Origin of the sequence: Lacticaseibacillus mingshuiensis (genome assembly GCF_016861785.1) — a bacterium.
Taxonomy (GTDB): domain Bacteria; phylum Bacillota; class Bacilli; order Lactobacillales; family Lactobacillaceae; genus Lacticaseibacillus; species Lacticaseibacillus mingshuiensis.
The window spans coordinates 115344-346029 of record NZ_BOLS01000001.1 but is presented as its reverse complement, the minus strand read 5'-3'; the positions used below and the strand labels follow the sequence as shown (position 1 = coordinate 346029).

The window sequence follows — 230686 nt, the reverse complement described above, 5'->3', positions numbered from 1 at the left end:
TTCTTACTTCATTGGCGTGACATTTGGCCGATACTCTATCGACACAGCTGGACTTGCATATGCCGGCGGATATTGGGATTCATCGAAATACAAGACAGTCCAGCCCGTTGAGGATGACGTGGTATTGTTGACTGACGATGACTATTTTGGTGATGAGCGTGATATCCTGGTTCGCTTCAAGAAGTTTATGACAACTACTTTCGGTGTTGAGCATTTGTCTGAGAATATTCGTTATATCGCTGATTCGTTGAATACGAAAGGTGACACGCCTGAAGACCAAATTCGGCATTACTTCTGTGATGATTTCTTCCGTGATCATCTTTCGACTTATCAAAAGCGTCCAATTTACTGGCAACTAAATGCCGGCAAACAGGGCGGATTCAAGGCATTGCTGTATTTACACCGCTATGACGAGAACACAATGGCAACGATTCGGACTGCTTATCTTCATCCGTTGCAAGACGCCTATGCGCAGAAGCAGGAGTACCTTTCACATTTGCTGGAGACTGAAAAGAGTTCCTCAGAGCGAAACTCAATCGGTAAAAGGTTGACCAAGCTAGCCAATCAGTTAGATGAAATTACGAAGTTTGATCAGTCGCTCCAGCATGTCGCAAACCTCCACATTGATCTTGATTTGGATGATGGTGTTGTGGTGAATTACGAGAAGGTTCAGGGCGGAGAAAAACTTTTGACGCCACTCAAATAGTTAAAGAGAGCTCGCGTGGACAAACCTCGCGGGCTCTCTTTGTGCCGACAAAAGTGCCAAATTATAGAGTATTCAGAACGTTAATGATTTTATCATTGTCCTGTTGCTCTAACTCCTTGATCACGTGCAAGTATGTTGATTGGGTGGTGGTGATGTTGCTGTGGCCGAGGCGCTTTGACACGGACAGGACGCTGACACCTTGATACAACAGGACTGAGGCGTGCGTGTGACGAAGACCATGAAACGTAATCCGAGGTAAATGGTCTTCGAACAGCTTTGAGGTTAATGCTTTGTTGATTTCTGCTGATACTGGTGCGACACCATTTCTCAAGAACACAGGATCGTGTGGTGAGATGTTGTGCGCCTGAATATAATCCTGAAGTAGGATTGCCGTCTTTCTGTCTAACGAGATCTGTCTATTAGAAGCCGCAGTTTTGGTCTTCTTGAAGCCCGTTCGATATTTGTAATCCCACGTTTTGTTGATATCGACCAGACTTTTGTTTGTGTGAATGTCAGCAGGGGTCAGGCCTAATATCTCTGCATAACGCATGCCGGTGACTGCGGCAACGTAAATAATTAGCTCATCACAATTGGCCGGATTGAGTGTATGCAAGAGCGTCTGAAGCTCGCCAAAGTCCAAAGCTTTTTTCTTGGAACGGACCGGTTGCCCTGTAATGACCGTCTTGCGAGTCGGATCGGTTGTGATGACTCGCTCATCCAGCGCGTCGAGCAAGGCTGCCCTGATCTGCTTATGGAATGTGGCCACAGTTCTCATCGCATGGGTTTGAGCGAAATAGTTGATGCGGTCCTGATAGAGGGACTTTGTGATGTCTCTGAGTTTGATGTCGCCGAAGATGATACGAATGTGTTGCAGCGTGTTCGTATACTTACGTAGCGTGATATCGCTAACTGAATGAACTTTGTACAGTTGGATCCAGCGCTCAAAATATTGAGCGAGCGACAAGTCCGCGTCTCTGTATTGTCTTACATCGACGAAGTCTGTGCGAACCTGGCTGGCTGCCAATTCCGCCTCGCTCTTCAACCGGAACCCGGAACGCCGCAATTTCTTGTATTGACCAGTGATGTCCTTGTATGAAATTTCGTACTGCCAAACGTCCCCACGTTTTCGATAACTTACCATGTGATATCCACTCTCCTAAAATAATTTCTGAATTCTTGGCACTTTTTTGGCACATAGCCTTTATAATGCCCGATTTTCAGCGGGTATGAGAGTGGATGCTCAGCGATATGGAGTGTGAAACTTGATCTATCAAAGGATGAGGATAGTTCGCTATTATTCTCGAACTCCCGACACATATCCACATTTTGACTGACTATGAGATCAACTCTCTCCGTCAAACTATTGTCGATTTTTAGCGGAAGCTTTCGAAGGTCGTCTACTTGAAAGTTCAGAGTGGGATTAAGAGCTGCCGATAACTCAGTAACTAACTTGGAATTCAAGAATCCAAGTACGTAGTGTAGTATAGATTTCGACTGTATAAACAGCATCGGACCTGCATCACCAAAGACGCTCCCTAATTCAGCTTCTCGAAACGAAAGATCTGCTGAAGTAATTCGACCCCAAGTAATGCCTGTCCGGAAATAATACTTTTCGTCTCGAAGCCGATAATTCGTCTGAGATTCTTTAATAGCTCTGGCGTCGTTTTTGAGAAACACAACAGTTCCATTGTTGCCAAACCATCTCATATATCCCCCGCCACTATTGATAGGAACCCATGAAAAGCCCTTAATATCTGCTTGTTGTCTAGCATTCTGAATTATTTCGGGTGCCGGAACCTCATACCATTGTTTTAAAAATCCGCTATTGACCATGATGCCAGACTTTACTTCGCCATAATTAGAAACTGGCATTGCATCAAAGGCAGCGATGACTGCTGGACTAATCCAGTAACTAATCGGATTGCCAGCTATCTTTCCAAAGTTCGCTTGGTTAGCTCGTTAATTGCGTACAAATCTAGTAAAGAATCGCCGCGTTCGCTATACTTGAAGTAGTTTATACTGCGGTCCGAATGGGAAGAATGGGGATACATAGCACATGGCAGAATTGAACTTGACTCAGATTACAGAGGCGTTGAACGGGATGTTCACACCTAGTAACCACTTTGTCTTTTGGTATGACGACGAAGGTGCGTTTGCTGACAATATAGCGGAATTACGCGAGAACCTGAATGTACCAATCGTTGAGATGGCCGCTAGTCAACAATTTCACACCAAACTCCAGCTGCTTGAGATCCAGGAAGCGGGTGGGAGTGCGCTGGTTTATTCCCCAGTGCCAAAGCCTGCCTTGAATGAAGATTTCTTGGCTGACTTTGAGCGCTTCTCCCGTTCATACTCTGCGGATGCGGTTACGATGTTGCGAGAGGAATTGCAGTTGCCTGCCGATCAGCAGGGTTTTGTTTCCGACCAGCAAGCCTTCTTTGCAAGTAAGGAACGCAAGATGCGTTTTCAGAAGATGTATGGGCCGAAGAAAAATCCGACGCTCACAATGCTTGCTGTGCTATCCAAAGCGGATGAAGTCACTCTTTCTGGCGTGCTTCGGGCGGTCATTCACGAGTCCACCGATGCTGACAATTCCATTCTTTCGAGTTTTGCAAAATACGGTGTGCTGTCTCAATTCTGGGACTTCATTGCCAAGGGATATGGCTATGTACCGGACGAGCCAACGTTGCTTGGTTTGATGTCTGCGATCTTCCTGAATTTTGCCTTTGACCAGGGCCAAGCGGAACTGCCGGATTACTACTACACGTATAAGATCACGCAGGTCAACAATGCCATTTCGTTTATCCAGAATTCGCGTAATCTCTTTACAGCACAGCAAGATATTCAACGTACCGCTGAAGAGGTTTGGCAGGCTGTCGATGCCGCACAACAATTCCAGAAGCTTGATGTGTCTGTTTTGATGCACATCGATGCGTTCCCGCAACTGGATCGAATGATTGTGAAGTGGCTGACGGGGCGTCTGCTTGATGGTGATGTGGCCACGAAGGTCGGGCGTAATACGCTGGATGAACTGATTAGCCAGCGGCAGAATATGACCTATCATGAGCAATATGATCAGGTCTACGAGATCGAGTTGGCGGCGCTTCGTCTGCTGCGCTTCCACAATGCCGGCGACAGCGATGATCTGGGCGGTCTGGTTCAGCGGTATACGACCACTGAATACACGATTGATACCACGTATCGGAAGTTTATTCAGGGGATGCAAAAGGTCAGTCCGGATCAAGAAGACCTCGTTGTTCCGCTGCGTGCCAAAGTTGAAAACACGTATCTAAACGACTATCTGAGTACCTCGATCAACCGCTGGAATCAGGTTTATGCGCCGACAAAAGTCCCAACGCGGAATTTGCAGCGTAAGTTCTACAGCAATTTTGTTTCCAATCAACAGAACCGCACTGTGGTCATTATTTCCGATGCGTTCCGGTTTGAGGCAGCAAAAGAATTACAGGCCCAGCTCGACCAGCAGGACAAATTTGAAACCACCATGGACTGGACGATCACTGGCTTGCCATCAGTGACCTATTTTGGAATGCCCGCGCTCTTACCCAATCATCAGTTGGCCTATGCCGAAGAGAAGAAGGTCATGGTTGACGGCCAGGATTGCGATAGTCTCGAGAAACGCCGAGCGATTTTGCAACAAGAGGATCCGAATTCGGATGCGATTGGCGTGACCGAGTTTCTGGCGATGAGCACCGATGCGCGCACCGCGTTACTGGCTGGCAAGAACACGCTGTACATGTACCATAACGAGATTGATAACACCGGTGAAAGCCCGAGAAGTGAAAATCAGGTCTTCGATGCGGTTACGCGCACCATCGACCAGTTGGGACGCGTGATTGAGATTTTGCGCAATCGCTCGATCCGCAACGTCTTGGTGACGGCTGATCACGGCTTTATTTACCGCTGGGCGCCGATCGATGAGGCCAACAAGATCGATATTAGCAGCTTCCCAACTCTCAAAAAGGAACAGCGCTATGCGTTCAGTGAACATCCGATCGAATTGACCGGCGTTGGTTCACAAAAGATCGGGGATATTCTTGGCAACTCGGATCAACGCTATGTGAACTACCCGACCAACTTCAACATTTTCAAGGCGCCTGGGGCTGGCCAAAATTATGTGCACGGTGGCGCCTCGCTTCAAGAAATGTTGGTGCCGGTGCTTGAGGTCACAACCAAGCGCGGCCGCTCGCAGGCTGAAAATGCACGGATCCATGATGTTACCGCAAATTCGCGCATCACGTCTCGGCAGTTGACGGTTCGCTTGATGCAGGACGATCCAATCAGCGAAGTGGTCACGCCAGCGCACTATTCAATTTATTTCGTGGACGATGCGCATCGCAAGATTTCTGGCGAAACCGCGTTTGTGGCCGATATCAGCGACCCAGATCCAAAGGCGCGCATCAAGCCGGTGCGGGTGACGCTGGCTGAGCAGCCGTTCATTAACGGCCACACGTATCATTTGGTGCTGCACAATGATGAAACCGGCGTGGAATACACATCGGATTATCAAATGGACATTGTGATTCAAGGAGGCTTCGGCTTTGACATCTGATGACGAAATGCAAGAACAACAGCCCAACCAGGACGCGTTGCTGGATAAACTTGAAGCCTATTTTCCCGGCCGCTTTGTGCGCAAGGATCTCACGCAGCGCATCAAGGAAGGCGCTAATGTGCCGACCTATGTGCTGGAATTTTTGCTGGGGCAGTATGCAAGTGGCTCTGATCCGGTGACGATCGAGCGCGGCGTCGAGAATGTGAAGAAGACGCTGGCGAACAATTATGTACGGCCGGATGAGGCGGAGAAGATTAAGTCGAAAATCCGTGAAGTCGGCTCGCATACGGTGATTGATCGGCTTCAGGTTTATTTGAACTCGACGGCTGATCGTTACGAGGCAGCTTTCAGTAATCTCAACCTGGTTGGCGTCCCAATCGACGAGCGCTATGTCCAAGACTATGAACGGCTGCTGGTCGGCGGCATCTGGTCCATCGTCCGCCTCAGCTACGACCACGAGAGCATTGATCATTTCATCATTGAGCAGTTGACGCCGGTTCAGGTGCCGGCCATTCAGATGAGTGAGGTCTATGAGGCACGCCCGCATTTCACGACGGATGAATGGGTCGATCTGTTGTTGCGCTCGATTGGCATGGAGCCCAGCGAGTTTGATCAACGGGTCAAATGGCTCCTGATTTCACGGCTCATTCCGTTTGTTGAAAATAATTATAATTTGGTTGAACTCGGCCCACGTGGCACAGGGAAGTCGCACGTGTATAAGGAGCTGTCGCCAAATACAATTTTGGTTTCCGGCGGGCAGACCACGGTGGCCAACCTGTTTTACAATATGGCTCGCCGTGAAGTCGGACTGGTTGGAATGTGGGATGCGGTGGCGTTCGATGAAGTTGCCGGGATCAATTTCAAAGACCAAGATGGCATTCAGATCATGAAGGACTACATGGCCTCTGGGTCGTTTGTCCGCGGCCGCAACGAGATCCAGGCGGACGCCGGAATGGTGTTTGTTGGGAATATCAATCAAAGTGTCGATGTGATGTTGCGGACATCGAACTTGTTTGAGCCATTTCCACCCGCGATGGGAACCGACACCGCCTTTTTGGATCGCATTCACAACTACCTGCCGGGCTGGGAGATTCCAAAGTACAAGCCTGCGTTCTTCACGAACGGTTACGGGCTGATCACGGATTATCTCGCCGAGGTGATGCGTGAATTGCGGAAAACTGGGTACGGGGATGTTATCGAGGACTATTTCGCGCTGGGCAATCAGTTGAATCAACGTGACACGATTGCGGTACGCAAAACCGTCTCCGGGATGATCAAGTTGCTTTTCCCCGATGGCCAATTCACGAAGGATGAAGTGGCGGAGGTCTTGGCGTTTGCGCTTGAGATGCGGCGTCGGGTGAAGGAACAGTTGAAGAAGATTGGCGGGATGGAATTCTATGACGTCAACTTCTCCTACATCGATCGCGAAACAGGTGAGGAGACTTATGTCACGGTGCCTGAGCAGGGATCCGCGACGCTGATTCCCGTTGGCATTGAAAAGCCAGGCTTCGTGTACACTGTTCAATACGATGAGGCGGAGCGAGTCAGTCTTTTCAAGCTCGAAACGACCAAGGCTCCTGGCAGCGGGAAACTGGATAAGACGGGGATTGGTTCCAATCGGGCGGCCCGTGAAGCGATGGATACGGCGATGCGGTATCTGCTGGTGAATTATAATCAAATCGATCAGCGCATGATGCCGATGAAGCACGCTTATGCAATTCACGTGACCAATCTGAATAGCAATGAGACGAGCGAACATCTCTCGCTTGCGACGTTCATTGCGCTGATTTCAATTTCGGTGGAGCGGCCGACGCTCGACAGCATGGTCGTGCTCGGCGAGATGTCATTGGGCGGGTCCATCGGCAAAGTTGATAACTTGGCGGATATGTTGCAGGTGGCACAGGACAGCGGGGCGAAGAATGTCCTGTTGCCAGCGAGTGCCATGGCCCAGATGGCGACTGTCCCGCCTGAGTTGATGGGTGCGTTTACTTGGGTCACGTATAAAGATGTCGAAGATGCGGCATTTAAGGCGTTTGGATTAAGCTAAAAAAAGTGAGTGTCGGAATTTTGACCGGCACTCCCTTTTTTTGATTCTTAGTAGATTGTTTTGGTTGGTGTTTTGAGTCGATATTCGGTGGTGCCAGACTTGCCCAGCCTTGGCTATCCGCTTGTGTGCTGCCTTCGAGTGCGACGTTATTTTGCGTCATGCCGTTTGCGCCTTGCCCCAAGCGCGAGTCCAACAGCCCCCACGCCCAGCACTGCGACACTAATTCCCTGCATCACCAGCCTGCTGGAACTCCCGGTAGCCGGAAACTGCGACACCCATTTCTCAATGCGAATGGTCAGGTTATCCGAAGTGTCGGCGGAAATAATAATCGATTTGGCCGCCGCATCCCCAGCGTTTACGAAGTCGTATCCGGCTGGCAAAACTGGGGTATAGCTGACGGCGGTGCCAACCAAGCCGTTTACCGTGACGGGATTGCCGACTGGATCGCCGTTTTCGTCGATGTAGGTAATGGTGGCGGTGCCGGGCAGTGCCTCGTAGTGATAGGCGAGGGTGGTGCTTGCGCCGGTTTTTGCGTTGACGGTCTTTTGCGGTGCGCTGGTGGAACCGTCGCTGCCGACAACTTTGTAGCCCGGGATGGCGGGTGGGGTGAATGCGGGCCAGCTGCCATCGTTGGAGCCATCGCCGGTCGGGTGCGCCCCGCCTGCAATCAGGTTGCCGGTGGCGTCGATGCCGGCCGAGACGTGCCAGTAGCTGTCGGAATTTTTCACGATGGCGTGGGTGACGAGGTCATATCTGACGTAACAGAAGTAGGTGATCAGCTGGGTGGTGGTCGTGATCGTCCCGTCCGGCGCGGTGACGGTGATCGTGCGCGTGAATTCGCGGTAGATCGTATTTTTCGTCATGTTGTCCGGATAGGTAAAATCGGTTGGCAACCCCGTGATCGTCGTGTTCCCTGAGATGCCATGCTTGAGGTGGATCACCACGTTGTCGCTGTCGTCGCGGGTCAAAACAATGTTCCCCGTGAGGCTGCCGCTGGCGAGGACGTAATTGGTCGGCACGGTGACGGCGTAGGGCATGGTGGCGCCAGGGAGACCAGAAACGGTGGTGGGAGTGCCGACAATCGTACCGCCGCCGTCATCATCGACGAAGGTGATTGTCGCGGTGGCTTCCAGCGAGGTGAGCACATAAGTATCCGGATTCACGCCCGTATAAGCCGAGGTGGCGGTGGTGCCGGCAACGGTGGTGAGGTCGATGAGGCCTTCTGGGGCGGCGTCGGTGCCTGTTCCAACTGATAGCCAATGGGTCGTTGTGGTGGCGTTTGGCAGGGCTGGTTGGAGCGTGAATTGTGGGCCGAATGTGATCTGGTTGAGGCTGGTCATGCCAGCGAAGATATTGGTAATTCTCCCGGCAGTGAGACTGGCTGTGTTCCATCCATTAAAGTTGAGGGAAGTCAGTTTCGCGGCATTTTGGAACATCATCTGAGCAGAGGTCAGCTGGCCGGTCTGCCACTGGCCGATATTCCCGATGGTGGTCAGGTTAGGCATATTTGCGAACATGGCGGTCGTGTTGGTCACTTTGCTGGTGTTCCAGTTTGCGAGGTTGCCCAAATCCACTAGGCCGCTTCCTTGAAACATGGATTGCATCGTGATCATCGAGGACACGTTCCAGTTGTCGAGATGGCCGATGTCCTGCAACGCGGCTGCATTTTGGAACATGTAGCCCGGATTGACGACATTGCCCATTTGCCATGTGGAGAGGTCGCCGATGTGAATCAGATTTGGCGTTGCGGAAAACATGAAGGTCATGGAGGTCACATTGCTGACGTCCCACGCATCGAGCGCGCCGAGGTCTGTGATGCCGGTGGCGTAGAACATCGACTGCATGTTGGTGACTTTTCCGACGTTCCAGGAGGCGAGGCTCCCAATGGATCGAAGCGCGGAAGTCGAGGTGAACATGTATCCCATGTTGGTGTTTTTGGCCATGTTCCAGTTGCTGAGGTCGCCCACGGAGGTCAACGCGGTGTCGCCATTAAATAAGTTGCTGGAGTTCGTCACGTTGCCGGTGTTCCAGGCGGATAGGTCGAGCTGAGTCAGGTTCGGGAGTTTGTTGAACATAAACATCATGCTTGCGACCTTGGACACGTCCCATCCGGCCAATCCACTGATGGTCTGAACCGGTGTCCCGGCAAACATATAAGCCATGGAAGTCACGTTGCTGGTATCCATATTTTCCAGGCCTGTGATGCTGGTCAGTTTTTGCCAAGCGGTCGTGGTCTGCCCGGCAGAGACGGGCTGGACGCCAAATAGTGTATTAACGGAGGCCGGCAACACGACTTTGCCTTCAACGGCGACCTTGACGATATTGGCGTTATACGCGGCCCAAGGATTGACGGTAGTGTTGGTCGTCACATAGCTCGCCCCAGTGCCCGCGCCAAGGTGGAGCGTCCAGTCGGAGTCGATGGTCCAATTGACGGTGCCCCAAGTCCCGCTGTACATGGTCGTGGCCGCCTGCACGGTTTGACCAGCAGAAGGGGCGGCCGACGATGGCATGGCGATCGCCAATGCCGTGCCGATGCCAAAAACCGCAAGCGCAAGGGCGCCGCGCTTCACCACTTTGAAGTTACGCCTTTGTGTGCGGTGCGGATCCGGTTGATATCGAGTCCCGTGCCTTGTCAATTCAGCTCACCCTTTCACCATCCCGCCCCCACAAGGATGGATTCACCCAACATATTTACGTGTATCATTGCGCATTTTGGGAAAATAGGGAGAAAGTGTAGCATATCTGAACGCTTTTTCAATCAGCAAGCAATCGGAAATCTTTTTCGTAAAAAAACCTCGGGTGAGGAAAAACCCAAGGCTGTAGATAAATTTCAATTGTTAGTTACCACGAAAAATGACATCGTTGTGATACTGTAACGCTTCTGCACTGGGCCTTGCCCGAATTGGCATCTCTAAGGGTTTTCTTGAGAAGGGTTTAAGTGCTTCTTCCAACCTTCTGTCCTCATGAACAACTTTAGCAAGTACCAGTCGATTATTGTGCGCAGGATCAAAGGTAATAAACCCCTGATCAAATGCCCGATCCATTAGGCTTGAGAGACAGATTACATTCGTGGGATCCAGTCTACGTGTTGGATCTTTAGCCCAAGGAATTATATGAGACGCGACTAAAAAATTGCGTGTACTAATTCCTGTTATTGCACAATGAAAGGTATAGTTTGATTTGACAATTTCGGCGAGGACGCCCTGTCCAATACGCTGGGTTTCCAATGACTGCTGTTCTGTAGGTGCATCAGCTCCGGTCTGAATGGTTCTGTAAATTTCTTGCTCCTCCCTTAGAGTTGCAAGGTCATATCGTGTGTTTTGCGTGGAATGGCTGTCAACAAGCGCAATTAGGCCAAAGAAATCGTCTGGGTCTATGCGTGTCATTCCATATTGGTTGAAGAAGTGCATCCAGTCATGTCGTGTACGTGTCTTAAAATGCCACTGAAAACTATTAAGGTCATCGTCCTTCAGCAAGAAATGTTCAAAAGGAAACGCATTGACTAGATTTGCCTTTATATCGCCATTACCCGCGTGTGTGAGACGGCCTATCTGGCCAGCTCCAAAAAAATAGAAATCTCCGGTCTTGCTGGCGGAAGCAGGGCGACGGTAAATAAACCAGTCACCTTCCCGCACTTTTCCAAAAATCCGTTCGTTCCACTGGTAAGTAATAAAGTCTTGGTCTTGATAGTTATTGTCCTTGGTCGCGCCCTTCGTGTCGAGAATGAAGAATCGAGCATCTGCTTTCACAAGAGAACGTAATGTTTGATTAAGGCCGCTACTTTCTTCGTTATCCTCGAGTTGGCTAAAAAATTGAGGAAATGACAATCCATAGAATTGTAGCAACATCTTTAAAGTCTCAAGTTTAGGAGTTGCTTGCCCATTTTCAATACTAGTCAAAGCATTCAACGAGATTTCATTGTGATCCACGACCGTTTGGCGCGAAACATTCTTTGAAACACGTAGTTGATATAAGCTATGTCCAAATTGCCGTGCTAATTGATCAGTCATTATTTCACCATCCATACTTCTATGACTGTATTCTAACAATTATTACGCTGTAAATATTACCAAGTAGACTTGGTTTTTTTCTGAAACGAAAAGTTTCCACGAAAATAATTGAGAGAGCGTAATTAAACGGGCCCTATTGAATTGCACATTATCTAAAGCAATCACGTTCTATAACTGATATCAGTTGATGACAAACGTGCTTGCGGCCCATTTATGGCTAAGGAGTGCGAATTTGAGAGCCGATTACCAAAGAATGAAGAGGGCAAGCGTGATACATCAACTCCCTAAGGCATCGAGGTACAAAGAATAATTAACAGGCACCCGTTGTGGCCCAGACCATCCGGCTTCGAGCATACAGCATCAAGCCGGAAGGTAGCGGATCAGTCCGTCGTTAGTGGATTCTACTGTTCTCCTTCCAGAGTTCATGCGGACAGGGGAGCTTTGATTACCACATCAAGTGATCGCAAAATTGCATTGGAAACAGCCGAAAGTTTGTCTTTTTTTTGATTGATGGCCCAAGACTGGCTGGATTGCTGTTGATGTATTCTGTTGCAGTGCAGTCCACAAGTAAGCCACCTCTTGAATTATTAAGTGTAGATGGATTTTTTGATACTCAGTCTTTATTGTATTGCTGTATTCGTATTAACAGTGTCAGGTTAGGCTGGCCGAGCCCTATTTTCCCGCTTGCAAAATCCCTCAGATAGCCGAAAATAAAGAGAGAAAGCATTTCCCGCACGCGGGCAAGGAAGGAGTCGCTCATGAAAGTCGAATACAAACAGCTTCAGATCGCAAAGGATGGGGTGCCAGGGCTCGAAAGCATGCTGGCCGTTTTGCTTGGGACAGCTCTAGAAAAACCGGAATGGCGCGGCAAGGACCTGGTCGCGAAGGCTATCGATTCGATCGGCTTGCCGGATGATCTGCGGAATGCGACGAGCGGCAGTAGCAATGCCAATACGATCGAAAATCGTTGTTGGTGGGCGTTGTTCGAGTTGACGACAGCTGCTATGCTAGAGCGGCCGCGGCGGGGCTATTATCAGATCACTGAGCTTGGCGAAAAGCTATATCACGAATATGGGTTCAATCTGACACGCAATCTGGTACATCAACAGGATGCCTACCAGGCCCATCTTGCCGAAATAGCTCAAAATAATCAGGCGAATGACGACGAATCGGATGATGGCAATGGTGAGGGGGCTGAACTCCGGGCAGAGGACGAGGCCGATGACTCGATTGCCAGTGCCTCCGACGCCCCCAAAGACGCCCGGGTCGAGGCACTCCTCCCAATCGCGCAAGAGTTGATCGAGTATGTCGATTGGGCGCTGGCGCACAACGGCGGTGACTATGATGCGGACAAGGCGCAGGACAACCGCTGGATTCGCGGCTTCCGCAAGCGTGACAAGCTGTCTGAGATCGTGATCGGCGGCCGGGAGATCGGCTGGAATTTTGGCCGAGCGTTTGGCGGTAGCCACATCAGCGCGACCCCTTATTTGAATGCGGGCGTGACGAATTTTACCTATGACATTTCCGACCCCAATCACCCGGCGCTGCGCGTAGATCTGTACGATGACAGGGCCAACAACAAGACCACGCTTTTTGCCACGCCGCTCAGTGGGGCGCAGGTGACGGCTGATGAGATTCGCGTGGTCGCCCGCGTCTTCTGGCAAGAGGTCGACAAGCACCCCAAAGAGGAGGATAAGGTCAAGACGACAGCGGCACGGCCTGAGATCAAAGCGCCCGAGATCGAAAAATACGCTAGGGCCCTGACCACCTCGGCCAACGTGATCTTCCGCGGCGCGCCTGGCACAGGCAAGACGTACCTGGCGAAAATGGTTGCGGCTTACATCATCAGTGGCCACACGACCACCAGCGTGAAGGACCTGACTGCCGAGGAGAAAACGCGGCTGGGGTTCGTGCAGTTCCATCCGAGCTATGATTACACGGATTTTGTCGAAGGCTTGCGGCCCCATGTCAGCAAGAAAGACGAGCAGATGACGTTCCGCCTGGAGCCTGGCACGTTCAAGGCGTTTTTGCAGGACGCGATCGACGAGCAGACGGCTAATGGCGACGCGGCCAAGCCTTATGTATTCATTATCGACGAGATCAACCGCGGCGAGATCGGCAAAATTTTCGGCGAGTTGTTCTACGCTATCGATCCCGGCTACCGTGGCCCGGCCGGCGCGGTGTCGACGCAGTACGCGAACCTCCACGCCAGCGACGACGCGGACGCCGATAAGTTGTATGTGCCGGAGAACGTCTACATTCTCGGCACGATGAACGACATCGACCGCTCCGTCGACAGCTTCGACTTCGCCATGCGCCGGCGCTTCCGCTTCATGAATATCACGGCAGACGAGCGCAAGGGCATGCTCAGCGAGCTGAAAAATAAGCAGAATCTGGCGCAGACGATCATGACCGATCTTAACGTGGCGATCGAGCACACGGATGGGCTCAACGAAAATTATGACCTTGGACCATCGTATTTCCTGAAGCTCAGCGAGATCAGCCCCGCCGAACTCTGGTCGCAATACCTGGAACCGCTGTTGGCCGAGTACATTCGCGGGATGGTGGATGACCAGCGTCAACTGGAAGCGTACAAGGCGATCTTCGATGCCGCGGTGAAAAAAGCGGGCGCGACCTCGCAGCGTGGGGATGGGCAGGCTGCCGGGGTGGCGACTGCCGGAGAAACGTCTGGCGAAACCGGCACATCGAGCACAACCGCAACCTTGGTAGCGGCTGAGTCCGATGAACCGGCAGATTCTGACGAACCGGTGACATCTGACGACCCGGCTAAGTCTGACGAAACCCCATCTTCACCAGCCGCGACCCTAACGACAGGCGAGCAGGATGAGTAGCGTCGCGCGGGCGTCCATACGCGATAACAATCCAGTCGCCCCCGCGACTTTGGCGCAGTTGCCCGAGCTGGCGGCTGTTTTGACGGATCGGACGCTGGGCCAGTTGAAGGGCGATGACCTGTTTGTTTTTCCTGCCTTCGACGCGGTCGACTCGGGTGATCCGAATGCGGCGGACCAGCAGGATCTCACGGCCGATCAGAAGGTGCTGTTCACAAAGCAGCGCCAGGTCTGGGCTGGAAATGTTATGGGGTTTATTGGCAAAGGTGACGAGCAGCTCATGATCACCTCGCGCTTCGTCCGTCCGGGTCGGCAGGATCATTTTTTCCAATACCTGTTGGCGAAGGTGCTGGGGACGCCGAATGTGGTCGATCTGTCCACGACGGGGTCGGCGCAGCGGCCGTTGGTGGATCTGCTTCGGTATTCGTTTCCGCTCTACCTGCGACGGGCGCTGCGCAAGGGGCTGTATAAGACGTACATTCGCCGCGAGGAAAATGAGGCGGCGGTGCGCGGGCCGATCGATGTTGCCCGCCATCTTCGGCAAAACACGCCGTTTCTCGGGAATGTCGCGTACAGCCGGCGTGAGCTCACGGCGGATAATCACGTGTTCCAATTGGTGCAGGCGACGATCGACATGCTGGTGGGGCAGGCGGGCGGCCGAAAATTGTTGGCCAGCGTCAGCGATGAGGTCGCCCTGGTTCGCGAGGCAGTCGGCGGGCGGCATGGGGATGTGCGGCAGCTGATCAACGTCAACCAGCAGCGGCCCGTGATGCACGCGTATTATCGGGAGTACAGGGACTTGCAGCGGCTGTGTTTGCTGTTGCTTCAGCATCGCCAGATTCAGCTCGGCCTTGGCACCCGGCAGGTCTACGGCATCTTGTTCGATGGCGCGTGGCTGTGGGAGGAGTATTTGAACTCACTGCTGGCGCCGGCGGTCATGCATCCGCGGAACAACTCTAAAAAACTCAAGCAGTTTCTATTTTTCGACGAGGAGACCGGTCGTAATAAGGGGTCGATCTTCCCGGATTTCATTCGCGACGCGCCGCGGGTGATCGTCGACGCGAAGTACAAGCCGTATGGGAACATCGGTGGCCGCGATTACCAGCAGATGCTGGCGTATCTGCTGAGGTTCGAGTCGCGCCACGGCTATTATCTGTATCCGGAACAGGGCACCCAGCTCGAGCACCCGCTGTTGGTGCGGCAGGGGCTGGATGCGGTGCCGGACGAGTCGGGCCGGCCGGATCCATCCGCCATTCAACATGAATGGGACTTGGATCGCATTGGGCTACATATTCCGCAAGACTGCGCGGACTACCCGGCGTTTGAGGCGGCGATGGCGACGAGCGAGGCTCAGCTGAAAAGACGGCTGGGGCTGCCGATCGATTGAGGGGTGGATGTTGCGCAAAAAAATGGGACGGCCCATCGCGGGGTCGTCCCATTCGTATATGTGCACAAAGATTCGCCCAAATTTTTGTGCACGTTTAGATTTTTTGTCGATTCTCACTTTTTTGAAAAAAGGTCAGAATCGAAAATGAATATTTTGGCCCCTATGTACGACAAACACACCGGTCGACGTGTCTTTTCAGGCATGGCCAGTGTGTTTGCGTGATTTTAGATTAAGAGACTGCGGGGCCTTGCTTGTAGGGCTTGGCGCGATCAGATTTCAACGGCGACAGCGTGATCAAAGTTCGATGCTTGCTGCCGGACAACGGTGGTACTGGTAACACGGTGGTACTGGTAGAACGGGTAGAACGATGAATCTGTGAAACGCCCACTCACCTAATTTATGACACCACTGACTCGGATGCCCTTCATAGCAGCTACTCTAGGTTTGCTCGAGGAATCCCTCCCCGCTGGGTCCGCCTGTCTCCGGGAGATCAGTTCGTGTGGCCACACCGAACACCCTTCCACTGTGCGATTACTATAGCACCGTGAAAACGGTTTTGTCAACTTTATTAGGGAACAATTGAAATGCGATAAACCGTTGATATTCCGGCATTAGCGCAGATGTCTTGTCAGTGGCTGATATATTTATTTAAAATAACTTTTACGGCGGCGAGGCCTGGTCTCATCCAACGACTTTTCCTCAAAGTCACTGCGCCGCCATCCGCTCATTTGCCATTGCGACCCGGCCGCGACCGGTGTCATAATGGCTGTATTAGAAATGAGGCCAAACAATGATATCGATTTTTTCAACCATGGTGATCGCCGCGGCAAGCCTCGTGATCATGGGCATCGGCGCCGTGATCGTGATCGCGCTGCTGATTCTGCTGGAAGTCAACCGCGCCCGCGCAGTGAACAGCTTCACGCCCAAACCGCAGGCGGCGCCCGAGCCGACCGTCGACGTGGACATCGACCAGTTCATCTGCGGCGAGGTCGCGAAACTGACCGTGCCCGATCAGCCACTCACGGTTTTCGACAAGCGCGGTCGGGCCAGTGAAAAGACGTTGGTGCAGGCCGCCACGGATGCGGTGCGGGATCAATTTGCCGGCCAGGCCGTGACTCAGCAAACATTAACGCATATGGGGGCGGTGATCCAGCGAACAGTGCCGCTGCTCATGTGGCGCAGTGCGGTGGGGCAGCTGCTGGTGGATCCGCGGCGGCTCTCCGGACTTGCGCAGTTGCCGGAATATGCGGCCGTGAAAGATCAGTTGCCGACGGAGGCGCAGGCGCATGCGCTGGCCGCGGCGCTGACCAAGTAGGGTGTCGGTCCACTTTTGATGGCCGGGGTCTTGTTATATTGTCATTTGGTAATACTGTAATAGCGGGCAGGGACACGCCGTCCGCCAATAAAATGTGAAATTATTTTCCGTGAGGGCTTGACGGCCGCAATTATTCCGTCTAGTCTATGCGGTAACAAAATAGTTCGTCCATAAACCGTGGAAGTGGAGATCAAAACTGTTGTGCACGCAAAGAGAGTCGCCGGAGATGAGAGTGCGACCGAACGCAGGCAGTCAAATGGACCACTGAGGGTTCCCCCAAAAGCAAGGCGAGTCAGGGGAAACGTGAGGCATACGTCAGTTGTCGGCAGGGTGTTGGCCCTGTGCTAAGTGGGTGACTCGTTTTTTTGAGTCGCTAATTAAGGTGGCACCGCGGAGATAATTCCGTCCTTAAGCAGTTCTATGAAACTGTTTATGGGCGGATTTTTTGTATTCTTCCGAAAGCCGGTGTCGTGATGCACAACTTATTTTTTAAACGATGGCAACGCCCAAATTGTCGACTGTCACTTTTCTCAAGGACTGTCCAAGGAGGACGCAATGATGATCAACGAAACGATTCAAACACTATTGGACCAGAAAGATCTGACGTTTGCTGAAACGAAGGCCACACACGATGAATTGATGAGCGGAGAGACGCCGGATGCGCTGATCGCCAGCTATTTGACCGCCATGGCGGCCAAGGGAGCGACGGCCACGGAGATCGCCGGCGCGGCGGATTCGATGCGGCAAAAGGCGTTGGCGTTTGACCCGCAGGAACCAGTGCTCAAGGTGGTCGGCACGGGCGGCGACCATGCGAACACGTTCAATATTTCCACGACCAGCCTGTTTGTCATTGCGGCGGCAGGGGTGAAGATCGCCAAGCACGGCAACCGGGCGGCGAGCTCGCGGTCTGGGGCCGCCGATGTGCTGGAGGCGCTGGGGTTTGATATCAACGCCTCGGTTGCAACGAGTGAGGCGCTTTTGGCCAAATACAATCTCTGCTTCCTTTTTGCCCAGAAATATCATCAGGCGATGCGCTTTGTCGGGCCGACGCGCAAGGTGCTCGGCTTCCCGACGATCTTCAATCTGATCGGGCCGCTGAGCAATCCGGCGAAACCGACTTACGAGCTCCTGGGCGTGTATCGCAAGGATCTCCTCCAACCGATGGCGGAAGCGCTGGTGCAGCTGGGCGTGGTCAAGGGCATGGTGATTCGCGGCGAGGATGGCTTGGATGAGATCACAGTGGCCGGCAAGACGGATGCCATTTTCATCGATCACGGCCAGCTGACTGACATGACGCTCGACCCGCAAGATTACGGCATCGCCATTGCGGATCAGGCGGCGCTGGTCGGTGGGACCCCAGCTGAAAATGCGGTGATCACGCGGCGCATTCTCAGCGGGCAAGACCAAGGCGCCAAACGCGATGCCGTGCGGATGAATGCCGGGGTCGCGATTTACCTCGCAGGCGGGGCGCCGTCGATCAAGGCCGGCATCGCAAAGGCAACGGAGATCTTGGCGAACGTCGCGGCGTCGCGGCTATTGGACACGGTGCTCGCCGCCAATGGCAAGAAGGTGAGTGCATGATCCTGGACGACTTGGTCGCGGCCACGAAAACGCGGCTGGCCAACGCCGAAGCGACCAAGCCGCTGGCCCAGGTGCGAGCGGCGGCTTTGGCCACGCCAGTCCCGACTGGCGGCGCCCGCTTTCTTGAGGCGCTTGCGGCGCATTTTGGCTTGATCGCCGAGTTGAAGCAGGCCTCGCCGTCAAAAGGGGTGATCGCCACCGAGTTTCCCGTGGCCCAGATCGCGGCCGATTATGAGGCTGGCGGCGTGGATGCGATGTCTGTGTTGACGGAGCCGACGTTTTTTCACGGCAGTCTGGCGACGCTGACTGAAGTGGCGGCCCAGACGCAGGTGCCACTTTTGCGGAAGGATTTTATCCTGGATGACCGCATGTTGCTCGAGGCGCGGGCGGCCGGAGCGAGCCTGGCGCTTTTGATCGTTGGCATTTTGGCTGACGGCCAGTTGCGCGAGCTATATACGACCGCTTTGAAGCTGGGGCTGTTGCCGTTGGTAGAATGCCACAACCCGGACGAGATCAGGCGGGCGCTGGTGCTTGATCCGCAACTGATCGGCGTCAATAACCGCGACCTCCGCGATTTTTCCGTCGATTTTGAAAATAGTATCCGGTTGCGGGCCATGGTGCCGCCAACAATCAAAGTGATCGCTGAAAGTGGCCTCACGGAACCCGGTCAGCTGACGGTGCTACGGCGGGGCGGGTTGAACGGGGCGCTGATCGGCGAAACGTTCATGCGGGCGACGAACCGGCGCGCCACGGTGCAGCGGTACCGGGCGGCGAGTGAGGCGGCGCTATGACGCAGGTCAAAGTGTGCGGTTTGATGACCGCTGCGGATGTCGCGTTGGTGAATGCGCTGCGGCCAGACTTGGTCGGATTTGTCCTGGCGGCGGGCCGGCATCAGCGGACGACTGCCGAGGTGCTTGCGTTGGCCAAGCAGGTCGCGCCGGGCATTCGGCGAGTCGCGGTGGTGGTCGCGCCTGATTTTGACCAGCTCGCGAGCCTCGCTTCGGCCGGAACCATCGACACGGTGCAGTTTCACCGGCCGGCGACGCTTGCCCAGGTGCAACGCGCCCGCGCCCTGGGGCTGACCACGATCGCGCGAGTTTCAGAGGCAAGCCCCGAGACGCCGGCGGATGTGGCATTGGTGGATGCCGGCGATGGCAGCGGGCAGACGCTTGATTGGCGGGCGCTGCCGGCCTTTTCCCAACCGTTGATGTTGGCGGGCGGGCTGGATGCGGCCAATGTGGCACAGGCGATCGCGCTGGTGCATCCGGCGATCGTGGATGCGTCGAGCCGGCTGGAAACCGGCGGCGCGAAGGACCCAGCGAAGGTCGCGGCGTTTATCGCGGCGGCCCGGAATGCGGAGTGACGCTGAACTGATCGGCGTGACCGAAGCAAGAGCGGTGTGACCGAATCAAGATCGGTGTTTTCAAAGAAAGAAGTTTTTATAAATGACAGAATCGAAAAATATCCCAGAAACAAGTGACACCCGCTTCGGCGATTTTGGCGGGCAGTATGTGCCGGAAACGCTGATGACCGAGCTGGAAAAATTGACAGCGTGCTTCAACGAAGCCCAGGCGGATCCGGATTTTCAAGCCGAGTTCCACCGTCTTTTGAATGAGTATGCCAATCGGCCGTCACTGCTCTATTTTGCGAAACGAATGACCGAGGACCTTGGCGGCGCGAAGATCTATCTCAAGCGCGAGGACCTCAATCACACCGGGGCGCATAAGATCAACAATGTGCTCGGGCAGGTGCTGCTGGCGCGGCGGCTGGGCAAGACTCGGCTGATCGCGGAGACGGGCGCAGGCCAACATGGCGTGGCGACGGCGACGGTGGCGGCGCTGTTCGGCATGGACTGCGAGGTGTTCATGGGCAAGGAAGACACCGAACGGCAAAAACTCAATGTGTATCGCATGGAGCTCCTGGGCGCGAAGGTCACGGCGGTCACAAGCGGCCAGGGTCTGTTGAAGGACGCGGTCAACGCGGCGCTGCAGGATTGGGCGGCACGGCCGGAGGATACCTATTATGTGATCGGCTCGGCGATGGGCCCGGCGCCATATCCGGCGATGGTCCACGCGTTTCAAAGCGTGATCTCCACCGAAGCCAAGCAACAGCTTCAAACCGTTGAAGGCCGTCTGCCGGATGCGGTTGTCGCCTGCGTGGGCGGTGGCTCCAACGCAATTGGAAGTTTTGCGGCGTTCATCGGCGATCCCAGTGTGCGGCTGATCGGCGTCGAGGCGGCTGGCCAAGGTGTGGACTCTGGCAAAACAGCGGCCACGCTTGAAAAAGGCAGCGCCGGCATTTTTCACGGGATGAAGTCGATCTTCCTGCAAAATGGCGATGGTCAGATCGATAAGGTCTACTCGATCTCGGCGGGGCTGGATTATCCCGGCGTCGGCCCGGAGCATGCGGCGCTGCAAGCCAGCGGACGCGCAGATTATGTGGGCATCACCGATGACGAGGCCGTCGCGGCGTTTGAGTACATTGCGAAAATGGAAGGCATCATCGCGGCAATCGAAAGCTGTCACGCTGTCGCCTATGTGCAAAAGCTGGCGCCGACCATGCGCAAGGATCAGATCATCATTTGCACGCTGTCCGGCCGCGGCGATAAAGACGTCGCGCAGATCGCGAGCTTAAAGGGGGTGGCATTATAATGAACCCATTACGCAAAGCATTTGAACACGGCCCAGCCTTTATCCCGTTCGTGACAGCCGGCGACCCGTCTGCGGAAAAAACGGTCGCGTATGTCGTCGCATTGGCCAACGCCGGGGCGGATATCGTTGAGCTCGGCGTGCCTTTTTCCGACCCGATCGCCGATGGTCCCGTGATTCAGGCGGCTGGCCTGCGCGCGTTTGCGGGTGGCGTCACCGTTGAGCGGGTCTTTGACATCGTCGCCGCCATTCGCCAGCAGACCCAGGTCCCGTTGGTATTTTTGACCTACGCGAACATCCCATTTAAATATGGGTACGAGCGGTTCTGCGCGCGGTGCGCAAAATTGAAGGTGGCCGGCTTAGTGATCCCGGATCTGCCCGCGGAAGAGGCGGGCGAATTATTGCCGGCCGCCTCACAAAACGGGGTGGCGATCATTCCACTCGTCAGCCCAACGTCTGGGCACCGCTTGGCCAAATTGACCGCGCATGCGGATGGCTTTGTCTACATCGTCTCGGCGCTTGGCGTCACGGGTACGCGGGATGGGTTCGCGCAAAATCTCGACGACCTGATCGCTGATCTTCGCAACGTCACTGATGCACCGCTTTGCGTGGGCTTTGGCATCCACACGCCCGAGCAGGCTTCTGCGATCGCAGGGCAGGCGGATGGCGTGATCGTCGGCAGTGCGATCGTTAAATTGATCGCCGATGCACCGGATGACCTGGCTGGATTGGCTGAGTATGCCGGGGCGATGGCGGATGCGACACATTCGGGGCGGGGGCAGGCGTAGACGGCTGTCGACCGAACTGTGCGCCTTTATAATAGAAGAAACAGGTTTGCGGGTTGTGTTTTTCCTTGGTACTAAAACCGCTGCTCCGCCATCCCGCGAGCCTTCGCACCCTATTTTCGTTTACAAACCGCATCTGGTCGGGTATCATAGCAAGGTATGCAATACGAATAATTAGAATAATGGCGGAGGTACAGCATGGCTGCAAAATGGGAAAAACAAGGCGCAACAACTGGTGCGCTGACCTTTGAAATCGCACAGGATAAGATCAAGGAAGGGCTGGACAAGGCGTTCACCCGGGTAAAGAAGACGCTGAACGTCCCTGGCTTCCGAAAGGGCCACGTTTCCCGCACGATTTTCGACCGGATGTATGGCGAATCCGCCTTGTATGAAGACGCACTGAACATCGTTTTGCCAGACGCATACGACGCAGCGGTCACTGAAACAGGAATCGACCCTGTTGACCAGCCGTCTGTTGATGTTGAATCGATGGATGAAGACAAGCCGTGGGTCATCAAGGCGACGGTCACCGTTAAGCCGGATGTCACACTTGGCGACTACAAGGGTCTGACTGTTGATAAGCCAGACCGCGAAGTTTCCGACGACGAGGTCGCAAGCGAACTCGACAAGCGCCGCGAAGCCCAGGCGGAACTGGTTGTCAAAGATGACACCCCAGCTGAAAATGGCGACACCGTGACGATCGATTATGTCGGCACGTCTGACGGCAAAGAATTCGATGGCGGCTCTGCGAAGAACTACTCGCTTGAACTGGGCTCGAACTCCTTCATTCCTGGTTTTGAAGACCAACTCGTTGGCCACAAAGCCGGTGAAGATGTCCTTGTCAAAGTGACCTTCCCTGAAAACTATCAGGCAGAAGAGCTCAAAGGCAAAGATGCCGAATTCCAAGTGACCATCCATGAAGTCAAGGAAAAGCAGCTGCCTGCACTTGATGATGATTTTGCCAAGGATCTCGACGAAGACGTTGACACTTTGGAAGAATTGAAGATCAAGGTCAAGTCCGAACTTCAGCAAAAGAAGGATGACGCCGCCGAGGACGCGATCCAGGAACAGGCTATCAGCGAAGCCGTTGATAACGCGACGATCGAAGAGATCCCGCAAGCCATGATCGACACGGAAGTTCACAACCAACTCGACCAGTACATGGGCAACATGCAGCGTCAGGGCATCAACCCACAGATGTACTACCAGCTGACTGGCACCACCGAAGACGATCTGAAGAAGCAGTTCACTGCTGACGCAGCAAGCCGCGTTAAGACTTCCCTTGTTCTGGAAGCCATCGTGGCAAGCGAAAAGATCGAAGCAACGGACGAGCAAGTCAACGCCGAGATCAAGGACCTCGCCGGCGAGTACAACATGAGCGAAGATGCCGTTCGCAAGGCGCTGACCGAAGACATGCTCAAGCATGATATCGGCGTCAAGGATGCCATCAAGATCATCACCGACAGTGTCAAAGAAGTTGAACCAAAGGCTGATGACAAAAAAGAAGACGCAGAAGAGAAGTAATTCTTGATGCGCGAGGAACCGTCTCTGTTTTCGGACAGAGGCGGTTTTTTTATAGGGTGTGAAGTGCGGCGTTCAGGTCTGAGCAGCTAGTGTGGCCTGGGCGCTTGGTGGCGCCTCTTGCCACCGACTGACCAGGTCGGCTAGATGCCTCAGACCCGCCGCGTTGAGGCCAACTACGCGCGGCAGGGCACTTATTGATCAATTTAACCGGTTCAAGTATTTTCCACGCATTCGGCTAGAATTCCCGTTCTGACTTGTTTTCACAAGCATTTCGGCCTGATCCGCATTGGTGACACATTAAAAAGTATTTGTTATCATTAATTATAGACATGACACAATTGAATTTTGAGAGGAATGATTCGATGCCAAACCGCCCATCCGATTTGACACAGATGAGCGCAGCCGCCTTGGCGGACAAGCTCACCACGAACCAAACCACAGGGCTCACCACCGCCCAGCTTCAGGCGGCCCGCGCGCAATACGGCGACAACGCGCTGGCTGCCGCCCCGAAGATCCCGCTTTGGCGGCGCATCCTCGGGCATCTTCAAGATATAACAAGTTTAATATTGATCTTTGCTGTCGCGGTCTCGACTTATTTAGGCCTGACGACTGACAGTGACTGGACCAAGGTCTTCATCCTCGCTGCGATCATTGTGCTGAACGTCGGCATCTCGCTTTTCCAGGAGGGCCGCGCGGAAAAAGCAATCGCGAGCCTCCAAGCGATGAGCGATCACACAGTTACTGTTATTCGTGAAGGTCAAACGCAGACCATTTCGACCACCGACTTGGTGCCCGGCGACCTCATTCAGTTGGTGCCCGGCGATATCGTCCCGGCAGATGCCCGATTGATCGGGGCCGGCGAGTTGGTGGTCAACGAATCCATTTTGACCGGCGAAAGCGAGGCTGTCGTGAAATCGGCCACCAGTCAACCGGTCGAGCGGCTGGAAGAAGCCGGCAACATCGTTTTTTCCGGCACGGCGATCACACAAGGCCGGATGCAGGCGCTGGTCATCGCGACCGGCATGCACACGGCCCTGGGAAAAATTGCGGGCATGATCAATCAGACCCAGCGCGGCCAGACCCTGCTTGACCAGCGCCTCAATGTGCTGGCGAAGCGGCTGTCGCTGTTCGCGGTGGCCGGCGGGGTGGTCACGATTTTGCTGTCGACGCTCTTGCACAACGAAACGCTGGTCGATAGCTTAATGGTCGGCGTCAGCCTCGCAATCGCGGCGGTTCCGGAGACTCTGCCAGTGATCGTCACGCTGGCGCTCACCTATGGCGTCCAGCAGATGGCCAAGCGCCACGCGATCATCCGGCGCGTGACCGCCGTCGAGACGATTGGCAATGTCACCGTCATCGCCTCGGACAAGACAGGCACGCTGACGCAAAATCAGATGACCGTGGTCCGTTATTGGGATGGTCACGAGGCGCCCCAACCGGTGGCTCAGGACACGCCGCTTCGACCGGCTGCTTTGCAAAATGTGCGGCAGGTGCTGCTTGCGACTAATGCGACTCTGGCCACCGAGGATCAAGCCGCAGTCGGTGATTCCACCGAACAGGCCCTGGTGCGGCTGGCCGCCGATCACGCGCTGACTCGCGATGCAGTCGCGCAAGACGCACCGCGGCTGGCGGAAGATCCGTTTGACTCCCACAAGAAGACCATGGCGACGCTCCACCGGGATGCGGATGGCCGGTATTTTGCCATCATCAAAGGCGCCGTGGATCGTCTGCAATTTCGGGATGTCACGCCCCACGCCCTTCAAGAGATGAACGACGATTTTGCGCAAGAAGGCCTGCGGGTACTCGCGGCCGGCGTCCATCGCTTTTTGGAAAAACCGGGCGCGGATTGGGCGACGGCGCTGGATGACCTCGACTTTCTCGGGTTGTTTGGCATCATGGACCCGGCGCGGCCCGAAGTCCCAGCGGCGATCAAGGAAGCACAACGCGCCGGCATTCGGCCTGTGATGATCACTGGCGACCATCCGGCCACGGCCACGGCGATCGCGACACAGATCGGGATCTTACACCCAGGTGATAAAGTGATGACAGGCGGGGAGCTTGCGCAATTAGACGATGACGCCTTCGCCGAGGTGATCGATGACATCCGCGTTTTTGCCCGCACGACCCCTGCGGATAAATTGCGCATCGTGAAGACCTGGCAAAACCGCGGCGAGGTGGTCGCGATGACAGGGGACGGGGTCAACGACGCGCCGGCGCTGCGCCAGGCGGATGTCGGCGTCGCGATGGGCATCACCGGCACCGAGGTCGCAAAACAGGCGGCCGACATGATCTTGACGGATGATAATTTTGCCACGATCATCAGCGCCGTGCGCCAAGGCCGCGTCGTTTATCAAAACATTTTGAAGGCGGTCGAATTCCTAGTCTCCGTCAACTTCGCGCAGATCCTGACAATGGTTGCGGCGGTGCTGCTCGGCTGGGGTGCCATCATGTCGCCGGAACAGCTCCTGATCGTCAACATCATCGCAGACGGCATCCCGGGCCTGTTTCTCAGCCGCGAACCCGGTGAGCGCGGCATCATGGCCTTTCCGCCGCTGGCAAAAGACGCCAGCATCTGGGCATACGGCCTTGGCCAACGCGTCGCGGTCCGGGCGGGCACCTACATGACCCTGATTCTCGGCACCTATGCCCTGGGCCGCTTCACATTGAGTACCAACGTGCCGGCGGTGGGCATGACGATGCTATTTTTCCTCCTGGCCATCGGATCGATGCTGGACGTTTACCCGATCAAAGAACGCCAGCCGCTCACTCGGGCGAGCCTCACCGCCAACCTTTGGCTGACCAGGACGATCATGATCTTGATCGCAGTCCTCGTGACGATCGGCCTGACGCCAGCCCTGGCCAACATCTTCGGCCTAGTCGCCCTGACCGCCACCCAATGGCTGATCGTCGCCGTCCTTGTCTGGGTGCCAGCAGTGATCGTCGAAACCTTCAAACGCTGGCAATTAAAGAAGACAGCGGGGCCGGCATGGACGATAGATGAGAGCAAAATTGGGTAGGACGGGCTGGCAATTCTGGAAGTCCTTTTTATTTATATAGAAGAAACGCGCTGCGAGGAAACGGTGATCGCAGCGTGTTTTTCTGGGTGGGAGGCGTTTCGGTAAGAACTATCAGACTGTAGGAATACGGCAATTTCAAGCATTGTCACCATACTAATCAATCCGGGAAAGCTGACATAGATGGTTGCTACAAATCTCGGTGTCAAAATAGGCCTTGAGTGCTGGATGTAGGGTGGGCTTCGGCCGAAAATGGCTCGCTTCGCATGTCTGGGCGTAAGGCATAAATGCCTAACGCCCAGAGCAAGCCCCCTCGTCGGTGTTGGCGGCTGTGCCGCCTACACCGAAGGCAAGCTTTAAGACCGCGAACTTGGCGGGCTTAAAGTTGCCTGGGAGCGTTCCAGCCAATTTTCGGCCGAAGCCCACCCGGGCGCTTTCGCTTCCTATTTTTCCCAACTCAAACCCAATATTGCATCCGAAAATTTGTGTGGTACCATAGTTCGGTCAGCTATGCAGACCTTGACAGGTTTGGTATGATTGAAGCATCAAGAAAGGGTTGAAATGACTATGTTTGACAACGTTGAAACCACCGGGCCTGTGACCTGCTCGTTTTGCGGCAAGTCGCAAGATCAGGTGAAGAAGATCGTTGCTGGCCCTGGCGTATATATTTGCAATGAATGCATCGATCTGTGTAAGCAGATCATTGATGAAGAATTCAAAGAAGATGCGGCGCAGAACCTGCTCGAAGTGCCAAAGCCGGCTGAGATCTTGAAGGTCTTGAACGACTATGTGATCGGCCAGGACGCCGCGAAAAAAGCGCTGGCCGTTGCCGTGTACAATCATTACAAGCGCGTGAACCAGATGGAAGTGGCAGACGAAGGTGACACCGAGTTACAAAAGAGCAACATCGCGCTCATCGGCCCGACCGGTTCAGGGAAAACGTTCCTGGCGCAGAGCCTCGCACGGATCCTGAACGTGCCATTTGCGATCGCCGATGCAACGACCTTGACCGAAGCCGGTTATGTCGGCGAAGACGTGGAAAACATTTTGCTTAAGCTCCTCCAAAATGCGGACTACGATGTTGAGCGTGCCGAAAAAGGCATCGTCTACATCGACGAGATCGACAAGATCGCTAAGAAGTCGGAAAATGTCTCAATCACGCGTGATGTTTCCGGCGAAGGCGTTCAGCAGGCGCTCCTCAAGATCTTGGAAGGCACGATCGCCAATGTTCCGCCGCAGGGAGGCCGCAAGCATCCCCAGCAGGAATTCATCCAGATCGATACCACCAACATCTTGTTCATCGTCGGCGGCGCGTTTGATGGCATCGAAGGCATCGTCAAGAACCGTATCGGTGAAAAGACGATCGGCTTTGGCGCCAACACCAACGCTCATGCCGAGGACAAGGGTAGCCTGATGCAGCAGATCATTCCGGAAGACTTGATGAAATTCGGGATCATTCCAGAATTCATCGGTCGTATCCCGATCTTGGCTGCCCTCGAAAAACTGACTGAGGATGACTTGGTCCGTATTTTGACCGAACCGAAGAACGCCTTGGTCAAGCAATATCAAAAATTACTGGCGCTGGATGACACCGAGTTGGAATTCACACCAGAAGCGCTGCACGCCATTGCCCACCAGGCAATCGAGCGTGACACCGGCGCGCGTGGCCTGCGCTCGATCATCGAAGCCGTAATGCAGGACATGATGTTCAACTTGCCAAGCGAACCGGATGTCACCAAAGCCATCGTCACCAAGGCGGCGGTGGATGGCACCGGCGAGCCGGAGCTCATCCGCAAAGGCGAACGCAAAGCCTCCTGATCTCGTAAATGGACCCCACATCGAACGACTGATGTGGGGTTTTTTGAATCGAAAAATTATTTTCCACCCAAAGTGGGGACCCACCAACGATTTTTCAGCGAGAACGACGACGTGTGCCCATGTTTTTCCGCGCCGGCGAGTTTCTATGCTAAACTGATTGAGTACCGACTGGCGCCGAGCGTCAGCCAGAAGGAGGAGTCCCGTGAAAGTTAATCAAGTCTCGCTGACGATCTCTGCCGTCGCGGAAAGTCAGTATCCCGCCACCGGTTATCCCGAAGTGGCGTTCGTCGGGCGCAGCAATGTCGGCAAGTCGTCGCTGCTCAACCGCCTCATCGACCGCAAAAGTTTGGCCCGGACCTCCAGTGTGCCGGGCAAAACGCAGACGCTGAATTTTTATAATGTCGAAGAAGAACTCTATTTTGTCGATGTGCCAGGGTATGGTTACGCAAAAGTGTCCAAATCCGACCGGGCAAAATTCGCCGCGATGATCGAAGCCTACCTGACCTCGCGCAAGCAGCTGCGCGGGGTGGTCCAATTGGTCGACGCGCGCCACGAACCCTCGGCGGATGATGTGTCGATGTATCAGTATCTCAAGTATTTTCATCTGCCGGTGCTCGTGGTCGCGACGAAGATCGATAAGACCTCGCGCGCGAAACAAAACGCGGTGATCAAGATGGTGAAAAAGGGGCTCGACCTCAATCAGACAGATCACCTGGTGCTATTTTCCGCCACGACTGGCGAGGGAAAAGATGCGGTGTGGCAGTGGCTCGAGGCCACAGCCGAGATCGGAGGGGAAAAGTAATGGATCTCAATGACTATCAGCAGCAGGCCAATAAGACACTGGCCGGCAATGAGCATGTGCTGACCAATTTATCGCTCGGGCTTGCCAGCGACTCCGGCCAGCTGATCGACCTGGTGCAAAAGTACACGTTCCAGGGGCAAGACCTCGACCGCGACGCCTTGATGGATCGCATGGGGGATGTGCTTTGGTACCTGTCCCAGATCGCGCTGTGGGCCGACATCCCGTTTGACGATGTGGCCAAGGCTAACTTGGCAACCCTCAAAGCGCGCTACCCACAACAAAAACGCTGATCAACAGTCGTCTACTGAAGTGCCTCATCCTTCGGTAGGCGACTTTTTTTCGCTAGTTTGCAGATACGCAAGTTGTATGACGGCCGTTATATTGACGCGCCCAGAGGCCTGCCGCATAATGAACGAGATGCGCCTTATCAATTTCTTAATGATTGGATAGGCAGTCGGAGCGTGTGGGGTGTGGGTGGCACCACGTCTAGCAAGTGATTTGCGCCGATACATAGATTGTTGGAGGAAAGATGATGGATAATGCAACACGATTTTGCCCGAATTGTGGGACCAAGATCCCGGCCGATGCCGAATTTTGCTCAAATTGCGGCGCCGACTTGCGCGCTTTAGCCGCAACGATGCCGGCTTCGCCAAAAACAGGCGCGGCTTCGCCCGAAACAGGGACAGCTTCGCCAAACAGGCGCGCGGCTTCGTCCGAACCGGGAGTGGCTTCGCCAAAAGAGGGTCCGGCTTCGTCCGAGACAAGCACAGCTCAAACTGGGCGTTCCAAGTCGGACAGCACAGACGCGGGCACCACGCAGTCCACGCAGGCTCAGCACGCGGCCCGCGCGGCGACTAGCGCCAATGGCCAGACACGCAGCGGCCAGCCCGCACGCGTTGGCCAGGTGACGGCCGGGGCCGCCGCGCCGGAGCGGCCGATGAAAACGGGGACCAAAGTGCTGTTGGGTGCGGCGGCGGTGGTGATCATCGCTGGCGTCGGTTTTGGGCTGTGGGGCAAGAGCTATTACGCACGCGACAAGCAACTGGACCGGGCCATGGCCGCGATGAGCAAGGGCGATGCCGCAACGACCGCGTCTTATCTGACGTCCGATGATCCGGCGCTCAAGCTCACCAAGTCCTCCGTCAAGCCGCTGATGGCTTATCTGAAGGCGCACAAGGAGCTGTTGCAACAGATCAAATCGGCGAACTCGCAGACGGCAAGCAGTTCGAATTTTAGCTTCACGCAAAGCGGCAAGCAGCTACTTATTTTCCCAGCCTACAAGTTCAAGATCAAAGCCGCGTACCCGACTGTCGAGACCAACCAAAAGGGGCAAACGGTCACGGTTGAGGGCGTCAAAGGCGTGGGCTTCACGGGTAAGGCAGAGGACGGGAAAAAAGTCGGGCCGCTGGTGCCAGGCGAGTACCACTTCGAGTCAACGGCGACGGTCTCCGGCCAAAAAGCCAGCGCCAGTGCCACAGCGGATCTCTTCAACAATCTGAATTCGGAGGTGGACCTCAGCATTCAGACGGTCAATGTCACGGTCGATGGGTATCCGGGCGCCGAGGTGCATGTCGATGGCAAGCCAATTGGCACGATCGGCGACGATGGCTACCTGCGCTTGACCAATTTTCCGGTCACCAGCAGCACGAAGCTGACGGAAATTTATACGGCGGATGGCAACACGGTTGAATCGCGCGCCATCAACCTCGCCGATAATGACGGGTACGAGATTCAGGTCGCGTACCCGGGCGTGATCAGCCATGACAATGCGGCCGATCTGATCTCGACGATCTGGGAATACGACTGCGACTCGCTGGCTAATTATCCGGACGACGCCGATAGCGAGCTGGAAGAGCTGTACGGCTCGTTCACGGATGGCGCCAGCAATAAGTACGCCAAGAGCCTCGTCGCCATGGTCTCCGGTTACGCGACAACAGATGGGCTGGACAGCACCAGTATTGAAACGGACTTCAAGCACATCTACCCGCTGGCGGAAAATAAGGCGCAGGCGATCTTCAACGTCACATACACCTTCTATACGGATGACCAAACGCACATCCAGGCGTTCCAGTACAAGGGGGAGATCGACAAGACGGATAATGGCGATTTCAAGCTGGTGACCTATGACCTGGTCAAGAAGCTGGAAGATAAGAAGGAAGATTGATGTTGGTGTGTCTTTTCGTGTGAAAACCGCTCGCTGAAAACTGTTTTCTGGTAGAATTGACCCATAGTTCTGAGAGACGGGCGCTTGCCCAGCCATTATTATTCCTTATTCGCTCTCAAGGAGGAGACGCATATGCTCACATGTCCTAATTGCGGGAAGTTGATTCCCGCCGATTCAAAGTTCTGTACGTACTGCGGTTATCAATTGACTGAGGCCGATCGCCTGCAGAATGCCACACCGGCCGAAACGCAGCCAGCCGCATCTGAAACGGCGGCGCAGGCCACGGGTGACGAGACGACAACCGGGGCCGCAGCCGAGGAGACGCAAGCTGGCGCAAGCGCAGATCAGGCGCAAGCAGAGTCAAGCCAGGCGGATGCGGGTCAAACCGCTGCGCCAGAGCAGCCTGTCCAAGGTCCAAGTCAGCCGCAATACCAGCAGGCGCCGGCTCAGCCGAATCCAACCGCTGAAAAAGCCAAGGCGTTCACCAAGGGCTACTGGGCATTTCTGGTCAGCTCCCTGAAGCACCCGTACACGCTGAAAGATCAGTTCCATAAATACTTTGGGTTCACCACGCTGATCGTGGAATCGTTGTTCATGGCGCTCGCGGTGTTGGTCGTTGAGCACAGCTACTTGGGCGCGACCACCAGCGCGTTTGACCAGATCGCCGGCACGAACAGCACATCTTCGCTGTCGTTTGCCGTCTTCTTTCAAGGCTGGATCATGTTCCTTGCGATCTTGTTCGTGATCGCCAGCGTCGCTTATCTGACAAGCTACGCCGTGTTGGGCGACCGGCGCCTTGGCTATCTGGATTCGCTGACCCAGTTCGCACATTTCTCTAACCTTGCCGTGTTTGGCGCTGTGCTGTCCTTCTTGGTTGCCTTGATCGCCAGGACCTCCACGAACATGGTCGGCTTTGCGATGACGCTGCTTGTGATCTCGCTTGCGCTGGGCTTCATGGCCTTCACGGTGACGATCTTCAAATCCGAGAACAACACGAAGCTGGATCGCGTCTATGCGTATCTGATCGGCACGGTCATCTTGAGCGTTGCGCTGTGGATCCTCTTTGCGATCTTCAAGCAGCTGTTCATGTCACAGCTTAGCTCCATGACCTCGAACCTGTTGCACTTCTAAGTCGTATCTAGCCGCATTCTAAAATCGTGATCGATCGCGCCGTTTCGGTGAGCTTCTTGCCCACTGGATCGGCGCTTTTTTTGGTCAAAAAAACCTGCCATCTCGAAAGGGAGACAACAGGTTTTGTGCTTGCGGCGATCAGAATCGCGTGGCTTAGTTTTTGTTTTCGTCGGTTGACTGGTCTGCAGGGTCGGTCGGCGTCGGTTGTTGCGCCGCGTTATCCGCATCGGCCACAGCCTTCAACGCCTTGGCTTTGGCGGCCAGCTCGGCTTGCTTTTTTGGATCGGCGCCAGTCGCAACATCCGGCATGGTGGCGAACTTATCGAACAAGTTGCCCCAATCAGTTTTATTTTCACGTGTCAGTCCCATGGCGGTGCTCCTTTTCGTTAGGCTTGTTGGCGTTAGTATAGCACGCCTGCCGATGTGAGGCAAAAAACGCATCAACGTGAATATTTGAATATTTTTCGAATTTTACGAATGCCGTGATACCAGCGATAAGTCGCCGCTGACGAATTTTTTGTGCATAAAATGTCAAAACTTTGCGAATAACCGTTGCATATTTATTTTTCCGTGTGTATAGTATGCCTCATAGAACTTCGCCGGTGCATGGCGGATGGGGGCATTAGAATGAAGAAAAAATGGATGCGGTGGTTGACCGCACTGCTCGTATTGCTCAGTTTCCTGGGCTTTAGCGGCATCAATCACGTACAAGCGGCTGACGACAGCCTGCAAAAAGTGAAAGACAAGGGCGTGCTTGTCATGGGCACGAGCCCGGATTATCCACCTTATGAATTTTTGGTGAATGATGGCGGCAAAAATACAACGGTTGGGATCGATATCTCGATCGCCAAGCAGATCGCCAAAGACATGGGCGTCAAGCTCCAGATCAAGTCCATGGACTTCGACTCACTGCTGGTCGGCCTGCAGACAGGCAAGGTCGACATGGTCATTTCCGCGATGACCCCGACCAGAGAGCGGAAGCAGAGTGTTGATTTTTCCGAGCTCTACTACACCGCGGAGCAAAGCATTATCGTCAATAAGGCGGATGCCAAGCTCTACAAGGACAAGGACAGCTTCGTCGGCAAAAAGATCGGTGTTCAGACCGGTTCCTTGCAGGCGGACCTCGCCAAGGAGCAAATGAGCTCCTCGCCGCAGCTTGGCCTGGCGAAGTACACGGACCTGGTGCTGGCGCTCAAGTCGCATAAGGTCGAAGGCATCGTTGCCGAAGAGCCTGTTGCGCTGACGTATGTCCAGCATGATCCAGACCTCGCGCTGATCAACGGCAAGTTCACCCTGGATCCTTCTGAAAACGGTCAGGCGATCGGCTTTGCCAAAGGGGCCACAACGCTGGTCGCTGCGGCGAACAAGTCGATCGACAAGATCAAGAAGCAGGGGCTGATCAAGCAGTACATGACCGAAGCTGCCGACAAAATGACCACGAATACCACCGACACCTCGATGATCCATTACTGGAAGTATTTTGCCAAAGGGATCGGCTACACGCTCTTGATCACCGCGATCTCCGTTGTCATCGGCGTGATCTTGGGGACTTTGCTGGCGCTGATGCGGCTTGGCAAAAACAAGCTGCTTCACGCCTTGGCTGTGGCCTACATCGAATTCGTTCGTGGCACGCCTCTGATGATTCAAGTGATGTTCGTCTACTTCGGCCTCGGCATCTTCCTTGATATTCCGGCGCTGCTTGCTGGTATCATCGCCGTTGCGCTGAACTCCGGTGCGTATGTGGCCGAGATCATCCGGTCCGGGATCGAAAGCATTCCAGTTGGCCAGACCGAAGCCGCACGTTCATTGGGCCTTTCCCAAAAGCAAACGATGCAGAGTGTCGTTTTCCCGCAGGCCCTCAAGAACATCTGGCCAGCGCTTGGCAATGAATTTATTTCCCTGATCAAGGAAAGCTCCATTGCTTCCATCATCGGGGTCACGGACCTGATCTATCAGCTCAAAGTGGTGCAGACCGCGACTTACAAAGGCGTGCAGCCGATCATCGTCGCCATGGTCATCTACTTTGTCCTGACATTCGGCCTGTCGAAGATCTTAGGTTACTTTGAAAAGAGGATGAAGCATGACGAAGCCACTCATTGAAATCGACCACTTGGTCAAAAAATTCGGTGACAACACCGTTTTGAATGATATTTCCGAAACCATCAACCAGGGCGATGTCATTGTTGTGATCGGGGCGTCCGGCGGCGGCAAGTCCACCTTCTTGCGCAGCCTCAACCTCTTGAACAAGCCGACAAGCGGCAAGATCGCTTTTGAAGGCACCGACATCACCGGCCTGTCTGAAAAAGAGCTCGACCAGGTTCGAGAAAAAATGGGCATGGTGTTCCAGCAGTTCAACCTTTTTCCCAACATGACCGTACTTGAGAACATCAAGCTCGCGCCGATGAAGGTGAAAAATGCGACCGACGCCGAGGCCACTGCGCAGGCGCTTGCGCTACTCAAGCAGGTCGGCCTCGAAGACAAAGCCGAGGCTTATCCAGCCAGCTTGTCCGGTGGGCAAATGCAACGTGTCGCCATCGCCCGCGCGCTGGCCATGTCCCCGGATGTGATGCTGTTCGACGAGCCGACCTCCGCCTTGGATCCAGAAATGGTCGGCGAAGTGCTGAAGGTCATGCAAGACCTCGCGAAGTCCGGCATGACGATGATCGTGGTCACCCACGAAATGGGCTTTGCCCACGAAGTCGCCGATCAGGTCTGGTTCATGGACCAAGGCGTGATCGCCGAAAAAGGGACCCCGGAGCAGATCTTCTCCGCACCGAAAGAGGAACGGACCAAGGACTTCCTTAGCAAGGTGCTCGCACAGTAACGCACAGTTGTCCGGCATGCACAGAAATGGTTTGATGAACGACAATTTAGACCCTACGCAAAGAAGTCTCATTGCGTGGGGTCTTTTTGTGACGTTATGTCTGTGCGCCGGACATACGCTGATTGCCCGACTTACGATGAACAGCCATCTTTTTGATCGCGTCTGAGTGCGACCAACAGCCGATTAGTGATGACGTTTTGGCTCCATAAAAAGGAACTGGGACAAAACTCTTGTTTTGTCCCAGTTCCTGTATAGTGCACTAATGTTACAGCAGTGTCGTGGGCCAAATGTCTGGGTCCGAGCAGCTAAGGTCCCAATCACCCGGTCCAAAGTTCGGACCTGGCGCTTGGAACATTTACCTGTCGGGCCCAAAAGCGACATTTGTCCCACTTCCGAATTCTTTAAGAGAAACACGATAAGCGTTCAACGTTATACGAAGCAGGATGAGTCATCAAAAGACGCATTGTAAAATGATCACGCCGTACCCAGCTAGCTGTTGTTTGCCGGCAGTCAGTTGATGCCCAGTCAATAGGTCCACCCCAGCCTGCAGGAGATCGATGTCGACTGGCGCTGCAGAAAAATTCATGATGAACGAAACTGGGCCCTCTGAGCTGTCCCGTGTCTGAACGGAGACAGTTAGTAGGGGTGAAATGACCTGCGACCCACTGATTTTGAGTTTGTTGAGAAGAGGGGGGTAGAACGCCTCGAGAAAGTCGCTTGTGCTGCGGCCTGCAAGATAATAGGCGTGTCCTTCTCCGAACTTGTTAACAGTCAGTGCTGGATGTCCAGCATAGAAGTCCTGTTCAAAAGAAGCAATCGACTCAGCCGTAGTTGGTCTCACAACTTCTGCATAGTCGTGCACGGGGTAAGTACGCGTCTCAAAACGAAGACTATTTTGTTGCTGCGGATAGAGCGTATCGATCTCATTGCGCTGAATTCCATACAGCTTTGCCAAAGGGGAGTCGCCCAGATAAGCCAGATCGGTCTCATCGGTCAGACCAGAAAGGTAGCTTCCAATCAATGTGCCACCGTCTTGAACATAAGCTTCGAGCTTGGTCTTTTGCTCGATCGGGAGCGAGTAGTGCATCAGGTCGATGACCAACAGATAGGTGCTTAGGTCAGCGTCAGGCGGGAGGATGTCAACTGGGATGTCGTGTTGCCAGAAATAGGTGTAGTGCTTTTGCAGTGTCTGCCAGTATTGTTTGCTTTGTTGAGAATAAGCCTGGGTATCATCTAGATTCCACTGATTTTGCTGGTCGTAAAGTAGGGCGACCTTGGCCCGTGGCCTGTTCACACCAATTAGACCAGTCAGTTTCGTGAGCGCATCACCAACCGCACTCACTTCTGTAAAGACGCGATTATTGTTGCTGCCGTCCTGTGCAATCACGGCGCCATGAAATTTTTCAGCTGCGCCACGCGATTGACGTATTTGAAAATAGAGGACGCTATCGCTGCCATGGGCGAGCAGCTGCATGGAAGAGAGAAAATGTTGACCAGGGCGTTTCGCGCGATTGACCGGATGCCAGTTGACTAACGAAGGGGTCGATTCCATGATCAAAAAATTTTGCTGCTTCAGACCACGGAAGTAATCGTTGATCATGCCGATCTTTGCGCCAAGTTGCGCATCGCTTACGGCCGGATCTGCCCATTGCGGGTAGCAGTCCCAGCTGACAATATCCACATGCTTGGCAAACTCGGCGTAATCCAACCCATGAAATGGCATCAGATCAGGGCCGTCTGCCATGAAGTTAGTCGTAATTGGGACTGTGGGGGAGGCAGCTCGAATCGCAGTCTTTTCGCCTTCAAAAAAGTCGATCGTTTGCGCGGTGACAAAACGGCGCCAGTCTGCGTTGAGGCCGGATAATGTCGTGTCACCAAGAGGGCTGGGCGAATGAATCTCATCCCAGGCGTCAAAGTGGTGACTCCAAAAGCTGGTGTACCACGCATTATTTAAAGCATCAAGTGTCTGATACCGTGTGCGCAGCCACTGACGGAACGCGGATTGGCAGAGATCACAGTGACATTCGCCACCGAGTTCGTTTGAAATGTGCCACAGAATCAGACTCTTTCGCTGGCCGTAGCGTTCTGCCAATTTCTTGTCTAGCCGTTGCACGGCCTCACGATAGCGCGGACTGGTGAAGCAATGATTATGCCGTTCACCGTAATGCAGTTTTTGGTCGTATTCGTTTGTGCGGAGGACTTCTGGATATTTTTTCGCGAGCCAGGCCGGTTTGGCACCACTTGGCGTTGCCAATATCACATTACCGTGAATTGCTTCGATGCGGTCGAAGGCCTCATCCAGCCAGTCGAATTGATAATTGCCTTCTGTAGGCTCCAAAGCGGACCAAGCGAAGATGCCCAGAGAAACCGTGTTGATATTGGCTTCTTTCATCATCTTGATATCACGCGTCAAGATCTCCGGATAATTCAGCCACTGGTCGGGGTTATAATCACCGCCGTGAAGCAGGTGATCCACATTGAGTAGTTTGGATTGGGTCAACCTTTTGTTCCTCCTTCAGTCAAGCCGGTCACAAAGTTGCGTTGGAGCATCAAGAAGACGATTGCCACTGGAACTGAGATCAGGATCGCGCCTGCCGCAAATGTGGTGTAACTTGCGCCCATTTTCTCGGTGATCAGATTATAAAGACCAATCGGCAACGTATATGCCTTGGGGTCGCGAAGAATGACACTGGAAATGGCGAAATCCCCAAGTGGACCAGTAAACCCGTTCATTGCAACGACTGCCACCATCGGTCGAGCAAGTGGCATCAATATCTGCAGGAAGATGCGGGTATTCGACGCACCATCGATCCGGGCGCTTTCATCCAGATCTTGTGGAATTGAATCGAAGTATCCCTTCATGAGATACGTACTCATTGGGATTTGACCACCCGTATAGATCAGAATTAAAAGCAGGTGGGAGTTTACCAGGCCTAACATCTGGGCCAGCACGAAGATTGCGATGAGCGCAGAAAATTGCGGAATCATCTGCAGCAATAAGAACATGGTCAGCCCATTTTTTCTCCCGACAAAGTGGAAGCGTGAAAATGCATAGGCAGTCATTGAAACGAAAATGACTGACAACACCATCGTCGCAATGCTGATCTTGATTGAATTCCAGAACCAAGAGAAGTAGTGGAAGGTCGCTGTTGTTTGGGTCAGCGCAATGTAATGAGCAAACGTTGGATTTTTTGGAATCAGTGTGGTGCTGACGAGACTATTCCCAGGATTGAAACTGGCACCAACTGTCCAAGCAAGTGGATACAGCACTATGAGTGTCATGAGAATCAAGATGAAATACGTGATACCAAGACGGATCACTTTGTTGCGATGCATACTGTGTTCTTTCATCGTGATCAGTCCTCCTTAAATGAATGCGAGCGGCGGAATTGCCATAGGGCGATCGCAATCACGAACACCGATAGTAAAATCGTGAGTGCCGCCGCCAAAGCGTATTGATTAGATTTGAGCGTCAACTTATAGATCCAGGACACTAAGATATCGGTCCCCCCAGCGGTTGAGTTTGGCATTGCAGGACCACCGCCATTGAACAGGTAAATGATGTTGAAGTTGTTAAAGTTGAACGTGTACTGGGTAATGATGATCGGCGTCATCTGCATAAGGATAAAGGGCAGGGTGATACTACGGAATTTTTGCCACGCACTCGCGCCATCCATCAAGGCGGCCTCATACAGGTCTTCTGGAATCGACTGCAAAACGCCAGTCGTCACAACGAAGATGTATGGAAAGCCCAGCCAGCCTTGAATTGTCAGTAGAGCAATCTTTGTCCAGTTTGCTTCGGTCAGCCACGGAATGGCCTTAATGCCAAAGAAACTTAAGATCGAGGTGTTGATCGCCCCAAAACTGTCATTGAACATCGCCGCGAACACAAGAATCGTGACAAACCCTGGGACTGCCCAAGGGAGGACTAAGATGATTCGCCAAAATTTCTTGAAACGTAGATCCTTTTGATGAACCAGAACGGCGAAGAAGATGCCGAGAACGATTGAAAGTGTTGAGGCTACCAGTGTCCAGATCACAGTCCAACCAAGGACACTGAAGAAGGTGCTTCGCCAAATATCGACGGTGAAGATATCCGCGAAGGTCTTGAAGCCAACCCAATCCGCAAGATGGGCTGGGGCCATGTGGTAAAGGTTGTAGTTCGTGAAGGCCAGCGCGAAGCTGAAGAGAATGGGGAAAATCACGCTGAAAATCAGAAGAAATACACCCGGTGAGACCATCAAGTAGGGGTAGTCTCGGTGAATCATATTGCTGAAACTCGCCTTGAATGAAGGGACTGTCAGCCCCATATCCCGTTGTTCACCATTTTTGTAAGCGTCTCGGATGTTCAGATAGTAGAAAAGGATACCGATCGCCAATACCAGGACGGCGATCAGGCCCTCTGCCAGCAGGAAGACCGAGTTATCGCGCGGAACTTCTGTGCCTAGGGTGATCAGGCCCCAGAAGCCCATATTGAACAAGCCAGAAAAGCCGTAAAAATACAATACCGTCACGATCAGGAAAAAGAGTCCTTTGATGACTTGACGATTATACAATTGACCGACGCCCGGAATGATTGAGAGCAGTGCGGCGGTCTTTGCGTGTTTTCGCTGGCCTTTGATCGAAACCTTTTGTTCCATGTTCTTCGCCTCGCTTTGAGTAATGAAAAAGCCGGGCCAAAACCGCCCGGCCAAGTGTTGATTATTTGTTCGAGTTTGCCTTGATCGCGCTCTTGATCGTCTTAACGGCGCTGTCCAACGCTGCCTTTGGTGCTTGTTTGCCAGTGGCGATCACAGACATGGCATTGTTGGCTGGATCCCATACTTGATTCATCGCGGAGATTGTTGGGGTCAACTCTGCATATTGAGACTGCTTGGCAACGGCCTCAGCCCCAATATTTGCCTTGACTGCATCACTTTCGGCCAACGACTTGAGGGCTGGCACTTCCTGGGTCTCTTTGAACGCCGTTTCGGCATTGTCTTCTGTGGACAGGAATTTGATCAACTTTTCAGCCAAGTCGCCATTCTTAGAATAGGAAGAGACGTTCCAGCTCTTAACGCCGATATAGGAGCTCATGTGTTTGCCATTCGGTAAAGTAGGAAGTTCCGCTACCCCGTAATCGATGCCGGCTTTCTTATAAGGATCCATGTTCCAAGGACCGGAGATAACTGCGGCCGCTTTGCCTTCTGTGAAAAGCGAGTCCAAGGTGTTGATACCGTTGTCACCTAAGATACCCTTTGGAAAGACGCCTGCGTCATACCACTTCTTCACATAGGTGGCCGCTTTGACGGCGCCAGCATTGTTCAGCCCAATATCGTCGGCATTATAGTTGCCATTGCTGTCTTGGCCAAAGATATAACCGCCATATGAACTGAGAATCCCACCGGCGTAGTACAACTGGTCCCATGCGCCAATAGACCATATTTGCCAGCTGCGACCTGCTTCTTGGAGAAGGCGAGCCATTCGTCAGCTGTCTTTGGCACATCACTGTCGCTCAGTAATTTCTTGTTGTAGTAGATGAATGTTGTTTCGACGGCTCGTGGGAGGCCATAGACTTTTCCGTCCACGATCTGTGACTGCATGGCTGAGTCCGTATATTTGCTTTGGTCACTCTCGGACACGGTCAGCTCCTTGAGCAATCCTTCAGTCGTTGCAGAGCCGATTTGGTCTGAAGGAATGGTGATGACGTCTGGACCGGTGCCGGCTGGGCCATCCAGCCGCAGGTCTTCTAGCTGATTTGCGTAAGCTTTTTCGACGATCTTGATCTTGACGTTATTGTCCTTTTCAAACGTCTTGACGGCCGCCTTGATACCGTTTGACTTGTCTTTGTCTGCGTCTGCCCACACTGTCAAAGTTTTTGCTTTGCCACTATCGGAATCCGCGGACGATGATGAAGAGGAACTGCTGGCTGGACCACATGCAGCAAGGAGCACGCCTAATGCCCCAATCGCCGCGAATACAACGGACTTTCTCATTACAATTGACCACCTTTCAAAGTGTCTCCCTAAAATTGTAACCGCTTTCTACGAAATTGAGTGTACCACCTTGTTTACTAATGTGTAAATGATTTTCTAAAATAATTTACCAAAAGTCTCTTCGTGGACTGTGGAACTCATGTGACATCTCCTAAATAATGGAAACTAAACGCTGGTAAAACATTTACTGGTATGATAAATTGTTGGTGAACGATGGAGGAACGCAAATGGTAACAATCAAGAAAATTGCCGAGACGGCTGGGTTTTCGCCGGCGACTGTCTCACGACTGCTTAATAACGATCCGTCGCTGTCGATCACTGACGAAACAAAAGAGCGCATTTTGCAGGTAGCGGAGGACTTAGGTTATACCGGACACAAGATCGAACCGCCGCGCCGCGATATCGGATTGTTTTATTGGCTCTCGCCGGAGGAAGAACTGCAGGATACCTATTTTGAGACGATGCGCCGCCTTGTTGTTGAAAGTGCGGAAAAGCAGCGGATGAATCTGCACCTGTTTGAACAAGGCACAGCTATTTCCGACATTCAACAGCCGCTGGAGGGTTTTATTGCGATTGGGAATTTTAAGGCTGCTGAGCTTGACGCATTGGATGCACTGAGTCCTTACGGGGTCTTTTTGGACACAAATCCTGATCCCAACCGTTTTCACGCAGTTCTGCCGAATCTTTCACAGATCACTCGAAGCGCGATCGATGCCTTCGTTGAGAAAGGTTTCTCTCGAATCGGCTTCATTGGCGGTAAATGGATCGATGCGGATGATGGCAGTGAGGAAGATGACATCCGCGAGGTGATCTTCAAACAATATATGAAGCAAAAGGGACTCTACCATTCAGAGTTTGTCTTCAGCGCTGGCAACGTCTCTGTTCACACGGGCCAAGTGTTGGCACAGCAGGTTGTTGACCGTTTCAAAGGCGGGCCACTTCCGGAAGGGTTTTATATTGGTTCGGATGCGATTGCGGTGGGGGCACTTCAAGTGTTTACGAATGCTGGCATTGTGGTGCCTCGAGATACCTCGTTGATCTCAGTCAACAACATCGAGTTAGCGAAGTATTTGTCGCCACCACTATCGTCATTCAATATCAGCCTGCATGACGAGACACGAATGGCGATCAATATTTTGTCGGATGCGATGAGTTCGCAACGCCAGATGCCCAAGTATGTCTGTCATGTCGGCGGTGATCTTGTGATCCGTCAAAGCTTTTCATGAGCGCAAACAAATAGCCACGCATTCGAAAAAGGAATGCGTGGCTATTTTCGTGGTGCAAGTTTATTTTGCATCGAGTGATGCCCCAGCGTCCCCGTGCCGATGGGTGCCGCTGGTGAGTAATGGCTCGAAGGACTTCACTTGATCGGCCTCTGTCACCGCAACCACAATATCGGTCGCCCGGGCACTGCCGCGGACGCTCACCAGATCCATGGTCGCAAGCAGCGTGTCTGGATCGACGGCATCCCCGACTTGGACGACGACATTGAACGGCCGGCCGCCCAGTGCAGCCGTGTCCAAGCCCATGTGTACTAGGACATCGATCCCGGTCGTCATTTTGATCGTGAGGGCCTCGCGCTTGTTGGCGATGCTGGTCACGGTGCCGACGACAGGGGAGAAGACTTTGTTTGAGGCCGGGCGAACGGCAAATCCAGCGAGGGTCTTAAAGGAATCCGCGGCCAGCTCGGAAAGGGGCGTTACCGGGCCGTCCGCAGGGAGATAGAGATAGTCGAAGGAACGCGCAGTGTTTGACGCCTCAGCGACTGGGGTGACGGGTGCGGCTGGTTCCGGGGCCGCCTGATGATGGCCAAAGCCCAATTTCTGCAGAAAGCCACCGAAACCCCCGGTCGGTTTTTCAGGCTGCGTTAAGGCGGTGTCAAACGCGGTCGCAAACTCCGCGACGTCTTCGCCAATCACGACCTGAAACTGGTTGCCCGCGGAGAATAGGGACTGCACCGCCGGAATCGCGTTGATGCCGGGCCGGCTCGCCTGCAGGTCATCCTTAATGGTAAAGCTCATCCGGGTGGCAAAATGTGTCTGTGACACGAGGTTGCTCGGCCCGCCGAGTTCTTTCAACAGATCGGCGGCATCCGCATCATACTTGCCCATCAAAATTCCTCCTCGCATGAATTGACCACAACTAAATTAATAACAATAATGTAAACTCTTTTGTGGCCAAATGCAAGCATGTTTGCGGATACAAGAACGGTGCGGGTGGCGAGGTGGGGTATCTGAACCACCATAAATAGCCGGGTACTTTGCGAGGAGCGGGGCTGTGGGGTCGCGATTATATAATAGAAGAAATTTTTTTATCCTCACGCGGACCAGACGTTTCGAAGCGGATGCGCCGAGGGTGGGTGCGCGCGGACGCCGGCAATTCTTTCGCCATGCTGATGCAGGCCGCTCGTTATTTGGCGATAGCCGCCGCGCCGGTCAGGGTCGATCAAGATCACCACGATATCCGTCGCCCGCCCGCTATTTTTCACCTGCGATAGGTCCATTTCCGCGAGCAGGCGCGTGGGGGTGACACTGTCGCCGACCTCGACCGCGATCGAAAACGGGGTGCCGGCGAGCTCAACGGTGTCCAGCCCCATGTGCACCATCACTTCGAGGCCGTTGCTCATGCGCAGGCGCAGCGCGTGCTTGCTCGAAAATACCGACAGGACGGTGCCGATCAGCGGGGCGAAAACATGGCCGCTGACGGGATGCACGGCAAAGCCTTGGCCCACGGTCTCCGCTGAAAAGACCTGGTCGGCCACCTCGCTCAGTGGCACGACTGCGCCATCTGCCGGCGTGTAAAGATAGTCGAGGTCGGTCGCCGCAGACGTTGAAGCAGCGGGCACAGATGAAGTGGGGCGGCGTTTTTGCGCTTGCGGTGATCTTGCGCCGAGCCACCAGGTCTTGACGCGATGGAGAAACCAAAATAGCCCGCCGCGAGCACGCGGCAATAGAGGCACCCGCGCGCTGGATGCCTTGGCGTTGCCTAGAATTCCGGATACGGCCACCAGATTCTGATAGAAGTCCGTGCACCCATTTTTTATCAGCAGCTGAAATTGCCCGGCATCTGTGATCAAGCCGCGCACGGCAGCGTTTTGTTCGATCGCCTGTTTATCCGCGAGCGCCTCATTTTTCAACACAAAGCGAAGCCGCGTGGCGCAGCGTGTGACTGATGCAATGTTGTCGCGGCCGCCAAGTGCCTGAAGCAGCTGTTTGGCGGCAGTCGAAGATGTCCCCATGGTCGTGTTCCCCCTTGATCAAAACTGGGCCACCAAAATCGCGCCTATAATCTAACCCCAACTTCTCGAATCTGGCAACTTTTCGGCGATTTATCAGTTTATCGATATTTGTTCGCCTGCGAGTAATATTTCGCGGCGCCTTCCAGCGGCCCACCGCGATGGTTTGCACCAAGCCGGATGCTTGCAGAAGGGGCATTGCTTGGTTACAATGAGTTGTGAACAATTGTTCGCTGCAGAAAGGGGCATTGCAATGGCATCCGAGCATATCGAACACAAACTGGCGCTGCTGCCTGATGCGCCGGGCAGCTACCAAATGAAGGATATTAATGGCAAGATCATTTATGTCGGCAAGGCCAAGAATCTGAAAAATCGGGTCCGCTCGTATTTCAAGAGCAGTCACGATGGCAAGACCGCCAAACTGGTCTCGCAGATCGCCGATTTCGATTACATCGTGACCTCCAGTGATAAGGAAGCCTTTTTGCTGGAGATCACGCTGATTCAAAAGTGGCAGCCGTATTACAACATCCGGCTGAAAAAGGGGACCGGCTACCCGTATATCAAGATCACGAATGAACGCGACCCAAAGATGTTGATCACCGGTGATGTCAAAAAAGATGGCGCGTATTATTTTGGTCCATATCCCAACATCTATGCGGCCGAAGAGACGATGCACTTTTTGCAAAAGGTGTACCCGCTGCGGCGCTGCAATGGGTTCCAGGGCCGGCCGTGCCTGTATTACCACATGGGCCAGTGCCTTGGCGCGTGCTGGCGCACGGTGCCTGAAGAAGAGTACGCCAAACAGATCCGCAAGATTCGCAGTTTTTTGGACGGCAACACGGCGAAAGTGAAGTCAATGCTGACGCGGCAGATGAATGAGGCCGCGCATTTGCTGCAATTTGAGCGGGCCGCTGAGATTCGCGATCAGTTGCATTACATCGAAGTGACCGTCGAGAAACAGAAAATCATTTCAAATGATAAGACGCAACGCGATATTTTTAATTTTTACATGGACAAAGGCTGGCTGAGCATCCAAGTGTTTTTCATTCGCCAGGCGCGGTTGATGAAACGCGAGTCGCGGCTGTTTCCGGTGGCAAGCTCGACCGAGGACGAATTCGAGTCGTTCATTCTGCAATTCTATGATCGCAAAAACAATGTGAAGCCCAAGGAAGTGCTGGTCCCAGAAGGCATGAACAATGCGGTGCTGGAACAGGTGCTGGGCATTCCTGTGCGCACCCCGCAGCGCGGCGAAAAACGGGCCTTGATGGAACTCGCCGCGAAAAATGCGCGCATCAAACTTGAGGAAAAATTCCGTCTGTTGGAACTCGATAATCGCACCACGGTCGGCGCGCAAAACGAGATCTTTGAGGCGCTCGGGCTGCCAGACGGGCATGTGATCGAGGCGTTTGACCACAGTCATATCCAAGGGGCGGACCCCGTTTCGGCGATGGTGCAATTTGTCGATGGTCAGCCGGAAAAGAGCAACTATCGCAAGTACAAGTTGGCGCAGGATGACGGCGACCACAGCGCCAACGAAGACGCGAACACGCGGGAAGTCATTCGCCGCCGGTACACGCGGCTGCTCAAGGAACACGCGCCGTTGCCGGATCTGATCTTGATGGATGGCGGCGACATCGAAATGAACGCGGTCAAAGATGTGCTTGAAAACGAGCTGAACCTGTTCATTCCAGTGGCGGGGATGGTGAAAAACGACAAGCACCGAACCGCGGGGCTGCTGTATGGGGACCATGACGAACCGATCGCCCTAGATCCGCAGTCGCAGGGCTTTTACTTACTGACGCGCATTCAAGATGAGGTGCATCGTTTTGCCATCACGTTCCACCGGCAGCTGCGCAATAAGAATTCCCTGGCAAGTCGGCTGGAGACCATTCAAGGCGTGGGACCGAAAACGCGGACGAAGCTGCTGCGGCAGTTCAAAACGGTCAATCACATCAAGGAAGCCAGCGTCGAGGACCTGCAGGCGCTGGGCATCAGCAAGCAAGTCGCGCAGGCGATCAAGGTCTCGCTGCAGTAACTTATTTGCGACTATCAATAGAATACGCGGCGGCTCAGAAAATTGACTGAGCCGCCGCGTATTTTTGCGTAAAAATTTGAAAGCGCCTACTTGACAAAAATAAATAGTCGGATCTATACTTCACTTACTAAAAGTTTAGAAGCTCGCACTTGGCGGCAGGCATGTCGTTGATCTGCCAGGCAAAAGCGACGAACGGCCGGCTCCTTTGCGGCTCGCAACCATTGATGGTGTTCAGATCAGACATTAGGGAGCATGGGCTGCCTCCTACCATCAATGCACGCGTGACGGGAAGTCCGGAGTTTTAAGCCAGCGGCCGGGGTACATACCGCGCGATGGCAATTGAATAAGATGAGACGGGTTTCTTTCCTGTACCCAAGGGGAAGGGGAGAACCGCGGCCCACCGGCACCAAACAGGCTGGCGAAAAATTAGAACCTCGGCGGCCTGTTTGCTGTACTTATTTTCCTCATCAGGCATGACTCGTCAGTTTCAGGCCCACGATGCCGATCAACAACAATGCCACAAAGAACCACGTGGCGGGTGTCAGCCGGTCGCCGAACCATACGACCCCGATGAGCACCGCTCCGACTGCGCCGATGCCCGTCCAGATCGGGTACGCCAGCGACAGCGGCAGCGCGCGTGTCGCATGGGCGAGCAGTAGAAAACTCGCGATCATCCCGACCACCGTGAGCACCGAGAACCGCAACACCGAAAAGCCCTGACTGAGCTTGAGCATCGTTGCCCAGAAACATTCAAACAACCCCGCTAGAATCAATGTGAACCAAGCCATTTTAAATTCCTCCTCTTACCATCGCCGGAAACGCCGCCAATCAGCGACGGGCGCGTGTGTTTTTCGCAAAAAAATAGCACCAGCACCTTCCCATTTAGCCTAAGGGAAGGCGCTGGTGCTGACTATCCGGCGATAGTTTATCTGTGATGCTGTTATCTTATCATGGAAGCGCCGTCAGGACAAGCCTGTTTTAATCGTCGCTTTCCGGCGTGACGGGGACCGGCGGAATGTCGAGTGGCGCGTCTTGTGGCAACACTTTTGACAGGAGGACCTCATCGTGAAGCGGAATGTCGTCCATGCCGACCAGCGGAATCTCGGGTTTGCGCTGGCGCGCCATGTCCAGGGATCCACGCAAGATCTTGGCCATGCGATACCCTTGGCGCTGGAAAAAGCCGAGCGCCTGCATGTTATCATTCATGATCGAGACCATCATCTTCGTTTCGCCGAGTCCGCGGGCCATGTCTTCTGCGAGGGCCAGGAGCTCTTTGCCGATGCCGCGGCCATTGCGGACCGAGTTGAGCGAGACGACAGCCATCGCGTTGCCGTGCACGGCGTAGGTGAGGAGCCCGACCACTTGTCCGTCTTCCAGCGCGACCAACCCGTTGAGGTCGTCGAAATGATAGTCGCCTGCCGAGATGATCAGGCTGTCGGACCCCCAGTGCTCAATAAAGTATGCCTTTGCTTCCGCTTCATGGGCGCCCATTGCGTCGTATTCGATCTCTGCCATTTCAGATCCCTTTCCTTAATAAAGTCATAACGATAGTATACCCGTCTGGCCGTGAAGAAAACAGTCAGAAGTCTCGCGTGTCATCGCGAATTCGCCGGCTGGTGAAAATCCGGTAGCGGCGCCCAATCAAATGGCAGCCAGACCGCCGCACGTCGCGTTGCGCGCTGCCGGCTGAAACCGCCTCACGCGACGCTGCTAGGCGCTGGCAAACCCGCGTCATCTCGGCCTGCAAGCCAAATCGCAACGATTTTGCCAAGCGGCTCGTATAATCAAACGTATAAGGGGGGATTCCGATGGATGTACGCACGGATCGACGCTGGTGGGCGATGACGGCGCTGGGCTTTTTCGCTTTCATGACGAATCTGGACAGTTCGGTGGTGAACATCGCGGTGCCGGTGATGGCCAAGAGCCTGAACGTAACGGCCAGCCAAATGGTGTGGGCGACCTCGATCTATTTGATCGTGGTGAGTGCCCTGCTCTTGCTCTTTGGGAAAATGGGGGATCTGATCGGGAAACCGCGTATTTTTAAATGGGGGACGGCGGTCTTCATCCTCGGCTCGGTGATGGCTGGCATCAACTTGGGGTTCTATTTCCTGCTGGCGGCGCGCGTGGTCCAGGCGACCGGCGCGGCAATGACTCTGGCGAATACGTATGGCATCGTGACCGCCAGCTTTGAGGCCAAGGAACGCGGGCGGGCGATGGGCTTTGTCGGTACGTTTGTCGCGCTGGGCGCGGTGGCAGGCCCCAGTGTCGGCGGGTTGGTGTTGGCGGTGGCGAGCTGGCCGGTGATCTTCTGGCTCAATGTCCCGTTTGGCCTGATTGCGCTGGCACTTGCAGTGTGGGCGATGGGCAACGGGTCGGCGGTCGGCGCGGCCTCGGCCCGAACCCTCGATTGGCTCGGAATTTTGACTCAGGCCATCGCGATCGCCGCGGGATTTTGGGGCCTCAATTTGAGTCAATCGCGCGGGTTTTCGTCGCCGATCGTGTTGACCCTCCTGTTAGTGGCAGGCGCCGCCCTGATTCTTTTTCTGCTCACGGAGCATGTCCATCCGGGGCCGCTATTGCCACTGACGATCTTCAAAAACCGGCTCTTTTCGCTCGGGGTGCTGGCGGTGTTTTTCGTGTTCATGGTGCAGTTTTTCACCACCGTGCTGATGCCGTTTTACCTGGAGGATGCCCGGGGACTTGGGCCAGGCGGGGCTGGGGCGCTCTTGACGCTGTATCCGCTCATGATGACGCTGGCGGCACCGCTTGGCGGCTGGCTTGCGGACCGGTTCAACGCGGCGGGGGTGGCGCTGATCGGGGCTGCGCTGATCGCCGCCGGCAGCGCCGGGTACCTGCTGGTTGATGCGACGTCGCCATTATGGCGGTTTGGTGCGGTCGTGATCGTGTTGGGCCTCGGCAGCGGAATTTTCCAATCCCCGATCGGCGACTTAGTGATGTCGGTCGTGCCGAAAAATGAGTTGGGCATCGCCGGCAGTTTCAACGCGCTGGCGCGGAACTTAGGCATGGTGGCAGGCACCAGCGTTGCGTCGACGATTTTGTTTGCGCGCATGTCTGCGGTGGCGGGGCGGCGCATCGTGACGTTTCCGACCGCGCAACCTGGGTGGTTCATCGCCGGCATGCACACCGCGATGCTGGTCGCGGCTGCATTGGCCCTGATCGCCGTGGTGGTGTTGGCGAAAAGTGTGCCGATGTGGCGGGCACGCGGGGCAGTGCCAGGCGGCGACTCGACTGCCGACTCGGTGCATCAGCCCAAAAATTCCTAACCAAAGCAAAGAGGCAGGATGTCTCGTCGCGCTATGTGCGCATGACGAAGCATCCTGCCTCTTTTTTTCGCTCAGAGCTAAGCTTCTTTTGCCACTGGCCGCCAAATGCCAAGAATCAAGCCGGCGATTACGGCGCCGATCACAAGCGCGCCGATGAAGCCCAGTGGGTTGTTCGTCAAAAGCAAGGTGACGATCCCGCCATGCGGAGCCGGAACGTTGACGTGCCAGAGTTGCGTCAGGCCGCCTGCGATGGCAGAGCCGATGACGGAACTGCCGATAATGTGCAGCGGATCCGTTGCGGCGAATGGAATCGCGCCTTCAGTGATGAAGGTCAAGCCCAGTACATAGTTGGAAAGACCTGCGCTGCGTTCCTGATCGGTGAATTTTGCCGGGAAGAAGGTGGAGGCCAAGGCGATGGCCAGTGGCGGAATCATGCCGCCGATCATGACCGCAGCCATCCAGCGGCCATCCCCAAGCGTGGTGCCGGTTGAGGAGGACTGGAAAACGCCGATGGCAAAGGTATACGCCGCCTTGTTGAAGGGGCCGCCCATGTCGATGCTCATCATCGCCGCTAAGATCACGCCGAGAATGACAGCGTTGCCGGTGCCCATGCTTTCAAGCCAGGAGATCAGCGCGCCGTTGATGGCCGCGAAGATCGGGTTGACGATGAAGTACATAATGGTGCCGATCAAAAACAGGCCAAGGACTGGGTAGAAAAGAATTGTTTTGAGACCATCGAGGGACTTTGGCGTGTTTGCGAGCAGTTTTTTCAGCCCGATGATCAACCAACCAGCGGTAAAGCCAGCGACCAGGCCCCCAAGGAACCCGGCTGCGTTTTGCCCGTGCAGAATCGAAGCGGTGGCTTGGGTGGCCATCATCCCGCCGACGAACCCAGGCATCAATGCCGGTCGGTCGCCGATCGAGACCGCGATGTAAGCCGCCAGCACTGGGACCAACAGGTTGAAGGCGTAATTGCCGACGCTGTTGGTGAAGGTGAAGGCCAGCGATTTGGCGCCGAGCCAGTTTTCGAAGATGAAGGACACGGCCATGATGATGCCGCCGCCGACAACAAATGGCAACATGTTGGACACGCCATTCATCAGATCCTGGTAAATGCGGTTCCAAACGGATTTCTTGGTGCCATCATCGGTTGGCGCGCTGGTGCCGTCACCGGCTGCCTGATAGATCGCGCCTTTTTCGTCGAGGGTCTCTTGAATGAGTTCCTGCGGCTTCTTGATGCCATCGATCACAGGGCGGTTGATCAGATGCTTGCCCGCGAATCGATCCATGTCCACTTTTTTATCGGCCGCGATGATGACCCCGACCGCGTTTTGGATGTCGGTCTGGCTCAAATGATGCTTGACGCCTTCTGAGCCATTGGTCTCGACCTTGATCGCGACGCCCATTTTCTCGGCTGTTTCTTTGAGCGCGGCTTCGGCCATGTAAGTATGTGCGATGCCGGTCGGGCAGGCGGTGACCGCGACGATGTAAGGCTTGGCGTCGGTGGTTGCGGTCGGCTGAACGAGGGTGCCACTGGTGGTTGCCTGGGCAGCGGCTTCTTCCGCTTGTTCTTTGGCTTCCTTGGCGTCTTTGGCGGCCTGGGCTGCGCCGAACAGTTGCTGGACGTCATCCGGCGTCTTGGCCTGTTTCAGCTGGGCAATCAGCGCTGGGTCGATCAGCAGAGACGACAGAGCGGAAAGCGCCTGCAGATGCACGTTGTTGGCGCCTTCTGGAGCGGCGATCATGAAAAACAGGTAGACCGGCTGGCCATCCAGCGAGTTGAAGTCGATGCCGGCGTCACTTTTTGCAAAAAGGACCGTGGCACGTGTGACGGCCTTGTCCTTGGCGTGCGGCATCGCGATGCCATCGCCGATACCGGTGGTAAATTCGGCTTCACGCTTCAAAATATCGCTGCGGTACAGGGCCTTGTCGTTGATCACGCCGACTTCGGCGTAGCGGTCGACCATTTCGTCGATCGCGGCTTCCTTTGTCGTCGCCTTGAGGTCCATGATCATCGCATCTTTTAATAGTAAGTCTCGAATGTCCATTTTCCTTTTACACTTCCTTCACAGTCACTGTTGCTAAAACGTCATCGATTTTTTCCCGGGTGGCCAGGTCCTGGCTGTACGCCGTGGCCGAGCCGCAAGCCAGCGCAGTCTTGAACGCCTCAAGTGGGGTCGCGCCAGCTGTGAGGCGGCCGGTGAAGCCTGCCAGCATCGAGTCGCCGGCGCCCACCGAGTTGATCACTTGCTGGGGCTTGGTGTTGCCGTGGTACGCGCGGTCCGCCTCGATGAGCAGCGCGCCTTTGCCGGCCATGGAGACCAACACATGCTGCGCGCCGAGGGTCAGGAGCTTGCGGCCGGCCTGCACCGTGGCCTCGATGCTCGGGTAAGGGGCATCGTTGAAGAGCGCGGCCAGCTCGTGATGATTTGGCTTGACCACCAGTGGATGATCGGCCAAGGTATCCAGCAGCGCCTGGCCGGTCGTGTCGATCACGAATTCGGCGTGCGCGGTGTGAATGGCGGGAATCAGGTCGCGGTAAAAACTGGCTGGCAGATCAGGCGGCAGACTGCCTGCCATCACCACGACATCCCCTGGCTGCAGGCGCTCGGTCAAGGCGGTGATGAAGGTGTGCTGCTCGTCGTCTGTAATGCGCGGGCCAGGGGCGTTGAGCTCCGTTTCACTTTCCGCCCGCAATTTCACATTGATGCGGGTATCGGCCGCGATCGGGGTAAAATCGCAGGGCAGGTCATCGGCCTTCAGCGCATTTTTGATAAAGTCGCCGGTGAAGCCACCGAGAAACCCCAGCGCGACTGTGGGCACGGCCAGCGCCTGTAAGATTCGTGAGACATTGATGCCCTTGCCACCGGGGAGCTTGGTGGTCTCGGTCAACCGGTTCACGCGGCCCAGAAATAGCTGGTCGCTGGTGACCACATAGTCGATCGAGGGGTTAAGTGTGATCGAGTAGATCAATTTGAGACCTCCTGAATGTTTTTGAATTCTTGATACGATGCGGCAAGCGTCTGTAGCGGCGTCGTCAAGATCGTAACGCGAGTGAGCTTGGCGATCTTGGCAAAGCTTACTTGGCCGAACTTGGTGGGATCGGCGAGCACATAGGCCGAACGTGCTTGCTCGAGTGCCGTCTGTTTGACGTGCGCCTCCTCTTCGTCCGGGGTGGTGATGCCGTATTTCGGGTGAATGCCATTGGCGCCGATGAACGCGAAGTCAAAATGCATCGACTCCAGGGCGATCACGGTCGCCGCGCCCACCGCGGCTTTGGTAGCGGACTTGATGCGCCCGCCCAGCATGATCGCGGTGATGTGATAATCCGCCAGCGCGCTGGCATTGTCGACGCCGGTGGTGACCACCGTGACGTCTTTGCCGGCCAGGAGCGGAATCAGCTGCGCGGTCGTGGTGCCTGCATCGAGAAAAACGGTGCTGTGGGCGGTGACCAGGCCGGCCGCCGCCTTGGCGATCGCCTGTTTTTCCGCCAGGGCCTGGGTGGCTTTTTCCTGCACGCTTGGCTCTGGGGCGCTGGCCGCCACGCGCTCGGCGCCGCCATGGACACGGCGGAGCTGACCCGCGGCTTCGAGCTCGGCCAGGTCGCGGCGAATCGTGGATTCGCTGGCGCCCAGTGCCTGAATGAGGTCCTGAGATTTGACGATCGGCTGGCGTTGCAGCAGATCGAGAATATAGCGCTGTCTTTCTTCTGTAAGCATTTTCTTCACCTCGCAATTGTCATTATACGCAGGGTTCGTTCAAATGCAATCTATTTCGTTCAAAAACATTCAAATATTTGGCGATGGCGTTCAAAACCGGTCAGACGCCGCCGCAAAATGTGACACCAGGACGCGTTTTTAATGAAAAAAGAGGGAAGCACTTTCATTGGTCTGGTCCAATGTGGTACCCTAGACGATGAAAGGGGAGACATCACATGGGAAAACTCGGCGTATCTGTTTATCCAGAACGTTCTACTTATGACAAAGACGCAGCGTACCTTGAACTCGCTGCAAAATACGGCTTCAAGCGCGTCTTCACCTCGCTGCTTGAGATCAAAGGCAACAAAGACGAGGTCGTGGCTGGCTTCAAAAAAGTGATCGATAAGGCCAACGAACTTGGCATGGAGGTCATGGTCGACATCAACCCGGCGCTGTTTGAGCAGCTCGGCGTCACCTATGACAACCTGAAGTTCTTCAAGGACCTCGGGGCATGGGGCGTGCGCCTCGACCTTGGGTTTACCGGGGCGGAAGAGGCCAAGATGACCCGTAATCCATACGGGATCAAGATCGAAGTCAACATGTCTCAAGGGACGCATTATATCGACAACATCATGGCGTTTTCGCCAAACCGCGAGAACCTGCTGGGGTCCCATAACTTCTACCCGCATCAGTTCTCCGGCTTGGGCCAGGCATTTTTCGAACAGGCGACGGCGCTGTTCACGCAGTACAACTTGAACACCGCGGCGTTCATCAATTCGCACAACGCCACCTTTGGCCCGTGGCCGACGCAAGATGGGCTGTGCTCGCTTGAGAGCCATCGCGACTTGCCGATCGCCACGCAGGTCAAGCATTATGTCTTGATGGACACCATCAATGACCTGATCATCGGCAATGCCTATGCCAGCGAGGCGGAATTGAAGGCGGCCCGTGATGCGTTTGTTGCGGACTATCCCGTTGTTCGGGTGGTGCCGGCTGCCGACATCACGCCGCTTGAGCATGAAGTGCTGTTTGACAACGATCACAACTATCGCGGCGACCGCAGCGAATACATTCTGCGCAGCACCCAGACGCGTGTGAAGTATGCCGATCGCGATTTTCCGGCGCACAACACTGTCGACATCCAGCGCGGCGATGTGCTGATCGACAATGTCGGCTTCGGCCAGTACAAGGGCGAAACTCAGATCGCGCTGAAGGCCATGCCAAATAGCGGCCGCGTCAATGTCGTGGGCAAAATTCATCCGGAAGAGCTGTTCCTGCTGGACTACCTCAAGCCATGGAGCGGGTTCCGCTTGGCAGATGCGTCGAAGGACTAACTTTCTTCCGCTGATCGGGCACGTCGTTAATTAAATAGATTGCTTTTCGGCCCTGCGTGGATGACAATCAAGTCAAACACGGAGGGCTATTTCTATGGAAGAAAAAAACGGACGCATCTCATTTTTCGATGGCGGGCTCTTGAGCTACATCGGCTGGTCGCTGCTGGGCGGGCTGGTCACGATCGTCACGCTGGGAATCTGTTACCCTTGGGCGCTGTGCATGCTGTATGGCTGGAAGATCGATCACACAGTGGTGGAAGGGCACCGGCTCCATTTTTCCGGCAGCGCGATCGGGCTGTTTGGCAATTGGATCAAATGGCTCCTGCTGACGATCATCACCCTTGGCATTTACAGTTTCTGGGTGTTCATCAAACTGGAGGACTGGAAGGTCAGCCACACGAGTTTTATCGACTAACCACCACGCAAAACGGTCATTCGAAAAAGAATGGCCGTTTTTGCTTGCCTTCGTCGGTGTACTATGTATAATAGTACACGTAAGACACAGGGAAGGAGGCCCACCGATGGACGATCAGCAATTCAGTCATCTCGCGTACTACGAGCGGCTGGTCCTAGATGTCAAACAACAGATCACAACAGGCGTTTTGCGCCCCGGCGACAAATTGCCGTCGGTCCGCGAAATGGCGCAGCAAGTCAAACTTAATCCCAACACGGTCGCCAAGGCGTATAAACAGCTGGAGGCGGATCATGTGGTCGAGATGCGGCCGGGGCTCGGGTCATTTATCGCCGAACCCGATGACGCCGCGCAGCAGGCAGCCGCCAATGTGGTACGCCCCAAGGTGGAGGCCGCGGTGCTGGAGGCCTGCGCCGCTGGGGTCAGTGAAGGCACGGTGCGAGGGTGGCTCGCGCAGATCTATGCGCGGCAAGGAGGACAAACAAATGGAATTGACCGTTGATCATTTGGGACTCGCGATCGCAGGCAAAAACGTGCTGCAAGATGTCAGTTTTCGCTGGCAACAAGGGCAAGTGCTTGGCCTAGTCGGGCGCAACGGGGTGGGCAAGACGACCTTGATGCGGACGCTGACCGATCAGTATCGCGCGCAACAAGGCGGCGTTTTTTTGGGTGATGCGGCGCTTTGCCACCATCCAGCCCTGCGCCAGCAGCTCCTATACATCGACCCCGTCAACTTATTTTTCAAGCACAACACACTGGCGCAGATCAGCCGCTATTTTGCGGAGACATATGAGCAGTTTGATGCCGGCCGGTTTGCCAGGTTGGCCGCCGACCACGATCTTCCGATGGGCAAGCAGTACGGCGAGTTGTCCAAGGGGTACCAGGCCCTGGTCGTGATGGCGCTGGACCTGGCCAGCAACGTGCCGTTCGTCTGCCTGGATGAGCCGTTTGATGGACTGGACCTGTTCATCCGCGAGGCAATCGTGAAAAATGTGATCGCAGCCGTCGCCAATGAGGACCGCAGTTTTTTGATCGCGTCCCATGACTTGCGTGAGCTGGACGGGTTGGCGGACCGCGTGCTGTTTTTACGGAACGGAACGATCAGCCACGATTACGACTTGGAGTCGCTGCGCGAAAAAGCGGTGAAGTTGCAGCTGGTGTTCAAGGATGCTGAGATTCCGCAGGTGGTGCGCGTCCACGGCCAGATCTTGAACGTACGCGGGCGGGTGCTGGAGGTCCTGTTCAAGGATTACGACCCGGTCGTTGAGGCGGCGGTCAAGGCGGCCGAACCGGTCCTGGCTGCGCCGCTGCCACTTGAGCTGTCGGATCTGTTCCGCAGCGAATACCAAGACAATGAAGGGGAGCGGGTCCATGGGTAAGATGATGAAAGTGATGTTCCGGCGCCATCGTCCGGTGCTGCTCTTGTTGTTGGGCGTGATGTTGGTGATTTGGGGCGTGTCGTTTGCCGAGGCCGTCAGCAGTTACCATGAGATAGACCACTTCACCCCGACAACGGTCGCCGAGTACAAGCGGGACAATCCCGGCGTGACGACAGCCGAGGCGAAGCGGGAGATCCCGAAGATGCGCAAAGCATCCCTGAGCTACTATCCGCAAAGCACCATCGACAAATTGGGCTGGGCGCCTACTGGTAATTTTGTGCAATCCGTCGACCCAGTCTGGCTGATCGCGGTGGTCGTGGTGGGTCTCATTTGCACCGGATGGGATAGCTTGAGTGGGTTTGACCGCTTCCTTTTTGGCCTGGGCCGACGCAAGGACGCGTACTGGAGCCGGTTGAGCGTCTATGGCGGTGCGGTCGCCCTGTTCACCTTGGTGCGGTATGCGCTGGACATGGTTGGCATGCCACTGGCCGTCGGAGCAACGTATGATGAAATGACGCTTTTTTCGGGCGTGGCACTGATTGGGCTGAATGAATTGTATGCACTGAGCTGTTTTCTCTTTGCCGCGGTGGTGGCGCTGCTCTTCGGGAACTTTGTGGCGATCGTCTGCGCACCGCCGCTCCTGCTTTCGCTTGGTTTGGGGGCTTTCGCGCGCGTGGATCACTGGTTGGTTCAGCTTGGCCTCGGCCCGGGCGGCGAACGTTTCTTCCTTTATATGCTGCTGGTAGTCGTCTGCGGGATCCTACTGTGGCTGGGCGAACGCCTGTATCGCTCGCGAAGTGCGGAATTTGATGGGCACTTCCTGACCACGCCGCGCCTGTATTGGCCACTGTTTGGCCTGAGCTGGGTCGCGTTTATTCTCGCGCTGCTGGATTCGTTATCTTGGACGCGCTGGGGACTTTTAGTGCCACTGCTGTTGCTGGTTGCCGGCATCGTGTTTGGCATGCGCGGGCGGCTGCACGGGCGCTTTGGGCGATGGCTGGCGCGAATCTAGGCGATAGGGGCTGACGCTGAGCCGGCAGCCGGATGTTCTGGCACCATGTTAAGAAAAGAAGGGAACTGGGCGCGTTTTGCTCGGTTCTCTTTTTATCTGCAAACGGTCTAACAGAATTGTTACAAGTTTATGACAAACGGCCGCCCACGCCGGCGTTCTGGCTGGTATAATAGACCAAGAAAAGTGGCGAGCAGGTTTGATTGCAATTGCCCGCTGCATCACGTACGATGAGAGCATTGTAAATTTGTTGTGCAAAAGTGGTAAAGGAGGCGCCCGATGTTCGTTGATCAAGTAACAGTCGAAGTTCAAGCCGGAAAAGGCGGGGATGGAATGGTGGCATTCCGTCATGAAAAGTTTGTGCCATTTGGTGGCCCGGCCGGCGGTGACGGCGGGCGCGGCGGGAGCATCATTCTTTATGTGGATGAGGGCTTGCGCACGCTGATGGATTTTCGCTACCAGCGGCATTTTCACGCGAAAAATGGTGGCAATGGCCAAGGCAAGCAGATGTATGGGGCAGCGGCGACGGATGTTCGGCTGGCTGTTCCGGGCGGCACCACCGTCTTTGATGCCGACACGCATGAGCAGCTCGGCGACCTCGTGAATCCGGGGGATGAAGTGGTCGTTGCGCGCGGCGGCCGTGGCGGGCGCGGCAATGTGCATTTTGTCTCGCCGAAAAATACGGCACCTGAGATCGCCGAAAATGGGGAACCCGGCGCGCATCGCTATGTCACGCTGGAACTCAAGGTACTGGCCGATGTCGGGCTGGTTGGCTTTCCGTCTGTCGGCAAGTCGACCCTGCTGTCCGTGGTGACCTCGGCGAAGCCAAAAATCGCGGCCTATCAGTTCACCACCCTGGTGCCAAACTTGGGCATGGTGCAACTCGATGACGGGTCTGATTTTGTGATGGCCGATCTGCCAGGGCTGATCGAAGGGGCGTCCAATGGCGTTGGGCTGGGTTTCCAGTTCCTGCGTCACGTGGAGCGGACCCGGGTGATCTTGCACCTGGTCGAAATGGATCCGGATAATGGCCGCGACCCGCTGACCGATTACCAACAGATCCGCCAAGAATTGAGCACGTATGATGACACGATTCTCGAGCGGCCGCAGCTGGTCGTCGCGACGAAAATGGATCTGCCAGGGGCAACGGCGCGATTTGCCGAGTTCAAGGCGGGGCTGCTCAAGGATGGCGTGCCGGAAGATCACATTTATCAGATCTCCAGCATCACCCATGATGGCGTGGCGCAGCTGATGCAAGACACCGCCACGGCGCTGAAGAACGCACCTGCCCTGCAGCCGAAGTCCAAGGCCGTCCCGGCGGATTACGTGTTCCAGCAAGACGAAGACAAGATCGAGATCACCCGCGACGAATACGGGACCTTCATCTTGTCGGGCAAGAAGCTTGAAAAAATGTACCAGATGGCCAATCTGGACCACGACGATTCAGCGTTGCGGTTCGCACGCCAATTGCGGAACCTTGGCGTTGACGATGCGCTGCGGGAAGCGGGCGCCAAATCCGGGGACCTTGTGGCGATCGATGATTTTACATTTGAATTTGTGGAGTAAGGGCGTTTGTCTTTGTGATTTTTGGAGTTGAGGATGGTGGCGCATGGCAACTAACACAAACGCAATTCGCAACAAGCCCAAGCGGCGTTACATCAGAGGGTTCGACGGCCTGCGCACGCTTGGGGTGATCGGCGTTATTTTGTATCATTTGAGGCCGGATCTTTTTCGCGGCGGCTATTTGGGCGTGCCGATCTTCATGGTGGTGTCCGGCTATCTGATCACGGATGGTCTCCTGATGGAATACGGCCGCACGCATCGCATCGACCTCAAGCTATTTTTCACCAAGCGCATCAAGCGCCTTTATCCTGGGTTGATCGCGGTGCTGTTCGCCACCAGTGCCTATATCGTGCTGTTCCAGCAAAATCTTTTGCACAACTTGCATCTGATGGTGGCCACGAACCTCGCGTATGTGTATAACTGGTGGCAGATCTTGAATGGCCAGTCCTATTTTGCCCGGTACGCAGATGGGGAGTCGCCGTTCACGCATTTGTGGACGCTATCGATCGAAGGGCAGTTCTACCTTGTCTGGCCGTTTCTGGTGCTGGCGATGCTCTATCTGATCAAGCATCGCGAGCAGATCTTCAACGTCGTGTTTGTGCTGGCGGTGGTGTCTGGCGTTTGGATGTTCGTTTTGTACCACAACACCGCCAGTGGCGCGAACTTTGATCCTAGCCGCCTGTATTACGGCACGGATACCCGCGCGTTTTCCATTTTGCTCGGGGCGGCGCTGGCCTTCTTGTGGCCAAGCGCCAAACTGTCAGAGTCGATGCCAACGACCAGCCGGCTGTTTTTGGACGGGGTGGGCACGGTGTCGCTGGCCGGCATGCTGGTGATGGTGTTTTTCGTCGATTCGCAAAGCGCCTTTCTGTACGAAGGGGGGATGTTCCTGTTTTCCCTTTTGACGATGATGCTGGTCGCGGTGGTCGCGCATCCGGCCGCGCATTTTGACCGGCTGCTGTCTAATCCGGTGTTCAGCTACATCGGCAGTCGCAGTTATGGCATTTATCTCTACCAGTTTCCGGTCATGATCTTCTTTGAGAGCCGCTTCCGCGATGTCGCCGACCATCCGGTGCTGTATCCGGTGATCGAGGTGGCGATCATCTTGGCGCTCACGGAGCTGTCGTATCGCTTCATCGAGCAGCCAATCGCGCATTTTGATTTTCGGCAGACAGGCGCCTACCTCAAGGCCCTGGTCACGCCATCTGGAAAAATGCGGATCAGCCGCCGGGTCGTGTCCTATCTGGCCTTGATCATCCTGGCAGTCGGCCTCGTCGGAGTCGCCAAGGCGCCTGGGGCAAAAGACACCGCGGACGACTCACCACTGGCGCGCCAGCTGAAGAAAAATAAGGCGGACGAGAAGCAAAAGGCTAAGGAACTGGCTGCGGCGCGGTCAAGCATCGCGGCGGCCCGCTCTGAGTCCGAGTCGATCGCCAAGGACAAATCGGCTTCGATCTCGGTTTCACAGTCACAAAGCCGCGCGGAGGAATCCAAGGCGGCCGAGCACCCCGTGAACCAGGACCTGCAGGCATATGGCTTGACCCAGGTGCAATTGCAGCGGGCACAGACGATCGGCATCACCGGTATCGGCGATTCGGTCATGCTGGATGGCAAACCGATTCTCCAACGTATTTTTCCCAAAGCCTTCATCGACGCCACGGTCTCGCGGCAAATGGTCGATTCGATCAGCACCGTTAAGCATTACGCGGCAACCGGCGCGCTGGCGAACATCGTGCTGATCGGCCTGGGCACCAACGGCCCATTTTCCACGGCGCAGTTCGACGACATGATGCAGGCGATCGGCAAGGACCACCAAGTCTTCTGGATCAACGTGCACGTGCCGACCCGGACCTGGCAAAATGACGTCAACGCGACGCTGGCCAGCGAGGCGAAAAAGTATCCGAACCTGACCGTGATCGACTGGTACGACTACGCCAAGAGCCACCGCGATTGGTTCTACGACGACCTGGTCCACATGAACCCAACAGGCAACCCATACTACGCAAGCCTGGTCGCCAAGGCGATTCTTGCAAAATAGGGAATGGAACGCGAAAAGCCGACCTGGCAGAAATGCTGGGGCGGCTTTTTTGAATGTTTAGGGGCGGAACGGTGAACTGTCAAGCTGATATGCGGCTGGCGGTGCGTGATTTTGTAGACACAATACAGGCATTGAGGCTCAGTTTGGTAGCCAAAAAATTCCGCATATGGCTAAGTGTGTATAAGGCCTGACGACTAGAGTGAAGGCTGTTCTATTGAGTACTAGTGTAAAGATGGTTTGAGGATTATACCTGAGGGTGTGCGGAGGCCAGAAATGGCTCGCTTCGCATGTCTTGGCGTAAGGCATGAATGCCTTACGCCAAGAGCAAGCCCCCTCGTCGGTGTTAGCGGCGTGCCGCTTACACCGAAAGCAAGCTTTATAACCGCGTTCTTTGCGGGCATAAAGTTGCTTGTGCGCTCTACTACGGTCGCCAGCCAATTTATGGCCGACGCCCACCCGCGCGCATCTGCGAACTGAACCACCGCAATACGCGCACACCATCCCGCGCCCCTACGCACCCTGTTTTTGTGATAAACTGTGTACAGACTGTACGATAGAATAGGAAGAACTCTATGGAAATTTTATTTTTAGGGACTGGGGCGGGTTCACCGTCCAAGGCCCGCAATGTCTCGAGTCTCGCGCTGACGCTGCTCGATGAGCGCAATGAGGTGTGGCTGTTTGACTGCGGCGAAGGCACCCAGCACCAGATCCTCAAGACCGCGATCAGGCCGCGCAAGGTGACCAAGATCTTCATCACCCATCTGCACGGCGATCACATTTTCGGCCTGCCGGGCTTTCTCGCGAGTCGGGCCAATCAAGGCGGCGAAGAGCCATTGACGATCTACGGGCCGCCGGGCATTGAGCGGTTCGTCAAAACGAGTTTGGCGGTGACGCAAACACGCCTGCCATATCGGCTGGATTTTGTTCTGATCGACAAGCCTGGCGTCATTCTCGATGACAAGACGTTCAAGGTGACTTGCGGCGAACTCGCGCATCGAGTGCCATCCATGGGTTTTCGCATCGAGGAAAAACCGCATCCGGGTGAGCTGCTGGTATCCAAGCTCCAAGACGCAAAGGTGCCGGCCGGGCCGCTTTACGCGAAGCTCAAGGCGGGCGAAACGGTGACACTGCCAGACGGCCGGACGCTGGATGGCCACGACTTCATCGGTCCTGCGCAGCCAGGCCGGACGATCGCGATTTTCGGGGACACCCGGCAGACGAAAGAGGCCGAGGTGCTGGCCAAGGATGCGACGGTGATGGTCCATGAATCGACGTTTGGGCCGGACGAGGCGCCCCTGGCTCGCCAATACTACCACTCGACGAATATTCAGGCGGCCAAGATCGCGAAGGCGGCTGGCGCGCATGAGCTTCTGCTGAATCACATTTCCGCGCGTTACATCGGCAAGGCTGCGCTGGAATTGCAGCGTTCGGCGCAGCGCGTCTTCAAGAATACGCGGGTGGTTCATGATCTTCAGGAAGTTGCCATTCCATTTGAAAAGAGGGTGAAGCAGCGATGAAACGTTTGGAAAAACAGATCGTCGTCGTGACAGGCGGGTCGTCAGGTCTGGGGAAGGCAATCGGGCTTGAAGCCGCCAAACAAGGGGCCACGGTGGTCTTTTTGGCCCGGCGGATGGCCGCGCTAAAGGAAGCACAAGCCACTGCGACCGCATTGTCTGGCCGCCCGGCGTATGCGTTTGTCTGCGACGTCGCCGATCCGGTGGCAGTCGAAGCCGTCGCGGCGCGCATTGCCCGTGATGTCGGCCCCGTCGACGTGCTGGTCAATGCGGCGGGCTTTGGCCATTTTGAAAATGCGCTTGAGACGAAAATGAGCACGGTCGAGCAGATGATGCGCGTCAACGTGTTGGGGACGATGTACATGACGCGCTTGATCGGGCGAGGCATGGTTGAACGCGGCCGCGGCCACATCATCAACATCGCCTCCATGGCAGGCAAGATCGCGACACCGAAATCCGCAATCTATTCCGCCTCTAAATTTGCGGTGGTCGGCTACAGCAACGGATTGCGGCTTGAGCTGCGGCCGCATGGGGTGCGGGTGACCACGGTCAATCCGGGGCCCGTCAACACCGCCTTTTTCCAGGTCGCGGAGGCCAATGATTATCTGCAGAAAGTCAGCTTCATTGTGCTCGATGCGGATAAACTGGCGCGCCGTATCGTCTATTCCTTTGGGTTGCCGGTCCGCGAGATCAACACGCCGCTGATCATGGCGGCGGCCGCCAAGTTCTATGACCTGGCGCCACATGTCGGGGACTTTCTCGCTGGCACACTCTTCAATCGAAAGTAGGGTCTGGGTATGAAAAATCAGCAACGTCTCATCGTCGGCCTTGTGCTGGCGCTGGTATTGATCATTTTTGCCGTCCTGAATGGGCAGGCCGTCGCCGTGAATTTCTTCGGCGCCCAATTTTCCTGGCCATTGATCGTTGTGATCATCGTGTCTGTCTTGATCGGTGCTTTGATCACGTTCCTGGTGTCGAGCACCAGCATGGCGAAAAACAGCAAAGCGCTGAAGGCGGCAGAAGCCGTTGCCGCCAATGCGAAGGCTGAACAGGACAAGGCAGTCAAAGCGGCCACCGAAAAACTGCAGGCGCAAGTGACTGCGCTGCAGCAACAGGTCGCAGACGCAACGGCTGCGGAAACAAAGTAGGCTTTATTTGAGAGAATCAAAAAAGAACCAAGGCAATCGCTGCCTCGATTCTTTTTTTACCTAATAATTCGCGGTCGCGTTGCCAAGTCAGTTGCGCCGACGGACCCCTGTCGGTCAGCCGGCCCAGCACCTCGATGAGCGATCAGATCAAAACGAACAGGCCAGCGCCAATCACGCCGCCAACCAGTGGGCCGACGATCGGGACCCAGGAGTAGCCCCAATCGGAGCCGCCCTTGTTGGCGATCGGCCAAATGGCATGGGCCAACCGCGGGCCGAAGTCTCGAGCCGGGTTGATCGCGTAACCGGTGGTCCCACCAAGAGACAGGCCGATCGCGGTGATCAGAACGCCGACACCAATCGGGCTGAGGCCATCCGTCCATTTGCCTTTTGCAAAGGCGAGCAGGACGAAGACCAGGACTGCGGTGCCAAGCGTTTCGCTAAAGAAGTTCCAGAACGGCCGGCGAATTGCTGGGCCGGTGGCAAAGGTGCCCAAGATCGCGGCTTTGTCGTCCGTGGCCGCCCAGTGCGGGTAGTAGTGGAGCCACACGAGGGTCGCCCCAACGAATGCCCCAAGGACTTGCGCGATGATGAATGGCAACACACCTGCCCATGGGAACCGGCCGATGACGGCAAAGCCCAGGGTGACAGCCGGGTTCAAATGCGCCGGGCCGAGAAAGGCGGCGGCATAGACACCCAAGGTCACAGCCAAGCCCCACCCCAGGGTGATCGCGATCCAGCCGGCGCCTTTTGCCTTTGATTGATTCAGGGACACGCCGGCGACCACGCCATCACCCAGCAAGACTAAAATGAGCGTGCCAATAAATTCACCCAATGCTTGAGTCATGATTGTTTGTGTCATGAGAATTCCTCCATAATTTCAACTATTTCAGTGATTTCAGCGCACTTTCGTCGATCGCCTGGTGCAACGCAGCGGCTTGGGCGGCTGTCTCCGCGTCATCCCAGTCAAGCAGGCGGGCCATTTCGGCGACGACGGGCTCGGTCAGTTGGGCTAACTGATCGGCATGGAACAGAATCGCGTTGGTCCGGCGCAGCAGGTAATCCACCGGCGTCAGCGTCATTTCCTCGTTGACGGAATAGCGCAGGCTGGCAGTTTCCTTGAGCGAGAGCCCAGCGGCGGCCCCGTCTTCAGCATACGTGATCACGCGGCCGGTATTTGAGCCGAAGCGGTTTGCCAGATCTAGCGCATCTGCTGCCGGAATGCCGGCATCTTGAGCAATGCGGCTGAAGAAGCCGATCGATTCATCGACATTGGTCGGGTCAAAATGGCCACCGGAAACTTGCAATTTGGTCGAATCGACCTCTTTGACTTCTTGCCCATATTGTTGCTGGAGCAAGCGGCGCACCAGGGCAAGCGCCCCGGCCGCCATTTTCCGATAGTCGGTGATCTTCCCGCCAGCTAGCGTCAGCATGCCATCTTTTTCAGTGGTGAGACTGGACCCACGGGAGACTTGCGATGGGGCAAGACTTTCCTCGGCATGGGCGGTCTGCAGATCTGAGATGGCCTGTTCAACGTCGCGGCGGGTGGCGTTTTTCGCGTTATAATCATCGACGACCTGTATCAACGATGCGAAGCTCTCATCGGACACGCGGCCGGTATTTGCGCCGCCGCCATTGTAATCCGAGGAGCCGTTTGCCGCGATCAGGGGACGCAGGCCGACCCAGCTGGCCTCGATATCCGCCAGCGTGACATGGGCCTCCGGGTACCGGTTGTTCAGCGCGAACAGCAGGTAGTCGACGTCAGCCTGGTCGACGGTCGGATGCTGATAATCGCCGTGGAAATCGGTGTCGGTCGTGCCAAAGTAGGTCTTGCCTTCGCGTGGCACCACGAAGATCATCCGGCCGTCATCATGTCCCGAGTCAAAATACGTCGGTTGCGGGACCTTGAGCTTGGCTTCGTCGATCACCAGGTGTACGCCCTTGGTCGGCCGCAGACGCGGGGCATGATCGAGGTCATCGTCTTCGGCACGGAGCTGATCCACCCATGGACCGGTGGTGTTGATGATCAGCTTGGCGTGAATGTCGAAGGCCTCATCGTTCAGCAGGTCCTGCGCTTGCAGGCCGATCGCCTTACCATTATCATCATGCAAGATGCCGGTGGCCTTCACGTGGCTGGCGATAAGCCCACCGAGCTCCGCGGCCTCCTTGATATTTTCAATGACCAGGCGCGCGTCATTGTTGACATAGTCGAGGTAGACGCCGCCGCCTTGCAGCTTGTCCTGCTTTAAGTCAGGCTCGCGCTGCAATACTTCGCTTTTCGAAACGGTGTAGTTGGCATATTGCGAGCCGGTGACCCCAGCCAGCTCATCGTACAGGTTCATCGCGATCTTGACGGAAAAAAGGTCAAACGTTGCCCCAGGTTCGTCATAGATCGGCATCAGCATCGGAAATGGCCGCGGAATATGCGGGGCGATGCCTTGCACCACTGCGCGCTCTTTGACGGTATCCGAAACGACGCCCACGTCGAAGGTCTTCAGGTAGCGAATGCCGCCATGGACCAGTTTGGTCGAGCGAGAAGAGGTACCTTCCGCGAAATCCTGCATCTCGATCAGCCCAGTTTTCAGACCACTGGCTGCGGCTTGAATCGCGACACCTGCACCAGTGATGCCACCGCCGACGATCAAGAGATCCAGGTCCGTTGTCTTCAATGCGTCAACTGTGTCTTGCCGTGTTTTCTTTGAAAATGTCATATCTTCCTCCTATTCTGCGAGGTGGTCAGGCTTGCGGGCGGTGCTTGAATGAGCGCGTTGCCGCAACGGCTTCTTGCCAGCCGGCGTACAGGTCGTTGCGCCGCTCCTCTGGCATTTGCGGGGTGAACGTCTTGCCGACCTTGAAAATATGCTGCAATTCATCGGTGTCTTGCCAATACCCAACTGCAAGCCCCGCCAGGAAGGACGCGCCCATCGCGGTGGTCTCAAGATTCGCCGCGCGGTCGATCGGGGTGTTCAACAGATCGGCCTGGAATTGCATCAGGTAATCATTGTTGGCGGCACCACCGTCGACACGCAACGCCGGAATCGCGATGCCCGTATCTTTTTCCATGGTGTCCACAACGTCGCGAGTCTGGTAGGCCAGTGCCTGCAGCGTCGCCTTGATGAAATCGTCACGGGTCGTCCCACGGGTCAGGCCAAAGACGGCGCCTCGTGCATCTGGATCCCAGTATGGCGCGCCGAGACCAGTAAAGGCGGGCACCACATAGACTTCATCATGGCTGGTCGAGGCCTTCGCCGCGTCTTCGGATTCAGGGGAGGTGTGAACCAGTCCCATGGAATCGCGGAGCCACTGAATGGCACTGCCGGCCACAAAGACGGAGCCTTCAAGGGCATAGGTGACCCTGCCGTTGATGCTGTAGCCAATCGTGGTCAGCAGGTTGTTGGCGGACATGGTCGGCGTCTCGCCGGTATTCATCACAATGAAGGAGCCGGTGCCGTACGTGTTTTTCACCATGCCGGGCTGCAAGGCGAGCTGGCCAAACAAGGCGGCCTGCTGGTCCCCGGCCATCCCAGCGATTGGGACACTGCTCCCATAGAAATGATAGGGCAGGGTCTCGCCATAAACTTCCGAATTGCCCCGGACTTCAGGCAGCATCTTCTTTGGAATGTTCAACAGGGAGAGAATCTCGTCATCCCATTCCAGGGTGTGGATGTTGTACAGCATCGTCCGGCTGGCGTTGGTGTAGTCGGTGACGTGAATCGCGCCGCCAGACAATTTCCACGAAAGCCAGGTGTCGATGGTCCCAAACAGTAGCTCACCTTTTTCCGCGCGTTCCTGCGCGCCAGGCACGCGGTCGAGAATCCAGCGAATTTTGGTCGCTGAGAAATACGGGTCGATCAACAGGCCAGTTTTCTCATGAATCATGTCGCCGTGGCCGTCTTTGCGCAGCTGGTCGGCAATCTCGCCGGTCTGGCGGCTTTGCCAAACGATCGCGTTATAGATCGGCAGGCCGGTCTCTTTGTCCCAGATCACCGTGGTCTCACGCTGATTGGTGATGCCGATGCCGACGATCTGTTTTGGCTGAATGCCAGAGCCGATGAAGGCGTTGGCGATGGTCGAAAGGACCGCGTTCCAGATCTCGTTTGCGTTATGCTCCACCCAGCCAGGCTGAGGGAAATATTGGGGAAATTCGCGCTGCGCATCAGCGACGGTTTTACCCTCATGGTCGACGATCAGGGCGCGGGTCGAAGTGGTGCCTTCGTCGATCGCCATGATATAGGAAGTGTTCTCGCTCATAGCTAGTGCTCCTTTGTTTATATTAGTATTCGAATACAAATCTAAGTGTAAGCGCTTTAATGGACCCTCGCAAGAAATATGCTTGCGTTCTAATTATTATCTTGTTCACAAGCCAGTCACGCACAAACTAGGGATGGCGTGCCGTCGTCCTGGATTACTTTTTCCGAATATAGGTTTAGCGGTTAAAGATCGGTGAGAAGATGAGAGAAAGGCGCCGGAACCCGCTCCGCCCTAAGGCTGATTTTTGTGCAAACAGGGGTGTTTGTCCATATTTGACCTTTACTGACCAATTGCATCCTGCTAGACTATTTATGATGACGAGGGCAATGCGGTACACTGAAGGCAGGCCCAATCGTAAAGGAGGAACCCTGATGAATCCGGATAATCTCACACAAGCTGTGACTGAAGCACTGGCGGCGGCACAAAAGATCGCACAAGTGCGGCACCATCAAGATATTGATATTCCTGAACTGATCAAAAGCATGGTCCAAACTGGCGACCTCGGCGCGCAGCTTTTTCAAGAAGCCGGCATCGACCTGGATGGCTTAAACGCGGTCATCGACAAGGCGATCGATGACGAATCCGTTGTGGAAGGCGCCAGCAGTTATGGCCAAAACATGAGCCAGAACCTGTTTCAGCTGTTCCAGGACGCGGACAAGATCAAAAAGAGTTTCGGGGATGAATTCATCGCCAGCGAAGCCATTTTGCTGGCGCTATTTGACCAGCAGTACAACCCGATCACCCAGTACCTGACCGCTAACGGCCTGACACAAAAGGCGTTTCGCGCGCAGATCGAGAAGATGCGTGGTGGCCAAAAGGTGACATCCAAGAACGCCGAGAATACTTACAAGAGCTTGGAAAAATACGGCACCGACTTGGTCAAAGAGGCGCGGTCCGGCAAAATGGATCCGATCATCGGCCGCGACGACGAGATTCGGGATGTGATTCGCATTTTGTCCCGCAAGACAAAAAACAATCCGGTCCTGATCGGCGAACCTGGTGTCGGTAAGACGGCGATCGTCGAAGGATTGGCCCAGCGCATCGTCAAGGGCGACGTGCCGGACAACCTCAAAGACAAGACGATCATCTCGCTGGACATGGGCAGCTTGCTGGCCGGGGCGAAATACCGCGGCGATTTTGAGGAACGACTGAAGGCTGTTTTAAATGAAGTGAAGAAAAGCGAAGGCCAGATTCTGCTGTTTATCGACGAGATCCACACGATCGTCGGCGCCGGCAAAGCCGAGGGCGCGATGGATGCGGGCAATCTTCTGAAGCCGATGCTGGCGCGCGGCGAACTGCATCTGATCGGCGCCACCACGCTGGATGAATACCGCGAGAACATCGAAAAGGACAAGGCGCTTGAGCGGCGGTTCCAGCGTGTGCTGGTGCAGGAGCCAACCGTCGAGGATACGATCTCCATTTTGCGTGGGCTCAAGGAGCGCTTCGAGATCTTCCACGGGGTGCGCATCCATGACTCCGCGCTGGTGGCGGCGGCAACGCTGGCCAATCGCTACATTACGGACCGTTTTTTGCCAGACAAGGCGATCGATCTGATCGATGAGGCCAGTGCGAATATCAACGTTGAAATGAATTCGCGGCCGACGGATCTGGATGTGGCGGAGCGGCGCCAGATGCAACTCGAGATCGAGGAGCAGGCGCTGAAAAAGGAGACCGATCCGGCCAGCCAGAAGCGCCTGACGCAGACGCAGGCCGAGCTCGCAGACACCAAGGAGCAAGTCAACAAGCTCAAGGCGCAATGGGACGCGGAAAAGAAAGACATTAACCAACTCAACGAGAAAAAGGCCGAGATCGACAAAGCCAAGCACGAGCTGGAAGATGCCCAGGCGCGCTATGACCTTGAGGCGGCAGCCCGCTTGCAGCACGGCACGATTCCGCAACTTGAAAAAGAGCTCGAGACGATGGAACAGACGGACCGGCCAGACAGCTGGCTGGTACAAGAATCCGTCACGGAAAATGAGATCGCCGCGGTGATCTCTCGGCAGACTGGCATCCCTGTCACCAAGCTTGTGGAAGGCGACCGCGCCAAGTTACTGCATTTGGCGGATAACGTGCATCAGCGGGTGATCGGCCAGGACGAGGCGGTTCAGGCCGTGTCGGATGCGGTGCTGCGCTCGCGGGCCGGCCTGCAGAATCCGAGTCGGCCACTGGGCAGTTTTCTCTTCCTTGGACCAACCGGGGTCGGCAAGACGGAGCTCGCCAAAACGTTGGCCGAGGCACTTTTTGACTCCGAGAAGCACATGGTCCGCATCGACATGTCGGAATACATGGACAAGATCTCCGTGTCCCGCTTGGTCGGCGCGGCGCCTGGTTACGTCGGCTACGAGGAAGGCGGCCAGCTCACCGAGGCCGTTCGTCGCAATCCGTACACGATCGTTTTGCTCGACGAGATCGAAAAGGCCCATCCGGATGTCTTCAACATTTTGCTTCAGGTGCTGGATGACGGTCGGTTGACGGACAGTCAGGGACGCACGGTCGATTTTAAAAATACGATCATCATCATGACCTCTAATCTCGGCTCCGAAAGTCTGCTCGACAGCATGGCCCAGGACGGGTCGATCACAGACGTGGCCAAGGCGACCGTGATGACCCAGGTCCGCAGTCACTTCAAGCCGGAATTTTTGAACCGAATCGATGATATCATCATGTTCAATCCACTTTCACTCGCGGATGTGGAAAAAATTGCGGTGAAGGATCTCGCGTCCTTGAGCAATCGGCTGGCGGATCAAGAGGTCACGCTGGACGTCACCCCGGCCGCCCAAGAGTGGCTTGCCGACAAGGGCTACGAACCGGCGTATGGTGCGCGCCCACTGCAACGGCTGATCACCACGGCAGTCGAAACGCCGCTTGCGAAAAAGTTGATCGCAGGGGACATCTTGCCGCAAAGTAAGGTCGAGATCGGGGTCAAAGACGGCAGTTTGACCTTTACCAGCACGACCGCCGCGCCCACGGTCTAAGAAAAATGCTGTTAAGGTATTGCCTTGACGCCCGTTTTTTAGTAAGATAAGTCATGCTGTGGTGGTCAAATGACCGCCATCGGGTGTCCGGCCGCTTGCAATTTTGGCCGGGTCCGGTATAGTAGTAAAGAAATCTAAAGCAAAAGGGGTTTTCCTCATGGCAGTTCCAGCACGCAGAACATCCAAGACCAAGAAGCGTATGCGCCGCGGCCATATCAAGTTGAATGTGCCTAACCTGCAATTCGACGCGACGACCGGTGAATACCGCGCATCTCATCATGTTTCGCCAAAGGGCTTCTACAAAGGCGCCCAAGTCGTTAAGCCAGCAACAACCGACAGCGACAACGCGTAACAACCAGACCGCATCCTTCCGGGGGTGCGGTTTTTTTGTGGGGTTTGGGGGGAAAGAAGGGGCACCGCGAAGTAGCCGTGTGGGCATATCGCGATGAGTGATCGCCTAATATACGCTAAAATCAGCTCACATAGTCTCGCACACCAGATGTCATGGTATAATCAAGATAAGAGACCCGCGTATGATGCGGTGAGGAGGAAAACAAATGGCTGAAGAAGAGATCTTCACGTTATATCTAAAACGCCTGCAGCAGGCAAATCTGCCGCGCTGGACGGACTTGCCACAATTTGACCTGTACATGGATCAGATCGTGCAGTACGTCAACGAGATCATCCACCCATTGGGACTGGATGACCTGACGCCGACAATGGTCAACAACTATGTGAAAAAAGGTGTGATCCAGCCGCCAATCAAGAAAAAGTACAACCGCGACCAGCTGGCCAACGTGCTGGTGATCGCGATGCTCAAGCCTGTTTTTTCACTCGACACCATCGCAGCGGGCATTCGCTATCAGCTGATCGAGCGCGAGCGGTGGCAGGCTTATGATGCGTTCATCCTGGCCTTCATTGGCGCCGTTCAGCAGGTCAATTCCGACTTCACCAGCGACGTCACGATCGCCAAGGTCAATAAGGAAGACACCGTCAACATTCAATCGGCGATGGTCAGCCTCGCGATCAACGCGGTCTTGGAAAAATTGCTCGTGGAATCCATGACGCAGGCGGTTCAGCCGCAAGAGAAGAAGGATTAACATGCAACTAACGATCTTGTCTACCAGTGATACGCACGGCTTTGTGTTGCCGACGACCTACAGCAAGCGCGGCGAGGACCAACCATTTTCCCTAGCCAAGGCAAAAACGGTGCTGGATGATCTCAGGCGCCACGCGGACGGGCCGACATTGACGATCGAAAATGGCGACTGGCTCCAGGGGTCGCCACTTGCGTATTTTGCCGCGAAGGTCCAGCCCGATCCGCGCCTGTTGACCGCCGCTTACGATGCGGTGGGCTATGATGCCGGCATCATCGGCAATCACGAGTTCAATTACGGCGCGGCGAACCTGCAAGACGCAATCGCAACGCTGAATTATCCCATTTTGTGCGCAAATATTTTGCGCGGGAAAAAGCCAGCGTTCGGCAAGCCCTATCAGATCTTTGAACGCGGCGGCGCCAAGGTGGCGGTGCTGGGGCTGACCACGTCTTACATTCCGCACTGGGAAGGGCCGGCCAATATTGAAGGCCTGACGTTTGTCGATGCGCTGCAGACCGCGAAAAAGTGGCTGCCACGCCTGCGCAAACTGGCGGATGTGGTGGTGATCGCGTATCACGGCGGGTTCGAGCGTGATCTTGAGACTGGCGAGCCGACCGAGGCCTTGACCGGGGAAAATGTCGGCTACGAACTCAGCCAGTTGCCAGGTGTGGATGCGCTGGTGACGGGGCATCAACACCGCGAACTGGCCGGCCTTGTCAACGGGGTGGCGACCACGCAGCCGGGCTACCGCGGTGAGGACGTCGGCAAGATCACGCTGACGCTTGCGCAGGAGGGCCAGCATTGGCGCGTGACTGACAAGCACGCCGAATTGGTGAAAACGGGCCATCAAGTGCCGGCGCCGCAAGTTTTGGCCGCCGTGGCGACCGTTGCCCCGCAGGTTGAGGATTGGCTTGATGCACCGCTGGGCCAGGTGATCAAAGGCGACATGACGATCACCGATTCGTTTCAGGCGCGGGTGGCGGAACATCCTTACATCGAATTCATCAACCGGGTCGAAATGGCGGCGACGGGCACGGATATTGCCGGGACCGCACTGTTCAATGACGATGGCCGCGGGTTTGGGCAGCAGATATCGATGCGCGATGTGGTCACCAATTACATTTATCCCAATACGCTGGCGGTGATGCGGCTCAGTGGGGCAGATCTCAAAGCTGCACTTGAGCAATGCGCGGAATATTTTTCCCTCGATGACCACGGCGAGTTGGCGGTCACACAGCGGTTCCTCCTGCCAAAGCCGCAGCAGTATAATTACGACATGTATCAGGGCATCGATTACACCTTGGATATCCGCCAACCAGTGGGGCGGCGCGTGGTCGGCTTGCGCTATCACGGCGCGCCGGTTGCACCGACTGCATTCTATGAAGTCACGGTCAACCAGTATCGCGCAGGCGGAGGCGGTAATTTTGCGATGTTCGATCAAAGCAAGATCGTCCGTGAAAATCAAAAGGATATGACCGAGCTCATCGCAAACTATCTGCGCGCGAATCCGAAGCTCGAGGCTACCGTGGACCACAACTTCAAAGTACAGGGTGCGCAGTGCGGCGCTTAGGTCTGAGCAGTTAGTCTGGCCTGGGTGCTTGATGGCGCTCTTGGCCAGCGAGCACCTAGGCCAGCTAAATGTTTCAGACCTGCCCCGCGGAGCCCAACCAAGGCGCAGGAGGCAAAATGTGACACGTAGTCACATTTTAGTTGCACAAGCGCGCGCGGCGGGTTATTCTTTCCTTCAGACCTTGTAAAGGAAGAGATTTTGATGAAAAAACAAAAAATTCTATTGGCAGCAACAGCCGGCCTGCTATTTCTGTTAGCGGGATGCGGCCAAAAGCTGGATACCAGCAAGACCACTTATCAGCAAGATGGCATGGTCGCGGTGATCAAAGGCAGTGCGTCCGGCCACAAGACGGTTTCGTATCAGGCGGATACCACCAGTGGCACGGCAAAGATCAACAGTGGCAGTTATGTGATCAGCATTCCGACCTCCACAAAGGCCCAGCAGGTCAAACTGACCGCCGGCGACACGACGAAGACCGTGACCGTGAAAGCGGCCAAGTCGCTGGGGACGTACAGCAAAGTTGCCGCCACCTTCAATCAGGCGATCATCGCAACGGCGCTGCCAAAATCCGTGCAGGCGCAGCTCAAGTCCGCGGCAACAGCCAAGCAGCCGACCAAAGCGGAACTGGCCGCAATGACGGAGGCCCAGCGCGCGGCCTTGGTCAAAACGCAAACAGAATTGAAGGCAGCGATGGACAAAGCCACTGCGGCGACCAAGGATCAGCAGCTGCCGACGAGTGTCGATGGCCTCAAGCAGGTCCTGAAGACCACGGGCGGCACCGTTCGCGTCAACGTTCAAGATGGTCAGTTGATGTCCGCGGTCGATATTGTGCCGATCAAAGCGCTGAAGGATAAGAAGCTCCAAGAGGCGTTTGGTGTGCAATTTGGCGTTTTGGCCAATGCGGTTGGCGCAGATGCGACCAAAGTCGGCAAGAAGTTCCAAGATGCGACCAAGAATGCCAACAGCAGTTCAACGACGATCGATACCATCGTCAGCAATGGCGTGAAGTTCGATGTCGGTTATTCGACCACAGAACTTTATATTTATTTAACGAAATAACGCGTCAGTCCCTCGCTCAATGTCGCCGCCAACACCTGGCTGCGAAGGAGCGGGGGCTTTTTTGTCTCCAAGCGAGAGGCGTCTTTTGCGCAAAAAAATAAGCCGACATCTGCAAACGCAGACGTTGACCCATTTTGGTTATTCTGTGGACATTCAGTCCTTTTTTTCCTTTGCCGGCTGCGGGGCGAAATGCTCCATGATTGGTGGCAGAAGGAACAGGATGAGCACGAAGATAATGCTGAAAATAAAGCTACTCTTCATGTCGAAACTGCTGCCGCCCAGGGCACTGACCAAAAAGCCAGTGACTTGCCCGAGCAGGATGCCCCAGAAAAGTGTCACGATATAGCGCATACTATCTCCCCTTTTCATTCGCTATCTTAACACGCTCGGGCAAGATTGCAACCGTGACATGCTTGCAGTCGGGTATAATGGAAGGTGAGGTGGCAATATGACGTTTACCCAATTACAAGTGATCAGTAGCTATAGCTTACTGAAAAGTCCATTGACGGTGCCCCAACTCGTTCAGACGGCAAAGGCGCGCGGCTATGACGCGATCGCGCTGACCGATCTCAATGTCGTGTATGGCATCGTTGAATTCTACAAAGCGGCGACCAAAGCCGGCATCAAACCCCTGCTCGGCCTTCATGTCGCGCTGGACACAGGGGATTGTTTGCTGATCGCCGAAACGACGGCTGGCTATCATCAGCTGCTCAAAGTCTCAAGCGCCATCAAGTTGGCCGATCACGCGCTGACCATCCCGGAGCTGCCCGCATTTTCCGGCTTAGCCGCGATCATCCCGGGCGCGGCCCTACTTGCGCAAGACGACGCGCGGGCCGAGCAGGTGCCGGCCGAGGCAAAAGTGGCCGCGATCGCCGACCGCCAGCCGGCCGACCTTTATCTGGGCGTGACGGCGGCCGACCTGACGACGGCGCTTCCTGCTTTTGCCCAGAGCCATCACATCCCACTGATCGCACTGGGCAATGTGGCGTATCTGGACCCGCAGGATGCGTTTTTGAAAAAAGTCCTCGAGGCGATCGACGACAACACGCTGCTTAATCAGCGCGATCCGACCCTGATGGATGCGGGCCCAGATTGGCTACCGAAACCGGAAGTCGCGGCCCAGCCGTTTGTGGATGCGGGCTTTGACAACGCACTGGCCGCGCAGGCGGCGCTTGTCGCCAAGATCGACGCCGAGATCGTCTTTCGTCAGCCCCAGCTGCCGCATTTTGCCACACCGGACGGGGAGTCGGCGAAAACCTATTTGACGACGCTGGCGGAAACGGGGCTGGCGAAGCGCTTTGCCGAACAGGCGGTGCCACAAGCCTATCAGGAACGGCTGGCGTATGAGCTCGGCGTGATCGACCAAATGGGCTTTGCCGATTATTTCCTGGTCGTGTGGGATGTGATTCACCATGCCCATGAAGTCGGCATCATGACCGGGCCGGGGCGCGGCTCGGCGGCGGGCTCGCTGGTCAGCTACGCGCTGGCGATCACCGAGGTCGACCCGCTCCAATACGACCTGCTGTTTGAACGGTTTCTTAATCCGAATCGGAAAAATATGCCGGATATCGATCTGGACATTCCCGATGACCGCCGCGCGGAGCTGATTCAGTACGTGCATGACCGTTATGGGGATGACCACATGGCGCAGATCATCACGTTTGGCACATTTGGGGCCAAGCAGGCGCTGCGCGATGTCGGGCGGGTGATGGGGCTGTCGCAGGGTGACCTCAGCAATTGGAGCAAGGCCGTTCCCAGCGACCTCCATATCACGTTGGCAGACGCGGTGAAAAAATCGTTGCCGTTGCGTAATCTCATCACGGACCGACCAGAAAATCAGCGGCTATTCAACATTGCCGTGGCGCTGGAAGGCCTGCCGCGCCATGACTCGACCCATGCGGCTGGCATCGTGCTGGCGCAGGAGCCGCTGACCGATACCGTGGCCCTTCAGACTGGCAGCGACAACATCGCCCAGACCCAGGTGCCCAAGGATGATGTCGAGGCACTGGGCTTGCTGAAGATCGACTTTCTTGGGTTGCGGAATCTCAGTATTTTGGCGGAAGCTAGCAAGCTTGTTTCGCGTCTGACCGGCAAGCCATTTGATCCGAAACAGATTCCGCTGGATGATCCGCCGACGCTGGCGCTTTTTGCCCGAGGGGACACCAATGGCGTGTTCCAGTTCGAAAGCGCCGGCATCCAAGCGGTCCTCAAGCAAATGCAGGTCAGCCAGTTCGAGGATGTCGTCGCGGTCAACGCCTTGTATCGCCCGGGGCCAAAGGATTATATCAACGAGTTCATTGCCCGCAAGCGTGGCGATAAGCCCGTCGTGTATCCCGTTGCGGCGCTGGCGCCAATTTTACGCAGCACATACGGCGTCCTCGTCTATCAGGAGCAGGTCATGCAAGTGGCTAGCACCATGGCCGGATTTTCCCTGGCGGAAGCGGACACGCTGCGGCGGGCGGTCAGTCATAAGGAGCAGGCGACCCTGGATGCGCAGCGCGCCAAGTTCGTGGCCGGCTCGCAAAACAAGGGCTACGACGCCCAGACGGCAGAGACCGTGTTCGACTACATCGATAAATTCGGCGACTACGGGTTCAACCGCAGTCACGCCGTTGCTTACAGCATGGTGGCCTGCTGGCTCGCGTTTATCAAGGTACATTACCCGACGGCGTTTTTCACCGCGGTGATGAATACGTCCTTCAACAACACCCCGAAATTGCGGCTTTACGTGCAGGAGCTGAAACGGCGAAAACAGCCGGTGCTTGGCCCGGATATCAATGCCAGCCAACGGTTTTTCACGCTTCAAGCAGACGGCGCGATTCGCTTTGGCCTGCTCAATGTCAAAGGGGTCCGCAATGATTTTGCCTCGGCGGTGCTCAGCGCGCGGCAAAGTGGGGCCTTCGCCTCGCTTCGGCAATTGCTTCAGCGGCTCGACGTGAAGTGGCAAAAACAAGAGATGCTGATGCCACTGATCGAGGCAGGCGCCTTTGACAGCCTGGAACCCAACCGCGCGGCGCTCGCGGCTGGGCTGGATGAATTGATCGACTCGGTGCGCCTGGCTGGTAATGATGTCGCGCTGTTCGCGGTGCTTCAGCCAAAACCGGTCGCGATCGCGGATTGGTCGGAAGGCGAGCGCATCGAGCGGCAGGCAGACGTGCTGGGTGTTTATCTCTCCGGCCACCCAGTCGATCGCTATGTCGCGCAATTGAGCGGGTTTCATCACATCACCCCGGTCGCGCAACTGGTCGAGGACAGCAAGGTCGAAGTCGTGCTGGTCGTGCGCCGCATCAAGCGCATCCGCACGAAAAAGGGGCAGGAGATGGCCTTCATTGACGGACAGGATGCGACTGGGGCCACCTCGGTCACGGTTTTTCCAAATCAATTCCAAGGTGTGGCCGATCTGGCTGCCGATAGCGTGATTCTGGTCAGCGGCCGCACCGAGATGCGCAACGACAACTTGCAGCTGATCGCGGACAGCGTGGTCAGCGGTGAGGCGGCCGTGGCGGCGTTGCCTGCGGGACAGCTATTCCTTCAGCTGCCTGGCAATGTGACGCAAACGGCGCAACGCGACTTACTGAAAGTTCTACGCGACCATCGCGGCTCGATTCCCGTGATCACTGTGAACGCCGCCAGCAAGGAATCCGTGATGCTTGCGCGGGCCTACTGGGTGCAGGCCGATGACGATTTATTGAGCCAGTTGCGTGCACAATTGGGCGAAAAGAACGTGGTGTATCGCTCAAACAAACAAAAAAGCGCAACAAACGTAAAATCTTGAACAATAGGCGACTTTTTTTCTGAAAAGTGTTATGATTTCTGTGTTTGGGGCCCCGTGGTCCTAAAAAGAATATTCATGAGGTGAAATGATGAAACGCATTGGGATCTTGACTAGTGGTGGCGATGCCCCGGGCATGAACGCAGCCGTTCGCGCCGTCGCACGCAAAGCCTTGCATGAAGGGCTTGAAGTCTACGGTATCAACTATGGCTTTGCTGGTTTGGTGGCCGGTGACATCTTCCAGATGGACGCGGCTTCCGTCAGCGATGTCATCGGTGTCGGCGGTACCATGCTTTACTCCGCACGGTACCCTGAATTTGCCGAAGAGCCAACTCAGCTCAAAGGCATCGAGCAGCTCAACAAGTTCGGCATCGACGCGCTTGTCGTGATCGGTGGCGACGGTTCCTATCATGGCGCACTGCGCTTGACCGAGCACGGCTACAACGCGATCGGTCTGCCAGGGACCATCGATAACGATATCCCTTACACCGACTTCACGATCGGCTTTGACACCGCAGCCACGACTGCGCTGGATGCGATCGACAAACTGCGCGACACCGCGAAGTCCCATGAACGCACCTTCGTTGTTGAAGTGATGGGTCGCGGCGCAGGCGATATCGCCTTGTGGGCCGGCGTTGCTGGCGGCGCTTCCGACATCATCATCCCAGAACACGACTATGACGTGAAAAAGGTTGCGGATCATCTGCGTTCGCAGCGTCAACGCGGCCAAAAGCACGGCATTGTTGTGATCGCTGAAGGCGTCATGAGCGCCGAGAAGTTCGCTGAGGAACTCGGCCAGTACGGCGACTTCCAGCTGCGTGCAACCACGCTGGGCCATGTTCAGCGCGGCGGCAGCCCAACCTTGCGCGATCGCGTTTTGGCTTCCCAGATGGGCGCCTATGCGGTCGAATTATTGATGGCTGGCAAGGGCGGCTTGGCCGTCGGTGTGCTTGACAACAAGCTTGTTAACCACCCGATGACGGACCTGTTCAACGCTAAGCATCACGCGGAATTGTCCCTGCATCAACTTGCGGACGATCTCGCTTACTAATTTTCGGCACCATCAATTTCTGGTAAATCTGACCTTAAAGTCATGTTTATAAAAAATGTCAAAGGAGCGATTTCTTATATGAAAAAGACCAAGATCGTTAGCACGCTTGGCCCGGCGTCAAACACGACGGACATCATTGTTAAATTGATCGAAGCAGGGGCTAACGTATTCCGGTTCAACTTCTCTCATGGGACCCATGAGGAACATCTCGAACGGTTGACGATGGTTCATGAAGCAGAAAAGATCACCGGCAAAACAGTCGGCATCATGCTGGACACCAAGGGCGCCGAGATCCGGACAACGGTTGAGGACACCCCGACTGGCTACATCGAATTTACCACTGGCGATGTGGTTCGCATCTCAATGGATGCTGATCTCAAAGGGACCAAAGAAAAGCTTGCTGTGACATACCCAGGTCTGTATGACGATACTCATGTTGGCGGCCATGTGCTGTTTGATGATGGGCTGATCGACATGCTGATCACTGAAAAAGATGAAGCCAACAAGGAATTGGTCACCACCGTTCAAAACGATGGCTCTCTTGGTAGCCGTAAAGGTGTCAACGCACCTGGCGTCTCCATCAACCTGCCTGGGATCACGGAAAAGGATTCCGATGATATCCGCTTCGGCCTGGATAACGGCATCAACTTCATCGCCGCATCCTTTGTCCGTAAGCCACAGGACGTCCTTGATATCCGCGAATTGCTCGAGGAAAAGGACGCGCTGAACGTTCAGATCTACCCGAAGATCGAATCCCAGGAAGGCATCGACAACTTCGATGACATTCTCAAAGTCTCCGATGGGCTGATGGTTGCCCGTGGCGACATGGGTGTTGAAATTCCGTTTGAACATGTTCCAATCGTTCAAAAGGATCTGATCCGCAAGTGCAACGCAGCTGGCAAGCCAGTTATCACGGCCACCCAGATGCTTGATTCCATGCAGGAGAACCCACGTCCGACCCGTGCCGAAGTAAACGACGTTGCGAACGCTGTTTTCGATGGCACCGATGCGACGATGCTCTCCGGCGAATCTGCCAACGGGAAGTACCCTGTTGAATCTGTTGCTGCCATGGCAACGATCGATGATTACATCGACAAGCAGATCGAGATCGGCCAGCCATATGAACTGAAGGACTTCGGCAAGGAAAGTGTCACCGAGTCTGTCGGCCGCGCAGTTGCGCTGACCGCCGCAAAACTTGGCGTCAAGACCATTGTTGCAGCCACCCAGTCCGGCTACACCGCCCGCATGATCTCCAAGTATCGTCCTTACGCCAACATCTTGGCGATCACGTTCGACGAGAAGACCCAGCGCAGTTTGACCATCAACCGCGGTGTTTTCCCAGTCATCACCGAAAAGCCAGAGGGCACCGATGCGATGTTCGACCTTGCCACCAAGAAGGCGCAAGAGCTCGGCTTTGCTGAAGAAGGCGATCTGATCTTGATCACCGCCGGCGTGCCAGTTGGCGAAAGCGGCACCACAAACGTCATGAAGGTTCAATTGATCGGCTCCAAGCTGGTCGAAGGTTCCGGTGTTGGCGATGAAGCAACGGTCGGCAAGGCTGTCGTTGCGGCAAACGCAACGGAAGCTGCTTCCAAGATGCAAAAGGGCGACATTCTGGTCGTTAAGACCACCGATAAAGACTACCTGCCAGCAATCGAAAAAGCTGCTGCGCTGGTCGTTGAAAATGGTGGGCTAACCTCTCCTGCAGCCGTTGTCGGCATCGCAATGGGAATCCCAGTTGTTGTCGGCGCAACCGACGCAACGACGCTCATCACCGATGGTCAAGTGATCACCGTTGACTCCCGTCGTGGCATCGTCTACAAAGGCGCAACCAACACGCTGTAATACCAGCTCTACAGAAACGTCTGGCGAAATAACGCCAGGCGTTTTTATTTTGGGAAGGGTGTGCAGGCTCGCGGGATGGCCGGGTAGCTAGCTTGGCTTAGGTGCTTGAGGCGCCCTTCGCCTCGAGTGCACAAGACTGCTAGATAGCCCGGGCATGCGAGCCGAAACCCAACTAAAACGGTGTGCAGGTGCGCGGGATGGTGGGGCAGGTAACTTGGCTTGGGTGCTTGAGGCGCCCTTCGCCTCGAGTGCACAAGACTGCTAGATAGCCCGGACATGCGAGCCGAAACCCGACTAAACGGTGTGCAGGCTCGCGGGATGGCCGGGTAGCTAGCTGGACTTGGGTGCTTGGGGCGCACTTCGCCCCGAGTGCACGAGACTGCTAGATAGCCCGGGCATGCGAGCCGAAACCCAACTAAAAGGGTGTGGCGGTGTGCGAGCGTCAAAATACATTCAAACTGTTTACGCATCACGAACACTCCGGCAAAAATCAGCAAATAATTTATGTTAACTAGCTCGACATTGTCCGTCTGAGCAGGTACACTGGTAGATGACAAAAAACTGGAGGGACGATATGGAAAGCTGGTTGTTTTTGCTTGGGGTGATGGCGATCGCCGCTTTTGCGAAGAATAAGGCACTGCTCATCGGCGTTGCCTTTGTGATCGTGCTCAAGGCGCTGCCGCCCCTGCATCCGTTCATGAAATTATTGCAGACACAAGGCATCAACTGGGGAGTGACCGTGATCTCGGCTGCGATCATGGTGCCGATCGCGACCGGCGAGATCGGCATCAAAGAATTACTGAAAACATTCAAGTCGACCGCCGGCTGGATCGCGATCGCCATGGGGGTGCTCGTGGCTGTTTTGTCGGCAAAAGGCGTTGGTCTCTTGGCGGCGAGCCCGGAGATGACTGTCGCGCTGGTGTTCGGGACGATTCTTGGCGTCGTACTGCTCAAGGGTATTGCCGCCGGGCCGGTGATCGCCAGTGGCATGACGTATGTGATCCTCACAGTATTTAATATTCTGCCTGCTGCAGTGAAATAAGGAGAGAAACAATGGACTTTAATGGACAGATCGTGTCGGCGAAGGTCTCTGACCACAATGACAAACAGGTCTTTGCACAGTATGATGGCGTCACGCTTGCCATCGATCGAAACGAATTCGAGACCTTGCCTGAAGTCGGCAGTCTCGTTCAGGGCTTTGCGTATGAAAATCAGCACGAGACGCCGCGCCTGACGACCCATTTGCCAAAGGTCGGGCTGGATCATTATGCATTTGGTACCGTGGTCGAGGTGCGCCGTGACCTGGGTGTGTTCGTGGATGTCGGCCTCGGCGATAAGGATATCGTGGTGTCGCTCGATCAATTGCCAGAGCTGGCGCGGCTGTGGCCGGCGCGTGGCGACCGGTTGATGATCGCCTTGACCATCGACAAAAAGCACCGGTTGTGGGGTCAGTTGGCGGACGAGACGATCATCAATGCGGTTGCCAATCAGGCCAAGCCCGCGATGAATAATCAAAATGTCACCGCGACCGTTTATCGCCTGAAGATCGCCGGGACGCATGTACTCACGGATGATTTTTACCTTGGGTTCATTCATCCTGATGAACGCGATGAAGAGCCGCGGCTTGGGCAAGTGTTGCACGCGCGCGTGATTGGGGTGCGGCCGGATGGGGAACTCAACCTGTCACTTCGCCCGCGTGCCTATGAGGCGATCTCGGACGATGCTGGAATGGTGTTGGCAGTCCTGCAACACACCCAGGATGGCTCGATTCCATATACGGACAAGTCCGATCCAGAGGCGATCAGCAAGGCATTTGGCATCAGCAAGGGCGCCTTTAAGCGTGCGCTGGGCCATTTGCTCAAGGCGCGCCTGATCGTTGAGGTGGACGGTAAGACGATCTTGTTAGCGAAAAAAGAGTGAGGAGGCTGGCTGCATGGATGATCTGATCGCAGATTTCGTGCATTATCTCGATGTTGAGCGGGGCCTGGCGAAAACCACGCAGACCAGCTATCAGCAGGACTTGCGCGAGTTTTCCGCGTGGCTTGAGGCGCAGCAGATCCAGTCAGTGCCAGAAGAGCGGCAAGTGATCGAAGAATTCTTGGCGGCCCAGTCGACACTCAAGGCGGCCAGCTCGATGAGTCGCATGATCTCGGCGATGCGAAAATTCTATCGCTATTTGATGCGTGAATCCCGCATCACCGAGGACCCGATGGCGTTGATCGATTCGCCCAAACCTGCGCAGCATTTGCCAGCGACGTTGACCACGCCGGAAATCGAGCGGTTGATGGCCGCGCCAGATACCGCAACGCCACTGGGGCTGCGCGACCGCGCGATCTTCGAGTTGATGTACGCGACGGGCCTGCGCGTGTCTGAAGTCGTGGACCTTCAGCTAGGCGAGATGCACTTGGCGCTGAATCTGCTTCAGGTCACCGGCAAAGGCGATAAACAGCGCATTGTGCCGATCAGTCCCCAAGCCGTCGAGTGGGTTCAGCGCTACCTCGACGTTGCCCGGCCGCCTTTGACGAAAAAAACGGCGCCGGACGAGGTCTTCGTGAACTTTCATGGTCATAAGCTGACCCGCCAAGGCATTTGGAAAAACCTGAAGGCCTATATCGCTGCGTTGAATATTCAAAAAGACGTGACGCCGCATACCTTGCGCCACAGTTTTGCGACGCATCTGCTCGATAATGGTGCGGATCTGCGCGTGGTGCAGGAACTCTTGGGGCATAGCGACATTTCGACCACGCAGATCTACACGCATTTGAGCAACAAGAAACTCGTCGAGGTGTACCACAACACACATCCGCGTGGGTAAGTGGCGTTGAATGCGGCAAGGCGGGTGTTAGCTTTCGCGCCGCGGTGGGAATGGAACCGTTTTACCTTTTTAACGTGTTTCTTCTATTATATAGAGCGTTTTTGGGGAAGCGTTTTGAGGCGTGGGCGAAATAGACTTGGAAGCAAGGGTGCTGCATGACCCTAAACGCTCGGCTACGCAGCCTTTCCAGTTGGGCTTCGCCGAGCAGGGTCCTGACATCTAGGCCATCAGCCACTCGAGGCGAAGGACGCCTCAAGCGTCTGATGGACCTAGCTGCATGACCCTAAACGCTCGGCTACGCACCCTTTCAATTTCCACGACCGCTGTTTTATGGTACAGTATGCTCGAGAGTGAAGCTAATGTGGAGGCTGTTATGCTGACGAAATACAAGAATGATTATGAGAAGATCGCGATGGGATTTCTCTCCTTCGCGCCGGACTTGAAGGACATTGACCATTTGCGCAGTGAACTCAAGCTCTACACGGAGGATGAGGGGCATGCCCTTTATCTTTACCGTGAGCAGCACAACGCCGACTTTGTGGGGATCGTCGGTGTTGAGACAGGGGATGATTTTGTCCTCGTGCGTCATCTGTCATTGTCGCCGAACGTGCGCGACCAGGCGACGCAGTTTGCGGTGCTCGACGATCTAGCTGGCCTTTATCGCGATAAGCGGCTGATGGGCTCATTGGAGTACACACCGTTGATCTCCGCATTTTTGCAATACAGAAAAGAGGATCTGCATGGCACTGACACTGGTGCTGAATGACTTTTCGGGGCCGCTGGATCTCCTGTGGCACCTGATCAGAACCAATGAGATCGATATATACGATATCCCGATCGCAGAGATCACCAGTCAATACCTCAATTACCTGCACCAGATGCAGCAATTGCGGCTGGATGTGGCTGGTGATTATTTTGTGCTGGCGGCGAGCTTGATGGCGCTGAAAAGTCGGATGCTCTTGCCTCAACCGGAGGAGGTCGATCAGCCGGCTGAAGAGTATGATGATCCACGTGCAGACCTGGTTGCGCAGCTCTTGACGTATCAGGTCTATCAGAACGCGGCCAAAAATCTGCAGGAACGCGAGACGCAGCGCAGTTTATCGTATGCCAAGCCAGCGTCTTTGCCGACCGCGGATGTCCATGTTCCGATGGCGCCCGGCGCGATCAAGCTGCGTGACCTGACCACGGCTATGCAGCGTGTGGTTGCCCAACAGGTGGCCACCGCGACAACCATCGCACACATTGAAGCGGAGCCTTTGTCTGTGCAAAATCGCATCGCGGAGGTACTCAAGCAGCTGCATGAATGCGGCCAGTGCGATTTTGCCAAACTGGTCTCACAGCCGACGGTCGATGGGGTGGTGACCACTTTTCTGGCCATTCTAGAATTGATGAAAAATGATCAGATCGATTGTGCGCAGGACGCGCCATTTGAGCCGATCATTGTGACGTTGAAGGAGGCGAGCTGATGCACGGGGTGATCGAAGCGGTGCTTTACACTGCCGGTGAGGCCGGCGTGACGCTGGAAGATTTCGCGCAGGTGCTCGGTATTTCAAGTGCGGCCATGCGCCAGCAGCTGGATGATTTTCAAGAGGCGCTGGAACACGACGATAGCCGCGGAACCATGGTGCGCGTCTCCGACGACCGCTATTTCTTGGTGACCAAGCCCACCTATGCCGACACGTTGCGGCATTACTTTTCCGGTCCGCCGGCGCAGGGTTTGTCTCAGGCAGCGCTTGAAGTCCTGGCCATCATCGCCTATCAGCAGCCAATCACGCGTCTGGAGATCGATGATGTGCGCGGGGTCCAAAGTAGTGGGGCGCTGACCACGCTGGCCGCGCGTCAGCTGGTTCGAGAAGCCGGCCGCAAAGACGCACCGGGGCGGCCAATTTTGTACGCCACTTCCGATTTTTTCCTGGATTATTTCGGGTTGAAAAATTTGGATGCGCTGCCGCCTATCGACCAGGCGCCTGAGGGTCCGCAGCAGGTGGACCTGTTCAAGGACTTCAATGATACATTCAGTGACGATCAAAAGACCAGCGATCAAGATAACACGGATCAAGAACCTGAAGATCAAGAAAACATGGATCAAGAAACGGAGGCCAGCGATGGTGAATGAAGAACGATTGCAAAAGGTGATCGCCGCAGCCGGCGTCGCATCCCGGCGCCATGCGGAGGTGCTGATTCAAACGGGGCATGTGCAAGTGAACGGCCAGGTGGTGACGACTCTTGGCACCAAAGTCACCCCAAAAGATGAAGTGATGGTCGATGGCGTGCCGCTGGGCAAAGAGCCACTCAAGCACTTCCTGTTTTATAAACCCCGCGGCGTGATCACGGCGGTCAGTGATCCCAAGCACCGCCGCGTTGTCACGGACTATTTCGAAGACGAAACCGTGCGCTTGTATCCGGTCGGCCGACTGGATTACGATACGTCGGGCCTGCTTTTGATGACTAACGACGGCGAATTTGCGAACATGCTGATGCATCCGAGTTTTGGAATCGACAAGAAATACGTCGCGAAGGTGCAGGGCATCCCGACCCGGTTGGACCTCTTGCCGCTGAAGCAGGGCCTGACGCTGGATGGCAAGCACCTCGCGCCGGCCAAGTATAATATCTTATCCAGCGACAAGAAAAAGCAGACCGCGATCGTTGAGCTGACCATTCATCAAGGCATCAATCACCAGGTCAAAAATATGTTCAAGGCGGTCGGCTTTCCCGTGATCAAATTGGCGCGGGAACAATACGGCGCGCTGACTTTGCAGGGCCTTCAGTCGGGGGATTACCGACCGCTGAAGCCGGCGGAGATCGCGGACCTGAAAGCACTTGCACAAAAGGGTTGATTTCATCAGCTTCTTGGGTTACTATCTTTTAGTGAGCAATGCTCATAAAATAAAATATGGTTCGTCTTCAGGGGCAGGGTGAAATTCCCGACCGGTGGTGAAAGCCCACGACCCGCGCAGTGCGCGGTTGACTCGGTGTGATTCCGAGGCCGATAGTATAGTCTAGATAAAGAAGATGGGGCTTTTTTGAACTCGCATTCAAAATAAGACCCGCTCCCCTGTTGGAGTGGGTCTTTTTGCTCCTCTGAAGCGGCCGCATGGAGGGTTTTTCTATGTCTGGTCAAAAGTTGCACCGCTTAGTCGGCATCGCGCTGCTGGCAGCCGTGGGGTTTGTCCTACAGCTGTTCATCGCGTTTCCGATCATTCCGGCGTTTCCGTTTCTCAAGCTGGATCCATCTGATCTGGCTGTGTTGCTTGGGGGCTTCATTTATGGCCCAGTAGCGGGCATCGGCGTCGCATTTTGCCGCAGTCTGTTGCATTTTCTCATCACCGGGCCGAACCTCATCAACTTGGTGGGGGATCTCGCGGCGTTCATCGCGAGCGTTGGCTTCATGATTCCGGTGGTGCTCGCGGTGCGCAAGGGCAACAGCATGTGGCATCAAGTCGGCGGGCTGATCGGTGGCACGTTCAGTCTGACGGTCATCATGAGTTTCCTGAACTGGGTCGCCATCATGCCAATGTATCTGGCCGTGATGAATTTCCAGCTGGGGATGTCCACGACCAAGTACGTCCTGATCGGTGTCGTGCCATTCAACCTGATCAAGGGGGCTGTGATCTCCGTCCTGTTTTTCGCCTTGGCGCATGCGATGATGCCATGGCTGGAAAAACAGCGGGCGCTGCACCCGGCGCGGTAAGTTAGACAACTAAACAGGCGGTTAGTCGACAACCATGCAGTTGCCGGACTAGCCGCCTTTTTGTGTGCGTCAAAATGTCAAACGCCGCGCCAGCGCCTCACCCCTGATCCGCGGAAAATGGTTGGTCGCTGCGCGTGATCGCATGGGTCGGGCAGCGTCGGTACGCGATCTTGAACGCGACTTGTTGAGCGGCATCAAGCGGCACGCTGCCTGTATTGCTATCGGGCTGGTAACTGGCGATGCCATCCGCGTCATAGGAAAAAAGCGTCGGTGCCAGCATTTGACATAAACCGCAGGCGATGCACATTTCTCGGTCCACTTTCGCGTATACTATTGTCATAAGAATTCCTCCAAAAGGACTGATCGCGATGCTCACAGCACTCTTACTTCAATTATTTGGTGACGATCCGCGCCGGGAAACGGGCGTTTATTTGCTGCTGACCGGCAAACGGACCGTTTCGGTGCTGTATGCCGGCCTGCGTGCGCACATTTTGCAATGGCTCCTTTTGTATCCTACGTTGGCCCGCGCAGATTATCAAGCCGCGATCGCCCAGTTGATTCGGGCCGGGGCCTTGGTCAAAACAGACAGCGGGCTGATCGTCACAGATAAAAACGCGCAAGTGCGCGCGGCGCAGGTGATTCAGTTACCAGCCGCATACCGCCCGTGGATGGGCATGACTGCTTTTGATCAGCGCCTGACGCTGGCGGTGCAGGCGGTCTCGGAAAATGGCGCGGGGGTGCGCCACTATCGGCCTGCGGTGAGTGATTGGGGCGTTCAGCAACAGGTGCGTCGCTGGTACCAGGGGACCCAGCCCCGCGTATTTGCCGACGAGTTGCAGGGGCTGTTCGAGGCGCTGCCCCAAGATGCCGGGGATGTGCTTGCGGCTGGCTTCATCGGCCATGCGTTTGTCGGCAGTGCGCAGGCTGATCTAGCCACTCAGATGCGGCGAACTCAGGCCCTGGCGCAACTGGTCACACGGCTTGATGAAGACCCGCAGCGGTGGCCTCAGACCGCTGCGCTCTGGGGCGGGCGCCAGCCGATTTTTCCACGGACCCAGACGCAGATCGTGGACCTGCTTGATCAGGGCTTCTCGCGCGAGGCAATCGGTCAGCGGCTTGGCGTGCGGCCCAGCACCGTGAACGAGCACCTCCTGACCGCCGCGATCATGGGCCAAGCCCTGCCACTTGAGGGCCTCTATCCCGCTGCAATCAAGCACGCATTCGATCAGGTGCCCGATCCCACCGAGACGAATTATCAGACGCTGCTCTCGCAAGTGCCCGCCAGCGACTTTTTCCAGGTGCGGTTATTTCAGATCTTGCAATTTCAAGGAAGGTGGCCAGGCAATGACTGACCTGGATGCGATTCTCCAGCAAAAATTTGGCTTTTCTGCGTTTCGCCCCGGCCAGCGCGAATTGATCGAGGCGGTCTTGCGTGGCCAAGATGCACTGGGCATTTTGCCCACCGGCAGTGGCAAAACGCTTTGTTATCAATTGCCGGGGCGCCTGCAGCCGGGCCTCGTCATTGTGGTCGAACCGCTGCTGGCGCTGATGGCAGATCAAGTGGCGCGGCTTCAGGCCCGCGGCGAGCGGCGGGTGGTGGCGCTGGGCAGTGACCTGAGCCCGGATGAAGCACGCTTTGTGAAACTGCATCTGGCGGATTACCGCTTTTTGTTCATCTCCCCGGAGATGCTGTTGCGCGGCGATGTGCAGGCGCTTTTACGCCAACTGACGATCAGTTTATTTGTGGTTGACGAGGCCCATTGTATCTCGCAGTGGGGCCCGGATTTTCGGCCGGCCTACCTGCAGCTGGGTCACGTGATTCATGCTCTCAAGCCGCGCAGCGTGTTGGCGCTGACCGCCACGGCCCCCAAGTGCGTGCAACAGGATATTATCAATGGGCTCGGGCTCCGGCAGCCGTTTGCGTTCATCGCCTCAGTTGATCGGCCCAATATTTTCATGGGCGTGATGCAGGTGGCAGACGCGCAGGCGAAACAATCTGAATTGCTTGCGGCGACCCAGGCCGTGCAGGGACCAAAGATCTTGTACTTCGACCGCCGCCAGCAGGCCGAAGAAGTGGCGGCCCAGCTCCAGGAAAAAGGCCAGCACGCCGCTTTTTATCATGCCGGTATGACCGCCGCGTCACGTGAACTCGTTGCCCGGCAGTTCATGGCCGATCAGCTCGATGTGATCTGCGCCACCAGCGCGTTTGGCATGGGCATCGACAAGCCCGATGTGCGGCTGGTGTGCTATACCTATCTGCCCGAATCGCTTGAGGCCTTCACCCAAGGCATCGGTCGGGCGGGGCGCGATGGGGCGCAAAGTGCGGCCTTGCTGCTGCTCGCCCCGACCGACATGGCGCGCGCCAGCCAGTTTGCGTCGGCGCTGCCCGATGCCAAGATGATCAAGACGATCTTCGCGCATCCGGAGCTTTACACCAAGATGAATGACCCGCAGATCGACTTGATCGAGGCCTATATCCAATCCGGTTTTTCGGAAGCCGAGACCCTGGCGAAGCTGACCGCTCGGCTCGCCGAAAAACAAGCCAGTTTGCAGGCCATGGTGGGATTCGTCAATGCCCTTGGCTGCAAACGGGCCGCGTTGGTCGCGCATTTTGATGACCCGTTGCCCGCCCATACCGATCTGTGCTGCGGCGAATTAACGCCGGCCGTGATCGCGCAGCTGGCCCCGGCCGCCGCAGTCCAGACGCAAGCGCCGCAAGCCTGGCAAGCGGTATTTAAGCAGATATTTACTTTTGCCAACTAATATTACCAGGCCGGCTATGCTACAATAAGATGAGTTTAGTGAGGAGGATCGTCACATGCACAATACCCCAGATAAGCCGACCAAGCCGAAGCAGGCGGAGGAGCAGCCATGGGCCAAGCAATTCGATGACGACCAAGACGACGCTGGCAATCTTTCCCGCGTGGCATCACGGCGGAAAAAACACGGCAATCGCCTATTATGGGTCATCCTATGGGTACTTTTGGCGCTGGTGGTCATCGTTCCGGTGACCTACCAGGTGCTCAAGACAAATTCGGTCAACTCCGGTGGCAACTATGCCGGCGAAAAGATCGTGGTCGACAGCTCAAAGAAATCATCATCGAGCAGTAAACAAGCCAGCTCGAGCAGCAGCACCGTTTCCAAGTCGTCGAGTCGCAAAGCGTCCAGCAGCCAGTCATCCAGTAGTTCGGTGGCGAAATCAAGCAGCTCCTCTAGCGCAAGCAGCTCATCCTCAAGCGCCAGTTCCAGCACTTCTGGGATGACGACTTACACGGTCAAAGCGGGTGAAAATCCTTACCGCATCGCGCTCAACCATGGCATGACGCTGGCAGAATTTTACGCGGCGAACCCGGGCGTTGAGGCAAATGGTCTGACGCCAAATCAGCAAGTGAAAGTCAAAGCCCAATGATCTCACAGATTGAGTCGGTGACGGCTCAATTTCTTTGGGGAAAAAAGAAGTGGGCCAACTGTCGGGTTTGATCTGACAAGTCGAACTTCGCAAGTAGTTCTAGTTTTACACATCGCAACCGCCAGTCTTCGCACTGGCAAAAAGGAGACGTATTTCATGCAGATCGCCATTGATGGCCCGGCCGGCTCCGGGAAAAGCACGATTGCCAAATTAGTCGCAACAAAATTAGGGTTCATCTATTGTGATACGGGCGCCATGTATCGCACCGCAACCGTGATGGCCTTGCGCAAGAACTTGCCCCTGGACGATGAGGCGGCGATCATGGACCAGCTCAAAGACCTGACCATCACCTTTAAGCCAAGCGCGGAAGGACAGTTGGTGTTCATGGACGGGGAGGACGTGACCCTGGCCATTCGGGAACCCGACGCGACGAATAATGTCTCGCAAGTGTCCGCCTTGCCGCAAGTCCGTGAAAACATGGTGGCTCGTCAGCGCGAGATCGCCGCGAACAATGACATCGTGATGGATGGCCGCGACATTGGCACCACTGTTTTGCCAAATGCCGAAGTGAAAGTGTTCATGGTCGCGTCTGTTGCCACGCGCGCCCAGCGCCGGCACAAGGAAAATGTTGAAAAAGGGATCATGACCTCCGTGGCCGATCTTGAAAAAGAGATCGCCGAGCGTGACCGCAAAGATTCAAGTCGCGCCGTGTCGCCATTGCGCAAAGCGGCGGATGCCGTTGAGATCGATTCGAGCAACATGACCATCGATGAAGAAGTGGCCGAAATTTTGACGCTGGTGAAAACTCGTCGCGGCGCAAATGAAACTGGCAGATAAAGTATTGGTAATTTTGTCCTGACTCAGGTACAATATGCTTTGTATGACAGTCGTATAGGAGGATTTTTTGGCATGAGTGAAAACAACGTAACGAACGAGAACGCGGAGACGATGGCAGATGCGCTGAACAGCGTTGAGACTGTCCACGTCGGCGATACGGTCAAGGCTGAGGTCTTGGCAGTTGAAGACAAGCAACTGGTAGTAGGTATCGAGGGCACCGGTGTTGAGGGTGTCGTTCCTCTGAAAGAATTATCTACTCAGCCAATCGAAGATATCAACTCGGTTGCTAAAGTCGGTGACAAGCTTGATCTTGTCGTCATCTCCACGATCGGCAAAGACAAGGAAAACGGCCAATACCTGCTTTCCAAGAAGCGCGTCGAAGCGCAAAAGGTCTGGAAAGACATCCAGGCGAAATTCGATGCTGGTGAGACCATCACCGCACCGGTCACCAGTGTTGTGAAGGGCGGCCTTGTTGTCAATGCCGGCGTTCGCGGCTTCATCCCGGCTTCCATGGTCGAGGATCACTTCGTCGAGGACCTGGCTTCTTACAAGGGTCAAGACCTTGAACTGAAGATCGTCGAGATCGATCCGGCTGAAAACCGCCTGATTCTTTCCCACCGTGCGATCGTTGAAGCCTCCAAGAAGGAAGCCCGCAAAGAGATCTTTGAAAAGATCCAGCCAGGCGACGTGATCGAAGGTAAAGTTGCCCGTTTGACCAACTTCGGTGCATTTGTTGACCTTGGCGGCGTGGACGGTTTGGTCCATGTTTCTGAGATCGCATTTGACCATGTTGACAAGCCGAGTGACGTGCTCAAAGTCGGCCAGGATGTGAAGGTGAAAGTCCTCGCCGTTGACGAAGACCGCGACCGCATCTCCCTGTCCATCAAGGCGACCTTGCCGCAGCCTTGGGACAACATCGAAACTGAAGCCCCAGAAGGCAGCGTCCTTAAAGGGACCGTTAAGCGCCTGACCAGCTTCGGCGCATTCGTTGAAGTCTTCCCTGGTGTTGAAGGTCTGGTCCACATTTCCCAGATCTCTCACGAGCACATTGAAAAGCCGCAAGATGTTTTGGCTGAAGGCCAGGAGATCGACGTTAAAGTCCTTTCCGTTGACCCGACCCAGCACCGTCTTGCCCTTTCCATCAAGGCTTTGACCGAAGCACCGGCTGGTTCTGAGAACCACGAAAACAACAACAGCAACAACCGCGGTGGCAACCGCAATAGCAACCGTGGTGGCGAAAGCCGCGGTCGTCGTGGCGGTCGTCGTGAAGAGCACACCTCCATCCCAGCTGAATACCAGCAGGATGACTCTGGCTTTACCTTGGGCGATCTGATCGGCCAACAGCTGAAAGACGCTGCAAAGGGTAACGACGAAGACTAATTTTCGCTGAGACCGTACAACAAAGACCGGGACAAACCAAAAACGGTTTGCGCCCGGTTTTTTTGAGGGTAAAGGCCGAACTACGGGCACCAGGCAAGGGCCAACTGACTTGCCAAGGCCTCGTGTTTTGCCCAGCGCCCTCTGACCCAACTCAAAGGAAGTGAACCCTATGGCATTACCAACACTTGCGATCGTCGGCCGGCCCAATGTCGGCAAATCGACGATCTTCAACCGCATTCTCGGCGCACGTGTCTCCATCGTGGAGGATACCCCTGGCGTGACTCGTGACCGTATTTATGGCCGCGCGCAGTGGCTGGGCAAAGACTTCGCCGTGATCGATACAGGCGGGATCGACATGGGCGACGAGCCACTGCTCTCCCAGATCACCCAACAGGCGGAGATCGCCATCGAAGAAGCAGACGTGATCGTCTTTTTGACTAGTATCGAAGGTGGCGTCACCGATGCCGATGAAAAGGTGGCCCAGATTCTTTACCGCGCCGATAAGCCGGTCGTGCTTGCCGTCAATAAAGTCGACAACCCAGAGCGCCGCCAGGATATCTATGATTTTTATTCCCTTGGCTTCGGTGAACCCTATCCGCTGTCTGGGGCGCATGGCATCGGGCTGGGCGACCTGCTCGACGCCGTGTTCGCCGCATTTCCGGCAGAAGGCACCGGCGATGAGGATGACCGCATCAAGTTCTCCTTGATCGGGCGGCCAAACGTCGGCAAGTCCTCTCTGGTCAACGCGATCCTAGGCGAAGAACGCGTGATCGTGTCCAACATCGAAGGCACCACCCGCGACGCGATCGACACCAAGTTCACGGACAACGGACAGGATTTTGCGATGATCGACACGGCCGGCATTCGTAAGCGCGGCAAGGTCTATGAAAATACTGAAAAGTATGCCGTCATGCGGGCGCTGCGTGCGATCGACCGCTCTGATGTCGTCCTGGTGATCTTAAACGCCGAAGAAGGCATCCGCGAGCAGGATAAAAAGGTCGCGGGGTACGCCCATGAAGCCGGACGCGGAATCATTATCGTCGTCAATAAATGGGATACCATTAAAGACAAAGATAATCACACGATGCAGGAGTTCGAAGCGCACATTCGGGACGAATTCCAGTACTTGGATTACGCGCCAATCATCTTTGTGTCAGCGCTCACAAAGCAGCGCCTACGCAACTTACCGGCGATGATCGCGACGGTTTCTGAAAATCAGAATCGCCGGATTCAAAGCTCTGTGCTCAATGATGTGCTGATGGACGCCCTGACCGTGACCCCAACGCCGACGGTCAATGGGAAGCGTCTCAGAATCTATTACATGACCCAAGTAGCGGTCAAACCGCCGACATTTGTGGTTTTCGTCAACGATCCGGACATGTTGCACTTCTCGTATGAGCGTTTTCTCATAAATCAGTTGCGCCAAACCTTCGATTTCTCCGGTACGCCGATCCACTTGATCGCGCGAAGTCGCAAGTGACGGGGCTTTGAGGCATTTGTCTCAAAATCGTCGCTTTCAAAGGAATATTTTCAATCAATAACAAAAATACTTTTCTAAATACGAAAAATCCTTGCTACAACGGGCTTTCTGTGCTATCTTTAACGATGAAATGGTGATACCGCTTTATCATTGTTTCCTCATTCTTGAGAAACTCAGGGTGGGTATATTTAGATGGTCCGCCATCTAAATCAACGGAGGTGAAATGACTATGGCAAACAAAGCAGAATTGATCGAAAACGTTGCTACCACGACGGGCTTGACCAAGAAGGACGCAACCGCTGCAGTCGATGCAGTATTCGGTTCCATCCAGGCTTCCTTGGCTAAGGGCGATAAGGTACAACTGATCGGCTTCGGCAACTTCGAAGTCCGCGAACGCGCAGCCCGCAAAGGCCGCAACCCGCAAACCGGTGCTGAGATCGAGATCCCAGCATCCAAAGTACCTGCATTCAAGCCTGGCAAGGCACTCAAGGACGCTGTGAAGTAGTCTCCTTGAAGCAATGATAGGTTTACTTAGACCGAGTCCTCAAGGGACCCGGTTTTTTGTACGCGAAAAAATAGCGAGCGAGTCGGGGGCGTGTAGACAAATCGCCTAGATAAGAGATACTTTGCGTCTGAAGACGGCTGGAGCTATGTTAGAGCCTGGATACAATGCGATTCGTTGGTGTTGACCTAGGATTATTTCTCGCTGTCGTTACCCATTTGTGATCAGGCAGTACTGACTGACGAAAACTGTAGTGCTGGATGTAGGGTGGGCTCCGGCCAGAAACGGCTCGCTTCGCATGTCTTGGCGTAAGGCATACATGCCTGACGCCAAGAGCAAGCCCCCTCGTCGTTGTTAGCGGCTGTGCCGCTTACAACGAAAGTGAGCTTTAAGACCGCGACCTTTGCGGGCTTAAAGTCACTTGTCCGCTCTACTCCGGTCGCCAGCCGATTTCTGGCCGGAGCCCACCCGGGTGTGACATCTTACCTAGACAGCGTCGTTGCAGAACACAATTGTCGACAGCGCCGCAAGAGACGGGTAAACTAGTTTGAGCGGAGGTGCAGACGATGAGTTATTCAGAACAAATGCTTGATGCGCTCGAAAGCGGCGACATGGCCAAGGCGCGTGATGATTTTCAACAAGTCTTGGCACATGACGATGACGAGACAAAATATAATCTAGCCGGGGAGCTTTACGCGCTTGGCTTCACCGGCCAGGCGCAGCGGCTCTATGAAGAGTTGCTGGGCAAATACCCGGACGAAGACGACATCCGCACATCGCTGGCGGACATTGCCACATCTAATGGCGACACAGATAAGGCGCTGAAATACTTGAGCGAGATCTCGCCCGACAGCGACGCCTATGTCCAGTCCCTGATCGCGGCTGCCGATGTTTATCAGACCCAGGGGCTTTATGAGGTCAGTGAACAGAAACTGCTGACGGCGGCGCGTTTGGCACCTGATGAGCCGATCATCACGTTTGCGCTGGGCGAGTTGTATTTTGCCTGGGGGAAGGATGAACAGGCGAATGCGGCATATTCCCAGCTGATCAGCGAAGGCGAGGAAACGATTGCCGGCGTCGACATTCTCGCCCGGCAGGCATCCACGTTGGCTAATCTCGGCCAGTACGAGGAGGCCATCGACGCCTATGAAGCCGTCGCGGAAGGCGCGCTGACCATTGACGAACGATTTTCCCTCGGGAGCCTGTACCTTCAGCTTCAAGAATATGGGAAGGCGGCGAAAATTCTGCAGGATGTGATCGACGCGGACAGCAGTTATGCCAATGCCTACTTGCCACTGGCCCAGGCGTTGCGGCAGGATCAGCGCGAAGACGCGGCGTTGACCGTCGTGCAAAATGGGGTGGCGGTGGATGACACCAATCCGCAACTCTACCTCCTTGGGACGCAGCTGGCCTTGCGCGCGGCCGATACCGACTTGGCGAAACGCTATCTGCAACATGCGCGCGAGATCGACCCCGAAGACCAGACGATCATGCTCGCTTGGAGCAATCTTCTTCTGCAAACAGGCGAGGATCAAGCCAACATTGATTTCTTGTCGGCAATCGACAATAGCGGGGACATCGACCCGCAGATCTATTGGAACTTGGCGAAGAGTTACGATCACCTCGATCAGGTGGAAAAGGCGCGTGAGAATTATCTCCTGGCGTTTCGCCCATTCCAGGCTCAGCCGGACTTTTTGCACGACCTGATCGATTTCTTCCAGTCGACAGGGGCCACCGCCGAACTCAAGGCCGCTTTGACGCGCTATCTCGCGTTGGTGCCGGATGATGATGACATGCAGGCCCGGCTGGATGAACTCAACGACGAAGCCGACTGACCTACTTTTGAAACCGAATCAAGTCGGGCTTCGCCGAGCAGGGGTGGAACATGTAGTCGTCCAGGTCACCCGATGGCCAAGGACGCCATCAACCGCCCGGGCTGAACTACCTGTCCACCCCTAAACGCTCGCCTGCGCACCCTGAATCAAAAAACGATCCGCGCGCGTCTGCGTCGGGTCGTTTTTGCGTCTTATTATAAATGAAAAAGTTTGCGTGGTTTGCGTTTATACGTGAAGCCTTCGCCTAGCGCCTCGTGCACATCGATGATGGTGACGAACGCCTGGTCATCGAACCGGTCGATGATCCGTTTGACCGCCGCAATCTCAGTTTGCGCAACAACCGCGTAAACCACGTGTTTCGGGTCATGCGCAAAGCCGCCTTCCGCATTCAAGAAGGTGACGCCGCGTTCGAGCTCGGCCATGATCGCAGAGGCAATGGGCTGCGCCTGATCCGACACGACCAGCACGCCCTTGGCCGCATAGGTGCCTTCCTGCACAAAGTCCACGATGCGAGAAAACACGTAAGAGGCGACCAGCGTGTACATCATCAATTCCAAATTGAGGTAGGACAAGCTGGCGGTTAAGACCACCACGTCGAAAAATAGGAGCGACCGGCCCATCGGAATACCGGTCTGTTTTTCCAAAATGCGGGCGATCACATCGGAGCCGCCGGTGGTGCCGCCGCGGCGGTAAATGAGCCCGCTGCCGATGCCGCCGAACAGCCCGGCCAAGATCGCAGCGATGAACAGGTCGTGGTGAATGTTAAGGGCGACTGGAACGCGCTGCCAAAGCCAAAGCCAAAAGGACAACATGACCGTGCCGTAGATGGTATACGCAAGCGCCTTTTTCCCGAGGAAGCGGTAGCCGACCAGAATCAATGGAATATTCAAGACGATGGTCGAATACGCCGGATCGATGTGCAGCCAATAGCGAATGATCAACGTGATCCCCGTGATGCCGCCTTCCGCCAGGTGATTGGCGATATTGACCGTCACCAACCCAAATCCATACAGCGCACAACCCAGCGCGATCAATAAAAGATCCAGCGCTTCCTGTTTTTTGATCCAGCGCATGCACCCACCTCCAATTCCCTTCATCATACCAGAATTGCCGGCATTCTTGGAACAAATGGGCTGGATTTGCTATGATAGACCAGAAAGCGGGGAAGAAGTATGCAGATCGATCTGAGTCATCCTGATTTTTACAACGCGCTGCCGCTGTTGCGGCAGATCGAGGCCGCGGGGTTTGAGGCCTATTTTGTCGGCGGAAGCGTCCGCGATGCGCTGTTGGGCTTGCCGATTCACGATGTCGACATAGCCAGTTCGGCGTATCCTGAGGAGATCAAGCAGATTTTCCGCAAAACAGTGGATACTGGCATTCAACATGGCACGGTGATGGTCCTCGATCATGGGACTGGCTACGAGGTGACCACGTTCCGCACCGAATCGACCTACCAGGATTTTCGCCGGCCGGACCACGTGACCTTTGTGCGCTCGCTGGAAGAGGACCTCAAGCGCCGCGACTTCACGGTCAATGCGCTGGCGGTCAAACAAGATGGCACCGTGGTCGACCTCTTCGGCGGCCTCGACGATTTGGCGGCGCGGCGGCTGGTCGCTGTCGGCAATGCCCATGACCGCTTCCATGAAGACGCATTGCGCATGATGCGCGCCGTACGCTTTGAAAGCCAGCTCGATTTTGCCATCGAGGCGCAGACCGAAGCGGCCATTGCCGAAAATGCGCCCCTGTTGGAAAAGATCTCCATCGAGCGCATCGCCAGCGAGTTCACCCGCCTCCTGCTGGGCATCGCGCGGAAAGCCGGCGTCACGACCTTCCTTGAGACCGGCCTGTTCAAGTACGTGCCGAACCTGGCGACAGAGGAGGTGGGGCTGCGCCATTTTGCGAGCTTGTCGGACGCCCAGCTGCCGGATGCCGAAAGCGCGTGGACCTTGCTGGCGACCTGCCTGCAAGTGGACGCGGGAAAAATGCTGCGCGACCTGAAACAGGCCAACGCGCTGATCAGCCATGTCCAGCATGCCACCGCATTAGTGGGGGCATTGCCGAACGCCACTTCGCTGCAGCTGTTTGACGCCGGCGCCGAAGCCGTCGCGACTGCCGCTGTGGTACAGCCGTATCGCCAGCCCGATTTTGATGCGGACGGGCTGCTTGCGCGCTACCAAGCCCTGCCGATTCACAGCGCCAAGGACCTGACAATCAGTGGCCAGGACCTGATCAAGGCGGGCATGACTCCCGGCCCGCTGTTGGGCAAAACGTTGCGCCACCTGACGGAACAAGTCGTGGCCGACGCCATCGAAAATGAGCCGACTATTTTGTTACACGCGGCGTTTGCGTAGATGTCCGAAAGCCCTTCCGAGTGTGGTAAGATAGCAATGTAAGCACATTCAGAAAGGATGAGGACAATGGCTGAAGAGCACGTGTTCCAGCAATTAGTTTTCCATTTTCGCAATGGCGACGAGTGGACGATCTCGCACAAGGAGTTGGCCGACATCTGGATCAGCCGGGTGACGACGAGCTATGGCCGCATCAACGGCGGCAACATTCAAGAGATCCATCCATGTAAGAGTTTCAAAGTCGAGATTCTGCCGGAAGCCGACCACGTCAAATCGACCGACATCAACACCGGTTCCTTGGAGCTGGGCATGTTCGGCCGCGCCACGAAGTACCAGGACATCGAGAAAATGGATCTGATCTTCGATGAAGAGGAGACCAAGCAGATTCAGATCTACTTCCCATTCAAGCAAAAAGACCCAAGTGGCCTCGACAATGCCTATCAAAGCAGTAAAGTGTCCCAGCACAACGGTCACCTGTACATCGTGATCGATGCCGAGCGCACCGTGGACGATGATTACCCAGAGATCTAATTCCAGACGCCATTTACCTTCGCGGTAGATGGCGTTTTTTCGTGTAAAAACAACGGCGTTTTGACCCGCATGCGACGTGTTTCTTCTATTATATAGACACCCGTTCCCACAACCGCAAAATGAAACGAGCGTTCTGGTTAAAAATAGTGGTCAGAAAAATAACGACGTGGTAAAATGCTCTCAGGTAATTTACCAGCCCGCAGCGATGCGAGCGGCGCCGGCTTCGACCGCCTGTGATGTCTGCAGCATCTCAGCCGCGTTTCGTCGAGACCGGCGTCCTGGGGGCTTTATTTTCTCAGCCGTTTGTTTTCCGTGTGAGTACAAAATGGTCAGTTCGGGTCCGGGGGGGCTCTCCGGACTGATCATTTTTTTGTGGGGAAGGAAGGGACACCCTAAATGAAGGTGGTGCTCTTGGGGAAGGTGCTAGAAAAGGCTCGGATGCTTCAAAATTCGGCGCGCATTTGCACGGTGTAAAAAGCATGTAAGTGGGGAGAACAAGTATGAGCGTTTAGAGGCTGGTGTGCTGATTAAGACCCGAGCTCACAAAGGTTGGCGTGTGAGGATTTAGGGTGCTTCAAGGCTGGATGTGAGGGTGGGCGCCGGCCAGAAACGGCTCGCTTCGCATGTCTTGGCGTAAGGCATAAATGCCTAACGCCAAGAGCAAGCCCCCTCGTCGGTGTTAGCGGCTGTTGCGCTTACACCGAAAGTGAGCTTTAAGACCGCGTACTTTGCGGGCTTAAAGTCACTTGTCCGCTCTACTACGGTCGCCAGCCAGTTTCGGCCGGCGACCACCCGGGGGCATGCATAAGCCCAACCACGCCTATCGCCCGGTTGCGCCACTCGATTTCATGGTACACTAGAACCAGCATCAGGAAACGAGGGCATTATGCAGACATTGACCGCGACTGGCGTCAGCAAATCCTATGGCGCAAAAAAATTATTCAGTGACCTAGACTTTTTGATCGAGGAAGGCGAACGCATCGGCCTCATCGGCGTTAACGGCACAGGCAAAACGACCTTGCTCAACGGCCTGTCCGGCGTCGACCCATTCGACAGCGGGTCCGTGACCACACCGAAGAACTACCGCATCGCCTACTTGGCTCAGCACCCAGCCTTGGCGCCGGACCAGCAGATCATGGACGCCGTGTACGGGGGGACTGCGCCTGTTTTTGCGGCGATTCGCCGCTATGAACAAGCGCTGGCGGCCTATACCGCTGCGCCGACTGACGCCGCGCTGCAGGATGCTTACAGCAAAGCCGATGACCAAATGACCCAACTGGACGCCTGGCAGGTGGAAGTCGACATCAAGACGATCTTGACCCAGTTGCACATCACCGACCTGACGCAGACTATTGGCTCGCTATCCGGTGGGCAACAAAAGCGTGTGGGTCTCGCGCAAGTCTTGATCGAAGCGCCGGACCTGTTGTTGTTGGATGAGCCAACCAACCATCTGGATTTTGACTCCATCGCCTGGCTGGAGCAGTACCTTGCCAAGTACAAGGGCGCGCTGATGATCGTGACCCATGACCGCTATTTTCTGGACCACGTCACCAACAATATCTGGGAGCTCGACCGCGGCCGGCTTTTCCGCTACACGGGCAACTATGAGGCCTATGTCGAGAAAAAAGCGGACCAGGATGCCCGCGACGATGCGGCCGCGCACAAACAGGCCCAGCTGTATCAACAAGAGTTGGCCTGGATGCACGCCGGCGCCCAAGCCCGCTCGACGAAGCAAAATGCGCGCATCGCCCGGTTTGAACAGTTGTCCGATGACATCAAGGAGCGCCCGAGCGCACTGGGTACGGTCTCGATGCAGGTGGCCGGCACCCGGCTTGGCAAAAAAGTCATCGAGTTTGCCCATGCCGATCTGAATCTGGGCGACCATGTGCTCCTCCGCGATTTTTCCTGGCTGGTCCAGCCCGGCCAGCGCATCGGCATCACCGGCATCAACGGCGCCGGCAAATCCAGCATGCTCAACGTCATCGCGGGTAAGCTGCCGTTGGATGGCGGCACCATCAGCATCGGCGAGACCGTCCAGCTTGGCTATTACACCCAGCTCGCCCAGGAGTTGCCCAACGACAAGCGCGTGATCAATTACCTGCAAGACGCGGGCTCGGAGCTCGTGACGGCCAGCGGGGAGCGCATCGCGGTGGTTCAGCTGCTGGAGCAATTCCTGTTTCCGCGCAGCATGCATGGCGAGCTGATCGGCAATCTTTCTGGTGGGGAAAAACGCCGCCTGTTTTTGCTCAACATCTTGATGCATAAACCAAACGTCCTGCTCTTGGATGAGCCGACCAACGACTTGGATGTGGCCACCTTGACCGTGCTGGAAGATTATCTCGATCAATTTCCGGGTACCGTCATCACCGTGTCCCATGACCGCTATTTTCTCGACAAGACCGCGGACCGGCTCCTGATCTTTGAAGGCAACGGCCAGATCGAGCGCTACGTCGGCGAATTTTCCACCTATCTGGAAAAACAAGCGGAAGCGGCGGCAACCGTTGCCGCGCCGGTCAAGGCCAAGCCTGTCCCGAGTGCGCCTGCCGCGCCGAAAGTGAAGACGAAGCTGACTTACGCCGAGAAGATCGAGCATGATGAGCTGCAGGGAAAAATGGATGCGCTGGATGATCAGATCACGGCGCTTAAACAAGAAATGGCCGGAGTCCCGGGCAGCGATTATGTCCGCCTCGGCGACTTGCAGCATCAGATCGATACGGCCAACGAGACGCTCGACGCGATGTTTGACCGCTTTGCCGCACTGGATGAATACGAGAACTGATTTTTAGGAGGGATCCCCATGGCGCTTGAACAACCTTATCTGGATCTGTGTCGCCAGATTCTTGACCACGGCGACTTTAAGGAGGACCGCACCGGCACCGGCACGCTGAGTCAATTCGGCGCGCAGTTGCGCTTTGATCTGAGCGAAGGCTTTCCGCTTTTGACAACGAAAAAAGTCGCGTTTGGTCTGATCAAAAGTGAGCTCCTTTGGTTTTTGCATGGCGACACCAACATCCGCTTTTTGCTGCAACATAAGAACCACATCTGGGATGAATGGGCGTTTCAAAAATGGGTGACGGATCCCAGTTACGATGGGCCAGATATGACCGATTTTGGCCGCCGCCACCTGAGCGACCCGGCGTTCAACGAGGCCTACCAGGCGCAAAAAGCACGATTCGATGACCTGATCTTGACCGATGAGGCGTTCGCGGCAAAATTCGGCGACCTCGGCAATGTCTATGGCAGTCAGTGGCGGGCCTGGCGCACCAGCACCGGCGAAACCATCGATCAGCTCGGGGATGTGGTCGAGCAGATCAAAGTGAATCCGCATTCCCGCCGCCTGATCGTGTCGGCATGGAATCCCGAAGATGTGCCGACAATGGCGCTGCCGCCGTGCCACACGTTGTATCAGTTTTACGTCAATGACGGCAAGCTTTCCCTCCAGCTATACCAGCGCTCCGCTGACATGTTTTTGGGCGTGCCGTTCAATATCGCGTCGTATGCGTTGCTGCTGAGTCTGGTCGCGCAAGTCTGCGGCCTCAAGCCAGGCGTCTTCGTGCACACATTTGGCGATGCGCATATTTATAAAAATCATCTGGCGCAGATCGAAGAACAGCTCAGCCGCACCCCGCGCCAAGCGCCGACCTTGCAGCTGAACCCGGCGATCACGCGCCTCGAGGATTTCACGATGGCGGATCTCAAGGTCGTTGGCTACGATCCGTATCCTGCGATCAAGGCGCCAGTCGCGGTGTGAGTCGTCTGCACACAATTTTTCCAAGCCGCGCGGTATACTGAACGAAAAAGGGGGAATCGCAATGATCGCATTTGTTTGGGCACAGGACCACACCGGCTTGATCGGCGAAGAGGGTCACTTGCCATGGCATTTAAAGGACGACCTCGAATTATTCCATCAGGTGACAAAGGGGCAGTTGGTCGTGATGGGCCGGCGCACGTATGAAGGCCTGCCCAAGCGGCCACTGCCGGCGCGCACCAATATCATCCTGACCCGTGATGCCGACTATTCGGCGCCAGGCGCGGTGGTCCTTCATTCGCGCGCGGACGTCTTGGTCTATGCCAGCACGCACCCGGAGCTGAATTTGATGATCGTCGGTGGCGCGCAGATCTTCACACTTTTCAAAGACGATGTCGACACGCTGCTCGTGACCCGCATTGCCGGGACCTTCACGGGGGACGTGCGCATGCCGTCGCTGGACTGGGCGCAGTTTGAGCTGAATTCCAGCCGCCATGTCGCCAACGCGGATCCCGCCTTGGCACATGATTTTGAGCGGTGGGATCGGAAACACTGATCGATATTGCTGGATGCGAATGAAGCGGCCTCGTTTGTGGGGCCGCTTTTTCAATGGAAAAAAGTCGGCGTACTTCCGGTATGCGGATTTTGACTGTAAAGGGGGGCAACGCAGATCTGCATACCGGGAGTACGTCGATTTGCTTGGATCAACAATGGCACAAGTGTGTTCGCAATCTCCGAGATTGGCTATCTCAATTCTCTGCCCGAGTTTCCAAGGAAGACACAAAAGAGGCCAGCAACAAAATCGTCGCTGGCCGTTTTGAATTCGGATAATTATCGTGGTCCTGATCCGTGCAACGCCCTCAAACAAACAGGTAGATCGACGCATACATGCACGCCGAGCCGATCATGACGAACAGGTGCCAGATCACGTGGATGTAAGGAATTTGGCGCTGCGAGTAAACGACCGCGCCGACTGTATAAGCGACGCCGCCTGCGACCAGCAGCCAAAAGCCCCATGGCCCCATGTGCGCCCACAGCGGCTGCATGCCGATCAAGCACATCCAGCCAAGGATCACATAGATCGCGGTCTCAAAGCCTTTTAATTTACCAAGGAAAAAGCATTTGTAAAGGATGCCAGCCAGGCACAACGCCCAGATCGCGATCAAGAGGCCAATGCCCAGGCCCCCGCCGATCGCGACCAGGCAATAGGGGAGATACGACCCGGCGATCAGGATGAAAACACCGCTGTGGTCCATTACCTGCAGGATGTGGCGCGCCTTGGTGAAGTAAAACCCGTGAAACGCGGTCGAGGCGGCATAAAGCGTGATCAGCGCCAAGCCGAAGCCCAGAAAACTGATGATGCGAAGCGGATCACTGCCGGCCTTTGCGACCAGCGCGACGGTGCCGACGATCGACATGCCCAGCGCCGTCGCATGCGTCGTGGCCGACATCATCTGATCATTGAATGTGTAATATTGCGAATGCGATTTCAGCTTCATCTGCATCTTCCTGCCTCCATTGACCGTGTTTCTGTTTTGCAAGTTCATGATACCACGAAGATGACGGTTAGACAATTACATCTAGTCTTTAAAACTATATTAAGTCGACGTGCCAAGACAATGTGGAAGAGTCGTGTCATTTCATAAGAATTACATCTGGTTTTTAAAACGACATCATTTGATACTGACAAAGAGAACCGATTTTGCTATACTGTTGTTAAGCTATTTAACCGGAAAGAAAGCGTGGTACTGTATGGCTAAAATCAAACTTGTGACCGATTCGTCCATTCAATTGACGCCAGAGGAGATCGAGACCTGGGACATTACCGTGGTGCCGCTGACCATCATGATCGACAGCACCGTTTACGTGGATGGGGAGACCATCACGCGCGATGAGTTCATGGACAAAATGGCGGCGGCTTCCGCTTTGCCGAAGACCTCGCAGCCACCGATCGGCACCTTCCTTGATGTGTACGATAAGCTGACCGAAGATGGCAGTGAAGTCCTGTCTGTTCACATGCTCGAAGCCATTTCGGGCACGGTCAACTCCGCGCGCCAGGCAGCCGAGATCTGCAAGGGCAACGTCACCGTGATCGATTCCACGTTCACGGACCGCGCGCTGGCCTTTCAGGTGCTGGCCGCTGCTCGCCTGATCAAAGACGGCAAGACGATGCCCGACATTCTCAAGGCGATGGCCACCATCCGTGATCACACCACCCTGGTTCTCGGCGTGTCGACCCTCGACAACCTGGTCAAAGGCGGCCGCATCAGTCGCGTGTCAGGGATGTTGTCCTCACTGCTCAACATCAAGGTAATCCTGCAGGTCGCAGACGGGGAGCTCAACGCCTTGCAAAAAGGCCGCGGAACCAAGACGCTGGTGAAGTTCGTCGATAGCGTCGCCGACAAGCTCAAGACAATGACCGACGTGAAGGCGATCGGCGTTTCATACGCTGGTGGCAAAGCGATGGCCGAGGAGATCGCGGCCAAGCTCCGCGCGGCGGTGCCTTATGTGGAAACGATGCTTCGGCCAACGGATCCCGTGATCGCCACGCACACCGGTGACGGCGCCTTTGCAATCATGTATTACGTGGGCTGATTCGCAATAAATAGTCTGGGACAAGAGACAATTTTGTTCCGGACTATTTTTATGCGAAAAATTCGGCCACGGCGAGGCCTCAACAGCGCACGCATGCCCGGCCGTTTCTGCCGATTTTTCCCACAAAAGGGATAAATCTCGCTTCCAGTCTGCCCACCGACCCGCCAGTTGCGTTACACTAAGTAGATATATTAATAGGAAGGAAGTCTGCCATCTTGAACTGGCGAAAACCACTGAAAGAAGTCGCGGTGCTTGTTGTTGCCGCATTGGTCGCGGCGGTCGCGCTACAGCTGACCTGGCCCGGGGCGAAAACGGAAACACTGCACGGCCAAGTTGGCAGCGTCAAAGAAATGCGGGTGGCCGCAGTCGGCGACTCCCTGACGTACGGGGTCGGGGATGCGACCGGATCCGGCGGGTATGTGGCCTTGCTGAAGGCGGACCTGGTCAGCGCCGGCGATTACGACGTGAGCACCACGAATTACGGGCACAGCGGCGACACGTCCAGCCAGATCATGAAGCGCGTCGTCGAACAAAAAAAGCTGCGTGCCGATATGAAAAAGGCCAATATCATCACCGTTACGGTGGGTGGCAACGACCTGATGCATGTGCTGCAAAATCATTTTTTTGATATCACCAGCAAGGATATCGCCACCGGTAACACCGCGTTTCAAAAACGGCTGGCAAAGCTGCTTACGGAACTGCGCAGTCTCAACGCCGATGCGCCGATCTATGTGTTCGGAATCTATAATCCGTTTTATGTCTATTTTCCGCAGATCACCGCGATGGAAGACAGCGTGAAGTCGTGGAATAAATCGACCCAACAGACGATCGATGGCTTTAAAAAGATTCATTATGTCGATATCGATAGCGTCCTGTCCGATGGCGGCACGCAAGACACCACCAAGTCCGCCAAGCCGAGTCTTGAAAAAGCGGCGGAAGGCGATGACGATGCCAATCCGCTGATCTTTGACCAGGATCATTTTCATCCGAATAACGCGGGCTATGCGGCCATGACCAAGCAGCTGTGGACCGTGATGCAGGATACCGCAAAGGAATGGGAGTAACAGTTACAATGGAAGAAACACGTCAAACGCGCAAGCAAAATAAATCGCAGGCCGCAAAGCAAAACAAGAAGCAAAACGCGACGCAGCCCGCTGGTACCGGCGCTGGCAAACCCGCGCGGCGTCCAGGCGGCTGGTGGAAATGGCTGGCGCTCGTGCTGATCGGCCTGATTCTCGGCAGCGCGATCTGGTTCACGGTGCGGGTCGCCGCGCCATATGAAACGCCGACCAGCCAGACCACCACGGCGAAAACGGCCACACAAAGCGAGCCCGCCTTCACCGTTGACCTGACGAAGCGCCAGGTCAACTCGATCATCAGCTACTATCTGAAGGATTATCTGAAATCCAGCACGATCAAATACACCTTGACCGTTGGCGACCACGCCGTTTTGGCCGGCAACTTCAAGTTTTTCGGGGCGACCGTGAAGTTTTCGCTGTTGTTCGATCCGCTGGTCAAAGCCAACGGGGATGTCGAGCTCAAGGCCCGTCAGCTCAACGTTGGCTCGCTGTCCGTGCCGGTGGAATACGTGCTCGGCTATGTCGGCCGCACGTATAAATTGCCGAAATGGGTCAGCCTGAATAACAAGAAGGAAACGGTCGTGCTAGAATTGAGTAAATTCGAGATGGCCAGTGGCATGAAGATCAAGGCCAACAAGCTGGATCTGACGCATGACGCGATCGAATTTGCCGTGTACCTGCCGGCGAAAAAGTAAGCGGGTCTCGGGTCTTCGCAGTCGCTAAATCAGCCTGGTCGCCGATGAGGCCCAGGCCCGGTCGTCCCGCACACACGCGCCTACCCATACTGAGGAGAGAGAAAAATGTCTGAAACTGCGATTTTTGCCGGTGGTTGCTTCTGGTGCATGGTCGAGCCCTTTGAGAGCCAGCCAGGCATCATCAATGTGTTGTCCGGCTACACGGGCGGGCATGTGGCCGATCCGACCTATGAACAAGTGAAAAGTCACACCACCGGCCACACCGAAGCGGTCAAGATCACCTTTGACCCGGCCGTCATCAGCTACGCGCAGCTGGTTGAAGTCTACTGGGAGCAAACTGACCCCACCGATGCGATGGGCCAGTTCCAAGATCGCGGCGACAACTATCGCCCGGTGATCTTTGTGCAAAATGCGGCCCAGCGCGCCATTGCCGAGGCGTCCAAAAACGCGCTGGTCGCCAGTGGCCGCTTCACGGACCCGATCGTCACCACGATCGAAGACGCCAAGCCATTTTACCCGGCTGAGGACTATCACCAGGAATTCTACCGTCACAATCCGCGGCGTTATGCGGCAGAGCATGCCCAGCGCCAGTCGTTCATCGATGCGAACTGGAAGGAGAACTAATGCGCCAGACTTTTTATCAATACCTGATGACCAAACGCAACCCCAATGACCATGGGGAGGTCGCGAATTTTGCCCAGAACGCCTTTTTGGACCAGGCCTTTCCCAAACAGGCGACGGATTTCGAGGAGCTTTCCTCATATCTGGAATACAACGGCAATTACCTGCCGAGCATGGACATTTTCGACAGCGTTTGGCACGACTATCTCTCAGACGAGCATGAATTAGGAGGCCGCTGATGGCTGATAAGAAAAAACATCGCAGTATCCAGATTCCGGCGTGGCTCCTTGGCGTCGGCTTGGCAGGCGGACTTGCGGCAGGCGGCGTCATCGGTTACGCCGTTGCCCCAGTCACGCAGCAGCAGGCCGCGACCGTTGTGACCGGCGTGCCAAAAGAGCTCCAGTCCGTCGTCACCACGTACGCGACGATTCAGGCCAGCTATTATAAAAATGTCAAAGGCTCGACCCTGGCCAATGGCGCGATCTCCGGCATGCTCAGCAGTCTCAACGATCCGTGGTCCGAGCTGCTGGTCACCGACGACAAGGCCGACCTGGATTCGACCCTGTCTGCGACCTTTGGCGGCATCGGCGCGACGATTCAGGATACCGGCAAGCAGCTCTTGATCGAAAGCATCATGCCGGACACCCCCGCGAAGAAAGCGGACCTGCAAGTCGGCGACCAGCTGATGGCCGTCGATGGCGCCTCGGTGGTGGGCAAGTCGTCCAGCGAAGCCGTGGCGAAAATTCGTGGCAAGGTCGGCACCAAAGTCAAGGTGACCATCAAGCGCCATAACAAGCTCATGACCATCGAAATGACGCGTGCGAAGATCACCACCGACACCGTGGCGTCCGCCCTCAGTCCGGAAACCAAAAAAGTCGGCGTCATCACCATCGCCACCTTCTCCGAACCGACTGCCAACCAATTCGAGGAGGCGGTGAAGAAGCTGCGCAAGGAAGGCGCGACATCCTTCGTCATCGACCTGCGCGGCAATCCAGGCGGCGAACTGACGGCTGCCCTGTCGATCGCCTCGATGTGCCTGAAGGACGGCAAGACCATCGTCCAGATCCAGCAACGCGAAGGGGACCCAGAGATCGACAAGGCCAGTGAAAAATTGGACGGCGGCTTCAAAGTCACCGAACCACTCGCTGTTTTGATCGATGGCAACTCCGCCTCGGCGTCCGAGATCCTGTCGGCGGCGCTCAACGAATCCGCCGGCGTCCCGCTGATCGGCCAGCAGAGCTACGGCAAAGGCCTCGTGCAAAATGTCGCCTCGCTCAGCAAGTCCGCTGAGATCAAGTTGACCATTGCGAAATGGCTGACGCCGGATGGCAACTGGATCAACAAAAAAGGCCTGACCCCGACCAAGAAAGTAGCGTACCCGGCCTATGCGACCATTAACGCCATCAGCGCGACCTCGCTGAAACCGGAAGACGAAAGCTCGGACGTGCGCAACATGCAGCAGATTCTCACCGCGCTCGGCTACTTCAAAGGCACCACCAACGGTTTCTACGGCCCAACGACCGAATCTGCAGTCAAAGCCTTCCAGAAAGCGGAAGGCCTGACCCAGACCGGCCTCGCGGATCAAAAGACCATCACCCAACTGATGGGCCGCCTCTCCGCCAAATTCCAAAGCGACGACCCAATGATGAAGGCCGCAGTGGAACTGGCCGGAAAAGAATAGCGGAAGGTTGCTATAAGTCAGATGCACCGTAATGCACGTTGAACGGGCGCTGAAAGTGAATATGCTTCTCAAGAAGATCTGGCTGCGTGCGGCCGGATCTTTTTTGGGTGGGGAAGAAAAACTCTCAGCACGATGCGATGGGAGAGTGGATGCTTGAAGCAACCGTGACCGATGAGGCCTGAAGAGATTGCGGTCTCGAGATTTTTAATCATCCCTGATACCATTAGCATCCATCGGCGTTCGGAATTGCATTGACTGAGTTGCTAGATGCTCGATCATCTCTTCAAAGACTCAAACTGAGGGGGGCTCCGGCCAGAAACGGCTCAGCCCCCTCGTCGGCGTTAGCGGCTGTGCCGCTTACGCCGAAAGCAAGCTTTATGACCGCGAACTATGCGGGCATAAAGTTGCTTGGGAGCGTTCCAGCCAATTTCTGGCCGGAGCCCACCCGGGCGTTTTCACGAATCCGTTTGAACCGCGATGCCACGCAAACAATTTGCCATCCATCCTGCAATCTCCGCGCAGATTGCGTATGATACTAATAGAAACAAACAGGAGGAATCCACATTGGCGCATGCACTTTCAGATCAACTCTACGCCCTGGTCAACGCCATGGCGCTTGGCCGCAGTTCCAAACATCCGCTGGCCGGCTGGCAAGTCCTGACGATCCTGTACCACGATGGTGCCAGCGCAGAGGAGGCCATCACGCTGCGGTATCTGCTGCGCACCTACAACAACGAATATCGCCAACCAGACGAGGAAGTGATCTCGCTTGACGGCTTGCGCGGCATCTTGGCCGTCTTGATCGACGAGGTCCAGCTCGTGGAATCGACCTCGCGGATGATTCGCAAACGGCTGGCCAATGGGCGTTTTCGCATCAGTCAGACCGCGGTCTACCGCATCACCAGCGCCGGCATCGCCTTTTTGACCGCGATGCAGCGCGTCATCGATGCCGAGACCACCGTGGTCGCTTCAACCAAGCGCATCGACGAGTTTGTCGCCGATGTGCATTTGATGCGCGATCGGGTGCAGTGGGAGACCAGCACCGAAGCGTTTTACACCCGCTTTGGCACGATGATGGAAGCCTATCATGACGTGATGAACGGGATGCGCAAACTCGACATCGACCTGCGCGAGATCGCGACGGACCTATCCTTCAGTCATGCGGGCGACGTCGCCAAACATCTGCAGGCCATGCTCCACGAACAGGCGGTGCCGGCTTATCAAAAATTGCAACAGTTGGCTCCGGCGATCGTGCGCATGGGACGCGACGAGGCGCTGGTGGCGGCTTTGGCGCTCAGTTCAAAAGGCCTTGGGAGCATCGATGTTCATGAGGCGACCAGTGACGAAGAGGCGAAACTCGTTGCGCGCCGTGAGCTTGAATCCGCGATCAAGCGTCAGCTGCAGGGCATGGCTCAGAGTTTTGAAGGCACCACGACGGCCATTCAAAGCAGCATGGATTCCATCTACCTGCTTTTCAATACGCTGTGGGAAATGATCAAATTGTTGACGGCCGAATACGACCACGTCCAGCGCCAAACAGTCGATATCAAGACCTTGACCACCTCGATCGACGCGTTGCTGGCAAAAAGCGCGCATCTTGTGATGCCTGGACAGCTGCCCCGTCATCTGCCGCTGGACCGGCTGACCGAGGACCAGAAAAACGCGATCGCGGTTCTGCCACCGAGTGAACAGGCGGCCGCCACGGCGGAAATGGCGACGGCCCTACGCACGGATCTACTTGAGGCAGGGGCGATGCCGGCAATTCGGCGCGCGCTTCAAGACGCCGAGGTGAAGACGTACACCGAGGCGGACAACCCGCAATTGGTCGATGGTGAAGATCTTGCATCGGGCATCGAAGCCGGCCAGGCGGAATTCCGCGACTTGGTGATGGTCGATGACGCACATGGTGAGGTCAGCCGGCCACTGATTTTCCAGACTAAATGGGCCCGGGACCAGACCGTGTTTTTATACAGCGCGACGAATTATGCGGACCCGCTCGCCTTTGCGGTGGATGGCCGCCAGCTGACCGAGGCGACGCCACTTCCCGACAGCGGCCCCGTCCAGCTTCAAGTGGCCGGTGAAGCCTTTGCCGTCGAGTTGCCACATGGCTTCGCGTTCACATTTGAAAAGGGGTGACCACATGCCTGGTTTACGGAACACGGAAAAAACGATCATCAACCAATTATTTGATCAGGAGATGTTCACCAGCACCCCGGCCGACCATGAGACCGCGGCGGCCAAAAATGCGCGCGAGGCGTACAAGCGCCCAGAGACCCAGCGGCGCATCAATTATTTTCTGCGGGACTTGATCGGGACGACCCCACTGAATTTTCAAGACGACCTCCTGCTTTTGACGGGGCCGGGCCGGCTGTCGCAATTTGAGGTGCAGGTTCTTTTGGCGACGCTCAAGGCGGTGATTAATTCGCCTGAGATGCAAGATGTCACTGGCGATGGCGTGGTGGATTGCCTCGCCATCGTCACCACCGTGCAGAGTCAGCTGCCCGAGCACACGGCGCGCGAGGTCAGAAAATGCATCGATGACCTGTTCGTCACGCGCTTTCCACTTTTTGTGCCGGATCGCCCGGAAATGGATGCGGGCGAGGCGGAAACGGAGATCGAGGAGTATTGGGATGTCTCGCCGGACTTTCTAGCGGAGGCGCAGAACCTGGTCCTATTTTTACAAGCGCAAGAGGACCCGGCCCCAGTCACGGCGAGCCAACGTGTGAATCTTTTTTTGCTGAAGCACGCGTATCTGGCGGCCGCCGCCCAGCCTGAGCTGTGGCAAACGCTGCTGGCCAATAAAATTCAGATCGAAGCGCAGTGGCGCCAGCTGGATCGATTTTACCTGGAGATCGGCGACGATTACGCGCTGCTCTTAGACGCGAACCGGACGCCATTGCGGTCGCGGCCTTATTTCATTGCGGCGAAGGTGGCGCAGACGCTGGGGCAGGGGCTGCCTGATGCGGCGCTGAATGGGCGGATCCGGTCGATCGGCAAGCAGCTGTATCCGCGCGCCGAGGTCGCCGCGATTCTAGTACGCCAGGCACTGGGCGAGAACGCATTTGCCTATCAACGCGATGATTTTTGGCTGGCGACCCCGCTGGCTGGGCGGTTGAAATTGGTCTTAGACGAGCAGGAGAATTTCGATGACTGAAACGGCAACTGATTTTTTGCACCCTTGGGATTTTCACCTGCGCGACTTTGGCCAATATGTGAAGCTGGATTTTGCCGCTTCGGAGACTGGTAACGTCACGCTGCTGGGTGAAAATGCGGTGGGGAAGACGACACTTGCGAACGCCTTTTTCCCCGTGCTGGTGGATGGCTCGATCGCCACGCCATCTTTTAATTCGGCGAAAGATACCGACAGTGTGGGCCGAAGCGACACCCCGCACAGTACCGCGCGCGATAAGCGGACGTTCAACTCGATGCTGCTGGGGTGGGGCAAAGGCGCCCAGCAGATTCGCACCGGGTATGCCTACATGCGGCTGCGGTCCAGCCAGCGCGTGGTGACGCTGGGCATCGGGGCACATCGGCAGGCGGACGGGCGCCGCGGCCAGACATGGTGGTTCATCTTGATTCAGGATGATCCAAATGCGCCGCTGACGCTGGTGACGACCGATGTGGCCGGCCGGGGCCTGGACCGCGATGCGTTTGAGATCGAGAACATGGCGTTTGGCGATGAGCTGAAAGTTTTCAAAGACTGGGAGGCCTACCGCAGTTTTTCGGCGCGCGAGGTCTATGGCTTTGAGTCGGGCGAGGCGCTGGGCCGGCTGGCAAACGCGTACCGCTTGCTGGCATCGCCGATCTTGACCGGTGGCAATGCCCGGTTTGCGCCGATTCCAAACGCCTTGCGTGAGGCCCAAGAGCCGATCGATTTTGACCAGATCATTCGCCCGCTTGCCGAAAGTCACCGCGACCTCAACCAGATGCATGCGATGCGCGCACGGATGGCCGACGCCAAGCAGCGCCTGGTGAAAATGCGTGAGGATCTGTTTTGGGGCAACCTGAATGCGCTCAAGTCGCCGACCCTCAGCGATTACGCGAAGGCCATCAATCAGCGCGACCAAGCGGCAAGCGCCATGGGTCATGCGCAGGCGGAGATCGAGGCGTTGACGACCCAGTTGGCATTGGTCAACGCGCAAGTCGCGCAGCAAAAAGCGCAGGTGGAGGCTCTGCGTGATGCGCTCGCCGCGCAAAAGCAGATTGCCCGCTCGCGTCACGAAAAACAACAGTTGATTGCCCGCCTGCGCCAATCACTGGCTGAACTGGAAACGCGGCAAGCGCAGATCAGCGAGCTGGATCAGGCAATTGCTGCGCTGAAGGCCCAACGCACCGAATTGGCCGAGCAGCGCCAGACCATCGAGGCAGGCCCGCTTGCCGAATTGACCGCCAAGCTCCATGCGGCCTCGGCTGGCCAACACGACCTGACCGATGCCCTGGCGCAAACGGATCGCGCGGCGTTGGCGGCGGCGTTTTCCGCCTATCTGGAACGCTACCGGCTGGCGGTGAGCGACGCGCAACACCTCGAACAGACTCTTTCGCAGACCACCAAAGACGTTGGCCTGGTCCAGGGGATGCAGGGGGCGATGGGGCTGGCGATCGACAAGCGCGCCGTTGGGTTTGCCAGTCGCGCCAAGGAAGGGCTGCATCAAGACAACAACGAGATCCACGAGCGCGGCGTGGCCGAAATGAACCAGGACGCAGCGACGATCATCGCGGCGCAAAAGACGCTGCATGATCAGCATCCTGATCTCAAAGCGATGCTGGCGGCGCCCAACCATCTGTCTATGTTGGAGATCCAGGCGAAAGACTTGCATGCGCTACTTGATCAGCTCGCCGACCTGACGCGCCAAGACGCGCAGCTGGCCAATCAGCTGACCGCCAAGCAGGCCAGCCTGGAAACGTTGACCAAGAATCCACCTGCCGACACGGCTGAGGCTCTGCAGACCCAACTTGAGGCGGCCGAGGCGGAACTGGCGGCGCTGGCCCTAGATGAAACCTTGCCCGGGCAGTTTGCCGCGGCACAACAAGCACTCGATCAGACGCAGGCCCAACAAGTTGATTTTCAGAATCGGCGCACCCGCGCGCAAAGCGAACTCGATTTTCAGACAAAAGCTTTGGCCGAGGCAAAAGACGCGTTGACGGCCCTGACCGAAACGCTCAATGCGGCCATCAAGATGCTGGCCCATTTTTCCCCGGCAGACTTGCCGATCGCGGATATCCCCGCGTTGCTTGAGGTCGCGCACCGCTTCAAGAAGCGCATCGACACCAATCGCAGTCAGGACCTGCCGCTGAAAATTCGCACCGCCATCGATGGCACGAACAAGCAGGGCCACGACGAGGAGACCGCGCTCGACACGCTCTTTGAGTTGCGCGGGTACCAGGATCTGGCGACGCGCCTGCATCGCGAGACCGTTGTGTACCAAGGCGTCCTGATCACCATGCCGATCGACCTGGCGAAAACGATTCAGCTTTTGACGGACGACCTGGCCGGCATCGATGAGGCGCTGGCGCAATTGACCACCGGCAATGAAATGGCATTTGAAAATTATTTGAATGCGGCCATCACAAGCGTCGATCACCAATATGAAGATGTGCAGACTTATAACAAGATGCTAGAGGAAGTCCAGACCGCAGACGGCATTCGGCTGATGATCTCGCTTGTGCCCCAGCTCGGCTCGGCCAGCGAGGCGATCAAGGAAGTTCAAGGCGCCGAAAATGATGACTTGCCCGAACTGCGAAAATTCGTGCGGACCTTGATCGACAATCTGGTCCATGACACCACGATCGGAAGCGGCGATGAGGCGGCTTATTTTGCCAAAGCCAGCGAATTGCTGGATACGCGCTACTGGTCGCGGTTTCAGGTCGAGATCTTCCGCAAAGACAGCGACACGCCGGAGCTCGTGGATGACGCCTTCGTGCAATCGGGCGGCTCCGGTGCGGAAAAGGCGCAGGCGATGGTCTTGCCACTGCTTTTGGTGCCGAAGATTCGCCTGGCCCGCGCCAGCAAGCCCGATGCCCCGCATCTCGTGATGTTCGATGAATTTGCCGACAAACTGGATCCGGAAACGGCGCGTGTTTTCACGAAAACAATCGCGCGGTTTGGCTTCAATTTCATCGCCACGATGCCAACCGGCGGGCAAAACAAGATTCTCGCAGACGGCGTGACCAACGGGGCCTATGAGGTGTTGTCATCGCCGCACAAGCGCAAAAACGAGTTCCATCCCAATCAACTGCTGAAGGTCGCAACATGGAAGGAGCGCCAAGATGACTGATTATCGGGCCGCGTACGAAGCCGCAACCGGCCATCCGGTCCCGCCCGAAGCAGCCGGGTTGGACGTGCTTTTTGCCAAGATCAGTGCCGGCGAGCCCTTGCCGCCGCGGGGCCAGCAGGCAGTCGATGCCGGTTTGACCGCGCATTCACTGAACGACGCAAAAGAGGCGCCGGCCGTTTTCCACTATTATCAGTGGGTGCTTGCGCATTATTTTGCGGATGGCCAACTCAACGAACTGTCGGCGAAACTGATCGGCATGGCATTCACGGCCGCAAATATTTTTCAAACTGAATTGCCCCAGCCCTTGACGCTCAACCCTTGGCAGATCGCGGCAATGGCGAATTATCCGCTGGCGACGACCAAGGCTGTGGTCGTGGAAAACAATGGGGTGTTTGTGTTGTTGCACACGCTGCACCCCACCTGGCCGCTGATCGATCAAGGCGGGAACGATTTTCAAAAAGCGTATGTGGCCCTGATGCAACAATTGGTTGCGCGGGGCTTGCGCTTGGCGTATCTCGGCGACCTCGACAGCGAGGGGATTCGCATCGCGGACACCTTGCTGGGCGCGTTGCCGCGTGATTCGGGGCCCGATTTTCTCAGCCTGCAGACGCCGCAGCGGGTCCTGCAGTGGATCACGGATCGCGGCCGGGTAGATGCCGGGCGGACCGGGGACCGACGCATCAGCGATCCGACTTTGCAAACTGAGCTGGCGACGATTCGGTTTAGCGGCAAATTCGTGGAGCAGGAACAGCTGCTCAGTGAGTACGAGGGGCTGATTGGGGACTGGCTGAAGGACTGAACGGGCAGGTAGGCCACTCAATTGCCGCGTACTCTCGGTATGCGAATGTCGATATTTTTTGGTGAAAGGTAAGAATTGGCGTAGCCGGGGTATGCGCGTGTCGATTCCCATGGGGGCGTGTGAGGAAAAGTAATGTGATGGGGTCACACTTAACTGGGGCTTGCCAGGTGGGGCGGCTCGAAATTCGCGTACTGGAGGGAGGATGCGGATTTCGATTACTGGGGCGTGCGGAGATAAAATGTGACAGCATCACACAAGTCGAAGACGCCCCGGGGGCGTGCGGACCACGGGACCGCGGATGTTTGGTTTCTGGACTAAAAGAGACAAATTTGTGGACCGTGAGTCTGGAAGCTCCGGCACGATTATGCTCCCGCAATCTCTGAGATCGTCAGTTTACTGCTTCCGGGTCAGAACTTCGATATTTCCGATTTCAGAGATCGCCGTATCCGCGATTCCAGCTTGAGACCACCACATCAGTGTGATGCCGTCACACTATTTTCCACCAGATATCTGGGGGCGTGCGGACCACGGGACCGCGGATGTTTGGTTTCTGGACTAAAAGAGACAAATTTGTGGACCGTGAGTCCAACCGATTGGACGCGGTCACAATCCCGCAATCTCTGAGATCGTCAGTTTACTGCTTCCGGGTCAGAACTTCGATATTTCCAATCTCAGAGATTGCGTATCCGTGATTCCCTCTGGTGACCGCCACATTAGTGTGATGCCATCCCACTATTTTCTACCAGACGTCTGGGGCGTGCGGACCACGAGACCGCGGATGTTTGCTTTCTGGCCTAAAAGAGGCCAATTCGCGGACCGTGAGTCCAGCCAAAGTGCTGCGAACATCATCTCGCAATTCCTGAGACTGCTAATTTGTTTTTCCTGGGGGAGATTGTCGATATTTCCGGTCTCAGAGATCGCGGGACGCTCAGGCCGAGGTTCAGACTAATCAGATGCCGGCGCGCCGAATCAATAAATTGCTTTATAAAACAACGCGCGCTATTCTAAAACTAAACGGTGATAAAGGAGACGCTCTCATGGGTGGATTTGTTGGCTGGCTCAATGGCGCTAATCAAAATATTCAGGCGGTGGCGGATGCGATTCAGGCATTAGTCGTTATCCTGTCAATCGGCTTTGGGGCAATTCGCTATTTTCAAGGCAAGCGCAGTAAGGCTCGACTTGCATTGATTCAGATGCTCAACCTGCTGGATGAGTTTCCGCTCCTGGTCAACGATGCGGAGCGTTTCAAATATAAAGAAAGTCAGAGCCAGCACGGGGATGATCGACTCGGCCAGGCGCAAGAGCCGAATTGGGCTGACATGGTCGAGGACGTCAAACGGTTCCGCGAAGAGTTTCGGACGATCTTGAATGAGCTTTGGTCGACGCTGGACGCCAGCCAGGTCTTTTTCCACCGGACGGATACGGAGACGTTGACGGTGCTCAACAATTCGACCAACGTGATGCAGGCGTTGAGCGTGCTGATCTCCGACCTGACTGAGGGCAGTTATGACCATCTTCAAAATCAAAAGGAGCTGGTTCGCACCTATCTGACCCAATTCGCGGAGGCGCTATGCTCGCTCGCCGCGAAAAAGAAGGTATTCCAGACCTCGGCGGAAGGGGCACAGTATTATCCGGTGTTGAGCGATTACAGCAAATGGTTTGCGATTGTTGCGGATGAGGTCACGAAGGCATTTGCGACCGATGCAAAGCTCCAAAAACTCTCCCTGTCGAAACTTTATACTGAGTACGCTAAGCGTCAGGAAGCGGATCTCTCACAAGCCCAGCGTTTTTCGTCGTTTCGGATTCAGCAATATGCGGTCTATCATCCAACCAACAATATCACCGCGACTTCTTTTGCGGCGTTGACGACTGGGCAGCGCCGCGCGATCTATGGGGATGTGTTCCGCGATCAGGTCAAACGCCAATTTTTGACCAACAAGACCGCGCCATACAAGGTTGAGCGCAGCGAGTATACGCTTCCTGATGGCCCGGACAAAGGCAAAACAGTTTATCCATTCATGCTGGTGCGGCCCGAGCGGTAAGGCGGGGCGGCATCAGGAAAAAGATTCAGTCACACCTGCGAGCGCCGCAGCTTGACTGGATCTTTTTTGATTCGCCGAACACCCCACCCAATCTTTTCGGGTTGCATATCTGCATCGTTTTCCGCTTTTGTACCTGGCCGCTGGCATAATGACCATGGGGGGAACGGAAAGCGAGAAAGCAATGACAAAACAGATCGACATGACGGGCCGCCGCATCGGCCGTTTGACGGTGTTGGCCGCAGCCGGCCGGATGAAAAATGGCAATCGGCGCTGGCTGTGCCGTTGCGATTGCGGCAATGAGGTCACGGTGGATGGCTATGCGCTGCGTGTGGGTTCGGTCAAAAGTTGTGGGTGCCTGCGCCGCGATGCCAGCAAGCAGACCGCTCGCACCAATCCGGCATTCCTGGCGAACGTGGGCAATGCGGCGCTGTGGGGCACCGTGGCTGGCACCAATCTGCGCACCTTTGTCTCGATGCGCGCCACCAATCGCTCCGGCGTGACGGGCGTTTCGTATGACAACACTAGCGGTAAGTGGATCGCCCGGTTGTATTTTCGCGGCCGGCTGGTGTTGAACAAGAGCTTTTGGCGTTTCGATGAGGCGGTCCAGGCCAGGCGCCTAGCTGAAAAACATTACGTGACGCCACTTCTTGAGCGCTACGAACCGCTGGTGAAGCAGTGGGGCACACAATAATGGCGGGGCGCTGCAATAACAGGCTGGCACCCATTATTTTTCTAATATGCACAAATATCTTTGTAAAACATGACAGAAGTGTCCGTGACATCTCCTGCAACTCTGATACGATGAGGATAGCTCATATGACGAAATGGAGGGGCGAAGATGAAGCAAATTGGGCCGGCGATCAAGCGCATCCGGGAAAATAAGGGCCTCACGCAGGTCAAAATCTACGACGGCGTCATGTCGCGGACAAATTATGCGCGGTTTGAGGACGGGCAGATCGATTCGTCTGCCACGAACCTGATGGAGATGCTCAAGCGGCTGAATCTGTTGATGACAGAATTCGCCAATCTTTACGACGGCGACACGGACACCGTGATCGCCGTTCAGCAGCAGGCCCTTTCGCTGGTCAATCAGGGCATGACCGAGCAGCGCCCCGAGCCGTTTTTGAAGGCGGCCGCGCTGATGGCGACGCAATACGAGGACTCGCACTACATCGCCGATCACCACACCCAGCTGACCCTGCAGATCTACGCGGATTACATGGCAAATGACGGCCACGTGGTCCAGGCGGCACCGCTGCTTCAGCAGTTGCTCACGTATTTGGAAAAAAACGAGACGTGGTACTCCTATGAGGTGTCGCTTCTCAACAATCTGATGCCCATGATGACGCCTGACCAGCTGCTGGTCTATCTGCGCATCTACATGCAGCGCGTCTCCAAGCTGACCCAAGTCGATCCCGGCGTGGCCAGTGTGGGCGAGGTGCTGGTGCAGGCGTTTGAGGTGGCGATCAATAATCGAGATTTTGAGATCTACCAATCGCTGCTTGCACTGTTTGACGCCCAGCACCTTCAAGAGCGCCTCCTGTTTCCGCATCTTTTCCGCCAGGCCTTCGATGCCTTCGCCGCCTACACGCAGGACCAGAATGCGGCGGCGCTTCAGGGGAAAATTGATCCGTTATTGATGCTCGTCAGCACGCTTCAGATTCCGGTGAATGGCGCCCAACTGCGGCAAGACATCGCCCGGCTTCAAGCGTGGCTCGCCCCGAACGTGAAATTCTGCGATCCGGCTGACTGACAATCATTCTGCACAAAACGAAAACAGGCGCGACGCCCCAGTTCTTCAACTGGAGGGTCGCGCCTGTTTCGTTTGCGTTGCGTTTTGGAATCAGCGTGCGCATCACTTCCGGTTGGGTGCGCGATGCGAGGGGCTAATGCGCAGAGTTAATACACAGGGCTCATACACAGATCGAATACGGAGCGCGAAAACGCAGCGCGAATACGAAGCGCGAATGCGAAGCCCTTACGAGCGTTTCCGCCGAGTCGAGTCGAGCACACCGATGCCCAACCCGCCAAGCAGTAAGGCGCCCAGTGCCGTCCACAACATTGTCTGCCCCTCACCAGTTTGCGGCAGGGTCTCCGCTTTTGTGGCCTTTGCCGCGGGTTTTGGCGACACCGGCGCGATCGGCTTGGTCTCCGGCTTCACATCCGGAACCGGTTGATTCGGCGTCGTCGGTTTGGTTGGCGTGGTCGGCTTTGTCGGCTTCGTTTCAGGCGCCGGCGTATTCGCATACGTGAGGACGAGGCGTTGCGGATCGCCGAAGACGCCGGTCAGCGGGCCATCGCTCCCAACAAAATCATAGCCCGGCAAAGTCGGCGGTGTGATCGTAAATGGATTGCCCGCCTCGCCGATCAGGACCAGATCTTCGCGCAGCGTGTTGCCGGTCGCCTGATCGATGAACGAAACGGTGACCTGGCCTGCGACAGGCGGCACATCGGCTTTCGTGTAGCGAAGGGTGATGGTCTGCGGATCGCCGAATGTGCCAGTGAGGGCGTGGTCCGCCCCGAGGTAAGTGTAACCGTCGATCTCAGGAACCGAAACATTGAAGGCTTTGCCCACAGTATCGGTCAAAATCGTGTCCGCTTGAATCTTGTTGCCGTTGTCGTCGACATATTTGACCGTGACTTGGCCGGCGACCGGGGCGACATCTTCTTTCGTGTAGCGCAAGGTGATGGTTTGTGGATACCCGAATGCACCGGTGAGCGCGTGGTCCGCGCCGAGATAGGTGTAGCCGGCGATTTCAGGAACGGAGACGGTGAACTCCTTGCCGACTGTATCAGTCAAAATCGTATCGGGCTGAAGGGTGTTCCCATCATCGTCGATATACTTCACAGTGACCTGGCCCGCGATCGGCGCGACGTCATCCTTGATGTAGCGAAGGGTGATCGTCTGCGGATCGCCGAATGTGCCAGTCAACGCGTGGTCCGCCCCTGCGTAGGTGCAGCCAGCAATCTCAGGCACCGAAACAGTGAAGGCTTTCCCAACTGTATCGGTCAAAATTGTATCCGGCTGAAGCGTGTTCCCGTTTTCGTCGACATACTTGACTGTGACTTGGCCGGCGACTGAGGCTGTGTCTTCTTTGGTATAGCGCAAGGTGATCGTCTGTGGATCCCCGAATGTGCCGGTCAGCGCGTGGTCCGCGCCGAGGTAGGTGTAGCCCGCGATCTCAGGCACGGAGACGGTGAAGTCTTGCCCAACTGTATTAGTCAAAACAGTGTCTGCCTGCAAGCTGTCGCCGTTTTCGTCGACATACTTCACGGTGACTTGCCCCGCAACTGGGGCGGTATCTTCCTTGGTATAGCGCAAAGTGATGGTCTGCGGCTCGCCGAATGTGCCAGTCAGCGCGTGGTCCGCGCCGAGGTAAGTGTAACCCGCGATCTCAGGCACAGAGACGGTGAAGTCTGGGCCAACCGTATCGGTCAAAACAGTGTCTGCCTGCAAACTGTCGCCGTTTTCGTCGACATACTTCACCGTGACCTGACCTGCGACTGGCGCGGTGTCTTCCTTGGTGTAGCGCAGGCTGATGGTTTCCGGCCCAGTGACATCGAAGGTCAGATCGTGGTCGGCGCCTTGGTAAATATAGCCCGGCACATCGGGCGGCGTGATGGTGTGCGTCTCGCCAATGGGGACGGAGACCTCGATCGGTGCGGCGATCACATCGCCATTTTCATCCTCAATATTGACGGTCAGGGTCGCCTCGTCCTTTGCGTAAAGCAAGGTGACGGCGGTCGGGCCAGTCAGTGTGCCCGTTAACGCGGCATTGTCGGCAGTGCCAACATAGTGGTAGCCCGCGATGTCAGGCGTTTCGATCTGATAGGTATTGCCGACTTGGACCACGCGGACGGTCTCGTCGCGCAAAGTCGCGTGGGTCGCTTCGTCCTGATAGCTGACGGTGACCGTGGCGGCTTGCGGCGGCGTTGGCATGTCGGACTTATTGCTGACATAACCGTAATCTGTGGCGTCGGTGACATATGGAATCATGATCGACCAGATGTTATAAGCCGAATTATAAGAAGCGTCTTTATAGGTGAGGAGCATATAGTACTGATACGGATTCTGAATAATTGTCTCACCGTCGCCATATGGATTTGTCAACGGCCCCGGCATCACTTGATCTTTCAAGTTCGCATATTGCACCGACAAATTGTCGCCAGCGGGGTGGCTAATATTACTGGAAGTGGCGCCGTTATAATAAACGCGCTCGGACTTTCCCATGTCCACATCAAAGCCGAACTGTGCGCCAGTCCCATACCGCAGCTCGGATGTCAGCGCCATCCCCTGCGGCAGCTTGCCACTCATGGTGTAGGTATACGTGCCATCATCGCTCTTCACAACAGGCAGAACGACTTGTTGTTGAAAAATCGCGAATTTGCTTGTGTATTGCGCGGCATTCAACGAACTAAAATCGAGGATGTTATTGTACTGCAGCCCAAGGTCAGTCACGTTTGTCAGGCCAGCCAGGGCATCCACTTCACCAATGCACTGCCCACTCATGTCGATGGTCGTTAGGCTCGTCAGATTCTGCAATGGCCACAGATCAACGAGGCCACCATCCCAGGTCTTCTGGCCATAATTGAGATCCGTATCCATCTGAATGTTCGTCAGATTCGTCGCATACTGAATACCATCGAGCAAATAGATCGTCGTCGGATCGATATATGTGCCGAACTGGTTCCCAGCGCGATAATCGACAGCGAGCTTGGTGAGCTTCAAGAGGCTGTCTTTTGAGATCTGATCCACGGAAGTCCAATTGCCGGTCGGATCCTGTTTTTGGAGATTATGCAAAACCAGTTGCTGGAGATACGTATTTGGCATCCATTCATCAATATAATTGTTGCCCGTGGCCGCATCGACCCCAGTCGCATCGCTGGCGATCGCCGCCGCGGCCGCCTGACTGGTCCAAGCTGAGTTGAGGCCGGTAATATAATGGTCGCCGATATGACTGCCGGAACTGGCGGCCAGCGTGCTATTTTTCAGATAAACGAAGGTCATCGTTTGCTCATCCGCGGAAAAAATGCCGGTCTGCGAACTTTCACTTTGCGATGTTGCGAGCGTGTAGCCGTCGATCGTCGGGGCCGTTTGGACAAACTGGCCGCCAATTTTGCCTTCCGCCAGGGTGACAGCGGGGGAGATCTCCTCGCCCGTATCGCCGTCGATGTAACGCACCGTCACATTTGCGGCGTCATTTAAAACCGTGTAAGGCGTGACGACATACCCGCTAAAGCCGTTGCCGTTGTCAAAATACATCACGATCTGACCTTTGGCGACGCTCGCCGTGCTTGCCAGCGTGTAATTTTGGCTGGTCTGCCAATTGGCGCTGTCATCCGGCACCACAGTCGGGGCATAGGTGACGCCGTTCACGGTCGCTACCTGATTGGGGTCGGCCGAGGTGAACGAGATCGTCGCAACCGACGCGCCATTCAACCCAACCACCGGCGTCGCATACGTGATCTGGCCGGAAGCATCGGGCGTGACGCCGATCGCCTTGAGCACGCTGCCTTGCCCGGTCGCATTCATGGTGCCACCCGGGGCGAACGTGATCATACTGAGGTCGGTCACCGCGTTTTGCGGAATGAGTAAGGACGTGAGCTGCTTATTCGCAAGCGCGAAAATGTCACTCAGATGCGGTTGATAGGAAAAATTGACACTGGTCAGCTGCGACAGATCGGCCAGCGCCGAGATATCGCTCAGCCCACCATAGTAGCCATCCGATGAAATTTTCAGCGTGGTCAGCCCCGTCGCGAGTTCCAAGCCCTTGAGTGACGTGATATTCACCCGGTCTGTGTTGGCCGTATTGTTGCCATCCGCCGGCAAATTGTCGGTCGTCAGCGTGGTCAATCCGGCGATCATTTCTTCGGTGATCTGATCGACACTGGTCAGCGCCGTCCCGTCCGATGTGGTCACATGATCCGCCTGCAACTGCGCAAGAACCGCAGCCTGAAGATGGACATCAGGCATCACCGTGTTGAGGTCAAAATCACCGTCCTGCGCCTGCAATGCCCGGGCAGCAGGGGCAGCTTGAGCGGCCGGCTCGGTTGGCGTGGCCTCGTCAGTATTTTCGGAAGCGGCTGGTTGCGTCTCGGAATCTGGCGAAGTCTGCGACGCCTCTGAAGCCAAATCATCTTGAGATTGATCGGCCTCGGTTGCATCGCCATCGCTGGTCTGAGCTTGGCTCCCAGTCTGCGCAGAGGTCTCCGAATTGGCAATGACCTCGGCCTCCGCCGCTGCGTCATTCCCTGTGATCTTCACGATCTCCTGGGCATCCGCCGTCTCAGTTGTGCTCGAAGTCGCCGGTGTGTCGCTTGTTTCATCCGATGAAGCAGGGGCGGTCTCGGTCTGGTCGGACGCGACTTGGCCGGGCTCGATCTGCTCCGACCCAGCTTGGCTCGAATCGCCCTGATCTGAATCCGTTGGCAACGCCTGTGCGTCTTGCCCCTCAGTTGCGGGACTTGTCACGTCACCACTTGGCGCCGCATCGCTTGCCGCGGCATGGACAGGGGTGAGTTGGGCAGCGCCGAGGCTGAGGCCACCGACTGTGATCAGCGCGGTGACCCAGCGGCGGCCGGCCTTATATAACTTTGGATGCGTCTTTGGTTCGCTGGACATGATTTCTCCTCCTTTAGGCCTCCCCCTGACCATTGATAACACACATTTTGCGGGCTTCGTTTCGCCAAAGACGAAAATGTTGCAGATATGCACATATTCCGGCGCGCACCCCGCACTTTTTTGCCCGAAAAAGTGTTGCATATCTGCATCATTTGTATCAGCTGAGACCGGTTGCAAGATACAATCACCTCGTAATGTGGGGGTTACACTGACTGATCATCAACCATTGAGGAGGAATGGATCATGGATCAACAGCGTAAGACGCATTTTAAGATGTACAAGGCGCACAAGCAGTGGCTCGTGGCCGGTGTGACGGCATTTTCGCTGGTCGTCGGCGGCGCATTCGGCACCAGCCACGCGGTGTGGGCCGATGAGGGGACCCCGGTCATTTCAGCTGAAAATACTGCCGGGCAACAGGCCACCAACAACGATTCAGGCGACGTGACGCCAGCCGCCCAGACACCGAGCAAGGCAAATGGGGATGCGGGTCAAACACCAACGGCTGAAGAGGCAACCCCGACCACGGACAACGCGCAGCCGGCTGCCGAATCCGCCCAGCCAGGCGAAGGAACGGCCCCGGCTTCGGTAGCTGATGGCACGGCCTCAAACGGCACGACCCAAGACGGTGTGAACTCAGATGTCCCGAACTCGGATGCCGCAAACCCAAATGGCGCGGACTCGGACGTCGCCGATTCCAACAACGCCAATGACGAGGACGCCTCCATCGAGACGCCCGCCACCGACCAGTCCCAGCAAACCCGTCCCGAGGCTCGGTCCGCCCGCGCCCTCAGCGAAGGGGAAGATGGCAGTGATCCAGCCGAGACGCCGACAGCCGAGGACGGAGAAGAAACGCCAGCCAACGACGAAACTGATCCTGCCAATGACCAACAGACGGCCCCGCTTTTAGGCCTAAGCAACAATGAAGTCGATGGCGCAGATCTGGCCGATGTGATCGCCGCCACGAATACGTTCAATGTCTCGAAAACAAATGCGCTTCAGTACACGTATTCGCATCTGGATCGGGATGCCTCGCTCAAAAACATGAGCGGGGCGAAGATGTGGCAGTCGCAGGCCTTTGCAGATGCAATTCCGATGGACGCCTCTGGGTACTATCAAAACACGACCGTCTACAATATCGACCTCTGGATGCCTGATTACGCGCTCCAGTATGTTTTGTGGCAATCAGCCTTCTCCAGCCAGTACGCGACGATCAATGATTTTCGCGCCAACTTCACGAAAAATGATCTGGCCACGCTGACCAATTTTTCAACGGACCAGGCTGCGCAAAATACGCATGGCAATAGCCAGACTCAAGGCGCGCCGACGAACTACTATCAGGCGTTGATGAGTATGCAAAGTCTGGAAGGCCTGCAATACGCGACCAATCTCAAGACGATCAATTTGTCCCCGAACATCATTGTCAGTGAAAATGTCTATGGCACGCCGACCAAGAATGGGAATCTCTGGGACATCAAAGCCCTGACCAACCTCACGCAGCTTCAAGGCGTTCAGATGGTCATGTTCTCGATCACCGATGTCACCGCGCTGGGCGATAAACCGAGCCTGACCAATCTGTCGCTTTCCTATAATATGATCACGGACATTTCGCCACTGGCCAGCGACTCTGGGCTCAATGGCAGTACCGCGCTGGGTTTTCAGCACGTCCTGCTCGACCCGATCACGATCCGAGAAGGCACCGCTTCTTATACGACCCCGTCCTTTATCGTCAAGGATCTGACTGACACCAACGTTCCGGTCAAAGGATATGACGGCAGCGGCCAAAGCGGGTATCCCGGTCTCTACCCAAGTTCATCCAACGGTGGCAACATCGATCCGCAGACGCTGACCTGGTATGGTATGTTGCCGGATACCTCGACGAATTACGGCGCATTTTCCACAACATGGAATGACGCGGCGACCGGGTTTGAAGGCTGGTTCATCCAGCCTTACGCCCTTGATGCCAACGCCAGCAATATCGTCGTCAACTATCAGCTCCTGAAGGCGGATGGCACCCAGCTCACCCTCGCGCCATCGACCGTGCTGTCCGCTGAAGTCGACGATACGGCCAACCTGCTCAGTACGACCACCGTGGTCAATCGCATCACCAATCTCGTCAACGAGCAGGGCTTCACCTTTGCCGGCCGCCTGATCGATGGCACCGGCCTGTTTTCCGACGCCATGGCCAATAATGGGCTCGCCCATTTTCTGGCCAGCGACGCCGTGACCTTCACGGAAGAGCCGCAGAATTTCACCATCCTCTTTTTGCAAGACTGGGATCTGACCGTGCACTATTACGCCAAGACCACGGATGAAAATGGGGACGAGGTGCTCACCGAATTGCCGGCGGACATCGCGCCAAGCAAGACCACGGCCACCAATCTGAACACGCCGGTCCTGATCACGGATATTGTCCCGGACCTCAGCGCAGACAAATACGCCTTCGACCGCGTCGACACCAGCCCCGAAGGCATCAATTGGACCACGCTTCCAGCCGACGCGACGACCTTGCCGTTCCAGGACAACGACCAAGAAGTGCGCGTGATCTACCACGCCGTCCAGCAGGCCAAAGTCCAATTCGTCGACGCCGATACGCTTGACGCAAACGGCGACCCGACTGTCCTGGAGACGCTTGATTACACCACTGATTCCGCGCTGCAAGGCGAGCTCGGCGCCGCGATCACCTATGACCCGGCCGCCAAGATCGCCGCCTATGAAGCCGCCGGGTATCGTCTCGTCAGCAATGACACCACCAGCGGGTACGATTTTCCGCTTGACCCGCTGGCCGAAACGCCGACCTTCACCATCACCCTCGCGCACACCCAGTCGCTCAAGGACACCACGACCGTCGCCCAGACCATCCACTACACCGACGGCACCAACCCGCTCGCCCCGGACGCGACCCAGCAAGTGACCTTCACCACCGTCGTTGACAACACCATCGCAAATGACCCGGGCACCGTGTATTTCAAGCTTGGGGAAAATACGCCGGCGCTGGATGCGACCACCCAGCTGTTCGATTCCACGGGTTGGACGGTCTACGGAGACGATGCGAAACCGTCATTCACCGCCACCGCCAATCCGGATGTGCCAGGCTGGCGCGTTGACTCGATTACCCCGGCCCAGACCGGCCTGACCCAAGTCGACGAAACAGCAGTGACCCCGACGACCACCGATTCGGAGATCACAGTTCTGTATGTGCGCGCGTATGAAATTTCTGATATGTCGACGGTCACCCAGACCATCACTTATCAAAATAAATATGGCGATAGCATTCATGAACCGGCGACTGCGACCAAGACCGTTTTGACCGTTTCCAATGGCCAAGGCGGCACCACCACATTTGTTGCGGAGGGCGACGTGACGGATCAGCCGACACTCGACGAGAATGGCGTGCCGACAACTGGTGATTGGACTCAGGTACCGGCAGGGGAGACGCCAATGTTTGCCCCAGTCATCAACCCGACCATCGCGGGGATGCACGTCGTTTCGACCACGGATCCGGCCGGTGACCTCACGCGCATCACAGCCCAGCCCGTGACAGGCGACGCAACCCAGAATTATACCGTCACCTATGACTATACAGAGGGCGTGGTCCCGCCAGAAGAAGCAGCGACCCTGACCGTGCAGTTTGTTGATGAAAATGGGAAGAGCCTACTGCCATCTGAACGCAAAGCCTTCACCATTGGAAGCGGCTACGAATGCACCGCACCGGAGATCAGCGGGTACCATCTTGAGACGGCCGAATTGCCAGCCGGGGGTTCGCTCTCGGACGGCGTGGCGTCGGGGCAGATCACGACTTCAAATGATGTCCTGACCTTTGTCTACAAGATGAATGACGGCGTGGTCCCGCCGGAAGAAGCGGCGACCCTGACCGTGGAGTTTGTCGATGAAAATGGGAAGACGGCTGCGTCCATCTGAACGCAAAGCCTTCACCATTGGGAGCGGGTATGAATACACCGCGCCGGAGATCAGCGGGTATCATCTGGAGACAGCGGAATTGCCGGCCGGGGGTTCGCTCTCGGACGGCGTGGCGTCGGGGCAGATCACGACTTCAAATGATGTCCTGACCTTCGTCTACAAGCTGAATGACGGCGTGGTCCCGCCGGAAGAAGCGGCGACCCTGACCGTGCAGTTTGTCGATGAGAATGGGAAGACGCTTCGGCCATCTGAGCGCAAAGCCTTCACGATTGGGAGCGGCTATGAATACACCGCACCGGAGATCAATGGGTATCATCTGGAGACAGCGGAATTGCCGGCCGGGGGTTCGCTCTCGGACGGCGTGGCGTCGGGTCAGATCACGACTTCAAATGATGTCCTGACCTTCGTCTACAAGATGAATGACGGCGTGGTCCCACCGGAAGAAGCGGCGACCCTGACCGTGCAGTTTGTCGATGAGAATGGGAAGACGCTACTTCCATCTGAACGCAAAGCCTTCACGATTGGGAGTGGCTACGAATATGCTGCACCGGCGATCAGCGGGTATCATCTTGAGACCGCGAAATTGCCGGCTGGGGGTTCGCTCTCGGAAGGCGTTGCGTCGGGTCAGATCACGACTTCGAATGCTGTGCTCACCTTCGTCTACAAGATGAACGAAGGCGTGACGCCGACCCCGCAACCCGCGACGCTGACCATCCATTTTGTTGACGGCGCAGGCCATACCATCCAGCAGGACACGGTTTTGACCCGGGCGGTCGGCAACGGCTACACCTTCGTCGCCCCGGCGCTCACCGGGTACACGTTTGATCACGCGATTTTGCCAGATGGCACGGAAAGCCGGAACCGGACGACGATCGGAACAATGACCGCGGACGCTCAGGAATTGACCCTGGTCTATCTGCCGAACCAGGCGCCGGTCGAGCCATCCAAGCCGATCACGCCGGCGAAACCGGAGACCAAGCCGACGACCCCAGCCAAGCCGGAAGCCAAACCAGTGGCTAAGCCAACTACGACGAACCAAACTGCGACCAAGCCAGCTGAAAAATCGTTGCCGCAGACCGGCGACAGCCAGAATGGATTGTTGGCAGCGATGGGCGCGTTGATGCTGGCGAGCCTCGCGCTTGTCGGAATTCGCCCGACGCGTAAAGAAAAATAATAATTTAACGTGTTAACGAAACGCCCCGCACCGCCTGAGATTCAGGTAGGCGGGGCGTTTTTATGTGGGCCTCTCGCGATAAATATTTCATGTAACTCACTCAATTATATTGGGTGGAACAGCCCGCAATATCAAAATATCTAACCGGCTCAATTAACCCGATTGAAGGCCTATAACTGCCAATTGTATGCGTATTCATGATATACTTAAGATGTTGATAAGGACAGTCGTATGAGAAACGGAGGTTATTTCTATGAAGAAAAAACTATTGTTGACCGCCGCCCTTGTATTAAGTCTAGGCGCCGCAACGATCCCGGTTTCTCCGGTAGGCGCGGCCGCAACTACAGCTGAGTTTATCGTAACGCCCGGCGAATTGACACTTGATACAGTACCTGACCTGAACTTTGGAACAGTACCAATCGCAAGCCTGATGGATAATGCGACAACCACCTCGCAACTCGTAGATTACGACAACGAGGATGAAGGTGCGAATGCTAACCAAACGGGGGATGTACAGGTATCAGATTACCGTGGGTCAAACGACGGTTGGATCTTGTCGGCGCAGATGACGCCATTCGTCGCTGATGCTGATGGTTCCGAGCTTAATGGCTCGATGACACTTCTTGGTGATGGCTCGACCAGCACTACTGTTGCGCCAGGCACATTTGGCCAAACAATCGACACAAATAGTGAGGATGTAATTATCTGGACCGCAGATGAAGACACTGGGATGGGCGTTAATACTGACTTCATTTCAGCAGGGGCAGCTAATTATGTCACGCTGAATCAGAAAGCCGATGCCGTTGCCGGCCAATATGACTCAGATGTGACTTGGACTTTGGCTGCAGTACCAGCTGCGGAGCCTTGACGTTAATGCACTAGAGAAAGGACCAGCCGACCCTGGTCCTTCTTTTTCCGAAAAAAAGGGGGGAACACATTGAAACGCAGACATCTGATCATCGCGTTGCTCGCATTCTTAGGCATCCTATTTTCCGTTCCGCACCCGGCGCAGGCCGCGGATGGCGCCGGGTTCACCGTTGCCCCCGCGCTGCCCACGAACCAAATGTCTGACGCCTCGTATTTTGACCTGCTGGTGAAGCCCGACAGCACTCAGCATTTGCGCCTCGCGCTCACCAACCTGACCGATAAGGAAAAAACGTTGACGGTGACGCCGACCAATGCGTTCACCCAGACCAATGGCGTGGTGAGTTACGCGCCAAATTCGGCGAAGGACGAGTCGGCGGAATACCAGCTCAACGACTTGTTGGGAAATAAACAGACGGTGAAGCTGAAGGCCGGCGAAACCCTGACCGTTGATTTCACCCTGACCATCCCCAAAGAAGGATTCAAAGGCCAGATTCTTGGCGGCCTTTACGTGACTGACGAAAAGCACGTGGATAAAGGTAGCGGCAAGGGCATGACCATCAATAACAAATACGCGATGGTCGTGGCCGTGAACCTGCAGACTAGCAAGAAAAAAGTTGACCCGGACCTGAAATTGAACGAGGTCTACCCCGGCGCACAGACGAACAAGGCGGCGGTGATCGCCAACCTGCAAAATCCGACCCCGCGCCTGTTCGGCCAAGCGGAAGTCGTGAGCACGATCACCCGTTCCGGATCCGAAGAAGTCGTGCTCGAACGGACGGTCAAGAATTTTGATTTTGCCCCGAATACCAATGTCGATTTCGCCACTTATTCAAAGGAGCCCCTCAAGCCTGGAAAATACGTGCAGGACCTCTTGATCACGACCGAGAATGACGAGTGGCATTTCCGCAAAACCTTTACGATCAGCCAGGCTAAAGCTGACAAGGTCGAAAAAGAGCTCGGCCATGACGTCAGCCGCTTCCCGTGGTGGATCGTCGTGGTCAGCGTGATTGCCGCGCTTCTGCTGGGCGGGCTGATCTGGTTCCTGTTGTGGCGCCGCAAGAAACGTCAAGAGAATGACGCTGCCTGAGGAAAGGAGGCCGTTGCGTATGAAAAAAAATAAAGTGAAACTCATTCTGCTGGGCCTGTTCCTCATGGCATTGATCGGCGTGTTTCAAACGAGCCAGGTGCGCGTGACCAAGGCGGATACCGCTGCCGCTATCAATATTCCTACTGAGCCACCGTTGATTGCGGGGACGGCATTTCATGAGCCGACTGATCCGGCAACAACTGCGATTCAGACCCAGCCAAATACATCAAGCAGCACTTTGCCTGGTCTGGATCCATCGAATAGTATGACAAGTGTCGCCGTTCAGTCGGGCGATACGCTTCGAATGTATGGTGGTACGTCGGGCAGCAATGATTACAAGAGAATTGAGATTGTGTACCAGCTTGGCTCCAGTACGCCAGTTCGAGTAAACACCAATTCAACCGCCACTTTTGGACCGAATAACTTTAATGATCAAAACTTGAGATTTTGGTATGACCTTACTTTTCAAACTGTTACAGTACCCACTTGGAACTATTATCAGGTGGTCTTGGTTAATACTAACTTGTTGGGAATAACCCAGTCGGAGGAATACTCCCAATTCTTCCGCGTCTTGGTCATGCCGGCTAACTATCAGATAAATCTCTCACCAAGTGTGCTGATTCTTTTCGAAGGTCAATCGGGGACAATCATGCCGACCAACCTTGATCAATCAATCATCCCGTCATACACGACCCCTACTGGTTCATATGTGACTCAGAGTGTGAGTGGAAACGAGTCCATACTGACAGCAACGAATGGTCCAGGTGCAACCAGCCAACATGCCACGTTTGGTCTTTCAGATATCTCTGTAGGAGGTGAAAGCCTTGATCCGGACAAAACCTATACGAGTAGTACCACCTACATTTACACAGGGCGATTACAAGATCAATCTGTCAGCCTCGGGGAATCCGCAACGTTTACGGTTGAAATGCCGCCAGCAGTAGACGTCGAATCAGTCTCTTGGACCGTTGATGGTGCCCCGCCGCCAGAAGATGCAGACATCAGTGGAAATACAATGGAGTTGCCGAATGCGCAAGCCGATGCTGTGATCCAGGCAACTGTGACCGCCAAGACTGGTGCGAGCGGATCGACAGAAATTGTTGTGACAAGTAATACCGCGCAATTAACAGTCACCGGTCCAACAGAAATCCAATTGTCAGCAGATCCATATCTGTTTTCCGGTGAAGCTGTAGCTGTCACAACAAATGAGACCCAAGTCTTAACCAATCTTCCTGAGGGGACCCCGCTGACTTGGCACGTGTACCAGCCTGGGACACAGATCGAGTCACCACTTGCCACAGTTTCAGATACCGGATTAGTGCAAACAACAAACTCTGGGACTGGATCAATTGATGTCGTGGCTGAATATTCAGGAAGCGACGGCACCGTAACTGGGGTGATCACACTTCAGATTCTCTCTGTGCCAGATCAGACATTCGAGGCTGGATCCACGGCGACTTTGACAGTTCCGACATTGACACTAGCAACCGGACAAACTGTAGCATATCAATGGTATATGCAGATTCCGGATGGTGATATGACAGCGATCACTGGCACCAATGCTTCAACATATCAATTGACTAATGTTCAGCTCGGGCAGGAAGGGACGAAGTTTAGAGTTCGTTACAATGTCACAACGCCAGGACAACCGCCAAGTGTGACTACTTATGGCTCCAACGTCTTCACCCTCCACGTCACCGAACCCGGTGCGCTGTCCCTAGAAGAAGCCCCAGCCTTCCAGTTTGGCAAAATGGGCTCAACTTCAGCCACCATGATCAGCCCGACAATCGAGGATATGATGACCGGATTTTCCGGCGCTGGCACAGTGGGGGATGCGACTTGGATGACGGACACGACGAGCGGCACGCTGAAGATCGCGGACACGCGCTCGACGACCCAGCCGTGGAAGCTCACGGTCGGCCTGTCCACCTTCACCAACGGCATGACCGCAGTGAATGCGTCCTTGCAACTGGTCGATGGAGGCACGCTATTGCCGCTTATCGAGACCGGCGCATCTACTGAGCTTTACCCAAGCCAAGTCGCCACCGGGGGCACGTTTGAAAAACAGCTCCAGGCTTACCTCTCAACGGAACCCTCAAGCGACGCCTCGCTGGGTAGTTACTCCGCAGACGTGACCTGGACCTTGGAAGATACCCCAAACCCTTAGCGACAGATACCATCTTCAGAACCAAGCACCACCCAAAAGCCTTCCAGCTTGATCGGCATGCCGCCTCGGCCGCTGAACACCTGCTGAAAGGCTTTTTGCATCTCCAAGATGAAGAGAAACACATCGCAAAATGAGTCCATTCATAACAACTTACCGCGCAACTCAAGGAGAATTATCCCAAGCCAGGTTGCCCGCCGCCAAGCACAAATATTCACAACGAAATGAATATATTCACGAACTGCCAAACCGAGATCAAATTAAAAATATCCGTATAAACCGCACAACCGCGCAATCAGCGACAAACCCATGAAAATAATCCGAATAAAATGTGAATAAATACTTGCACAACATTCGTGCAACGGTTATCATCATTCTCATAAACAAGAACAAGCAGGGGGCAACACTCATGAAAAATACAAAAGCAATTATCGCCGGCACCATGGTCCTCGCCGCAAGCACACTTTTAGCCGCATGTGGCTCTAACAGCGCCAAAGCCGCCGACACCACATCCACCAGCACCTGGACCACGATGGTCGGGGACGGCATCCAGTCCATGGATCCAAGCGTTGCGCTGGATCTGGTTTCCGGGCAAGTTTTGACCGACACCACCGAGACCCTGCTTCGATATGATGGCGCCGTCCTCAAAGAAGGCGTTGCGACCAGCGTGCCGACCGCGACCAATAATGGCCTGACCTATACCTATCACCTGCGTCATTCCAAGTGGGCAAACGGCGAGGCCGTCACCGCCAAGGATTTTGTCTACGGCTGGCAGCGGACCGTCGACCCCGCAACGAAATCTCAATACAATTATCTTTATTCCGGCATTAAAAATGCGGATGCGATCATGGCTGGCAAGAAGGATCCCTCGACCCTCGGCGTAAAGGCCACCGATGATTACACGCTGGTCGTCACGCTCGAGCATGCGATTCCGTATTTTAATACCATGCAGGCCAACCCCGTCTTTGCCCCGCAAAATCAGAAGTTCGTTGAAGCCCAAGGCAGCAAGTACGGCCATTCCGCTTCCGCGTATCTCTCAAACGGCCCATACATCTTGAAGGACTGGAGCGGCACCGGCGACTCCTGGACCGAAGTGAAAAACACCAACTACTGGGACGCCAAAGATGTTCACATCAAGACCCTGAAGACGCGCGTGGTCAAAGACAGCCAGACCGCGCTCAACCTTTACAATACCGGCAAGCTCGACGACGCCGTTTTGTCCGGCCAGCAAGCCGCCCAAGCCAAGACCAATAAAGATTACGATCCACTGAAAGTGTCCTACATCCAATACCTGCAGCTGAATGAAAAGAAGGTCCCGGCCTTCAAGAACACCAAGATCCGCCAGGCGATCTCCATGGCTATCGATCGTCAGCAATTTATCAAAAAAGTGTTGAACGACGGCTCCATGCCCGCCAGCGTCGTCACCCCAGTTGGCCTGTTCGCCAACCCGGACAAGCCGAGCGAGGATTTTGCCACCGAATCGACCAAAACCACCAAAGCGGTGACCACTTATAATAAGAAGAAAGCCGCAACACTTTTTGCCGAGGGGCTGAAAGAAGTCGGTGAAAGCAAGCTCAGCATCACCTTGCTCACCAGCGACACCAGCGCCGACAAGAGCCTCGGCCAGTACCTGCAAAACGCGCTTGAGCAAAACCTGCCAGGCCTGACCGTTGCCATCCAGTCCGTGCCTGACAAAGCCGCGCTGACCAAGAGTCAAAACGGCGACTTCGACATCACCGTCTCCGGCTGGTTCGCCGACTTCCCGGACCCGATCAATTACCTGAACCTCTTCACCACCGGCGCGGACGGCAACAACGGCAGCTGGAGCAACGCCGCCTACGACAAAGCCGTCAAACTCAGCGAGACCACCGACGCCAACAACGCCACCAAACGGTACCAGGACCTCCTGACCGCCCAGACGATCCTCAACCAGGACGCCGGCGTCATCCCGCTGTACCAGCAAGTCCAGTCCCACCTCGTCAACGCCAAAGTCAGCGGCCTGAATTACGGCGCAAATAACATGTACAACTACGTGGGGGCCAAAGTGAAGTAAGGCGTTGGGGCGTCCAAGCTTTTGGGGAAAATGAGTCAGTGGGGGATTCATCAAGGCGTCGTTGCCCGTGATCGTGGGGATCCGGGCCGCGGCGGTAGGAAATAGCAACAAGGGGGATGCCCTCAGACTTTTGCGGTCGATTTGACGCAGGAGTCTGAGGGCGTTTTTCTGTTGAGACAGTCCGCGCGTTATAACAGGCGTGATACTTTCTATCTGATGCGCAACGCGGTAAATTTAAATTAAGACGACTCGATCAGGGAGGACCCAACATGTTTAATAGGAAGCTTTTCAATCAGGCCAATGAAGATCTGAAGCTGGCAGATGAACACTACCAGGAGCAAGGCAACATTCTCGCAGATCAAGTCAAGGCCCTCTACCAACTTCGCATCACCAGCATCGCGCTGATCAAAAAAGTCCAAGCGCATGTCTCCAAATTGGCAAAGACCCCAAAAGACTTTCAGGTGACCCAACACCAGATCACGCTCGAGATCGAGGCATTTGATTTGAAAGAAGAAACAGTAAAACGCGCAGGCCATCAAACGACGCTCGGTGCCGGGGCTGCGGCGACCGGCACGACCCTCGCTGCGCTGGGCGTGGCGGTCGCGACGATGGGGCCAACTGCGGCCATGGGCATCGCGACGACCTTTGGCGTGGCCTCAACCGGCACCGCGATTGCTTCCCTGTCCGGGGCGGCAGCAAACAGTGCCGCCCTGGCCTGGCTTGGCATGGGCACCGTTGCCGCTGGCGGCGGTGGCATGGTAGGCGGTACCGCGCTCTTAGCGCTCGCCGGTCCAGTCGGCTGGACAGTCGCGGGCATCGCTGGGACGGCCAGCGTCGTCACCGGCGTTTTAACCGCTCGGAAAAATAAAAGTGAAGCGGGCAAGTTGGTCGCCCAACGCCTCGACCTGGAAAAGGCTAGCGTCAATATCGCCCGCCTGATTGAAGAGGTCACCTACCTGAATGTGGCGACCGAGCGCCAGCGCACCGCAGTTCGTGAGGCGAACAAGGCGGTGACCGGCACCGACTACACCGCATTTTCGCTTGACGAAAAGGCACAGGCCGGCCTGCTCGTCAACGCGACCTTGACACTTGCGCAACTCGTCAACAAGGAGGTGGCCCTCCATGAAGAAGACTAAACAATCGCCGCTTGCGCATGATGCATCCCAGGGCGTGGCCTCTTATGTCGGCTTCTTGAATTACCTGCGCCTCAGCGAGCTGCAAAAATCGCTGACCGCCATTTTAGAAAATGAATCTCATGACCTGAGTCAGTGGGCCGCCCAGGAAAAAGCCGCACTGACGGAAATGGGTGCGACTCAAACGGACATCGCAGGCCTTATTTCCAGCCATCGCGGCGGGCTAAAAGGCGTTCACGGATTCATCGCCGAACGCGCCGAAGTCGGCATTCGCAACGCCCGTGATCTTATAGCGGACCTTGACCCAGGGACAGCTTGGCTGAACAATAACGGCTACGCGGACCTGATGATTGGCGGGCGTGGCGTGCAAATGAAATTTTACCAAGACCTTAGCCGTGAAATTTCCCAGGCTCGAAACTATCCAGACCTCCAGATGATGATTCCGCGGGACCATTTTTCCGCGATCGAAGCCATCATGACCGGTGAAAAGAATGTCGAGCTGGGCGATAACTCCCTGCGGCTTTCGACGATCACAGAGATTCGCAGCACCGTCACCCGCGAAAGTGAGATCCGCGGCCTACCATATAAGCAGTGGTTGCGCCCGTCTGTAGACGATTACGCCGGTGTGCAGGTCAAAACGGTCGATGGGACCCTGCAAAATGAATCCGCAAGTCTGCACGACACCGCGACTGCCGGGAAAAAGGCGGTCCGCAACGATGCCAAAAAGGCGCGTGCCACCGCGCAGCAGACCGCCCGACCGAGCATGGCGGAAGGCGCCAAATCCGCGGGTGTCGGGGCCGCGCTTCAAGGGGGCCTCGGCCTCGCTGGCTTTATCTATCAGAAGCACCGCAATGGCAAGGAAGTTTGGCAATTCGAGGCGGATGATTGGGCTGCGGCCGGTGTAAAAACAGGAACCGAATCGCTCAAAGGCGGCATCTCTGGGGCATCGATCTATGGCCTCACCAACGTCACGAAACTTGCTGCGCCAAGCGCTGGTGCTGTCGTGTCTGGCACATTTGGGCTGGCAAGCGCAACACTCCAGCTCAGGCAGGGAACCATCGATGCTGACGAGTTTTCCGATCTGGTTCTGCTCAACGCGATCGAGGCGACCGGCGTAGCGGTGGGTGCGGTGCTTGGGCAAACGCTCATCCCTGTGCCAGTGCTGGGCGCGCTGATTGGCTCGATTGCTGCCTCGTCTGTGATGCAAATGGGCGAAGGCATTTTCGCAGATAGGGAAAATGCACTGGTGGAACAAATGAAACAACGCGTTGATGCCGCAATCGCAGGAATGTCTGCCGACGCGCAAGTTTCACTTGCCACGCTGAGGACGCAATTCGCTTCACTTGGCCGCTTGCAGGATTCTGCCTTTGATCTTGAGCGGAACATCCAGCTACGATTTGACGCCTCCATTGATTTGGCCAGAGCCGCGGGGGTTTCTGAGAAGATGATTAGGCACCAAATAAGTGAAACGGATCAGTATTTCTTGAGCTGATCAGTGAGGCTCGGGTCGTGTAGATGGCTTGGGCCTTTTTCTATTGAGTTAGGGCTGCCCCTTTCTCCGGACTCGGGGTCCGTCGATGTCGAGGTTTTGACGTCAACAGGCATAATTCGCGGACTGGTGGTCCATAGTTTTCAGCGTTGAACTGCGGCGTGGCTTAGATCCGTGGACTCCCGTTCCATGGATCTCAAGGTTTCGAGGTCACAGCGCGCAACTCGCGGACTGGGAGTTCGTGGATTGAGCACTGAAACGTGGAACGGCTTAAATCTGCGGACTCAGGGTCTGCGGATCTTGAAAATTTGGCGTCCAAGCATACAATTCGAGGACCAGGAGTCCATCGATTCCAAATATACGAGGTGCGAGCTAGCAAGTTGTGGACCGGGAGTCCGTGGATTGACCGTTGAAACGTTGAACGGCACATATCTGCGGACTCAGGGTCTGCGGATCTCGAAGATTCGTCGTCAAAGCACGCAATTCGCGGACTGGCAGTCCATAGACTCAATCTTTGAGCCTTGGCACAGAATTCATTGGCGGACTCGGAGTCCATGGATTTTTAAGTTTCGAGGTCCTAGTGCGAAACTCGCGGACCGGGAGTCCATGAATTTGATTGTTGAACTGTAGCGCGGACCAAATCTCGGACTCCGGTTCCGCCAATTACAAAGTTTCGAGCCCCATGCTGGCAACTCGTGGACCGGGAGTCCGTGGATTGAGCGTTGAAACGTGGAATAGCTTATATCTGCGGACTCAGGGTCTGCGGATCTTGAAAATTTGGCATCAAAGCATACAATTCGCGGACCGGGAGTCCATAGACTTGATTGATGTAATGTGACGTTGCATAAATCCGCAGACTCCTGGTCCGCCGATTTCGAAGCGTCGAGGTGCATGCGGGCAATTCGTGGACCGGGAGTCCGTGGATTGAGCGTTGAAACGTGGAACAGCTTATATCTGTGGACTCAGGGTCTGCGAATCTCGAAATTTGGGCGTCAGAGCACACAACTTGTGGACCGGGAGTCCATGAATTTGATTATTGAACTGTGGCGCGGACCAAATCTCGGACTCCGGGTCCGCCAATTACAAAGTTTCGAGCCCCAAACAGGCAAATTCGCGGACCGAGAGTCCATGGATTGCGCGTGGAAGTGTGTAGTCGCATAAATCAGTGGACTCCGGGTCCGCTGATTTCGAAGTTTTTCCCTCAAAGCACAAAACTGGCGGACTGGGAGTCCATGAATTGCGCGTTGAACGTTGTTGTATTCAAGCATAGTGGACTCAGAGGCTGAGCATATTTATTGCTTTCCAAATTGTTTGGGTGTAAATTGACCGCAAAGAAAAGTGACTGTCAATGAGGGTAAAGGGGGAATCATTGATGGATAACGCAAAGAAGCACGCTTCGAATTGGGCGAGCATGGGCACGGCCACCCGGCGAAAAATGATCCTAGATGAGTTTGAAACAGAGATGCGGCTCCAAGATTATCGCGATATAAATATTAGCGCTCTGGCCACGCATCTGAATATTGGCAAAACAATGATCTTCCGTAGTTTCCCAACCAAGGCCAACCTGGTCACGGCCCTAGTCCTGCGGGATCTTGAGGCATTCGGACCGACGCTGGTGAATGCGTTGGGTGCCACGAATAACCAGGTGCTCCAGAAATTTTTCGCGGACCAGGTCACCCGGCAGTTGCCGCTACTCAAGAGCTTATCGCTGGCGCGGAACCTGACGGAAAAAGATATGCCCGCGGCCGATCTGGCGGCGTTTCATGCTGGGTTGGTGAAGCAGTACCAACAGATCGCCGCGCAGCTGAAGGCCAAGCAGGGGTTTATGCACGAAAATGAAACCGCGCAATTGGTGCGGCTGGCGTTGGTGCTGTTGGTGGATGCGTGCGATGACACGCGGTATGATCAAACGCCGCTGCGTGCGGCCGATGCGGTGTGGGCGCAGTCGCGCGTTTATGTGAATCGCGCGTATGGTGGCTCGGCGCCAAATGGGTTGCGGCAGCCGCGGCGTCCGAGTTGACTCATGCGGCGTGGTGGCCCGCGCAATATTAACAGGCAGATAGGTTGTAAAAAAAGTTCGCAGGAGAAAAATTCCCCTGCGAACTATTTTTATCTCACAAACAAAAACGCTCGTGGAATCTGCGGCTAAATTGCGCTCACTTGTTTTTCAGTAACGCTTCGCCAATTGTATAATCGCGCTCATATTCGTCATCTGGCACCAGCATGCCGCCGGTCGCCCAAACGAGGTGGGTCGCGTTGGCCATGGGGTACTTGCTGGCAAGGAGCGGCTGGGCGTCGTGGAGGGCGGCGAACCCGGCCGTCGCGCTTGGCTCGACGCGGATGTGCTCGGTGTCCATGAGCTCCGCGGTGTACGCCATCACGCGGTCGTCTTTGAACGTCGTGATGGCGTCCAGCAGGGTGCGCATTTCATGGCCGGCGAGGCGGCTCGGGCGACCGACCGCCAGTCCATCCGCTTCCGTCAGGCCGTCCAGCCCGATGTCGTAGACCGAGATCTGCTCGTTGAGCGTCGTCGCCATGCCCAGCACGACGGATGGGACGTGGGTCGGCTCGGCGAAGATCGCGTGGACCGCGTCGCCGAAAATCATTTTCAGCCCGAACGTGACGCCGCTTGGGGAGCCACCCACGCCAGCCGGCAGGTACACGAACAGCGGATGCGTGGCGTCGACCGGAATGCCGGCGTCCCGCAGCTGCTTTTGCAGGCGAATGCCCGCGACCGCGTAGCCGAGGTACAGGTCAACGCTCCCTTCGTCGTCGATGAAAAAGACGGTGGGGTCCTGATCAGCCGCAAGTCGGCCCGCCGTGATCGCCGAGGAAAAATCGGTGTCGTGCTCGACCACCGTGGCGCCTTTTTCACGCAGGAGGTCCTTTTTCCATTGCTTCGCGTCGTGCGACATGTGGACCGTCGCCTTGAAGCCGAGTTTGGCTGCGACGATGCCGATCGACAGCCCGAGATTGCCGGTCGACGCCACGGAAATGCCGTAATGGCTGAACAGATCGTGGAACGCCGGGGTATCAAACGCTGCATAATCATCCATATAAGTGATCAGGCCCGCATCAACGGCCAGCTGCTCCGCAATTTTCAACACCTGGTAGATCCCCCCGCGACTCTTGATCGACCCACTGATCGGCAGTTGATTGTCCGCCTTCAGATACAGCGCGCCCGGCAAGTCGTAATGCTCGCGCGCCGTGATCGCCGCCTTCATCGCGGGCAGCGGCAACACCGGCGACTCCAGAATCCCGCCGCTCACCGCCGTTTCCGGAAACGCGTGCACGAAATACGGCGCGAAGCGATCCAGCCGCGCTGCCGCATCGAACAGATCCGCGCGCGTTTGCCGAAGCGTCGCCGCCTTGCCATAATCCGGATTGGCCCACACGACCTCGCGCCCAGCCGCCAGATCCGCAACGATCGGCGTAGACGCGGCTAACTCATCAATATTCATTATGATCCTCCTTGTATTTTTCAGGCTTTGGGAAAAATAGTGACGCGCTAATTTCGCCGGCGCCGCCTCGGCCCTTTGCTTGTGCAGCAGGCCACGGCCCTGCGAAATTTGTCCAGTAGGAAGTGTACCATATTGTCACGAGCAATGCAGTGCAGACGCCTCGCGCGGCGGCCGGGCGTGGTGGTCCAAAGGTGTGCTATGTAATAGAAGAAACGCGTTTGTTTTTCGCCTGGGAAATCGCTGTAGGCCTTGAGGGACAAGGCGTTCGACGTTTCTGTGTCGTGCAAAGACTGGCACTTTGAATCGTCGCCTCGTCTTTATTCTGAATGTGCCCGGGGACCTATTTTCCCCATGATGGCCTGCCGCACCGCATTTTCCCGCCTGCCAGATCTTCCATTCCGCCTGGGGGTTACGGTATGATCAACAAGTAGCTACTGGAGGCGGTAAATATGGCGATCATCAAAGTTGTGGGTGCAATTATAATTATGGACGGCAAATTATTTGCTGGTAAACGGGCGGCCGGGCGGCATCTGGGCGGCTACTGGGAATTTCCCGGTGGCAAGATCGAGCCCGGCGAGACGCCGCAATCGGCCCTGCGCCGCGAACTGGAGGAAGAATTTGGCGCCGACGCCACGATCTTGGGCCGCTTTGAACAGGCGGGCGATCAAGAATATGAGTTTGGCGAAGTCGTGCTGGATTGTTTTTATGCGCAATTCGAAACGCCGATCACCAAAACCGTTGCCCACGACGAGCTGCGCTGGCTCACCGCGAATCAGGCACGCGCCTTGACCTGGGCGCCGACCGATCGCCCCGTCCTCCCGCAATTATCGAAAGATGGGTTGCCTCAATGAATACTGAAGAAGAACTGCGCCGCGCCGCCGATTTTGGCTTCATCGATGACCAGACCGAGGCACTGGAGGTTTATCAGCCGATGCTGGTGACCAATCAGAAGGACGAAAACGTGCTCAGCGCGCTGGAAGATGAGCTGCGCGAAAGTCAGACGTTCACGATCGCCGTGGCGTTTGTGACGCTCGGCGGCTTGCTGGACCTGAAGCCCGTGCTGGCGGACCTCGCCGCGCACGGCATTCGCGGCCGCCTGATCACCTCGACGTATCTGGGCTTCAACGATCCGCGGGTGTTCGCCGACCTGCTGCACATTCCCAATCTCGATGTGCGCATCGTTGAGGCGGAAGGTTTTCACACCAAGGCCTATTATTTCCAGCACCGCGATTTTCAAAGCGTGATTATCGGCAGCGCCAACCTGACACAAAATGCGTTGAAGGTGAATTTCGAATGGAACCTGCGCGTCACATCGACGGCCCGCGGCGACGTGGTGAAAAACGTGTCCCACCAGCTGGCGACCCTGTGGCAAAAGGCGGTGCCGCTGACTCCCGCGTGGATCGCGCAATACACCAGCACCTGGCAGCCGCAGCCGAGCGCGACGCCTGCGACTGTGGCCGAAAGTCCGGTCGACTATGCGGTGATCAAGCCAAATCGCATGCAGCTGGATGCGCTCGCCGCGATTCAGGAATTGCGCGAGCAGGAACACGCCCGCAAAGCCCTGATCGTGGCGGCGACCGGGACAGGCAAAACAATTCTCGCGGCGCTTGATGTGCAGCGGGTCCAGCCGCGTAAATTGCTGTACGTGGTCCACCGCGAACAGATTCTGCGCAAGTCACTGGAAAGTTTCAAGGCGGTCTTGGGCGGGCCGGACAGTGATTACGGAATTCTCAGCGGGTCGTCGCGCGACACCTCGGCGAAGTACTTATTTGCGACCATCAATATGATCATCAAACCTGAGATTTATGCGCAATTAGGCCCGGACGCCTTCGATTATATTTTGATCGACGAGGCCCACCGCGTCAGCGAAAATGCGGCTGGCGAAAAAGAGACCATGTACCAGCGCCTGTTACGTGATTATCAGCCCGCTTTTATGCTGGGCATGACCGCGACACCAGATCGGATGGATGGGCGCAATGTCTATGAATTTTTCGATTATAACCTGGCTTATGAGATCTCGCTGCTCGATGCGCTCGACGATCAGATGCTGGTGCCGTTCCACTATATTGGTGTGCCCGATTTTCAGCTAGACGGTCAAATTATTAGCGACACCACGCAGCTCAAGGACCTGGTCTCCGATGAGCGCGTCGATTATCTGATATCAAAGACTTTTTATTACGGACCGCGCGAGGGTGGCGTGCACGGATTGATCTTCGTCAGCCGTCTGGAGGAAGGCGCGCAACTGGCGAAGAAACTGACGGCCCGGGGCATTGGCGCCGAATTTGTCAGTGGCAGCGATTCCGTTGCGACTCGCGAAGAAGCCGTCCGCCGCCTGGAAAATAGTGAGATTCAGTATATCGTGACCGTCGATGTTTTTAACGAAGGCATTGATATTCCATCCTTAAACCAAGTGGTCATGATGCGTCCGACCCAGTCCAGCATCATCTTCCTGCAACAACTCGGCCGCGGGCTTCGACGCGCGGCGGGTAAGGAATTTTTGACGGTGTTGGACTTTATCGGCAATTACAAAGAAAATTATTTGATCCCGCTGGCGTTTGAGCGCAAGCAAAGCAGCAGCAAGGATACCCTTCGTCGCAAAGTGATCTCGCCGACGATCTCCGGTGTCTCCACGATCAGGTTTGAGGAAGTCGCGCGCAAAAATATTTTGCAGGCGGTCAACCGCGCGAATATGCGCAGCGCGTTGCGATTCAAGCAGGCGTATCAGAGCCTCCAAGCGAAGGTGGGGCGGCCGCCGCTTCTGCTGGATTTTGCGAAGTTCGGGAATGTGGCAGTCGAAGATATTATTCGCGCGCATAAAACGGTTTATGATCTACGGGCGAAAGTGACGCCGGATGATCCGCCGGTGCCCTTATCAAAACAGCAATATCAATTTCTGATCTTTCTTTCCCGGGAGATCGCCGTGGCCAAGCGCCCGGTAGACTCTTGGGTGCTGGGGCAGCTGCTGGCCGGCAACGAGGTGACCGACGCCGGCATTCTGGCGGCGATGCAGGCACGAAACTGGTTTTGCGATGCGGAGACCGTGGCGTCGGTGGCGCGCGGGCTGACCGGGCAGTATTTTCAGCTGAAAAGCAGTGTACAGCGCTATGGGACTGAGCCGCTGGTGGTCATTCGCGATGGTGAGTGGACCCTGGCGCCGGCCTTTGCCGCCGCGCTGGCTGACCCGAATTTTCGCCAATACGCTGCCGATGCGATCGCGGTCAACCAGTATGAGCTGCAAAATGGTGTGCTCGACCTGGCGGAGCGCTTCTCGCCGGGCGAGAAATATTATCGCAGCGACGTGATTCGCCTGCTGAACTGGGACCAGGAGAAAAACGGGCAAAATGTCGGCGGCTACATGATGCGCCGCGACCACCGGTTTGTGCCCGTGTTTATCGCGCTAGAAAAAACGGAGAAGTTTCAAAATAAAATGGCTTATGACGACCAATTTATCGATCGCAGTACCATGCGCTGGTATTCCAAAAGCGGGCGCACCACGACCAGCGCCGTGGAAAGCGTGTTGATCGGGGAACGCGACTTCGGCATGATCCAGTTGTTCGTCAAGAAATCCGACCATGACAAGGGTGAAGGTACCGACTTCTATTATCTCGGCCCGGCGAAGGTGATCGACGCCACGAACGAGGTCAAGCATAACTCGGATGGGAAAGCGACCAAGCTCGTCAACTTCAAGCTGAAGCTCGCGCATTCGGTGCCAGCGGGGCTGTATCGGTCCTTGAATGACTTTGATTATTGAGCGATGGCCGAAATGAACGTCTGGTGTTAAATAAACATCTGTCGATTGAAAGACAGATGTTTATTTTTGTGCCGAGGGACAATGGCAGACACATGTTCAGTAATTGACGGGTGACTGTCGCCTAGACCAAGCGTCACGCGGTTGCGGCTTTCCGTGCCCAAGATTTTTCGCCTGCCTTCGCGTAACCGTCATATTATGTCGCGGTGATATGCTACACTGCTCCAATAAGAAAGAAGGGGCGGTTATGTTTGGAATGACGCTTGTCTTTGGTGTGAAGGCCGTGTTGATGCTGATCTTGGCAATCGGGGTGATCGTGGGGTCACTGTGGTGGTTTGGCGAGACCGAGCACCTATTTTTAGTGTTTCTCGTCGTCGCCTTGCCGGTCTTTTGGGCCGCGATGTACATCTGGCTGTTCTTCAGCATGATGCACGGCTCCGCACTGCTTGGCGCCTTGGATTTCGGCAAGTGGATCGGCTACATCGTCCTAGCACTTCTCGCAGGGGTCGTCTATATTTGGTGGCGCGACCGATATTGAGCACGAAAAATTAATTTGAAAATGTTATTATAACTTGCCGCCTCTCATCATTTCCGTCATACTAGGGAAAATGATGGGAGGCGTTTTGATGCGCCAAAGTAGTCCGGAACGCACCGTTGACATGTTGGTTCGCCTAATGCAAGGCGACGCGCTGACTTACGAAGACTGGTGTCGCCGCTATCACAAAGAAGCGGCGAGGCGCACCTTTCAGCGCGACCTCGCCGTTATCAAAAATACGTTGCTGGAATATGATTTCCCCGCGACGCTCGAGCGAGATGGCGAGGTCGTCACGCTGAATAAAAACTCCTCCACCGAGACATTTTCGGCGGTGATCGCGTGCGCCCACATTTTGCTCGCGAGCCGCGGCCTGCCCAAAGATGAGATGATGGCGACGCTTGCGATGCTGGAGGATCAGCTGTCGCCGCGCCATCGAGAACTCGGCCACGATTATCTTCAGATGGCCAAGGCCAGTTACGTGCCGCTGCCCAATGCAAAGGCGCTGTTGCCGCGATTGCTGGAACTGGCCCCATTGATCTTGCGCCACCAGGAGATCGCCTTCAGTTACACGGGCAGTGATGGCGGGCCGCAGACTATTCAGCACGGCCGTCCCGAAAGTTTATTTTTTGATAACTACTATTTTTATGTGGCGATGCAAAGCCGCGAACATCACGGCTACTGGACGTATCGCGTCGACCGCATCCTCGCGATCGGTGATATTGCGTCCGCCGCGATGCCGGACCCCGCCAACCGATTTTCCCTGCAAGACTACCGGAAAAATACGTACCTGCAGCGCAAAGGCGAGCTGACCACCCTGCAATTCAAGTGCTGGATCTACCCGCAGACCGCGCTGGACCGCTTTCCGGAGTCGAAAATCATTCGACCGTGCGAACGCGGCGGGGTGGTGATCGAGGCGCGGGCATACGCGGCGGGCGCGTTGATGTGGCTGCTCAGCGAAGGCGCGCAGGTGCAGCTGATCTCGCCGCCATCGCTGGTCGCGCAGCTCAAAGATCAGCTGCGGCAGGCCGTTGCGCAGTATGAACGGGACTAAAAAAGGCGGCACGCGGCCGCCTTTTTTAGTGGTTGTTGATGGCAAAATTGATCATCGCCTTGATCGATAAAATGATGATCAGGCTCGGGGTCACATAGCGGAACCAGCGCGAGAACCAGCCGCGATACGTGTCGGCATGATCTCGAATCCGGTTGCGCAACATGGCTGCGCCGAAGATCAGTGTGATGAACAAAATAATAAACCCGAAAAATGCCAGAAACGGGAGATTGGTGCTGCACCAAAGGCCAGCCGCCGACGCAACAAGGGCCCAAAAGAGCATGATCATTTCGCCGATTTTCCAGTCCGACACAGAGTAAATATATTCGACTTCATCGTCGCTCAGTCCGCCGCTCGTGCTTGAGCCGGTGATCACTTCACCGCAATTTGGGCAGTAATCATAGCCGGCCCGGACAAACGACCCGCACACCGGACATTTGAAGCCTTTGCCCTGACTGACATTTCGATTCGCATAATTTTGGTCGCGTTGATAACCCATTTTTTAACTTCCTTTCTATGGTGCCAACAATTGATGTCGCAAGAATAACATAGCGGCGCGACATAATATGGCACGAGGGACGACGCAGGGAAAAAAGTTTGGTGGCTGGCTATTTAATTTGCGGATCGCAGTAAACAAAAAACGCAATTCCCAACCCGTGGAAATTGCGATTTTTATATAGGCGCGCCGACCGTTTTCAGTTCACCGTGATCATCCGCGCATCGATCGGCCCCGGCACCGACTCGATGGCCAGCCGCACCAGCACATTTTCTTTGCGGACGCCATCCAGATAGACCTCGCGATGCGTATTGGGCAGGCGCAGGTCCAGATTTTTCGCCTGAACCGCCGCCGTGAGCGTCTGCCAAGCGGGGCTGGCGTCCGTGAGCGTTTCTGGACTGGAGATCTGGATCTCGGTGCCTTCCTCTAGCTGCTTGAATTGAATCGGTTTCGCCTCCGGTCCCATTTCAAGCGCCGTGATGGCCGCGCCGACTGCCTTTTTTGTCACAAACAGCGGCTGCTTGAGCCACAACTGAAAGTGCTGGCGGCTGGCGATCGTCGGGCCGCCCGACCAGACCGCCTGCACCGGATACGGCCGGTAGCTGCGAAACCCCGAGATCGGGATGCCGGCGTCGGGGCCTTCGCTGATGCGCGCGGCGATCGTCTCCAGCAGCAGCGCCTGCGTCAGAAACGCCGGATCATGCGTGCGCAGCGGGGCCTCGCCTTCCACCGTCAAATAACCGCGGGTCGTCAGGGTCACGAAACTTGTTTCTTGCCGACGCGAATATTCGCGCGTCTCGAATTGTTGCCAATCAAACTCCAACATTTTTAAGCCTCCTCGCTCTGTTTGCTTAGGATGATACACCCGTTTTAGCAAAAAGACGTCGCAGACAACTCGGCAGGCGAGGGGCTGGGATTTTTGTCGCAAGGCGAGGCTTCAGCGCAGGGCTAGGTGTCTCTTGTGACATTTATTTCGAGAAAGTATAATTTAGTTATCGATAATTTGATACACAGAAGGGAAGCGCAGCGATGACATTGGAAAAAGAGGAACTGGTCCCAACGTTGGTCTACCGGTCTCAAGGCTTCAGCAAGGACCACGGCAAGGAAATGGTGACGCTCGACTTCGAGTACGCGGACGACTTCCACGTCTCGCTCACCCCGGAAGACTGGCAGCGCTTCGTCGCGTCATTGCCTGATCAGGATGTGAAGGCTTTCTTCCTTAGCAATTACAAGGCGCATGGGAATTCCCTGGCATTTGAGGATGCGCTGGATGAACTGTCGATCCAGTATGATACCATCGCGTTCTTTGATGAGTAAGGGGTAGGAAACGATAACCCAAAAACGAAGAGCTCTCCCAGATTTTTGTGGGAGAGCTCTTCGTTGTGAATATTGGTTATTCTTGTAGGCCGTCGTTTTCTTGGCCATCGTCCTCATCGATTCCAGTGTCTTCAGTATTTTGGACTTTTTTCGTCACGCGAATTTCGATCTCACTGAGATCGTGATCGCTAATAGTCAAAACGTTCTCGATCTGCTTCAGGCGGAGGGAGTTATTCACCCAACCAGAATTCACGGCGAGTGTTGAATTTGGCAACTGAAGCCAGCGAAGCTCATTTGAGAGTGTCTTTTTGCTTGTGTCCACGACCAGATTATTGCCATCAAGCGCCGCCTGGTAGAACGAACTAGGATTCTCAGCCCACAATTGAGAGACGAGCGCCTCATACATATCCTTCCAATTGCCGACTTCGGTGATTGCATCCTCATTCAGACGATACGCATTGATTTTCCAGCCCGTATAGTCCTCGCCAGTAGTCAGCGTCTGCCAATCCTCTTGTACATCAGGGTCGTCGATCTCGGGAAGAGTCGGCATTGGCCATGCTTTCAATGCCCGGGCGAACAGATCATCTTCGCGCGCCTGTAAGGATCGCTCATCCCAGCGGTCCCATTGAGTGAGCCACTGATTGAGCTTCAGCGCTGAATCATGATAACCATCCGACATATCCCGCTTGACGAGAAACGCGCGATTACTCATCTGCACGTTGAAACCCGTAAGCGTCAAATTTGCTAACCGGTTGATCCAAGTAGCATGGATGTTTTTCCAATCTGAGCCGAGCGAGTTTTTCCAGTCGTTTGACAGGTTCCGCGGCATGATGTGCTCAATGGAATATTTACTTTGGGCCGCGCGTTCAAAAAGATTCTGATGCTCGCCGTGCACGTTATTTAGCTCATCAATGATGAACCAAAACGAATTCGAATAAATGTGATAGAAGTCTTTTGTTTGCAGGGCCGCTTGAACGTCCTGGTCTGATGGGAAAACTTTGTTGGGTTGGACCTTCTTCATCAGCACATAGGCGAAAGCCACGTCATATTCGAGACCCACCTTGTGCGAGTAACGAAGTACGGTGCGATTCATTGTTGCAAAAAGGCCATTCAAGCCAGTCGTAGGCGTCCCGACCGTCAAGCGCCGTGCCAAGTAAGCGAGCAAAATGCGAAGGACGTTATTGAGAGCATCAGCATTGATCTCGCCCGCGTGTGCTTGGCTGAAGACCTGAATCAGGAAGGGATTAATGACATCGATATGCAGATGACCGAGCCGCTTCAGCAGGTTGAATGTGATTGGATCATCAATATTATCCTCTTCAGGCTGCGTGAACCGCGCGTAAAGATTGGCCACAGCGGTTTCTTGCTTCAGTTGATCGATCCGGTCAAATCCTCGGCCTTCACCGATCTCCCGGCGATAGTCGTTATAAACTTGATCCGCCTTGGTCGGTTTGGAACTCTTTTCCAGTGAAGTCAGGTAGTCGCGATAAAAATGGGAGAGATTTTCCGTCCCAATCAGCGCCTCGATCTCTTGCCAATAAGTAAACGCCTGAAGCTGTTGTTCCTTGGGCAGGCTCATCAACAGATAATTCCTGATCTTATCAGATTCCGTCAGATCCAGGCCAGTCGAGTTGAGGCTCTCAAAAATCATCTGCGCGTCATCGCCTTGCTGAACGATGATCGTCATGACTTGAACGTGATTCGTGACGAGTTCCAGCCACTCGGAAGGGGACAGTGGGCTATCCGTGATCAACCGTTTGAGAAGTTCGTAGTTCTCTTTGAACAGAGAAGGTTTCGCCTCGTCGCCGTTGGTCAAGACATCCACATATGGAATATCATCCCCAGGTACCGGCTTGAGCCGATTTTTCGCAACGGAATCCTTGTCGTACTTGTTGATGAGGTATTGGTCACTGATCATCTCGCGCATCAATGCCTGGTCATCGCCAGGACACAGATCACGGATGGCAATCATGAACAGCGACATCGTGGTGAGTCGCTGCTGACCATCGATCACAGCAGACTGATTGAGACCGTACGTCGTATCGAGAATCATACTGCCGAGAAAATAGTTCTCCATCTGCTTCTCATGCGCTGTCAAAAGATCGCTGATCAGCCGTTTGATCTGCGTTTGCCCCCAGCTGTACCGACGCTGATAGATTGGAATAATGTAACTGTTGGAACTGTACAAGACCTGTTTGACCAGTGACTGCGGACTTCCCTGCATCGTTTATGCCCCCCAAAGCGTTTATGTTGATTGTAGCATTTTACAGTAAGAATTTGGTTTTCTGCTATGAAGTAGTATGAGACATTGGTGCATCGGGAAATCGAGAGTTTGGCGATGTTGCCTGAACGCTATTTTGAGCTAGTGAGCTTTTGGGTAGAGGGTGACCAAGTCTAACGGAATCGTTTGCTGGGCCGAGATAACGACTTAGGCGAGTCTTTGAGGCCAGTGTGTATGGCAATTCAACGCGTTTTAAAACGAAATTCAGATAATCAGGGTGTGTGAAGGGATAAACGGAAAGATTGGACGGCCTAAGAAATCGAATAGCTGATTATGGCACAGAACAGACCTGCGTATAGACTGATAAGGAAGGGCTATTTCAGCTACTATTAGGCACAGGGGATTGGTACAATAGTCATATCCACATTGGTCAACTTTATGGACCGAGGTAATTGCAAGAGTATATGCTATCAGGGTTGCAGCTCAAAAAACTTCGCGCGATTCAATTCTAGTTTCTAATCCCGTTTTATTCTCGAAGTGAGATTGTGGCCACAATGAAAACTGAGGGGCACCGAGTTATCCGACGACAGGGCCCAAGATTGCCAGCTTCTTTGAATACCTGTCGTGTTGTCCCAAGGTTGTGGTGCTGAACAGAAAACATAAGCTGACGCTATCGCAGCATAGAATGTGGAAAAAGGGGGGGATTTTTCAAAATGAAATATATTGACCAGTTCAGTTTGGGCTTAGGAGTTCTTCTGGAGCCAATCGATTCAAAAGTTCTTGAGAGTCTATATAAAAACGCTCCAAAGAAGACAAAAGGAACTTCGGCGGTGATTCGAAATCAAAAACAAAAAAAGAGAATAATTTCGCTTCTTATTACAACACTTAAGAATCCAAATCTGCAGTATTTGTTTGAAAATGTTAAAAACGGAAGGCTAGATAACTTCTATACTCGCTTTTTTAAATTTTCCGATGTTGATAACCAGAACGTAGATTATTTTCTGGCTAGTCTAAAACAAAAAAGTCCTTCGGCCGGCGCTTGGCTCTTATACCGTATAAAGAATGAAGATAACGATATTATCACTAAAATCTTTGATAAAGACTTTATTGAGCAAACGAAATGGATTGACCAATGGTATCAAATCGAATGGAATTCACTGCACGGGTCGGTATCCCAGAATTCAACGGGGGCGTCGAATTCTGAATATGAAAAACTCAAAGTCGAGATCAGGAGATTAACCAGAGCAAATGAGAAATTAAAAAGCAAGGAAGAACAGCAAGAAATTCGCAATATTGAAACTATTAAAAAGCTGAAGAAGGAGGCTGACTTCGAACTCGCGCAGGCAAAATCCAAAATGGGCTCTATTTATGAGGAAAGATTAAAGACAGAAAAACAAAAGCTTTCCAAAGAACAAAGTTCAATCACTGTGGAATTTAATAAGCGATTGGATAAGTTGAAGACTCTTCAGGCTGATGCTGAAAGGTATACCGAAGAGATACAATCGCTTAATATTAAGGTTTCCATACTAGAAAAGCAAAATAACAAATATCATTCAGACACTAATGCGAATCAAACCGATTTAGGCATGGAACTACCTAGTGCAATAACAGCATTACTTGAACAAATTTGTCTGCAGCTTGACAAGCCAATAACCGCCTATGTCACTGATCATTCTGAAATGCCTGATCAGCAAGGCATCTTTTTGGGTCGTGGATTATCTGTTGAGGTCGTCGCAAACCTTATACAGTTAATCCGGCCTGACAAGGTATTTCTTATTCAAGAAGAAATTAACACACAGTTCCAATATCTACTCAGACGCTTGCTAAAGCACAAGGCAGTTACTACATCTGTGCTCATTGTTTCAAAAAACCACTACTTATACAAATAAAATTGAAAGAGGTGCTCATTTTGAACGAACAGGACGCGATTGTGTTAGGGAAACAAAGTTTCACGATGATTGGCTATCTTGCAAGCAGTTCTGACATCATTATTACGCGAGACAGTGATCTTATGCTAAAGATTACACCAAGAACAGACTATCCCGACAGTGTGGATTTCACAGTGTTACCTCCACAAATTAATGTCTTTGTGAAGAATAACCCAGGGCTTTCCTTTAAAGATGATAAAGATCTAGATTTTCAAGACAGACTTGAAAAGGCTTATGAAGCCTTTGGCGATAAATGGTTTGTGACTACGCCCAACTTTACTTATAACGACGAAACAGGAAAATACTATGTTGTTGCATATGATGTTCAAGAAATTGGTCGAAATGAAGGGGTTGCACCTGAGCAGGTAAAATTTTGGAGGTTGCCAATTTTCCACCCGATGAACACTTATAATCGACCAAAAAATCGACATGAGTTTGAAGATGCGTTGTTAAAAGGCAAGGTTGTCGGAAATATAATACCCTGGCCTGCTGATGCGGATGAGGCTCCCCATGGCATTATTTGGCGAGAATCAGCTGATGAAATCACTCTCTATACCGGTATTGAATCACAAGCAGTGCACAGTGCTGGGTTATCTTTCTTCCCCAAAAATGGGAAGACGATACAGAGTGTCCATCTGACGCTGGATGATAACGAGTGGTTTCCGAACTTTTTAGAATTTCAGAATAGCCCAATCGGGTATATCCCTGTAGATATCTATGAGAAATATGAACATCTTTCCGAAGATTTTTCCCCTATTTCCTTAAGTGGCGACCCGGAAAACGAGGAAACTCATATAGTCTCTGACAATACCAGTGGTGGGCCTTCAACCAATTCCGAACCGATTGAAAACACAGTACCAAGTACAGCCGATGCCCTGCGTGATATGACCTACAAAAAGGACCAACAGGAGAAATTTATCCATCACTTAATGTTGGAAACTGAGCGGAGCGGACTTCACTACGCTTTGAAAGACCTGATAAACTTTCATACTGCAATGGAAAGTGATGGTCTGGTGATTCTCTCAGGGTTGAGCGGGACCGGCAAATCAAAATTGGTTAACGCATATGCCCAAGCGTTAGGAATTGTCCATTCAGGACATTCGTCCAAGCAATTATGCTTTGTTCCGGTAAGACCTTTCTGGGCTGACGATTCCGATCTTCTCGGGTATGCAGATATGGCAAATAACGTTTATCGGCCTGCTGACAGTGGACTAGTCGATGTATTGATTGATGCCTCAAAAAACCAAGGGCGCATGTATATCGTTGTTTTTGATGAGATGAATCTCGCGCGAGTAGAACACTATTTTTCCCAGTTTCTTTCTGTGCTTGAGATGTCCCCACAAAGTCGCTATATTAGCCTGTACAATCCAAAGCTTGCGAGCCGACTGTATAACAGTGAAAGCTATCCTGCACAAGTTCAAATTCATAATAATGTCCTATTTGTGGGAACAGTAAATACTGATGAATCTACTTTCCAATTTTCTGACAAAGTTCTGGATCGGTCAAATGTTATCTCTCTACACATTTTACCTTTCAATCAACATTATGCAAAAGTCAGTCAATCTTCTAAGCCAGACACAGATGAAAATGGCGACAGCGAGATCACATCACTCATTTATAGAAATCTATCCAGTAAAGATTTGCAGATGCCCCTTACTGATCAGGAAAAGTCACTTCTTTGGGATCTTCATCAAGCTCTGAATAAGCAAGATCGCAACTATGGTATCGGATGGCGTATCGTTGCTCAGATTGATAGCTTTGTCAAAAATTTGCCGAGTTTTCCTGATGGCGTCAGCCGTGAAGAAGCTCTCGATCTTCAGATTGTCCAACGAGTCTTAACAAAGGTCAGAGGGTCAGAAGAACAATTGAAGGAGTTGCTTGGCGACGACACCACAACCGGATCATTAGCGGAGGTACTCGACAAATATAGCGGCTTGTATAAATTTACAGCATCCCGAGAGTTGCTTGAGCAAAAAGCGAGGGAGTTGAAATTATATGGTTTCACCATGTAGCTTGATTCTGCAGATGGAAAAACCCGATAGCGAGACGGTCCTGAAACTATATACGTCTGATGAATTGGAAACTCTGAGTGATGCTGATATTGTTGAGATTAGAGAGTACCAAGCATTCACCATCCTCTTAAAATCAGAAAATTCTGATGCATATTTCTGTATACCAGAGGTAGACGATTATGATATTCCACAGCGTATTTCAAATGAAGCAATATCAGATGAGCTGATTTATCTTCCAAACGTCAGATACAAAATTTTTGGGTTCTCACAAGGACGTAATCCCGAAATCATCCAGACAGTTCCACTCACGCCAGGGTATTATACTATACGCCTCTATACGAATGACCAATGGTTCTTTGCATACTGGCGAATCATCCCTAAGGACCTTAGCCAGGAAGAGTGGCAGGCAATTCGAGATGACGTGGAAGCCAAGGTCCGAGGGCTGGCAATGGACTATACAACGCGTAAACGTACTCAAGTACGTCGTCTTCGAGGTGGAAAATTCGAGCTGTATCTAGATGACGACACAACTTTTTTAATAGCTCAAAGCTCAAGGATACGTTTTGCAGTAGAAAAATTGCGAAACGAAGCGAAGTTCAGAATTAGTAAGCGATATTCATGGGTACCGTCTGGATCCAGTAATGATACTGACCAACTAACAATTAGAAAAATTGGAGAACGTCCGGACAAACAAAACCAGCTATACTCTCCCATCCGATATCTCGAGTACAATATAGCCATTAACCAATGGCTTAAATTGATCATCAATACTATTACTAAAACTTGTGAATCACAGAGTGCCTATCTTGCCTCGGTTCAAGCTGAACTAGATATTCAATACGCTGAAGAAGAAAGGTTCAAGGGTAACAGAACCGACTCGGAGATTGCTTTTACAAAAAATTCGTATGAATCAACTCACAGTCAAATAGTCTCAAATATGCAGGCTCTTCTTAAATTGTCACGATATCTCTCTATTGTCCTACAAGATGAATTTCTCGCTTCGGTAGATCTTCCTGCGAATCGAATCTTTCCTAAGGGGCTTATGCTTAATCCTCAATATAACCTGCTGTACAAAATATACTACGGGCTTAGACATCAGGACAAACATTATACTACCGATGCCTACTACTCTCGTTATTGGAAAAAGACGGCAAAACTTTATGAGATCTGGACCTACATCAAGGTTTTAGATAGTCTAATTAATTCTGGTTATAGGCCCATTTCCGGTTGGATTTACGATTCTGCCACGGTCCTTCCTTTTCTCGACGATGAAACCACTGTTATTCTTAAAGGAGATGATGTTACTCTACAGCTAGCTTTCAATCAAGCTATTCCACATGATGAAAAAAAAGTAACTAAGCAAATGCCTCTCATGATATACGCGAGAAAGAACAAACCTGATATTCGATTGGATATCTTTATTAAGGAGGACTTATATTTAGGCTCGATAATTCTTGATGCAAAGTATAAAAATCTTAAAGCGCTTATGCGAGAACGAAATGAAGGATTTGCGGGGGTAGCTGAACAGTTTCGAGCCTATCGTAATGATCCTGACTCACCATTACTTCATATACCACAAGCCATTAAACCAAAACCTGTTGATGCGGTCATTGTCCTTTACCCAGACAAACCGGACAAGGAGGAGGCAATTATAAATAGACAGAATTCAGTGACGTATATGCAGTTGAAACCAGGAGTCGGGGATTCCAATTTATCTAGAATTTTAGAGCAACACATCACTAATGTTTTTGGACGCTCGAATTATCTTGAAACGCTATAGATTTTTCCACGTTCTCGTATTTAGTTGCCTTCGTGCTTCTTGTTACAGTCAAATTCGTTTACCAAAAATTCCCATATGTAAAGGTGTCCTCGAATAACTGATAAAAAAACCTTTGCCCGTGCAACCCACGGGCTTTTTTGCTACACTGTACGGAAGAGATTCACAAAGGAGACAACAATGGCAACGATTCAATGGTTCCCGGGGCACATGGCGAAAGCGCGCAATGAGGTCCAGGCAAAACTTAAACAGGTTGATCTTGTGCTTGAGATCACGGATGCGCGGACGCCCGAGGCCAGCCGCAATCCGATGATGAACGAGCTTGTGGGGGATAAACCCAAGATCATGGTGCTCAACAAGCAGGATCTGGCGGACCCCAATGTGACGGCGCAATGGATTCGTTTTTACGAAAGCCAAGGGACGGCGGCGATCGCGATCGATGCCCAGCACGCGCGCCAGCTCAAGCAGATTCCGCAACTTGCGAAGAAACTGCTACACGAGAAGATCGCGCGGCAGCAGGCCCGCGGGATTCGTGACCCGATGATCAAGGCGATGTGCATCGGCATCCCCAATGTCGGCAAATCAACGGTTCTCAACCGCCTCATCAGCAAGAATATCGCCGTCACCGGAAACCGGCCTGGCGTCACCAAGAATCAGCAGTGGCTCAAGGCTGACAACAGTTTTATGTTGCTGGACACCCCGGGCATTCTGTGGCCGAAGTTTGACGATGAGCAAGTCGGCCTCAAGCTTGCATTTACCGGCGCCATCGCCGATAACGTTGTCAATCCTGACGATGTTGGGCTATTTGGCCTGCATTATTTTCAACAGCGCCACCCCGACGCTTTGCGCAAAGCCTATCATGCGACGGCGGCTGACATCGCGCTGCCTACGCCTGACCTCATGGTGCACCTCGCCAAGACCAACGGCTTCGGCGACGAATACAACCGCATGGCCGAGCGCGTGATCTTCGACGCGCGCCAGGGCAAGCTCGGCCGCTTCACCCTCGAGGTGCCGAATGAAGCTGAGTGAGATCCGGGAAAAATTGGCCGCAGATCCGGTCGATGACACGTTTCTCGAGGAAGTGGCGCGCGACAGCCGCGTCGGCGCCCAAAAATTATTAGCCACGTACCGGCGCCGCCAAGACGAAGCCGCCACCGCTGCGCTGGACCTGCAATATCGCAGTCGCTATGAGCGCGAGCTGTGGCCGCGCTATCCTTTGATCGCCGGCATCGATGAAGTCGGGCGGGGGCCACTGGCTGGGCCGGTCGTCACGGCGGCCGTGATCTTGCGCCAGGATTGCGAGCTCCCAGTCAACGATTCGAAGCAACTGACTCGCCATGAACGCGAGCGGCTGTATCCGCTGATCATTTCACAAGCGATCGCTGTTTCGCTGGGCGTCGCGGATTCGCGCGCCATCGATACCGAAAATATTTATCATGCCACCGAGCTCGCAATGGGCCGGGCTGTTTCGTCGCTGCGCGTTCAGCCCAATTTTCTACTCGTCGACGCGATGCGCGTGCCGGTCGAGGTGCCGCAGCGCAAGCTCATTCACGGCGACGCGAACAGCATCTCAATCGGCGCCGCCAGCATCGTCGCCAAGGTCGTGCGGGACCGTTTGATGGAAATGTACGACGGCCTGTATCCGGGCTACGACTTCAAAGACAACATGGGTTATGGCACGAAAAAGCACCTCGCCGGCCTCGCCGAGCTGGGCATCACCCCGATTCACCGGATGAGCTTCGCCCCGGTCCGCGAAGAATACATGCGCCAGCAACAGTGGATCCAGGAGAATGGGCGCGGGTGAGACGGGCGGCTTAGATTGCGCACTATTCCAAATACAAGAAGAAGCCAGGTTCCGCTTCGGCAATGTGCCGTGGGAGGAACCTGGCTTCTTCATATTGTACAGATCGCGACAACCGGCTGATTTCTATCGGTTATTGTTGCATCGGTTTGTTCTCGATCATCTCGCGCTGGGCCGAATCATCCGTAATCGTCGCAGACCACGTGATCGTGTGTGTTTTTCCATCGCGTTCTTCAGTCGTGGTCCAATTCGGGAAGACTAATTGGCCGTTTTTCACTGCGTATTTGAACGTGTAGCCGGAACTTAAGAGCATGCCGTCAGTCCCGTCTTTTCCAGGTTTCAAGGTCATCACGCCATCGCTGAAGGTGACAGTATCGCTCCAGACTGGAATGTAGTTGCCGTTCCCCGTGAGACGGAACTCGCTATTCGACTTGAAATAGCCATACCCGCTATAGTCATGGACCAGATTTGTCGGGGCGGTTTGGTCATCCATGGCCTTGCTAGAGTCTTCGCCATCATAGAGAAGTGGGATGATCGTGAGGACTTTGCCAGTTAGATCTGGAATTTTTGCAGTAGCTCCGTCAACCGAGTCTGTTTTTTCCGCAGGCTTTTTCTCTTTCACTTTAGCCGTTGTCTTTTTCTCTTCAGGCCATTTGAAGAGGGGTATCCGAAATTCGATGGACTTTGATTCAACCGTTTCCTTCCCAATCAGCTCTGGAAGCTTGCTTTCAGCTTTTGCAGAAGCGATAAAGTCTCCGCTTAGCGAGGAATCTGTTGAAGTTTTAACAGGTGACACCGATTTGTTCTCGAATGAAAAATCTGCGTTCGCGTTAAAATCAAGTCCAGCGAAAGCCGAAAGATCGGCGCAATCGATGCCAGCCAGAATTGTGATACCTGGTGCGGCGTCGAGTCCGACTTTGACTTCACCCTTTGCGCCGACTTTGCCTGAAGTCTCGCTGCTGACGGTCGGCTTGAATTTGATGCCCTTATTGTTGATTGAAAGTGTGGCCTTTTGTATCGCATCGAAGTTCAATTCGACACCAAGCTCGCCATTGGCATCAAGGACGAGCTTTATCGGAATAGTGATTGAAACCAACGGCACGGCGGTTGGGATGTGTATTTCGCCAATTGGCTTACCGTCTTTGAGCTTCTTGAGAAATTTATTGTTATCAGGGGTAGCAGTGAGGCTGATTTTGGTGTGATTGCCATATGTCAGGGCTTCTTCAGCAGTAACCTTGTATTGTTCAGAAAAAAGGTTGATGTTTGCGTCGAAATCGAGACTACCCTTTATTGACAGCTCATTGCTTGCGGTGAATTTTGCCTTCTTTGGATCGTTCTTTGGGTAACTGTACGTAAAGCTTTCGCCCATGTATGCATTTGCCGAGGCCTCAAGTTTGCCGTCATACCAACTCGTCTGCGTCAAACTGAGTCCCTTCGCAGGCGTGCCACTCACGGCAACGTCATCCGCAGGCACAAACACCGCCTTATCCAACTCCGCCTTGCCGTTGTCGGCTGTTAGCGTGTGAAGCAGCTCCTGCGCGGGCAGATCCGCCAAAGTGAGCACCGTGGTTCCATTCTTGAGTGAGACATCCGTGACCTTCACCGCCTCACCGCCGAAGTTGAAGCCAAACGGTGGGACATACAACCGGTCGCCGACCCGGTAATCCGCTTTGGTCGAACTCAGAATGACTTGCGCCTTCGCTGGCTCCAGCTTGTACCGCTCGCCATTTTCGCCGAGAATCTGGCTGCCGCTCGTGAAGACTGCCTGACCAGCCGTATCCGTGACCGCTTCGCCATTTTCAACGGTGCCCGTGGCCGCCTTGACCACATAGCCATCTTTCCCACCGGGCGTGAGGGTCGCTGTGATGCCCGATCCGCTCAGCGTGTAGGCGTGCGTCTTGATCAGGCGCGTCGAGATCGTCTTGTTGCGAGCGACCGGCACCTGTTGAGTCGTCTTGGTCGTCTGATCCGTGAACGTGACTGTCCCGGACGCGACGCCGACTCGCGCGGAATAGGGGACAATGCCCGCATCTTTAACCCGCGTATATGCGATCGTCATCTGAACCGGATACGATTTCCTGTCGACACCAGCGCCAATTCTTTCGACTGACTGGCTGCGGACGCCGGCTGCGCCGAAAATAGGGTGATGCCGCCGGCCGCGGCCAGCAATACCATGACGGCCGCGCCACCCCGGCGTCGCCGCAGCAAAAGCACACCGCCACCCAACGCAACAATGGCTACGACACCGATCACGACCCATTTGATCAACGAGTTTGTCTTCTGGTAAGTCAGCGTCGCCGCGTGACTGTCGGTCGCCAATTGGTGCGTTTTCGGATCGATCGTAAAATGCAATCGGTGCTGGCCGGCCACGCCAAATGTCTTGAGCTGCCATTTCAACGTCCCATTAGTGCCGCCGAGCGCCTTGGGAAATTTTGCCTGGACCATCACATCTTGATAGAGGCGATCGCTATTATTTTTCAGAATCAGATCGTACTGATTGCCTTTTTGCCGTTCGATCTGCGTTTCAAGCGGCTGTGTGGTCGTGGCTTGCACCGAGACTCTTGGTCCAGTTAATGCGCCCCCCGCGATACCCAGCGCGATGCCCAAAGTGACACCCAGCGCCCCAACTTTTCGCCATCTCTTTGTCATCCCTCATGAACCCCCATGATCATGCGTTTCTGTTCACTCCCAATTGATGAAGTGTCTGCGATTTATTGTACCAGTTGGTCAAGGCATTTCGCGTAATTTATATGTATCGATCGAGAAAGAGGTGTGAATCTTGCAGATACGCAAGTTATTGATCATGTGGCACCTGGCCATGTTCACAAAGGAGTGGCAGACGGAAAATGAGATCTGGCCAGAGATCGCGCTGCGGCAGCTGACGGCGACCAGCGATGCGCGGGCCTTAGCGGATTGGCCGGGGCTGGCAGCGCACCGGCCTGCGCTTGAAAATCAACAGCGCCTTGCCCTCCGCTTGGCGCATGACCCCAGCATCATCACGCGCGCTGACCCTGATTATCCGCCGCGCCTGGGCGAGATTCCCCAGCCGCCATTGGTGCTGTTCACGGCGGGCAACCGGGACCTGCTTCAGACGCGCACATTGGCGGTGGTTGGCTCGCGGGATGCGGGGCGCTACACAAAAGCGGCGCTGGACAATTTTGGCAAGGCCTTCCCGCCTGATCTGACGATTGTTTCTGGGTTGGCGAGCGGGGCGGACACGATGGCGCACGAAATGGCGTTGGCGCAGGGCTTGCCGACGATCGCGGTGCTGGCGAATGGGCTGGACCGCGTCTACCCGGCGCACAACCGGCAGCTTCAGGCGGGCATCGCGGCGGGCGGTCTCCTCGTGTCTGAATATCCGCCGGGCACGTGGCCGATGCCGTATCGCTTCGTCGCCCGCAACCGCATCATCGCCGGCCTGGCGCATGGGGTGCTGGTGACCGAGGCGCGGCTGAAAAGTGGCAGTCTCATCACCGCCAACATGGGGCTTGAAACGGGCCGGGAAGTGTTCGCGCTGCCCCGCGATTTCGACCAGCCACTGGGCGCGGGTACCAATGCGCTGATTCAGGCCGGCGCCAAGCCCGTGATGAGCGCGCGGGACATTACCGATGAGTTGCAATATTTTGACTGACTAAAGCAAGCAAAAAAGCACGCCTTCCAGCTGGAAAAAGCGTGCGCGGTCGAGGCTTATTTAGTGTGTCGCAAAATACCGTTCCAAAAAGTCACACACCCCGGCCTCGTCATTGGTCTTCTCAGTGATCACATCCGCCGCGGCAAGGACTGCCGGAGCTGCGTTCTTCATCGCAACCCCGAGGCCGACTTCGCGGACCATTTCAAGGTCGTTGCCGCCATCGCCAAACGCGGCCATGTCCGCCAGCGAAATGCCAAGCCGGGCGCCGAGTTCTTTGAGGCCCGCGGCTTTGTGGCGGCCTGGCTGGATGATGTCGATGTCGCCATGGCCGGAGCTGGTGACTTCCGCGATTCCGGCAAAGGCCTCGGTGAAGCGCGCCAAGTATTCCTGCGTGCGGGCGGGAGCCATGTTGACGCCAAACTTCATGATCGGGTCGCCGTAAATGGTCAGATCATCGCGCACCTCGAGCCGGTGGTAGAAGCGCCGAGTCTGGGCGATGTATTCCGGGCCTTCCAGCGCGCGGACATACGCTGCGCCCACGCCGCACGCGATCACGGACAGGGCGGGATCACTGCTGAGAAAGTCGGTGATCTGGTCCGTCGCCTCTGGGGAAAAAGTGTGGGTGGCATAGGTCTGCTTGGCGTCTCGAATGTAGGCGCCGTTTTCGGCCACGTAGATCGTTTCCGGATAGGCTGAAAAAAATGAGCGTAGCTGGTAATACTGATTCCCGCTGGCGACGACAAATTGGATGCCTCGCGCAGTCATCGCTGCATGGACTGCGGCGAAGCGTTCTCGGTCATAATCTTGGTTGGAGTTGAGAAATGTGCCGTCCATATCAACGGCAATTAATTTGATCATGTTGGCCTCCTGCAAATTGAATTCCTAATGTCAGTATCTCATGCTGGGCAATATGTGGCTATCAAATATGGGGGTGTGCTGCCTGGTATTTTGCGGCTTGCTAGTTATGAGGTTGGGCAATATGTGGCGATCAATTCTATTTAGGTGCGGTTGGGCAATAGGCGGCGAGCCATTCTGTTGGGGTAAGCCGCACGAGTCTCCGCATCGCCCGGGTCCCACCACCAATGGGGGCCGGCAAAATATCAGGCGCGAGTCAACTAAATTTTTCGAGCCGCACCAGCCGCCCGGAACCACGATCCCCAAACTAGCTGAAAAGCCTGCTGGGACGGGGCCTGTTTGCTGCGCCGTGGCCAGCGGGTGGCGGCCTATTTTCCCCTGAAAACGACCTGAATAGACGCTGTATAATAGAAGAAACAGAATCAGATGTTTGACAAAGCGCGAACCGGGGCTTTATGATGTTTGGTGTTTTCGAGCAGCTCGCTCGCAGGAAGGAGGGCGCACATGGCCGCCAAGAATCTGGTCATTGTGGAATCGCCAGCAAAAGCCAAAACTATCGAGAAGTATCTGGGGCGCTCGTTCAGGGTCGTCGCCAGCCTCGGTCATATCCGCGACTTGCCCAAGTCCCAAATGGGTGTCGACGTTGATAATAATTATGAGCCAAAGTATATTTCTATTCGCGGTAAGGGCGATGTGATCAAGGAGCTTCGCAAAGAGGCCGCCAAAGCCGACAATATTTATCTCGCAGCCGATCCGGACCGTGAAGGGGAAGCCATCGCGTGGCATGTCAGTCACATTCTCGGGCTCGATCCGACCGCCAAGAACCGCGTGGTGTTCAACGAGATCACGAAGGACGCGGTGAAAAACGCGTTCAAGTCGCCGCGCAGTATCGATATGAACCTGGTCGATGCCCAGCAGGCCCGCCGTATTTTGGATCGGCTGGTCGGCTATTCGATCTCGCCGCTTCTTTGGAAAAAGGTGAAGAAGGGGCTGTCCGCGGGGCGCGTGCAATCTGTTGCGCTGAAGCTGATCATTGACCGCGAAGAGGAGATCCGCAATTTCAAGCCGGAAGAATACTGGTCCTTGGATGCGGAGTTCCAAAAGGGGACCGCGAAGTTTGCCGCGAGTTTTTACGGGCTGAATAATAAGAAGATGGATCTGAAGGATAACGCCGCGGTCCAGGACGTGCTCAAGCAGATCGACAAGAAGAAGCCGTTTGCCATCACGAATGTCGTGAAGAAGGAGCGCAACCGTTATCCGGCGCCGCCTTTCACCACGAGTTCCCTGCAGCAGGAGGCCAACCGCAAGCTGAACTTCCGCACGCGCAAGACGATGATGCTGGCCCAGCAGCTTTATGAAGGCATCAATCTTGGCGGCAAGGAAGGCACGACCGGGCTGATCACCTACATGCGTACCGATTCGACGCGTGTGTCGAGTGTCGCGAAGGCCGAGACGTCCAAGTTCATCCATGAGGTCTATGGCGAGGCCTACGCCGCTGTGAAAATTCGTCAGGGTAAATTGCAGGAAGGCGCCCAAGACGCCCATGAAGCGATTCGCCCGACGTCCACCCTGCGCACGCCGAAGAGTCTGGAATCTGTTTTGGACAAGGACCAGATGAAGTTGTACCAGCTCATCTGGAATCGCTTCGTCGCCAGTGAAATGACGCCGGCCGTGGTCGACACGGTGGCGGTGACGATCGAGCAAAACGGTGCGACCTTCCGCGCCAACGGGAGCCACACGAAGTTCCCCGGGTTCACCACGCTTTACGTGTCGAGTCGCGATGACGGCGAGAAGGAGAACCTTTTGCCGGAGCTTGCGATCGGGGACGCGGTCAAGCTGGTGAAGACTGATCCGGCGCAGCATTTCACCCAGCCGCCTGCCCGCTATTCCGAAGCGAACCTGGTCAAGGCGCTGGAAGAAAATGGTGTCGGTCGGCCGTCTACGTATGCGCCAACGATCGAGACGATTCAAAAGCGTTACTATGTGAAGCTGACCGCCCGCCGGTTTGAGCCGACGGAGCTGGGTGAGATCGTCAATTCGCTGATCAAAGAATTTTTCCCAGATGTCGTGGATATCAAGTTCACGGCGAAGGTCGAGGGCGAGCTCGATGCAATCGAAACGGGCAAGGCTGACTGGGTCCCGATCGTGGACGAGTTCTACAAGCCGTTTGCCAAGGAAGTCGCCAAGGCCGAGGTCGGAATCGAAAAGATTCAGATGAAGGACGAACCGGCCGGCTTTGACTGCGATGTCTGCGGTGCGCCGATGGTGGTCAAAATGGGTCGCTTCGGCAAGTTCTACGCCTGCTCGCGCTTCCCGGATTGCCGCAACACCAAGGCGGTGGTCAAGGAGATCGGCGTGGTGTGCCCGAAGTGTGGCATCGGCCAGCTGGTCGAGCGCAAATCCAAGCGCAACCGCACGTTCTATGGCTGTTCGCGCTATCCGGACTGCGATTTCGTCGCCTGGGACAAACCGGTCGGCCGTGATTGCCCGGTCTGCGGCCACTATCTGGTCGAAAAGCGCGGGCGCGGCGGCATGCAGGTCGTCTGCCCGAATAATGATTATAAAGAGGCTGTGGCGAAGAGCTGACAGTTCCGGGTTTTAGAAAATAGGATGGCGTTGATTTGCCCAGCACCAACTAGCTAAGCCCCAAATAGGATGGCGTTGCCCCGACTGTGGTGGTTGGGGCGGCGCCATTTTTGATTCGGCCGCCAGCGGTCGCATGCGGGAGGTGCTTGTGACGGTTGCCCAGTTTGAATCCGATTGGTTGCGGGTGAAAACTAGATGAGAGTGTGGGATATATTGGTTGCCTTCTCTGCTATTCTCGAGGATACTGGTATAGTTGCAGTTTTTTAAAGACGGTTTTGCGTGCCTATGACAAACGACTCTCGATTTTCGTAATTTATTTACGGTGGCAGTGATCGCGGGTTGTTTTGGGTGTCGAGGTGCCGTGAACCCGCGCCGTAATTGACTGCGACCATACTTTTGAACTTTGGGGGTGCGACATCCGCTGGGTGAGCGGGATCATCGCAAGCAACTATATTTATTATCAGGGGGAGTTTTACGTGAAGGATCTATTGGCAAAAACAAAGGAATTTTTTGCGTCGGAGATTGGGCTCTTGATCGCGACCATCGTTTTCGCACCATTGGGAATCTATCTGGTGTGGAAGAATCAGAAGTTCACGAAAAATGGCCGGATCATTTTTTCAGCCGTCGCGACACTGGTCTTTTTGATTGGCATCGGGACGATCAATTCGAATTCCGTGAAGAGTAAGTCGTACGACCATCTCAACGCGACATACAAGAAGTTGGTCGCAAAGGAAAAAGGCACCGCGACCGATTATCGCGAGCTGAAATCGGATTATAACAAGCTCGACAGTGAGTATAATGATCTTCAGACCGAGAACAACGACTACCACACGAAGATGGAACCTTATGAGAAACTGTCCGATGCGGATGCGAAGAAGCGGCAAAATGATGCAGCGGCGGCAGATAAAGTGAATGAGCTGTTGCAAGATCTTCCGAGCGTCGGCACACTCGCTTCAAAGGATGAGGCTTCTCTCAAGAAAACACGCACCATGTATAACTCACTAACCGCTGATCAGAAAAAGCTTGTCAATGTGACCCATCTGTCTGAGCTAGAAAGTGCCCTGCCAGGGGTGAAAAAGAAGGAAGCTGCGGCAGCCGCGGCAGCCAAGAAGAAGAAGGAAGAAGCCGCTGCGGCTGCGAAAGCCAAAGCCGCTGCGGCCGCGGCCGCCAAAGCCAAGGCAGCCGAAGAGGAACGTCGCGGGTATGAAACGGGCATCACCTACGATCAACTCGCCCGGACCCCGGATTCTTACATGGGTAAAAAGGTGAAGTTCTACGGGGAAGTCGTTCAGATCATGGAAGATGGCGACAGCGTTCAGGCGCGGCTTGCGGTCAACGGCGATTATGACAACATGCTGCTTTGCGACTGGACCAGCAGCACGGTCTCCTCGCGTATTTTGGAAAATGATCAGATCACGATCTTCGGCGTGTCCGCCGGTTTGATCACCTACGAATCGACCATGGGCGGCGACATCACGATTCCGTCTGTCGCGGTCGATAAGATCAGCCACTGATACGCAAAATCGCACCATCGAAATGTCCTTCTGCAAAGAGGGACATTTTTTGTTTTTTCGGCTTGGTGTCTTCAGGGGTGAACCAGTACCTCGGCTGGTGCGCGCTATTGGCTAAAAACAAATTGCGTGTTATTTCGCTAATGGGTAAACTGATGTGGGGAAATAATTTTGGGGCTATGGGAGGACAGGCATATGAAATTATTGATACTCGGGGCAAGCGGTCAGATCGCCCGCATCATCGAAACGCGCATCCTGAACGAGGACGCATTTCAAGACGTTGAGCTGACTCTCTTTTTGCGCAATAGCGACCGGCTTGCGTCGTTGAAAAATGAGCCGCGCGTTTCGATCATCGATGGTGACCTCGCCGATCTCGGCGCAGTGACAGCCGCCGTCCAGAATCAGGACTTGGTGCTCCTAGCGACGGTCGATACCGATCCTGAAAACGAGGTCACCCGCAACGTCATCAAGGCGATGCAGACGCAAGGCGTGGCGCGGCTACTGGCGGCCAGTTCTATCGGTATCGATAATGAGGAGCCAAACCGGCGTTTCCACGCGTGGAATCAGGAAGAACTGGCGGACGCGCTGCCACCGATGCGCCAAGCCGGGAAACTGTTGACTGAGTCTGGGTTGGCGGTCACGATCTTGCGTTTTGCGTGGATGAATAATGGGAATGAGATTCGTTATACGATTACAAATTCAGGCGCATTAATGGCAGGCGGTTCAGGCTCGCGCAAGAGCATGGCCGATGCGATCTTGAAGATTGTGGCCGACCCGAATCTATACGTCGGCGAAACAATTGGCATCGCAGACCCGACGACCAAAGATGCGCCCAGCGCGGAATAATCTGGGGGATAGTCGATGAACAAAGCACGCGTTGAAGCCTTTACCGATGCCATCGTCGCGATCGTGATGACGATCATGGCGCTGGAGATCAAAGTGCCAGATGGGAGCTCGGCGGCGAGCTTGTGGCATGAGGCGCCATATTTTCTGGCGTTCATCATCAGTTTTATTGTCATTGCCAGCTCGTGGTATCACCATCATTATTTCTTTTCAAAAGCTAAGTGGATCTCCAAGCGCGCGTTTTGGGCGAATACGTTGTGGCTGCTTTTGATGGCGTTTTTCCCTGTAGCCACTGGCTGGGTCAGTGAACACCTGAATGATCGCGCACCGGAATATTTCTACTTTTTCGTTTATGTGGCGTGGGCGATCGCGTATTATCTGCTGAATTATGTGCTGGTGAAGGACAATCCGGATGCGTCATTCAAGATGAGCGCATCGCTAAGTCGCGTCTCGCATTGGGTGATCGACCTTTCGTTGTTGGTGGTCGGCATCGTGCTGATCTGGTTCCTGCCGATCTCCGGGATGGTGATCGTCATTTTGCAGAGTTTGACTTGGGCTGTGATGACGCCTGCCGATTCGGATCATGTGGCGTAACTCGACTCTCACTGGAGGGCTTCTCGAAATTATTTTCGAGGAGCCTTTTTTAAAAATGGCGACGGGTTAATCTGTTTTAAACGATTTATTAAAGCGCCATCATTCGAATTGGTGTATCATGATTGCAATCAGATTTTCAAGGAGGAATGGCAATGACCACTGTGAACGTGATCGGCGCCGGCTTGGCCGGCAGTGAAGCCGCTTGGCAGATCGCCAGCCGCGGCGTGGATGTGAACCTTTATGAGATGAGGCCCAAGCAAACGACTCCGGCGCACCACACGGACCAGTTTGCCGAGCTGGTCTGCACCAATTCGCTGCGCGCAAATAGCGTGACGAACGGCGTCGGCCTGCTGAAGGAAGAGATGCGGCGGTTGAATTCTGTGATCATGACGGCGGCCGACGCTACGGCTGTCCCGGCTGGCGGCGCCCTGGCGGTGGACCGCGAGCCATTTTCCGCGTTGGTAACGAAAACGCTGCGGTCGCATCCCCGCATCCATGTGATCGAAGAAGCGGTCGAGACCATTCCGGATGGCATCACGGTGGTGGCGACGGGTCCTTTGACCGCGCCGAAAATGGCGGAGGCGATCGTTGCGCTGAATGGCGAAGACGGCCTGCACTTTTTCGATGCGGCCGCACCAATTCTCGATGCGAACTCCATCGACATGGACATCGTCTACAAGAAGTCGCGCTACGACAAGGGCGAGGCGGCGTACCTCAATTGCCCAATGGACCGCGATCAATTTTTCGCGTTCCAGCGGGAATTGGTCAATGCCGAAGTCGCCGAAGGGCATGATTTTGAAAATTTGACTGTCTTCGAAGGCTGCATGCCGATCGAAGTGATGGCCAAGCGCGGCGAACGCACGATGCTGTTTGGCCCACTGAAGCCGGTCGGGCTGGCGAATCCGCGCACCGGCCGCGATCCGTATGCGGTGGTTCAACTGCGGCAGGACAATGCGGCGGCAAGCCTCTACAATATTGTCGGCTTCCAGACGCATCTCAAGTGGGGCGAGCAAAAGCGCGTGTTCCGCATGATTCCTGGTCTGGAAAATGCGGTGATCGTCCGTTACGGCGTGATGCATCGAAATACTTATATGAATGCGCCTGTTGTGTTAAAAGATACCTACGAAAGTACCCGTCGTTCGGGATTATTTTTCGCCGGGCAAATGACTGGGGTCGAAGGGTACGTTGAGTCCGCGGGTTCCGGCTTGGTTGCGGGAATCAATGCGGCGCGGCTGGCGCAGGGGCTGGACGCGTTGACGTTCCCGGATGACACGCAGATCGGCGCGATGGCGCACTACATCACGCACACGGACGCCAAGCATTTCCAGCCGATGAACGCAAACTTCGGCATCATGCCTGCGCTTCCGACCCGCATCAAGGACAAACGCGAGCGCAATCAAGCCTTGGCGGACCGGGCTTTGGCGACGCTTGATGGGTTCTTGCCGACCGCCAATGCCGACGTTGCGGTAGAAACCGCGCAGTGACGGGATTCTTGCCCGTGGCGGGGTGTCTGAGATTCGCCCTAGGACGTCGCGTTCGCGCGAAAATGTGGATAGTTGGTCGAACGGAACACTAGAGACGCGTTTGGGCGTTCTGAGGTGTGAGCGCAACTATTTTGATGGTCGGATATCTGCTGAGCTTGTATTTCGGAGGCGTTTTTGGTGATCGAGCTGGAAGGATTCGCGGTGAAGTCCGATAAACGAGAACGTGCTCGGGAATGGATGCGATTCCTTCGCAAAAATCAATCGGCGGTCGATGCAACGTTGGCCGGCGAGCACTTGCGGGTCGAACAGATCTTTTCGTTTGAGCTGGCGGGGCGTTTGTATCTCTGTTGGTACACGGATGGCGAGGATGGCGGCGCCGATGTGACCGCGTCTGCCGCTTCCGTCGATCGGATGCATGTCGCATTTTGGCAGGAATGCATTGACGAGTCGGTGCCAAGCATCAAATTTGCGCTCGAGAATTCCTTTCGCGCCCAACCATGATCTGGAAAATGCCCACGTTGCGAATCGGCGACGTGGGCATTTTTCTTTCTAATTAAGGCGTGCGGAACTGGTGTGATGCCATCACATTATTTTCAGGCTATTGCCCGTGGCGTGCCCAAAGTCATGGACCCTGAGTCCGCGGATCTGCCGTTTTTAGTGAGGACTTCGCACATTTGCGGACTCGGGGTCCGGGAGATCGAAGCAAACCGGTGTGATGCCATCACATTATTATGAGTCTATTCCCAGGGGCTTGCCCCAAATTATGGACCCAGAGTCCGCGGATCTGACGCTTGTAGTGAGAAGTCAGCACATTTGCGGACTCGGTGGAGATCGAAGTAAACCAGTGTGATGCCATCACATTATTTTCAGGCTATTCCCGGGGGGCTTGCCCAAAGTCATGGACCCTGAGTCCGCGAATCTGACATTTTTTAGTGATTGCTTTGCACATTTGTGGACTCGGGGCCCATGAGATCGAAGCAAACCGGTGTGATGCCATCACATTAATATCAGTTTATTCCCAGGGGACTTGCCCAAACTTATGGACCCTGAGTCCGCGAATCAGACGTTTTTAGTGAGAGCTTCGCACATTTGCGGACTCGGGGTCCATGAGATCGAAGCAAATCGGTGTGATGCCATCACATTGATTTCAGGCTATTCCTTGGGGCTTGCCCAAGTCATGGACCCTGAGTCCGCGGATCAGACGTTTGTAGTGAAAAATCGGCACATTTGCGGACTCCGGGTCCGGGCGAATCGAAGCAAACCGGTGTGATGCCATCACATTAATATCATTCTATTTCCAGGGACTTGCCCAAAATTATGGACCCATAGTCCGCGGATCAGACGTTTGTAGTGAGAAATCGGCACATCTGTGGACTCGGGGTCCAGGGGAGATCGAAGCAAAACGGTGTGATGTCATCACATTATTTTCAGACTATTCCCGGGGGGCGTCCAAAGTGATGGACCCATAGTCCGCGGATCAGACGTTTGTAGTGAGAAATCGGCACATTTGCGGACTCGGGGTCCGGGTGAATCGAAGCAAAACGGTGTGATGCCATCACATTATTTTCTAGTGCTTTTCCCGGGCGTACGGAGGGTTCTGCCCGAAACGACTTCTCTATTCGGTGGACTAAGGTACGTCGATTGCGACGCACTACTAACACATAAAACGTTGATTTAACGGCATTTCTTGATTGACAATCTTCTCCGGTATCGAGTTATCCAGAAACAATCAATGGGAACGTTGATACACCGCTGTTTCTAAAGGATGGATCGGGTCCTGAGATTCGCTCTAGAAGGTCGAATTCATTTTGAATCTGATGGATTGATCGTGAAATCGTCGTAGAATGTGCGTTAGATAGTTGTGCCCAAATAAACACTGGAATGCCGGTTGCCTCGTATTTCCTAGGAACAAAAACGTGTACCAAGACGCCATTCTTGGTTGGGACACCGAATCAGTGTGATGGCATCACATAACTTTCTGACAGGGGGCCCGGGCGTGCCACTTGTGGACCGAAAGCTCACCCCATCTGCGAAAATTACGCAATCTCTGAGACCGTCGATTTGCTTCTTATGTGCTTAATTGTCGAGATTTCCGATCTCAGAGATCGCCCGAACCACCAACCCTCCCGGACAACCGGTACATCGGTGTCACGCCATCACACTAGTTTTTGCCAGAAGTCTGGGGCGTGCGGACCCGTGGACCGCGGATGTCGTCGTTTCAGGTCAAGAGAGGTTAATTCGCGGACCCGTGGACCGAAAAATCAGGCACCTGCGCAATCGCACAATCTCTGAGACCGCCGATTTGCCTCTGTCGGGTTGAATTGGCGAAATTTGCGGTCTCGGAGATCGCCCGAACCAAGAATTCTCTGAGCACCCGCTACATCAGTGTGACGCCATCACACTATTTCTTGCCAGAGTTCTGGGGGCGTGCGGACCCGTGGACCGCGGATGTCGTCTTTTCAGATCAAAAACGTCTATTTCGCGGACCCGTGGACCGGAAGATCAGCGCATCTGCGAAATCGCGCGATCTCTGAGACCGCTGATTTGCCGCTGCCGGGCTGAATTGTCAAAATTTTCGTTCTCAGAGATCGCGCGCACCAAGAATCTACCTGGGCGTGCGCCGGATCAGTGTGACGCCATCACATTATTTGCTGAGCGGACAACCGAGATAGGGTAAACTGATGGACCCTGAGCCCACGCCCGTGTCAGCACCTGCTGTGACGCCATCACATTATTTTCACGCTGCGCCACGGGGGCTGCCGTGGCATACTGATATTGGCGAATTCAGCGACTTCGTGGCCGTGGACTGGTGCATCCCCGTGGCCGGTTACGCAAACGGGACGGGGAAAACACCAATGGGACTACTTTTGCTTTCTATTTTCCCAAAAGTTGTTGACCCTGACGCGGCGTGAGGCCGTAAGCTTCTCGATGAGGTGAGAAAATGACTTACAAGATCAAGCAATTTGCGAAGCTGGCCGGGGTGTCGGAGCGGACGCTGCGGTATTATCACGAGGTCGGGCTGTTGGTGCCGCGGGTCGAGGAAAATGGCTACCGGGTCTATACCAGTGCGGATGCGGACCGGATGCAACAGATCCTCTTCTATCGCAACTTGGAGGTGCCGCTTGGCGAGATTCGCTCGCTGCTGGATGCACCGCGAGCTGATCAGGTGGCGGCGCTGCGGGACCAGCGGGAAAATCTCTTGGCGAAGCAGTCCCAGGTTCAGCAATTGATCGCGCAAGTCGAGGCGACCCTCAGAAACGAGGCGGAAAATATGACAGATGAAGAGAAATTCCAGGCGTTCAAGAAGGACATGGTTGCGAAAAATGACGCGGATTATGGCGACGAGGTCGAGGCGCGTTATGGGAAAAATGCGAAACGTGAGGCCGATGCGCAGCTGATGGGCTTGACGCCGGATCAGTTTGCGCGCGCCCAAGGGTTGCAAGATCAATTACGATCGTTATTGCAGGAGGCTCTTGCCACGCAGGCGCCGGCTGACTCGCCGGTGGCCAAGCGGATCTATGCGGCGCACCGGGCGTGGTTGACGTTGATGTGGGGCAAGTATGATCCGGCGATGCACCGCGGGCTGGTCGAGATGTACTTGGAGGATTCGCGGTTTGCGGATTATTACACGAAGCTGGTCGGGGATGACCGGGCGGTGCGGGTACTGGCCGCGGCAGTTGAGGCGAATGCACAAGATTGAGGACCACGAAGCGAAATCTGATATATTACGATATGTCCTTCGTCTTTGGATCTGTATCATGTGCATCGTACCTAAGAATTGCAAAGCCGACTGAGGGTGACCGGAATCGCACCCTGTCCCTGAGACCACACCAGCTGGTACTCCGGAAGCGACCTCTTAAGCGGGGCTCATCTGGGACTGGATTCTTAGCCAGTAGTCGTTTTAATGGGCGTGGCATTTCTAGATGAGAGACTCGTGTGGTACGCTGCCAAAGAATCCCTCCGTTGCACGAAGTAACGAGTGTGTCGTCAATTGGGACGCCAATGCAATACTTAAGCCAACCGACCCGAGGTGAGAAGCTATGGATGATAAGGAGAATAAAACAACCGTGACAGCCCAGGTCACGCCCGATATGAAGCGTCGCGCGACTCAGGTGTTTGAAAGCATGGGCTTAGACAGGTCTACGGCAATCAATATGTTCTTGATTAAAGCTGTCCGCGATAACAAACTGCCGTTTATACCTGAGGGTTCGCCACTCGAGGCGGCGGTTCAAGCGGTCAATGATGGAGACGGGATTACGTTCAACGATGTTCAAGCGGCACGGGACTATTTAAATTCTAACGATGATGACGATGACTAAGGCTGAGACAGTCGTATTCGCCCCCTATGTTTACATGCTAGTGAAGCGGCTGTACAAAAAGCATTAACGACGAGAAGGTGAGCCGGACCTGGATTCTGATTTGGCAATGGCCGAGATTCAGGCTGAGTTGGCCACCGACTGATCCACTTACTATATAATAGAAGAAACGCGTCGCCGATCTCGGACGGCGCGTTTCTGAATCCCGCTGGTGATGCGGTTTCAGGCGATTTCTCCCCGCAACTTGAGGCCGCTTGTGGTACGCTATACAGTGGCTGGAGGTGAGCGCGGTGAAGCAAGTCAACGAGTTTTTGCAGTACTTATTGGTCGAGCGTCATTATTCGGCCGAGACAAAAAAAGCGTATGAAGAGGACATCAATGAGTTCATTGATTTTCTCAAAAATAATGGCGGCTTCAAGGGCTTCAACCATGTCGATCAGCTGGATGTGGAAACGTATCTCTCCAGTCTCAATGATCGGCAATTGGCGCGCGCGTCGGTGTCGCGAAAATTGTCCAGTTTGCGTAGTCTATATCGATACCTGATCAAAGTGGGTGAGGCGAAGACCGATCCGTTTGAGTTGGTCGAGACTCGCAAGACGCATGATCACCTGCCGCAATTTTTCTACGAGCCGGAAATCGCCGAGTTGTTCAAGACGGTGCAGGGCAAAACGCCGCTGGATCAGCGCAATTGCGCGCTGCTTGAGGTGCTGTATGACACAGGCGTGCGGGTGTCGGAGTGCGCGAACTTGACGCTCAGTCAGCTGGACTTTGAGCTGGAGGTCATGTTGGTGCATGGCAAGGGCAACAAGGATCGGTATGTGCCGTTTGGCGGACTGGCTGCGGACGCTTTGCGTACTTATATAGATGATGGGCGCAAGACGCTGATGGCCAAGCTCGACGAACGCCACGACAAGGTCTTTGTCAATCAGCACGGCAAGCCGATCACGTCGCGCGGTATCGAATATATTTTGGACCAGCTGTTCAAGCAGACCAGTCTGACGGGGAAAATTCATCCGCATATGTTGCGGCACAGTTTTGCCACCCATATGCTGGATCACGGCGCCGACTTGCGCAGTGTGCAGGAGCTGTTGGGCCACGCAAGCCTCTCGACGACGCAGATCTACACGCATCTGTCGACGGAGCACCTGAAGGCGGATTACATGAAGTATTTTCCAAAGCACAACTGAGCGCGGCGGAAAATTCCGCCTGCGCGCCGCAGATCTTTGCGCGTCCTGATTTCAGTTTGCGCGCCCCAGCTCTTGTGCATCCTATTTCACGCAGGCGCGCCCAAGATCTTGCGCGTCCAATTTTCACCCACCCGCCGACCCGCCAGATTGTTGAGGCAGGTTCGGCCAAAAGTCTGATGTGACAGGACGTCATGATTGATAGACTATTATCATCAATTAAAGGAGTTCATACAATGACAACAATTGCAGCCGTTAGAAAAAATGGGCACACCGCCATCGCCGGCGACGGACAAGTCACGCTGGGCGAAAAGGTCATCATGAAGGGCAATGCCCAAAAGATTCGCCGCATCTATGGCGGCAAGGTCGTCATCGGGTTTGCCGGTGGGGTGGCCGATGCCATCACGCTGGAGGACTGGCTCGAGAAAAAACTCGAGACGCATGCCGGCAATCTGCGGCGCTCCGCTGTGGCGCTGGCGCAGGACTGGCGCAAGGATCCGACGCTGCAAAAATTGCAGGCAGAGCTGATCGCGCTGGATAAGGACGACTTGCTGCTGATCTCCGGTCAAGGCGAGGTCATCGAACCGGATGCGGATGTGATCGCGATCGGCTCTGGTGGCAATTATGCCCAAGCCGCCGCGATGGCAATGATTCGCCACACGCAGATGAGCGCCGAGAATATCGCAAAAGAAGCGATCGAGATCGCGTCAAACATCGATATTTTTACAAATCAAAACATCTTAGTTGAAAGCTTCTAACAGGAGGCCAATATGACTGTCAAAACCCCAAAAGAGATCGTCTCTGAACTTGACCAATATGTGATCGGGCAAGATGAGGCCAAGCGCGCCGTGGCGGTCGCGCTGTATAACCGCTACCGGCGGATGCAGCTGCCGGCGAAGATGCAACAAGACATCACGCCGAAAAACCTGCTGATGATCGGCCCCACCGGTGTCGGCAAAACGGAGATCGCGCGGCGCCTGGCGAAGGTCGTCGACGCGCCATTTGTCAAAGTTGAAGCCACGAAATTCACCGAAGTCGGCTATGTCGGCCGCGATGTCGAAAGCATGGTCCGCGACCTTGCCGATGTGGCCGTATCGATGGAGGAAGAGCGCGCGTACGCCAATGTGCATGAGCGCGCGGAACGCGAAGCTAACAAGCGCCTCGTTCGCCTGTTAGTCCCGGCCATCAAGAAGGAAAAAAAGGCTAGTGCCAACCCGATGGCGGATATGATGTCGATGCTGCAGAATCTGCAAAACAATGATGCCCAGCAGCCGAAGCAAGAAGACGGCGAGCTCAACGATTCGATTCGCAATGAGCGTCTGAACGTCGCCGAACAGATCGATGCGGGGATGCTCGAGGACCGCGAACTCACCGTGGCTGTTGAAGATGAGAAGAAGCCAAACGGGGCCGGCGACATGTACGGCCAGATGGGCATCGATTTGTCCGACATGATGGGTTCGATGATGCCGAAGAAAAAAGTGGAGCGTACCATGACCGTTCGTGAGGCTCGCGAAGTCTTCACGCGCGAGGAAGCTAGCAAGCTGGTCAACCACGCCGACATTTATCACAATGCTATCAAGTCTGCCGAAAACAACGGCATCATTTTCATCGATGAAATCGACAAGATCGCAGCCGGCAACAAAAACACGTCGGGCGAAGTGTCCCGTGAAGGCGTTCAGCGCGACATTTTGCCGATCGTCGAAGGCTCTCAGGTCTCGACCAAATACGGCCCGCTGAACACCGACCACGTGCTGTTCATCGGCTCCGGTGCGTTCGCCACCGCCAAGCCGTCCGACCTGATCGCCGAGCTGCAAGGCCGCTTCCCGATTCGCGTGGAGCTCAAGGACCTGACCCAAGATGACTTCGTGCGCATTTTGACCGAACCTGACAACGCGCTGGTCAAGCAGTACATTTCCTTGATCGGCACGGATGGCGTTAAGATCACCTTCACCAAGGAAGCCATCAACCGCATCGCCGAGATCGCCATCGCCGTTAACCGCGACACCGACAACATCGGCGCCCGCCGCCTCGCGACCATCCTGGAAAAATTGCTCGAGGACATCCTCTACGAAGGTCCAGACATGCAAATGGGGGCCATCACCATCACAGAGAAGTACGTCAACGACAAAGTGGGGAATATTGCGGACGACAAAGATCTGATGCGGTTTATTCTGTAAGGGTGCGAAGGCTCGCGCTTATGGTGGAACAGCTAGGTTGGCGCAGGCGCTTGATGGCGCACTTGGCCATCGAGTGAATGCGACACCTAGATGCTTCCACCATGCGGACCGAAGCCCAACTGCGATGCAGTGCGCAGGTCTGCGTTGAAGGTCGAAATGGCTTTTGGCCACGGATCGAGGCAATCATAGTTACCGTGTCAACGCCGCCGCTTCCGCCAGCCAAAAATTCGCGCACTGTAGTCGCCAGGCGCCGGGTCAAGCTGGGGCCGCGTGCGGCGTAGGGCCGGTGCGGCTGCGGGTCTAGTGGCTTGGCAGCGTTCCACCCCAGCCGCACCGGACCGAAGCAGCCCGCGCCCCAGCTTGCCCCTGCGCCCCCCGCACTTAAATCCAAGCTTGCAAGCAAACCGCTTTCATGGTAACTTTGACAAAGCAATCTTGGCCAAATCTATGAGCTGCCGTCCGGTCAGGTGCAACTGACTGACGGCGGCTTTTTGTAAAGGAAGAAACAAACTCATGATCACGATCAAAAACGAATTCCTGACAGTGACGATCAACGCACATGGCGCCGAACTCACCTCAGTCATCGACAACCACACCGGCCGCGAGACACTGTGGCAAGCGGACCCAGCCGTTTGGGGTCGCCACGCCCCGGTCCTTTTCCCGATCGTTGGCGCGCTGAAAAATGGCGAGTACACATACGACGGCCAGACCTACAAAATGGGGCAGCACGGCTTTGCCCGCGACCATGATTTCACGGTCACGGAAGCGGATGACAAGCATGCGGTGTTCACCTTGCAGGACAGCGAGGCGACGCGGACGAATTACCCGTTTGCGTTCACGTTGACGCTGACCTATACCCTGGAAAATAATAATATTTCTGTGCGGTATCATGTCACGAATCCGGCGGCCGATGCGCCACTGTATTTTTCCGTCGGCGGGCATCCAGGCTTCCGCATTCCGGCGACTGAGGACACGGCGTACACGGATTATTACATGGGCTTCACCCCGAGCAAGTCACATGTCACGATTCCGCTGAGCGCGGCGGGCATCGATTATGCGCACCGGACGCTGGCGGCGACGGATGTGAACCAGATGATCTCGCATGAGACGTTTAAAAATGATGCGCTGATCTTCGCGCTGAATGGGAAAACAAAATTCTCGTTGAGATCCGATAAGACGAGTCATGGCGTTTCCTTGACCACCGAGGACGCGCCGTTCCTGGGTGTCTGGAGCGCGTACCCAGCGCAAGGCGATTATGTCTGCATCGAGCCTTGGTGGGGCATCGCCGATACGACCGACGCAAGCGGCGAGCTGACCGAAAAACTCGGTATCAACAAGCTCGCACCTGGCGAAGTCTTCGATCACGGCTACCAGATCACCATTTTCTAACGCGAAACGGCGAAGGCTGCGCGCTGCCGCCTGCACCACGCCAAACAAAACGACCGGCCACTTCTTTCGAAGCAGTCGGTCGTTTATTTTGCGTATTTAGTGTACGGGGCAAGTTTGATCCGCAGGCTGAAACGGCACGCGCCGGCGGCAACCGGCTGCGGCCTATTTTCCACAAACAGGAGGCAGGCCCTAGTCCTTCTTGTTCTTGGACTGTTTCCGCTTGCGCAGGTACAGGCCCAGGCCAAATGGCACCATGTTCTCGTCGCCTTCGCGGATGCGCTTGAAGTTCTCGCGGTGGCGCACCATGAAGACCACCCACAGGCAGGCGGCGACGGTGGTCAGGAGCCAGTCGTGATAGACCAAAGACAGGAGCGTGATGATCGTCATGCCCAGGGTGCTGGCGACGCTGACCATGGATGTCAGGGCGACCAGCGAGAGGAAAATGGCGAAGGCGATCACGAAAAACGGCGGGTTGTAGGCCAGCAGGATGCCGGCGCTGGTGGCGACCGCCTTGCCGCCTTTGAAATGGATGAAGATCGAGAAGGTGTGGCCGCACACGGCAGCCAGGCCCACCAGCAAGATCAGGTAATGCTGCTGGTAGCCGAAGATCACAGGGAGGCTTGCGCCCAGTGTGCCTTTGAGGATGTCCATCACAAGCACGATGGTTCCCCCCAGCGGGCCGAGGACGCGATACGCATTGGTGGTCCCGATGTTATGGGAGCCGGCGGTACGGATGTCTTTTCGATAGAGTAATTGGCCGATCCACACACCGCTTGGAATCGAGCCGATGAGATAAGATAGGATGACACTCAGGGCTAAAAGCAACAGCGCCCACTCCTTTCGCAATATGGATATTGTACCATTGTTCCCATTATGGTGGCGCGGGTCGTAAAATTCGTTTCAAAAAATGCGGGTCGTGGTGTAAGGTTAAACTTAGTGAAATACGAAGGAGTATGTGCATGGCTAACGGAACAGAACAATATAACGACGCGTCGATCCAGGTCCTTCATGGGCTGGAGGCGGTGCGCAAACGCCCGGGGATGTATATCGGCTCCACCGATGGCCGCGGGCTCCATCACTTAGTCTATGAAATTGTCGATAACAGTGTCGATGAGGCGCTGGCCGGCTTTGGGGATGTGATCGCGGTCACGATCCACAAGGACAATTCGATCACGGTCAAGGACCACGGCCGCGGCATGCCAACGGGGATGCATCCATCCGGCAAGCCGACGATCGAGGTGATCTTAACAGTGCTGCACGCCGGCGGGAAATTCGATCAGAATTCTTATAAAACGTCGGGCGGCCTGCATGGGGTCGGGTCCTCTGTCGTCAATGCGCTGTCGGAGCGTCTGACGGTGCGTGTGGTCCGGGATAAAAAGGCGTTCGAGGAGACCTTCATCAATGGCGGCCACCCGGATGGCGGGCTGCAGAAGCTGGGCAAGGTCAACGAACCCAACGGCACGACCATCACGTTCAAGCCAGATCCCACCATTTTTTCCACGACGACGTATTCATTTGATACGCTGGCGGAGCGGCTGCGCGAGTCGGCCTTCTTGCTGAAAAACATCAAGATCACGCTGACGGATGAGCGCAGCGGCCAGGCGGAGGAATATCATTATCCGGATGGCTTGGTCAGCTTCGTCAAATATTTAAATGAAGATCGTGATACCGTCAGTCCTGTTTTCAACTTCGAAGGCGAAAAGGACGGCATTATCGTCGATTTCGCGGGCCAATACAACGACGGCTATTCGGAAAATACGATCAGCTTCGTCAACAATGTCCGCACCGGCGACGGTGGCTCACATGAGGCGGGGATGCGCGCCGGCTTGACCAGGGCGTTCAACGACTTTGCCCGGAAAGTCAATCTCTTGAAGGACAAGGATAAGAACCTTGAAGGCGGGGATGTCCGTGAAGGGCTGGCGGCGGTGCTGTCAGTCCGCATTCCCGAGGAGATCCTCGAATTCGAAGGCCAGACCAAGGCCAAGCTCGGCACCCCGCAAGCGCGCACCGTGGTCGATGCGGTGATCTATGAAAAACTGAGCTACTGGTTGATGGAAGGCGGCGACGCGGCCCAGGAGCTGGTGCGCAAGGCGATCCATGCCCGTGAAGCCCGGGAAGCCGCGCGCAAGGCCCGCGATGACAGTCGCAGTGGCAAGCGCAAGAAAAAGGATCAAGGATTGCTGTCCGGCAAATTGACGCCGGCGCAGTCTAAGGACGCCAAGAAGAACGAGCTGTACCTGGTCGAAGGGGATTCCGCGGGCGGGTCGGCGAAGCAGGGCCGCGATCGGAAATTCCAAGCCATTTTGCCATTGCGCGGGAAAGTCCTGAACACGCAAAAGGCCAAGCTCTCCGATGTGATCAAAAACGAAGAGATCAACACGATGATCTACACGATCGGCGCCGGGGTCGGTACGGATTTTGACCTCAAGCAGGCGAACTACGACAAAGTGATCATCATGACCGATGCGGATACCGATGGCGCGCATATTCAGATCTTACTGCTGACATTTTTCTACCGGTACATGCGGCCGTTGATGGATGCGGGCCGGGTCTACATTGCCCTGCCGCCGCTGTACCGGCTGCAAAAGGGCAAAGCCGGCAATGTGAAGGTCGCGTATGCCTGGACCGACGAGGAGCTTGAAAAAGAGATTCAAAAGATCGGCAAGGGCTATACGCTGACGCGGTTCAAGGGACTGGGCGAAATGAACGCCGATCAGTTGTGGGAGACCACGATGAATCCGGAGACGCGGACGCTGATTCGCGTGCGGGTCGAAGATGGACAGCTGGCGGAGCGCCGGGTCACCACGTTGATGGGCGATCGGGTCGAGCCGCGGCGTGAGTGGATCGAGCGGAACGTCGATTTTGACATGGACGAAGACGGCAGCATTCTTGAGACCACGACGACGGATCATTCTGACATGCAATTTGGCGCCCAAGAGATCAAGAAGCAACTGAAGAAAAAGGGGTGATCGCAAATGGCTAATCAGATTCAGGAAATGACGCTTGAGGATGTCATGGGCGAGCGCTTCGGGCGCTATTCCAAATACATCATTCAAGAGCGCGCGCTGCCCGATGTGCGGGACGGCTTGAAGCCCGTTCAGCGCCGAATCTTGTACGCGATGGACCTGGATGGCAACACTTACGACAAGGGGTTTCGCAAATCCGCGAAATCTGTCGGGAATGTCATGGGTAATTTTCACCCGCATGGCGATAGCTCGATCTATGAAGCGATGGTGCGCCTGTCACAGGACTGGAAGCTGCGGGCGCCGCTGATCGAGATGCACGGGAACAATGGCTCCATGGATGGCGATCCGCCTGCTGCGATGCGGTACACCGAGGCGCGCCTGTCGAAGATCTCGGGCGAATTGCTCAAGGACATCGACAAGGACACGGTCGATATGGTGCTCAACTTCGATGACACCACCCAGGAGCCGACGGTGTTGCCGGCCGCTTTTCCCAATTTATTGGTGAACGGCGCGACAGGCATCTCGGCGGGGTACGCGACGGACATTCCGCCGCATAACCTGCGCGAGGTGATCAACGCCCTGCTGTTTTTGATGAAGCACGACGACGCGACGCTCGAGCAGCTGATGCAGTTCGTGCAAGGTCCCGATTTTCCCACCGGCGGCATCATTCAAGGGCTGAGCGGGATTCGCGACGCCTATCAGACCGGTCGCGGCAAGATCGTGGTTCGGGCGCGCACGAAGATCGAGGACATGCGCGGCGGCAAGCAGCAGATCGTCGTCACGGAGCTCCCGTATGAAGTGAACAAGGCCATGTTGGTCAAGAAGATCGACGAGTTGCGTCTGGCGAAAAAAGTTGACGGTATCGCCGAGGTGCGGGATGAATCCGACCGCTTTGGCCTGTCCGTCGTCATCGAGCTGAAAAAAGAGGCCAACGCGGATGGCATTTTGACCTACTTGTTCAAAAACACGGATCTGCAGATCACGTACAGTTTCAACATGGTCGCCATTGCGGATCAAAAGCCAAAACAGCTGGGCTTGCGGCCGATGCTGGAGGCCTATCTCAAGCACCGGCGCGAGGTCATCACCCGGCGCACGCAGTTTGACCTGAAAAAGGCTCAGGCGCGCCAACACATCGTTGAAGGCCTGATCAAGATGATCTCGATTCTCGATCAAGTCATCAAGACGATTCGGGCCAGCAAGGATAAAGCGGATGCCAAGGCCAATTTGGTCAAGGCGTATCAATTTTCCGTGGAACAGGCGGAAGCCATCGTGTCCCTGCAGCTGTATCGCTTGACCAACACCGACATCACGGCGCTTGAGGCGGAGGCCGCCCAACTGGCCAAGGACATCGCGCATTACAACGCGATCTTGACCAACGACAAGGTTCGCGACCAGGTCATCGAAACGGAACTTGCGGCGATCGCCAAAACGTACGGCACGGACCGGCTGTCGACGATCGAGGCGCAGATTCAGGCGCTTGAAGTCGACACCACGGTCACCGTGGCCGATGAACGCGTGATGGTGATGGTCTCTCGCGATGGCTACATGAAGCGCTCGAGTCTGCGCTCGTTCCAGGCGGTCGACGCAAATGATAACGGCCTGAAGGAGAACGATTTTCCGCTGTACGTTCAGGAAATGGGCACGCTCCAGCATCTGTATATTTTCACCTCAGCCGGCAACGTGATCTACCGGCCGGTGCATGAGATCGCAGACGCCCGCTGGAAGGATGCCGGGGAGCATTTGTCCCAGACCGTTGGCATCGACCAAAACGAGGAAGTCATCGCGGTGTTCGGCCTCGATGCGCTGGATGCCCAAGTCAACTTTGTCCTTGGCTCGTCAGATGGCTACATCAAGCAGACCGCGCTGAGCGAGCTGCAGCCGGGCCGCACGTACCGCAGTCGCGCGATGGTGGGGATGCACCTGAAGTCCAAAGACGCGATCGTGACCAATGCCTACATGGTGACGCCGGGCGCGGAGAAATCCGTGTTCATCGTCACGGACCATGCTTATGCGGACCTTTTTGCCCTCAGTGAGGTGTCGGTCGTGGGCGCACGGGCAGCCGGCGTGAAGTCCATGTCGTTGAAGGACGGGGCCTATGTCGTCAGCTTCATTTTGGCCGATGATCCGGAACAGACCGAGGTGGGCATTTTGACCCAACGCGGGGCGTTCAAGAAGATGAAGCTCAAGGAAATGGGAGGCGTCCTGACCCGCGCCCGCCGCGGCCTGATGGTCCTTCATGAGCTGAAAAATAGTCCGCATCGAATCGTGGCCATGCTGAAGGTCGACGCAAATACCCAGCTGGATGTGCTGACGGATAAGGACCAAAAACTCATCGTGGATCCAAACAACTATCCGGATGGCGACCGCTATTCCAATGGGTCGTTTGTGATCGACACGGATACGCAGGGGACGCCGATCAAAGTGGCGCCGATTCAGATCCTGGCAACACCGGATGAGGGCTGATCTGGCAAAAAGAATCTAAAATTTTTCTAATCTTGCAGGCGCATCTCGAGTCGAATCGGGGTGCGTTTTTGCGTGTCTTTGTGAAGAAACTGTATGATAACTGTACCTGTGAAACTGTATCATACCTCTGTGGCAAAACCGCATAACGGCGCGATTCGTGCAAACGGTTTCGTGGAAATAAGTTTGTGAAATGTCTAGCGAGGTTGTCGTCTAAAGCCCTTTATTTGGCGCGGCTTATCCCCAAAAAGTAGGAAAGAAAAGGCTTGCACGGCTTATGTGATGTGTTATACTAAGACTGTAAAATCTGTGATAAGGAAATACACTTTTTAGGAGGCTATCCAGATGAAGCAGTTAGACAAAACTGATGCTAAAAACTACTGGGAAGGTTTTAACGGTGGCGCTTGGCAGGACGAGATCAATGTCCGCGACTTTATCCAGCAGAACCTGACCCAATACGACGGCGACGAGACATTTCTCGCTGGCCCGACTGAAGCCACGACCATCCTGAACAACCAGGTCCTCAACCTGAAGAAGCAGGAACGCGAAAATGGTGGGGTCCTCGATGCTGACACAAACGTTGTGGCAACGATCACCAGCCACGGCCCTGGCTATTTGAACAAGGATCTTGAAAAGATCGTTGGGATCCAGACCGACAAGCCATTCAAGCGTGCGTTCATGCCATTTGGCGGGATCCGCATGGCTGAAGATGCCCTTGAGTCTTACGGGTTCAAGCCAGATCCAGAAATGCACAAGATCTTCACCGCTTATCACAAGACCCATAACCAGGGTGTCTTTGATGTTTACACCCCAGATATGCGTGCAGCGCGTCACTACAAGATCGTTACGGGCTTGCCAGATGCTTATGCCCGTGGCCGTATCGTTGCGGACTTCCCACGGATTGCCATCTATGGGATCGATGCTTTGATGGCTTCTAAGGCAAACGATTTTGCCCACATCGGCGACGGCGAAATGACCGACGATGTGATTCGTCTTCGCGAACAAGTTTCTGATCAGTATCGTGCGTTGAACGACATCAAGAAGATGGCCGCAAGCTACGGCTACGACATCTCCAAGCCTGCGACCAACGCGCAGGAAGCTGTTCAGTGGATCTACTTCGGCTATCTGGCCGCTGTTAAGACCCAAAACGGTGCTGCGATGTCTGTTGGCCGTATCGATACCACGATCGATGCCTTCATTCAGCGCGACATGAAGCGCGGCCTGATCAACGAAAGCCAAGCTCAGGAATTGATCGACCATCTCGTGATGAAGCTCCGTATGGTTCGCTTCATCCGGACGGAAGAGTACAACGACCTGTTCTCTGGCGATCCGATCTGGGCGACCCTGTCCTTGGGCGGTGTTGGCTATGATGGCCGTCATCACATCACAAAGACTGCCTTCCGCTTCCTGAAGACCCTCGACAACATGGGCGCTGCGCCTGAGCCAAACATCACCTTGCTCTGGGACGACCTGCTGCCAAAAGGCTTCAAGCGCTATGCAACGGAAGTATCCATCAAGTCTTCCACCATCCAGTACGAAAACGACTCCTTGATGCGGACCGAATGGGGCACGGATTACTATGGCATCGCATGCTGTGTTTCCGCTCAGCCAATTCAAGACGGCGTTCAGTTCTTCGGCGCCCGCGCAAACTTGGCGAAGGCCATTCTTTACGCGATCAACGGTGGTGTTGATGAAATCGCTGAAAAGCAGGTTGGTCCTGAGACAGAACCGATCGACTCCGATGTGATCGACTACAACGAATTCATGAAGAAGTTCGATGTTCAACTCGCATGGTTGGCCGATGTTTATGTCAACGCTTTGAACGCGATTCAGTACATGCATGACAAGTACTACTACGAATCCGCTCAGCTTGCCCTTAAGAACACCCGCCTCGATTACACCTTCGCGACTGGTATTTCTGGGTTCTCCCATGCCGTTGACTCGATCTCCGCGATCAAGTACGGCAAGGTTCACCCAATTCGCGATGAAAAGGGTGTTGCGGTCGACTTCAAGGCAGAAGACAACGACTACCCACGCTATGGCAACAACGATGATCGTGCAGACGACATTGCCAAGTGGCTGGTCAAGCACTTCTACGAAATGATGAACACCCATCACCTTTATCACAACGCAAAGCTGTCCACCTCTGTTTTGACCATTACTTCTAACGTTGTTTATGGGAAGAACACTGGTACCACCCCGAACGGCCGTCAAAAGGGCGATCCGTTCTCACCTGGTGCAAACCCAGCTTACGGTGCTGAAAAGAACGGTGCGCTTGCATCCCTGATGTCCACTGCGAAGATTCCATATCACTACGCAACGGATGGTATTTCCAACACGTTCGGCGTCACGCCAAACACCCTCGGCCACGACGATGAGACCCGCAAGGACACCCTCGTTAACATGATCGACGGCTATATGGAAAACAACGGCATGCACCTGAACATCAACGTCTTCAACAAGGAGACCCTGATCGATGCTCAGAAGCACCCAGAAGAATACCCAACCCTGACGGTCCGCGTATCAGGCTACTGCGTCTACTTCGCAGACCTGACCAAGGAACAACAGGACGACGTAATCAGCCGGACATTCTTCGAAGAAATGTAGGATGCGGAGCCGCGCGTTCAGGCTGGGTTCGGTAGCCTAGGTTCGTGCTTGGGGCGGTCTTCGCCCCGAGTACGAGCCGTAGCTAGCGACACCCAGTCTGCGCGGCGTAGCTCAACTATGAGGATGCGAAGCTGGGCGCGAGCTCAACAACGCACTCTGACCTCAAACAAGCATCACGCGAAAAGGGAGCTTAGGCTCCCTTTTTGCCCAAAGTGGGTGATCACCCCTTGGCGCGCCTGCGCGCAAAGCGTATCATCGATTTTGGGCAGAAAGCGTTTTGATAGGAGGAACAACAAGATGAAACTATACGACAGTACCGAATCACCTCTCAATGTGTTGGACGCGGTGGGTGCCATCGATGATGGACCGATCAAAGGCTACGTGCATTCTGTCGAAAGCTTCGGTTCCGTTGATGGCCCTGGTATCCGCTTTGTCGTTTTCCTGCAGGGATGCCGGATGCGCTGTCAGTATTGCCACAACCCTGACACTTGGAACATCGGGGTGGGCGATGAAATGACCGCCGATCAGATCCTCGATGATGCCATTCGCTACAAGGCATTTTGGGGCGAGCAAGGCGGCATGACGTGCAGCGGCGGTGAGTCTTTGGTGCAGCTGGACTTCTTGCTGGATCTGTTTACGAAGGCCAAGGGACGCGGCATTTCCACGTGCTTGGATACGTCGGGTCAACCGTTCACGCGCGACGAGCCATGGTTCTCGAAGTTCGAGCAGTTGATGAAGGTCACGGACGTCTCCCTGGTCGACATCAAGCACATCAATTCCGCTGAACATAAAAAGCTGACCGGGTTTGGTAATGAGAATATTCTCGACATGATCCAGTATATGTCCGCGAATAATTGCGACATGTGGATCCGCCACGTGCTGGTGCCTCAGCGGACCGATGACGATCATTATTTGGCTGAACTCGGCGAGTATATTAAAACGCTAAATAATGTTCAAAAAGTCGAGGTTTTGCCGTACCACACACTCGGCGTCAAGAAATACCATGAACTTGGAATCACGTACCCACTTGAGGGCATCGAACCACCGACAGCAGCCCGTGTGAAAAACGCGGAGAACCTGCTTCACACCTCCGATTACAACGATTGGAAGACATGGCGGCCGCGTCCGTAAGCGACATTTTAAGCTTAGCTTGATGATAAGAAGCAGCCATTTTCTGGTTGCTTCTTTTTTCGCCATAACTTATTATTAGAAGAGAGAATTACGAAAAAAAGGAGGAGCTCGGCTCCCATGAAAAATAAACAGGAAAGTATTTTTTCGTCCAAAACGCTGACATATTTTCTCCAGTTAGCGGAGACGATGAATTACACGCAGGCGGCTCAGCTCCTCGGCATTACCCAGCCGGCGTTGACGCAGCAGATCAAGAAGCTCGAGCGGACCGTTGGCGCACCGCTGTTTTACTCGGTCGGCAAAAAGCTGCATCTGTCCGATGCGGGGCGCACGATGCTCAGTGCGACGCATCAGATCTATGATGTGCTGAACGATGCGACGGATGAGATTCAGCAGACCACCAACGCCAATACCGGTGTGATCAAGATCGGGTTGCTGGCGTCGGTTGAAGACTCGGCCTTCACGCATTTTATTTCCGAATATTATCTACATAATCCCGAGGTCAAGGTGACGTTTTTCAACATGACGCGCCATGAGATCTGGGAGCATCTTGAAAACAACGAGATCGACCTGGCGATCATGTACCTGCCGGATGACACGATCAAGAACTGGAAGCCGTATGAATCGCGCAAGATCATCGACGAACAGCTGCTGTTTTTGCATCACAGCGACAAGCTCGCGACTCGCAAGCGCGTGCATTTCCGCGACACGATCGCCAGTCCGTGGGTGACCTATCCGTCGAGCTACTTCCTCAGCCACATTTTGAAGGAAGCCTACAAGAATCAGCTGGTGGATGCGCCGCATTCGGTTGCCGAGTTCACCACACCGTTCCAGCTGACGCAGTTCCTCAATCGCACCGGCGTTAATTCGGCGTTGCCAAACAGTTTTTACCAGGCCCATCAGGAACAGATCCACGCGTATGCAGTTGCGTTTGAGCCGGCGATTCAGTTCGAGCTCGCCTTCGTTTATCGCAAGGGCAAGGATCAGATTCCGCGCGTCGCCCAATTCCTGGAAGCGTTTGACGCCTATCTGGAAGAGGAAGATTACTTGTCGCGAGTAGCCGAAAACCGTGTTAAACTTAACGAGTAACCAAAACGGGTCCGCCGTGTTGATGGCGGGCCTTTTTATAGGGGGAAAATAAGACATGACAACTTTGATCTTTGGTCATCAAAATCCGGATACCGACGCCCTGACATCCGCGCTCAGTTTTGCGGAATATCAGCGCCAACTGGGCAACACCGACGTTGAGGCGGTCGCGCTTGGCGAACCGAACGATGAGACCAAATTCGCGCTGAACTATTTTAAGGCGCAAGCCCCACGTGTGATCGAAAAGGCCGCGCCGAACGACGTGATGCTGGTGGATCACAACGAGTTCCCGCAGTCCGTGTCTGATATCGAAGACGTCCGCATTCGCGCCGTGGTCGATCATCACCGCATTGCCAACTTCCACACGACCTATCCGCTGTACTATCGCGGCGAACCAGTTGGCAGCACCAACTCCATCATCTTCGAGCTGTTCGAAGAAAATGAGTTCACCATTCCAGCCCAATTGGCAGGCTTGATGGCCAGCGGGATCATCTCCGACACGTTGCTGTTGAAGAGCCCGACCACCACCGATCTGGAGCGCCGCGTGCTGCCTGAACTGGCGAAAATTGCCGGCATCGACCTTGAGGAATACGGGTTGGCAATGCTCAAGGCAGGCACCAATCTCGCCGCGAAGTCGGATCTGACCATCGTGGAAGGCGATGCCAAGTCCTTCACCATGGGCGGCAAAACGATTCGCATCGGCCAGGTCAATGTCGTGGACCTCAATGAAGTCTACGCTCGCCAGGCTGCGATCGAGCAGACCATGACGGACGAGCTCAGCAAGAACGGCTACGACAGCTTCCTGCTGATCGCCACCAACATCCTCGATTCCGATTCGACTGGCTTTGTGGTTGGCTCGGGCAAGGAAGAGCTGGAAAAGGCCTTCAATGGCAAGTTTGACGAAAACGGCCGTCTGGCATTGCCTGGCGTCGTTTCCCGCAAGAAGCAAGTCGTACCGCCACTTCAGGCTGTGTACGAAGGCTAATATCAAGATCAAGCACTGGGTTTGGTTTCGCGGTTCCGACTGATCGGAGCTGTGCAGCTGAAGCCAGTGCTTTTTATTTTCTGAAAATAGGGAGGCGGGGTAGGGGGACATCGCCTTTTTCCGTGAACGCGGGCGCTGGCTGTTGTTGGTTTGGGCGGTGGGTGCTGACTGGCGCGGACGCTGAGCACCTTCAGCGAATAGAGATTGGGGCCACCACGTCTGGCTCGCGCTAGCAGTTATTTGATTTGGGACACTTAATCATGGTTAGCATCAAGTTGAATCTGGTTGGGAAATCTTTGTATCCGGTTCAAAGTTGTGCGCAATCTATAATGGGAAGATTTGAGAGGCGGGTTCAGAGCAATTTTTGTCCCGAAAATACGTTCAGTCTTTGGCGTCTGATCTGATTTGAACTGAGGCTTCAGCAGCCGCAAGTTTTCACCGAGTTAAAACGCCCGCCAGACCATCAGCAAGTTTGGACCCATGTATTGCCGTGATTTCTTTGGCTAAATCGCGTCTCGATTCCGGGTCACATATCTGCTCCGAAATACTGAAGCTGGCGGCTGTTTGTTGATCGACAGATGATCGTCAATCAGGGCGCGACTGGAGGCTCAAATTGGCAGCAATTGCAGCTGTCGATGCGAAGCGCGCATGCGAGGCAAGCATCCAGAATTCAGCATCCTGAGATTCGCGCTCAGACGTCGCGTTCGTTTGATTTAATGGATAGTTGGTCATTGCGCGCAAACCAGAGCGATCTGACAGACTGAACGAAATAGCCAAAGATCTGATTGAACGCAAAAAATTCGGCACAACAAGATCTGCTTGCTGTGCCAAATTTTACCAAGACATCTAGGTGCGATTCAATTTGGCGAAGCACGCATGCACGTGCTGCGAAGATCTTCATCAGAACAGAACTGGACGTGCCGCCCAAATATTTTGTGAGCTGTCGAAAACGCTGGCCGGACTCAGCCAACAATGAACGAGGCGAATCAGACTTTGCGGCGCGAACCAGCGGATGCGCGGACCGCGGTTTTTGCGGTCAATGGAGAAACAGGCCCGCCCTGTTTCGTCTTTTGCAATTCTTCGCATAATATATATTATGTGAACTAAGAAAAAGGCGGCAAGCGCCACCGATTTTTCACGGCTCCCCCAGCTACCTGTTTGACCCTTAAACTGGTTTCGTTGCGATGATCATAAATCTGGATTCAAATGTCTGAAGCGGCATGCCGGCTTCAAGCAAGTCTTGCAACTGATGTAACTTCGGCATGGCACGTTCAATATCAAACTGCGGAAACTCCCAAGGAATCATCGTTGCGTAATACACGATGGCGCCGACATCCGCAAACGTCATTTTGGCCATCGCGCTGTTGGCTTCAAGAATCTGCAAGCCGGCTGCCTGGAATTCTGCGGCCACCTGCAGCAACGTATTTTTCGGATACGTCGGCACATATTCCTCGTCGAAAAATCGCGACAGGCCGTAATTATTGTCGCCGCCGACTTGCTGCGTGACAAACAGCGCCCCAGCTCGCATCACGCGCGCGATGTTCGTCATCGGCAGCGCGCCGTGACTGTCTGTGACCAGATCAAAGGCCTCAGTTGGGACGTTTGTCAGCGTCTCATCCGGATCAGCGTACAATGTGACGCCTGTGGGCACGATCGTTTGGCGAAGCAGGTCAATATTTGGCGCCCAACCCTCAGTCACGCTGGTAAGCGCCGAATCATGGCGAAAGCTTTGCATCAGCTCGCCTCCGCCCGTGTCGATATCAAGCCACTGGTCAGCAGGCCGCATGTGGCGCCGAACCAGTGCCTCGTATTGCCAAGGCAGCGGCTCTGTTTGCCAGCGGCCGTTCAGATGGCTGAAATCCCAACCGTGCATGGCGTGCCGACTTTCCGCGCGCCAACTGTCTTCTAATGTCATTTTTGCGGAGTCCTCCATGCGCGAGTATCGTTTGATCGCGCTTATTTTTTGACGTGTTTTGCGGCTTGCCGCGACCAAATGGTGAAAATCACCAGCGCTACGGCCAAAACACCGAGGACGACTGCCGTGAAGCCCTGTTTTGAGACGAAATGCAGCTGCTGCCACAGCAGGCGCAAGATGGTGATCACCCCGATTACAAGCGCCATGAAGGCCATTGGCGTGAACAGGCGATCGTGCAAGCGCAAAATCAGCGCGCAGGCAAAAATTGTCGCAACCCCCACCAAGGCAATGTCCCAGCCAAATGGAATGGCAATGACGAGGACGGCTGGCATCAGGCGCACCGTGGCGAGGTTGGCGCCGACATACAGGAACATCACCGCCCAGATGACGAAAAAGCCGGCAATACGGGACTTGATCAGGCGGACCACTGGATAGATCTGCGCGCGCATCAGCGTAAGGACCCCGAAGATCATCACCGCGTTGAGCACCGGCACCGCTAAATAGGTCAGAACATTGATCGACATAGCCCCGTTCGTCATGCCCCCGCTGATCAGCATGACCAGCCAGCTGATGCCGACGATCAACCCCAGCAGTTGCCCTTTGTCGCGCCAGCTTGCAGGTGGCAGTTGCTTGAGTAAGTCGTCGGCCATTTCCTTGGGCTCTTTTCCAAAAAAGCGCTCAGCATCGCCGCCATCGCGCTCCGCCGCCACCAGATCCAGCATCATGCCGTGCTGCTGGCGGGTCACAGTCGTCTCATCGCGCATGAACGCCCCCAGCGTCGTATATTCGCGCAACTCACTGAACCAGCTGCGGTCAGCATCAGTGAGTTGCTTCTCCAATTCGTTCATCGCGTCGCGGTACCACTGCGCATTATGCGTCATCCTTTTTCTCCCCCATCACGTGTGAGACTTGCGACTGAATCTGGTGCCATTGCGCCTGGAACTCGGCGAGACTTTCCCGGCCGTGCGCCGTCAATGTGAGATAGTTGCGATCAGGCCCATCTGGGGACGGCTTGATCGTGCTGGTCACATCACCCTGTTTTTCCAGCTTCGCCAAAAGTGGGTAGAGCGTGCCGCCGACGATCGAGGTAAAGCCGTACTCGTGTAGCGCCTGCATCAGCTCATAGCCATAGCTTTCATGTCGCGCCAAGATCGCGAGCACGCAGCCATCGAGCACCCCCTTTAATAGTTGCGTCTGTTTCATCTCAGCCCTCCCTAGTTAGCTTTACTAACTACCCATAGTCTAACACCGCCTGACTAGTTTGTAAAACTAAATAGCTGATATTTGTCGACAAAAAAACGCAAGCAAGATCGCGATCTCACCTACGTTTGTTGGGTTGTATTGATGCCCGTCGCTAATTCTCCGCCGTCAGTGGCACCTTGATCACGGCCAACGGATGCTTGAGGTCCTTGCCATCCTTCATCGATTCGACCAGCAGCGTGAGGTCGATCGAAAGGCCGCTCACCCCGGCTTTGGCGAGCGCCTCTGTCTGCAGTTTGACCGGCAGCTGAAGCTTGTAGTCGCCGCGATCCTCATCCTCGATGCTCAGCGTGTTTGACGCCAGTGTGGCATCGGCGATTGCCTGACCCTTGGCGTCCACCCCGGTGATCGTCACCGCCAGCTTTTGGTGGCCCTCACTGAACATCGCCTGCGTGAGCTCGAGTTGAAGTGCCAGGTCCAGCGCCGCCCCAGCCGGCTTGAGACTGGTCACGACCGCGCCGTCCTGCTGCACCGCCAGCGTCTTGAACTGCGGGCCATCGCTGGCTTGCGCGGTGTTCGCCAGGTGATAGGAAAATTGTCCCGGTTTCAGCTGGGAAGCCGCCGTCGAAGACTCGGACGAAGAATCTGCCGTTTCGCTGGAAGCGGCCGTTTTTTTCTTAATGGAACTGACTTTTGAACTGCTGGCCTTGCTGCTTGTGTCACTGGCGGGCTGCTGCTGACTGCACGCACCCAATAAGCCCAGCGTGACCAGCAGCACCCCTGCCGCGATCCCCTTTTTCATGTATGTTTCCTCCTCGTGTTTGGCGCGCATCCCGCCGCTTTGGCTACAGTATAACAAGTCCCGCACCGGGCGGCGATGGGCAAATTCCCACCGTTACGCAATTTTAATCAAAAAGGCGTTTCAGCCGACTGCAGCTGAGACGCCCTGCCACTATTTTGCACTGGGGAGGCCAGTGTCACAAACGAAGCGCGGTTCTGACTCCAGCCAGCACGACACCGCTACCGAAGCCCCGCACTCAGCCGATCAGCGCATGGATCAACAATTTCACCAATTCATAAAGCACCGGCAGAAAGACCACTGCCAGCAAGCCCAGCAACAATTTCCAGCCGAGGCTGACGTTTGACATCACAAAGTCGAATTTATTGCGGCGAGTGATGCGCCGCGAGACCTCGATGTCCGCCATGCCGGGAATCGTCAGGAGATTTTGCTTGAACAACGCCCCATTGGCTTCAGTCAAACTCTCGGAGAAAATATGTCCATCCGCCGTTTGAAAATCCAGAAAATACCACGAGACCGTCTTCCGGTGGATAAATCCCCGGGTGCCGTCGCTGGGCACATTGAGATGTTTTTCGCGCAGCGCGATGGCCTTGATATCGGAATACTTGTACGAAAAATAAGCGGTCGGGTCATCCAAAAATTCGATGACGATAAAGAAAATGATGCGCCGATCGGTGAAAGCCATCAGGCGGTTGCCGCGCAGGCTAGCCTGCTCCTTGATGTAAGCCTTGGCGCGCTGCGACTTTGGCGCGTACATACCCATGATGCCATCCGTGGCCATACCGCTATTTTGCTCGTCGGTCATGGCCATCAGGTTGATGAGCTGCTCGCCCGGCGCCAGCAAGTCCGTTACCTGGGCCATGACCTGTTGCATCGTGATGTAAAGCTTGGCCTCTTTGCGTTTGCGGATTCGGTCGAGTTCCGTCATCGACGCCTCTGCAAGCGGCCGCGCCGGGACCCCGTTCAGGTCAGCGATAACGCGTGTGAATGGATTAGCTAAAGTAGACATCGTGCGTCCCCTCCCGAATTTTCTTCTTGCCCCGCGATAGATGCTGGTACACAGCGCCGCGCCTCATGTGAAGCTGGCGCGCGATCTCCTCGGGCGTGCGATCATTTTGAAAATACAACTGGAACACCTGCCGCTCCACGTCACTGAGCGGGGCAAATAGCCCGGCATAATCGATCGGATCATCGGGCGGCGCCTGTTCCACGACGGCCTCATCCAGGTCCATAGTTGCCAGCGTGCCTGCCAGCCCCCGCTGGTAATCGATCGCGCAGTGTTTGATCACCGCCGACAACCAATTCTTGAAGCTACCCTTGGCTGAATCAAACGTGGCCCCCTTCGACCAAACTTGGTAATAGACCCGATTTTCGATATCACGGGAAAAACCGCGCTGATAATCCGAAGTCAGGTGATGCAAGATCACCATTCGGATGAAGTCTCCGTACTGGTCGATCAAGTCATCCAGCGCACTGTCATCTTGTACGCGCAATTTGGCGACGAGCGCCTCATCATCAGTCATATTCCTCACCAACTTTCTTATCCTTACACCTAATAATACGCATGCTGCGCGGAATATCTGACATAAAATATAAAAAAAGACGCCTTTCTGTGAACGAAAAGCGTCGTATCTGAAATTTACTTATCTGCCGGACTCTGTAGCACATACAGCCCATACGTGTCCCCATTTTTGACAATGATCGATAAATTGCCGCCCGGGTTCTTGAAGGAATACTTGCCAGTATCATCCGAATATTTCAGGGTCGCGTCTCGGGTCGGTGGCACGACGACCTGATAGTCACCGCTATCCTGCTTGGTGGTCGCCGGAATCAGATAATGGCCGCCAGCAACGCCAAGAATCAATCCGATCAGCAGGGCCAAGACGGTGAAAAGAACGAGATGGTTTGATCTGTGTGTCATTCTAGCCTCCTCATAGCCGCGCGCCGCATTACTTCGCATCGTCCAGCGTCACCAGCTGATAGGCATCCTTGTGATACACGATCTGAACAAGCTTGCCCTTAGGATTCGGGAACGAATAACTCGACGACCCCTCTGAGTAGGTCACTGTTTTCTTCGTCGTGGGTCCGACCACGACCTGATACGCAGAGGCTGCTTGCTTTGGGCCTGTAAAATTGATCGCGCGCCCACCCGCAAAGCCGATCACAATACCGAGCACCAGCGCCGCCGCCAGTGCCAAAAGCCATTTCCCATACCTCTTCATGGTGATTTTCCCCAGTCATTGTTGATCTTGTACAAGTCCAGTATACCCCCCAAAAAAGTAAACGCTACCATTTTGGCCGACAATAGACAGATGTTCAATTCTTTTCAGTTGTTCATTTTGGCCAACAGAAAAAAAACCGCGCACCGAAGCACGCGGGAAAATGAACAACTGTTTATCACTGAACATCTGTTGATCGTTGGTTAGGCGATATGGACCTTGGTGCCATCCGGGACGTGCTCATTGATCCATTTGGCATCCGGGACGCTCAGCCGAACGCAACCATGCGAGCTCGGCTTGATGCCCAGATCCCTGGTCTCGCTGAGAATATATTCCTGATTTTCATCTGTCGGGACGCTGTGGAAGAGATAAAGATTATCCAAGAAATTCGTCCAATAATTCGCGCCCATTTTTTCGTTTGGATTGTAAAACGATTTGCCACGCGACGAGATGGTGAAATCGCCATGCGGGGTGCTGTCATCCATTCCCGTGGAGGCATACATGGTGTAAAGCACCCGATTGCCCGACTTCACGTAGACGCGCTGTTTGGCGAGACTGACATCCAAAACGATCGTGCCGACTTTGTTCAGATCCGGATAGGCCTTCGCCTCGGATGGCTTTTGCCAGTCGATCTTTGGCGCGGCGGCTTTCTTGCTGGCGGCGATGCTGCTGGCTTTGGCACTGCTGGCCTTGGCCGCTGCCGCGCTGCTGGCTGCGGCTGCCTGTTTTGCCTTTGCCGCAACGGCTTTGGATGAACTGGATGATTTTTCGGCTGCGGCCGGGGTACTTGACTGTGGTTGCGCGGACACCATTGTTTTGGCCACCACAAACCCACCGGCCACGAGAACGGCCGCCAAGATCACCCATAAACTGTACCGCACCCGCCGCTTCAACCGGTGCGCCTTGAGATAGTCCCTCGCGTCGCGGATGCTGGTCCGCCATTTCGGTTCTTGCATTCGATCAGCCCCAATGTTTTCTTACAACCAGTGTATCTTGCAAAACCGAACATTGCAAGGTTGTTCACCTTACAAACTCACTACAAAAACAGCGGCAGGCCGGGGCTCACCGCTGCTGACATGTGTTCGCACTAGTGACAACTTTACCAATTTCCTAATGATTGCGCGTCGCCAGGACCTTGGCGATCACCTGCTGAACGCCATATTCCTCGTTGCTTGGCGCCTGATATTTCGCCGCACCGGCCATGCTGGGATTATGATTAGCGACCAAATAACTATGGGCGACATATGCCAACATTTCTTTATCGTTGAAATTATCACCGAACGCCATCATCTGCTCGCTTGAAATGCCCATCTTGCGGCCGACCAGCGACATGCCCTTCGCCTTGTTGATATGCTTGGGCGTGATATCGATCCACACCGGCCCAGCCACGGCGCAAGTGAAATCGGCCCCAAATTCAGGGGCGATCGCCTCATCAAAGACCTGCTGCGCGTTGTTGTGTGGCAGATAAATTGTCACCTTATCCGCCTCACCCGACCAGGCCGGCAGATCATCGACAAAAATCAATTGATGGTAAAATTCACGGTACACCGCATCAAATGCCTGATCTTTGCGCGCACCCACCGCGTGCTCGATGCCGCAGATCAGCGGCAGCCCATCCGTGTGCTCCTGAACGAACCGAGCGATGCGCTGATAATCATGGGCCGCCATCAATTGCTTATGAATGATCGTCCCGCGGTAGCTGACCACACCGCCGTTGTCACAGATCAAGGCGAGCTGGTCGCTGCGCTCGCCGAACACATCCTGAAGCGTGTATAGCGGACGGCCACTGGCGGCGGCAAACTGAATACCGGCCGCTTCAAGCGCGTCAAGCGTGCGGCCAAAATGTGGTGGCAACTGGCCCGCCTCGGTGAGAAGCGTATGATCCATATCACTGGCAATCAGGCGAATATTTTCCATGCGGAGACTCCTTCGAATAACAAGATGCTTCTATTTTACTTGGATTTGCGAATAAACGCCAAATAATATGAAAGCGCGGAAACGGATTGGGCGGAGGCAATCAACCCGGACTTCACCGCATCGATCACCTCGGCAAGCGGCACGAACTGACTCGTCACAAATTCGTCCTGATCAAAATCCTGCTGGCCGCCTTGATCTGGATCCACATGGCAAAGCATCAGATGCACGACCTCGTCCGTCATGCCCTCACTCGACCGCACCGCGCACATCTCCTGGACATCAAGCGGCGCAAACCCAGTCTCCTCATGCAACTCACGCTTGGCGGCCGTCTCCGGGTCCTCCCCAGGATCCATCAGCCCCGCCGGCAGCGCAAACGCCTCCGCATTGATCGCGACGCGGTATTCGCGATTGATCAGCACCCGATCATCCGCCGTCAGCGCCAGCATCGCCACAGCCGGTGCATGCTTGATCAAGTCCCGCTCCACCCGCAGCCCATCCGGCGTGTCGATTGTCTGCTGAAAGATCTGAAAAATATGGCCGGAATAAACACTGCGGCTGGAAAGAATGCGCCCCGTTGCCTTGCTTGCTTGTAAGAACATTTTCTGCCTCCTCAGAAATGACATCTTATTCCATGATAACAAACGCTTCCAGTAAAAGCACTGGAAAAAACAGTCCCAGTTAACGGCAACAGCCAGCTTCTCACGGCTGCCGCCTGCCACTTTCCAGTCATTAGTTCACGCATGCGACGAAAAAAGCGGCGGCCGCGATTCACATGGAATCGCAGCCGCCACCGAACGAGTTTCTTCTATTATAATGCGGACTGATTTGGGTATGACGCGCACTGATTTGGGCATGACGCTCACAGATTGGAGGCAAGGCCCTGCTTACTTCTGCAGATCCCGAATCCAGGCCAGCGCAATCGCTTTTTCCCCAAGATGGGTGCCGATCACAGGACCGAAATAGGAGATCTCGAAGCTGACTTCCGGGAACTTCGCCGCCAGCTCATCGCGCCAATTAGCCGCTTCCTCTGGGTCATTGGCATGGATGACCCACGCCTTGATCGGATAATCGACCTGCGAAAGAGTCTCCGCAAACAAGTCTTCGACCCGCGCATAGGCCTTTTTCAGCGAGCGAATTTTCTCAAACGCCACGATCTTGTGAGAGTCGTCGTCAAATGTGAGCAGCGGCTTGATCTTCAGCATCCCGCCGATGAACCCTGCGGCATTCGACAAGCGCCCGCCCCGGACCAGGTTCTGCAAGTCATTGACGATGAAATATTCGTTCATCGTCGCGCGCAAGGCATCCAGCTGACGCACGATCTCATCTGGATCGACGCCTTCACGCGCCAACCGGGCGGCCGTCAAGACCAACTCGCCCATCAAAATAACCGTGATCTGACTGTCATACACGATCACGCGCGCGCCTTCGACTTCGCCGACCGCGCCCTGCAGCGTCTGCACAAAACCGGAAATGGTGCTGGCAAGATGAATGCTGATGATCGTATCGTAGCCTTCATTGGCGAGGTCCTGATACAGCTTCAGCACCTCACCCAACGGCGGCTGAGACGTGCTCGGAAAAGTCTTGGCCGAACGGAGCTTCTCATAATATTCCGCGGTGGTGATATCCTTGCCTTCGTCATAAACACTGCCGTCCAAAATAACAGGAATCGGGACGATCTTGATGTTGTTGTCTTTCACCTGCGCCGGCGATAGATACGCGGTGCTATCAGTGACGACTGCGATCTTCATAAAAACCCCACCCACTTTTCGCACAAAATTAGCTTTAATAACCATACCATGAATTCGACCCGATTTGAATGTATATGGCCTAAATTTCCTTTACGATTTATGAGCCAAAGCAGATATTTGGCAGGCTGGCGATGATCATGCTGGAAAAAATACAACGATGCAGCATACCCGACTATCCACTTTTGCCAATGTCTCGTCTTGAATATCATGAGCTTGACACCAAATATCGCGGGGGGTGCACATCGATTCTTGTCGTCACGTATTGGCAGAAACGTGACTCGCAAACCGCCTCGTCATTTGTCCTCAAGTTCGGGGCGTGGCGTCAAATGATGTGATGGCATCCCACCAGTTTGAAGGGTATTCGGGGAAAAGTACCACGAGCCGCGTACTCCGGGGATGCGAATCTGGCTGTTGTCTTCCGGCAGATGTCAATTGACGAACTCAGGATACGAGGCTCTCGGTTTTCCGAAACCTCTGAAGCAGCGTTGTGTGATGGCATCACACAAGTTTGGCGGCTGCTCAGGCGGAGGTGCCATGATCGGCATACTCAGGGGATGTGGACCTCGTTTTTCCAGAGGCTCCGGAGCAAAGTCGTGTAACGGCATCACACTCGTTTGAAGAATATCCGGCCGGGCGTGGAAGTATCACGATTCGCGTACTTCGGTTATGCGGGTATTGTTGTTTTCATTCGAAAGATGTCGCTTGGTGTGCTTGGATGTACACGGATCTGGATTTTCCGGGGGCCGCGTACAAACTTATGTGATGGTATCACACCAACCTCAAAGCCGGTTTCCTAGGGAGTCTGGAGATTCAGATGGATTCGCGGTCCGCAAATTTCGAGTTATTCGGCAAACTTGTCCAAATTCGCGGACCACGAGTCCATGGTTGCGTACCCCCGGTATGAAAATATTGCGTTAGCACCTTGAAAGATGTCGATTGGAAGTACCCAGGGTGTGGGAAGCCCACGCCCTCGTCATGCCGAAAGAAACTCGTGTGACGGCATCACACCAAGATCGAATCCTTTGGGTCGTCAGGAGATTTAGGTGGACTCCCGGTCACAAAAGATCGACATCTTTGACAAAAACGGTAAAATTCTCGGACCACGAGTTATCCATCACCCTACACCCCCAGACGCTGAGCATCAAGTTTTGTGATGGCATCACACCAATGCTGATGCCACGATTCGGGCGTGCAATCTCTGAGACTGCAAATTGCATGATTTTCGCGCAGAAAAAACAAATCGTCAATCTCCGAGATCGCACTGGGACACCTATCTCACATCGTCTGGACTCATGGTCCGCAAATGTAGCTCTTTTGATCGCGAAATACCAACCTCTGCAGTCCCGTAGTCCGCGAAGTGCGACATTTCCAAGACGCTGGGCATCAAGTTTTGTGATGGCATCACACTAATGTAGAGGCCACGATTCGGGCGTGCGATCTTTGAGATTGCAAATTGCAGGATGCCCGCGATCAAAACACAAATCGGCGGTCTCAGAGATCGCACCGGAGCACGCAACTCGCATCGTCTGGACTCATGGTCCGCAAATATGATTCTTTTGCTCGTAGATTCCAACATCCGCGGTCTCGTGGTCCGCGAAGATTGGCAATTCCCAATACGCTGGGCACCAAGTTTTGGGATGGCATCGCACTAATGTTGATGCCACGATTGGGGCGTGCCCGATATCTGAGACTGCAAATTGCAGGATTCCAGCGAAGAAGAGTCGAATTAGCAATCTCAGAGATCGCATCGGGGCACGCATCTCGCATTGTCTGGACCGATAGTCCGCGAACTTCGACATTTCCAAGACTCTGGGTGTCAAGTTTTGGGATGGCATCACATCAATGTTGATGGCACGATTGGGGCGCGCCCGATATCTGAGACTGCAAATTGCGGGATTCCCGCTTAAAAAAATCAAATCGGCAATCTCCGAGATCGCACGGACCCCCATCTCGCATCGTCCGGACTCAGGGTCCACGAATGTTGCGATTATGTTCGTAAAAGTCAACATCCGCGGTCCCGTGGTCCGTAAAGATTGCCAAACTCGGCCGGCTTAGCATCAAGTTTTGTGATGGCGTGACACCAATGTGGATGCCACAGTCCGGGCATGTGATCTCTAAGACTGCAAAATGCGTGATTTCCTCGCTGAAAAACAAAATCGGTAATCTCTGAGATCGCACGGAGTTAGGTATTTCGCATCGCCTGGACTCATGGTCCGCAAATATCGCTCTTTTGCCTTTGATTCTCAAAATCCGCGATCCCGTGGTCCGAAAATATAGCTGAATTTAAACCCTCGTTACCAAGTTTTGGGATGGCATCACACCAATATGGATGCCACAGTCCGGGCATGTGATCTCCGGGACTTCAGATTGCGTGATTGCCGTGAAGAAAGATAAAATCGCCAAGCTCTGAGATCACGCAGGGTCACGTATTTAGCATCGCTTGGACTCACGGTCCGCCAATATGGCTCTTTTGCTCGCCGGTCTCAATATCCGCGGTCTCGTGGTCCGCACGCCCCGGGCGGCTTGGCATCAAGTTTTGTGATGGTGTCACACCAATGCGGATACCGCAGTCCGGGGATGCGATCTCCGAGACTGAAAATTACGGGATTCTCCCGCAGAAAATTCAAATCCGCAATCTCCGAGATCGCACTGGGACACTCATCTAGCATCGTCTGGACTCTCGGTCCGCAAATATAGCTCTTTTGCTCGTGAATCTCAAAATCCGCGGTCCCGTGGTCCGTAAAGATTGCCAAACTCGGCCGGCTTGGCATCAAGTTTTGTGATGGCGTCACACCAATGTGGATGCCACAGTCCGGGCAGGCAATCTCTGAGAATGAAAATTACGGGATTCTCCCGCAAAAAATCCACATCCGCAATCTCCGAGATCGCACCAAGGCCGCATTTTCCCTCAACCGGACTCAGGGTCCACGAATGTTGCGATTCTGTCCGGAAAAATCAACATCCGCGGTCCCGTGGCCCGCACACCCTAATCTTCCCGATCACCTTTCCAATCCAGTGCCAAGCCCACCTAACCTCACCCAATTGGTCCAGGACCTAGGCGTTTTTGCGCCACGGCCCCAAAACAGATAGAATAGAACTATTAAAATGGCAAGCGCCGGGCATTTTTCCCGGGCTTGCGCGACAAGAAAGGCGGCTTTTCCGCAATGACATTTGATGGCATATTCACCCACGCGATGGCCGATGAACTCAGCACCCTGCTGGTCGGCGGGCGCGTCAACAAGATCACCCAGCCCTACCCAAACGAAGTGATTCTGGGTATCCGGGCCCAGCGGAAGAATTGGCCGCTGCTGCTTTCCGCGCATCCACAATATGCGCGCGTGCAGATCACCCAGATTCCTTTTGAAAATCCGGCCGTGCCGACAAATTTCACGATGAGTCTGCGCAAATATCTGGCCGCCGCCTCGCTTCAAAAGTTGGAACAGGTCGACAATGACCGCGTGCTGCACTTGGACTTTGCGACCCGCGACGAACTTGGGGATGACCTGTCGCTTCGGCTGGTGGTCGAATTGATGGGCCGGCATTCCAATATCACGCTGGTCAACCTGAATACCGGCAAGATTCTGGATCTGATTCGCCACGTCGGCGCCGATCAGAATCGCTATCGCCTTCTGATGCCGGGCGCGCAGTACGTTGACCCGCCAAAGCAGGATGTGGTCGATCCGTTCAAGGACGACTCGCGCGGGTATCGCCAATTGATGAAGACCAGCGACCTGTCACTGGAAAAATTGCTGCAGCGCCACTACCAGGGTCTCGGCCGGGATTCGGCGCAGGAGCTGGCGACCCGCCTGCAAAACGGGGACGCGGACGCAGCGTGGGATGGGTTCTTTGAGGCACTACGGCAGCCGGCGGCAACGATCGCGGCCGGCAAGCAGTTACAATTTTCCGCGATTCCTTATGAGACGCTGCCAGGCGCGCAGACGCAGTACCCGACCCTGTCGGCGATGCTCGATGCGTTCTACGCGGGCAAGGCGGAGCACGATCGGGTGCAGACGCAGGGCGGCAACTTGATTCATGTGCTGAAAAATCTGATCGATAAGGATGAGAAGAAGCAGAAGAAACTCGCGCAGACGCTGAAGTCGACGGAGAAAGCGGATGATTACCGGATCCGCGGCGAGGTGCTCACGACGTATCTGCATCAGGTGCAGCGCGGTGAGACGGCGGTCACGCTGCCGAACTTTTATGATGAGGAGAAGCCGCTGACGATCGCGCTGTCCAACCAGCTGTCCCCGTCGCAAAACGCGCAGAAGTATTTTGCCAAGTATCAGAAGTTGCGGAATGCGGTCGCGTTTGTGCACGAGCAAATGGCGAAAAATCAGGAGGAGCTGGATTATTTAACGGGCATCATGACGGAGATCGAGCTGGCGTCGCCGAAGAATCTGGCGGATATCAAGACGGAGCTTCAGCAAGGCGGTTATCTCAAGGTGCAAAAAAAGGGCAAGAAACCGGAGAAGCGCGCGAAGGTCAGCGCGCCGGATGAGTTCTATGCGTCGGACGGCACGCGCATCTGGGTCGGCAAGAATAATTTGCAAAATGATCAGCTCACCTTGCGCAAGGCGCAGAAGACGGACATTTGGCTGCATGCCAAGGATGTGCCGGGCAGCCACGTGATCATCGACAGTGCCAAGCCGAGTGAAAAAACGCTTCTGGAAGCCGCCACGCTTGCGGCCTATTTTTCCAAGAACCGCGCCGGCTCAAATGTCTGGGTCGACTGGATCGAGGTCAAGAAGATTCGCAAACCAAATGGCGCCAAGCCGGGTTTTGTCGTGTACGAGGGGCAACGGACAGTCGCGGTGACGCCAGAAGAAAAGACGGTGGCGAAGCTCCGGGTCAAGCCGACGCTTTAGCGGTTATCGTTCGCTATTATAATAGAAGAAAAAATTTGCGTGAATCGTCAAAAGCGCTGGGGCCGTTGAGCTCCAGTGCTTTTTTAGCGACTTTTTTGGCGAAAATACGCGACCGCCAGCTCGATCAATATGGCCGCGATAAAGGCAAGAATCGCGACCCAGGTCACCATGGGCGGGAAAAACAATGTCAGGAGAATCGCGGCCCCACTGCCGACCATGGTGTAGCCAAGTGTGCGGGCCAATTTTTGCAAAGCCGCCTGCGCATTGGTCGACCATGGCACGCGAATGCCGAACCCAACCCAGCCCCTTTTGACCGGCGCGGTGGGCAAATAATTGCCGAGCACGATCAAAAGCGCGGCAATCAGTGTCACCGCCCATAACCGGGTATCGACGTTGGCGCCTTGGGCATAGCGAATCGTTGTGACATAGGCTACCACGGTGATCACTGGGAAGATCCAGGCAATCACGCGCTCAAGCTTGGGCGCTTTCGGGCCGCGCGCCGCCGCCGCATAGGTCACGCCGACACACAGCAGGTGAAACGCCAGCATTAATAGCGGCAAGCCGTACACGACGGCGGCTTTTGGCATCCAGCCATTGGGTTCGTTGTCGATGCCCCAGTGCGTGACGAGCGTCTTCGGGAGGCTCGCATATTGACTGGCCCCATAGATCATTGTCGAGAGAATCACTAAACTTGTGAGAATCAACGTTCGCCATTTATTTTTTGTCATCATTATTCTCCCCCGCTCCTAAACTATAAAGCCAGCTCAATACTTCCTCGAATACGCTGGCATTTAGGTCGTAATAGATGAAATTCTTTTCGCGCCGTTCAGAGATCAAGCCAGCTTCCTTCAACAGTTTCAGATGATATGACACGGTTGCGGCTTTCAAGTCAAAATGCGCTGCGATATCGCCGGCCGATTGCGGTCCTGTCTTCAGCAAATTCAGAATCTGCCGTCGTACAGGATCTGAGATCGCCTTCAGCGTCTCACTCATCGCCATGGGCTCGCCTCCTATTTCGAAAACTTTCTAACTAGAATATAGTCCTTTTGGCGGCGAGGTCAAGACTGTTTTGATATTTTTCTAAATAGATGGGGCGCGGCACTCGCTGGGAATACGCCGTCGCGTTTTTGAGCAGAGACGTGCATTCTCCGAAATCCAAGTTGGGCTTCGCCAAGCGCTCGGCGCCGCACCCTCGCAGTTGGGCTTCGGCTCGCAGGGGTGGGACATTTAGCTGACCCAGGCACTCGGTGGCAAGGAGCGCCACCAAGCACCTAGGCCAAGCTAACTGCCCACCCCTAAACGCGTGCCTCCGCACCCTGAATCAAAAAGGAGCCCGGCACCAATCATAGCTGGTCCGAACTCCCCTCACTGATGCTCATTTGATAAAACCCGTCACCCTATTTTCCCCAAGCAGTCGGATCTTCGCGCCAAGTTGCGAGCAGTTCGCGCTCGCTGGCGGTGATCGTCCCCTGCGCCTCTGCCGTGTGGATCAGGGCGGTGTAATTCGTCAACGTGGCAAACGGGATGCCCGCCGCCGCGAAATTCGTTTCCGCAGCCGGCAGTTGATAGGAAAAAATGGCCGCGACGCCGATCACATTGGCGCCGTCCTTGGTTGCGGCTTCGGCGGCTTTCAGCACAGAGCCGCCGGTCGAGAGGAGGTCATCGATCAAGACGACTTTTGCCCCAGGCTGAAGCGCGCCTTCAATCTGGCGGCCCTGGCCGTGATCCTTGGGCTTGCTGCGGACATAGATCAGCGGCAGGCCCAGGCGTTCGGCAACCAAACTGGCATGCGGAATGCCGGCCGTCGCCACCCCGCCGATCACTTCAACGTCTGGAAACTTAGCCTTGATCAACGCCGCCAGCCCATCCGCGATCGCGGTGCGGACCGCGGGATACGAGATCGTCAGGCGGTTGTCGGTGTAGATCGGCGAAATGATGCCACTCGCCCAAGTGAACGGGTCATTTGGGGGCAGGGTGACGGCGTTGATCTTCAGTAAGTCCTGCGCAATGGTCGTTTCAAGTTCTTCCATGATTTATGCTTCGCTCCATTCTTTGGCAATTGCGTGATAAGCAGCAACGGGATCGGCGCTTTGGGTGATCGGCCGGCCGACCACGATGGCCGAGCTGCCGAGGCGCTTGGCGTCGCCTGGGGTGGTGACCCGCTTTTGATCGCCGATCGCGGCACCGGCTGGGCGAATGCCCGGGGTGACGATGAGAAAATCATCACCGACCGCCGCACGAATCAGGCTCGCCTCCAAGGGACTGGCGATGACCCCATCGGCGCCTGCTGCGGCTGCCAATTTTGCCAGGTGCACAACGCTTTCGGCTGGCGTGCCTGGAATCTGCAGTTCGTTGTTCAGCATTTCCTGTGAAGTCGAGGTCAGCTGGGTCACCGCAAGCAGTTTCGGCGCCGTCTTCCCTGCTTCCCGAGCGCCGGCCACCAACCCGCGCTTGGCCACTTGGATCATCGCCGAGCCGCCCGCCGCGTGGACGGTGGTCATCGCCGCGCCGAGGCGGCCGAGCTGAAACGCGGCCTGTTCGACGGTGTGCGGGATGTCGTGCAGCTTGAGGTCCAAGAAGACTTGGGCGGGATGCACGGCTTCAATGTCCGCCATCAGTTGCGGGCCTTCCGCGTAGACTAGCTCCATCCCGATTTTCACAACCAGTTCTTCGCTGGGTGAAAATTGACGCAGAAACTGTTTGGCTTGATCAAAATCCGGAAAATCGAGCGCAATGATCGGTGGCATGACAAACTCCTTTTTTGACTGACAACAACAGCAACAACTTCAACCTGCAAAACTCGGCACACGAACGTCACAAAACCGTAATGGCGGCGGGTCCCACAGCGTCTCACCGCCACGCTGGCCCAATTTTTCTTCTATTATAAAGGCTGGGTGGTGAACGCGCGGGACTCGAGCACGCCGAGAATGGCGCCCACGGTATCCAGGCTCGTCATCAGCGGCACGCCATGCATGATCGCGGCTTGGCGAATGCGGTACCCGTCGCTGGTGGTTGCCTTGTCGCCGGACGTCGTGTTGATGACGACCTGCAACTTGCGGTCCTCGATGGCATCCAAGATCGCGTTTTCCCCGCTTTCGCCGAGCTTGGTGATGGTGGAAACGGTGATGCCGGCGTCGCGCAATGCGGCGGCGGTGCCTGCCGTTGCGACGATCTGGTAGCCGACTTCACGGAAGCGGCGGGCCAAGGCCACGGCCTCTGTCTTGTCCGCATCGGCGACCGTGAACAGCGCGGTGCCGTATCGCGGCAAATGGGTGTGGCTGGCTTCGAAGGCTTTGTACAGCGCCTTGTCGAGCGTCGTGTCGCTGCCCATGACTTCCCCGGTGGATTTCATTTCCGGCCCAAGCGCACTATCGACCTCATTGAGCTTGGAGAATGAGAACACTGGCGACTTCACATGCACGCCTGGGCGCACTGGCAAAATGCCCGTCGTGAAGCCCATGTCTTTCAGGCTCGCGCCTAAAATGGCTTGAGTGGCGACTTGCGCCATCGCGATGCCCGTCACCTTGCTCAGGAATGGCACGGTGCGAGAGGCCCGCGGATTGACTTCGATCACGTAGACTTGTTCGTCGCGGACGATGAACTGCACATTCATGATGCCGATGCAATGCAGCGCATGCGCCAGGGCGATGGTCTGATGTTCGATCTGATCGATCACTTTTTGGCTAAAATCTTGCGGTGGGTAAACGGCCATTGAGTCGCCGGAATGGACGCCGGCGCGCTCGATGTGTTCCATGATGCCCGGAATGACGACCGTCTCGCCATCCGTGATCGCGTCGACTTCGCATTCCTTGCCGACGAGGTACTGGTCGATCAAAACGGGATGGTCGTGTGAGACCGAGACGGCTTCGTTGATGTATTGGGCCAGTTCGTCTTCGTCATGCACGATCTCCATTGCCCGGCCGCCCAGCACATAACTTGGACGGACCAGCACCGGATAACCGATGCGCGCCGCAATTTTCAACGCGCCGGCCTTGTCCGTGGCGGTGTCCCCGACTGGCTGCGGGATGTTCAGCGATTTGATGATCGCATCGAAGCGGTCGCGGTCCTCGGCGGCATCGAGGTCGTCGAGGCTGGTGCCCAGGATCTTCACCCCGTGTTTTTCAAGCGGCGCCGCCAAATTGATGGCGGTCTGCCCGCCGAATTGGACGATCACGCCGCGGGGCTGCTCGAGGTCGATCACATTCAGCACATCCTCTTCGGTCAGCGGCTCGAAGTACAGCTTATCCGAAATGGAAAAGTCAGTCGACACGGTCTCGGGGTTGGAGTTCATGATGATGGCTTCAAAGCCCGCCTTTTGAATCGCCTTGACGGAATGGACCGTTGCGTAATCGAACTCGACGCCTTGCCCGATGCGAATTGGGCCAGAGCCCAGCACCAGAATGCTTTCGCGGCCATCTTCCGTGCTTTCGGTCTCGGTCTCATAGGTGCTGTAGAAATATGGGGTGCTCGAGGCAAACTCACCGGCGCAGGTATCGACCATCTTGTAGACCGGCACGATGCCATTTTCCTTGCGCAGATCGCGAATGGCGTCAGGCGTCTCAGCCCAAAGCTTGGCGATCGTCGCGTCGGCAAAGCCGTTGCGTTTAGCGATGTGCAGCAGGTCCACGTCCTCCGGCTGCGCCTTTAACTCATCTTCCAGCTCGGTGATGTGCAGAATCTTGTCGAGGAAAAATGGGTTGATGCCGGAAAGTTCTGCGATCTCCTCGATCGTAAAGCCGCGGCGGAAGGCTTCGGCGATGTAAAACAGGCGCATGTCGTTGGCCTGGATGATGTTGGTGGACAGCTGTTCATCGGTGCTGTCGGCATATGGCTGGCCCCAGAGATGCACGGCGCCCACTTCCAGCCCGCGCACGGCCTTGAGGAGACTTTCCTCGATCGTGCGGCCGATCGCCATGACTTCACCAGTCGCCTTCATCTGCGTGCCCAGGCGGCGGTCGCCATGTTCGAATTTGTCAAATGGAAAGCGTGGAATCTTGCAGACGACGTAATCCAGCATCGGTTCAAATTCGGCAAAGGTCGCATCGGTGATCGGGTTTTTGATCTCATCAAGCGTCAGACCGACTGCGATCTTCGCCGCCATTTTCGCAATCGGATAACCGGTCGCCTTGGAGGCCAGTGCACTGGAGCGGGACACCCGCGGGTTGACTTCGATGATGTAGTACTTGAAGGAATTCGGGTCGAGCGCCAGCTGCACATTGCAGCCGCCTTCGATCTTCAGCGCGCGAATGATCTTCAGCGAGGCGTCCCGCAGCATTTGCACTTCTTTGTCCGTCAGGGTCTGGACCGGGGCAAACACCACCGAGTCGCCGGTGTGAACGCCGACCGGATCGAAGTTTTCCATGTTGCAGACCACGATCGCGTTATCGGCGGCGTCGCGCATCACTTCAAATTCGATCTCTTTGTATCCGGCGATCGAGCGCTCGACCAGGACCTGGTTGACGGGGCTGAGGTTCAGACCGTTTTCGGTGATGGTGGCGAGGTCGGCTTCGTTTTTCGCAATGCCGCCGCCTGTGCCGCCCATGGTGAAGGCTGGCCGAATGATGACCGGGTAGCCGATTTTTTCCGCAAAGGCCTTGGCGTCGTCAAAATTATGCGCGATGGTGGATTCCGGAATCGGTTCGTTGAGCGACTGCATCAGATTTTTGAACAGCTCGCGGTCCTCGGCTTGGTCGATCGCGGTGAGCTTGGTGCCCAGCAATTCGATGTGCAGCTGCTCGAGGATGCCGGAATTCGCCAATTCCATCGCCAAGTTCAGGCCGATCTGCCCGCCGATCGTCGGCAAGATCGCATCCGGCAATTCCTTGCGCAGAATCTGGGAAACAAATTCGACGGTGAGTGGCTCGATGTAGACTTGATCGGCGATCTCTTTGTCGGTCATGATGGTCGCGGGGTTGGAGTTGACGAGCACGACCTCGTAACCCTCTTCCTTGAGCGCCAGGCAGGCCTGGGTGCCGGAGTCGTCGAATTCGGCGGCCTGGCCGATGATGATCGGGCCGGAGCCGATGACCAGGATCTTGTGAATATCTTGACGCTTAGGCATTGTGAACTTCCTTTCCTCGCAACTTGAAGGCATCCATCATTTCCATAAATTCGTCGAAGAGATGGTCGGCGTCATGTGGACCCGGCGCCGCATCCGGATGGAACTGGACGGAAAAGGCCGGGTACAGCCGGTGGCGCAGGCCCTCGACGGTGTGGTCGTTGATCTCTTCATGGGTGACGATCAATTGATCGGGGTCGATCGACTGCGGGTCGACGGCATAGCCATGATTTTGGCTGGTGAAGTCGATGCGGCCGGTCGCGATCTCGCGCACCGGATGGTTGAAGCCGCGGTGCCCGTATTTCATCTTGAAGGTGTTGGCGCCATTGGCCAGCGCGAACAATTGATGGCCGAGGCAAATGCCAAACAGCGGAATTTTGCCCTCGATGCCGCGAATCATGGTCAGCGCTTCCGCGACATCCTTGGGGTCGCCAGGGCCGTTCGTCAGCATCACGCCATCCGGATCCAGGTCGAGGAGTTCTTCTGCGGTGGTGGTTGGCGGCAGGACCGTCAAGTTGCAGTCGCGTTTGGCCAGCTCGCGCAAAATACTGTGCTTCAGCCCAAAATCGATCACCGCGACATTGCGGCCACTGCCAGGGGCGGGAAACGCGTGCGTTGTGGCCACCTGCAGCACCTGATTTTTCGGCAGGACAAGCGCCTTGAGTTGGTCAAAGGCATGGGCGTCTGCGGCGTCGACAATGCTGGCCTTCATGGTGCCGGCCTCCCGCAGCCGCTTGGTCAGCGCGCGGGTGTCGATGCCGGCAATGCCGGGGATGTGCTTGCGCCGCAAAAATTCATCCAGGCTCATTTGCGCGCGCCAGTTGCCGGTGACGCGCGCAACTTCGCGGACCACCACCCCTTTGGCCGTGGGGTTGATGCTTTCGTAATCGTCGCGGTTGATGCCGCAATTGCCGATCAGTGGATAGGTAAAGGTGATGATCTGGCCGTTGTAACTTTGGTCAGTGATGGTCTCTTGATAGCCGCTCATGCCGGTGTTGAAGACGATCTCACCGGTGGTCACGGTTTTTGCACCGAATCCCTCGCCTGGAAAAACACTGCCGTCTTCTAGGATCAAATAGCGTTTCAACTGGTTCCCTCCTCTGATTGGTCATGCTGGAAAAATAGGTGCAGGGCGCGATCATGTTGCGGTCCGACTAGGCGCCACAGGTCTGAGTCGCCGCCTCGGTCTGAGGCCCCTGTGGCGCCTGAGCGCCTTTCCGGTCACGCCTGATACGCGATCTGGCCCCCAGCGAGTGTCAATCGCACTTTGCCCCGGACTTCGCGCCCGATGAACGGACTGTTTTTGCCCTTGGATAAAAAGTCGGCGGCGTCGATCGTGTACGGCGTGGTCAGGTCGACCAGAGTCAGATCCGCCGGGGCCCCAACCGCGATGCGCCCGCCTGGCAGGTTGAACAGCGTCGCAGGGTTGGTGCTCATCCAGTTGATGAGCTGCGCCAAGGTGAACATTTTGCTTTCGACAAACTGCGTGTACAGCGTTGCAAACGCGGTCTCGCTGCCGACGATGCCAAACGCGGCGGTCGCCATTGACCCGGCCTTATCCGCGGCGGTGTGCGGCGCGTGATCCGTGGCGATCAGATCCAGCGTGCCATCCGCAAGGCCTTCGATGAGGGCCAGATGATCGGCGCGACTGCGCAAAGGCGGATTCATTTTCATCATCGGGTCGTCTTTGTGAATGTCGGTCTCATCCAGCAGCAAATGATGCGGCGAGACTTCGGCGGTGACGTTGACGCCCTGTTTTTTCGCGGCGCGGATCAACTCGACGCTTTGGCGCGTGGAGATGTGGCAGGCATGGTAATGGACCCCGGTGGCGGCGGCCAGATCAAGGTCACGGGCCAGCTGGCTACTTTCGCTTTGGTTGATGATGCCCTTGAGGCCCAGCTCATCAGCGATGCGGCCGGCGTTCATTACCCCGCCTTGCATGAGGCTGGCGTCTTCGATGTGCGCGGCGATCGGGGCGTCGACTTTAGCCGCCGCCTGCATTGCCTGGTACATCGTCAACGCGTTTTGAATGCCCGACCCATCATCGGAAAACCCGATCGCGCCGGCGTCGTGCAGCGCCTGGAAATCCACCAGCGTGTTGCCGCTTCGACCCTGAGTGAGCGAGGCAAACTGGCGCACATGGATCTTGGCATCGCTGGCATTTTTCGCCAGCAATGGCATCAGGTGGTCGACGGTATCCGGCACCGGATCAAGGTTTGGCATCGCCAAGGTCGTCGTGAAGCCGCCATGCGCAGCCGCAGCCGCCCCGGTGGCGATCGTCTCTTTTTGCTCAAAGCCCGGTTCGCGGTAATGGACGTGCACATCGATCAACCCTGGCAGGAGCGTTTGCCGATCGGCGTCGAGAATGGTTGCCCCGTCTTGATGCGCGAGGCCGCGGCCCAGCGCGACGATCACGCCGTCGTCGATCAGAACGTCGAGCAGTGTGCCTTCGCCGAGCAGGTCAGCGTTTTGAATCAGCGTTTGCATGTGGGAAGTCTCCTTTATCGGTCAACGGACTGTGGCAGACCAGCTCGAGCATCGCCATGCGCATGAAGACCCCGTTTTGCATTTGGTCAAAAATGCGGGAGCGATTGGCTTGCACCAAATTGCTGGCTAGTTCAACATCGCGGTTGACGGGGGCTGGATGCATGATGATCGCGCGGGGCTGCATGCTATCGTAAATGCTTTGGGTGACCCCAAAACGCGCGTGATACGTGGCGGCCGAGAACTCCGCTTTTTCCGCATCGGACAGGCGCTCGAGCTGCACCCGCAGCAACATCAACACATCCACGGCTGGGGCCAGGTCCTTGAGCGGGACATACGGGCCATATGCCTTGAAGTCGTCGGTGTACCAGGCTTTTGGCCCGGAAAATGCGACGCTGGCGCCGAGTTTCGTCAAGATCTGCATGTCACTGCGCGCGACCCGCGAATGCGCTAGGTCGCCCACGATGCCGACTTTCAAGCCCTTGAAATGACCGAATGCCTCGTGAATGGTCATCAGATCCAGCATCATTTGGCTGGGATGCTGGCCGGCGCCGTCTCCGGCATTGATCAGATGCAGCGGCAAGCCCGCTTCGATCAGCGGTTTGTAGTAATTGTCTTCGGGATGGCGGATCACCGCCACCTGCACGCCGATCGCGGCGAGCGTCCGCAGGGTGTCGCCCAGCGTCTCGCCTTTTGTCACCGAGCTGTGTGCGGGATCAAAAGGCAGGACCGTCATGCCGAGTTTGCGCTCCGCCATTTCAAAGGACGTGTGCGTGCGCGTCGACGCTTCGAAAAACAGATTGGCAGCATAGGTCGGGAGATCGATATTGGCGATCGCACCATTTTTAAAGGCCTCGGCCCGGTCGATCAATTGCCCCGCCAACTCAGTTGTGACCTGATCGGCGGCCACAAAATGCTCAATTGTGTTTGGCATCGACCGGCGCCTCCTCGTTGGCTGCGTTTTGCGGCAGAATGAAGTTCATCAAGATGCCGATGACGGTGGCGATCGCCAGCCCGGAGAAGGTCATGCCGGCCACTTGGAGCTGGGCGTTGCCGATGCCGATGACTAAGATCGTCGAGCCGATCATCAGATTGCGCTTCTTATTGAAGTCCACCTTGTTGTCGATCAGGACCTTCAACCCGTTTGAGGCAATGACCCCAAACAGAAGGAAGGAAATACCGCCGATAACGGGACTTGGAATGGTGTGGATCAAGGCGGAAAGCTTGCCGATGAAGGCGAACAGAATGGCGAAGAACGCGGCGCCACCCAGGACGTAAACGGAGTGGACCTTGGTCATGGCCATCACGCCGATGTTTTCCCCGTAAGAGGTGATCGGCGGGCCACCGACAAAGCCAGCGATGATCGAAGCGGTGCCGTCCCCTGCCAGGGTGTGGTTCAGGCCGGGATCCTTGAAGAAGTTGCGGTGCGTCATTTCATTGAGGACCATGATGTGGCCCATATGTTCGGTCATGGTGACAAACGCGATCGGCGCCATGGACAAGATCGCGCCTAAGTATAATTTCGGTTGGTAGGTAAGAAACGGAATCTGGAAGTTTGGCAGGGAGAACCAGGCGGCCTTGACCACCGGGGTGAAGTCCACGATGCCCGCGAAGATCGCGACGATGTAGCCCGTGATCAGACCCAGCAAAATTGGCAGGAGGCTGATGAATTTTTTCAGATACATGTTGTAGATGATCGTCGCAGCCAAGGTGACCATCGCGACGATGAAGTATTTGATGTCGTAAACGGATTTGGTCGCAGAGACGGCGCGCATGGTGGCATCGGTGGCCGCGGTGCCTGCCAGCGACAGACCGATGACCATCACGATCGGGCCGACGACGATCGGCGGCAGCGCCTTATCGATCCAAGCCGAGCCGGCGAAGTTGACGATCAAGGCGACGATCAGATAGACCAGGCCGACTGCGACGGTCCCTTGCGCAATGGCCGGATAGCCCGCTGTTTTCATCAAGGACGTCATGACCACGATGAAGGAAAAACTCGAGCCCATGTAAGCCGGGATCTTCCCGCGCGTGATCAAAATGTAGATCAGGGTACCGACACCGCTTGAAAATAGCGCGATGCTCGGATCCAGGCCGACCAAGATCGGCACCAGAACGGTCGAGCCGAACATGGCAAACAGATGCTGAATGGAAAGCCCCACCCATTGGCCGAAGCCTGGGCGGTCGTGGATGTCCAGAACTGCGTCATCATTGTGATAAGCCATTTTATTCCTCCAGGCGGCCGATGCTGATACCATCTTGGCCGTCGATCTCTTTGACTGAAACGTTGATCTCTTCATGATGCGAGGTCGGAATGTTTTTGCCGACAAAATCCGGGCGAATTGGGAGCTCACGATGCCCGCGATCCACGAGGACTGCCAGGCTGATCTTCTTCGGGCGGCCGAGGTCCATCAAGGCATCCAAGGCGGCGCGAACGGTGCGCCCGGTGAAAATGACGTCATCGACTAAGATCACATGCTTGTCGTTGATGCTTTCCGGAATGTTTGAGCCGGTGACATCGGGCTGCATGCGGTGATCCGCCTTATGCACGTCATCGCGATAAAGCCGAATGTCGAGCTCGCCGACCGGCACATCCAGGCCTTCGAGCTGCTTGAGCCGCGCCGCGATGCGCTGCGCGAGATAAATGCCGCGGGTCTTGATGCCGATGATCACGAGCTGATCCAGATCCTTGTTTTGCTCGATGATCTCGTAGGTGATACGCGTGAGCGCGCGCTGCATGGTGACACCATCAACAACTTGTTTTGCCATTTTCCTCATCCTTTCAGCACCCCACAAAAAAACGCCCTCCATCCAGTTGGACAGAAGGCGTTGCGCGAGGATAGTCTTCGGGCATCGAACTTGCCTGCACTGCGGGCGCAGGCGCGCGGACCTTCCAAGCCTCTCTGGACTTAGTTAAAGGTGCTATACATTAATCTGAATTTTAGCGGACCAGCCGGGTCTTGTCAATGCCCGCTTCAAGATCCGCCAAGGTTTTTTGAAAAAGCGCCGGTGGCTCGACGGAAAATTCGAGGCGCTCCCCTGTCGCCGGCTGAGTGAAGCCCAACGTTGCGGCATGCAGGAACTGCCCGTTGCCCGGCAGCGTCCGTTTCGGGCCGTACAGCGGATCGCCGGCCAGTGGGTGCCCGATCGACGCCATGTGGACGCGAATCTGATGGGTGCGGCCTGTTTCCAGGCGGCAGCGCACCAGCGCGTAATGGGCGAATTGCTCAAGCACCTGAAAATGCGTGACGGCATGCCGCCCATTTGCGACCACCGCCTGACGTTTGCGGTCCTTGGGGTCACGGCCCAGCGGCTTGTCGATGCGCCCTTCTGTTTCCTTGAAGGTGCCATGCACGATCGCCAGGTATTCCCGGTCGGTGGTCTTCGCCTTGAGTTGGGCGGACAGGCTTTGCTGGGCCAGTGGCGTCTTGGCCACCATCAACAGGCCACTCGTGTCCTTGTCGATGCGGTGCACGATGCCTGGGCGAATCACGTCATTGATGGCGGACAGATCCACGTGAAAAAGTAGGCCATTGACCAAGGTGCCATCTGGATGCCCCGGTGCGGGATGAACGACCATCCCCTGGGGCTTGTTGAGAACGATCACCTGGTCATCCTCGTAAACGATGTCCAGCGGAATGTCTTGGGGCACAGCTTCAAGCGGCGTCGGCTCAGGCGGCGTGATGGCTACCACGTCGCCGGCATGCACCTTGTATTTTGGCGCCTGCTCCTGGCCGCTCACCAGCACGTGGCCAGCCTCCAGCCACTTTTGCGCCTGAGAGCGCGTGATGTCCGGATAATGGTCGGCGATCACCTTATCGAGCCGGCCGTTTTCTGCCTGGATGGTGAAGGTCAGCGTTTCCGTTTCGAGTCCCCCTTGTCAAAAAACAGGAGGTAGATCACGACGATCACCACGCCCACGGTCAGGCACCAGTCCGCAAAGTTTGAAATGGCAAAATTCATGAAGTCGAATTGGAACATGTCGACCACATACTTGAGCCGAACGCGATCGATGAAGTTGCCGATCGCCCCGGCGAAGATCAGCGTCAGCCCCAGGCGATACCAAGGCGCGCCTTTTGAATCACGCCACAGCGCTGCCACGACCACCAGCGCCACCACGGTGATGATGTAGAAGAACCACTGCTTGCCTTCCAAAATGGAAAACGCGGCGCCGTTGTTGTGAATGTGAGTCAGGCTCAGGATGCCTGGGATGAATGGCTGAGTCGCCCCCAATGCGATGTGGGCGACCACCCAGGCTTTGATGAGTTGGTCGGCGGCGATCAGGACCACCGCTAAGATAAGATAAATGAGCACAATTTTCCTCCAAAAAAGAAGTGGGCCAAATGTTGGGCTTGGGTCCGCCAGGTGATTGAGACCTTAGCTGCTCGAACCCGGACATTTAGCCCACGACACTGCTGTCACAGGGGTGTGTTTTAAAACAGGCCTGAGATCACGCCGTCTGCGGACACATCCATATCCAGGGCCGCGGGATGCTTCGGCAGGCCCGGCATCGTCAGGACATCCCCTGTCATCACGACCAAAAAGCCTGCGCCGAGCCGTGGTACGATGTCGCGCACGTGAATCGTAAAGCCGGTCGGCGCGCCGAGTTTCTTGGGATCATCGGACAGCGAGTACTGGGTCTTAGCCATGCAGATCGGCAAATCCGCCCAGCCATTTTTGGCAATGGTGCGCAGCGCAAGGTCCGCCTTGTGATCGTACACGACACCGCCGCCCCCATAGATCTGGGTCACGATCGTTGCGATCTTATCCTTGACCGAAGCCGCCGGGTCATACAGCGGGGTGAAGTCTGCCGGCTGGCTCAGGGCCGCGGTGACGGCATCGGCCAGCGCGAGGCCGCCTTCGCCGCCGCGTGCCCAGACGTCTGCTTCGACGGCCGTTGCTCCGCTCGCTTCGCAAAGCGCTTTGAGGTCTGACAGCTCCGCTTCGGTGTCGGAAGTGAAGGCATTGATCGCAACCACCACCGGCACGCCGTAACGTTTCATATTGGCAATGTGGCGCCTCAGGTTGGCAAACCCGGTGGCCAGCGCCTCACGATTTTCCGCGGTCAGGTCGGCCAGCTTCACGCCGCCATTATATTTCAGCGCGCGCACGGTCGCGACGATCACCACAGCATCCGGGTGCTTGCCCAATACCGGGGTCTTGATATCCATGAATTTTTCACCGCCGAGATCCGCGCCGAAGCCCGCCTCGGTGATGGCGATATCGCCCAGCGCCAGGGCCGCACGGGTGGCGATGACGGAATTGCAGCCATGGGCAATGTTAGCAAATGGGCCGCCGTGAATCAGCGTCGGCGTGTGGGCCAGCGTCTGCACGAGGTTCGGCTTGATCGCGTCTTTGAGCAGCATCGCGATCGCGCCGGTGACCTGCAGATCGCCGACCGTGACAGGCTGGCGGTCATAGGTGTAGCCGATCACGATCTTGGCGATACGCGCCTTGAGATCCGCCAGGTCGCTGGCGAGGCACAAAACAGCCATCAGCTCACTGGCGACTGTGATATCAAATTCGCTTTCGCGTGGGGTGCCAGAGGTAGCGCCGCCCAAACCGAGAACCACATGGCGCAGCGACCGGTCATTGATGTCCAGGACCCGCCGCCAAGTGATGCGCCGCGGATCGAGGTTGAGGGCGTTGCCTTGCTGGAGATGGTTGTCGATCAAGGCCGCCAGTGTATCAACGGTGGTGGTCAGCGCGTGCATGTCCCCGGTGAAATGCAGGTTGATGTCTTCCATCGGCACGACCTGCGCATAACCGCCGCCAGTCGCGCCGCCTTTCATCCCCATCACCGGGCCCAGTGACGGCTCGCGCAGCGCGATCACCGCATTTTTCCCGCGCAAGCGAAGCGCATCCCCAAGGCCGATGGTGACCGTGGATTTGCCTTCACCGGCCGGCGTTGGGTTGATCGACGTGACCAACACCAATTTGCCCTGCGGCTGATTCTGCAGACGCTTGAGTGTCGGCAAACTGAGCTTGGCTTTCGCCTTGCCGTAAAGCTCTAGATCATCCTCGGTCAAACCCACCGTTGCGGCGACCTTCACGATCGGCTGCATTTCTTCTGCTTCATTTTTTTGTGCGATCTCAATATCTGACAACCTGGTTACCCCTTTTCCATTTTGACAGTGACCCCGACAGCTTCTAAGGCAGCGGCAAGCGGCGCCGGATCTTTCAGATAGACCAACCGCACCGTGCCACAAGACTTGGCGACAAGCGTCAGTTGGTGGCCGCGAACGGTCAGCGTGGCGTCAGTCGGCGCAATGATCGTGCGACTGCTCGGCAGCAGGTGATCGATCACCACGCGTCCCGGCGCGATCACCAAGCGCGTGCGCAAGATCTGGACCAAGGCCAAGGCGATCACTAGGACCAACAAGCCGATGAAAATTGGGGAGGGCCAGCCATAACCGACGAGCTCCATTTGTAAGATCACGGAAAGACAAAGTCCGGCGGTGATCAGCCCCCAAAAAATGATAAAATCGACCCAACCGGGCTGGACGAAAAATCGGCGTCTTGTTTCAGCCACACGCACACTTCCTTAGGAGATAGAATGATTAAACTATACACAGATGCAGCGACAAAGGGCAACCCCGGACCGAGCGGAATCGGCATTTTGATCATTACAGATGGCGACCAGCTCCAAAAACACCGCGCACTGCCCGAAATGTCGAACCACCAGGCCGAGTTTGAGGCGGCAATCGCGGGTTTTTCTGCCCTCACCGCCGCCGGGCTCAGTGGCCTTGTTTCCTATTATAGCGATTCAAAGATCGTCATTGACGCCATCAACAAAGCTTACGCGAAACATTACGGTGCGGAGATTGCCCGCCTGCTCGACGCAATGGCGCCCTTCACCGTTTTTGCCCAGTGGGTGCCGGATAAAGAAAACAGTGCGCATGGGTTGGCACAACAAGGACTGCGCGAAGCATAAGGTGTGGAGGCGAGCGTTTAGGTCTGAGCAGATAGTTCGGCCTGGGCGCTTGATGGTGTATTTTGCCATCGAGCGACCGGGACGACTATCTGACTCAGACCTGCTCGGCGGAACCCGACTGTAGGGTGCGTAGCCGAGCGGTTAGGTCTGAGCAGATAGTTCGGCCTGGGCGGTTGATGGCGTATTTTGCCATCGAACGACTGGGACGACTATCTGACCCAGACCTGCTCGGCGGAACCCGACTGTAGGGTGTGGAGGTACGCGGGATGGTGGGGCAGCTAGGTCGGCTCAAGCAATTGATGGCGTCCTTTGCCGTCAAATGCTTGAGTTGCCTAGATGTCCCCGCCATGCGGACCGGAACCCGACTATAGGGTGCGTAGGCGAGCGTTTAGGTCTGAGCCGCCTCATCAAAAAAGCCGCCTCACTGAAAAGACGGCTTGCCCGACCATTACGCTGGTGGCAGATTTCGCTGCAAGAACGCGACCACATCTGCGTCGACATCGGCCAGATACCCTTTTGCATGGCGGCGCCCCGGCAGCAGGCGCAGCGTAAAAGGCACCTGATTGGCGGTGAGCGCGCCGGCCATCTGCAAGACCCCACTGCTCGGCACAAATTCGGCTAGCGAGTTGGCGAGAAACAGTGGGCCTGCTTCGGCTGTTACCCGGGTGCTTGGGGTGGCGGCGTGATAATTGGCGATAGATTGCTCGGCAAAATAATTCGTCACGAACCATTTGTAGAACTGGTCATCGCTGCCACTTTGGTTGATCGCCGCGCTGGCGGTGACATTGAACAGGCTCGTGTCCCCTTGCTTCGCCACCACATCCTTGTGCGTTGCCAGCCACTGCTCGATATCCAAGATGCCGGACAGGGAAACGGCTGGCATCCCGTATTTTAGCGCGAGCTCGACGGCCATGTTGCCCCCGGCCGAACCGCCGACTGCGGCCAGCTGCGTGGTTGGCAACGCATATTGATCCCCGATCCATTCGACCAGCGTTTCGACATCGGTCAGCGGCGTTGGGTAATGGACCGCGGGCGCATAGCGATAATTTGGCACGAACACGAGATACCCTAGCGCGTTCAGCCGCATCGCCCAATCCGCGTCTTTTTGCTTATCGCCGCGAAACCATCCACCGCCGTGAATGTCGATGATTCCGGCCTTCACAGGGGTCGTTGGCAAATAGACATCCACCTTGAGCTCATGAATCGGCTCATACACTGCATTGATCAAAATTCGGCTTGTCATGAAATCACACTCCCTCTGATTTAAGCATAGTCCCTTGTCTCACCACGCCCAAATAATATGCTCAAAGCGAGGCGGCAAACGGTCAACTTTGGAAAAAATAGGTTGGCCTTGCGATCACAGGCACCGCACGACGCGTCCCGCACCGGCCGAAAATAAAAATGCCAGCGCATCGCTGCACCGACATTTCTTTGCTATCTAATATGTGTTAATCCAGGACCTTGAAGCGATCTTCACGAGCCATGTAGTCCTTGCTGCCAGCTGGCGCTTCGATCGAGCCAAATGGCATCTGGGCGCGCAGAGTCCAATTTTCAGGAATGTCGAACGCATCTGCGACCAGTTCGTCGATGATCGGGTTGTAATGCTGAAGGGACGCGCCGATACCGTTGTTGGCCATGGTCACCCAGGCGTTGAGTTGCGCCGAACCTTGTGCTTGCTCCGCCCAAGTGGCAAAATTATCTGCATACAACGTGAAATCGTGTTCAAGCTGATGGACCACGGCGGTATCGGTGAAGTACAAAATGGTGCCGTAAGCCGCCTTGAAGCTGGCGATCTTCTCTTGGGTCTTGGCGTAAGCCGCTTCCGTTGGGACTTCAGACTTCAGCCGCTTGACCACGATGTCCCACAACTGGTCGTGCTTGTCCCCAAACAGGAAAACGGCGCGGGTCGTTTGGGAATTGAAGGCCGTTGGGGTCTCTTCGATCACCGTTTCCAGCAAGTCCACTAAGTCTTCCTTGGACTGCTTCACGTTTTTGCCCAGCGCGTAGATCGAGCGGCGCTGCTTCAACAGGTTCAACAGATCATTATTCAACAAGATAACCACCTTTATCATCAATGTAGTTTCATCGTACCAACTAATATTTAGTAAGTAAAGACTTTTTTCAGGAGGCGTCTTATGTCGATCGTCGGTTGGGTCATTATCGGCCTACTCATCTTGAACACCATCGGCGCGATCTTCACCGTGCTGCGCGAGGTCCGCGACATTCCGACCACCTGGGCGTGGCTACTTGTGTTGATCTTTTTGCCGGTCATCGGGTTTGGTATTTATCTGTTTGCCGGCCGCGGCCTGTCGAGCAAAAAACTCGAACAGATCCGCGCCGAGTACCGCAAAGGGGTCCACGCCTTTGTCGCCTTGCAAAAACGAGAGAATGCGCACGGACGCCTGCTCCCGGAAAACTCGACCGCACCCGGCGCCCAGGAATTGGCGACCCTCCTGCTCAATACCGACCAGGCCCCTGTTTTGGCCAATGACGAGGTCCATATTTTCACCGATGGCCAGGAAAAATTCGCCCAACTCTTCGCGGATATCGACGCGGCCAAAGATCACGTCTTCGTCGAGTATTACACCATTTATAATGATGAGCTGGGCAACGAGCTCCAGCGTCATCTGGTCGCCAAGGCGAAAGAAGGCGTCGATGTGAAAGTGCTGTACGACGCCTGGGGCAGCCTCGGCGCCTCGGCGCGCTGGTGGCAGCCCCTCGCCGATGCGGGTGGCAAGGCGGAGACCTTTTTTTCCTCGCGTCATTTGATCTTGGATTTTCGCCTGAACTATCGCCTGCACCGCAAGATCGTGGTGATCGATGACAAGATCGGCTTCATCGGCGGGTTCAACGTCGGCGACCAGTATGTCGGCCGCGACAAGAAGTTCGGCTATTGGCGCGACACCCACCTGCGCATCATCGGCGCCACCGCACTGGCGCTGAAGGTCCAATTCCTGATGGATTGGAACGCCACCGTGCCGGATGACCAAATGGTGCCGTATCAAGTCGAGAACGTGCAGCCCGAGCATCTCGCCGAGCGCGGCCACCTGCCGATGCAGATCGTCGCAAGCGGCCCGGACACAATGGCTCAACAGATCAAGTTCGGCTATGCCAAAATGATCTCGGCGGCGCGGCATTCGGTGTGGCTCCAAACGCCGTATCTCATTCCGGATGACACGATGCTAGATGCGCTGATCTCTGCGGCGCTGGCCGGCGTGGATGTGCGGGTGATGATTCCAGACATGCCTGACCACCCCTTTATTTTCCGGGCCAGTCAGTATTACGCCCGGCTTCTGGTCGAATCCGGCGTCAAGATCTACCATTATCAAAATGGCTTCCTACATGCCAAGACGATGGTGGTCGATGGTCGCTATGCCAGTGTGGGCTCCGCGAATTTTGACATTCGCAGCTTCAAGTTGAATTTCGAAGTCAACGCCTTTTTATACGACGAAGGACTTGCCAAAGAGCTGCAGACGATCTTTGAAGCCGACTTGAAAGAGAGCCTGGAACTGACCCCGGCGATCATTGCCCAACAGGGACGGTGGTTACGGTTCAAACAAGATTTTTCCCGCCTGCTCTCGCCGATTCTCTAACCGAAGTAAAACTGAGCACACAGACGCAAAATGGCTCAGCCGACACGAGTTGTCAGCTGAGCCATTTTTCATTAACTTCTACCGTTGCCACTGATCGAATTGCTTGGGATGCGCCGCCAGATATTTCACCGCCGCGACCACCAGCTCATCGCGTGCCGCGGTCAGTTCCTCGCCTTCTAGCTGGTAGCGGTCGACCAGATAACCGGTGGCGATCGCCTGATAATCGCGGCGGGCAGCCCCGCCATCGTTCAACAGCTCATCCAGCCCAGACAGACTCGGCGTGGCCGCCTTTGCCAGCCGCTTCGCCAGATCATCGGTCTTGATGTCGTGATTGGCCGCGTTACCGATCAGCCCATCGTTCATATCAATGATCACCGCGTCGTCCATTTTCTTATCGCGTGCCATTTTTCTCAGCTCCTTTGCAGCTTCGGATACGCCCTTAGTATAGGCGTTTGCGCCGGCCAGTGCCAAACTCTGAAGATCTTTTTGCCGATGTTGGACAAAATGATGGACAAGCTCTGGTATACTGGTTGTACAGCAATCGGGAAAAGCACTATATTGTGGGGGTTACGCAAAGTAACTACATGATGTAGTGCTTTTTGATTGACACCCCACAAAATCGTGTGTATGCTTAGGCCATACGAAAAACAAAGGACTGATCCCCATGAAGAATATCACCTTATTTACGAAAAACGGTTGCCCGCAGTGCCGCATGACCAAAAACTACCTGCGGACGCACAACATCCCCTTCACCGAACACAATATCAATGACGAGCCGCAATACATCTCCTATCTGAAGGACAAGGGATTCCAGGCTGTGCCCGTTCTTGAAGCGGACGGTCTCACTTCGTTTTACGGGTTCCGTCCTGAGGCACTGAAGCAGCTGGCTGGCTAATACAGCCGGCTTTTTTCGACCCAAATTCAAGGAGGCGCACGCATGACAGTTTCTGCTAAACCATCTCTCAAGACCCTCAAGCCCGAGGAAGTCACCTATTACGCGCTGAACAACGAGATCAACATCCCGGTCAATGGCCAGATTCCGTTGAACAAGGACAAAGAGGCGCTGGCCGCATTTCTCAAGGAAAATGTCCAGCCAAACACGGTCCAGTTCCCCACGCTCAAGGACCGGCTGGATTACCTGACCACGCATGATTACTATGAAAAAGCGATGCTGGACAAGTATTCGCTGGCATTCATGACCAAGCTCAACGATCATTTGCATGCCCAGGATTTTCACTTCAAGTCCTTCATGGCCGCCTACAAGTTTTATGCCCAGTACGCGCTGAAAACAGATGATAATGCGTATTACCTGGAAGACTTCACCGACCGCGTGTTTGCCAACGCGCTGTATTTTGCGGATGGCAACGAAGACCTGGCGTTTGCGCTTGGGGATGAAATGATTCACCAGCGCTACCAGGCTGCCACGCCGTCCTTTTTGAATGCGGGCCGGGCACGCCGCGGGGAGCTGGTCTCCTGTTTTCTGCTTCAGATCACCGACGACATGAACTCGATCGGCCGGGCGATCAACTCGGCGCTTGAGTTGTCCCGTATCGGTGGCGGCGTTGGCCTCACCTTGTCCAACCTGCGTGAAGCCGGCGCCCCAATCAAGGGCATCGACGGCGCCGCAAGTGGCGTATTGCCTGTGATGAAGCTGCTGGAAGACAGTTTTTCCTATTCCAACCAGCTCGGTCAACGCCAAGGCGCCGGGGTCGTTTACCTGAACGTGTTCCACCCGGACATCATCAGCTTCCTGGGCGCGAAAAAGGAAAACGCCGACGAAAAATACCGGGTGAAGACCTTGAGCCTCGGGGTGATCGTCCCGGACAAGTTCTATGAGTTGATCAAAGCAGACGCCGACATGTATCTATTTTCCCCGCAAAGCGTTGAGCGGGAATACGGCGAGCCGTTCTCGTATGTCGACATCACCAAGGAATACGACAACATGGTCGCCAATCCCGCGATCAAGAAGACTAAGATTCGCGCGCGCGATCTGGAAAACGAGATCTCAAAGCTTCAGCAGGAATCCGGCTATCCTTACGTTGTGAATATTGACACGGCGAACAATGCCAGCCCGATCGCCGGCAAGATCATCATGAGTAACCTGTGCTCGGAGATCATGCAGGTCCAGGTACCGTCTGCTATCAATAACAAGCAGGAATACGATGTCATGGGTAGCGATGTCTCCTGCAACCTGGGGTCCACCAATATTCCGAACTTGATGACCAGCCCAGACTTCGGTCAAAGCGTCGAGGCGATGGTCCGCGCCCTCACCTATGTCACCGATCACTCCAACATCGATGTCGTGCCGTCCGTGCAGCATGGCAATGAGCTCGCCCATTCCATCGGGCTCGGGGCCATGGGACTGCACACCTATTTTGCGCTGAACCACATGTATTACGGGGATGAAGAAGCGCTGGACTTCACGAATATTTATTTCCTTCTATTGAATTACTACACCTTGAAGGCCTCCAACAAAATCGCCAAGGAACGCGGCCAAGTCTTTCATAATTTCGAAGCCAGCAAATATGCGGACGGCTCCTATTTTGATAAATATATCGATGAGGCGTGGGCACCAAAAACTGCCAAGGTCCTAGGGCTGTTCAAGGACATCCACATTCCGACACAGGCAGACTGGGCGGCCCTTCGCGATGACGTGATGGCGACTGGCCTGTATCATCAAAACCGACTGGCCGTTGCCCCGAACGGCTCGATCAGCTACATCAACGACACCTCTGCGTCGCTTCAGCCGATCGTTAACCGCATCGAGGATCGCCAGGAAAAGAAGATCGGCACGATCTACTACCCGGCGCCGGGTCTCGCCAACGATAATATGAAATATTACCAAAGTGCCTATGACATCGACATGCGCAAAGAGATCGATGTCTACGCAGCCGCGCAGCAGCATGTTGACCAAAGCATGTCCCTCACCTTCTTCATGCGCTCGACCATTCCGGCTGGCTTGTACCCGTGGAAAGACGGGCGCACCACCAAGATGACCACGCGCGATCTCAATATTTTGCGCAACTATGCGCATCACAAGGGCATCAAGTCGATCTATTACATCCGCACGTACACGGATGATCAAGAGGAGATCGGCTCAAACGCTTGCGAATCCTGCTCGATCTAATGAGAAGTGGACAAATGTCGCGCCTGGGTCCGACAGGTCAGTGTTGCAAGCGCCAGGTCCGCATTTTGGACCGGGTGATACGACCTGAGCGGCTCAGGCCCTGACATTTGGCCCACGACACACGGGTGAGCTAGATTGGAACTGCGACTAGCCGCGGCGCCACCTCTCATTTGGGGGCGGCGCCATACATAGAAAAAGGAGTCCGAACATGGCAGAGAATTATATCGCGATCAACTGGAACGCGATCGAAGACCAGATCGACAAGGCGACCTGGGAAAAATTAACGGAACAATTTTGGCTGGATACGCGAATTCCCGTTTCCAACGACTTGGATGACTGGCGCAGCCTGACCAAGGACGAGCAATGGGTGGTCGGCCATGTCTTCGGCGGCCTCACCCTGCTGGACACCCTGCAGAGTCAAGACGGGATGCGCAGCTTGATGGACAACATCCGCACCCAACAGGAACGCGCGGTGCTGAACAACATTCAGTTCATGGAAAGCGTCCACGCGAAGTCCTACTCCACCATTTTTTCCACGCTGAACACGCCCAGCGAGATCGATGAGATCTTTGACTGGACCAACTCCAACGAGCATCTGCAATACAAGGCCAACCGCATCAACGATATTTATCAGACCGGCAGCCCACTGGAAAAAAAGATCGCGTCCGTCTTTCTTGAGACGTTCCTGTTTTACTCCGGGTTCTTCACCCCACTTTATTACCTCGGCAACAACAAATTGACCAACGTCGCCGAGATCATCAAACTGATCATCCGTGATGAAAGTGTTCATGGCACGTACATCGGCTACAAATTCCAGCTCGGGTTCAACGAACTGCCGCAAGACGAGCAGGATAAGCTCAAGGACTGGATGTACGATCTGGTCTACGATCTTTATAGCAACGAGGAAGGCTACACCCATGACCTGTACGCCAAGACGGATTGGACGGAGGAAGTGTTGACGTTCCTGCGCTACAATGCGAACAAGGCGTTGATGAATCTCGGTCAGGACCCACTTTTCCCAGACACCGCGGCGGATGTGAATCCGATCGTGATGAACGGGATCTCGACGTCGACCGCCAACCATGATTTCTTCTCGCAGGTGGGCAACGGCTATCGTCTGGGCGAAGTCGAGGCGATGAGCGATGACGATTACAAGTTTGATTAAGGGTTTCCGAATCTAAAAATAGGGGGACTGGCGCGTAAACACAGTGATGTGGCTTGCGGCGGCGGTCCTTTTTTTGCGCAAAAAAAGCCTGACTCAGGGTGCCCGAGTCAGGCTTCTTCGCGCAATTACCAGATATGGACGCGTTTTTCCGGTGCGATGTACATGCCGTCGCCTGGCTGAACGTCAAACGTGGTGTACCATTCATCCAAGTTACGCGGCTGAATGTTGGC

Annotated in this window: 182 protein-coding genes, 1 pseudogene and 1 riboswitch (2 of these 184 only partly in view); of the genes and pseudogenes, 119 read left to right on the top strand and 64 right to left on the bottom strand. The window is 55.2% G+C overall.

Going from position 1 to position 230686, the window contains the following annotated elements:
- On the top strand, window positions 1–706 hold the 3' portion of the coding sequence (pglX, locus tag JUE67_RS01475) for a BREX-1 system adenine-specific DNA-methyltransferase PglX (protein WP_225877857.1). The gene continues 2408 nt to the left of window position 1, outside the view; the window shows 706 of its 3114 coding nt (coding positions 2409–3114); its start codon lies beyond the left edge, outside the window; its stop codon occupies window positions 704–706.
- A gap of 61 nt (window positions 707–767) precedes the next feature.
- On the opposite strand, the gene JUE67_RS01470 is transcribed toward pglX, so the two are convergent.
- Both JUE67_RS01470 and JUE67_RS01465 read right to left on the bottom strand, forming a co-directional pair.
- On the bottom strand, window positions 768–1847 hold the full coding sequence (locus JUE67_RS01470; protein ID WP_203626026.1) for a site-specific integrase: 1080 nt from the start codon (window positions 1845–1847) through the stop codon (window positions 768–770).
- On the bottom strand, window positions 1841–2578 hold the full coding sequence (locus JUE67_RS01465) for a hypothetical protein (protein ID WP_203626024.1): 738 nt from the start codon (window positions 2576–2578) through the stop codon (window positions 1841–1843). The genes JUE67_RS01470 and JUE67_RS01465 overlap by 7 nt, the downstream gene beginning before the upstream one ends.
- Before the next feature lie 184 nt (window positions 2579–2762).
- Between JUE67_RS01465 and pglZ the strand changes: the two genes are divergently transcribed.
- Window positions 2763–5276, top strand: coding sequence for a BREX-1 system phosphatase PglZ type A (gene pglZ, locus JUE67_RS01460; RefSeq protein ID WP_203636933.1), 2514 nt, complete (start codon window positions 2763–2765; stop codon window positions 5274–5276).
- On the top strand, window positions 5266–7323 hold the full coding sequence (gene brxL, locus JUE67_RS01455; protein ID WP_373301783.1) for a protease Lon-related BREX system protein BrxL: 2058 nt from the start codon (window positions 5266–5268) through the stop codon (window positions 7321–7323). The genes pglZ and brxL overlap by 11 nt, the downstream gene beginning before the upstream one ends.
- A 146-nt stretch (window positions 7324–7469) precedes the next feature.
- On the opposite strand, the gene JUE67_RS01450 is transcribed toward brxL, so the two are convergent.
- On the bottom strand, window positions 7470–9959 hold the full coding sequence (locus JUE67_RS01450; protein ID WP_203626020.1) for a BspA family leucine-rich repeat surface protein: 2490 nt from the start codon (window positions 9957–9959) through the stop codon (window positions 7470–7472).
- Window positions 9960–10160: 201 nt separating this feature from the next.
- Window positions 10161–11333 (bottom strand): HNH endonuclease, encoded by a 1173-nt coding sequence (locus tag JUE67_RS01445; RefSeq protein ID WP_203626018.1) that lies wholly within the window; start codon window positions 11331–11333, stop codon window positions 10161–10163.
- A 758-nt stretch (window positions 11334–12091) separates the two neighbouring features.
- On the opposite strand from JUE67_RS01445, the gene JUE67_RS12845 reads away from it, so the two are divergent.
- The 15 genes from JUE67_RS12845 to JUE67_RS01370 all read left to right on the top strand — a co-directional run bounded on the left by JUE67_RS12845 (window position 12092) and on the right by JUE67_RS01370 (window position 32351).
- Window positions 12092–14185 carry a winged helix-turn-helix domain-containing protein gene (locus JUE67_RS12845; protein WP_308441134.1) on the top strand — a complete coding sequence of 698 codons (2094 nt, stop codon included), beginning with the start codon at window positions 12092–12094 and terminating at the stop codon, window positions 14183–14185.
- Window positions 14178–15569, top strand: coding sequence for a 5-methylcytosine restriction system specificity protein McrC (locus tag JUE67_RS01435; protein WP_203626016.1), 1392 nt, complete (start codon window positions 14178–14180; stop codon window positions 15567–15569). The genes JUE67_RS12845 and JUE67_RS01435 overlap by 8 nt, the downstream gene beginning before the upstream one ends.
- Window positions 15570–16359: 790 nt before the next feature.
- Window positions 16360–16884, top strand: coding sequence for a hypothetical protein (locus JUE67_RS01430; protein ID WP_203626014.1), 525 nt, complete (start codon window positions 16360–16362; stop codon window positions 16882–16884).
- 558 nt (window positions 16885–17442) lie between these two features.
- Window positions 17443–18465, top strand: a complete 1023-nt coding sequence (trpD, locus tag JUE67_RS01425) for an anthranilate phosphoribosyltransferase (protein WP_203626055.1) — start codon at window positions 17443–17445, stop codon at window positions 18463–18465.
- On the top strand, window positions 18462–19256 hold the full coding sequence (gene trpC, locus JUE67_RS01420; protein ID WP_203626012.1) for an indole-3-glycerol phosphate synthase TrpC: 795 nt from the start codon (window positions 18462–18464) through the stop codon (window positions 19254–19256). The genes trpD and trpC overlap by 4 nt, the downstream gene beginning before the upstream one ends.
- Complete coding sequence (locus JUE67_RS01415; protein WP_203626010.1) at window positions 19253–19828, top strand: phosphoribosylanthranilate isomerase; 576 nt, start codon at window positions 19253–19255, stop codon at window positions 19826–19828. Before trpC ends, JUE67_RS01415 begins: the two co-directional genes overlap by 4 nt.
- An 82-nt stretch (window positions 19829–19910) precedes the next feature.
- Window positions 19911–21116 (top strand): tryptophan synthase subunit beta, encoded by a 1206-nt coding sequence (gene trpB, locus JUE67_RS01410; RefSeq protein ID WP_203626008.1) that lies wholly within the window; start codon window positions 19911–19913, stop codon window positions 21114–21116.
- Window positions 21116–21901 carry a tryptophan synthase subunit alpha gene (gene trpA, locus JUE67_RS01405; protein WP_203626006.1) on the top strand — a complete coding sequence of 262 codons (786 nt, stop codon included), beginning with the start codon at window positions 21116–21118 and terminating at the stop codon, window positions 21899–21901. The genes trpB and trpA overlap by 1 nt, the downstream gene beginning before the upstream one ends.
- Window positions 21902–22096: 195 nt before the next feature.
- Window positions 22097–23422: a trigger factor gene (tig, locus tag JUE67_RS01400; protein ID WP_203626004.1), complete on the top strand. Its 1326-nt coding sequence runs from the start codon at window positions 22097–22099 to the stop codon at window positions 23420–23422.
- A gap of 362 nt (window positions 23423–23784) precedes the next feature.
- On the top strand, window positions 23785–26439 hold the full coding sequence (locus tag JUE67_RS01395) for a cation-translocating P-type ATPase (protein ID WP_203626002.1): 2655 nt from the start codon (window positions 23785–23787) through the stop codon (window positions 26437–26439).
- Window positions 26440–27003: 564 nt separating this feature from the next.
- Window positions 27004–28254, top strand: a complete 1251-nt coding sequence (clpX, locus tag JUE67_RS01390; RefSeq protein ID WP_125697099.1) for an ATP-dependent Clp protease ATP-binding subunit ClpX — start codon at window positions 27004–27006, stop codon at window positions 28252–28254.
- 202 nt (window positions 28255–28456) lie between these two features.
- Window positions 28457–29056, top strand: a complete 600-nt coding sequence (gene yihA, locus JUE67_RS01385; RefSeq protein ID WP_203626000.1) for a ribosome biogenesis GTP-binding protein YihA/YsxC — start codon at window positions 28457–28459, stop codon at window positions 29054–29056.
- Window positions 29056–29346, top strand: a complete 291-nt coding sequence (locus tag JUE67_RS01380; RefSeq protein ID WP_125697083.1) for a nucleoside triphosphate pyrophosphohydrolase family protein — start codon at window positions 29056–29058, stop codon at window positions 29344–29346. The genes yihA and JUE67_RS01380 overlap by 1 nt, the downstream gene beginning before the upstream one ends.
- A gap of 242 nt (window positions 29347–29588) precedes the next feature.
- Window positions 29589–31220: a zinc ribbon domain-containing protein gene (locus JUE67_RS01375; protein WP_203625998.1), complete on the top strand. Its 1632-nt coding sequence runs from the start codon at window positions 29589–29591 to the stop codon at window positions 31218–31220.
- Between the two features lie 132 nt (window positions 31221–31352).
- Complete coding sequence (locus tag JUE67_RS01370; RefSeq protein WP_203625996.1) at window positions 31353–32351, top strand: DUF6574 domain-containing protein; 999 nt, start codon at window positions 31353–31355, stop codon at window positions 32349–32351.
- Window positions 32352–32504: 153 nt separating this feature from the next.
- Here JUE67_RS01370 and JUE67_RS01365 read toward each other — a convergent pair whose 3' ends face one another.
- Window positions 32505–32720: an SPJ_0845 family protein gene (locus JUE67_RS01365; RefSeq protein ID WP_203626059.1), complete on the bottom strand. Its 216-nt coding sequence runs from the start codon at window positions 32718–32720 to the stop codon at window positions 32505–32507.
- Window positions 32721–32978: 258 nt separating this feature from the next.
- Between JUE67_RS01365 and JUE67_RS01360 the strand changes: the two genes are divergently transcribed.
- Window positions 32979–34451, top strand: a complete 1473-nt coding sequence (locus JUE67_RS01360; RefSeq protein WP_203625994.1) for an ABC transporter substrate-binding protein/permease — start codon at window positions 32979–32981, stop codon at window positions 34449–34451.
- Complete coding sequence (locus JUE67_RS01355; protein ID WP_125697079.1) at window positions 34432–35175, top strand: amino acid ABC transporter ATP-binding protein; 744 nt, start codon at window positions 34432–34434, stop codon at window positions 35173–35175. The genes JUE67_RS01360 and JUE67_RS01355 overlap by 20 nt, the downstream gene beginning before the upstream one ends.
- A gap of 451 nt (window positions 35176–35626) precedes the next feature.
- Here JUE67_RS01355 and JUE67_RS01350 read toward each other — a convergent pair whose 3' ends face one another.
- From JUE67_RS01350 to JUE67_RS01335, 4 genes and pseudogenes are all read right to left on the bottom strand, one after another.
- A complete protein-coding gene (locus JUE67_RS01350; RefSeq protein WP_225877864.1) occupies window positions 35627–37651 on the bottom strand; it encodes a beta-galactosidase in 2025 nt (674 codons plus the stop codon).
- 20 nt (window positions 37652–37671) lie between these two features.
- Window positions 37672–38526 carry a sugar ABC transporter permease gene (locus JUE67_RS01345; RefSeq protein WP_203625992.1) on the bottom strand — a complete coding sequence of 285 codons (855 nt, stop codon included), beginning with the start codon at window positions 38524–38526 and terminating at the stop codon, window positions 37672–37674.
- A gap of 5 nt (window positions 38527–38531) precedes the next feature.
- Entirely contained in the window at window positions 38532–39815 is a 1284-nt protein-coding gene (locus JUE67_RS01340; protein WP_203636932.1) for a sugar ABC transporter permease, read from the bottom strand.
- Window positions 39816–39876: 61 nt separating this feature from the next.
- Window positions 39877–41150: pseudogene (locus tag JUE67_RS01335) on the bottom strand (extracellular solute-binding protein).
- Window positions 41151–41356: 206 nt separating this feature from the next.
- Here JUE67_RS01335 and JUE67_RS01330 point away from each other — a divergent pair.
- Complete coding sequence (locus JUE67_RS01330; RefSeq protein WP_225877863.1) at window positions 41357–42376, top strand: LacI family DNA-binding transcriptional regulator; 1020 nt, start codon at window positions 41357–41359, stop codon at window positions 42374–42376.
- 60 nt (window positions 42377–42436) lie between these two features.
- Here the strand turns inward: JUE67_RS01330 and JUE67_RS01325 are convergent, their stop codons facing one another.
- Window positions 42437–43261 carry a PTS glucose transporter subunit IIA gene (locus JUE67_RS01325; protein ID WP_203625989.1) on the bottom strand — a complete coding sequence of 275 codons (825 nt, stop codon included), beginning with the start codon at window positions 43259–43261 and terminating at the stop codon, window positions 42437–42439.
- A 206-nt stretch (window positions 43262–43467) separates the two neighbouring features.
- Window positions 43468–44388 (bottom strand): glucose PTS transporter subunit IIA, encoded by a 921-nt coding sequence (locus JUE67_RS01320; protein ID WP_203625987.1) that lies wholly within the window; start codon window positions 44386–44388, stop codon window positions 43468–43470.
- Between the two features lie 250 nt (window positions 44389–44638).
- Here JUE67_RS01320 and uvrC point away from each other — a divergent pair, with 250 nt between their 5' ends.
- Entirely contained in the window at window positions 44639–46420 is a 1782-nt protein-coding gene (uvrC, locus tag JUE67_RS01315) for an excinuclease ABC subunit UvrC (protein WP_203625985.1), read from the top strand.
- Between the two features lie 467 nt (window positions 46421–46887).
- On the opposite strand, the gene JUE67_RS01310 is transcribed toward uvrC, so the two are convergent.
- Window positions 46888–47208: a DMT family transporter gene (locus JUE67_RS01310; RefSeq protein WP_203625983.1), complete on the bottom strand. Its 321-nt coding sequence runs from the start codon at window positions 47206–47208 to the stop codon at window positions 46888–46890.
- Between the two features lie 190 nt (window positions 47209–47398).
- A complete protein-coding gene (locus JUE67_RS01305; RefSeq protein ID WP_203625981.1) occupies window positions 47399–47935 on the bottom strand; it encodes a GNAT family N-acetyltransferase in 537 nt (178 codons plus the stop codon).
- A gap of 293 nt (window positions 47936–48228) precedes the next feature.
- Here JUE67_RS01305 and JUE67_RS01300 point away from each other — a divergent pair, with 293 nt between their 5' ends.
- Entirely contained in the window at window positions 48229–49704 is a 1476-nt protein-coding gene (locus JUE67_RS01300) for an MFS transporter (RefSeq protein WP_203625979.1), read from the top strand.
- A gap of 77 nt (window positions 49705–49781) precedes the next feature.
- Here the strand turns inward: JUE67_RS01300 and JUE67_RS01295 are convergent, their stop codons facing one another.
- From JUE67_RS01295 to JUE67_RS01285, 3 genes are read right to left on the bottom strand one after another with little or no spacing between them, the layout of a single operon-like run.
- Window positions 49782–51752 carry a PTS fructose transporter subunit IIABC gene (locus JUE67_RS01295; protein WP_203625977.1) on the bottom strand — a complete coding sequence of 657 codons (1971 nt, stop codon included), beginning with the start codon at window positions 51750–51752 and terminating at the stop codon, window positions 49782–49784.
- A 7-nt stretch (window positions 51753–51759) separates the two neighbouring features.
- Window positions 51760–52677, bottom strand: coding sequence for a 1-phosphofructokinase (gene pfkB / locus JUE67_RS01290; protein WP_203625975.1), 918 nt, complete (start codon window positions 52675–52677; stop codon window positions 51760–51762).
- Entirely contained in the window at window positions 52674–53423 is a 750-nt protein-coding gene (locus JUE67_RS01285; RefSeq protein ID WP_203625973.1) for a DeoR/GlpR family DNA-binding transcription regulator, read from the bottom strand. The genes pfkB and JUE67_RS01285 overlap by 4 nt, the downstream gene beginning before the upstream one ends.
- 215 nt (window positions 53424–53638) lie before the next feature.
- On the opposite strand from JUE67_RS01285, the gene JUE67_RS01280 reads away from it, so the two are divergent.
- The 10 genes from JUE67_RS01280 (at window position 53639) to JUE67_RS01235 (ending at window position 63799) form a co-directional block, all read left to right on the top strand.
- Entirely contained in the window at window positions 53639–54736 is a 1098-nt protein-coding gene (locus tag JUE67_RS01280) for a DUF871 domain-containing protein (RefSeq protein WP_203625971.1), read from the top strand.
- Between the two features lie 94 nt (window positions 54737–54830).
- Window positions 54831–55151: a DUF898 family protein gene (locus JUE67_RS01275; RefSeq protein ID WP_203625968.1), complete on the top strand. Its 321-nt coding sequence runs from the start codon at window positions 54831–54833 to the stop codon at window positions 55149–55151.
- Window positions 55152–55257: 106 nt separating this feature from the next.
- Complete coding sequence (locus tag JUE67_RS01270) at window positions 55258–55650, top strand: GntR family transcriptional regulator (RefSeq protein WP_203625966.1); 393 nt, start codon at window positions 55258–55260, stop codon at window positions 55648–55650.
- Window positions 55634–56527, top strand: coding sequence for an ATP-binding cassette domain-containing protein (locus tag JUE67_RS01265; protein WP_203625964.1), 894 nt, complete (start codon window positions 55634–55636; stop codon window positions 56525–56527). Before JUE67_RS01270 ends, JUE67_RS01265 begins: the two co-directional genes overlap by 17 nt.
- Window positions 56520–57539 (top strand): hypothetical protein, encoded by a 1020-nt coding sequence (locus JUE67_RS01260; protein ID WP_203636930.1) that lies wholly within the window; start codon window positions 56520–56522, stop codon window positions 57537–57539. The genes JUE67_RS01265 and JUE67_RS01260 overlap by 8 nt, the downstream gene beginning before the upstream one ends.
- 276 nt (window positions 57540–57815) lie before the next feature.
- Entirely contained in the window at window positions 57816–59102 is a 1287-nt protein-coding gene (gene obgE, locus JUE67_RS01255) for a GTPase ObgE (protein WP_203625960.1), read from the top strand.
- A 43-nt stretch (window positions 59103–59145) separates the two neighbouring features.
- Window positions 59146–61137 (top strand): acyltransferase family protein, encoded by a 1992-nt coding sequence (locus JUE67_RS01250; protein WP_203625958.1) that lies wholly within the window; start codon window positions 59146–59148, stop codon window positions 61135–61137.
- A gap of 572 nt (window positions 61138–61709) precedes the next feature.
- Entirely contained in the window at window positions 61710–62654 is a 945-nt protein-coding gene (rnz, locus tag JUE67_RS01245) for a ribonuclease Z (protein WP_203625956.1), read from the top strand.
- Window positions 62651–63439, top strand: a complete 789-nt coding sequence (locus tag JUE67_RS01240; protein ID WP_203625954.1) for an SDR family NAD(P)-dependent oxidoreductase — start codon at window positions 62651–62653, stop codon at window positions 63437–63439. The genes rnz and JUE67_RS01240 overlap by 4 nt, the downstream gene beginning before the upstream one ends.
- Window positions 63440–63448: 9 nt before the next feature.
- Window positions 63449–63799: a lipopolysaccharide assembly protein LapA domain-containing protein gene (locus tag JUE67_RS01235; RefSeq protein ID WP_203625952.1), complete on the top strand. Its 351-nt coding sequence runs from the start codon at window positions 63449–63451 to the stop codon at window positions 63797–63799.
- A 142-nt stretch (window positions 63800–63941) separates the two neighbouring features.
- Here the strand turns inward: JUE67_RS01235 and JUE67_RS01230 are convergent, their stop codons facing one another.
- From JUE67_RS01230 to glpK, 3 genes are read right to left on the bottom strand one after another with little or no spacing between them, the layout of a single operon-like run.
- The gene (locus JUE67_RS01230; RefSeq protein WP_125696881.1) at window positions 63942–64646 is read right to left on the bottom strand and encodes an MIP/aquaporin family protein; all 705 of its coding nucleotides are present in this window, start codon (window positions 64644–64646) and stop codon (window positions 63942–63944) included.
- Between the two features lie 34 nt (window positions 64647–64680).
- The gene (gene glpO / locus JUE67_RS01225) at window positions 64681–66507 is read right to left on the bottom strand and encodes a type 1 glycerol-3-phosphate oxidase (protein ID WP_203625950.1); all 1827 of its coding nucleotides are present in this window, start codon (window positions 66505–66507) and stop codon (window positions 64681–64683) included.
- A 25-nt stretch (window positions 66508–66532) separates the two neighbouring features.
- Window positions 66533–68047 carry a glycerol kinase GlpK gene (gene glpK / locus JUE67_RS01220; RefSeq protein WP_203625948.1) on the bottom strand — a complete coding sequence of 505 codons (1515 nt, stop codon included), beginning with the start codon at window positions 68045–68047 and terminating at the stop codon, window positions 66533–66535.
- 371 nt (window positions 68048–68418) lie between these two features.
- On the opposite strand from glpK, the gene clpB reads away from it, so the two are divergent.
- The 5 genes from clpB (at window position 68419) to JUE67_RS01195 (ending at window position 74748) form a co-directional block, all read left to right on the top strand.
- Window positions 68419–71022, top strand: a complete 2604-nt coding sequence (gene clpB, locus JUE67_RS01215; protein WP_203625946.1) for an ATP-dependent chaperone ClpB — start codon at window positions 68419–68421, stop codon at window positions 71020–71022.
- Window positions 71023–71179: 157 nt separating this feature from the next.
- Entirely contained in the window at window positions 71180–71374 is a 195-nt protein-coding gene (rpmF, locus tag JUE67_RS01210) for a 50S ribosomal protein L32 (RefSeq protein ID WP_125696843.1), read from the top strand.
- A 205-nt stretch (window positions 71375–71579) separates the two neighbouring features.
- Window positions 71580–72122 (top strand): DUF1836 domain-containing protein, encoded by a 543-nt coding sequence (locus JUE67_RS01205; RefSeq protein ID WP_203625944.1) that lies wholly within the window; start codon window positions 71580–71582, stop codon window positions 72120–72122.
- A 1-nt stretch (window position 72123) separates the two neighbouring features.
- The gene (locus tag JUE67_RS01200; RefSeq protein WP_203625942.1) at window positions 72124–73689 is read left to right on the top strand and encodes a bifunctional metallophosphatase/5'-nucleotidase; all 1566 of its coding nucleotides are present in this window, start codon (window positions 72124–72126) and stop codon (window positions 73687–73689) included.
- A 201-nt stretch (window positions 73690–73890) separates the two neighbouring features.
- The gene (locus tag JUE67_RS01195) at window positions 73891–74748 is read left to right on the top strand and encodes a hypothetical protein (RefSeq protein WP_203625940.1); all 858 of its coding nucleotides are present in this window, start codon (window positions 73891–73893) and stop codon (window positions 74746–74748) included.
- Between the two features lie 153 nt (window positions 74749–74901).
- Here JUE67_RS01195 and JUE67_RS01190 read toward each other — a convergent pair whose 3' ends face one another.
- Window positions 74902–75099 (bottom strand): YjzD family protein, encoded by a 198-nt coding sequence (locus JUE67_RS01190; protein ID WP_125696847.1) that lies wholly within the window; start codon window positions 75097–75099, stop codon window positions 74902–74904.
- A 97-nt stretch (window positions 75100–75196) separates the two neighbouring features.
- Between JUE67_RS01190 and JUE67_RS01185 the strand changes: the two genes are divergently transcribed.
- From JUE67_RS01185 to JUE67_RS01135, 11 genes are all read left to right on the top strand, one after another.
- On the top strand, window positions 75197–78523 hold the full coding sequence (locus JUE67_RS01185) for a DNA polymerase III subunit alpha (protein WP_203636929.1): 3327 nt from the start codon (window positions 75197–75199) through the stop codon (window positions 78521–78523).
- A gap of 88 nt (window positions 78524–78611) precedes the next feature.
- Window positions 78612–79571, top strand: coding sequence for a 6-phosphofructokinase (gene pfkA, locus JUE67_RS01180; RefSeq protein WP_125696882.1), 960 nt, complete (start codon window positions 78612–78614; stop codon window positions 79569–79571).
- A 78-nt stretch (window positions 79572–79649) separates the two neighbouring features.
- Window positions 79650–81416, top strand: coding sequence for a pyruvate kinase (pyk, locus tag JUE67_RS01175; RefSeq protein ID WP_203625936.1), 1767 nt, complete (start codon window positions 79650–79652; stop codon window positions 81414–81416).
- 574 nt (window positions 81417–81990) lie between these two features.
- Window positions 81991–82458: a DUF441 domain-containing protein gene (locus JUE67_RS01170; protein WP_203625934.1), complete on the top strand. Its 468-nt coding sequence runs from the start codon at window positions 81991–81993 to the stop codon at window positions 82456–82458.
- 11 nt (window positions 82459–82469) lie between these two features.
- Window positions 82470–83336, top strand: coding sequence for a CvfB family protein (locus JUE67_RS01165; RefSeq protein ID WP_203625932.1), 867 nt, complete (start codon window positions 82470–82472; stop codon window positions 83334–83336).
- 13 nt (window positions 83337–83349) lie between these two features.
- Window positions 83350–84231 carry a site-specific tyrosine recombinase XerD gene (gene xerD, locus JUE67_RS01160; RefSeq protein ID WP_203625930.1) on the top strand — a complete coding sequence of 294 codons (882 nt, stop codon included), beginning with the start codon at window positions 83350–83352 and terminating at the stop codon, window positions 84229–84231.
- A 373-nt stretch (window positions 84232–84604) separates the two neighbouring features.
- On the top strand, window positions 84605–84997 hold the full coding sequence (locus tag JUE67_RS01155) for an N-acetyltransferase (RefSeq protein WP_125696853.1): 393 nt from the start codon (window positions 84605–84607) through the stop codon (window positions 84995–84997).
- Window positions 84972–85697 (top strand): segregation and condensation protein A, encoded by a 726-nt coding sequence (locus JUE67_RS01150; protein WP_203625928.1) that lies wholly within the window; start codon window positions 84972–84974, stop codon window positions 85695–85697. Before JUE67_RS01155 ends, JUE67_RS01150 begins: the two co-directional genes overlap by 26 nt.
- A complete protein-coding gene (scpB, locus tag JUE67_RS01145) occupies window positions 85697–86347 on the top strand; it encodes an SMC-Scp complex subunit ScpB (protein WP_203625918.1) in 651 nt (216 codons plus the stop codon). The genes JUE67_RS01150 and scpB overlap by 1 nt, the downstream gene beginning before the upstream one ends.
- Complete coding sequence (locus JUE67_RS01140; protein WP_236002611.1) at window positions 86340–87068, top strand: pseudouridine synthase; 729 nt, start codon at window positions 86340–86342, stop codon at window positions 87066–87068. The genes scpB and JUE67_RS01140 overlap by 8 nt, the downstream gene beginning before the upstream one ends.
- A 59-nt stretch (window positions 87069–87127) precedes the next feature.
- A riboswitch (FMN riboswitch) is annotated at window positions 87128–87249 on the top strand.
- A 91-nt stretch (window positions 87250–87340) separates the two neighbouring features.
- Window positions 87341–87922, top strand: coding sequence for an ECF transporter S component (locus tag JUE67_RS01135; protein ID WP_125696857.1), 582 nt, complete (start codon window positions 87341–87343; stop codon window positions 87920–87922).
- A gap of 97 nt (window positions 87923–88019) precedes the next feature.
- On the opposite strand, the gene JUE67_RS01130 is transcribed toward JUE67_RS01135, so the two are convergent.
- Window positions 88020–88262: a ferredoxin gene (locus JUE67_RS01130; RefSeq protein WP_203625914.1), complete on the bottom strand. Its 243-nt coding sequence runs from the start codon at window positions 88260–88262 to the stop codon at window positions 88020–88022.
- 28 nt (window positions 88263–88290) lie between these two features.
- Between JUE67_RS01130 and JUE67_RS01125 the strand changes: the two genes are divergently transcribed.
- The 8 genes from JUE67_RS01125 to JUE67_RS01090 all read left to right on the top strand — a co-directional run bounded on the left by JUE67_RS01125 (window position 88291) and on the right by JUE67_RS01090 (window position 97365).
- Window positions 88291–89274 (top strand): helix-turn-helix domain-containing protein, encoded by a 984-nt coding sequence (locus tag JUE67_RS01125; RefSeq protein ID WP_203625912.1) that lies wholly within the window; start codon window positions 88291–88293, stop codon window positions 89272–89274.
- Window positions 89267–90685 (top strand): RecQ family ATP-dependent DNA helicase, encoded by a 1419-nt coding sequence (locus JUE67_RS01120; protein ID WP_203625910.1) that lies wholly within the window; start codon window positions 89267–89269, stop codon window positions 90683–90685. Before JUE67_RS01125 ends, JUE67_RS01120 begins: the two co-directional genes overlap by 8 nt.
- Window positions 90686–90740: 55 nt before the next feature.
- Window positions 90741–91331 carry a LysM peptidoglycan-binding domain-containing protein gene (locus tag JUE67_RS01115; RefSeq protein ID WP_203625908.1) on the top strand — a complete coding sequence of 197 codons (591 nt, stop codon included), beginning with the start codon at window positions 90741–90743 and terminating at the stop codon, window positions 91329–91331.
- A 156-nt stretch (window positions 91332–91487) separates the two neighbouring features.
- Window positions 91488–92168: a (d)CMP kinase gene (gene cmk / locus JUE67_RS01110; protein WP_203625906.1), complete on the top strand. Its 681-nt coding sequence runs from the start codon at window positions 91488–91490 to the stop codon at window positions 92166–92168.
- A 72-nt stretch (window positions 92169–92240) separates the two neighbouring features.
- Window positions 92241–93548, top strand: a complete 1308-nt coding sequence (gene rpsA / locus JUE67_RS01105; RefSeq protein WP_203625904.1) for a 30S ribosomal protein S1 — start codon at window positions 92241–92243, stop codon at window positions 93546–93548.
- Between the two features lie 169 nt (window positions 93549–93717).
- A complete protein-coding gene (gene der, locus JUE67_RS01100; RefSeq protein ID WP_203625902.1) occupies window positions 93718–95028 on the top strand; it encodes a ribosome biogenesis GTPase Der in 1311 nt (436 codons plus the stop codon).
- Window positions 95029–95257: 229 nt separating this feature from the next.
- The gene (hbs, locus tag JUE67_RS01095; RefSeq protein WP_125696865.1) at window positions 95258–95533 is read left to right on the top strand and encodes a non-specific DNA-binding protein Hbs; all 276 of its coding nucleotides are present in this window, start codon (window positions 95258–95260) and stop codon (window positions 95531–95533) included.
- 563 nt (window positions 95534–96096) lie between these two features.
- Complete coding sequence (locus JUE67_RS01090; protein ID WP_203625900.1) at window positions 96097–97365, top strand: tetratricopeptide repeat protein; 1269 nt, start codon at window positions 96097–96099, stop codon at window positions 97363–97365.
- A 194-nt stretch (window positions 97366–97559) separates the two neighbouring features.
- Here JUE67_RS01090 and JUE67_RS01085 read toward each other — a convergent pair whose 3' ends face one another.
- Window positions 97560–98438: a YitT family protein gene (locus tag JUE67_RS01085; RefSeq protein WP_125696867.1), complete on the bottom strand. Its 879-nt coding sequence runs from the start codon at window positions 98436–98438 to the stop codon at window positions 97560–97562.
- Between the two features lie 99 nt (window positions 98439–98537).
- Here JUE67_RS01085 and JUE67_RS01080 point away from each other — a divergent pair, with 99 nt between their 5' ends.
- The 5 genes from JUE67_RS01080 to JUE67_RS01060 all read left to right on the top strand — a co-directional run bounded on the left by JUE67_RS01080 (window position 98538) and on the right by JUE67_RS01060 (window position 104548).
- Window positions 98538–99716 (top strand): CCA tRNA nucleotidyltransferase, encoded by a 1179-nt coding sequence (locus tag JUE67_RS01080; RefSeq protein ID WP_203625898.1) that lies wholly within the window; start codon window positions 98538–98540, stop codon window positions 99714–99716.
- A gap of 66 nt (window positions 99717–99782) precedes the next feature.
- Entirely contained in the window at window positions 99783–100244 is a 462-nt protein-coding gene (locus tag JUE67_RS01075) for a hypothetical protein (protein ID WP_125696869.1), read from the top strand.
- A gap of 886 nt (window positions 100245–101130) precedes the next feature.
- Window positions 101131–103023 carry an ABC-F family ATP-binding cassette domain-containing protein gene (locus JUE67_RS01070; protein ID WP_203636928.1) on the top strand — a complete coding sequence of 631 codons (1893 nt, stop codon included), beginning with the start codon at window positions 101131–101133 and terminating at the stop codon, window positions 103021–103023.
- A gap of 18 nt (window positions 103024–103041) precedes the next feature.
- The gene (locus JUE67_RS01065; RefSeq protein ID WP_203625894.1) at window positions 103042–103995 is read left to right on the top strand and encodes a thymidylate synthase; all 954 of its coding nucleotides are present in this window, start codon (window positions 103042–103044) and stop codon (window positions 103993–103995) included.
- A gap of 61 nt (window positions 103996–104056) precedes the next feature.
- Window positions 104057–104548, top strand: a complete 492-nt coding sequence (locus tag JUE67_RS01060; RefSeq protein WP_203625892.1) for a dihydrofolate reductase — start codon at window positions 104057–104059, stop codon at window positions 104546–104548.
- Between the two features lie 304 nt (window positions 104549–104852).
- Here the strand turns inward: JUE67_RS01060 and trhA are convergent, their stop codons facing one another.
- Entirely contained in the window at window positions 104853–105491 is a 639-nt protein-coding gene (trhA, locus tag JUE67_RS01055; RefSeq protein WP_125696883.1) for a PAQR family membrane homeostasis protein TrhA, read from the bottom strand.
- A gap of 253 nt (window positions 105492–105744) precedes the next feature.
- Here trhA and fakB (JUE67_RS01050) point away from each other — a divergent pair, with 253 nt between their 5' ends.
- From fakB (JUE67_RS01050) to JUE67_RS00990, 13 genes are all read left to right on the top strand, one after another.
- Entirely contained in the window at window positions 105745–106587 is an 843-nt protein-coding gene (fakB, locus tag JUE67_RS01050; RefSeq protein ID WP_203625890.1) for a DegV family protein, read from the top strand.
- A 215-nt stretch (window positions 106588–106802) separates the two neighbouring features.
- Window positions 106803–107651: an SGNH/GDSL hydrolase family protein gene (locus tag JUE67_RS01045; RefSeq protein WP_225877856.1), complete on the top strand. Its 849-nt coding sequence runs from the start codon at window positions 106803–106805 to the stop codon at window positions 107649–107651.
- Between the two features lie 8 nt (window positions 107652–107659).
- Entirely contained in the window at window positions 107660–108361 is a 702-nt protein-coding gene (locus JUE67_RS01040; RefSeq protein ID WP_203625888.1) for a YpmS family protein, read from the top strand.
- Window positions 108362–108466: 105 nt separating this feature from the next.
- Window positions 108467–108985: a peptide-methionine (S)-S-oxide reductase MsrA gene (gene msrA / locus JUE67_RS01035; RefSeq protein ID WP_203625886.1), complete on the top strand. Its 519-nt coding sequence runs from the start codon at window positions 108467–108469 to the stop codon at window positions 108983–108985.
- Window positions 108985–109221 carry a YozE family protein gene (locus JUE67_RS01030; protein WP_125696876.1) on the top strand — a complete coding sequence of 79 codons (237 nt, stop codon included), beginning with the start codon at window positions 108985–108987 and terminating at the stop codon, window positions 109219–109221. Before msrA ends, JUE67_RS01030 begins: the two co-directional genes overlap by 1 nt.
- The gene (locus JUE67_RS01025; RefSeq protein ID WP_203625884.1) at window positions 109221–110663 is read left to right on the top strand and encodes a S41 family peptidase; all 1443 of its coding nucleotides are present in this window, start codon (window positions 109221–109223) and stop codon (window positions 110661–110663) included. Before JUE67_RS01030 ends, JUE67_RS01025 begins: the two co-directional genes overlap by 1 nt.
- A 564-nt stretch (window positions 110664–111227) precedes the next feature.
- Window positions 111228–112799 carry a hypothetical protein gene (locus JUE67_RS01020; RefSeq protein ID WP_203625882.1) on the top strand — a complete coding sequence of 524 codons (1572 nt, stop codon included), beginning with the start codon at window positions 111228–111230 and terminating at the stop codon, window positions 112797–112799.
- A 4-nt stretch (window positions 112800–112803) separates the two neighbouring features.
- The gene (locus JUE67_RS01015; RefSeq protein ID WP_203636927.1) at window positions 112804–113817 is read left to right on the top strand and encodes a hypothetical protein; all 1014 of its coding nucleotides are present in this window, start codon (window positions 112804–112806) and stop codon (window positions 113815–113817) included.
- Complete coding sequence (locus JUE67_RS12650) at window positions 113810–116938, top strand: SbcC/MukB-like Walker B domain-containing protein (RefSeq protein WP_225877855.1); 3129 nt, start codon at window positions 113810–113812, stop codon at window positions 116936–116938. Before JUE67_RS01015 ends, JUE67_RS12650 begins: the two co-directional genes overlap by 8 nt.
- Window positions 116931–117737, top strand: a complete 807-nt coding sequence (locus JUE67_RS01005; protein ID WP_203625878.1) for a DUF2399 domain-containing protein — start codon at window positions 116931–116933, stop codon at window positions 117735–117737. The genes JUE67_RS12650 and JUE67_RS01005 overlap by 8 nt, the downstream gene beginning before the upstream one ends.
- A 1037-nt stretch (window positions 117738–118774) precedes the next feature.
- Window positions 118775–119779: a hypothetical protein gene (locus tag JUE67_RS01000; protein ID WP_203625876.1), complete on the top strand. Its 1005-nt coding sequence runs from the start codon at window positions 118775–118777 to the stop codon at window positions 119777–119779.
- 181 nt (window positions 119780–119960) lie between these two features.
- Window positions 119961–120470: an alcohol dehydrogenase gene (locus tag JUE67_RS00995; RefSeq protein WP_203625874.1), complete on the top strand. Its 510-nt coding sequence runs from the start codon at window positions 119961–119963 to the stop codon at window positions 120468–120470.
- A gap of 147 nt (window positions 120471–120617) precedes the next feature.
- The gene (locus JUE67_RS00990; RefSeq protein WP_203625872.1) at window positions 120618–121532 is read left to right on the top strand and encodes an Rgg/GadR/MutR family transcriptional regulator; all 915 of its coding nucleotides are present in this window, start codon (window positions 120618–120620) and stop codon (window positions 121530–121532) included.
- A gap of 225 nt (window positions 121533–121757) precedes the next feature.
- On the opposite strand, the gene JUE67_RS00985 is transcribed toward JUE67_RS00990, so the two are convergent.
- A complete protein-coding gene (locus tag JUE67_RS00985) occupies window positions 121758–126401 on the bottom strand; it encodes a MucBP domain-containing protein (protein ID WP_203636926.1) in 4644 nt (1547 codons plus the stop codon).
- Window positions 126402–126644: 243 nt separating this feature from the next.
- On the opposite strand from JUE67_RS00985, the gene JUE67_RS00980 reads away from it, so the two are divergent.
- The 9 genes from JUE67_RS00980 (at window position 126645) to JUE67_RS00940 (ending at window position 142306) form a co-directional block, all read left to right on the top strand.
- The gene (locus JUE67_RS00980; RefSeq protein ID WP_203625868.1) at window positions 126645–130319 is read left to right on the top strand and encodes a MucBP domain-containing protein; all 3675 of its coding nucleotides are present in this window, start codon (window positions 126645–126647) and stop codon (window positions 130317–130319) included.
- Window positions 130288–131493, top strand: coding sequence for a MucBP domain-containing protein (locus JUE67_RS00975; protein ID WP_203625866.1), 1206 nt, complete (start codon window positions 130288–130290; stop codon window positions 131491–131493). The genes JUE67_RS00980 and JUE67_RS00975 overlap by 32 nt, the downstream gene beginning before the upstream one ends.
- A gap of 253 nt (window positions 131494–131746) precedes the next feature.
- Complete coding sequence (locus JUE67_RS00970; RefSeq protein WP_203625864.1) at window positions 131747–132361, top strand: WxL domain-containing protein; 615 nt, start codon at window positions 131747–131749, stop codon at window positions 132359–132361.
- 69 nt (window positions 132362–132430) lie between these two features.
- Entirely contained in the window at window positions 132431–133447 is a 1017-nt protein-coding gene (locus JUE67_RS00965; RefSeq protein WP_203625862.1) for a WxLIP family cell surface protein, read from the top strand.
- 19 nt (window positions 133448–133466) lie between these two features.
- Window positions 133467–135614, top strand: coding sequence for a WxL domain-containing protein (locus JUE67_RS00960; RefSeq protein ID WP_203625860.1), 2148 nt, complete (start codon window positions 133467–133469; stop codon window positions 135612–135614).
- Between the two features lie 406 nt (window positions 135615–136020).
- Window positions 136021–137664 (top strand): peptide ABC transporter substrate-binding protein, encoded by a 1644-nt coding sequence (locus tag JUE67_RS00955; RefSeq protein ID WP_203625856.1) that lies wholly within the window; start codon window positions 136021–136023, stop codon window positions 137662–137664.
- A 269-nt stretch (window positions 137665–137933) separates the two neighbouring features.
- Window positions 137934–138800: a hypothetical protein gene (locus tag JUE67_RS12645; RefSeq protein WP_225877854.1), complete on the top strand. Its 867-nt coding sequence runs from the start codon at window positions 137934–137936 to the stop codon at window positions 138798–138800.
- Window positions 138787–140289, top strand: a complete 1503-nt coding sequence (locus JUE67_RS00945) for a hypothetical protein (RefSeq protein ID WP_203625854.1) — start codon at window positions 138787–138789, stop codon at window positions 140287–140289. Before JUE67_RS12645 ends, JUE67_RS00945 begins: the two co-directional genes overlap by 14 nt.
- Window positions 140290–141658: 1369 nt before the next feature.
- A complete protein-coding gene (locus tag JUE67_RS00940; RefSeq protein WP_203625852.1) occupies window positions 141659–142306 on the top strand; it encodes a TetR/AcrR family transcriptional regulator in 648 nt (215 codons plus the stop codon).
- 136 nt (window positions 142307–142442) lie between these two features.
- Here JUE67_RS00940 and dsdA read toward each other — a convergent pair whose 3' ends face one another.
- Window positions 142443–143747, bottom strand: a complete 1305-nt coding sequence (dsdA, locus tag JUE67_RS00935) for a D-serine ammonia-lyase (RefSeq protein WP_203625850.1) — start codon at window positions 143745–143747, stop codon at window positions 142443–142445.
- A 449-nt stretch (window positions 143748–144196) separates the two neighbouring features.
- On the opposite strand from dsdA, the gene JUE67_RS00930 reads away from it, so the two are divergent.
- The 4 genes from JUE67_RS00930 to JUE67_RS00915 all read left to right on the top strand — a co-directional run bounded on the left by JUE67_RS00930 (window position 144197) and on the right by JUE67_RS00915 (window position 149081).
- Window positions 144197–144598 carry a (deoxy)nucleoside triphosphate pyrophosphohydrolase gene (locus tag JUE67_RS00930; protein ID WP_203625849.1) on the top strand — a complete coding sequence of 134 codons (402 nt, stop codon included), beginning with the start codon at window positions 144197–144199 and terminating at the stop codon, window positions 144596–144598.
- On the top strand, window positions 144595–147498 hold the full coding sequence (locus JUE67_RS00925) for a DEAD/DEAH box helicase (protein ID WP_203625847.1): 2904 nt from the start codon (window positions 144595–144597) through the stop codon (window positions 147496–147498). The genes JUE67_RS00930 and JUE67_RS00925 overlap by 4 nt, the downstream gene beginning before the upstream one ends.
- Window positions 147499–147742: 244 nt before the next feature.
- Window positions 147743–148033: a hypothetical protein gene (locus tag JUE67_RS00920; protein WP_152260873.1), complete on the top strand. Its 291-nt coding sequence runs from the start codon at window positions 147743–147745 to the stop codon at window positions 148031–148033.
- A gap of 88 nt (window positions 148034–148121) precedes the next feature.
- A complete protein-coding gene (locus JUE67_RS00915) occupies window positions 148122–149081 on the top strand; it encodes a helix-turn-helix transcriptional regulator (RefSeq protein ID WP_203625845.1) in 960 nt (319 codons plus the stop codon).
- Window positions 149082–149106: 25 nt separating this feature from the next.
- On the opposite strand, the gene JUE67_RS00910 is transcribed toward JUE67_RS00915, so the two are convergent.
- Both JUE67_RS00910 and JUE67_RS00905 read right to left on the bottom strand, forming a co-directional pair.
- The gene (locus tag JUE67_RS00910; RefSeq protein WP_203625843.1) at window positions 149107–149577 is read right to left on the bottom strand and encodes a TFIIB-type zinc ribbon-containing protein; all 471 of its coding nucleotides are present in this window, start codon (window positions 149575–149577) and stop codon (window positions 149107–149109) included.
- Window positions 149578–149773: 196 nt separating this feature from the next.
- Entirely contained in the window at window positions 149774–150400 is a 627-nt protein-coding gene (locus JUE67_RS00905) for a hypothetical protein (protein WP_203636925.1), read from the bottom strand.
- 203 nt (window positions 150401–150603) lie between these two features.
- Between JUE67_RS00905 and JUE67_RS00900 the strand changes: the two genes are divergently transcribed.
- Window positions 150604–150891: a hypothetical protein gene (locus tag JUE67_RS00900; protein ID WP_203625839.1), complete on the top strand. Its 288-nt coding sequence runs from the start codon at window positions 150604–150606 to the stop codon at window positions 150889–150891.
- Between the two features lie 76 nt (window positions 150892–150967).
- Here JUE67_RS00900 and JUE67_RS00895 read toward each other — a convergent pair whose 3' ends face one another.
- Window positions 150968–153115 (bottom strand): DUF262 domain-containing protein, encoded by a 2148-nt coding sequence (locus tag JUE67_RS00895; protein WP_203625837.1) that lies wholly within the window; start codon window positions 153113–153115, stop codon window positions 150968–150970.
- 710 nt (window positions 153116–153825) lie between these two features.
- Between JUE67_RS00895 and JUE67_RS00890 the strand changes: the two genes are divergently transcribed.
- From JUE67_RS00890 to rnhB, 5 genes are all read left to right on the top strand, one after another.
- On the top strand, window positions 153826–155001 hold the full coding sequence (locus JUE67_RS00890) for a hypothetical protein (RefSeq protein ID WP_203625835.1): 1176 nt from the start codon (window positions 153826–153828) through the stop codon (window positions 154999–155001).
- A gap of 20 nt (window positions 155002–155021) precedes the next feature.
- A complete protein-coding gene (locus tag JUE67_RS12640; protein WP_225877853.1) occupies window positions 155022–157052 on the top strand; it encodes an McrB family protein in 2031 nt (676 codons plus the stop codon).
- A gap of 13 nt (window positions 157053–157065) precedes the next feature.
- Window positions 157066–158832 carry a nuclease domain-containing protein gene (locus JUE67_RS00880; protein WP_203625833.1) on the top strand — a complete coding sequence of 589 codons (1767 nt, stop codon included), beginning with the start codon at window positions 157066–157068 and terminating at the stop codon, window positions 158830–158832.
- A 177-nt stretch (window positions 158833–159009) separates the two neighbouring features.
- Window positions 159010–159858, top strand: a complete 849-nt coding sequence (gene ylqF / locus JUE67_RS00875) for a ribosome biogenesis GTPase YlqF (protein ID WP_203625832.1) — start codon at window positions 159010–159012, stop codon at window positions 159856–159858.
- Window positions 159845–160633, top strand: coding sequence for a ribonuclease HII (rnhB, locus tag JUE67_RS00870; RefSeq protein ID WP_203625830.1), 789 nt, complete (start codon window positions 159845–159847; stop codon window positions 160631–160633). Before ylqF ends, rnhB begins: the two co-directional genes overlap by 14 nt.
- A 130-nt stretch (window positions 160634–160763) precedes the next feature.
- On the opposite strand, the gene JUE67_RS00865 is transcribed toward rnhB, so the two are convergent.
- Window positions 160764–162689 carry a hypothetical protein gene (locus JUE67_RS00865; protein ID WP_203625828.1) on the bottom strand — a complete coding sequence of 642 codons (1926 nt, stop codon included), beginning with the start codon at window positions 162687–162689 and terminating at the stop codon, window positions 160764–160766.
- Window positions 162686–163279, bottom strand: a complete 594-nt coding sequence (locus JUE67_RS00860) for a hypothetical protein (RefSeq protein WP_203636924.1) — start codon at window positions 163277–163279, stop codon at window positions 162686–162688. The genes JUE67_RS00865 and JUE67_RS00860 overlap by 4 nt, the downstream gene beginning before the upstream one ends.
- Before the next feature lie 130 nt (window positions 163280–163409).
- On the opposite strand from JUE67_RS00860, the gene dprA reads away from it, so the two are divergent.
- A complete protein-coding gene (gene dprA / locus JUE67_RS00855; RefSeq protein WP_308441133.1) occupies window positions 163410–164261 on the top strand; it encodes a DNA-processing protein DprA in 852 nt (283 codons plus the stop codon).
- Between the two features lie 60 nt (window positions 164262–164321).
- Here dprA and JUE67_RS00850 read toward each other — a convergent pair whose 3' ends face one another.
- Entirely contained in the window at window positions 164322–165119 is a 798-nt protein-coding gene (locus JUE67_RS00850; RefSeq protein WP_203625824.1) for a Cof-type HAD-IIB family hydrolase, read from the bottom strand.
- Window positions 165120–165620: 501 nt separating this feature from the next.
- On the opposite strand from JUE67_RS00850, the gene topA reads away from it, so the two are divergent.
- The 12 genes from topA to JUE67_RS00790 all read left to right on the top strand — a co-directional run bounded on the left by topA (window position 165621) and on the right by JUE67_RS00790 (window position 181200).
- Complete coding sequence (gene topA / locus JUE67_RS00845) at window positions 165621–167702, top strand: type I DNA topoisomerase (RefSeq protein ID WP_203625822.1); 2082 nt, start codon at window positions 165621–165623, stop codon at window positions 167700–167702.
- A 476-nt stretch (window positions 167703–168178) separates the two neighbouring features.
- Window positions 168179–169216 carry a hypothetical protein gene (locus JUE67_RS00840; RefSeq protein WP_203625821.1) on the top strand — a complete coding sequence of 346 codons (1038 nt, stop codon included), beginning with the start codon at window positions 168179–168181 and terminating at the stop codon, window positions 169214–169216.
- A gap of 192 nt (window positions 169217–169408) precedes the next feature.
- Window positions 169409–170059, top strand: a complete 651-nt coding sequence (locus JUE67_RS00835) for an NAD(P)H-binding protein (RefSeq protein ID WP_203625818.1) — start codon at window positions 169409–169411, stop codon at window positions 170057–170059.
- Between the two features lie 15 nt (window positions 170060–170074).
- Window positions 170075–170650, top strand: a complete 576-nt coding sequence (locus JUE67_RS00830) for a TMEM175 family protein (protein ID WP_203625816.1) — start codon at window positions 170075–170077, stop codon at window positions 170648–170650.
- A gap of 152 nt (window positions 170651–170802) precedes the next feature.
- Window positions 170803–172134 carry a methylenetetrahydrofolate--tRNA-(uracil(54)-C(5))-methyltransferase (FADH(2)-oxidizing) TrmFO gene (gene trmFO / locus JUE67_RS00825; RefSeq protein ID WP_203625814.1) on the top strand — a complete coding sequence of 444 codons (1332 nt, stop codon included), beginning with the start codon at window positions 170803–170805 and terminating at the stop codon, window positions 172132–172134.
- A 177-nt stretch (window positions 172135–172311) separates the two neighbouring features.
- On the top strand, window positions 172312–172635 hold the full coding sequence (locus tag JUE67_RS00820; RefSeq protein ID WP_225877852.1) for a DUF6176 family protein: 324 nt from the start codon (window positions 172312–172314) through the stop codon (window positions 172633–172635).
- A gap of 2440 nt (window positions 172636–175075) precedes the next feature.
- On the top strand, window positions 175076–175834 hold the full coding sequence (locus tag JUE67_RS00815) for a MerR family transcriptional regulator (protein ID WP_203625810.1): 759 nt from the start codon (window positions 175076–175078) through the stop codon (window positions 175832–175834).
- 340 nt (window positions 175835–176174) lie between these two features.
- Complete coding sequence (locus JUE67_RS00810; RefSeq protein WP_203625808.1) at window positions 176175–176453, top strand: type II toxin-antitoxin system RelB/DinJ family antitoxin; 279 nt, start codon at window positions 176175–176177, stop codon at window positions 176451–176453.
- Between the two features lie 287 nt (window positions 176454–176740).
- Window positions 176741–177637 (top strand): tyrosine recombinase XerC, encoded by an 897-nt coding sequence (gene xerC / locus JUE67_RS00805; protein ID WP_203625806.1) that lies wholly within the window; start codon window positions 176741–176743, stop codon window positions 177635–177637.
- A gap of 233 nt (window positions 177638–177870) precedes the next feature.
- Window positions 177871–178392 carry an ATP-dependent protease subunit HslV gene (gene hslV, locus JUE67_RS00800; protein ID WP_125696509.1) on the top strand — a complete coding sequence of 174 codons (522 nt, stop codon included), beginning with the start codon at window positions 177871–177873 and terminating at the stop codon, window positions 178390–178392.
- 12 nt (window positions 178393–178404) lie between these two features.
- Complete coding sequence (gene hslU, locus JUE67_RS00795; protein ID WP_203625804.1) at window positions 178405–179811, top strand: ATP-dependent protease ATPase subunit HslU; 1407 nt, start codon at window positions 178405–178407, stop codon at window positions 179809–179811.
- A 513-nt stretch (window positions 179812–180324) separates the two neighbouring features.
- Window positions 180325–181200: an aldose 1-epimerase family protein gene (locus JUE67_RS00790; RefSeq protein ID WP_203625802.1), complete on the top strand. Its 876-nt coding sequence runs from the start codon at window positions 180325–180327 to the stop codon at window positions 181198–181200.
- 189 nt (window positions 181201–181389) lie between these two features.
- Here JUE67_RS00790 and plsY read toward each other — a convergent pair whose 3' ends face one another.
- Window positions 181390–182025, bottom strand: a complete 636-nt coding sequence (plsY, locus tag JUE67_RS00785; protein WP_203625800.1) for a glycerol-3-phosphate 1-O-acyltransferase PlsY — start codon at window positions 182023–182025, stop codon at window positions 181390–181392.
- A 134-nt stretch (window positions 182026–182159) separates the two neighbouring features.
- Between plsY and parE the strand changes: the two genes are divergently transcribed.
- From parE to JUE67_RS00755, 6 genes are all read left to right on the top strand, one after another.
- A complete protein-coding gene (gene parE, locus JUE67_RS00780) occupies window positions 182160–184169 on the top strand; it encodes a DNA topoisomerase IV subunit B (protein WP_203625798.1) in 2010 nt (669 codons plus the stop codon).
- Between the two features lie 6 nt (window positions 184170–184175).
- Window positions 184176–186629 carry a DNA topoisomerase IV subunit A gene (gene parC, locus JUE67_RS00775; RefSeq protein WP_203625796.1) on the top strand — a complete coding sequence of 818 codons (2454 nt, stop codon included), beginning with the start codon at window positions 184176–184178 and terminating at the stop codon, window positions 186627–186629.
- Between the two features lie 342 nt (window positions 186630–186971).
- On the top strand, window positions 186972–189233 hold the full coding sequence (gene pflB, locus JUE67_RS00770) for a formate C-acetyltransferase (protein ID WP_125696503.1): 2262 nt from the start codon (window positions 186972–186974) through the stop codon (window positions 189231–189233).
- A 297-nt stretch (window positions 189234–189530) separates the two neighbouring features.
- Window positions 189531–190364 carry a pyruvate formate-lyase-activating protein gene (pflA, locus tag JUE67_RS00765; RefSeq protein ID WP_203625794.1) on the top strand — a complete coding sequence of 278 codons (834 nt, stop codon included), beginning with the start codon at window positions 189531–189533 and terminating at the stop codon, window positions 190362–190364.
- Between the two features lie 117 nt (window positions 190365–190481).
- Window positions 190482–191450: a LysR family transcriptional regulator gene (locus JUE67_RS00760; RefSeq protein ID WP_203636923.1), complete on the top strand. Its 969-nt coding sequence runs from the start codon at window positions 190482–190484 to the stop codon at window positions 191448–191450.
- A 55-nt stretch (window positions 191451–191505) separates the two neighbouring features.
- Window positions 191506–192432 (top strand): manganese-dependent inorganic pyrophosphatase, encoded by a 927-nt coding sequence (locus JUE67_RS00755; RefSeq protein ID WP_203636922.1) that lies wholly within the window; start codon window positions 191506–191508, stop codon window positions 192430–192432.
- A gap of 585 nt (window positions 192433–193017) precedes the next feature.
- Here JUE67_RS00755 and JUE67_RS00750 read toward each other — a convergent pair.
- From JUE67_RS00750 to JUE67_RS00685, 14 genes are all read right to left on the bottom strand, one after another.
- The gene (locus JUE67_RS00750) at window positions 193018–193164 is read right to left on the bottom strand and encodes a hypothetical protein (RefSeq protein ID WP_203636921.1); all 147 of its coding nucleotides are present in this window, start codon (window positions 193162–193164) and stop codon (window positions 193018–193020) included.
- A gap of 433 nt (window positions 193165–193597) precedes the next feature.
- Window positions 193598–194347 (bottom strand): SAM-dependent methyltransferase, encoded by a 750-nt coding sequence (locus JUE67_RS00745; RefSeq protein WP_203625790.1) that lies wholly within the window; start codon window positions 194345–194347, stop codon window positions 193598–193600.
- Window positions 194348–194388: 41 nt separating this feature from the next.
- Window positions 194389–195228, bottom strand: a complete 840-nt coding sequence (locus tag JUE67_RS00740) for a hypothetical protein (protein ID WP_203625788.1) — start codon at window positions 195226–195228, stop codon at window positions 194389–194391.
- Complete coding sequence (locus tag JUE67_RS00735; RefSeq protein ID WP_203625786.1) at window positions 195218–195550, bottom strand: PadR family transcriptional regulator; 333 nt, start codon at window positions 195548–195550, stop codon at window positions 195218–195220. Before JUE67_RS00735 ends, JUE67_RS00740 begins: the two co-directional genes overlap by 11 nt.
- Window positions 195551–195701: 151 nt before the next feature.
- A complete protein-coding gene (locus JUE67_RS00730; RefSeq protein WP_203625784.1) occupies window positions 195702–196349 on the bottom strand; it encodes a hypothetical protein in 648 nt (215 codons plus the stop codon).
- A 235-nt stretch (window positions 196350–196584) separates the two neighbouring features.
- Window positions 196585–197355 carry a hypothetical protein gene (locus tag JUE67_RS00725; RefSeq protein ID WP_203625782.1) on the bottom strand — a complete coding sequence of 257 codons (771 nt, stop codon included), beginning with the start codon at window positions 197353–197355 and terminating at the stop codon, window positions 196585–196587.
- A complete protein-coding gene (locus tag JUE67_RS00720; RefSeq protein ID WP_203625781.1) occupies window positions 197339–197869 on the bottom strand; it encodes a sigma-70 family RNA polymerase sigma factor in 531 nt (176 codons plus the stop codon). The genes JUE67_RS00725 and JUE67_RS00720 overlap by 17 nt, the downstream gene beginning before the upstream one ends.
- Window positions 197870–197985: 116 nt before the next feature.
- Window positions 197986–198267: a hypothetical protein gene (locus JUE67_RS00715; protein WP_203625779.1), complete on the bottom strand. Its 282-nt coding sequence runs from the start codon at window positions 198265–198267 to the stop codon at window positions 197986–197988.
- A 28-nt stretch (window positions 198268–198295) separates the two neighbouring features.
- Entirely contained in the window at window positions 198296–198568 is a 273-nt protein-coding gene (locus tag JUE67_RS00710; protein WP_203625777.1) for a hypothetical protein, read from the bottom strand.
- Window positions 198569–198768: 200 nt separating this feature from the next.
- On the bottom strand, window positions 198769–199521 hold the full coding sequence (locus JUE67_RS00705; RefSeq protein WP_203625775.1) for a L,D-transpeptidase: 753 nt from the start codon (window positions 199519–199521) through the stop codon (window positions 198769–198771).
- A 154-nt stretch (window positions 199522–199675) separates the two neighbouring features.
- Window positions 199676–200482: an HAD family hydrolase gene (locus JUE67_RS00700; protein WP_203625773.1), complete on the bottom strand. Its 807-nt coding sequence runs from the start codon at window positions 200480–200482 to the stop codon at window positions 199676–199678.
- Window positions 200483–200517: 35 nt separating this feature from the next.
- Window positions 200518–201081 carry an NUDIX hydrolase gene (locus JUE67_RS00695; RefSeq protein ID WP_203625771.1) on the bottom strand — a complete coding sequence of 188 codons (564 nt, stop codon included), beginning with the start codon at window positions 201079–201081 and terminating at the stop codon, window positions 200518–200520.
- Window positions 201082–201366: 285 nt separating this feature from the next.
- Window positions 201367–202230: a DegV family protein gene (gene fakB / locus JUE67_RS00690; protein WP_203625769.1), complete on the bottom strand. Its 864-nt coding sequence runs from the start codon at window positions 202228–202230 to the stop codon at window positions 201367–201369.
- 1055 nt (window positions 202231–203285) lie between these two features.
- Window positions 203286–203447 (bottom strand): hypothetical protein, encoded by a 162-nt coding sequence (locus JUE67_RS00685; RefSeq protein ID WP_203636920.1) that lies wholly within the window; start codon window positions 203445–203447, stop codon window positions 203286–203288.
- A 1947-nt stretch (window positions 203448–205394) separates the two neighbouring features.
- On the opposite strand from JUE67_RS00685, the gene JUE67_RS00680 reads away from it, so the two are divergent.
- Window positions 205395–207095: an NFACT RNA binding domain-containing protein gene (locus JUE67_RS00680; protein WP_203625767.1), complete on the top strand. Its 1701-nt coding sequence runs from the start codon at window positions 205395–205397 to the stop codon at window positions 207093–207095.
- A gap of 83 nt (window positions 207096–207178) precedes the next feature.
- Here JUE67_RS00680 and JUE67_RS00675 read toward each other — a convergent pair whose 3' ends face one another.
- The 14 genes from JUE67_RS00675 to JUE67_RS00610 all read right to left on the bottom strand — a co-directional run bounded on the left by JUE67_RS00675 (window position 207179) and on the right by JUE67_RS00610 (window position 222169).
- Window positions 207179–207823: a DUF1648 domain-containing protein gene (locus tag JUE67_RS00675; RefSeq protein WP_203625765.1), complete on the bottom strand. Its 645-nt coding sequence runs from the start codon at window positions 207821–207823 to the stop codon at window positions 207179–207181.
- Window positions 207810–208094, bottom strand: coding sequence for an autorepressor SdpR family transcription factor (locus JUE67_RS00670; RefSeq protein WP_203625763.1), 285 nt, complete (start codon window positions 208092–208094; stop codon window positions 207810–207812). The genes JUE67_RS00675 and JUE67_RS00670 overlap by 14 nt, the downstream gene beginning before the upstream one ends.
- 398 nt (window positions 208095–208492) lie before the next feature.
- Window positions 208493–209125, bottom strand: a complete 633-nt coding sequence (pyrE, locus tag JUE67_RS00665) for an orotate phosphoribosyltransferase (RefSeq protein WP_203625761.1) — start codon at window positions 209123–209125, stop codon at window positions 208493–208495.
- A gap of 3 nt (window positions 209126–209128) precedes the next feature.
- Window positions 209129–209842 carry an orotidine-5'-phosphate decarboxylase gene (gene pyrF / locus JUE67_RS00660; RefSeq protein WP_203625759.1) on the bottom strand — a complete coding sequence of 238 codons (714 nt, stop codon included), beginning with the start codon at window positions 209840–209842 and terminating at the stop codon, window positions 209129–209131.
- A 134-nt stretch (window positions 209843–209976) separates the two neighbouring features.
- Entirely contained in the window at window positions 209977–213156 is a 3180-nt protein-coding gene (carB, locus tag JUE67_RS00655; protein WP_203625758.1) for a carbamoyl-phosphate synthase large subunit, read from the bottom strand.
- Window positions 213149–214240, bottom strand: a complete 1092-nt coding sequence (locus tag JUE67_RS00650) for a carbamoyl phosphate synthase small subunit (protein ID WP_203625747.1) — start codon at window positions 214238–214240, stop codon at window positions 213149–213151. The genes carB and JUE67_RS00650 overlap by 8 nt, the downstream gene beginning before the upstream one ends.
- Before the next feature lie 134 nt (window positions 214241–214374).
- A complete protein-coding gene (gene pyrC, locus JUE67_RS00645; RefSeq protein ID WP_203625745.1) occupies window positions 214375–215640 on the bottom strand; it encodes a dihydroorotase in 1266 nt (421 codons plus the stop codon).
- On the bottom strand, window positions 215615–216571 hold the full coding sequence (locus JUE67_RS00640; protein ID WP_203625743.1) for an aspartate carbamoyltransferase catalytic subunit: 957 nt from the start codon (window positions 216569–216571) through the stop codon (window positions 215615–215617). Before JUE67_RS00640 ends, pyrC begins: the two co-directional genes overlap by 26 nt.
- Window positions 216555–217862: a solute carrier family 23 protein gene (locus JUE67_RS00635; RefSeq protein ID WP_203625741.1), complete on the bottom strand. Its 1308-nt coding sequence runs from the start codon at window positions 217860–217862 to the stop codon at window positions 216555–216557. Before JUE67_RS00635 ends, JUE67_RS00640 begins: the two co-directional genes overlap by 17 nt.
- Window position 217863: 1 nt before the next feature.
- Window positions 217864–218406, bottom strand: coding sequence for a bifunctional pyr operon transcriptional regulator/uracil phosphoribosyltransferase PyrR (pyrR, locus tag JUE67_RS00630; protein WP_308440078.1), 543 nt, complete (start codon window positions 218404–218406; stop codon window positions 217864–217866).
- A 172-nt stretch (window positions 218407–218578) separates the two neighbouring features.
- Entirely contained in the window at window positions 218579–219493 is a 915-nt protein-coding gene (locus JUE67_RS00625) for an RluA family pseudouridine synthase (protein ID WP_203626050.1), read from the bottom strand.
- The gene (gene lspA, locus JUE67_RS00620; protein ID WP_125696477.1) at window positions 219490–219951 is read right to left on the bottom strand and encodes a signal peptidase II; all 462 of its coding nucleotides are present in this window, start codon (window positions 219949–219951) and stop codon (window positions 219490–219492) included. The genes JUE67_RS00625 and lspA overlap by 4 nt, the downstream gene beginning before the upstream one ends.
- Window positions 219952–220070: 119 nt before the next feature.
- The gene (locus tag JUE67_RS00615; RefSeq protein ID WP_203625737.1) at window positions 220071–221744 is read right to left on the bottom strand and encodes a formate--tetrahydrofolate ligase; all 1674 of its coding nucleotides are present in this window, start codon (window positions 221742–221744) and stop codon (window positions 220071–220073) included.
- Window positions 221745–221749: 5 nt separating this feature from the next.
- Window positions 221750–222169, bottom strand: coding sequence for an EbsA family protein (locus JUE67_RS00610; RefSeq protein WP_203625735.1), 420 nt, complete (start codon window positions 222167–222169; stop codon window positions 221750–221752).
- Window positions 222170–222193: 24 nt separating this feature from the next.
- On the opposite strand from JUE67_RS00610, the gene JUE67_RS00605 reads away from it, so the two are divergent.
- A complete protein-coding gene (locus JUE67_RS00605; RefSeq protein WP_203625733.1) occupies window positions 222194–222571 on the top strand; it encodes a ribonuclease HI family protein in 378 nt (125 codons plus the stop codon).
- Window positions 222572–223019: 448 nt separating this feature from the next.
- Here JUE67_RS00605 and JUE67_RS00600 read toward each other — a convergent pair whose 3' ends face one another.
- Both JUE67_RS00600 and JUE67_RS00595 read right to left on the bottom strand, forming a co-directional pair.
- Window positions 223020–223814 (bottom strand): alpha/beta hydrolase, encoded by a 795-nt coding sequence (locus JUE67_RS00600; RefSeq protein WP_203625731.1) that lies wholly within the window; start codon window positions 223812–223814, stop codon window positions 223020–223022.
- 205 nt (window positions 223815–224019) lie between these two features.
- Window positions 224020–224622, bottom strand: a complete 603-nt coding sequence (locus JUE67_RS00595; protein WP_203625729.1) for a nitroreductase family protein — start codon at window positions 224620–224622, stop codon at window positions 224020–224022.
- 84 nt (window positions 224623–224706) lie between these two features.
- Here JUE67_RS00595 and cls point away from each other — a divergent pair, with 84 nt between their 5' ends.
- The gene (cls, locus tag JUE67_RS00590; RefSeq protein WP_203625727.1) at window positions 224707–226164 is read left to right on the top strand and encodes a cardiolipin synthase; all 1458 of its coding nucleotides are present in this window, start codon (window positions 224707–224709) and stop codon (window positions 226162–226164) included.
- Window positions 226165–226242: 78 nt separating this feature from the next.
- Here cls and JUE67_RS00585 read toward each other — a convergent pair whose 3' ends face one another.
- Complete coding sequence (locus tag JUE67_RS00585; RefSeq protein ID WP_203625725.1) at window positions 226243–226569, bottom strand: hypothetical protein; 327 nt, start codon at window positions 226567–226569, stop codon at window positions 226243–226245.
- A gap of 259 nt (window positions 226570–226828) precedes the next feature.
- On the opposite strand from JUE67_RS00585, the gene nrdH reads away from it, so the two are divergent.
- The 3 genes from nrdH to nrdF all read left to right on the top strand — a co-directional run bounded on the left by nrdH (window position 226829) and on the right by nrdF (window position 230456).
- A complete protein-coding gene (gene nrdH / locus JUE67_RS00580; RefSeq protein WP_203625723.1) occupies window positions 226829–227059 on the top strand; it encodes a glutaredoxin-like protein NrdH in 231 nt (76 codons plus the stop codon).
- Window positions 227060–227101: 42 nt separating this feature from the next.
- Window positions 227102–229291, top strand: coding sequence for a class 1b ribonucleoside-diphosphate reductase subunit alpha (gene nrdE, locus JUE67_RS00575; protein WP_203625721.1), 2190 nt, complete (start codon window positions 227102–227104; stop codon window positions 229289–229291).
- Between the two features lie 208 nt (window positions 229292–229499).
- Window positions 229500–230456 (top strand): class 1b ribonucleoside-diphosphate reductase subunit beta, encoded by a 957-nt coding sequence (gene nrdF, locus JUE67_RS00570; protein ID WP_203625719.1) that lies wholly within the window; start codon window positions 229500–229502, stop codon window positions 230454–230456.
- A 125-nt stretch (window positions 230457–230581) separates the two neighbouring features.
- Here nrdF and JUE67_RS00565 read toward each other — a convergent pair whose 3' ends face one another.
- A protein-coding gene (locus JUE67_RS00565; protein WP_203625717.1) for a M13 family metallopeptidase crosses the window boundary here: on the bottom strand, window positions 230582–230686 show its 3' portion. The gene runs 1800 nt beyond the window's last position; only the last 105 of its 1905 coding nucleotides appear in the window; its start codon lies beyond the right edge, outside the window — the gene reads right to left on this strand; its stop codon occupies window positions 230582–230584.

What these genes read in the sequence shown, in the direction of transcription:
- JUE67_RS00670 (WP_203625763.1), bottom strand. Translation starts at nt 208,094, where the DNA reads ATGGCGATGAGTGAGACGCTGAAGGCGATCTCAGATCCTGTACGACGG.
- JUE67_RS00995 (WP_203625874.1), top strand. Translation starts at nt 119,961, where the DNA reads ATGACAAAACAGATCGACATGACGGGCCGCCGCATCGGCCGTTTGACG.
- JUE67_RS00685 (WP_203636920.1), bottom strand. Translation starts at nt 203,447, where the DNA reads ATGCAATTTGCAGTCTCAGAGATTGCACGCCCGAATCGTGGCATCAGC.
- rnhB (WP_203625830.1), top strand. Translation starts at nt 159,845, where the DNA reads ATGAAGCTGAGTGAGATCCGGGAAAAATTGGCCGCAGATCCGGTCGAT.
- pyrC (WP_203625745.1), bottom strand. Translation starts at nt 215,640, where the DNA reads ATGCAAACGCTGATTCAAAACGCTGACCTGCTCGGCGAAGGCACACTG.
- JUE67_RS01060 (WP_203625892.1), top strand. Translation starts at nt 104,057, where the DNA reads ATGATCGCATTTGTTTGGGCACAGGACCACACCGGCTTGATCGGCGAA.
- rpsA (WP_203625904.1), top strand. Translation starts at nt 92,241, where the DNA reads ATGAGTGAAAACAACGTAACGAACGAGAACGCGGAGACGATGGCAGAT.
- JUE67_RS01155 (WP_125696853.1), top strand. Translation starts at nt 84,605, where the DNA reads ATGCTGACGAAATACAAGAATGATTATGAGAAGATCGCGATGGGATTT.
- JUE67_RS01150 (WP_203625928.1), top strand. Translation starts at nt 84,972, where the DNA reads ATGGCACTGACACTGGTGCTGAATGACTTTTCGGGGCCGCTGGATCTC.
- hbs (WP_125696865.1), top strand. Translation starts at nt 95,258, where the DNA reads ATGGCAAACAAAGCAGAATTGATCGAAAACGTTGCTACCACGACGGGC.
- dsdA (WP_203625850.1), bottom strand. Translation starts at nt 143,747, where the DNA reads ATGAATATTGATGAGTTAGCCGCGTCTACGCCGATCGTTGCGGATCTG.
- topA (WP_203625822.1), top strand. Translation starts at nt 165,621, where the DNA reads ATGGCCGCCAAGAATCTGGTCATTGTGGAATCGCCAGCAAAAGCCAAA.
- JUE67_RS01305 (WP_203625981.1), bottom strand. Translation starts at nt 47,935, where the DNA reads ATGGCAGAGATCGAATACGACGCAATGGGCGCCCATGAAGCGGAAGCA.
- JUE67_RS00745 (WP_203625790.1), bottom strand. Translation starts at nt 194,347, where the DNA reads ATGACATTAGAAGACAGTTGGCGCGCGGAAAGTCGGCACGCCATGCAC.
- nrdE (WP_203625721.1), top strand. Translation starts at nt 227,102, where the DNA reads ATGACAGTTTCTGCTAAACCATCTCTCAAGACCCTCAAGCCCGAGGAA.
- pfkA (WP_125696882.1), top strand. Translation starts at nt 78,612, where the DNA reads ATGAAACGCATTGGGATCTTGACTAGTGGTGGCGATGCCCCGGGCATG.
- JUE67_RS01135 (WP_125696857.1), top strand. Translation starts at nt 87,341, where the DNA reads ATGTCTGGTCAAAAGTTGCACCGCTTAGTCGGCATCGCGCTGCTGGCA.
- xerD (WP_203625930.1), top strand. Translation starts at nt 83,350, where the DNA reads ATGGATGATCTGATCGCAGATTTCGTGCATTATCTCGATGTTGAGCGG.
- JUE67_RS01200 (WP_203625942.1), top strand. Translation starts at nt 72,124, where the DNA reads ATGCAACTAACGATCTTGTCTACCAGTGATACGCACGGCTTTGTGTTG.
- JUE67_RS01340 (WP_203636932.1), bottom strand. Translation starts at nt 39,815, where the DNA reads ATGGAACAAAAGGTTTCGATCAAAGGCCAGCGAAAACACGCAAAGACC.
- JUE67_RS01380 (WP_125697083.1), top strand. Translation starts at nt 29,056, where the DNA reads ATGGATCTCAATGACTATCAGCAGCAGGCCAATAAGACACTGGCCGGC.
- pyrF (WP_203625759.1), bottom strand. Translation starts at nt 209,842, where the DNA reads ATGCCACCGATCATTGCGCTCGATTTTCCGGATTTTGATCAAGCCAAA.
- JUE67_RS01360 (WP_203625994.1), top strand. Translation starts at nt 32,979, where the DNA reads ATGAAGAAAAAATGGATGCGGTGGTTGACCGCACTGCTCGTATTGCTC.
- JUE67_RS00735 (WP_203625786.1), bottom strand. Translation starts at nt 195,550, where the DNA reads ATGAAACAGACGCAACTATTAAAGGGGGTGCTCGATGGCTGCGTGCTC.
- glpO (WP_203625950.1), bottom strand. Translation starts at nt 66,507, where the DNA reads ATGACATTTTCAAAGAAAACACGGCAAGACACAGTTGACGCATTGAAG.
- JUE67_RS00895 (WP_203625837.1), bottom strand. Translation starts at nt 153,115, where the DNA reads ATGCAGGGAAGTCCGCAGTCACTGGTCAAACAGGTCTTGTACAGTTCC.
- trhA (WP_125696883.1), bottom strand. Translation starts at nt 105,491, where the DNA reads ATGAAGCTGAAATCGCATTCGCAATATTACACATTCAATGATCAGATG.
- JUE67_RS00925 (WP_203625847.1), top strand. Translation starts at nt 144,595, where the DNA reads ATGAATACTGAAGAAGAACTGCGCCGCGCCGCCGATTTTGGCTTCATC.
- trpB (WP_203626008.1), top strand. Translation starts at nt 19,911, where the DNA reads ATGACAGAATCGAAAAATATCCCAGAAACAAGTGACACCCGCTTCGGC.
- scpB (WP_203625918.1), top strand. Translation starts at nt 85,697, where the DNA reads ATGCACGGGGTGATCGAAGCGGTGCTTTACACTGCCGGTGAGGCCGGC.
- JUE67_RS00715 (WP_203625779.1), bottom strand. Translation starts at nt 198,267, where the DNA reads ATGACACACAGATCAAACCATCTCGTTCTTTTCACCGTCTTGGCCCTG.
- JUE67_RS01320 (WP_203625987.1), bottom strand. Translation starts at nt 44,388, where the DNA reads ATGGGGACATCTTCGACTGCCGCCAAACAGCTGCTTCAGGCACTTGGC.
- JUE67_RS01325 (WP_203625989.1), bottom strand. Translation starts at nt 43,261, where the DNA reads ATGGGCAAGTATGATGCGGATGCCGCCGATCTGTTGAAAGAACTCGGC.
- JUE67_RS00680 (WP_203625767.1), top strand. Translation starts at nt 205,395, where the DNA reads ATGACATTTGATGGCATATTCACCCACGCGATGGCCGATGAACTCAGC.
- JUE67_RS00635 (WP_203625741.1), bottom strand. Translation starts at nt 217,862, where the DNA reads ATGGCTTATCACAATGATGACGCAGTTCTGGACATCCACGACCGCCCA.
- JUE67_RS01025 (WP_203625884.1), top strand. Translation starts at nt 109,221, where the DNA reads ATGGCTGATAAGAAAAAACATCGCAGTATCCAGATTCCGGCGTGGCTC.
- JUE67_RS00755 (WP_203636922.1), top strand. Translation starts at nt 191,506, where the DNA reads ATGACAACTTTGATCTTTGGTCATCAAAATCCGGATACCGACGCCCTG.
- JUE67_RS01345 (WP_203625992.1), bottom strand. Translation starts at nt 38,526, where the DNA reads ATGAAAGAACACAGTATGCATCGCAACAAAGTGATCCGTCTTGGTATC.
- parE (WP_203625798.1), top strand. Translation starts at nt 182,160, where the DNA reads ATGGCTAACGGAACAGAACAATATAACGACGCGTCGATCCAGGTCCTT.
- JUE67_RS00900 (WP_203625839.1), top strand. Translation starts at nt 150,604, where the DNA reads ATGACATTGGAAAAAGAGGAACTGGTCCCAACGTTGGTCTACCGGTCT.
- JUE67_RS01295 (WP_203625977.1), bottom strand. Translation starts at nt 51,752, where the DNA reads ATGGACATTCGAGACTTACTATTAAAAGATGCGATGATCATGGACCTC.
- trpA (WP_203626006.1), top strand. Translation starts at nt 21,116, where the DNA reads ATGAACCCATTACGCAAAGCATTTGAACACGGCCCAGCCTTTATCCCG.
- JUE67_RS00930 (WP_203625849.1), top strand. Translation starts at nt 144,197, where the DNA reads ATGGCGATCATCAAAGTTGTGGGTGCAATTATAATTATGGACGGCAAA.
- JUE67_RS01435 (WP_203626016.1), top strand. Translation starts at nt 14,178, where the DNA reads ATGAGTAGCGTCGCGCGGGCGTCCATACGCGATAACAATCCAGTCGCC.
- JUE67_RS01205 (WP_203625944.1), top strand. Translation starts at nt 71,580, where the DNA reads ATGGCTGAAGAAGAGATCTTCACGTTATATCTAAAACGCCTGCAGCAG.
- JUE67_RS01240 (WP_203625954.1), top strand. Translation starts at nt 62,651, where the DNA reads ATGAAACGTTTGGAAAAACAGATCGTCGTCGTGACAGGCGGGTCGTCA.
- JUE67_RS01030 (WP_125696876.1), top strand. Translation starts at nt 108,985, where the DNA reads ATGCGCCAGACTTTTTATCAATACCTGATGACCAAACGCAACCCCAAT.
- JUE67_RS00585 (WP_203625725.1), bottom strand. Translation starts at nt 226,569, where the DNA reads ATGGCACGCGATAAGAAAATGGACGACGCGGTGATCATTGATATGAAC.
- JUE67_RS00705 (WP_203625775.1), bottom strand. Translation starts at nt 199,521, where the DNA reads ATGCAAGAACCGAAATGGCGGACCAGCATCCGCGACGCGAGGGACTAT.
- JUE67_RS00600 (WP_203625731.1), bottom strand. Translation starts at nt 223,814, where the DNA reads ATGACAAGCCGAATTTTGATCAATGCAGTGTATGAGCCGATTCATGAG.
- JUE67_RS00605 (WP_203625733.1), top strand. Translation starts at nt 222,194, where the DNA reads ATGATTAAACTATACACAGATGCAGCGACAAAGGGCAACCCCGGACCG.
- JUE67_RS00980 (WP_203625868.1), top strand. Translation starts at nt 126,645, where the DNA reads ATGGATCAACAGCGTAAGACGCATTTTAAGATGTACAAGGCGCACAAG.
- JUE67_RS01470 (WP_203626026.1), bottom strand. Translation starts at nt 1,847, where the DNA reads ATGGTAAGTTATCGAAAACGTGGGGACGTTTGGCAGTACGAAATTTCA.
- JUE67_RS01275 (WP_203625968.1), top strand. Translation starts at nt 54,831, where the DNA reads ATGGAAGAAAAAAACGGACGCATCTCATTTTTCGATGGCGGGCTCTTG.
- pflB (WP_125696503.1), top strand. Translation starts at nt 186,972, where the DNA reads ATGAAGCAGTTAGACAAAACTGATGCTAAAAACTACTGGGAAGGTTTT.
- JUE67_RS00945 (WP_203625854.1), top strand. Translation starts at nt 138,787, where the DNA reads ATGAAGAAGACTAAACAATCGCCGCTTGCGCATGATGCATCCCAGGGC.
- JUE67_RS00815 (WP_203625810.1), top strand. Translation starts at nt 175,076, where the DNA reads ATGACTTACAAGATCAAGCAATTTGCGAAGCTGGCCGGGGTGTCGGAG.
- JUE67_RS01080 (WP_203625898.1), top strand. Translation starts at nt 98,538, where the DNA reads ATGCAGATCGATCTGAGTCATCCTGATTTTTACAACGCGCTGCCGCTG.
- JUE67_RS01280 (WP_203625971.1), top strand. Translation starts at nt 53,639, where the DNA reads ATGGGAAAACTCGGCGTATCTGTTTATCCAGAACGTTCTACTTATGAC.
- pyk (WP_203625936.1), top strand. Translation starts at nt 79,650, where the DNA reads ATGAAAAAGACCAAGATCGTTAGCACGCTTGGCCCGGCGTCAAACACG.
- JUE67_RS00720 (WP_203625781.1), bottom strand. Translation starts at nt 197,869, where the DNA reads ATGACTGATGATGAGGCGCTCGTCGCCAAATTGCGCGTACAAGATGAC.
- JUE67_RS00860 (WP_203636924.1), bottom strand. Translation starts at nt 163,279, where the DNA reads ATGACAAAGAGATGGCGAAAAGTTGGGGCGCTGGGTGTCACTTTGGGC.
- JUE67_RS00985 (WP_203636926.1), bottom strand. Translation starts at nt 126,401, where the DNA reads ATGTCCAGCGAACCAAAGACGCATCCAAAGTTATATAAGGCCGGCCGC.
- JUE67_RS01090 (WP_203625900.1), top strand. Translation starts at nt 96,097, where the DNA reads ATGAGTTATTCAGAACAAATGCTTGATGCGCTCGAAAGCGGCGACATG.
- JUE67_RS01235 (WP_203625952.1), top strand. Translation starts at nt 63,449, where the DNA reads ATGAAAAATCAGCAACGTCTCATCGTCGGCCTTGTGCTGGCGCTGGTA.
- JUE67_RS01265 (WP_203625964.1), top strand. Translation starts at nt 55,634, where the DNA reads ATGGAATTGACCGTTGATCATTTGGGACTCGCGATCGCAGGCAAAAAC.
- JUE67_RS00890 (WP_203625835.1), top strand. Translation starts at nt 153,826, where the DNA reads ATGAAATATATTGACCAGTTCAGTTTGGGCTTAGGAGTTCTTCTGGAG.
- JUE67_RS01130 (WP_203625914.1), bottom strand. Translation starts at nt 88,262, where the DNA reads ATGACAATAGTATACGCGAAAGTGGACCGAGAAATGTGCATCGCCTGC.
- JUE67_RS01375 (WP_203625998.1), top strand. Translation starts at nt 29,589, where the DNA reads ATGGATAATGCAACACGATTTTGCCCGAATTGTGGGACCAAGATCCCG.
- JUE67_RS01395 (WP_203626002.1), top strand. Translation starts at nt 23,785, where the DNA reads ATGCCAAACCGCCCATCCGATTTGACACAGATGAGCGCAGCCGCCTTG.
- JUE67_RS01040 (WP_203625888.1), top strand. Translation starts at nt 107,660, where the DNA reads ATGGAAGAAACACGTCAAACGCGCAAGCAAAATAAATCGCAGGCCGCA.
- JUE67_RS00975 (WP_203625866.1), top strand. Translation starts at nt 130,288, where the DNA reads ATGAAAATGGGAAGACGGCTGCGTCCATCTGAACGCAAAGCCTTCACC.
- JUE67_RS00640 (WP_203625743.1), bottom strand. Translation starts at nt 216,571, where the DNA reads ATGCCAAACACAATTGAGCATTTTGTGGCCGCCGATCAGGTCACAACT.
- JUE67_RS01370 (WP_203625996.1), top strand. Translation starts at nt 31,353, where the DNA reads ATGCTCACATGTCCTAATTGCGGGAAGTTGATTCCCGCCGATTCAAAG.
- JUE67_RS00850 (WP_203625824.1), bottom strand. Translation starts at nt 165,119, where the DNA reads ATGATCAAATTAATTGCCGTTGATATGGACGGCACATTTCTCAACTCC.
- JUE67_RS01070 (WP_203636928.1), top strand. Translation starts at nt 101,131, where the DNA reads ATGCAGACATTGACCGCGACTGGCGTCAGCAAATCCTATGGCGCAAAA.
- parC (WP_203625796.1), top strand. Translation starts at nt 184,176, where the DNA reads ATGGCTAATCAGATTCAGGAAATGACGCTTGAGGATGTCATGGGCGAG.
- JUE67_RS01115 (WP_203625908.1), top strand. Translation starts at nt 90,741, where the DNA reads ATGCACAATACCCCAGATAAGCCGACCAAGCCGAAGCAGGCGGAGGAG.
- fakB (WP_203625769.1), bottom strand. Translation starts at nt 202,230, where the DNA reads ATGAAGATCGCAGTCGTCACTGATAGCACCGCGTATCTATCGCCGGCG.
- pglZ (WP_203636933.1), top strand. Translation starts at nt 2,763, where the DNA reads ATGGCAGAATTGAACTTGACTCAGATTACAGAGGCGTTGAACGGGATG.
- JUE67_RS01125 (WP_203625912.1), top strand. Translation starts at nt 88,291, where the DNA reads ATGCTCACAGCACTCTTACTTCAATTATTTGGTGACGATCCGCGCCGG.
- pyrE (WP_203625761.1), bottom strand. Translation starts at nt 209,125, where the DNA reads ATGGAAGAACTTGAAACGACCATTGCGCAGGACTTACTGAAGATCAAC.
- JUE67_RS01430 (WP_203626014.1), top strand. Translation starts at nt 16,360, where the DNA reads ATGATATCGATTTTTTCAACCATGGTGATCGCCGCGGCAAGCCTCGTG.
- JUE67_RS00810 (WP_203625808.1), top strand. Translation starts at nt 176,175, where the DNA reads ATGGATGATAAGGAGAATAAAACAACCGTGACAGCCCAGGTCACGCCC.
- JUE67_RS00830 (WP_203625816.1), top strand. Translation starts at nt 170,075, where the DNA reads ATGAACAAAGCACGCGTTGAAGCCTTTACCGATGCCATCGTCGCGATC.
- hslV (WP_125696509.1), top strand. Translation starts at nt 177,871, where the DNA reads ATGACAACAATTGCAGCCGTTAGAAAAAATGGGCACACCGCCATCGCC.
- JUE67_RS00955 (WP_203625856.1), top strand. Translation starts at nt 136,021, where the DNA reads ATGAAAAATACAAAAGCAATTATCGCCGGCACCATGGTCCTCGCCGCA.
- tig (WP_203626004.1), top strand. Translation starts at nt 22,097, where the DNA reads ATGGCTGCAAAATGGGAAAAACAAGGCGCAACAACTGGTGCGCTGACC.
- nrdF (WP_203625719.1), top strand. Translation starts at nt 229,500, where the DNA reads ATGGCAGAGAATTATATCGCGATCAACTGGAACGCGATCGAAGACCAG.
- JUE67_RS00710 (WP_203625777.1), bottom strand. Translation starts at nt 198,568, where the DNA reads ATGAAGAGGTATGGGAAATGGCTTTTGGCACTGGCGGCGGCGCTGGTG.
- carB (WP_203625758.1), bottom strand. Translation starts at nt 213,156, where the DNA reads ATGCCTAAGCGTCAAGATATTCACAAGATCCTGGTCATCGGCTCCGGC.
- JUE67_RS01355 (WP_125697079.1), top strand. Translation starts at nt 34,432, where the DNA reads ATGACGAAGCCACTCATTGAAATCGACCACTTGGTCAAAAAATTCGGT.
- JUE67_RS00695 (WP_203625771.1), bottom strand. Translation starts at nt 201,081, where the DNA reads ATGTTCTTACAAGCAAGCAAGGCAACGGGGCGCATTCTTTCCAGCCGC.
- JUE67_RS00920 (WP_152260873.1), top strand. Translation starts at nt 147,743, where the DNA reads ATGTTTGGAATGACGCTTGTCTTTGGTGTGAAGGCCGTGTTGATGCTG.
- cmk (WP_203625906.1), top strand. Translation starts at nt 91,488, where the DNA reads ATGCAGATCGCCATTGATGGCCCGGCCGGCTCCGGGAAAAGCACGATT.
- JUE67_RS01270 (WP_203625966.1), top strand. Translation starts at nt 55,258, where the DNA reads ATGGACGATCAGCAATTCAGTCATCTCGCGTACTACGAGCGGCTGGTC.
- JUE67_RS00730 (WP_203625784.1), bottom strand. Translation starts at nt 196,349, where the DNA reads ATGAAAAAGGGGATCGCGGCAGGGGTGCTGCTGGTCACGCTGGGCTTA.
- rpmF (WP_125696843.1), top strand. Translation starts at nt 71,180, where the DNA reads ATGGCAGTTCCAGCACGCAGAACATCCAAGACCAAGAAGCGTATGCGC.
- pyrR (WP_308440078.1), bottom strand. Translation starts at nt 218,406, where the DNA reads ATGGCAAAACAAGTTGTTGATGGTGTCACCATGCAGCGCGCGCTCACG.
- JUE67_RS00905 (WP_203636925.1), bottom strand. Translation starts at nt 150,400, where the DNA reads ATGTTGGAGTTTGATTGGCAACAATTCGAGACGCGCGAATATTCGCGT.
- clpB (WP_203625946.1), top strand. Translation starts at nt 68,419, where the DNA reads ATGAATCCGGATAATCTCACACAAGCTGTGACTGAAGCACTGGCGGCG.
- JUE67_RS01005 (WP_203625878.1), top strand. Translation starts at nt 116,931, where the DNA reads ATGACTGATTATCGGGCCGCGTACGAAGCCGCAACCGGCCATCCGGTC.
- JUE67_RS00915 (WP_203625845.1), top strand. Translation starts at nt 148,122, where the DNA reads ATGCGCCAAAGTAGTCCGGAACGCACCGTTGACATGTTGGTTCGCCTA.
- der (WP_203625902.1), top strand. Translation starts at nt 93,718, where the DNA reads ATGGCATTACCAACACTTGCGATCGTCGGCCGGCCCAATGTCGGCAAA.
- ylqF (WP_203625832.1), top strand. Translation starts at nt 159,010, where the DNA reads ATGGCAACGATTCAATGGTTCCCGGGGCACATGGCGAAAGCGCGCAAT.
- trpC (WP_203626012.1), top strand. Translation starts at nt 18,462, where the DNA reads ATGATCCTGGACGACTTGGTCGCGGCCACGAAAACGCGGCTGGCCAAC.
- JUE67_RS01285 (WP_203625973.1), bottom strand. Translation starts at nt 53,423, where the DNA reads ATGCTTACAGAAGAAAGACAGCGCTATATTCTCGATCTGCTGCAACGC.
- JUE67_RS00910 (WP_203625843.1), bottom strand. Translation starts at nt 149,577, where the DNA reads ATGGGTTATCAACGCGACCAAAATTATGCGAATCGAAATGTCAGTCAG.
- JUE67_RS01300 (WP_203625979.1), top strand. Translation starts at nt 48,229, where the DNA reads ATGGATGTACGCACGGATCGACGCTGGTGGGCGATGACGGCGCTGGGC.
- JUE67_RS00960 (WP_203625860.1), top strand. Translation starts at nt 133,467, where the DNA reads ATGAAAAAAAATAAAGTGAAACTCATTCTGCTGGGCCTGTTCCTCATG.
- JUE67_RS01310 (WP_203625983.1), bottom strand. Translation starts at nt 47,208, where the DNA reads ATGGCTTGGTTCACATTGATTCTAGCGGGGTTGTTTGAATGTTTCTGG.
- fakB (WP_203625890.1), top strand. Translation starts at nt 105,745, where the DNA reads ATGGCTAAAATCAAACTTGTGACCGATTCGTCCATTCAATTGACGCCA.
- JUE67_RS01415 (WP_203626010.1), top strand. Translation starts at nt 19,253, where the DNA reads ATGACGCAGGTCAAAGTGTGCGGTTTGATGACCGCTGCGGATGTCGCG.
- JUE67_RS00835 (WP_203625818.1), top strand. Translation starts at nt 169,409, where the DNA reads ATGAAATTATTGATACTCGGGGCAAGCGGTCAGATCGCCCGCATCATC.
- JUE67_RS00750 (WP_203636921.1), bottom strand. Translation starts at nt 193,164, where the DNA reads ATGACCAACTATCCATTAAATCAAACGAACGCGACGTCTGAGCGCGAA.
- JUE67_RS01250 (WP_203625958.1), top strand. Translation starts at nt 59,146, where the DNA reads ATGGCAACTAACACAAACGCAATTCGCAACAAGCCCAAGCGGCGTTAC.
- clpX (WP_125697099.1), top strand. Translation starts at nt 27,004, where the DNA reads ATGTTTGACAACGTTGAAACCACCGGGCCTGTGACCTGCTCGTTTTGC.
- JUE67_RS00740 (WP_203625788.1), bottom strand. Translation starts at nt 195,228, where the DNA reads ATGACGCATAATGCGCAGTGGTACCGCGACGCGATGAACGAATTGGAG.
- JUE67_RS00880 (WP_203625833.1), top strand. Translation starts at nt 157,066, where the DNA reads ATGGAAAAACCCGATAGCGAGACGGTCCTGAAACTATATACGTCTGAT.
- uvrC (WP_203625985.1), top strand. Translation starts at nt 44,639, where the DNA reads ATGGCATCCGAGCATATCGAACACAAACTGGCGCTGCTGCCTGATGCG.
- JUE67_RS00760 (WP_203636923.1), top strand. Translation starts at nt 190,482, where the DNA reads ATGAAAAATAAACAGGAAAGTATTTTTTCGTCCAAAACGCTGACATAT.
- JUE67_RS01000 (WP_203625876.1), top strand. Translation starts at nt 118,775, where the DNA reads ATGGGTGGATTTGTTGGCTGGCTCAATGGCGCTAATCAAAATATTCAG.
- JUE67_RS00865 (WP_203625828.1), bottom strand. Translation starts at nt 162,689, where the DNA reads ATGACGATCGCATATACGCGGGTTAAAGATGCGGGCATTGTCCCCTAT.
- pflA (WP_203625794.1), top strand. Translation starts at nt 189,531, where the DNA reads ATGAAACTATACGACAGTACCGAATCACCTCTCAATGTGTTGGACGCG.
- JUE67_RS01445 (WP_203626018.1), bottom strand. Translation starts at nt 11,333, where the DNA reads ATGACTGATCAATTAGCACGGCAATTTGGACATAGCTTATATCAACTA.
- cls (WP_203625727.1), top strand. Translation starts at nt 224,707, where the DNA reads ATGTCGATCGTCGGTTGGGTCATTATCGGCCTACTCATCTTGAACACC.
- JUE67_RS00940 (WP_203625852.1), top strand. Translation starts at nt 141,659, where the DNA reads ATGGATAACGCAAAGAAGCACGCTTCGAATTGGGCGAGCATGGGCACG.
- JUE67_RS01015 (WP_203636927.1), top strand. Translation starts at nt 112,804, where the DNA reads ATGCCTGGTTTACGGAACACGGAAAAAACGATCATCAACCAATTATTT.
- JUE67_RS01465 (WP_203626024.1), bottom strand. Translation starts at nt 2,578, where the DNA reads ATGCCAGTTTCTAATTATGGCGAAGTAAAGTCTGGCATCATGGTCAAT.
- trmFO (WP_203625814.1), top strand. Translation starts at nt 170,803, where the DNA reads ATGACCACTGTGAACGTGATCGGCGCCGGCTTGGCCGGCAGTGAAGCC.
- hslU (WP_203625804.1), top strand. Translation starts at nt 178,405, where the DNA reads ATGACTGTCAAAACCCCAAAAGAGATCGTCTCTGAACTTGACCAATAT.
- JUE67_RS00725 (WP_203625782.1), bottom strand. Translation starts at nt 197,355, where the DNA reads ATGTCTACTTTAGCTAATCCATTCACACGCGTTATCGCTGACCTGAAC.
- msrA (WP_203625886.1), top strand. Translation starts at nt 108,467, where the DNA reads ATGTCTGAAACTGCGATTTTTGCCGGTGGTTGCTTCTGGTGCATGGTC.
- nrdH (WP_203625723.1), top strand. Translation starts at nt 226,829, where the DNA reads ATGAAGAATATCACCTTATTTACGAAAAACGGTTGCCCGCAGTGCCGC.
- trpD (WP_203626055.1), top strand. Translation starts at nt 17,443, where the DNA reads ATGATCAACGAAACGATTCAAACACTATTGGACCAGAAAGATCTGACG.
- JUE67_RS00700 (WP_203625773.1), bottom strand. Translation starts at nt 200,482, where the DNA reads ATGGAAAATATTCGCCTGATTGCCAGTGATATGGATCATACGCTTCTC.
- JUE67_RS01260 (WP_203636930.1), top strand. Translation starts at nt 56,520, where the DNA reads ATGGGTAAGATGATGAAAGTGATGTTCCGGCGCCATCGTCCGGTGCTG.
- JUE67_RS01170 (WP_203625934.1), top strand. Translation starts at nt 81,991, where the DNA reads ATGGAAAGCTGGTTGTTTTTGCTTGGGGTGATGGCGATCGCCGCTTTT.
- JUE67_RS00790 (WP_203625802.1), top strand. Translation starts at nt 180,325, where the DNA reads ATGATCACGATCAAAAACGAATTCCTGACAGTGACGATCAACGCACAT.
- JUE67_RS00970 (WP_203625864.1), top strand. Translation starts at nt 131,747, where the DNA reads ATGAAGAAAAAACTATTGTTGACCGCCGCCCTTGTATTAAGTCTAGGC.
- JUE67_RS12645 (WP_225877854.1), top strand. Translation starts at nt 137,934, where the DNA reads ATGTTTAATAGGAAGCTTTTCAATCAGGCCAATGAAGATCTGAAGCTG.
- glpK (WP_203625948.1), bottom strand. Translation starts at nt 68,047, where the DNA reads ATGAGCGAGAACACTTCCTATATCATGGCGATCGACGAAGGCACCACT.
- JUE67_RS01365 (WP_203626059.1), bottom strand. Translation starts at nt 32,720, where the DNA reads ATGGGACTGACACGTGAAAATAAAACTGATTGGGGCAACTTGTTCGAT.
- JUE67_RS01195 (WP_203625940.1), top strand. Translation starts at nt 73,891, where the DNA reads ATGAAAAAACAAAAAATTCTATTGGCAGCAACAGCCGGCCTGCTATTT.
- rnz (WP_203625956.1), top strand. Translation starts at nt 61,710, where the DNA reads ATGGAAATTTTATTTTTAGGGACTGGGGCGGGTTCACCGTCCAAGGCC.
- JUE67_RS01085 (WP_125696867.1), bottom strand. Translation starts at nt 98,438, where the DNA reads ATGCGCTGGATCAAAAAACAGGAAGCGCTGGATCTTTTATTGATCGCG.
- JUE67_RS01065 (WP_203625894.1), top strand. Translation starts at nt 103,042, where the DNA reads ATGGCGCTTGAACAACCTTATCTGGATCTGTGTCGCCAGATTCTTGAC.
- JUE67_RS01120 (WP_203625910.1), top strand. Translation starts at nt 89,267, where the DNA reads ATGACTGACCTGGATGCGATTCTCCAGCAAAAATTTGGCTTTTCTGCG.
- JUE67_RS12845 (WP_308441134.1), top strand. Translation starts at nt 12,092, where the DNA reads ATGAAAGTCGAATACAAACAGCTTCAGATCGCAAAGGATGGGGTGCCA.
- JUE67_RS00990 (WP_203625872.1), top strand. Translation starts at nt 120,618, where the DNA reads ATGAAGCAAATTGGGCCGGCGATCAAGCGCATCCGGGAAAATAAGGGC.
- JUE67_RS01075 (WP_125696869.1), top strand. Translation starts at nt 99,783, where the DNA reads ATGGCTGAAGAGCACGTGTTCCAGCAATTAGTTTTCCATTTTCGCAAT.
- JUE67_RS00675 (WP_203625765.1), bottom strand. Translation starts at nt 207,823, where the DNA reads ATGACAAAAAATAAATGGCGAACGTTGATTCTCACAAGTTTAGTGATT.
- JUE67_RS01165 (WP_203625932.1), top strand. Translation starts at nt 82,470, where the DNA reads ATGGACTTTAATGGACAGATCGTGTCGGCGAAGGTCTCTGACCACAAT.
- JUE67_RS01190 (WP_125696847.1), bottom strand. Translation starts at nt 75,099, where the DNA reads ATGCGCTATATCGTGACACTTTTCTGGGGCATCCTGCTCGGGCAAGTC.
- obgE (WP_203625960.1), top strand. Translation starts at nt 57,816, where the DNA reads ATGTTCGTTGATCAAGTAACAGTCGAAGTTCAAGCCGGAAAAGGCGGG.
- JUE67_RS12650 (WP_225877855.1), top strand. Translation starts at nt 113,810, where the DNA reads ATGACTGAAACGGCAACTGATTTTTTGCACCCTTGGGATTTTCACCTG.
- JUE67_RS01185 (WP_203636929.1), top strand. Translation starts at nt 75,197, where the DNA reads ATGACGTTTACCCAATTACAAGTGATCAGTAGCTATAGCTTACTGAAA.